Annotated in this window: 200 protein-coding genes, 2 tRNA genes, 2 pseudogenes and 1 riboswitch (2 of these 205 only partly in view); of the genes and pseudogenes, 101 read left to right on the forward strand and 103 right to left on the reverse strand. The window is 64.8% G+C overall.

The annotated features are described in order from the left end of the window. A protein-coding gene (gene rsgA / locus TQ98_RS24300) for a small ribosomal subunit biogenesis GTPase RsgA (RefSeq protein ID WP_044870760.1) crosses the window boundary here: on the forward strand, positions 1-846 show its 3' portion. 186 nt of this gene lie to the left of the window's left edge; 846 of the gene's 1,032 nt are visible here — the last part of the coding sequence; the start codon falls outside the window, past its left edge; it ends in the stop codon at positions 844-846. Between the two features lie 61 nt (positions 847-907). Here rsgA and motB read toward each other — a convergent pair whose 3' ends face one another. Next, on the reverse strand, positions 908-1,963 hold the full coding sequence (gene motB / locus TQ98_RS24305; protein WP_044870759.1) for a flagellar motor protein MotB: 1,056 nt from the start codon (positions 1,961-1,963) through the stop codon (positions 908-910). Positions 1,964-1,973: 10 nt separating this feature from the next. After that, entirely contained in the window at positions 1,974-2,825 is an 852-nt protein-coding gene (motA, locus tag TQ98_RS24310) for a flagellar motor stator protein MotA (protein WP_044870758.1), read from the reverse strand. Positions 2,826-2,943: 118 nt separating this feature from the next. On the opposite strand from motA, the gene TQ98_RS24315 reads away from it, so the two are divergent. The 5 genes from TQ98_RS24315 to TQ98_RS24335 all read left to right on the forward strand — a co-directional run bounded on the left by TQ98_RS24315 (position 2,944) and on the right by TQ98_RS24335 (position 10,347). After that, positions 2,944-4,467 (forward strand): HDOD domain-containing protein, encoded by a 1,524-nt coding sequence (locus tag TQ98_RS24315; RefSeq protein WP_044870757.1) that lies wholly within the window; start codon positions 2,944-2,946, stop codon positions 4,465-4,467. 39 nt (positions 4,468-4,506) lie between these two features. Then, the gene (gene rhdA, locus TQ98_RS24320; RefSeq protein WP_044870756.1) at positions 4,507-5,322 is read left to right on the forward strand and encodes a thiosulfate sulfurtransferase; all 816 of its coding nucleotides are present in this window, start codon (positions 4,507-4,509) and stop codon (positions 5,320-5,322) included. A gap of 24 nt (positions 5,323-5,346) precedes the next feature. Then, positions 5,347-6,210, forward strand: a complete 864-nt coding sequence (gene asd / locus TQ98_RS24325; RefSeq protein WP_044870755.1) for an archaetidylserine decarboxylase — start codon at positions 5,347-5,349, stop codon at positions 6,208-6,210. A gap of 187 nt (positions 6,211-6,397) precedes the next feature. Further along, positions 6,398-8,218 (forward strand): hypothetical protein, encoded by a 1,821-nt coding sequence (locus TQ98_RS24330; protein WP_044870754.1) that lies wholly within the window; start codon positions 6,398-6,400, stop codon positions 8,216-8,218. 59 nt (positions 8,219-8,277) lie between these two features. Further along, positions 8,278-10,347, forward strand: coding sequence for an EAL domain-containing protein (locus tag TQ98_RS24335; RefSeq protein WP_044870753.1), 2,070 nt, complete (start codon positions 8,278-8,280; stop codon positions 10,345-10,347). A 71-nt stretch (positions 10,348-10,418) separates the two neighbouring features. On the opposite strand, the gene serB is transcribed toward TQ98_RS24335, so the two are convergent. Next, entirely contained in the window at positions 10,419-11,633 is a 1,215-nt protein-coding gene (gene serB, locus TQ98_RS24340; protein ID WP_044870752.1) for a phosphoserine phosphatase SerB, read from the reverse strand. A 136-nt stretch (positions 11,634-11,769) separates the two neighbouring features. Here serB and TQ98_RS24345 point away from each other — a divergent pair, with 136 nt between their 5' ends. Continuing rightward, complete coding sequence (locus TQ98_RS24345) at positions 11,770-13,290, forward strand: AhpA/YtjB family protein (protein WP_044870751.1); 1,521 nt, start codon at positions 11,770-11,772, stop codon at positions 13,288-13,290. Positions 13,291-13,609: 319 nt separating this feature from the next. Here TQ98_RS24345 and TQ98_RS24350 read toward each other — a convergent pair whose 3' ends face one another. The 9 genes from TQ98_RS24350 to TQ98_RS24390 all read right to left on the reverse strand — a co-directional run bounded on the left by TQ98_RS24350 (position 13,610) and on the right by TQ98_RS24390 (position 22,847). Then, the gene (locus TQ98_RS24350) at positions 13,610-14,323 is read right to left on the reverse strand and encodes an ABC-type transport auxiliary lipoprotein family protein (protein ID WP_044870750.1); all 714 of its coding nucleotides are present in this window, start codon (positions 14,321-14,323) and stop codon (positions 13,610-13,612) included. Positions 14,324-14,466: 143 nt separating this feature from the next. Further along, positions 14,467-16,725 (reverse strand): DNA topoisomerase IV subunit A, encoded by a 2,259-nt coding sequence (gene parC, locus TQ98_RS24355; protein WP_044870749.1) that lies wholly within the window; start codon positions 16,723-16,725, stop codon positions 14,467-14,469. Between the two features lie 7 nt (positions 16,726-16,732). Continuing rightward, positions 16,733-17,257, reverse strand: coding sequence for a TIGR02281 family clan AA aspartic protease (locus TQ98_RS24360; RefSeq protein WP_044870748.1), 525 nt, complete (start codon positions 17,255-17,257; stop codon positions 16,733-16,735). Then, a complete protein-coding gene (locus TQ98_RS24365) occupies positions 17,254-18,237 on the reverse strand; it encodes an esterase-like activity of phytase family protein (protein WP_044870747.1) in 984 nt (327 codons plus the stop codon). The genes TQ98_RS24360 and TQ98_RS24365 overlap by 4 nt, the downstream gene beginning before the upstream one ends. After that, positions 18,234-20,123 carry a DNA topoisomerase IV subunit B gene (gene parE, locus TQ98_RS24370; protein WP_044870746.1) on the reverse strand — a complete coding sequence of 630 codons (1,890 nt, stop codon included), beginning with the start codon at positions 20,121-20,123 and terminating at the stop codon, positions 18,234-18,236. Before parE ends, TQ98_RS24365 begins: the two co-directional genes overlap by 4 nt. Before the next feature lie 14 nt (positions 20,124-20,137). After that, positions 20,138-20,755, reverse strand: coding sequence for a YqiA/YcfP family alpha/beta fold hydrolase (locus tag TQ98_RS24375; protein WP_044870745.1), 618 nt, complete (start codon positions 20,753-20,755; stop codon positions 20,138-20,140). A 58-nt stretch (positions 20,756-20,813) separates the two neighbouring features. After that, complete coding sequence (gene cpdA, locus TQ98_RS24380; protein WP_044870744.1) at positions 20,814-21,629, reverse strand: 3',5'-cyclic-AMP phosphodiesterase; 816 nt, start codon at positions 21,627-21,629, stop codon at positions 20,814-20,816. A gap of 154 nt (positions 21,630-21,783) precedes the next feature. Further along, a complete protein-coding gene (locus TQ98_RS24385; protein WP_044870743.1) occupies positions 21,784-22,239 on the reverse strand; it encodes a DUF1249 domain-containing protein in 456 nt (151 codons plus the stop codon). Continuing rightward, positions 22,230-22,847: an NUDIX domain-containing protein gene (locus tag TQ98_RS24390; protein ID WP_044870742.1), complete on the reverse strand. Its 618-nt coding sequence runs from the start codon at positions 22,845-22,847 to the stop codon at positions 22,230-22,232. The genes TQ98_RS24385 and TQ98_RS24390 overlap by 10 nt, the downstream gene beginning before the upstream one ends. Positions 22,848-23,104: 257 nt before the next feature. Between TQ98_RS24390 and TQ98_RS24395 the strand changes: the two genes are divergently transcribed. Continuing rightward, positions 23,105-23,785, forward strand: a complete 681-nt coding sequence (locus TQ98_RS24395) for a DUF3298 and DUF4163 domain-containing protein (protein ID WP_242443222.1) — start codon at positions 23,105-23,107, stop codon at positions 23,783-23,785. Here TQ98_RS24395 and cytX read toward each other — a convergent pair. Together cytX and thiC are read right to left on the reverse strand one after the other, a co-directional pair. Further along, on the reverse strand, positions 23,742-25,046 hold the full coding sequence (gene cytX / locus TQ98_RS24400) for a putative hydroxymethylpyrimidine transporter CytX (protein ID WP_103103176.1): 1,305 nt from the start codon (positions 25,044-25,046) through the stop codon (positions 23,742-23,744). The two genes, TQ98_RS24395 and cytX, sit on opposite strands and share 44 nt — an antisense overlap. An 89-nt stretch (positions 25,047-25,135) precedes the next feature. Then, positions 25,136-27,019, reverse strand: a complete 1,884-nt coding sequence (thiC, locus tag TQ98_RS24405; RefSeq protein WP_044870740.1) for a phosphomethylpyrimidine synthase ThiC — start codon at positions 27,017-27,019, stop codon at positions 25,136-25,138. Between the two features lie 89 nt (positions 27,020-27,108). Further along, positions 27,109-27,215, reverse strand: a riboswitch (TPP riboswitch). Positions 27,216-27,433: 218 nt separating this feature from the next. Here thiC and TQ98_RS24410 point away from each other — a divergent pair. Beyond that, complete coding sequence (locus TQ98_RS24410; RefSeq protein ID WP_044870739.1) at positions 27,434-28,876, forward strand: TolC family outer membrane protein; 1,443 nt, start codon at positions 27,434-27,436, stop codon at positions 28,874-28,876. A gap of 73 nt (positions 28,877-28,949) precedes the next feature. Here the strand turns inward: TQ98_RS24410 and TQ98_RS24415 are convergent, their stop codons facing one another. Beyond that, on the reverse strand, positions 28,950-30,026 hold the full coding sequence (locus TQ98_RS24415; RefSeq protein ID WP_044870738.1) for an ABC transporter substrate-binding protein: 1,077 nt from the start codon (positions 30,024-30,026) through the stop codon (positions 28,950-28,952). Between the two features lie 183 nt (positions 30,027-30,209). Here TQ98_RS24415 and TQ98_RS24420 point away from each other — a divergent pair, with 183 nt between their 5' ends. Together TQ98_RS24420 and TQ98_RS24425 are read left to right on the forward strand one after the other, a co-directional pair. Further along, entirely contained in the window at positions 30,210-32,156 is a 1,947-nt protein-coding gene (locus TQ98_RS24420; RefSeq protein WP_103103177.1) for an FAD-dependent oxidoreductase, read from the forward strand. Positions 32,157-32,217: 61 nt separating this feature from the next. After that, a complete protein-coding gene (locus tag TQ98_RS24425; RefSeq protein ID WP_044870736.1) occupies positions 32,218-32,808 on the forward strand; it encodes a cupin domain-containing protein in 591 nt (196 codons plus the stop codon). A gap of 135 nt (positions 32,809-32,943) precedes the next feature. Here TQ98_RS24425 and waaA read toward each other — a convergent pair whose 3' ends face one another. Continuing rightward, a complete protein-coding gene (waaA, locus tag TQ98_RS24430) occupies positions 32,944-34,212 on the reverse strand; it encodes a lipid IV(A) 3-deoxy-D-manno-octulosonic acid transferase (RefSeq protein WP_044870735.1) in 1,269 nt (422 codons plus the stop codon). Positions 34,213-34,260: 48 nt separating this feature from the next. Continuing rightward, positions 34,261-35,145 (reverse strand): LysR family transcriptional regulator, encoded by an 885-nt coding sequence (locus TQ98_RS24435; RefSeq protein ID WP_044870797.1) that lies wholly within the window; start codon positions 35,143-35,145, stop codon positions 34,261-34,263. A gap of 92 nt (positions 35,146-35,237) precedes the next feature. Between TQ98_RS24435 and TQ98_RS24440 the strand changes: the two genes are divergently transcribed. The 4 genes from TQ98_RS24440 to TQ98_RS24455 all read left to right on the forward strand — a co-directional run bounded on the left by TQ98_RS24440 (position 35,238) and on the right by TQ98_RS24455 (position 38,556). Further along, complete coding sequence (locus tag TQ98_RS24440) at positions 35,238-35,570, forward strand: SMR family transporter (RefSeq protein WP_044870734.1); 333 nt, start codon at positions 35,238-35,240, stop codon at positions 35,568-35,570. A gap of 74 nt (positions 35,571-35,644) precedes the next feature. Further along, a complete protein-coding gene (locus tag TQ98_RS24445) occupies positions 35,645-36,820 on the forward strand; it encodes an FAD-dependent oxidoreductase (protein WP_044870733.1) in 1,176 nt (391 codons plus the stop codon). After that, positions 36,817-37,623 carry an aldo/keto reductase gene (locus tag TQ98_RS24450; protein WP_044870732.1) on the forward strand — a complete coding sequence of 269 codons (807 nt, stop codon included), beginning with the start codon at positions 36,817-36,819 and terminating at the stop codon, positions 37,621-37,623. The genes TQ98_RS24445 and TQ98_RS24450 overlap by 4 nt, the downstream gene beginning before the upstream one ends. 27 nt (positions 37,624-37,650) lie before the next feature. After that, a complete protein-coding gene (locus tag TQ98_RS24455; RefSeq protein ID WP_044870731.1) occupies positions 37,651-38,556 on the forward strand; it encodes a hypothetical protein in 906 nt (301 codons plus the stop codon). Positions 38,557-38,647: 91 nt separating this feature from the next. On the opposite strand, the gene TQ98_RS24460 is transcribed toward TQ98_RS24455, so the two are convergent. The 5 genes from TQ98_RS24460 to msbA form a co-directional block, all read right to left on the reverse strand. Then, positions 38,648-39,853, reverse strand: a complete 1,206-nt coding sequence (locus tag TQ98_RS24460) for an acyl-CoA dehydrogenase family protein (RefSeq protein ID WP_044870730.1) — start codon at positions 39,851-39,853, stop codon at positions 38,648-38,650. 10 nt (positions 39,854-39,863) lie between these two features. Then, entirely contained in the window at positions 39,864-41,144 is a 1,281-nt protein-coding gene (locus tag TQ98_RS24465) for an acyl-CoA dehydrogenase family protein (RefSeq protein WP_103103081.1), read from the reverse strand. A gap of 104 nt (positions 41,145-41,248) precedes the next feature. Next, the gene (locus tag TQ98_RS24470; RefSeq protein ID WP_044870728.1) at positions 41,249-41,896 is read right to left on the reverse strand and encodes an acyltransferase; all 648 of its coding nucleotides are present in this window, start codon (positions 41,894-41,896) and stop codon (positions 41,249-41,251) included. A 9-nt stretch (positions 41,897-41,905) separates the two neighbouring features. After that, the gene (gene hldE / locus TQ98_RS24475; RefSeq protein ID WP_044870727.1) at positions 41,906-43,330 is read right to left on the reverse strand and encodes a bifunctional D-glycero-beta-D-manno-heptose-7-phosphate kinase/D-glycero-beta-D-manno-heptose 1-phosphate adenylyltransferase HldE; all 1,425 of its coding nucleotides are present in this window, start codon (positions 43,328-43,330) and stop codon (positions 41,906-41,908) included. Positions 43,331-43,500: 170 nt separating this feature from the next. Further along, entirely contained in the window at positions 43,501-45,309 is a 1,809-nt protein-coding gene (gene msbA, locus TQ98_RS24480) for a lipid A export permease/ATP-binding protein MsbA (protein WP_044870726.1), read from the reverse strand. 4 nt (positions 45,310-45,313) lie between these two features. On the opposite strand from msbA, the gene TQ98_RS28210 reads away from it, so the two are divergent. The 5 genes from TQ98_RS28210 to TQ98_RS24505 are packed head-to-tail and all read left to right on the forward strand — an operon-like array spanning position 45,314 to position 49,240. Beyond that, entirely contained in the window at positions 45,314-46,597 is a 1,284-nt protein-coding gene (locus tag TQ98_RS28210; protein WP_242443175.1) for an O-antigen ligase family protein, read from the forward strand. Continuing rightward, the gene (locus TQ98_RS28215) at positions 46,594-47,280 is read left to right on the forward strand and encodes a phosphotransferase (protein WP_044870725.1); all 687 of its coding nucleotides are present in this window, start codon (positions 46,594-46,596) and stop codon (positions 47,278-47,280) included. Before TQ98_RS28210 ends, TQ98_RS28215 begins: the two co-directional genes overlap by 4 nt. Next, positions 47,277-47,690, forward strand: coding sequence for an FdtA/QdtA family cupin domain-containing protein (locus tag TQ98_RS24495; RefSeq protein ID WP_044870724.1), 414 nt, complete (start codon positions 47,277-47,279; stop codon positions 47,688-47,690). The genes TQ98_RS28215 and TQ98_RS24495 overlap by 4 nt, the downstream gene beginning before the upstream one ends. Then, complete coding sequence (locus TQ98_RS24500; protein ID WP_044870723.1) at positions 47,674-48,159, forward strand: acyltransferase; 486 nt, start codon at positions 47,674-47,676, stop codon at positions 48,157-48,159. The genes TQ98_RS24495 and TQ98_RS24500 overlap by 17 nt, the downstream gene beginning before the upstream one ends. After that, positions 48,137-49,240, forward strand: a complete 1,104-nt coding sequence (locus TQ98_RS24505) for a DegT/DnrJ/EryC1/StrS family aminotransferase (RefSeq protein ID WP_044870722.1) — start codon at positions 48,137-48,139, stop codon at positions 49,238-49,240. Before TQ98_RS24500 ends, TQ98_RS24505 begins: the two co-directional genes overlap by 23 nt. Before the next feature lie 198 nt (positions 49,241-49,438). Here the strand turns inward: TQ98_RS24505 and TQ98_RS24510 are convergent, their stop codons facing one another. From TQ98_RS24510 to glnE, 13 genes are all read right to left on the reverse strand, one after another. After that, positions 49,439-50,323, reverse strand: coding sequence for a glycosyltransferase (locus tag TQ98_RS24510; RefSeq protein WP_044870721.1), 885 nt, complete (start codon positions 50,321-50,323; stop codon positions 49,439-49,441). After that, positions 50,316-51,458: a glycosyltransferase gene (locus tag TQ98_RS24515; protein WP_044870720.1), complete on the reverse strand. Its 1,143-nt coding sequence runs from the start codon at positions 51,456-51,458 to the stop codon at positions 50,316-50,318. Before TQ98_RS24515 ends, TQ98_RS24510 begins: the two co-directional genes overlap by 8 nt. Then, positions 51,455-52,372, reverse strand: coding sequence for a glycosyltransferase (locus TQ98_RS24520; RefSeq protein ID WP_044870719.1), 918 nt, complete (start codon positions 52,370-52,372; stop codon positions 51,455-51,457). The genes TQ98_RS24515 and TQ98_RS24520 overlap by 4 nt, the downstream gene beginning before the upstream one ends. Beyond that, entirely contained in the window at positions 52,362-54,119 is a 1,758-nt protein-coding gene (locus TQ98_RS24525) for a carbamoyltransferase (protein ID WP_044870718.1), read from the reverse strand. The genes TQ98_RS24520 and TQ98_RS24525 overlap by 11 nt, the downstream gene beginning before the upstream one ends. A gap of 4 nt (positions 54,120-54,123) precedes the next feature. Next, complete coding sequence (locus tag TQ98_RS24530; RefSeq protein WP_044870717.1) at positions 54,124-55,581, reverse strand: lipopolysaccharide kinase InaA family protein; 1,458 nt, start codon at positions 55,579-55,581, stop codon at positions 54,124-54,126. Continuing rightward, positions 55,578-56,333, reverse strand: a complete 756-nt coding sequence (locus TQ98_RS24535; protein WP_044870716.1) for a lipopolysaccharide kinase InaA family protein — start codon at positions 56,331-56,333, stop codon at positions 55,578-55,580. The genes TQ98_RS24530 and TQ98_RS24535 overlap by 4 nt, the downstream gene beginning before the upstream one ends. Beyond that, positions 56,330-57,067 carry a lipopolysaccharide kinase InaA family protein gene (locus TQ98_RS24540; protein WP_044870715.1) on the reverse strand — a complete coding sequence of 246 codons (738 nt, stop codon included), beginning with the start codon at positions 57,065-57,067 and terminating at the stop codon, positions 56,330-56,332. The genes TQ98_RS24535 and TQ98_RS24540 overlap by 4 nt, the downstream gene beginning before the upstream one ends. Continuing rightward, positions 57,064-57,879 (reverse strand): lipopolysaccharide core heptose(I) kinase RfaP, encoded by an 816-nt coding sequence (gene rfaP, locus TQ98_RS24545; RefSeq protein WP_044870714.1) that lies wholly within the window; start codon positions 57,877-57,879, stop codon positions 57,064-57,066. The genes TQ98_RS24540 and rfaP overlap by 4 nt, the downstream gene beginning before the upstream one ends. After that, entirely contained in the window at positions 57,876-58,997 is a 1,122-nt protein-coding gene (locus TQ98_RS24550; protein ID WP_044870713.1) for a glycosyltransferase family 4 protein, read from the reverse strand. The genes rfaP and TQ98_RS24550 overlap by 4 nt, the downstream gene beginning before the upstream one ends. Next, positions 58,997-60,058, reverse strand: coding sequence for a lipopolysaccharide heptosyltransferase I (waaC, locus tag TQ98_RS24555; protein WP_044870712.1), 1,062 nt, complete (start codon positions 60,056-60,058; stop codon positions 58,997-58,999). Before waaC ends, TQ98_RS24550 begins: the two co-directional genes overlap by 1 nt. Then, entirely contained in the window at positions 60,059-61,102 is a 1,044-nt protein-coding gene (gene waaF, locus TQ98_RS24560) for a lipopolysaccharide heptosyltransferase II (protein ID WP_044870711.1), read from the reverse strand. It abuts the gene before it with no gap. Positions 61,103-61,195: 93 nt separating this feature from the next. Beyond that, positions 61,196-62,119, reverse strand: coding sequence for a branched-chain amino acid transaminase (locus tag TQ98_RS24565; RefSeq protein ID WP_044870710.1), 924 nt, complete (start codon positions 62,117-62,119; stop codon positions 61,196-61,198). 42 nt (positions 62,120-62,161) lie between these two features. Further along, entirely contained in the window at positions 62,162-65,095 is a 2,934-nt protein-coding gene (gene glnE / locus TQ98_RS24570; RefSeq protein WP_044870709.1) for a bifunctional [glutamate--ammonia ligase]-adenylyl-L-tyrosine phosphorylase/[glutamate--ammonia-ligase] adenylyltransferase, read from the reverse strand. A 281-nt stretch (positions 65,096-65,376) separates the two neighbouring features. Between glnE and aceE the strand changes: the two genes are divergently transcribed. The 5 genes from aceE (at position 65,377) to TQ98_RS24595 (ending at position 75,071) form a co-directional block, all read left to right on the forward strand. After that, positions 65,377-68,022, forward strand: coding sequence for a pyruvate dehydrogenase (acetyl-transferring), homodimeric type (gene aceE, locus TQ98_RS24575; RefSeq protein WP_103103082.1), 2,646 nt, complete (start codon positions 65,377-65,379; stop codon positions 68,020-68,022). Between the two features lie 11 nt (positions 68,023-68,033). Then, positions 68,034-70,028: a dihydrolipoyllysine-residue acetyltransferase gene (aceF, locus tag TQ98_RS24580; protein WP_044870854.1), complete on the forward strand. Its 1,995-nt coding sequence runs from the start codon at positions 68,034-68,036 to the stop codon at positions 70,026-70,028. 330 nt (positions 70,029-70,358) lie between these two features. Continuing rightward, positions 70,359-73,055 (forward strand): EAL domain-containing protein, encoded by a 2,697-nt coding sequence (locus tag TQ98_RS24585; protein WP_044870853.1) that lies wholly within the window; start codon positions 70,359-70,361, stop codon positions 73,053-73,055. 50 nt (positions 73,056-73,105) lie between these two features. After that, complete coding sequence (gene msrA, locus TQ98_RS24590; protein ID WP_044870852.1) at positions 73,106-73,753, forward strand: peptide-methionine (S)-S-oxide reductase MsrA; 648 nt, start codon at positions 73,106-73,108, stop codon at positions 73,751-73,753. Positions 73,754-73,793: 40 nt separating this feature from the next. Then, positions 73,794-75,071, forward strand: a complete 1,278-nt coding sequence (locus TQ98_RS24595) for an HD-GYP domain-containing protein (protein ID WP_242443176.1) — start codon at positions 73,794-73,796, stop codon at positions 75,069-75,071. On the opposite strand, the gene rlmJ is transcribed toward TQ98_RS24595, so the two are convergent. Beyond that, positions 75,072-75,911, reverse strand: a complete 840-nt coding sequence (gene rlmJ, locus TQ98_RS24600; RefSeq protein WP_044870851.1) for a 23S rRNA (adenine(2030)-N(6))-methyltransferase RlmJ — start codon at positions 75,909-75,911, stop codon at positions 75,072-75,074. It lies immediately after the preceding gene. Positions 75,912-76,047: 136 nt separating this feature from the next. On the opposite strand from rlmJ, the gene TQ98_RS24605 reads away from it, so the two are divergent. The 4 genes from TQ98_RS24605 to selO all read left to right on the forward strand — a co-directional run bounded on the left by TQ98_RS24605 (position 76,048) and on the right by selO (position 84,841). Next, positions 76,048-77,850, forward strand: a complete 1,803-nt coding sequence (locus tag TQ98_RS24605; protein WP_044870850.1) for an acyl-CoA dehydrogenase — start codon at positions 76,048-76,050, stop codon at positions 77,848-77,850. A 256-nt stretch (positions 77,851-78,106) separates the two neighbouring features. Further along, positions 78,107-79,849 (forward strand): potassium/proton antiporter, encoded by a 1,743-nt coding sequence (locus TQ98_RS24610; RefSeq protein ID WP_044870849.1) that lies wholly within the window; start codon positions 78,107-78,109, stop codon positions 79,847-79,849. Between the two features lie 169 nt (positions 79,850-80,018). Beyond that, complete coding sequence (gene mscK, locus TQ98_RS24615) at positions 80,019-83,327, forward strand: mechanosensitive channel MscK (RefSeq protein ID WP_082073143.1); 3,309 nt, start codon at positions 80,019-80,021, stop codon at positions 83,325-83,327. Between the two features lie 53 nt (positions 83,328-83,380). Further along, positions 83,381-84,841 (forward strand): protein adenylyltransferase SelO, encoded by a 1,461-nt coding sequence (selO, locus tag TQ98_RS24620; protein ID WP_044870847.1) that lies wholly within the window; start codon positions 83,381-83,383, stop codon positions 84,839-84,841. Between the two features lie 142 nt (positions 84,842-84,983). On the opposite strand, the gene TQ98_RS24625 is transcribed toward selO, so the two are convergent. Next, positions 84,984-85,679, reverse strand: a complete 696-nt coding sequence (locus tag TQ98_RS24625) for an aspartate/glutamate racemase family protein (protein ID WP_044870846.1) — start codon at positions 85,677-85,679, stop codon at positions 84,984-84,986. Positions 85,680-85,927: 248 nt separating this feature from the next. Between TQ98_RS24625 and TQ98_RS24630 the strand changes: the two genes are divergently transcribed. The 4 genes from TQ98_RS24630 to TQ98_RS24645 all read left to right on the forward strand — a co-directional run bounded on the left by TQ98_RS24630 (position 85,928) and on the right by TQ98_RS24645 (position 88,913). Further along, positions 85,928-86,902 (forward strand): sulfite exporter TauE/SafE family protein, encoded by a 975-nt coding sequence (locus tag TQ98_RS24630; protein ID WP_044870845.1) that lies wholly within the window; start codon positions 85,928-85,930, stop codon positions 86,900-86,902. Between the two features lie 69 nt (positions 86,903-86,971). Continuing rightward, positions 86,972-87,406 carry a thioredoxin TrxC gene (gene trxC / locus TQ98_RS24635; protein WP_044870844.1) on the forward strand — a complete coding sequence of 145 codons (435 nt, stop codon included), beginning with the start codon at positions 86,972-86,974 and terminating at the stop codon, positions 87,404-87,406. A 165-nt stretch (positions 87,407-87,571) separates the two neighbouring features. Then, a complete protein-coding gene (locus TQ98_RS24640; protein WP_044870843.1) occupies positions 87,572-88,015 on the forward strand; it encodes a YiiD C-terminal domain-containing protein in 444 nt (147 codons plus the stop codon). Between the two features lie 73 nt (positions 88,016-88,088). Then, positions 88,089-88,913 (forward strand): universal stress protein, encoded by an 825-nt coding sequence (locus tag TQ98_RS24645; protein ID WP_044870842.1) that lies wholly within the window; start codon positions 88,089-88,091, stop codon positions 88,911-88,913. A gap of 102 nt (positions 88,914-89,015) precedes the next feature. Here TQ98_RS24645 and TQ98_RS24650 read toward each other — a convergent pair whose 3' ends face one another. From TQ98_RS24650 to TQ98_RS24705, 12 genes are all read right to left on the reverse strand, one after another. Next, positions 89,016-89,780, reverse strand: a complete 765-nt coding sequence (locus TQ98_RS24650) for a ParA family protein (protein ID WP_044870841.1) — start codon at positions 89,778-89,780, stop codon at positions 89,016-89,018. Between the two features lie 129 nt (positions 89,781-89,909). Continuing rightward, positions 89,910-90,977: a uroporphyrinogen decarboxylase gene (gene hemE / locus TQ98_RS24655; protein WP_044870840.1), complete on the reverse strand. Its 1,068-nt coding sequence runs from the start codon at positions 90,975-90,977 to the stop codon at positions 89,910-89,912. A 134-nt stretch (positions 90,978-91,111) separates the two neighbouring features. After that, the gene (locus tag TQ98_RS24660) at positions 91,112-92,530 is read right to left on the reverse strand and encodes an FAD-dependent oxidoreductase (RefSeq protein ID WP_044870839.1); all 1,419 of its coding nucleotides are present in this window, start codon (positions 92,528-92,530) and stop codon (positions 91,112-91,114) included. Between the two features lie 36 nt (positions 92,531-92,566). Continuing rightward, positions 92,567-97,012, reverse strand: coding sequence for a glutamate synthase large subunit (gltB, locus tag TQ98_RS24665; protein ID WP_044870838.1), 4,446 nt, complete (start codon positions 97,010-97,012; stop codon positions 92,567-92,569). A gap of 252 nt (positions 97,013-97,264) precedes the next feature. Further along, positions 97,265-98,941, reverse strand: coding sequence for an AAA family ATPase (locus tag TQ98_RS24670; protein ID WP_103103083.1), 1,677 nt, complete (start codon positions 98,939-98,941; stop codon positions 97,265-97,267). A gap of 9 nt (positions 98,942-98,950) precedes the next feature. Beyond that, positions 98,951-100,054 carry a 3-dehydroquinate synthase gene (gene aroB, locus TQ98_RS24675; RefSeq protein WP_044870835.1) on the reverse strand — a complete coding sequence of 368 codons (1,104 nt, stop codon included), beginning with the start codon at positions 100,052-100,054 and terminating at the stop codon, positions 98,951-98,953. Between the two features lie 51 nt (positions 100,055-100,105). Beyond that, a complete protein-coding gene (gene aroK / locus TQ98_RS24680) occupies positions 100,106-100,624 on the reverse strand; it encodes a shikimate kinase AroK (RefSeq protein ID WP_082073142.1) in 519 nt (172 codons plus the stop codon). 5 nt (positions 100,625-100,629) lie between these two features. Continuing rightward, positions 100,630-102,750: a type IV pilus secretin PilQ gene (gene pilQ, locus TQ98_RS24685; RefSeq protein WP_044870833.1), complete on the reverse strand. Its 2,121-nt coding sequence runs from the start codon at positions 102,748-102,750 to the stop codon at positions 100,630-100,632. Positions 102,751-102,803: 53 nt separating this feature from the next. Further along, a complete protein-coding gene (gene pilP, locus TQ98_RS24690; protein ID WP_044870832.1) occupies positions 102,804-103,337 on the reverse strand; it encodes a type 4a pilus biogenesis lipoprotein PilP in 534 nt (177 codons plus the stop codon). Next, the gene (gene pilO, locus TQ98_RS24695; RefSeq protein WP_044870831.1) at positions 103,334-103,957 is read right to left on the reverse strand and encodes a type 4a pilus biogenesis protein PilO; all 624 of its coding nucleotides are present in this window, start codon (positions 103,955-103,957) and stop codon (positions 103,334-103,336) included. Before pilO ends, pilP begins: the two co-directional genes overlap by 4 nt. Continuing rightward, positions 103,954-104,571: a type 4a pilus biogenesis protein PilN gene (gene pilN / locus TQ98_RS24700; protein ID WP_044870830.1), complete on the reverse strand. Its 618-nt coding sequence runs from the start codon at positions 104,569-104,571 to the stop codon at positions 103,954-103,956. Before pilN ends, pilO begins: the two co-directional genes overlap by 4 nt. Next, entirely contained in the window at positions 104,571-105,635 is a 1,065-nt protein-coding gene (locus TQ98_RS24705) for a pilus assembly protein PilM (protein ID WP_044870829.1), read from the reverse strand. The genes pilN and TQ98_RS24705 overlap by 1 nt, the downstream gene beginning before the upstream one ends. Before the next feature lie 184 nt (positions 105,636-105,819). Between TQ98_RS24705 and TQ98_RS24710 the strand changes: the two genes are divergently transcribed. Further along, the gene (locus tag TQ98_RS24710) at positions 105,820-108,255 is read left to right on the forward strand and encodes a penicillin-binding protein 1A (RefSeq protein WP_177410196.1); all 2,436 of its coding nucleotides are present in this window, start codon (positions 105,820-105,822) and stop codon (positions 108,253-108,255) included. Between the two features lie 57 nt (positions 108,256-108,312). Here the strand turns inward: TQ98_RS24710 and TQ98_RS24715 are convergent, their stop codons facing one another. From TQ98_RS24715 to rpmE, 4 genes are all read right to left on the reverse strand, one after another. Then, positions 108,313-109,581: a malic enzyme-like NAD(P)-binding protein gene (locus TQ98_RS24715; RefSeq protein WP_044870827.1), complete on the reverse strand. Its 1,269-nt coding sequence runs from the start codon at positions 109,579-109,581 to the stop codon at positions 108,313-108,315. A gap of 99 nt (positions 109,582-109,680) precedes the next feature. Further along, a complete protein-coding gene (locus TQ98_RS24720) occupies positions 109,681-111,135 on the reverse strand; it encodes a M48 family metalloprotease (protein WP_044870826.1) in 1,455 nt (484 codons plus the stop codon). After that, positions 111,132-111,932, reverse strand: a complete 801-nt coding sequence (locus tag TQ98_RS24725) for a thermonuclease family protein (protein WP_044870825.1) — start codon at positions 111,930-111,932, stop codon at positions 111,132-111,134. The genes TQ98_RS24720 and TQ98_RS24725 overlap by 4 nt, the downstream gene beginning before the upstream one ends. A 26-nt stretch (positions 111,933-111,958) precedes the next feature. Next, positions 111,959-112,171 carry a 50S ribosomal protein L31 gene (gene rpmE, locus TQ98_RS24730; protein WP_028629801.1) on the reverse strand — a complete coding sequence of 71 codons (213 nt, stop codon included), beginning with the start codon at positions 112,169-112,171 and terminating at the stop codon, positions 111,959-111,961. A gap of 166 nt (positions 112,172-112,337) precedes the next feature. Between rpmE and TQ98_RS24735 the strand changes: the two genes are divergently transcribed. From TQ98_RS24735 to TQ98_RS24780, 10 genes are all read left to right on the forward strand, one after another. Continuing rightward, positions 112,338-114,560 (forward strand): primosomal protein N', encoded by a 2,223-nt coding sequence (locus tag TQ98_RS24735; protein ID WP_177410197.1) that lies wholly within the window; start codon positions 112,338-112,340, stop codon positions 114,558-114,560. 137 nt (positions 114,561-114,697) lie between these two features. After that, positions 114,698-116,437, forward strand: a complete 1,740-nt coding sequence (gene argS, locus TQ98_RS24740; RefSeq protein ID WP_044870823.1) for an arginine--tRNA ligase — start codon at positions 114,698-114,700, stop codon at positions 116,435-116,437. A gap of 6 nt (positions 116,438-116,443) precedes the next feature. Then, positions 116,444-117,163, forward strand: coding sequence for an SPOR domain-containing protein (locus TQ98_RS24745; RefSeq protein ID WP_044870822.1), 720 nt, complete (start codon positions 116,444-116,446; stop codon positions 117,161-117,163). Positions 117,164-117,258: 95 nt separating this feature from the next. Next, positions 117,259-117,789: an ATP-dependent protease subunit HslV gene (gene hslV / locus TQ98_RS24750; RefSeq protein WP_044870821.1), complete on the forward strand. Its 531-nt coding sequence runs from the start codon at positions 117,259-117,261 to the stop codon at positions 117,787-117,789. 29 nt (positions 117,790-117,818) lie between these two features. Beyond that, the gene (hslU, locus tag TQ98_RS24755; protein ID WP_044870820.1) at positions 117,819-119,156 is read left to right on the forward strand and encodes an HslU--HslV peptidase ATPase subunit; all 1,338 of its coding nucleotides are present in this window, start codon (positions 117,819-117,821) and stop codon (positions 119,154-119,156) included. Between the two features lie 58 nt (positions 119,157-119,214). Continuing rightward, positions 119,215-119,589 carry a DUF971 domain-containing protein gene (locus tag TQ98_RS24760; protein ID WP_044870819.1) on the forward strand — a complete coding sequence of 125 codons (375 nt, stop codon included), beginning with the start codon at positions 119,215-119,217 and terminating at the stop codon, positions 119,587-119,589. 275 nt (positions 119,590-119,864) lie between these two features. Further along, positions 119,865-121,544 (forward strand): class II poly(R)-hydroxyalkanoic acid synthase, encoded by a 1,680-nt coding sequence (gene phaC / locus TQ98_RS24765; RefSeq protein WP_044870818.1) that lies wholly within the window; start codon positions 119,865-119,867, stop codon positions 121,542-121,544. Positions 121,545-121,695: 151 nt separating this feature from the next. Next, positions 121,696-122,553 (forward strand): poly(3-hydroxyalkanoate) depolymerase, encoded by an 858-nt coding sequence (phaZ, locus tag TQ98_RS24770; protein ID WP_044870817.1) that lies wholly within the window; start codon positions 121,696-121,698, stop codon positions 122,551-122,553. Positions 122,554-122,724: 171 nt separating this feature from the next. Continuing rightward, positions 122,725-124,407 carry a class II poly(R)-hydroxyalkanoic acid synthase gene (gene phaC / locus TQ98_RS24775; RefSeq protein ID WP_044870816.1) on the forward strand — a complete coding sequence of 561 codons (1,683 nt, stop codon included), beginning with the start codon at positions 122,725-122,727 and terminating at the stop codon, positions 124,405-124,407. A 74-nt stretch (positions 124,408-124,481) separates the two neighbouring features. Continuing rightward, a complete protein-coding gene (locus TQ98_RS24780) occupies positions 124,482-125,096 on the forward strand; it encodes a TetR/AcrR family transcriptional regulator (protein WP_044870815.1) in 615 nt (204 codons plus the stop codon). A 48-nt stretch (positions 125,097-125,144) separates the two neighbouring features. On the opposite strand, the gene TQ98_RS24785 is transcribed toward TQ98_RS24780, so the two are convergent. From TQ98_RS24785 to TQ98_RS24795, 3 genes are all read right to left on the reverse strand, one after another. Next, entirely contained in the window at positions 125,145-126,041 is an 897-nt protein-coding gene (locus TQ98_RS24785) for a phasin family protein (RefSeq protein WP_044870814.1), read from the reverse strand. Positions 126,042-126,051: 10 nt separating this feature from the next. Further along, on the reverse strand, positions 126,052-126,492 hold the full coding sequence (locus TQ98_RS24790; RefSeq protein ID WP_044870813.1) for a phasin family protein: 441 nt from the start codon (positions 126,490-126,492) through the stop codon (positions 126,052-126,054). Positions 126,493-126,668: 176 nt separating this feature from the next. Beyond that, positions 126,669-126,944: a polyhydroxyalkanoic acid system family protein gene (locus TQ98_RS24795; RefSeq protein WP_044870812.1), complete on the reverse strand. Its 276-nt coding sequence runs from the start codon at positions 126,942-126,944 to the stop codon at positions 126,669-126,671. A gap of 144 nt (positions 126,945-127,088) precedes the next feature. On the opposite strand from TQ98_RS24795, the gene ubiE reads away from it, so the two are divergent. The 10 genes from ubiE to TQ98_RS24845 all read left to right on the forward strand — a co-directional run bounded on the left by ubiE (position 127,089) and on the right by TQ98_RS24845 (position 133,574). Beyond that, positions 127,089-127,859, forward strand: a complete 771-nt coding sequence (ubiE, locus tag TQ98_RS24800) for a bifunctional demethylmenaquinone methyltransferase/2-methoxy-6-polyprenyl-1,4-benzoquinol methylase UbiE (protein ID WP_044870811.1) — start codon at positions 127,089-127,091, stop codon at positions 127,857-127,859. Next, the gene (locus tag TQ98_RS24805) at positions 127,859-128,476 is read left to right on the forward strand and encodes an SCP2 sterol-binding domain-containing protein (protein ID WP_044870810.1); all 618 of its coding nucleotides are present in this window, start codon (positions 127,859-127,861) and stop codon (positions 128,474-128,476) included. The genes ubiE and TQ98_RS24805 overlap by 1 nt, the downstream gene beginning before the upstream one ends. Beyond that, positions 128,473-130,065, forward strand: a complete 1,593-nt coding sequence (gene ubiB, locus TQ98_RS24810) for a ubiquinone biosynthesis regulatory protein kinase UbiB (protein WP_044870809.1) — start codon at positions 128,473-128,475, stop codon at positions 130,063-130,065. The genes TQ98_RS24805 and ubiB overlap by 4 nt, the downstream gene beginning before the upstream one ends. A gap of 78 nt (positions 130,066-130,143) precedes the next feature. Further along, complete coding sequence (hisI, locus tag TQ98_RS24815) at positions 130,144-130,545, forward strand: phosphoribosyl-AMP cyclohydrolase (protein ID WP_044870808.1); 402 nt, start codon at positions 130,144-130,146, stop codon at positions 130,543-130,545. Beyond that, positions 130,538-130,873, forward strand: coding sequence for a phosphoribosyl-ATP diphosphatase (locus TQ98_RS24820; RefSeq protein ID WP_044870807.1), 336 nt, complete (start codon positions 130,538-130,540; stop codon positions 130,871-130,873). The genes hisI and TQ98_RS24820 overlap by 8 nt, the downstream gene beginning before the upstream one ends. A gap of 25 nt (positions 130,874-130,898) precedes the next feature. Next, positions 130,899-131,159: a twin-arginine translocase TatA/TatE family subunit gene (locus tag TQ98_RS24825; RefSeq protein ID WP_044870806.1), complete on the forward strand. Its 261-nt coding sequence runs from the start codon at positions 130,899-130,901 to the stop codon at positions 131,157-131,159. Between the two features lie 6 nt (positions 131,160-131,165). Further along, complete coding sequence (tatB, locus tag TQ98_RS24830; RefSeq protein ID WP_044870805.1) at positions 131,166-131,606, forward strand: Sec-independent protein translocase protein TatB; 441 nt, start codon at positions 131,166-131,168, stop codon at positions 131,604-131,606. After that, positions 131,603-132,397, forward strand: a complete 795-nt coding sequence (tatC, locus tag TQ98_RS24835) for a twin-arginine translocase subunit TatC (RefSeq protein WP_103103084.1) — start codon at positions 131,603-131,605, stop codon at positions 132,395-132,397. The genes tatB and tatC overlap by 4 nt, the downstream gene beginning before the upstream one ends. After that, a complete protein-coding gene (locus TQ98_RS24840; protein WP_044870802.1) occupies positions 132,394-133,101 on the forward strand; it encodes a 16S rRNA (uracil(1498)-N(3))-methyltransferase in 708 nt (235 codons plus the stop codon). Before tatC ends, TQ98_RS24840 begins: the two co-directional genes overlap by 4 nt. Positions 133,102-133,151: 50 nt before the next feature. Next, on the forward strand, positions 133,152-133,574 hold the full coding sequence (locus TQ98_RS24845; RefSeq protein ID WP_044870801.1) for a UPF0158 family protein: 423 nt from the start codon (positions 133,152-133,154) through the stop codon (positions 133,572-133,574). Positions 133,575-133,681: 107 nt separating this feature from the next. Here the strand turns inward: TQ98_RS24845 and TQ98_RS24850 are convergent, their stop codons facing one another. From TQ98_RS24850 to pip, 6 genes are all read right to left on the reverse strand, one after another. After that, a complete protein-coding gene (locus tag TQ98_RS24850) occupies positions 133,682-134,209 on the reverse strand; it encodes an RDD family protein (RefSeq protein WP_052659146.1) in 528 nt (175 codons plus the stop codon). 24 nt (positions 134,210-134,233) lie between these two features. Further along, positions 134,234-134,968: an amino acid ABC transporter ATP-binding protein gene (locus TQ98_RS24855; protein ID WP_044870800.1), complete on the reverse strand. Its 735-nt coding sequence runs from the start codon at positions 134,966-134,968 to the stop codon at positions 134,234-134,236. Then, positions 134,961-135,923, reverse strand: a complete 963-nt coding sequence (locus TQ98_RS24860; protein WP_103103085.1) for an amino acid ABC transporter permease — start codon at positions 135,921-135,923, stop codon at positions 134,961-134,963. Before TQ98_RS24860 ends, TQ98_RS24855 begins: the two co-directional genes overlap by 8 nt. A 92-nt stretch (positions 135,924-136,015) precedes the next feature. Next, positions 136,016-136,807, reverse strand: a complete 792-nt coding sequence (locus tag TQ98_RS24865) for a transporter substrate-binding domain-containing protein (RefSeq protein ID WP_103103086.1) — start codon at positions 136,805-136,807, stop codon at positions 136,016-136,018. A 122-nt stretch (positions 136,808-136,929) separates the two neighbouring features. Continuing rightward, positions 136,930-137,367 (reverse strand): D-aminoacyl-tRNA deacylase, encoded by a 438-nt coding sequence (dtd, locus tag TQ98_RS24870; RefSeq protein WP_044875109.1) that lies wholly within the window; start codon positions 137,365-137,367, stop codon positions 136,930-136,932. Further along, complete coding sequence (gene pip, locus TQ98_RS24875; protein ID WP_044875108.1) at positions 137,367-138,341, reverse strand: prolyl aminopeptidase; 975 nt, start codon at positions 138,339-138,341, stop codon at positions 137,367-137,369. Before pip ends, dtd begins: the two co-directional genes overlap by 1 nt. A gap of 94 nt (positions 138,342-138,435) precedes the next feature. Between pip and TQ98_RS24880 the strand changes: the two genes are divergently transcribed. The 4 genes from TQ98_RS24880 to TQ98_RS24895 all read left to right on the forward strand — a co-directional run bounded on the left by TQ98_RS24880 (position 138,436) and on the right by TQ98_RS24895 (position 141,876). After that, positions 138,436-138,867 (forward strand): hypothetical protein, encoded by a 432-nt coding sequence (locus TQ98_RS24880; RefSeq protein ID WP_044875107.1) that lies wholly within the window; start codon positions 138,436-138,438, stop codon positions 138,865-138,867. Further along, the gene (locus TQ98_RS24885; protein ID WP_044875106.1) at positions 138,864-139,337 is read left to right on the forward strand and encodes an NUDIX hydrolase; all 474 of its coding nucleotides are present in this window, start codon (positions 138,864-138,866) and stop codon (positions 139,335-139,337) included. Before TQ98_RS24880 ends, TQ98_RS24885 begins: the two co-directional genes overlap by 4 nt. A gap of 151 nt (positions 139,338-139,488) precedes the next feature. Continuing rightward, positions 139,489-140,901 (forward strand): FAD/NAD(P)-binding protein, encoded by a 1,413-nt coding sequence (locus TQ98_RS24890; RefSeq protein ID WP_044875105.1) that lies wholly within the window; start codon positions 139,489-139,491, stop codon positions 140,899-140,901. 15 nt (positions 140,902-140,916) lie between these two features. Next, positions 140,917-141,876, forward strand: coding sequence for an alpha/beta hydrolase (locus tag TQ98_RS24895; protein WP_044875104.1), 960 nt, complete (start codon positions 140,917-140,919; stop codon positions 141,874-141,876). 51 nt (positions 141,877-141,927) lie between these two features. Here TQ98_RS24895 and hutG read toward each other — a convergent pair whose 3' ends face one another. The 11 genes and pseudogenes from hutG to hutC form a co-directional block, all read right to left on the reverse strand. Beyond that, positions 141,928-142,731: an N-formylglutamate deformylase gene (gene hutG / locus TQ98_RS24900; protein ID WP_044875103.1), complete on the reverse strand. Its 804-nt coding sequence runs from the start codon at positions 142,729-142,731 to the stop codon at positions 141,928-141,930. Further along, on the reverse strand, positions 142,724-143,932 hold the full coding sequence (gene hutI / locus TQ98_RS24905; RefSeq protein ID WP_103103087.1) for an imidazolonepropionase: 1,209 nt from the start codon (positions 143,930-143,932) through the stop codon (positions 142,724-142,726). Before hutI ends, hutG begins: the two co-directional genes overlap by 8 nt. 146 nt (positions 143,933-144,078) lie before the next feature. Beyond that, a pseudogene (locus TQ98_RS24910) lies at positions 144,079-144,894 on the reverse strand (betaine/proline/choline family ABC transporter ATP-binding protein); the annotation flags it as partial. Continuing rightward, on the reverse strand, positions 144,891-145,742 hold the full coding sequence (locus TQ98_RS24915; RefSeq protein WP_044875100.1) for a proline/glycine betaine ABC transporter permease: 852 nt from the start codon (positions 145,740-145,742) through the stop codon (positions 144,891-144,893). The pseudogene TQ98_RS24910 and the gene TQ98_RS24915, both read right to left, overlap by 4 nt. Positions 145,743-145,882: 140 nt before the next feature. Then, complete coding sequence (locus tag TQ98_RS24920; protein ID WP_044875099.1) at positions 145,883-147,277, reverse strand: amino acid permease; 1,395 nt, start codon at positions 147,275-147,277, stop codon at positions 145,883-145,885. A 73-nt stretch (positions 147,278-147,350) separates the two neighbouring features. Beyond that, positions 147,351-148,880, reverse strand: coding sequence for a histidine ammonia-lyase (gene hutH / locus TQ98_RS24925; protein WP_044875098.1), 1,530 nt, complete (start codon positions 148,878-148,880; stop codon positions 147,351-147,353). Between the two features lie 91 nt (positions 148,881-148,971). Continuing rightward, entirely contained in the window at positions 148,972-150,417 is a 1,446-nt protein-coding gene (locus TQ98_RS24930; RefSeq protein WP_044875097.1) for a cytosine permease, read from the reverse strand. A gap of 156 nt (positions 150,418-150,573) precedes the next feature. Beyond that, a complete protein-coding gene (gene hutU / locus TQ98_RS24935; RefSeq protein ID WP_103103088.1) occupies positions 150,574-152,244 on the reverse strand; it encodes a urocanate hydratase in 1,671 nt (556 codons plus the stop codon). Positions 152,245-152,543: 299 nt separating this feature from the next. Continuing rightward, the gene (locus tag TQ98_RS24940; RefSeq protein WP_044873017.1) at positions 152,544-153,551 is read right to left on the reverse strand and encodes an ABC transporter substrate-binding protein; all 1,008 of its coding nucleotides are present in this window, start codon (positions 153,549-153,551) and stop codon (positions 152,544-152,546) included. Positions 153,552-153,795: 244 nt separating this feature from the next. After that, positions 153,796-154,383, reverse strand: a complete 588-nt coding sequence (locus TQ98_RS24945; protein ID WP_044873018.1) for a HutD family protein — start codon at positions 154,381-154,383, stop codon at positions 153,796-153,798. Continuing rightward, a complete protein-coding gene (gene hutC, locus TQ98_RS24950) occupies positions 154,380-155,132 on the reverse strand; it encodes a histidine utilization repressor (RefSeq protein WP_044873019.1) in 753 nt (250 codons plus the stop codon). The genes TQ98_RS24945 and hutC overlap by 4 nt, the downstream gene beginning before the upstream one ends. 189 nt (positions 155,133-155,321) lie before the next feature. Between hutC and TQ98_RS24955 the strand changes: the two genes are divergently transcribed. Then, complete coding sequence (locus tag TQ98_RS24955) at positions 155,322-156,686, forward strand: formimidoylglutamate deiminase (protein WP_044873020.1); 1,365 nt, start codon at positions 155,322-155,324, stop codon at positions 156,684-156,686. Positions 156,687-156,707: 21 nt separating this feature from the next. Here the strand turns inward: TQ98_RS24955 and TQ98_RS24960 are convergent, their stop codons facing one another. The 7 genes from TQ98_RS24960 to TQ98_RS24990 all read right to left on the reverse strand — a co-directional run bounded on the left by TQ98_RS24960 (position 156,708) and on the right by TQ98_RS24990 (position 166,167). Next, positions 156,708-157,277 (reverse strand): lipocalin family protein, encoded by a 570-nt coding sequence (locus TQ98_RS24960; RefSeq protein ID WP_044873021.1) that lies wholly within the window; start codon positions 157,275-157,277, stop codon positions 156,708-156,710. Further along, positions 157,274-157,528, reverse strand: a complete 255-nt coding sequence (gene bamE, locus TQ98_RS24965) for an outer membrane protein assembly factor BamE (protein ID WP_044873022.1) — start codon at positions 157,526-157,528, stop codon at positions 157,274-157,276. The genes TQ98_RS24960 and bamE overlap by 4 nt, the downstream gene beginning before the upstream one ends. 56 nt (positions 157,529-157,584) lie before the next feature. Further along, positions 157,585-158,184: a DUF924 family protein gene (locus tag TQ98_RS24970; protein ID WP_044873023.1), complete on the reverse strand. Its 600-nt coding sequence runs from the start codon at positions 158,182-158,184 to the stop codon at positions 157,585-157,587. Positions 158,185-158,188: 4 nt separating this feature from the next. Continuing rightward, on the reverse strand, positions 158,189-159,199 hold the full coding sequence (locus TQ98_RS24975) for a class 1 fructose-bisphosphatase (RefSeq protein WP_044873024.1): 1,011 nt from the start codon (positions 159,197-159,199) through the stop codon (positions 158,189-158,191). Positions 159,200-159,354: 155 nt separating this feature from the next. Further along, positions 159,355-161,004 (reverse strand): histidine kinase N-terminal 7TM domain-containing protein, encoded by a 1,650-nt coding sequence (locus tag TQ98_RS24980; protein WP_044873025.1) that lies wholly within the window; start codon positions 161,002-161,004, stop codon positions 159,355-159,357. A 172-nt stretch (positions 161,005-161,176) separates the two neighbouring features. Beyond that, positions 161,177-162,559 (reverse strand): DUF3999 domain-containing protein, encoded by a 1,383-nt coding sequence (locus TQ98_RS24985; RefSeq protein WP_044873026.1) that lies wholly within the window; start codon positions 162,557-162,559, stop codon positions 161,177-161,179. Beyond that, positions 162,556-166,167 (reverse strand): DUF2339 domain-containing protein, encoded by a 3,612-nt coding sequence (locus tag TQ98_RS24990; RefSeq protein ID WP_044873027.1) that lies wholly within the window; start codon positions 166,165-166,167, stop codon positions 162,556-162,558. The genes TQ98_RS24985 and TQ98_RS24990 overlap by 4 nt, the downstream gene beginning before the upstream one ends. 264 nt (positions 166,168-166,431) lie before the next feature. Between TQ98_RS24990 and TQ98_RS24995 the strand changes: the two genes are divergently transcribed. Next, on the forward strand, positions 166,432-166,827 hold the full coding sequence (locus TQ98_RS24995; protein ID WP_044873028.1) for a YkgJ family cysteine cluster protein: 396 nt from the start codon (positions 166,432-166,434) through the stop codon (positions 166,825-166,827). 106 nt (positions 166,828-166,933) lie between these two features. On the opposite strand, the gene TQ98_RS25000 is transcribed toward TQ98_RS24995, so the two are convergent. From TQ98_RS25000 to TQ98_RS25010, 3 genes are all read right to left on the reverse strand, one after another. Continuing rightward, entirely contained in the window at positions 166,934-167,848 is a 915-nt protein-coding gene (locus tag TQ98_RS25000; protein ID WP_044873029.1) for a DUF808 domain-containing protein, read from the reverse strand. Positions 167,849-168,177: 329 nt separating this feature from the next. Further along, positions 168,178-168,870: a hypothetical protein gene (locus TQ98_RS25005; protein ID WP_044873030.1), complete on the reverse strand. Its 693-nt coding sequence runs from the start codon at positions 168,868-168,870 to the stop codon at positions 168,178-168,180. Between the two features lie 215 nt (positions 168,871-169,085). Then, a complete protein-coding gene (locus tag TQ98_RS25010; protein ID WP_146036038.1) occupies positions 169,086-169,982 on the reverse strand; it encodes a helix-turn-helix domain-containing protein in 897 nt (298 codons plus the stop codon). Between the two features lie 290 nt (positions 169,983-170,272). On the opposite strand from TQ98_RS25010, the gene TQ98_RS28290 reads away from it, so the two are divergent. Then, entirely contained in the window at positions 170,273-170,395 is a 123-nt protein-coding gene (locus tag TQ98_RS28290) for a hypothetical protein (RefSeq protein ID WP_277949297.1), read from the forward strand. A 335-nt stretch (positions 170,396-170,730) separates the two neighbouring features. Here TQ98_RS28290 and typA read toward each other — a convergent pair whose 3' ends face one another. Beyond that, positions 170,731-172,548 (reverse strand): translational GTPase TypA, encoded by a 1,818-nt coding sequence (gene typA / locus TQ98_RS25015; protein ID WP_044873032.1) that lies wholly within the window; start codon positions 172,546-172,548, stop codon positions 170,731-170,733. 129 nt (positions 172,549-172,677) lie between these two features. Beyond that, positions 172,678-174,132: a tRNA uracil 4-sulfurtransferase ThiI gene (thiI, locus tag TQ98_RS25020; protein WP_044873033.1), complete on the reverse strand. Its 1,455-nt coding sequence runs from the start codon at positions 174,130-174,132 to the stop codon at positions 172,678-172,680. Positions 174,133-174,468: 336 nt separating this feature from the next. Between thiI and glnA the strand changes: the two genes are divergently transcribed. Next, positions 174,469-175,872: a glutamate--ammonia ligase gene (gene glnA, locus TQ98_RS25025; protein WP_044873034.1), complete on the forward strand. Its 1,404-nt coding sequence runs from the start codon at positions 174,469-174,471 to the stop codon at positions 175,870-175,872. 202 nt (positions 175,873-176,074) lie between these two features. Here glnA and TQ98_RS25030 read toward each other — a convergent pair whose 3' ends face one another. Continuing rightward, a complete protein-coding gene (locus TQ98_RS25030; RefSeq protein ID WP_044873035.1) occupies positions 176,075-178,309 on the reverse strand; it encodes a mechanosensitive ion channel domain-containing protein in 2,235 nt (744 codons plus the stop codon). A 218-nt stretch (positions 178,310-178,527) separates the two neighbouring features. Between TQ98_RS25030 and TQ98_RS25035 the strand changes: the two genes are divergently transcribed. The 4 genes from TQ98_RS25035 to ntrC all read left to right on the forward strand — a co-directional run bounded on the left by TQ98_RS25035 (position 178,528) and on the right by ntrC (position 182,477). Beyond that, positions 178,528-179,082 (forward strand): DUF4124 domain-containing protein, encoded by a 555-nt coding sequence (locus tag TQ98_RS25035; RefSeq protein WP_044873036.1) that lies wholly within the window; start codon positions 178,528-178,530, stop codon positions 179,080-179,082. Positions 179,083-179,085: 3 nt separating this feature from the next. Beyond that, complete coding sequence (locus TQ98_RS25040) at positions 179,086-179,706, forward strand: DUF4124 domain-containing protein (protein WP_044873037.1); 621 nt, start codon at positions 179,086-179,088, stop codon at positions 179,704-179,706. Positions 179,707-179,961: 255 nt separating this feature from the next. After that, positions 179,962-181,047, forward strand: coding sequence for a nitrogen regulation protein NR(II) (gene glnL / locus TQ98_RS25045; RefSeq protein ID WP_044873038.1), 1,086 nt, complete (start codon positions 179,962-179,964; stop codon positions 181,045-181,047). Then, on the forward strand, positions 181,044-182,477 hold the full coding sequence (gene ntrC / locus TQ98_RS25050) for a nitrogen regulation protein NR(I) (protein WP_044873039.1): 1,434 nt from the start codon (positions 181,044-181,046) through the stop codon (positions 182,475-182,477). The genes glnL and ntrC overlap by 4 nt, the downstream gene beginning before the upstream one ends. A 685-nt stretch (positions 182,478-183,162) precedes the next feature. Here the strand turns inward: ntrC and TQ98_RS25055 are convergent. Next, positions 183,163-183,603, reverse strand: coding sequence for a hypothetical protein (locus TQ98_RS25055; protein ID WP_044873040.1), 441 nt, complete (start codon positions 183,601-183,603; stop codon positions 183,163-183,165). Between TQ98_RS25055 and trmL the strand changes: the two genes are divergently transcribed. Next, a complete protein-coding gene (gene trmL, locus TQ98_RS25060; RefSeq protein ID WP_044873041.1) occupies positions 183,602-184,063 on the forward strand; it encodes a tRNA (uridine(34)/cytosine(34)/5-carboxymethylaminomethyluridine(34)-2'-O)-methyltransferase TrmL in 462 nt (153 codons plus the stop codon). The two genes, TQ98_RS25055 and trmL, sit on opposite strands and share 2 nt — an antisense overlap. Before the next feature lie 215 nt (positions 184,064-184,278). On the opposite strand, the gene secB is transcribed toward trmL, so the two are convergent. From secB to TQ98_RS25075, 3 genes are read right to left on the reverse strand one after another with little or no spacing between them, the layout of a single operon-like run. Next, entirely contained in the window at positions 184,279-184,749 is a 471-nt protein-coding gene (gene secB / locus TQ98_RS25065; RefSeq protein WP_044873042.1) for a protein-export chaperone SecB, read from the reverse strand. A 14-nt stretch (positions 184,750-184,763) separates the two neighbouring features. Beyond that, complete coding sequence (gene grxC, locus TQ98_RS25070; RefSeq protein WP_044873043.1) at positions 184,764-185,039, reverse strand: glutaredoxin 3; 276 nt, start codon at positions 185,037-185,039, stop codon at positions 184,764-184,766. Position 185,040: 1 nt separating this feature from the next. Continuing rightward, a complete protein-coding gene (locus TQ98_RS25075) occupies positions 185,041-185,454 on the reverse strand; it encodes a rhodanese-like domain-containing protein (RefSeq protein ID WP_044873044.1) in 414 nt (137 codons plus the stop codon). 167 nt (positions 185,455-185,621) lie between these two features. Here TQ98_RS25075 and gpmI point away from each other — a divergent pair, with 167 nt between their 5' ends. The 4 genes from gpmI to TQ98_RS25095 all read left to right on the forward strand — a co-directional run bounded on the left by gpmI (position 185,622) and on the right by TQ98_RS25095 (position 190,683). Next, on the forward strand, positions 185,622-187,157 hold the full coding sequence (gene gpmI / locus TQ98_RS25080) for a 2,3-bisphosphoglycerate-independent phosphoglycerate mutase (protein WP_044873045.1): 1,536 nt from the start codon (positions 185,622-185,624) through the stop codon (positions 187,155-187,157). A 148-nt stretch (positions 187,158-187,305) separates the two neighbouring features. Beyond that, positions 187,306-188,571, forward strand: coding sequence for a murein hydrolase activator EnvC (locus TQ98_RS25085; RefSeq protein ID WP_044873046.1), 1,266 nt, complete (start codon positions 187,306-187,308; stop codon positions 188,569-188,571). 32 nt (positions 188,572-188,603) lie between these two features. After that, on the forward strand, positions 188,604-189,917 hold the full coding sequence (locus TQ98_RS25090; protein ID WP_044873047.1) for a S41 family peptidase: 1,314 nt from the start codon (positions 188,604-188,606) through the stop codon (positions 189,915-189,917). A 1-nt stretch (position 189,918) separates the two neighbouring features. Continuing rightward, entirely contained in the window at positions 189,919-190,683 is a 765-nt protein-coding gene (locus tag TQ98_RS25095) for a divergent polysaccharide deacetylase family protein (protein ID WP_044873048.1), read from the forward strand. 98 nt (positions 190,684-190,781) lie between these two features. On the opposite strand, the gene TQ98_RS25100 is transcribed toward TQ98_RS25095, so the two are convergent. The 7 genes from TQ98_RS25100 to hisB all read right to left on the reverse strand — a co-directional run bounded on the left by TQ98_RS25100 (position 190,782) and on the right by hisB (position 195,651). Next, entirely contained in the window at positions 190,782-191,537 is a 756-nt protein-coding gene (locus TQ98_RS25100; RefSeq protein ID WP_044873454.1) for an ABC transporter substrate-binding protein, read from the reverse strand. 136 nt (positions 191,538-191,673) lie between these two features. Continuing rightward, the gene (locus TQ98_RS25105; protein ID WP_044873049.1) at positions 191,674-192,429 is read right to left on the reverse strand and encodes an ABC transporter substrate-binding protein; all 756 of its coding nucleotides are present in this window, start codon (positions 192,427-192,429) and stop codon (positions 191,674-191,676) included. Between the two features lie 134 nt (positions 192,430-192,563). After that, positions 192,564-193,334 (reverse strand): imidazole glycerol phosphate synthase subunit HisF, encoded by a 771-nt coding sequence (gene hisF, locus TQ98_RS25110; RefSeq protein WP_044873050.1) that lies wholly within the window; start codon positions 193,332-193,334, stop codon positions 192,564-192,566. Between the two features lie 45 nt (positions 193,335-193,379). Next, entirely contained in the window at positions 193,380-194,117 is a 738-nt protein-coding gene (gene hisA / locus TQ98_RS25115) for a 1-(5-phosphoribosyl)-5-[(5-phosphoribosylamino)methylideneamino]imidazole-4-carboxamide isomerase (RefSeq protein ID WP_016495212.1), read from the reverse strand. Between the two features lie 40 nt (positions 194,118-194,157). Further along, entirely contained in the window at positions 194,158-194,415 is a 258-nt protein-coding gene (locus TQ98_RS25120; RefSeq protein ID WP_044873051.1) for a DUF2164 domain-containing protein, read from the reverse strand. A 4-nt stretch (positions 194,416-194,419) separates the two neighbouring features. Continuing rightward, positions 194,420-195,058, reverse strand: a complete 639-nt coding sequence (gene hisH / locus TQ98_RS25125) for an imidazole glycerol phosphate synthase subunit HisH (RefSeq protein ID WP_044873052.1) — start codon at positions 195,056-195,058, stop codon at positions 194,420-194,422. Beyond that, positions 195,058-195,651, reverse strand: coding sequence for an imidazoleglycerol-phosphate dehydratase HisB (gene hisB / locus TQ98_RS25130; RefSeq protein WP_044873053.1), 594 nt, complete (start codon positions 195,649-195,651; stop codon positions 195,058-195,060). Before hisB ends, hisH begins: the two co-directional genes overlap by 1 nt. A 127-nt stretch (positions 195,652-195,778) precedes the next feature. On the opposite strand from hisB, the gene TQ98_RS25135 reads away from it, so the two are divergent. The 13 genes from TQ98_RS25135 to TQ98_RS25195 all read left to right on the forward strand — a co-directional run bounded on the left by TQ98_RS25135 (position 195,779) and on the right by TQ98_RS25195 (position 207,700). Beyond that, positions 195,779-196,177, forward strand: coding sequence for an acetyl-CoA sensor PanZ family protein (locus TQ98_RS25135; protein WP_044873054.1), 399 nt, complete (start codon positions 195,779-195,781; stop codon positions 196,175-196,177). Positions 196,178-196,333: 156 nt separating this feature from the next. Beyond that, positions 196,334-198,565, forward strand: a complete 2,232-nt coding sequence (locus TQ98_RS25140) for an AsmA family protein (protein ID WP_044873055.1) — start codon at positions 196,334-196,336, stop codon at positions 198,563-198,565. Continuing rightward, positions 198,562-199,629 (forward strand): A/G-specific adenine glycosylase, encoded by a 1,068-nt coding sequence (gene mutY / locus TQ98_RS25145; protein WP_044873056.1) that lies wholly within the window; start codon positions 198,562-198,564, stop codon positions 199,627-199,629. Before TQ98_RS25140 ends, mutY begins: the two co-directional genes overlap by 4 nt. After that, entirely contained in the window at positions 199,626-199,898 is a 273-nt protein-coding gene (locus TQ98_RS25150; RefSeq protein WP_044873057.1) for an oxidative damage protection protein, read from the forward strand. Before mutY ends, TQ98_RS25150 begins: the two co-directional genes overlap by 4 nt. Positions 199,899-199,974: 76 nt before the next feature. Then, positions 199,975-200,050, forward strand: a tRNA-Phe gene (locus TQ98_RS25155). A gap of 194 nt (positions 200,051-200,244) precedes the next feature. After that, positions 200,245-200,796 carry a heme NO-binding domain-containing protein gene (locus tag TQ98_RS25160; RefSeq protein WP_044873058.1) on the forward strand — a complete coding sequence of 184 codons (552 nt, stop codon included), beginning with the start codon at positions 200,245-200,247 and terminating at the stop codon, positions 200,794-200,796. Between the two features lie 6 nt (positions 200,797-200,802). After that, positions 200,803-202,806, forward strand: coding sequence for an EAL domain-containing protein (locus TQ98_RS25165; protein ID WP_044873059.1), 2,004 nt, complete (start codon positions 200,803-200,805; stop codon positions 202,804-202,806). Between the two features lie 247 nt (positions 202,807-203,053). Beyond that, on the forward strand, positions 203,054-203,827 hold the full coding sequence (locus TQ98_RS25170; RefSeq protein ID WP_044873060.1) for an ABC transporter ATP-binding protein: 774 nt from the start codon (positions 203,054-203,056) through the stop codon (positions 203,825-203,827). An 18-nt stretch (positions 203,828-203,845) separates the two neighbouring features. Further along, the gene (locus TQ98_RS25175; RefSeq protein ID WP_044873061.1) at positions 203,846-204,598 is read left to right on the forward strand and encodes an ABC transporter substrate-binding protein; all 753 of its coding nucleotides are present in this window, start codon (positions 203,846-203,848) and stop codon (positions 204,596-204,598) included. 48 nt (positions 204,599-204,646) lie between these two features. After that, entirely contained in the window at positions 204,647-205,342 is a 696-nt protein-coding gene (locus tag TQ98_RS25180) for an ABC transporter permease (RefSeq protein ID WP_044873062.1), read from the forward strand. Continuing rightward, on the forward strand, positions 205,339-206,028 hold the full coding sequence (locus TQ98_RS25185) for an ABC transporter permease (RefSeq protein WP_044873063.1): 690 nt from the start codon (positions 205,339-205,341) through the stop codon (positions 206,026-206,028). The genes TQ98_RS25180 and TQ98_RS25185 overlap by 4 nt, the downstream gene beginning before the upstream one ends. Before the next feature lie 87 nt (positions 206,029-206,115). Further along, positions 206,116-207,330, forward strand: coding sequence for a methyltransferase (locus TQ98_RS25190; RefSeq protein ID WP_044873064.1), 1,215 nt, complete (start codon positions 206,116-206,118; stop codon positions 207,328-207,330). A gap of 294 nt (positions 207,331-207,624) precedes the next feature. Next, a tRNA-Thr gene (locus tag TQ98_RS25195) sits at positions 207,625-207,700 on the forward strand. A 75-nt stretch (positions 207,701-207,775) separates the two neighbouring features. On the opposite strand, the gene TQ98_RS25200 is transcribed toward TQ98_RS25195, so the two are convergent. After that, on the reverse strand, positions 207,776-208,570 hold the full coding sequence (locus TQ98_RS25200; RefSeq protein ID WP_044873065.1) for a DNA adenine methylase: 795 nt from the start codon (positions 208,568-208,570) through the stop codon (positions 207,776-207,778). A gap of 222 nt (positions 208,571-208,792) precedes the next feature. On the opposite strand from TQ98_RS25200, the gene TQ98_RS25205 reads away from it, so the two are divergent. From TQ98_RS25205 to TQ98_RS25220, 4 genes are all read left to right on the forward strand, one after another. Next, the gene (locus TQ98_RS25205; RefSeq protein ID WP_146036039.1) at positions 208,793-209,050 is read left to right on the forward strand and encodes a hypothetical protein; all 258 of its coding nucleotides are present in this window, start codon (positions 208,793-208,795) and stop codon (positions 209,048-209,050) included. A 118-nt stretch (positions 209,051-209,168) separates the two neighbouring features. Next, positions 209,169-209,504: a GrlR family regulatory protein gene (locus tag TQ98_RS25210; RefSeq protein WP_044873067.1), complete on the forward strand. Its 336-nt coding sequence runs from the start codon at positions 209,169-209,171 to the stop codon at positions 209,502-209,504. A gap of 211 nt (positions 209,505-209,715) precedes the next feature. Beyond that, the gene (locus tag TQ98_RS25215; protein ID WP_044873068.1) at positions 209,716-210,450 is read left to right on the forward strand and encodes a hypothetical protein; all 735 of its coding nucleotides are present in this window, start codon (positions 209,716-209,718) and stop codon (positions 210,448-210,450) included. A 118-nt stretch (positions 210,451-210,568) separates the two neighbouring features. Continuing rightward, complete coding sequence (locus TQ98_RS25220; protein ID WP_082073248.1) at positions 210,569-211,075, forward strand: GNAT family N-acetyltransferase; 507 nt, start codon at positions 210,569-210,571, stop codon at positions 211,073-211,075. Positions 211,076-211,108: 33 nt separating this feature from the next. Here TQ98_RS25220 and TQ98_RS25225 read toward each other — a convergent pair whose 3' ends face one another. Continuing rightward, positions 211,109-211,657: a DUF2514 family protein gene (locus tag TQ98_RS25225; protein ID WP_044873069.1), complete on the reverse strand. Its 549-nt coding sequence runs from the start codon at positions 211,655-211,657 to the stop codon at positions 211,109-211,111. A gap of 13 nt (positions 211,658-211,670) precedes the next feature. On the opposite strand from TQ98_RS25225, the pseudogene TQ98_RS25230 reads away from it, so the two are divergent. Then, positions 211,671-212,150: pseudogene (locus tag TQ98_RS25230) on the forward strand (integrase); the annotation flags it as partial. Here the strand turns inward: TQ98_RS25230 and TQ98_RS25235 are convergent. Genes TQ98_RS25235 through TQ98_RS25245 form a run of 3 tightly spaced genes read right to left on the reverse strand, consistent with a single transcriptional unit; the run spans position 212,134 to position 214,018 of the window. Beyond that, positions 212,134-212,571 (reverse strand): hypothetical protein, encoded by a 438-nt coding sequence (locus TQ98_RS25235; protein ID WP_044873070.1) that lies wholly within the window; start codon positions 212,569-212,571, stop codon positions 212,134-212,136. The pseudogene TQ98_RS25230 and the gene TQ98_RS25235 overlap by 17 nt on opposite strands. Positions 212,572-212,582: 11 nt before the next feature. Continuing rightward, on the reverse strand, positions 212,583-213,209 hold the full coding sequence (locus TQ98_RS25240) for a hypothetical protein (protein WP_044873071.1): 627 nt from the start codon (positions 213,207-213,209) through the stop codon (positions 212,583-212,585). Further along, a complete protein-coding gene (locus TQ98_RS25245; protein WP_044873072.1) occupies positions 213,206-214,018 on the reverse strand; it encodes a TIGR04255 family protein in 813 nt (270 codons plus the stop codon). The genes TQ98_RS25240 and TQ98_RS25245 overlap by 4 nt, the downstream gene beginning before the upstream one ends. 511 nt (positions 214,019-214,529) lie before the next feature. Here TQ98_RS25245 and TQ98_RS25255 point away from each other — a divergent pair. The 7 genes from TQ98_RS25255 to TQ98_RS25285 all read left to right on the forward strand — a co-directional run bounded on the left by TQ98_RS25255 (position 214,530) and on the right by TQ98_RS25285 (position 221,511). Continuing rightward, positions 214,530-214,742: a hypothetical protein gene (locus tag TQ98_RS25255; RefSeq protein ID WP_242443177.1), complete on the forward strand. Its 213-nt coding sequence runs from the start codon at positions 214,530-214,532 to the stop codon at positions 214,740-214,742. A gap of 129 nt (positions 214,743-214,871) precedes the next feature. After that, positions 214,872-215,936, forward strand: coding sequence for a dTDP-glucose 4,6-dehydratase (rfbB, locus tag TQ98_RS25260; RefSeq protein ID WP_103103090.1), 1,065 nt, complete (start codon positions 214,872-214,874; stop codon positions 215,934-215,936). After that, a complete protein-coding gene (rfbA, locus tag TQ98_RS25265) occupies positions 215,933-216,805 on the forward strand; it encodes a glucose-1-phosphate thymidylyltransferase RfbA (protein ID WP_044873076.1) in 873 nt (290 codons plus the stop codon). The genes rfbB and rfbA overlap by 4 nt, the downstream gene beginning before the upstream one ends. Then, complete coding sequence (gene rfbC, locus TQ98_RS25270) at positions 216,802-217,347, forward strand: dTDP-4-dehydrorhamnose 3,5-epimerase (RefSeq protein WP_044873077.1); 546 nt, start codon at positions 216,802-216,804, stop codon at positions 217,345-217,347. The genes rfbA and rfbC overlap by 4 nt, the downstream gene beginning before the upstream one ends. After that, complete coding sequence (gene rfbD, locus TQ98_RS25275) at positions 217,344-218,210, forward strand: dTDP-4-dehydrorhamnose reductase (protein ID WP_044873078.1); 867 nt, start codon at positions 217,344-217,346, stop codon at positions 218,208-218,210. Before rfbC ends, rfbD begins: the two co-directional genes overlap by 4 nt. 119 nt (positions 218,211-218,329) lie before the next feature. After that, complete coding sequence (locus TQ98_RS25280) at positions 218,330-220,141, forward strand: ATP-binding protein (RefSeq protein WP_044873456.1); 1,812 nt, start codon at positions 218,330-218,332, stop codon at positions 220,139-220,141. Further along, positions 220,138-221,511, forward strand: a complete 1,374-nt coding sequence (locus TQ98_RS25285; protein ID WP_044873079.1) for a sigma-54 dependent transcriptional regulator — start codon at positions 220,138-220,140, stop codon at positions 221,509-221,511. The genes TQ98_RS25280 and TQ98_RS25285 overlap by 4 nt, the downstream gene beginning before the upstream one ends. A 334-nt stretch (positions 221,512-221,845) precedes the next feature. Here TQ98_RS25285 and TQ98_RS25290 read toward each other — a convergent pair whose 3' ends face one another. Continuing rightward, positions 221,846-222,208: a DUF5064 family protein gene (locus tag TQ98_RS25290; protein WP_044873080.1), complete on the reverse strand. Its 363-nt coding sequence runs from the start codon at positions 222,206-222,208 to the stop codon at positions 221,846-221,848. 365 nt (positions 222,209-222,573) lie between these two features. On the opposite strand from TQ98_RS25290, the gene arcD reads away from it, so the two are divergent. The 5 genes from arcD to TQ98_RS25315 form a co-directional block, all read left to right on the forward strand. Continuing rightward, a complete protein-coding gene (gene arcD, locus TQ98_RS25295) occupies positions 222,574-224,001 on the forward strand; it encodes an arginine-ornithine antiporter (protein ID WP_044873081.1) in 1,428 nt (475 codons plus the stop codon). A gap of 18 nt (positions 224,002-224,019) precedes the next feature. Beyond that, positions 224,020-225,270, forward strand: a complete 1,251-nt coding sequence (arcA, locus tag TQ98_RS25300) for an arginine deiminase (protein ID WP_044873082.1) — start codon at positions 224,020-224,022, stop codon at positions 225,268-225,270. A 101-nt stretch (positions 225,271-225,371) separates the two neighbouring features. After that, a complete protein-coding gene (locus tag TQ98_RS25305; RefSeq protein ID WP_044873083.1) occupies positions 225,372-226,382 on the forward strand; it encodes an ornithine carbamoyltransferase in 1,011 nt (336 codons plus the stop codon). A gap of 71 nt (positions 226,383-226,453) precedes the next feature. Continuing rightward, the gene (arcC, locus tag TQ98_RS25310; RefSeq protein WP_044873084.1) at positions 226,454-227,386 is read left to right on the forward strand and encodes a carbamate kinase; all 933 of its coding nucleotides are present in this window, start codon (positions 226,454-226,456) and stop codon (positions 227,384-227,386) included. A 359-nt stretch (positions 227,387-227,745) separates the two neighbouring features. Continuing rightward, a protein-coding gene (locus TQ98_RS25315) for a beta-ketoacyl synthase (RefSeq protein WP_044873085.1) crosses the window boundary here: on the forward strand, positions 227,746-227,960 show its start. It continues 1,693 nt past the right edge of the window; 215 of the gene's 1,908 nt are visible here — the first part of the coding sequence; it begins with the start codon at positions 227,746-227,748; its stop codon lies beyond the right edge, outside the window.

Below are 227,960 nucleotides of genomic sequence, written 5' to 3' on the forward strand. Positions count from 1 at the left end.
GAAGGCGAGCAGGCCGGCCAGATCATGCGCTGTCACCTGCGAGCCAACCTGCCGCCGCTGGTCACGGGCGACCGGGTCGTCTGGCGCTCGGGCAACCAGGGCAGCGGCGTGATCGTTGCCCAGCTGCCGCGCAGCTCGGAGCTGTGCCGTCCAGACATGCGCGGCGTACTCAAGCCGGTAGCGGCCAACGTCGATCAGATCGTCATCGTCTTCGCGCCCCTCCCCCACCCGCATGCCAACCTGATCGATCGCTACCTGGTGGCCGCCGAGCATGCCGGTATCCACCCGCTGCTGTTGCTGAACAAGGCCGACCTGGTGGATGACCAGAACGGCGCCATGCTCGACGAGCTTCTCGGCGTCTACCGCCAGTTGGGCTACCCGCTGCTGGAGGTTTCGGCGCGCGAAGGTGGCGGCATGGAAGACCTGATGGCGCGACTCGACGGCCACATCAGCGTGTTCGTCGGCCAGTCCGGGGTGGGCAAGTCGTCCCTGGTCAATAGCCTGCTTCCCGGTGTGGATACCCGGGTCGGTGCCCTTTCCGAGCTCACCGGCAAGGGCACCCACACCACCACCACCGCGCGCCTGTTCCACTTCCCCGGTGGCGGCGAGCTGATCGACTCCCCCGGCATCCGCGAATTCGGCCTGGGGCATGTCAGCCGCGACGACGTAGAGGCCGGCTTCATCGAGTTCAACGAACTGATCGGCACCTGCCGTTTCCGCGACTGCAAGCACGACCGCGAACCGGGCTGCGCCCTGCTCAAGGCCCTGGAAGACGGCCGCGTCCACCCACAGCGCATGGCCAGCTACCGGCACATCCTCGCCAGCCTGCCGCAGGACGAGTACTGAGCCCCACGCCCGCAAACGAAAAGGCCACGCATTGCGTGGCCTTTTTCATTGGACGCTGGAATCACTGCCCCTTGGGCTCGTCCATCTTCAGCACGCCGTTTTCGAAGATATTCAGCTTCTCCCGCAACTCCCGCGGTTGCACGGGCGAAGCCGGTCCGTCCGCAGGGGCCTGCGGTACCGCACCCGCCGGTGCCTGGGGCTGGGGCTGGGGCGCTTGCGGTTCGTTGGGCTTCTCGCCTTCTTCGCCCTGCACGCCCTCGATGGCCCGCTGGGCCTTCTTGGTCAGGACGATGATGTCGATTCGGCGGTTGACCGGGTTCAAGGGGTCCTTGCGATCGAACAAGGCTGACGATGCATAACCCACCACCCGCGCCACCTGCCCTTCCGGGTATCCACCGGCGATCAAGGTGCGGCGGGCGGCGTTGGCGCGACCGGCGGACAGCTCCCAGTTGCCGAAGTCGCCATCACCTGCGAATGGCTTGGCGTCGGTGTGACCGCTGATGCTGATCTTGTTCGGTACGGCTTTGATGGTCTCGGCGAGGATCAGCAGGATGTCCTCGAAATAGGGCTGCAGACGCGCGCTGCCGAGGTCGAACATGGGCCGGTTGGCAGCATCCATGATCTGGATACGCAGGCCGTCCTGGGTGATCTCGAAGAGGATCTGGTCCTTGAACTTGCGCAGTTCGGGGTTCTCTTCGACCTTGTTCTGCAGCTCTTGCAACAGCAGTTCCAGGCGCTCGCGCTCGATCTGCTCGGCCAGGGTTTCCACCTGGTTGGCATCCACCTTCTCGGTGTTCTGCGAATCCACGGTCGACTCCTGGGCGTCGGGGGCGTCCTTCAATTCGGGATTGAGGGTACGGTCAGGCGCTGGCGTCGGTGTGCCGCCCAGATCGATGACGTAGGGGCTGGCGCTCTCGGTGAAGCCGATGGGGTCCTTGAAGTAGCCGGAAATGGCTTTCTTCTGCTCCGGGGTGGCCGAAGACATCAGCCAGAGCACCAGGAAGAACGCCATCATCGCAGTGGCGAAGTCGGCGAACGCGATTTTCCACGCACCGCCGTGGTGACCGGCGGCGTAGCGTTTGACGCGCTTGACGATGATCGGCTGGTTGTTCTCCATGGCTCAGCCTTCAGCTGCCGCGTACGGCCTGCTCCAGCTCGCTGAAGCTCGGGCGATGCGCTGGGAACAGCGTCTTGCGGCCGAACTCCACCGCCAGGGACGGCGGCATGCCGGAAGCCGAGGCCACCAGGCAGGCCTTGATCGCCTCGAACACGTTCAGTTCTTCACGAGCATCGTGTTCCAGGGACACCGCCAGCGGACCGAAGAAGCCGTAGGCCGCGAGAATACCGAGGAAAGTACCCACCAGCGCTGCACCCACGTGCTGGCCGAGGGCAGCCTGCTCGGCTTCGCCCAGCATGGCCATGGTCACCACGATACCGAGCACCGCGGCGACGATACCGAAGCCCGGCAGGCCGTCAGCGATACGGTTGACCGCGTGGGCCGGGTGTTCCAGCTCTTCCTTCATGCTGGCCAGTTCCATGTCGAACAGGCCTTCGAGCTCGTGGGGCGCCATGTTGCCGGAGGACATGATGCGCAGGTAATCGCAGATGTAGGCGGTCATCCGCTCATCCTTGAGGATGCCCGGATACTTGCTGAAGATCGGGCTGGCGGCGGCGTCCTCGATGTCGGCCTCGATGGCCATCATCCCTTCACGGCGACTCTTGTTGAGGATTTCGTAGAGCAGGCGCAGCACTTCCAGGTAGAAACCGTGGGTGAAGCGCGTGCCGAACATCTTCAGCGCCTTCTTGAACACGGTCATGGTCGTGCTGCCGGGGTTGGCCTGCAGGAAGGCCCCGAGCGCGGCGCCGCCGATGATCATCACCTCGAAGGGCTGGATCAGCGCGGCAATCTTGCCGTGGGACAGGATGTACCCACCCAGCACGCTGGCGAATACGACGATGATGCCGAGAATTTTGGCCATAGGAGGAAGCTTGAAGACTCAGTAGAAAGGGTTATAAGAATCTGCCCCTTCTAATTATCGGAAATTTCGCGCCAGACTATAGCCTGTTCCGGCGAAAAGCCAGATTGGCGGCCCTACCATGTCTACCGCAAAGCCCTTGCCCCGCAGCCTTGAAGGCTGGATCAAGCACCTCGACAGCGTGCGCCTGCCGGTTCCCACCGCAGCCCATGAGAAGGTCCGCCGCGCCCTCGGTGACAGCCGCCGCTCCCTGCGCGATATCGCCGACCTGACCCAGGAAAGCCCGGCCCTTGCCCTCAGTCTGCTGCGCGAAGCCAATGCCGCCGGCAACCTGCTGAGCAGTCCGGCGGAAAGCCTGGAGGTCGCCCTTACCCGCCTGGGCCTCAAGCGCGCGGAGGTGCTGCTCAATCGCCTGCCCGCCGTCGCGGAGGAAGAGATTCCACAATCCCTGCGCCAGTTGCAGCTGATCGGCCAGCATGCCGCCCAGCAGGCCAATGGCTTGTTCGCCTTCCGACTGGCGCGCCTCTGGCAGGAAATCCACTGGTGCAGCCTGCTGTTCCTTTCGCCCCTCTGGCCGCTGCTGGCCAGCCACCCGGAGCTGTTCGACAGCTGGGAAAAGCGCGTACTGGGCGAAGGCGAAGCCGCCGCCAAGGTCGAGCGTGAACTGCTGGGCCTGCCGCTGCTGCGACTCTGCCAGGCCCTGGCCGAGCACTGGAAACTGCCGGACTGGATCATCCAGGGCTATCGCCTGTTGAGCGACGACCGCCGGCTGCTCGTGGAAGCCCTGCACATCGCCCGCGACAACGAACACCCCCTGCACCAGCAGCAACAATTGGACGCCAACCCAACGCTCAGTCGCTGGCTGACCCAGCCGGGCAACACCGTCCTACTGGCCAACGGCCTGGCAGTCTCCGCCCACGTCGGCTGGGGCGGTGGGCACAGCCTGCGCTGGCAGCGCCTCACGGGTCTGTTCATGAAGATGCCACTGGACGAGCTGCAGCAACTGGTGCACCAGCAGGCCGCACAGAGCGGGCGCAACCATGCCCGAGACGACCTCTGGCACCCCGCCCAGGCGCTGCTCTGGCCCTGGAACCAGCATCGCCTGCGCCGCGAGCCCGTGGCCGCGCCGGTTCCCACCGCCAGCGCCCTGGAAGACTGGCGCCGCCACTGCGGCGAGCTGATCCGCGACCCCAGCCCCTTTACCAACGTGGTGCAGCTTTCCGCCTGCACCCGCGATGCCCTGCAAAGCGGTGGCATGAGCCGGGTTCTGGTGATGCTGGCCGACCGCAACCACAGCCGCCTGCTCGCCCAGCAACAGGCCGGCCTGTCCAAGGAAGCCAACGGCCTGCAACTGGACCCGGGACAGAGCCAGGTGCTGCGGCGCCTGCTCGCCCAGCCCGGCCAGCTGCGCCTGGGCCCGGATAACCTGGTGCAGTTCTCGGCCCTGCTGCCGGGGCAGCTGAAAATCCTGTTCCCGGGGGACCACCTGCTGCTGCGCTCCCTCGCGGTGAACGGCCGGGTCGCCATGCTGGTGGTGGCAGATCAGGGCGGCGCGCCCTTTGCCGATTTCAGCCTGCGCGCCTTCGCCAAGACCGCCCAGTGCATCGAGCGGGCCCTCGCCAGCTTCGCCAGACGCGGTCGCTAAAGGCTACAATCCGCCACTTTTCCATTCATGGAGGCTTCCATGTCCGCCTTTTCCAACCTGCCGTTGGTAATCGAGCCCTCCGACCTGGCGCCCCTGCTGGGTGCCGGCGAGCTGATCCTGGTCGACCTCACCAGCGCCGCCCGCTACGCCGCTGGCCATATTCCGGGCGCCCGCTTCGTCGACCCGAAACGCACCCAGCTCGGCCAACCGCCAGCGCCGGGTTTGCTGCCGGCCAAAGCCGACCTGGAAGCCTTGTTCGGCGAACTCGGCCATCGCGCCGACGCCACCTATGTGGTCTATGACGACGAAGGCGGCGGCTGGGCCGGACGTTTCATCTGGCTGCTGGACGTGATCGGTCACCACCGTTACCACTACGTGAATGGTGGCCTACACGCCTGGCTGGCTGAAGGCCGGGAAACCTCGGAGACGGTGTCCACCCCGGTGGGTGGCCCGATCCCCCTGACCCTGCACGACGAACCCACTGCCACCCGCGAATACATCCAGAGCCGCCTCGGCGCCGCCGACCTGGCCATCTGGGACGCCCGCGGCCCTGGCGAATACAACGGCACCAAGGTGCTGGCGGCCAAGGGCGGGCACATCCCCGGTGCGGTCAATTTCGAGTGGACCGCCGGCATGGACCCCGCACGCGCCCTGCGCATCCGCACCGACATGGCCGAAATCCTCCAGTCCCTGGGCATCACCCCGGACAAGGAAATCGTCACCCACTGCCAGACCCACCACCGCTCCGGCTTCACCTATCTGGTGGCCAAGGCCCTGGGCTACCCGCGGGTCAAGGGCTATGCCGGCTCCTGGTCGGAGTGGGGCAATCACCCGGATACCCCTGTGGAGGCCTGAGCCTCCGGTCAACAAGGAACACCCATGAAAGAACGCCTTTTCATCATCAGCCAGTACCTGCTGCCGCATCACCTGCTGTCGCGTCTGGCCGGTTGCATCGCCGAGTGCCGCATCCGCTGGTTCAAGAACGCCTTCACCAGCTGGTTCGCCAAGCGTTACCAGGTCGACATGAGTGAAGCGCTGGTGGAAGACGTGACCGCCTACGAGCACTTCAACGCCTTCTTCACCCGCGCCCTGAAACCCGGTGCGCGCCCGCTGGACGAAACGCCCGGCGCCATTCTCTGCCCGGCCGACGGCGCCATCAGCCAGATCGGCCCGATCGAGCACGGCCGCTGCTTCCAGGCCAAGGGCCACAGTTTCAGCGTGCTGGAGCTACTGGGCGGCGACGCCGAGCGTGCCGCGGCCTTCATGGGCGGCGAGTTCGCCACCGTCTACCTGTCACCCAAGGACTACCACCGGGTGCACGCACCGCTCGCCGGAACCCTGCGGGAAATGGTCTACGTTCCCGGCCGCCTGTTCTCGGTCAACCAGAGCACCGCGGAGAACGTCCCCGAACTGTTCGCCCGCAACGAGCGGGTGGTCTGCCTCTTCGACACCGAGCGCGGTCCCATGGCCGTGGTCCTGGTTGGCGCGATGATCGTCGCCTCCGTCGAAACCGTCTGGGCCGGCCTGGTCACCCCGCCGAAGCGCGAGCTGAAGACCTTCAGCTACGACGAAGCGGCACGCGCGCCCATCCAACTGGCAAAGGGCGACGAAATCGGTCGCTTCAAGCTCGGCTCCACCGCCATCGTGCTGTTCGGACCGGACCAGGTGCGCTGGGCCGAAAGCGCCTGGCCCGGCAGCCAGGTGCGCATGGGCCAGCTGCTGGCCCTGCCCAAGGGCGCCTGACGGCAATTCCCTCCGGCCGAACCACAACGTTCGGCCGGAGTCGGATCCAAAAGGGACACCCCGCACAGCGGGACTGCCAACGCCTCTACAGCCCTGCAATGGATGGGCTGCCACTGTGCCCGGATGCTGCTAGAGTGCTGAAATTCCCACCCGCAGAACACACGAGACATCGGAGTACCCGATCCGGATGGACAACCAGAGCCCTCACCTGCTGTTGCGCGTTCCCACGCCGAGCAAGCAGAGCTTGTCCTTCTGCGACGGCACGCCTCGCGACCTGAAACACTGGATCGCCAGCCTGCCGAAGGCCAACCTCGGCGAAACCGCACGCCAGCTCTACCAAGCCCTGGCGGAGTTGAACCAGTTGGCCACCCCCAGCGAGAACCGCCTGCAGCTCCTGGAACTGATGCGCCCGGAAGTCCATTTCGTGTGCCAGCACCTTGAGCGGCACTTCCTCGGCCAGTCCATCGTTCTGGATGAACGTCCGCGCAAGGTCGCCAATCTCTGCCAGGCCCTGCAGAACCACCTGGCCATCGGCTACAAACTGATCATCGTGCAGGAGTCGCCGCTCCCCAGCCGCGATCGCGCCCAGATGCTCACGGTCGCCCTGCAGCGAGCGCTGCACAGCCTGAACGGTCCGCTGATCCGCTCCAACCAGCTCTACTGCCCCATACCCGAGGGCCTCTGGCTGGAAATGCACCAGATCTACCAACTGGCCCGCAGCCGCCAGCTCCATCGCGCCGCCGTGCGCGACCCGCTGGCCCGCCATGCCCAGGACGTAAGCGCCGAACAGTCCTACCTGGTGGCCCTCCTGCTGGGTTGCGCCCGCTGCAACCAGATGCGCCAGAACGGCATCGCCCGGCTGGCGGAAGCGCTTGAGCCCTGGAGCAACCTGGTCCAACTGCAGTCGGCCGAATTGCCGTCCAGCGTCTTCGCCGTGGCACCGCAGTCGGACGGCCCACCGCGCTACAAGTCGTTGTTCAATGAAGTCGATCCCCGCACGCTGCTCGGACTCAACCCCCTGCCGCTGGTGGATGCGATCAAGGAATACCTGCTGCTGCCGGCGGAACAACGCGGCCAGGCACGCCTGCCGATGCCCGAAGGCGTGACCATCGACTTGCTGCAGCACCTGAGCTCGGCCTGGGGCGACATTTCCGAACGAACCTTCCAGCGCACCCCCGGCCAGGGCAGCCTGACCCTGTGCATCGGCATGAGCGCGCTGCACTTCTTCCTCGCCGGTAGCCGTCCCTTCGGCGATGTCCTCAAGCGGCCCAAGGGACTCGGCCATGCGGTGTTCGATCCCCTCAGCCGGCGCCCCGCCAGGGATGTCTGGGCCGATGCCTTCGACGCCCAGCCCAACAAGGGCTGGCAGCCCATGGTGCCGATGGAGGAGATCGAGTACACCAAGCCCGTCTTCGAAACCCGCTCCCGCCAGTCCCAGGCCGGCACCGCGCCGGAAAGCTACCCGACCTTCGGCGTCGCAGTGGTCAACCACAGCCCAGGCGGTTATTGCGTCAGTTGGCCCCGGGAAGTCCCCAGCCAGTTGCAGGCCGGTGAGCTGCTCGGTGTGCAGGACGCGCCTGACCAGGGCTGGAGCATTGCAGTGGTTCGCTGGGTCCGCCAGGTGCGCGGTGGTGGCACCCAGATGGGTGTTGAACTGGTAGCCCCCCAGGCGCAGTCCTGCGGCACGCTCCTACTGCGCAAGGGCGAGCAGAACAGCAACTACCTGCGTGCCCTGCTGCTGCCGGCCATCGGCGCTATTTCCCGTCCGGCCACGCTGATCACCCCACGCCTGCCCTTCCAGGAAGGCAACAAGGTGCAGATCAATCTTCACGGCGAGGAACATCGCGCGGTGCTGACCCGGCGCATCACCAGCACCGGCAGTTTCAGCCAATTCGAATACCGCATGATCGAGCAGCCGACACCGCCGCAAGGGAAACCCGTCACAGGCCAGGGAAGCCAGGGTCAGGGCGGCGAGGAAGATTTTGACTCCCTGTGGAAGTCGCTGTAGATTCCCGACGAATCACCATTCGTCGCCTATTCGCGCGCGTTCGGCGCTAAGCACCGGCCATGGCAATCGAGAAGAAAACGATACGTCTGCTGATCCTGGAAGACTCGCAGAACGAAGCCGAGCGTCTGGTCAGCCTGTTCCGCAATGCCGGTCGCGCCACCCGCGTCCACCGCATCCTTTCTGCCGATGATCTCAACGAGGCCCTCCAGCAGAGCTGGGACCTCCTGATCGCAGCTCCCACCAGCGAGCATGTGGATCCCGGCGAGGTGCTCAACAGCATCCGCCGCCAGTCTAAGGACATCCCGTTCATCCAGCTGGTGCAGGACAACGACTCCGACCTGATCACCGAGGCTCTGGCCCTGGGCGCCCAGGACGCCCTGCCCCAGGGCGAGGACGAGCGCCTGGTGCTGGTGGCCAACCGCGAGCTGGCCAACCTCGAGCAGCGCCGCGCCCGGCGCGCCGCGGAAATCAGCCTGCGCGAAGCGGAGAAACGCTGCCAGCTACTGCTGGACAGCTCAGTGGATGCCATCGCCTACGTCCACGACGGCATGCACATCTATGCCAACCGCGCCTACGTCGAGATGTTCGGCTACGACGACGGCGACGAACTCGAAGGCATGCCGATGATCGACCTGATCGCCGGCAGCGACCAGGCCGGGTTCAAGGATTTCCTGAAGAACTACCGCGAAGGCGAGGCCGGCGGCGAACTCACCTGCAACGGCTGCAAGGTGGACGGTCAGAGCTTCCAGGCCCGCATGAGCTTCTCTCCCGCCACCTACGATGGCGAGCCATGCATCCAGGTGGTGATCCGCGCCGAGTCGGACAACGCCGAGCTGGAGGAAAAGCTGCGGGAAATCAGCAGCCAGGACCTGGTTACCGGCCTGTTCAATCGCTCCCATTTCAACGAGATGCTCGACACCGCCGCCGAACGCGCGGTCAAGACCAGCCACCCGTCGAGCCTCGCCTACGTCCGTGTCGCCCGTTATTCCAGTTTGCTGGCCGAGCTCGGCATCGCCGGCGTCGACCTGCTGCTGACGGACCTCGCCAACCTGCTGCGCGCCCACTTCGCCGGCGACGCCCAATTGGCGCGCTACGGCGACGACGTGTTCGGCGTCCTGCAACAGGGGCTCACCCCGGAGCAGGCTGAAGAGAGCCTGCTGGGCCTGCTGAAGAAGATCGACATCCACCTGTTCGACGTCAGCGGCCGCACGGTGCAGGTCAGCCTGAGCATTGGTGTCGCCAGCCTCAGCGAAACCACACCGAGGGCCCAGGACGTCGTGGACCGCGCCCATCGCTGCTCCGACGAGCTGGGCGACAACAACGGCCTGAAACTCTACAACCCGGCCGACGAACTGGCCGCCGCAGCCAACCGCGGCAACCTGCTGGCGATGGTCCAGCAGGCCCTGGAGAACAACAGTTTCCGCCTGCTGTTCCAGCCGATCATCAGCCTGCGGGGCGATAACTTCGAGCACTACGAGGTGCTGCTGCGCCTGCTCAACCCCCAGGGCGAGGAAGTACCGCCTGCCGATTTCCTCGACGCCGCCAAGAGCGCTGGCCTGGCCGAGAAGATCGACCGCTGGGTGATCCTCAACTCCATCAAGCTGCTCGCCGAACACCGCACCAAGGGCCACAACACCCGGCTCTTCGTCCACCTGTCCGGCGCCAGCCTGCAAGACCAGACGCTGTTGCCCTGGCTCAGCGTGGCACTGAAGGCCGCACGGCTACCCTCCGATGCGCTGATCCTCCAGTTCAGCGAGCCGGACGCCATTGCCTACCTGAAGCAGGCCAAGATCCTGACCCAGGGTCTCGCCGAGCTGCATTGCCAGGTCGCGCTGAGCCAGTTCGGCTGCGCACTGAATCCGTTCAACACCCTGAAGCACTTGAACATCGACTTCGTGAAGGTGGACGGCTCCTTCACCCAGGACCTCAGCCGCGCGGAGAACCAGGAAGTCCTCAAGACCCTGCTGGCCAGCCTCCACGCCCAAGCCAAGATGACCATCGTGCCCTTCGTCGAGACCGCCAGTGTCCTCGCCACCCTCTGGCAGGCCGGCGTCAACTACATCCAGGGCTACTACCTGCAAGGCCCAAGCCAGGCGATGGATTACGATTTCTCCTCCGGCGACGAGTGAGCCAATCCACGCTCACGGCTCTTTAATGCAAAAGCCGCCCGAAGGCGGCTTTTGCATTTCCGGCGAACGGCTCAGTCCTGACCGTCGCGGTCGCGGAAGCCCAGCAGGTAGAGGATGCCGTCCAGCCCGAGGGTGGAGATGGCCTGCTTGGCCGACTGCTTGACCAGCGGTTTGGCGCGGAAGGCCACGCCCAGCCCGGCAAGCCCCAGCATCGGCAGGTCGTTGGCACCGTCGCCCACAGCGATGGTCTGGTCCAGGCGCAGACCTTCCTTCTCGGCCAGTTCGCGCAACAGGTCGGCCTTGCGCTGAGCATCGACGATGGGCTCGATGGCCACGCCGGTCAGCTTGCCGTCGACGATCTGCAGCTCGTTGGCGAACACGTAATCGATGCCCAGCTTGGCCTGCAGCTGCTTGGCGAAGTAGGTGAAACCACCGGAGAGGATCGCCGTCTTGTAGCCCAGACGCTTGAGCTCGGCGAAGAGGGTTTCCGCTCCTTCGGTGAGACGCAGGGAGGCGCCGATTTCTTCCAGCACGTCCTCGGACAGGCCCTTGAGCAGCCCCAGGCGCTCCTTGAAGCTGGCGCGGAAGTCCAGCTCACCACGCATGGCGCGCTCGGTGATCTCGGCGACCTGGTCGCCGACGCCGGCGGCCTTGGCCAGTTCGTCGATCACCTCGGCCTCGATCAGGGTCGAGTCCATGTCGAACACCGCCAGACGGCGATTGCGGCGGAACACCGAGTCACGCTGGAAAGCGATGTCGACGTTCAGCTCCTGGGCCACGCTGAGGAACTCGGCGCGAAGGGCCACCGGGTCCGCCGGTTCGCCCCGCACGGAGAACTCGATGCAGCCTTTGCCCTGGTCGACCGGCGTGTCCAGGGGCATACGGCCCGACAGACGGTCGATATGGTCAATGTTGAGGCCGTACTTGGCGGTGATGGAGCTCACCCGCTGAAGTTGCTCGGCGGTCACCTTGCGAGTCAGCAGGGTGACGATGTAGCGGCTCTTGCCCTGACCGGCGACCCACTGCTGGTAGTCGGCTTCGGAAACGGGGGTGAAACGCACCTGCTGGTCCAGCTTGTAGGCGGTGAACAGCACGTCCTTGAGCACGGACGAGGCTTCGGCGTTATCCGGGATCTCCACCAGGATGCCAAACGACAACGTGTCGTGGATCACTGCCTGGCCGATATCCAGGATGTTCACTCCACCCTGGGCCAGAGCGCCGGTAATGGCCGCAGTCAGGCCGGGGCGGTCTTCGCCCGTGATGTTGATCAGGACTATTTCGCGCAAGGCGCACCTCCCTCAGCGCATGAAAAGGCGCACATTCTACCCACTTTCGCAGCGCCCGTAGCATGCCCGGCGCTTTGCCCTGCAAGGGGCGCTCGCTATACTGCGCCACAATTTCGTTCGAGAAGAGCCGCGCTCTGTGAACCGGCCCACGCCTGTCAAACCCGATAACTTCTTCCTGCTGATCTTCCACGCCCTGCGCCAGCGCCGCGTGCCGATCGCCTTGCGCATCGCCAGCCACAGCCTTCTGTTGGTGGCCCTGGCGCTGGTGATCTACGCCTGGGTCATGGGCATGCAGTTCAAGCAGGCCATGCAACAGCAGGCCGACGCCCTGGGCCAGAGCCTGACCGCGCAGACGGCCGCCTCGGCCACCGAGCTGCTGGTGTCCAACGACATCCTTAGCCTCAACGTGCTGCTCAACAACCTGGTGAAGAACCCGCTGGTGGCCCATGCGGCCATCTACAGCGTCGACAACCGCATCCTCGCCGAGGCGGGCTCGCGACCCAAGCAGGGCCTGCTGGGCGAAGCCGAGGGCCTCTACTCCACCCCGATCACATTCCAGGAAGTGATCGCCGGCCACCTGCGCCTGAGCCTGGACATGGAGCAGTTCCAGCAGCCCATGACCATCAGCCTGCAGAGCATGGGGCTGCTCAGCCTGATCCTGCTGGCCCTGACCCTTTCCCTGAGCCTGCGCCTGGGCCGCCACCTCTCCACGCCGCTGTTGCAGCTACGGGTGTGGCTGCGGGACCCGGACGACCCCGCCCCCGGCGCCGGCCGCCAGGACGAGATCGGCGACCTGGCCCGCCAGCTGCAAGCACGCCTGGTACCGGAGAAGCCCGAGCCCGAGCCCATTCCGGAAGAGGACTACGCCGAGGCCGACGAGGACTACCAGGAAGATTTCGCGGAAGACGAGCCGCACGACGATGAGGCTTTCGAGGTCCGCGACCTGCGCGACGAGAGCTACGACGGCGACGACGACGCCCCGAGCAAGCTGTTCACCCCGGACGAGGAAGACCCCTTCGCTGATCTGCGCGAGGAAATGGCCGAGGAAGAACCCGCTCCTGAGCCCGTCGTCCCGACTGTGCCGCAGAACAGTGCCGTACTGGCCATCCAGCTGGGCGCCCAGGACCAGCTGCGCCGCCTGCCCCGCGCCCGCCTGATGGACCTGCTGCAGCGCTACCGCGATTGCCTGGACCAGGCCGCGCGCCTCTACCACGGCCAGCTGCTCACCCTGAACGATGGCAGCAGCCTGATGCTCTTCCACAGCCAGGACAGCGACGAAGACTACCTGACCCATGCCCTGTGCTGCGGCGAGCTGATGCGGGCCCTTGGCCATGCCCTGCAGATCGAGGTAGCCGACAGCGGCATCACCCTGCAACTGCAACTGGGCCTGACCCTGGGCGGCGACCTCTCCGGCCTCAGCCAGGGCGATCTGCTGCTCAACGACACCACCCAGAACGCCCTGGCGCTGAGCCAGCACAGCCGCAACCTGCTGCTGGTGGAGCGCGCCATCGCCGAAGAAGAGCTGGTACGCCAGCGCGCCCGCATCCGCGCCATCACCAGCCCGGAAGGCGCCTGCTGCGTCGAGCGCCTGCTGGAGCCCTACCCCTCGCTGCTGGAGCGCCAACTGGCGCGCATGCACGAAGCCCGCGCGCATTGATGCACAGATGACAAAAAAGCCCGCTCGATGCGGGCTTTTTCATGGGCGTTCGAATCAATCACGGAAAGATCGGCGCTCGCGCCAGTACCGTCAGGAAGAAGCTTTGCGGCCTGGCTCCAACACTCGTCCGACCGTAGGGTGCGCTGTGCGCACCGCGTCACGTCCAACCGCTAGTGCGTACGCCCCCACCCCCGCCAGTTGCGTCGCTCCGCAAAAGGTACCGACCTGTTGGACTCCGCGTCGCTCGGCTGGTCAGGCCCAAATTCGAGCAGGCATGAAAAAGCCCGCATCGAGCGGGCTTTTTCACGATCCAGGGTGGTCAGAAGCGGAAGACTTCCACATCGGTGCGCACGGGCGCGGCCATCGGGATCTTCGGCTGCTGCTGTTCCTTGGACTTGGCCGGGGCGGCGGGGGCGGCCGGCTTGCGCGGCGCGTCGACGACGACCGGCTGGCCTTCCAGCGGCTTGACGGCGGCGGCCAGTTGCTCGGCCAGCTGCTGCAACAGCTTGCTTTGGGCGCGGACCTGATCGGCAGCAGTACCGGTATGGGGTTCTTCCAGGCGCACCAGACGGCTGTCACGCAACTGGCCGGCGCGGTCCAGCAAGCGCCACTGCGCCTCCAGTACGGCCGGGCGCTGAGGGCCCGAGTCCAGGCGGCTGATGGTCAGCAGCACCTGTACTTCAGGGGTAAAGCCAGGATTGCCAGGGGCCAGCACCAGACGCTGGCTGTCCAGGCGCCAGGACAGCTGACGCAGCAGGACCTGGTCGATATCCGCCGCCAGGCTGCCTGCCCAGCGGCCGTCCGGGGCAGCGGTCAGGCTGCCGTCGGCCTGGCGCTGAAGGAGGGTTTCACGCTGCAGATAGTCGGCCACGGTCACCGGGCCAAGTAGAACCTGCATACCCGCCTTCTTGGACGGCACCTCGGGGGTACCGGCATCCAGCTGAAACATGGGGACAGGCGGGCTGTGTACGCAGCCGGCAAGCCCCAGCAGGCTCGCCAACATCAATACCAGGGGAAAACGCACCACGGTCATCAATCTCACCCACGGCCGCCTTGTGGGCAGCCTGCAGTCGAATTCGGTCATCCTCGCCACTACGAAGGCGCAGCGAGGGGACATATCATCCGTCAATGTGACGCAGGACTCCAGAGCCCCACGTCAATTCGCCGCCGCCAGCGTCAGGCCAGCGGCTCCACCTGAAGGGCGTCAACCCGCTGGAAGCCGCGTGGCAGCTTGTTTCCACGGCGTCCGCGCTCGCCCTTGTAGTGTTCCAGATCGTCAGCCTTGAGCGACAAGGTGCGCTTTCCGGCCTGCAGGACCAGGGTTGCACCGGCTGGCAACACGGCCAGGTCGGTGAGGAATTCCTCGCGACTGGCCACACGATCACCTGGGATGCCAATGATCTTGTTGCCCTTGCCCTTGGCCAGTTGCGGCAGGTCGGCGACCTTGAACAGCAGCAGACGCCCCTCGGTGGTCACGGCGGCCAGCCAGTCTTCCTCGACGCTCTGCACCGGCCGTGGCGGCACGACCTTGGCGCCATTGGGCAGGCTGAGCAGCGTCTTGCCGGCCTTGTTCTTGGCCTGGAGATCGGCGCCCTTGACCACGAAGCCGTAACCGGCGTCCGAGGCGATGACATAAGTGGCCTCGTCCTCAGGCAGCAGCACGCACTCGAAGCTGGCCCCCGGTGGCGGCGTGAGCCGCCCGGTCAGGGGTTCGCCCTGGCCACGGGCCGAGGGCAGCGAGTGGGCCGCCAGGGAATAGCTGCGGCCGGTGGAGTCGATGAACACGGCGTACTGGTTCGAACGGCCCGGCGCGGCGGCCTTGAAAACGTCGCCCGCCTTGTAGGAGAGGCCGGTGGCGTCGATGTCGTGGCCCTTGGCGCAACGCACCCAGCCTTTTTCGGAGAGCACCACGGTGACCGGTTCGGTCGGCATCAGCTCGGTTTCCGACAGGGCACGGGCCTCGGCACGGGCGACGATGGGTGAACGGCGGTCGTCGCCGTAGGTTTCGGCGTCCTTGATCAACTCGTCACGCACCAGCTTCTTCAGCTTGGCATCACTGCCCAGCAGGGCCAGCAGCTTCTTCTGTTCCTTCAGCAGCTCGTCCTGCTCGCCGCGAATCTTCATTTCCTCGAGACGGGCCAGCTGACGCAGGCGGGTATCGAGGATGTAGTCGGCCTGGATCTCGGTGAGGTTGAAGCGCGCCATCAGCACCGGCTTGGGCTGGTCCTCGGTGCGGATGATGTGGATGACCTCATCCAGGTTGAGGAAGGCAATCAGCAAACCGTCCAACAGGTGCAGGCGCTTCTCCACCTTGTCCAGGCGGAACTGCAGGCGCCGACGCACGGTGCCGATGCGGTAGGTCAGCCACTCACTCAGCAGGGTGCGCAGGTCCTTGACCTGCGGTTTGCCGTCCAGGCCGATGACGTTGGTGTTGACCCGGTAGCTGGACTCCAGGTCGGTGGTGGCGAACAGGTGCTGCATCAGCTCATCGGCGTCCACGCGGTTGGAGCGCGGAATGATGACGATGCGGGTCGGGTTCTCGTGGTCCGACTCGTCACGCAGGTCGGCCACCATCGGCAGCTTCTTGGCCTGCATCTGGCCGGCAATCTGCTCCAGCACCTTGGCCCCGGATACCTGGTGGGGCAGCGCGGTGACCACGATGTCGCCATCTTCCACCCGGTACACGGCGCGCATGCGCACCGAGCCACGGCCAGTCTCGTAGATCTTCAGCAGTTCGGTGCGGGGAGTGATCACTTCCGCCTCGGTGGGGAAGTCCGGGCCGAGGATGTGCTCGCAGAGCTGTTCCACGGTGGCGGAAGGCTCATCCAGCAGGCGCACGCAGGCGGCCGCCACTTCCCGCAGGTTGTGCGGCGGCACGTCGGTGGCCATGCCCACGGCGATGCCGGTGGTGCCGTTCAGCAGCAGGTTGGGCAGACGTGCCGGCAGGGTTGCCGGTTCGTTCAGGGTGCCGTCGAAGTTCGGCACCCAGTCCACGGTGCCCTGGCCCAGTTCGGACAGCAGCACTTCCGAGTAACGGGACAGGCGCGCTTCGGTATAACGCATGGCAGCGAAGGACTTGGGATCGTCCGGGGCGCCCCAGTTACCCTGGCCGTCCACCAGGGTGTAACGGTAGCTGAAGGGCTGGGCCATCAGCACCATGGCCTCGTAGCAGGCCGAGTCGCCATGGGGGTGGAACTTGCCGAGCACGTCGCCGACGGTGCGCGCCGACTTCTTGTGCTTGGAATCGGCGTCCAGGCCCAACTCGCTCATGGCGTAAATGATGCGCCGCTGCACCGGTTTCAGGCCGTCGCCGATATGCGGCAGGGCGCGGTCCATGATCACGTACATGGAATAGTTGAGGTAGGCCTGTTCAGTGAAGTCGGCCAGGGAGCGACGCTCCACGCCTTCCAGGCTCAGATCGAGGGATTCGCTCATGCGTGCCTCACGGGGAAGTGACTTGGCGCAGCACCAGGGTGCCGTCGCGCTGGGTGAATTCGAGTTGTTTCAGGGCGCTCATGCCGAGCAGCACCTCTTCGCCGTCCATGCCCGGCACGATGATCGCCGGTACCTGGGTCAGGCGGATGTCACCCAGGCGCAGGTCCTGCAACTGGGTGCGATGGCCGGTGACACGGCCGTTGGCGGTACTCAGGGTGACCGGGATACCCGGGACCAGGCCGATGCGCTCCGCCAGCCGCGCGGGTACGGACACCTGGGTAGCACCGGTATCGAGCAGGAAGGTCACATCCTGGCCGTCGATGCGGCCGTTCAACAAGTAGTGGCCCTGCCGGCTGCTGGCCAGGCGCACTTCGACGTAGCCGTCGCCGTGGACGGATTCGGGCTCGCGATTGGGGTTGTGCTGGCGCGCTTCCCAGACACCGAAGAAATGCGTAGCCAGAAGCAGGCCGATGCCCCAGGCGAGCACCAGCATGACCTTTCCCGCGCGCTGTCCCGGCGTCTGCGTGGTCATTTCGCGCCCCAACCGCCCTTGGGCGCATTGAAGCGCCAGACGATGGGCCGACGCTCGCCATCGCCGCGCGCCTTGCCGCCGTTGTCGACACCGACCCAGGCACCCTCGGCATCGATCCACAAGGCCTCGGCCGCGCCGAACGGCACGCTGTACCGCCGCGTATCGGCCAGGGCCTCCTCGGCGAAGGACCAGCAACGCTCCACTTCACCGTTGCTCGGCTTGCGCCGGCAGATCTGGTGCGCCAGGCGCTCCAGGGTGAAGAGTTTTTCATCGAGGAAGGCGATGTCGGAGAAGTCCTTGGGCATCTGCTGCTCGCTGCCGACCGGGGCTGGCGGACGCGTAGTGCCGGCTTCGCTGAAGATCACGCAGCCGCCCGTGCAATGCCAGGTGGACTGCTGCTTGTGCAGCACCATCAGGCCACGGCGTTCACGCTCGGCGGCGAGCCACAGGCGTTCGCCCTGGGGATCGATGGCGATGCCCTCGAGCAGGGCGTTGAAGTGCAGCAACATGCCGCTGGCGCGGGCCTGGCGAACCAGGTTTTCCGGCAGCAGCAGCCAGTTGGGTTCACCCGTCCCGGGCACCTGCAGCACGGCGGCATTGGCCTCGCTCACCAGGTAGCGGTTGCCGGCGGAATCGCAGCTGATGCCTTCGAAATCCAGCTCGTTCCCACGCAGCAGACTGATACCCCAGGACCGCGCGCGCACGCCCCAGGGCAGGTTGCTCGGCGGGGCGGGTGGCGCGTGGAAGATTTCGGCGTCGGCCTGGAGCAGTCCACCAATGGGCTTGAGCCGGTACAGCTGGTTGTCCACCCGGTCGGATACCGCCATCAGGTCGTTGCCACAGCGGGCCAGCCCGGACAGGTTGCCCTGAGGCATACCGTCCACCGGGTATTCGGCGGCCAACTGCAGCTGCTCGGGGTCGTCTGCGGCCCAGAGCGGTGCGGCGAACAGCAGGCCCAGAAGGATCAGGGCTCCCCTCACACCATGACCTCGGCCAGGTTGCCCTTGGATTCCAGCCAGGACTTGCGATCGCCAGCGCGTTTCTTGGCCAGCAGCATGTCCATGACCTCCACCGTACCTTCGGTGTCTTCCAGCGTGAGCTGCACCAGGCGCCGGGTATTCGGGTCCATGGTCGTTTCGCGCAGCTGCAGCGGGTTCATCTCGCCCAGGCCCTTGAAGCGGGTGACCTGGGGCTTGCCGCGCTTCTTCTCGGCTGCCAGACGGTCGAGGACGCCGTCGCGCTCGGCGTCGTCCAGGGCGTAGAAGATTTCCTTGCCCAGGTCGATGCGGTACAGCGGCGGCATGGCCACGTAGACGTGGCCCGCTTCCACCAGCGGACGGAAATGGCGGACGAACAAGGCGCACAGCAGGGTGGCGATGTGCAGACCGTCGGAGTCGGCGTCGGCGAGGATGCAGATCTTGCCGTAGCGCAGCTGGGACAGGTCCGCGGCGCCGGGGTCGACGCCGATGGCCACGGCGATGTCGTGGACTTCCTGGGAGGCCAGCACTTCACCGCCGTCCACTTCCCAGGTATTCAGGATCTTGCCGCGCAGGGGCATGATCGCCTGGAATTCCTTGTCTCGCGCCTGCTTGGCCGAACCGCCGGCGGAGTCGCCCTCCACCAGGAACAGCTCGGAACGCATCGGGTCCTGGCCGGCGCAATCCGCCAACTTGCCGGGCAGCGCCGGGCCCTGGGTGATTTTCTTGCGCTCCACCTTCTTGCCCGCCTTGAGGCGGCGGCCGGCGTTGCTGATGGCGAGTTCCGCCAACTGCATGCCGAGGTCAGGGTGAGCGTTGAGCCAGAGGCTGAAGGCGTCCTTGACCACGCCGGAAACGAAGGCGGCCGCCTCGCGGGAGGACAGGCGTTCCTTGGTCTGGCCGGAGAATTGCGGCTCCTGGAGCTTCATCGAGAGGACGAAGGCGATGCGCTCCCAGACGTCTTCCGGCGCCAGCTTGACGCCACGGGGCAGCAAGTTGCGGAACTCGCAGAACTCGCGCATCGCATCCAGCAGGCCCTGGCGCAGGCCGTTCACGTGGGTGCCGCCCTGGGCGGTGGGAATCAGGTTGACGTAGCTTTCCTGCACAGCCTCGCCGCCTTCCGGCAGCCACAGCAGCGCCCAGTCCACCGCTTCCTTGTTACCGGCCATGGCGCCGACGAAGGGCTCGTCGGGCAAGCGCTGGAATTCGGAAACCGCATCCACCAGGTACGAGCGCAGGCCATCTTCGAAGTGCCATTCGACGCGCTCGCCGCTGGCCTTGTCCTCGAACGTGACCAACAGCCCCGGGCAGAGCACGGCCTTGGCCTTGAGCACGTGCTTCAGGCGACTGACGGAGAACTTGTGGGAGTCGAAGTACTTGGCGTCCGGCCAGAAATGCACGCTGGTGCCGGTGTTGCGCTTGCCCACGGTGCCGACGACTTCCAGCTCGCTGGCCTTGAAGCCATCGGCGAAGGTCATCATGTACTCGCTGCCTTCGCGCTTGACCCGCACTTCGACGCGAGTAGACAGGGCGTTCACCACCGAGATACCGACGCCATGGAGGCCGCCGGAGAACTGGTAGTTCTTGTTGGAGAATTTGCCGCCGGCATGGAGCTTGGTGAGGATCAGCTCGACACCCGGCACCCCTTCCTCGGGGTGGATATCCACCGGCATCCCGCGGCCATCGTCGATCACCTGCAGGGAATTGTCCTCGTGGAGGATCACCTGCACGCTCTTGGCGTGGCCAGCCAGAGCCTCGTCCACGCTGTTGTCGATGACTTCCTGGGCCAGGTGGTTGGGTCGGGTGGTGTCGGTATACATGCCCGGGCGCTTGCGCACCGGGTCGAGGCCGGAGAGGACTTCGATGGCATCCGCGTTGTAAGTAGCCATGGATTCCCTTTCAGTCAGAGGTCGGAAAAGTCGATGTCACGCCACAGCTGCGCGGGAAAGCCGGCGAAAGCCAGCAAGGCGGGCAGATGGGCGGGGAAATTCTGGAAACCGTGGTCGCCGCCGGCCTCGATACGCAGGGCGCAGGCGCGGTAGTAACGCTCCGCCTGACGGTAATCGAGGGTTTCGTCGGCTGTCTGCAACCAGACCTGGTAACGGGCCGGATCCTGAGGTGGCGGCACTTCCAGTTCGGCCAGCGCTTCCACGTGTTCCAGCGTCAGTTCCCAGGTTTCGTCGCTGTAGTAGTTCTTCTGCGGGCCGAGGCGCCCCTCGAACAGCCTGTGCGGGGCAACCGCCGGGTTGATCAGTACGGCCTTGAGGCCGTGGCGCTCGGCCAAGTGGGTCGCATAGTAGCCGCCCAGGGAGCTGCCGACCAGCACCGGCCGCCCCAGCTCGGCAATGGCCGCCTCGAGCTGGCCGATGGCCTGGCGCGGATGGTGATGCAGGGCCGGCACCCGCAGGCGCTCAGCCAGGCCCAGGCGCTCCATGAACACCTTGAGCTGGCGCGCCTTGTGGGACGCGGGTGAGCTGTTGAAACCGTGGATATAGAGAAGGCTGGGCTGGAGACTGGACACGCGGTTTCCTGGCAGATCGAGGGAAAGTTGTACTTCTTGCCGTGCCACGGCGAGAAGGTCAATAACCCTTGATGCTGTAGTCCACTTCGAAGGCGATTCCAGTGACCCGGGAAACCCCGGTCTCGATGCTGCCGTCGCGCTTCAGGCGCAGCCAGCGATAACCCGGTGCCTCGCAGCCGACGCTGAAGTCCTCGCTGCCCGGCGCGAACTGCACGCAAGTGGAAGGCGACGCCAGCAGGCGCACGCCGTTGCGCACCTGATCGAATTCCTGGTGGACGTGGCCCCAGAGCAGTGCGCGCACCTGGGGATAACGGTCCAGCACCGCGAACAGCGCCTCGGCATTGCGCACGCCGATGGGGTCCATCCAGGCGCAGCCAATGGACACGGGGTGATGGTGGAAGCTGATCAGCACGTGGCGCTCCCCGGCCTCTTCCAGGGCTCGCTCCAGCAGTTGCAACTGCTCGGCGGGGAAATGCCCGGGCACGGCGCCCTCGATGGTGGAATCCAGCAACACTATCCGCCAGTGGGGGAAATCGACGATAGGCTCAAGGGCGGCGGTGCCGGCGCAGACCTGACGCATCACCGGCACTTCGTCATGGTTGCCGGGGAACCAGCGGGACGGTGCCGGAATGCGGGCGACCAGCTCGCCGAAACACTGGTAGGACTCGGCGGAGCCGTCCTGGGACAGGTCGCCCGTGGCCAGCACGAGATCGATGCTCGGCTGCTCCTCGATAACCCGGTCGATCACCCGCTGCAAGCTGTCGCGGGTGTCCATGCCCAGCAGCTTGCCGTCCGCTTCGGCGAACAGGTGGCTGTCGGAGAGCTGCACCAGCAGCACCGACTCGTCAGCGGCAGTAGGGAGTGGACTGGACAAGGCCTTCTCCTTGGGCGGGATGTTCCGATTATGGTTGCTGCGCGCGCAAAGGGTAAACCCGCGAAGCGGGAATGGTTCACAGTTAAAAGCAGCCGATCGTGAGCATCCGACCAGTCGACAAGGGTTACCGCGATGGTGCCGTTAGCCGATCCGGCTAGAGGACGACGGGTTCCAGCTCGTGGCCGCAGGCCAGGCAATGACTGAGCCATTCACCAAGGAAGAGGTTCAGCTGACTCTTCTCATCGGGCTGGTGCATGTCGGCATTGGGATAGGAGTACACGCTACGGAAACGCCGTGCATTCTCGGCACCGACCACTTCAGCCATACGCGCGTCATGGTAGACGCGCACTTCCAACTGCGGAGACGGGAGCCAGGGCAGGCTGTGCTCCTGGCGGACTTGCAGGGTGGTGGTGTAAGGGCAGGCCTCGACCACTTCCAGGGCCAGCACGCCCAGCAGGCGTTCGCCCTGGCTCAACGCGACACGCCGGGAACCGCGCACCTCGCGCATCTGCGGGAGCAGACGCATCAGGCGCGCGTAGTTCGCCTCACAGGCTGCTTGCAGCCCGATGAGGTCGACCCGGTAGCGATCGCGCAACAGATTCACGTCCACAATCCCCTGACTTCGGTACGGTTCAGCGCCAGCCACTGCAGGGCCAGCATACTTGCGGCGTTGTCCAGTCGCCCTTCGCGCATCAGGGCCATGGCGTCCTCCAGCGGCAGCACGTGCACGCGGATATCCTCGCCCTCCTCCGCCAGCCCGTGTACGCCCCCCGCGCCGCTGCTGTCACAGCGTCCGAGGTACAGGTGCACGCGCTCGTTGGAGCCCCCTGGTGAAGGATAGTAAGTGGTGATCGGCCACAGTGAAGTCAACTGCAGATCAGCTTCTTCGACAGCTTCCCGACGGGCGACCTCTTCCGGTTCCTCGTCCTTGTCGATCAGCCCGGCAACCAGCTCCAGCAGCCAGGGGCTTTCGCTCTTGCCGTAGGCCCCGACACGGAACTGTTCGATCAGCACCACCGTATCCTGCAGCGGATCATAGGGCAGGACGCAGACAGCATCATGACGGACGAAGAGTTCCCGATGGATGACCGGTCCCATTTCGCCGGAGAACAGCTGGTGGCGCAGGCTCAGGCGGTCCAGCCGGTAAAAACCCTGGAAGCAGGTCTCGCGTTCGACCATTTCGACAGCGTCGGGGCCTGGCTTGAAGGTTTCGGTCATGGGGTGTCTCGCTTGGTCAGGATGGCATTCGATCCGCGCATCCTACCCCTTGGCCAAGCACCGCGCAGCCTCTTTGCAGATGCGCTGCCGGCTGGGAAGATGCGCGGCGAAATGCTGCCGGCCACCGCTCGAACTCAGGGTGGCGATGGCAGTCGAAGCCTGCACTTTTCCGGAATCCGACCCTGAAGATGAAGCCGATGCCCCTTGCCCGACTCCTCGCCGCCGCCTCCTTCGGCGCCCTGCTCAGCGCCTGCCAGATGTTGCCCGGCGGCAGCGACAAGCTGGAGCCGCAGCGCCACGCCTGGGAACACCTGAAGCCCGGCTGCCAGGGCGAGAGCTGCCCGCTGGTGAACATCGACACCATCAGCTTCGCCGACGAACCGCAGCTCAATGCACTGATCAACCAGCGCCTGCTGCAAATGACCCAGGACAGCCCCGGCGCGCCGCTGCCGGCCTCGCTCGAATCCTATGAGAAGGACTTCCTCGCCAGCGCCCAGCACAACTGGAGCAGCTACCTGCAGGCCAAGGTGCTGGAGCAGCACGACAAGCTGGTCCTGGTCGAACTGTCCAGCTACCTCTACACCGGCGGCGCCCACGGAATGCCGGGGCGCGGCTTCATCAACTACGACCGCAAGCTGGAGAAGCCGCTGAGCCTTGGCGACATGCTGCTGCCCGGCCAGGAAGACGCCTTCTGGAAGGTGGCCGAGAAGGCCCACGGCCGCTGGCTGGCGGTCAACAAATTCGACCAGGACCCCGAATTCATCAAGACCTGGCCGTTCGAGCGTACCGCCAACGTCGGCCTGGGCTACGGCGCCGTCATCCTGAAGTACGACGTCTACAGCATCGCGCCGTACTCCAGCGGCCACCCGGAGCTGCGTATTCCCTATCCGCAGCTCAACGGAATATTGAAGCCCCAGTATTTCCCCGGACGCGGCTGAAGCGCCCCAGCAGGAACTGCAGACCGCCTGCCGCCAGCAATGCCGGCAGGGTCGCCCCCAGCTCCGGCCAGCGGTTGGCCAGCAGGTGGTAGAGGGCGACGCCGCAGCCCCAGGCCAGCAACGTGTCCCAGCGCAGCGCCACCCGAGGCGCCAGCTCGGCACGGCGGCGGCGCAGGATGAAGTGATCCACCAGCACCACGCCGAACAGCGGGGCGAATACCGAACCGATCAGCAGCAGGAAGTTCTGGTACTCGGCCAGCGGCGCGAACCAGGCGATCAGGGTGCACAGGGCACCGATGGCCAGGGCGAGCTGCTCCACCTTCAACGGCAGCAGGATGCCGCTGGACACCGCCGCCGAATGGATGTCGGCGAAGGCCTTCTCCGACTCGTCCAGCAGGATCAGCAGCAGCGGGATGCCCATGCCGGCACCGGCCAACGCCAGCAGCAGGGCGTTGGCATCGCTGCCCTCGGCGAAGGCCAGGGTGTAGGCCACGCCCAGGCCCATCAGCCACAGGCAGCCGATGAAGAAGCCCAGCGCCGAGCCGACGAACACGCCGCCGCCACGACGGCCGAAGCGCGAGTAGTCGGCGATCAGCGGCAGCCAGGACAGCGGCATGGCGATCGCGATGTCGAAGCCCAGGGCGAAGGACATGGAACCGTCACCGGCGCGCGCCATCAGGGCGGAAAGGTCGGCCCGGTTCAGCAGGTCCCAGGTCAGCCAGACGCAGGCGCCCAGCAGCAGCCAGATACCCCAGCGACGCAGGATGCGACGGACGAACGCCAGCGGGCCGGCCACCGCCAGCAGCGTGGCGAGGGCGCCGAATACCAGGGTCCACAGGGTGGGCGACGCCCACAGGCTGTCATCGCCCAGGCCACGGCCGCCCAGCAGACTGGCGGCGTCGCGCATCACGATGATCTCGAAGGCGCCCCAGCCCACCAGTTGCAGCAGGTTGAGGAAGGCCGGCAGACCGGCGCCGGCCGAACCCAGGCTGAGCTTGAGCGAGGCCATGGCGGCCAGGCCCGTATCGCTGCCGATCATGGCGGCGGAGCCCAGCAGCAGCACGCCGACGCCGGTGCCCAGCAGAATGGCGAGCAGCGCGTCGCTGGTGCCAAGGCCCGGCGCCAGCAGCGCACCGGTCTGCAGCACCATCAGGCCAAGGCCGAGGGAGAACCAGAGGGAAAACAGGTCGCGCGTGCCGAGTACGCGCTGATCGAAGGCGACCGGAATGGTCGGCGAATAACTGGTGGGGGTGTTCACGATGGCAGATGCCCTGGATGGACTGTTGTTATGGGTTGACCACAAACCGGAAAGCCGGGCACAGGGCCCGGCTTCCGTCGTGGCGGGCAGGCTTACACCTGTTTGTAGATGACAGAGCCCTCGTCCTTGAATCGCGCAGCCTGCTCCTCGAAGCCTGCGGCGATGGCCTGCTTGTCGTCGCCCAGGCCGTTTTCCTTCGCATAGTCGCGAACTTCCTGGGTGATCTTCATGGAGCAGAACTTCGGCCCGCACATGGAGCAGAAGTGCGCCACCTTGGCCGAGTCCTTCGGCAGGGTTTCATCGTGGAAGGCGCGGGCGGTGTCCGGATCCAGGCCGAGGTTGAACTGGTCCTCCCAGCGGAACTCGAAGCGCGCCTTGGAGAGTGCGTTGTCACGAATCTGCGCGCCCGGGTGGCCCTTGGCAAGGTCGGCGGCATGAGCGGCGATCTTGTAGGTAATGATGCCGGTCTTCACGTCATCCTTGTTCGGCAGGCCCAGGTGCTCCTTCGGGGTCACATAGCAGAGCATGGCGCAGCCGAACCAGCCGATCATCGCGGCGCCGATGCCGGAGGTGATGTGGTCGTAGCCGGGGGCGATGTCCGTGGTCAGCGGGCCGAGGGTATAGAACGGCGCTTCCTCGCAGCACTCCAGCTGCTTCTCCATGTTTTCCTTGATCAGATGCATCGGCACGTGGCCGGGGCCCTCGATCATGGTCTGCACGTCATGCTTCCAGGCGATCTTGGTCAGCTCGCCCAGGGTTTCCAGCTCACCGAACTGGGCGGCATCGTTGGCGTCGGCGATGGAGCCGGGACGCAGGCCGTCGCCCAGCGAGAAGCTGACGTCGTAGGCCTTCATGATTTCGCAGATTTCCTCGAAGTGGGTGTAGAGGAAATTCTCCTTGTGGTGGGCCAGGCACCACTTGGCCATGATCGAGCCGCCACGGGAGACGATGCCGGTGACGCGCTTGGCGGTCAGCGGTACGTAACGCAGCAGCACGCCGGCGTGGATGGTGAAGTAGTCCACGCCCTGCTCGGCCTGTTCGATCAGGGTGTCGCGGAACAGCTCCCAGGTCAGGTCCTCGGCGATGCCGCCGACCTTCTCCAGCGCCTGGTACACCGGCACGGTGCCGATCGGGACCGGCGAGTTGCGGATGATCCACTCGCGGGTTTCATGGATGTGCTTGCCGGTGGACAGGTCCATGACAGTGTCCGAACCCCAGCGAATGCCCCAGGTCAGCTTGGCCACTTCTTCCTCGATGGAGGACCCCAGGGCCGAGTTGCCGATGTTGCCGTTGATCTTCACCAGGAAGTTGCGGCCGATGATCATCGGCTCCAGCTCCACGTGGTTGATGTTGGCGGGGATGATGGCGCGGCCGCGGGCGATTTCCTGGCGGACGAACTCGGGGGTGATTTCCTTCGGGATGGCCGCGCCGAAGCTGTTGCCCGGATGCTGCTCGTTTAGCAGGCCGGCAGCAAGGGCCTCGGCCAGTTTCATGTTCTCGCGGATGGCGACGTATTCCATCTCGGGCGTGATGATGCCCTTCTTCGCGTAGTGCATCTGGCTGACGTTCTGGCCTGCCTTGGCGCGGCGCGGGTTGCGCACATGGGCGAAGCGCATGGCCGACAGCTCGGCGTCGGCCAGACGGCGCTGGCCGAACTCGGACGTCAGGCCCGGCAGGCGCTCGGTGTCGCCGCGATCGTCGATCCAGGCGGAGCGCACGTCCGCCAGGCCCTTGCGCACGTCGATGGTGACGTTCGGGTCGGTGTACGGACCGGAGGTGTCATAGACGGTGACCGGGGCGTTGATCTCGCCGCCGAAGGCGGTGGGGGTCACGTCCAGGCTGATCTCACGCATGGGCACGCGGATATCCGGACGAGAGCCCTGCACATAGACCTTCTGGGAACGGGGGAAAGGCTGGATGGATTGCTGGTCGACCTGGGCGCTTTCGCTCAGGTTCTTTTGTTGTTTTGCGGTCATCGGCTGGCTCCTGGGATGGATGTCGGAGCGAACCTGAAGGAAGAGCGCACCTGGAGCGGTGCTGAGAGGAGCCTCCCGGACTTCGGGCTTGGGAGGCACATCTTGTTCCCTACGCAGGCCTTAACCTGATCAGGTTCAACGGGATCCGGAACTCTCCGATCTCAGCCTCCGATTCGAGGCACCCCGACAAGAACTCGCGCAGTCTAAACAAGCTCGGCCGAGAAAACCAACCCGGTGGTCAGAATAAAGTGACCGATGCGTCGGTATATGACGCATCCCTGCCGCAAGAATCCATTGTTGCAGGCAAGCAACATAGCTTGTCGCAAACTACACTCAGGCCGCCGCCGGGCTTCTTGACCACCCCCCCGGCGGCCCCGTAGCCTTGCCCGACCCCCCAAGAATCCAGGATTGATCATGCTGCGCAGACTCTCGCTGGCCATCGCCGTGGCATCCGCCTTCGCCGGAAATGCCTGGGCCGTAGATGCCCCCCTGTCAGCCAAGACGGACCTCGTGACCGTCTACAAGGACGCCGTCGACAACAACGCCGACCTCGCCGCCGCCCGCGCCAACTATGACGCGCAGCGCGAGGCCGTGCCCCAGGCTCGTTCCGGCCTGCTGCCGCAGATAAACGGCGGCGCCACGGCCGACGACACCCGGACCAAGCTGGACGATCCCTCCAGCACCACTTCGCGCAGCGGCATCGCCTACCAGGCGACTCTGAGCCAGCCGATATTCCGCGCTGACCGCTGGTTCCAACTGAAAGCCGCCGAGTCCAGCACCGAGCAGGCTGCCCTGGACTTCTCCGCGACCCAGCAGAACCTGATCCTGCAGACCGCCGAAACCTACTTCGCCGTGCTGCGCGCCCAGGACAACCTGGCCTCGACCAAGGCCGAAGAAGCGGCGTTCAAGCGCCAGCTCGACCAGGCCAACGAGCGTTTCGACGTCGGTCTCTCGGACAAGACCGACGTGCTGGAAGCCCAGGCGGGCTATGACACTGCACGTGCCAACCGGATCATCGCCGAGCGCAACGTGGAAGACGCCTTCCAGGCCCTGGTCACCCTGACCAACCGCGAGTACGCCTCCATCGAGGGTATCCTCCACACCCTTCCGGTCGTGGTACCCGCCCCCAACGATGCCAAGGCGTGGGTCGACACCGCTTCCCAGCAGAACCTCAACCTGCAGGCCGCGAACTTTGCGGTCGACGCCGCCGAAGAGACCCTGCGCCAGCGCAAGGCCGGTCACGCACCAACCCTGGACGCGGTGGCCAGCTACCAGAAGGGCGACAACGACAGCCTGGGCTTCAGCAACAGCCCGGGCAGCACGCAGCCGAATATCAGTGGCGACGTGGAACAGCGCAGCATCGGCCTCCAGCTGAATATCCCGATCTACAGCGGCGGCCTGACCAGTTCGCAGGTGCGCGAGTCCTACCAGCGCCTGAACCAGACCGAACAGCAACGCGAAAGCCTGCGCCGCACCGTGGTGCAGAACACCCGCAACTTCCACCGCGCGGTGAACACCGACGTGGAGCAGGTGAAGGCACGCAAGCAGTCGATCATCTCCAACCAGAGCGCCCTGGAAGCCACCGAGATCGGTTACCAGGTGGGTACCCGCAACATCGTCGACGTGCTGGACGCCCAGCGCCAGCTGTACAGCTCGGTACGCGACTACAACAACGCCCGCTACGACTACATCCTCGACAACCTGCGCCTGAAGCAGGCCGCCGGCACCCTGAGCCCGGGCGATCTGGAAGCCCTGGCCGGCTTCCTCAAGCCCGACTACGACCCGGACAAGGACTTCCTCCCGCCGGATCTGGCCAAGGCTGCCGAAGCCAGCCTGAAAGGCGACACGGAATACTGAGGTCCAGCGCAAACGACGAAGCCCGGCAGAGATGCCGGGCTTTTTCATTTCGCGCGTACCGGGTGGATCGCGCCTACTTCGCCGCCCAGGCGTTGAAGCGCTGCTCCAGGTCCTCGCCATGGTCGGTCCAGAACTCCACGTCCATGGCCAGTGACTGGGCCATGTTCTGCGGCGCGCTGGGCAGCCAGCCGGTCAGGGCCGGGTCGAGACGATCGAAGGTCTGCTGGTTGACCGGTCCGTAGGGAATGCGCTTGACGTAGTCGGCCTGGTTGTCCGCCTTGTTGATGAAGGCGATCAACTGGTGGGCGCGATCGACATGCTTCGAGCCCTTGATGATGGCCCAGTAGTCCATGCCGTAGAGGCTGTCCGGCCAGACCACCGCGAAGTTGTTGCCTTCCTGGTGGGCCGCGGCGATGCGGCCGCTGTAGACCGAGGTCATGGTCACGTCGCCAGCGGCCAGCCACTGCACCGGCTGGGCGCCCGCCTCCCACCACTGGATATGGGGCTTGAGCTGGTCCAGCTTGGCGAAGGCGCGCTCCACCCCGGCCGGCGTGGCCAGCACCTTGTAGACATCCTCGCGCTTGACCCCGTCGGCCAGCAGCGCGAATTCCAGGTTGTACACGGCGCGCTTGCGCAGGCCACGCTTGCCGGGGAAGCGCTTGACGTCCCAGAAGTCCGCCCAGGATTTCGGCGCCTCGGCCAGTTTGCCGGCGTCGTAGGCCAGCGCCACGCTCCACACCATGGTGGCCGAACCGCACTCCTGGGCCGCGTCGGCGATCAACTGATCGGTGCCGCCGATGCGCTGCCAGTCGAGCCGCTCGAACATGCCCTCCTCGCAACCGCGCACCAGGTCCGGCGCCTCGATCTCCACCAGGTCCCAGTCGACGCTGCCGGTATCGGCCATCACCTTGATGCGCGCCATTTCGCCGTTGTACTCGCTCTCGGTCAGGGGAGCGCCGCTGGCCTTGGCAAAGGGTTTGAAGAAGGCGTCGCTCAGGGCTTTCTGCCCTGCCCCGCCATAACCCACGACCACCATGTTGTCCGCCGCCTGAGCGGTTCCCAGCGTGGAGGCCAGGGCCAGTCCGGCCAGCCAGGGAGTGATGGAGCGGGGGATATCGATGTGCAGGTGAGGGACGAACGAATGCCGCATGGTGCTTCTCCTCTTGTTGTTGTCATGAAGCGTGCCCGGCTCGGGGCTGACTCGAAACTAGTCAGGGCCAAGTAAAAAAACAAGTTGATTTTTTACTAACGGTAAATTTTCATGACACAACAAGAACAAGCGCGACCGCCAGGTCCACAGGAGCCCTCCATGCCCACCGCACATCAGCCAGCGCTGGCTTTCCCGCACCTCTTCGAGCCCCTGGAAATCCGTGGCAAGCGCCTGAAGAACCGCATCATGTCCAGCGGTCACGACACCTCGATGCCCGCAGACAACCTGGTCAACGACCAACTCGTTGCCTACCACCGGGCCCGTGCCAAGGGTGGCGTCGGCCTGATCGTGCTGCAGGTGGCCGGGGTCCATGACAGCGCGCGTTACACCTCCCATGTGCTGATGGCCACCGACGACGCCTGCATCGAAGGCTACCGGCGCCTGGCCGAGGCCTGCCACGCCGAGGGCACCGTGGTGCTGTCCCAGGTCTTCCATCCGGGCCGGGAGATCATGGAGTCCGCCGACGGCTTGCTGGCCGTGGCCTGGTCCGCGTCCGCCTCCCCCAATGAACGATTCCGGGTGATGCCCCGGGCCCTGGACCAGGCAATGATCGACGAGATCGTCGCCGGCTACGGCGCCGCCGCCCGACGCCTCTGCGAAGCCGGCCTGGATGGCGTGGAGATTGTCGCCAGCCACGGCTACCTGCCTGCGCAATTCCTCAATCCGCGAGTGAACCGCCGCCAGGACGGCTACAACGGTGACCTGGACGCCCGCCTGCGCTTCCTCCGCGAAGTGATCCAGGCAGTCCGCGCCAACTGCTCCGAAGACTTCATCGTCGGCCTGCGCATCTCAGCCGACGAACGTGACCCGGAAGGCCTGACCGAGGACGAATCCCTCGCCGCCGTGCTGTCCCTGCAGGGGCAGCTGGATTACGTGCACCTGGTGGCCGGCACCTCCGCGTCCCTCGGCGGCGCCATCCATATCGTCCCGCCCATGGCCATCGAGGCGGCCTACCTGGCGCCCACCGCCGGAAGCTTCAAGGCGCGCCTGGACATTCCGCTCTTCGTCACCGGTCGGATCAACCAGCCCCAGGAAGCCGAAACCATCCTCGCCCGAGGCCAGGCCGACGTCTGCGGCATGACCCGGGCCCTGATCTGCGACCCGCAAATGCCGAACAAGGCCGGTGCCGGCCGCAGCGACGATGTGCGCGCCTGCATCGCCTGCAACCAGGCCTGCATCGGCCACTTCCACCGTGGTTACCCCATTTCCTGTATCCAGCACCCGGAGACCGGCCGCGAGCTCACCTACGACGAGCCGAAACCCGTAACCCTGCGCAAACGGATCATGGTGGTGGGCGGCGGCCCGGCAGGCATGAAGGCTGCCGCAGTGGCGGCCCAGCGCGGCCATGACGTCACCCTCTACGAAGCCGGCAATCAGCTCGGCGGCCAGGTGCTGCTGGCCCAACTGCTGCCACGGCGGGCGGAATTCGGTGGCGCTGCCACCAACCTGCAGCGGGAAATGGAGCTGGCGGGGGTGAAGGTGCTGCGCAACGTCCGGGTCGATCGCGCGTTGGTGGAACAGGAACGCCCCGACCTGCTCATCCTCGCCACTGGCGCCAAACCCTACTGGCCGCCATTCGAGCGCGGCGGCGAGCTGCAGGTGGTGGACGCCTGGCAGGTGCTGCGAGGTGAGGTGCAACTGGGCCGCTCGGTACTGGTGACCGACTGGCGCGGCGACTGGATCGCCCCTGGGATTGCCGAGCGCCTGGCCCGCAATGGCCATCAGGTGCGCCTGGCGGTGAACGGCACCCATTGCGGCGAGAGCCTGCCCCTGTACGTCCGCGACCAGATGGCCGGTGAACTGCACAAGCTGGGCATTCCGCTCACGCCCTACGCCCGCCTCTACGGCTGCGACGACAGCACGGTGTACATGATGCACGCCGCCTGCAACGAACCGATGCTGTTCGAGGAGGTGGACACCCTGGTGCTCTGCCAGGGCCACGAGCCGGTGGACGACCTGGGAAGCGAGCTGGTCGGTCTGGTGGAGTTCCGTCGGATCGGCGACTGCCTGGCCCCGCGCACCGTGGAAGAGGCCATCTACGAGGGTCTGAAAGTCGCCTGGGAGATCTGAGTGTCGGCGGGGATCGTGGCTGCACTACAATGCCGCGATCCCGCATCCCATGGAGGGAACCATGAGTCCCAGCCTGCCGTCGCCGAACGCCAACGCCGAGAGCCAGTTCCTCGGCACACGCATCCGGGCGCTGCGCAAACGCCAGGGCATGACCCTCAGCGAGCTGGCCGAACAGAGCAAGCTCACGGCCGGCTACATCAGCCAGCTGGAACGCAACCTGGCCTACCCCTCGATTCCGGCGCTGTTCAACATCGCGCGCAGCCTGGGCGTGACCATCCAGTGGTTCTTCGCCAGCGAAGCCCCCACCAGCGAAGCCGACCGCGGCTACGTGGTGCGCCGCAACGCCCGCACCAGCCTGCACTACGAAGACGGAATCACCGACGAACTGCTCAGCCCGCAGCCGCTGCGCCAGCTGGAAATGCTCCACTCGCGCTTCCCGCCCGGCACTTACAGCGAAGAGAGCTACAGCCACGAAGGTGAAGAAGCCGGCTATGTACTGAGCGGCGAATTCGAACTCTGGGTCGGCGACCGCCATTTCCGCCTGCAGGAAGGCGACAGCTTCAGCTTCTCCAGCCAGGAGCCCCACCGCTACGGCAACCCCGGCGACAAGGATGCGCTGATCCTCTGGGTCATTACCCCGCCGACGTTCTGAGCCCCTGACGAGGCATCTCCTGTAGGGGCGAATTCATTCGCCAAGGGCGGCGAAGCCGCCCCTTTGGAGACCGGAGCGCAGACCTTCGGCCTGCTTGGCGATTGAAATCGCCCCTACAACAAAGCTCACCAGCACTCAGTGCAGCAGCCGCGAAAGTCCGGCCAGCAATCGCTCCAATGCGCCCTGATTGGCCCTCAGCACCGATAGCCCCGCCTCGTGCATGGCCCCAGCGCGAACCGGGTCGGCCCAGAGCCCGCCCACTTGCGTGGCCAGCTCGCCAGCATCGGCCACCTCGGCCAAGGCGCCAGCCTCACGCAGCTGCGCGGCAATTTCCAGGAAGTTGAACAGGTGTGGTCCCGACAGCACCGGCTTGCCCAGGGCCGCCGGCTCCAGCAGGTTGTGCCCGCCGTTGGGCACCAGGCTGCCGCCGACGAAGGCGATATCCGCCAGAGCGTAGAGGAACAGCAGTTCGCCCATGGTGTCACCCACCAGCACCTGGGTCTGCGCCGAGACCGCCTCGCCGGAAGAGCGCCGCACCGCCGCGAAGCCTTCCCGACGGCAGAGCTCGAATACCGAACCGAAGCGCTCAGGGTGGCGCGGTACCAGAATCAGCAGCGCATCCGGACGGCGCGCCAGCAGCGCCTTGTGGGCGGCGAGCACAATTTCGTCCTCCCCCGCATGGGTGCTGGCGGCGATCCACACCGGCCGAGCCTCGGCGCGCCACTGGCCGCGCAGCTCGGCGGCGCGCTGCGGCAGCGCAGGGTCAATACGCAAGTCGTACTTGATCGAGCCGGTCACCCCCACGCATTCCGGGCGGGCGCCCAGGGCACGGAAGCGCTGGGCCTCGGCCTCGGTCTGCACAGCGATCCAGCTCAGCTCCGCCAGCATGGGCGCGGTGAGCTTGCCGAAACGCGCATAGCCTCGCGCCGACCGCTCGGACAACCGGGCGTTGGCCAGTACCACTGGAATGCCGCGACGAGCGCACTGGTGGATGTGGTTGGGCCAGAGCTCGGTTTCCATGATCACCGCCAGCTTCGGCCCCGTCCGGTCAAGGAAGCGCGCCGCCGCCCAGGGCAGGTCATAGGGCAGGTAGCAATGCTGCACCCGGTCGCCGAACAGGGCGCGGATGCGCTCCGATCCGGTGGGGGTCATGCAGGTGATGGTGATTGGCAGGTCCGGATGGCGCTCCAGCAGGGCGCGAACCATCGGCGCAGCGGCGATGCTCTCGCCCACCGACACAGCGTGGACCCAGATACCGCCGGGCTTGCTCGGCGGCAGGCCGAAGGCGAAACGTTCACCAATGCGCCGTGCGTATGCCGGTGCCCGCCAGGCCCGCCAGGCCAGACGCAAGGCCACCAGGGGCAGGCCGAGATGGAACAGCAGGGTATAGAGGGTGCGATTCATGGGCGCGGAGCTTAGCGTGACTCGCCTCTGATGGCACTCCCGACGTGCTCAACCCATGGCTTGCAGGTGCTCCGCCAGGCTGTCCGCCAGCCAGAGCGCCGCCGGGCCAAGGGCCTCATCCCTGCGGCAGACCAGCTCCACCACCAGGGACGGCGGCGTCCAGTCGCTGCGCAGCTCCAGCAGCTGCCCCTGGTAGGCGGGGTACTGGGCCACATGCTTGGGCAGCCACGCCCACCCCAGGCCCCGCATCACCAATTCGGCCATGACGTAGAAGCTGTCGGCGCGCCAGACCTGCGGGCCAAGCTGCTCGCCGCCAGGATAGTGGCTGTCCTGGGGCGCCATGAGGATCTGCCGGTGGCGCACCAATTCGCGGCCGTCGGCGTAGCGTTGCTGTGCCAGGGCATGGCCGGCGCCACAGACGGTGACCATCTCGATGGTGCCCAGGCGCTGACGCTCCAGGGCATCGGGCATGTGTTCATGGTGAAACAGCAGCCCGAGGTCGGCACGACGCTCCAACAGCTTGCGCGCCACGTCGCCCTGGGCGCTGCTGGCCAGTTGCACCTCCAGCATGGGAAAGGCTGTGCCCAGTGCCTCCAGGCTGGCCAGCACCGGCTGGTAGGGCATGGCTTCATCCTGGGCGAGACGCAACCGGGCTTCTTCGCCCCGTGCCAGCCCCAGGGCCCGTCCGTCCAGACGCTGGCATTGGCGCAGCAGCTCCCGCGCTTCCTCCAGCAACGCCGCGCCCGCCGCCGTCAATCGCGGCTGCCGGCCACTGCTGCGGTCGAACAGTTGTACGCCAAGGTCCTCTTCCAGCAAGGCGATGCCGCTGCTCACTGCAGACTGGGCGCGGCGCAACTGGCGCGCCACGGCGGAAAAGGACTGGCCTTCGGCAACGCCGACGAATAAGCGGATCTGTTCCAGGTTCCATTGCATGGCGAACAACCTATCTCCAAACCAGATAGGTAATGACTTTATCCCATCATCAGGAAGCCTAGAATCCACCCCATCGCACAGGAGGCCCGACCATGACCGGCTACATCTATCTCGCTATCGCCATTGCCGCCGAAGTGATCGCCACGACCTCGATGAAGGCCATCGACGGCTTCAACAAGCCGCTGCCCCTGATCCTGGTGATCGGCGGCTACGCCATCGCCTTCTGGATGCTGACCATGGTGGTGCGCAGTATCCCGGTGGGCATCGCCTACGCCATCTGGGCCGGTCTCGGGATCGTGCTGGTGAGCGTCGCCGCACTGGTGCTTTACCAGCAGAAACTGGATACCCCGGCGGTGCTGGGCATGGGGCTGATCGTCTCCGGCGTCGTCGTGATCCAGCTGTTTTCCAACAGCACGGGCCATTGAACCGGCTGTAGCCGCAGCAGGACGAACAGGGGCGCTATACTGCGCCCCTGTTTTTTTCGAGGCGCCTGCAACCCATGGCCGAATCCCTTTCCACCGATGTGCTCATCCTGGGCGGCGGCATCGCCGGCCTCTGGCTCAACGCCCGCCTGCGCAAACAGGGCTTCGCCACCCTCCTGGTGGAGAACGCCAGCCTCGGCGGCGGCCAGAGCGTGAAGTCCCAGGGAATCATCCACGGTGGCGCCAAGTACGCCCTGCACGGCGCCCTGACCGGCGCCTCCGAGGCCATTGCCGATATGCCGCGCCGCTGGCGTGACGCCCTGGCCGGCAGCGGCGAACTGGATCTCTCCGGCGTGCGCCTGCTCTCCGACGCCCACTACCTCTGGTCGCCCGGGACCCTGGCCGGCAACCTCACCAGCTTCTTCGCCAGCAAGGCGGTGCGCGGTCGCGTCGACCAGGTGAAGGGCGACGCCCTGCCCCCCGCGCTGCAGCATCCGAAATTCAAGGGCAAGGTCTATCGCCTGGCCGAACTCGTACTGGACGTTCCCAGCCTGATCAACCGCCTGGCGGAACTGGCCGGCGATGGCCTGCTGGCCGCCCGCGAGATCGAACCGCTGCTGGAAGATGGCCAGCTCAAGGGGTTGCGCATCGACAGCCGTGAAGTGCGCGCCCAGCGCATCGTCCTCAGCGCCGGCGCCGGCAACCAGGGCCTGATCGAGGCCCTGGGGCTGAGCCAGCCGGCCATGCAGCGCCGCCCGCTGCACATGGTGATGGTCAAGGCGCCCAGCCTGAAACCCCTCTACGCCCACTGCCTGGGTGGCGGCCCCAAGCCGCGCATCACCGTCACCAGCCATCCGGCCGCCGACGGCCAGTGGGTCTGGTATCTGGGCGGCGACCTGGCTGAAGCCGACGGCGTGGCCCGCAACGAAGCCGAGCAGATCGCCGCCGCCGAACAGGAACTGCACCAGCTGCTGCCCTGGATCGACCTCTCCGCCGCCCAATGGGCGACCCTGCGGGTGGATCGTGCCGAGCCGGCGCAAAGCGGCCTGGTTCGCCCGGACAACGCCTTCCTCCATGAGCAAGGTGCACTGCTGGTGGGCTGGCCCACCAAGCTGGCCCTGGCGCCGGACTTCGCCGACCGCGTGCTGGCCGCCTTCGAGCGCGACGGCGTACGTCCGGCTTCCCATTCCCCCCTGCCCGCCCTGCCCCGTCCGCCGGTGGCGCAGCCCGCCTGGGAGGAGCTGCTGGGATGAACGACCTGCACAGCCTCCACCGCCCGCTGGGCGACACCGGCCTGGTGGTTTCCCCGCTGGGCCTGGGCACCGTCAAGCTGGGCCGCGACCAGGGCGTGAAATACCCCAGCGGCTTCACCATTCCCGATGACGCCGAAGCCCGCCAGCTGCTGGCCCTGGCCCGCGACCTCGGCCTCAACCTGATCGACACCGCGCCGGCCTACGGCCGCAGCGAGGAACGCCTTGGCCCGCTGCTGCGCGGCCAGCGCCAGGAGTGGGTCATCGTCAGCAAGGTCGGCGAAGAGTTCGAGAACGGGCTCTCCCGTTTCGACTTCAGCCCCGAACACACGCGCTTCTCCGTCGAACGCAGCCTGAAACGCCTGGAGACCGACTTCATCGACCTGGTCCTGGTGCATTCCGACGGCAATGACCTGGACGTCCTGCGCAACAGCGGCGTCTACGAGACCCTCGCCGAGCTGAAGCAGGCCGGCAAGATTCGCGCCTTCGGTCTTTCCGGCAAGACGGTGGACGGCGGCCTGCTGGCCCTGGAGCAGGGCGACTGCGCCATGGTCACCTACAACCTCAACGAGCAGAGCGAGAAGCCGGTGCTCGACTTCGCGGTGCAACAAAACAAGGGCATCCTGATCAAGAAGGGCCTGGCCAGCGGCCATGCCTGCCTGGAGTCGGGCATGGATCCGGTGCGTGCGAGCTTCGAACTGATCTTCGGTCACCCCGGGGTGACGAGCGCGATAATCGGGACGATCAATCCAGTGCATCTGACCCATAATGTCGCGACGGCCGCCGCAGTCATCGGAGGCCGCTAGCCGAGCCCCACGCCAGCAGGAGCCGACATGCCGCGAATCCTCGCCCGCAAGGACCCAAGCGCTTTCAAGACCCTTCCGCTGCATGTCGAAGCCAGCGCCAATGCCCTGAGCTACCAGAGCCTGGGGCGGCCGCTGAACTTCGCCCAGATGCTCCAGCGGCGCCGCCCGGTTGAGGTCAGCGACAGCCAGCGCTTCGCGGTCGAACTGGCGAACCTCGGCGTCTCGGTTCGGCTGACCCTGAACCTCCATGGGCGGGACTACTGGCTGCTGGTGCGCCAGCGCCGGCAGGACCGTGGCGATACCGTGCTCAAGCTGATTTCCGGGTACGTCCCGGCCCACGAGCTGAACCTGCCCCTGCTCACCGCCATCCAGGAAGTGGCGGAAGAGTGTCTGATCGAAACCCCCGATGGCTGGCTGGCCGGTCGCTTCGCCGACACCTGGCTACCCACGCCGTACCAGCGCCCGCTGCGTTACCGCGAGGCCAGCCACTTCCGCCTGAGCCCGCTCTCCGGCGCCGCGCGGCCGGTGCACAATGGCAAGTTGACACTGCTGGAACGGCCCGAAGCCTATGTCCACCTGCCCACCGCGTCCCTGCAGCTGGTCTACGACCTGCGCCTGGACCTGCCCCGGGACAGCCACCAGATCAGCCTCTTCCACGTGGACGAAGTGCTGCACGACGGCGAACTGGTGGCCTGTCTGGACCGCCGCCGCCCCGACATCTACCTGCTGCCGCTGCACCAGGGCCAGCCCACCGGCGAACTGCTGACCCTGCGTAACGGCGAGTTCAAGGCCGCCAGCACCCGCGGCGTCTGGCTGTCCGAAAGCTTCGCGGAACAGGATGGCTGGCTGGTGCATGACGAGCGGGTGCGCTGGCGGGACTGGCTGGCGCGAGTAGGAACGGCCCGGCCAACTGGAAAGAAGATCGCCTGCTGAAAGACGGGGTGCGTAGAGCGCCCCGGCAGGAGTGATCTCGCGCCACGTTTCTGCTCCCAGGCTTTCCTTTCCAGGCCCGCCCTCGTTTCGACTACTTCAACTCGGCGGAACTCTTGCCCAGCAATCGCCGCGCCACGATCAGCAACTGGATCTGCTGAGTCCCCTCGAAGATGTCGAGAATCTTTGAGTCCCGCGCCCATTTCTCCAGCAGCTCGTCCTCGCCATAGCCCAAGGCACCCACCAGTTCCACGCACTTCAGGGTGATCTCGTTGGCCACCCGCCCGGCCTTGGCCTTGGCGATGGAGGCCTCCTTGGAGTTGGGCAGGCGGTTGTCGGCCATCCAGGCGGCCTTCAGGGTCAGCAGCCGCGCCGCCTCCCATTCCGCCTCCAGCCGGTAGAGAGTCGCCTCCGCATGACGCACCGCCAGCAGCGGTGTGCGGTAGTCGAAGTGGCAGCCAGCCTGGCCCAGCAACTCGCGGGTACGGTCCAGGGCCGCCTTGGCCACCCCCACCGCCATCCCCGCCACCAGTGGGCGCGTGTTATCGAAGGTTTCCATGACCCCGGCGAAGCCCTTCTGCACGTCGATCTCGGCATTACCCAGCAGATTGGCGGCCGGTACCCGGCAGTCGCTGAACGTAATGGAGGCGGTATCGGAGGCCTTGATCCCGAGTTTCTTCTCCAGGCGTGTCACCGTCATGCCTGGCGTGCCCTTCTCCACCACGAAGGACTTGATGGCCGCACGACCGAGGCTGCGGTCCAGGGTGGCCCAGACCACCACCGCATCAGCGCGTTCGCCGGAGGTGACGAAGATCTTCTCGCCGTTGAGCACGTAATGATCCCCATCCCTCACCGCCGTGGTGCGGATGGCCGCCGAGTCCGAACCGCACCCCGGCTCGGTAATGGCCATGGCCGCCCAGGTGCCGCCGAAGCGCTTGAGCTGCGCCTCGTCGGCCACGGCGGCGATGGCGGCATTGCCCAGCCCCTGGCGCGGCATGGCCAAGAGCAGGCCGACATCGCCCCAGCACAGCTCCATCACCCCGAGCAGGGCGGACAGATTGCCGCCATTGCGCACGCCTTCCTCCCTGGAGGTGCCGCGTTTGCTCGCCGAACCGGCACCGACGGCCTCCGGGGAGCCGGCGTTCATGCCGTCCAGCACGGCGGCCAACAGGTCCAGTTCGCGCGGATAGGCGTGCTCGGCCTTGTCGTACTTGCGTGACAGGGGGCGGAAGTACTGGGCCGCCACCTGATGGGCCTGGCCGACCAGGCCACGGAATTTCTTGGGAATTTCCAGATTCATGCTGTCGTCCTCAAAGGTGCAGGCCGCCGGTCATCAAGGCGATAGCGCGCAGGTCGCGGTACCAGCGCTCGACGGGATGCTCCTGGGTAAAGCCATGACCGCCCAGCAATTGCACCGCATCGGTGCCGATCTTCATGGCCTTCTCGGCACAGAGCAGCCGGGCCAGGTAGGCCTCACGGCGGAACTCATCGCCTCGGTCGGCACGGGCACAGGCCCGCCAGACCATCAGGCGCATGGCGTCCAGTTCGATGGCCATGTCCGCCACCATGAAAGCCACGCCCTGGCGGTGACTGATGGGCTCGCCGAAGGCCGTGCGCTCATTGCAATAACCGATCACATAGTCGAGGGCAGCCTGACCGGTGCCCAGCGCCAGCGCGCACCAGGCCAACTGGCTGAGGTCGAGAAAGGTTTGGTAATCGAAGTCAGTAGAGCCCAGGCGGCTCTCCACCGGCACCCTTACCCCCTTCAACCGGATACGCGCGGTGCCGCAGGCCTTCAGCCCCATGGCGGGCTCCGCGTGCAGCTCAAGCCCCTTGCTGCAGGTCTCCACCATGAACAGGGCCGGGCCCTTGCCGGTTTCAGCAGCCAAGATCAGACGGCTGGTATCCATCCCGTCCAGCACCAGGCACTTCTCGCCATCCAGCACGAAATAGCTGCCCTTGCGCCGGGCGCGAGTGGCGAGCCTGTGCGGATCGAACAGCGGCGTTGGCTCGCTCACCGCAATGGCCAGACGCGGTGCGGGATGTCCGGTGACGAAGGCAGGCAGCCAGGCGGCCTGTTGCTCGGGCGATGCCCAGCGGCGAATGCAGTTGGCCGCCGAGAGCGGCACCAGCAGCGAAGCCGCGAGACTCAGATCGCCCTTGGCCAGCGCTTCGGCCATCAGGGCATTGGTGAGGAGGGTGCGCTCGCCGGCCAGGCCGCCCAAATGTTCGCCGACGCCATAGTGTGCCAACCCAAGCTCATGGGTCTGATTGAGCAATGTTGCGGGCAGCGCTGCCCGCGCGTCCGCGTCATGGGCAGCCGGGCGCAGGGTTTCCAGGGCGAAGGCTTCCAGCATCTCCACCAGCATGCGCTGCTCGTCGGACAGGGACAGGTCGAATATCTCGTCCGGGGCCGCCGGGCTCGATGCCGTGCTCCCACGCCGAGCAGCCAGACGGAAGCCGGCGCGAGTGCCGCTGTAGAGGAGTTTTTCGAAAGCCTTGCGCAACTTCAGGCGGTCAGGCCAATGGGCCTGGGCCACGCGATTCAGCAAGGCCAGGGCACGGCCCTGAAGGTTGGGGGACATCGGCATCGCACTCCACGCTGGATGGGATGCCGCGATAATGGCCAGCGCTGGCCCGGGCGCCTATGACCGGGCCGACACAGGAGCCTGGCATTGCTGCCAGTAGGGAAGGGTCAGAGCTTTGCGCGGTCCCAGCGTATGCCCTGCCTGACGACGCGCGCCGGAACGCCCGCAACCACGCAGTTGCCCTCGTCGAACGCGCGACTGACCACGGAGCAGGCACCGACCACGGACTCGGGCTGCAGGACAGTGCCCTTGAGCAGCTGTACGTCGCGGCCGATCCACACCCGGTCGCCGATCCGCACGTCGCGAGACGGGTTCAGACGCTCGCCGCTATGCATGTCGAGAATGGAATGACTGTCACCTGTGCGGATCTGGATATCGAAGGACAGCATGCATTCACGACCGATATCGATGCTGGCCGCTTCGTCCACCAACAAGTAGGCATCTTCCACCGTCGTGTCTTCACCGATACGGATGTGCTGGCCGCTGGTGTCGCGCACGTAGATCTTGCCCGCGCTGAAACGCACCCGTGGGCCGATCTCGATCAGGTTGTCCTGGCCGTCGATGCGAATTTCACAGTGGGTCAACTGGACGCCTTCGCCCACGATGAGGCGATTGTTGCGCCCGCCGAGCTTGACCGTGATCTTCTTCATCTGCCGCTGCGCACTGACGGGCAGATCCAGTGTATTGCCGGCCTTGATCCTGAAGCGGTTCTTGTAAGCCAGGTTGCGCAAGCGCAGGTAGAGCCTCTCGAACATGGGCGGGACTCAGGATCTATCCAGGATCTTGTTGACGATCGCAGTGGTGGAGCTGTTCTCCACCAGGCCGAGCACCCTTACCTCGCCACCGTAGGCGCGGACGATATCGGCGCCCACCACCTGGTCGATGCCGTAGTCGCCACCCTTGACCAGCACATCAGGCTTGACCTGGGACAGCAGGCGCTCGGGAGTGTCCTCGGCAAAGCTGACGACCCAATCCACCGCGCCAAGTCCCGCCAATACGGCCATGCGCCGCTCGACGCTATTGATCGGACGGCCCGGTCCCTTGAGGCGGCTGACCGAGGCATCGTCGTTGACGGCCAGAACCAGGCGATCACCCTGGGCGCGGGCCTGCTCCAGGTAGGTCACGTGGCCGGCGTGGAGAATGTCGAAGCAGCCGTTGGTGAAGACAATCTTCTCGCCATGGGCGCGGGCGTCCTCGATGGCCAGGAGCAGTTGCTCCAGCCCCAGCACGCCACGCTCGGAACCTTGCTCGCGCTGCACCGCTCGGCGCAGTTCAGGGGCACTGATGGCGGCGGTACCCAGCTTGCCGACCACGATGCCGGCGGCGAGGTTGGCCAGCGCCACGGCCTGGGGCAGTTCCTCGCCAGCGGACAAGGCAGCGGCCAGGGTGGAAATCACGGTATCGCCAGCGCCGGTCACGTCGAACACTTCGCGAGCACGGGCCGGCAGGTGCAACGGCGGGTGATCGGGACGCAGCAGCGTCATGCCGTGCTCGCCACGAGTCACCAGCAGGGCGCCAAGTTCCAGTTCCTGCATCAGGGCTGCGCCCTTGGCGACCAGCTCGGCCTCATCGGCACAGCGTCCGACAATGGCTTCGAATTCACTGAGGTTCGGGGTGATCAGACTGGCACCGCGGTAGATGCCAAAATCCTTGCCCTTGGGGTCGGCCAGCACCGGCACGCCGCAGCGGCGAGCAGCCTGGATCAGCGCCTGGTGGTTCTTCAGCGCGCCTTTGCCGTAGTCGGACAGCACCAGCACCTTGGCCTTGGGCAGCAGGCGCTCGACTTCCGCGGCCACAGCTTCGGCATTGGTGTCGAAGGCTTCCTCGAAGTCCATGCGCAGCAGTTGCTGGTGGCGGCTCATGACTCGCAGCTTGACGATGGTCGGCTGCTCGGCAAGTCGCTGGAAGTGCACATCGACACCCGCCGCGTTGAGACTGTCGGTGAGGCTGTCAGCTGCCTCGTCAACACCGGTGATACCCACCAGCATGGCGGGCGCCCCCAGGGCCGCGATGTTCAGCGCAACGTTGGCTGCGCCGCCGGGACGGTCCTCGATCTGCTCCACCTTGACGACGGGCACTGGCGCTTCGGGCGAAATGCGCGACGTGCCGCCATGCCAGTAGCGGTCAAGCATGACGTCACCCACCACCAGAACGGGGGCCTGATCGAATCGGGGCATGGACAGCTTCATGGAGTCTCCGGACGTCAAAAACGGCGCGGATCATAACATAGCAGCTCGACCTGCCCGAGGCCCTCGATCAGACGCGGGGCGGGGTTCCCCGCCCTACCCACAGGATTGCCCGAATTGTCGAGCCATCTTGATGGGCAACCCGCCCCGAACAGCAGGGTTGATCGAGCGGCTCAGGTTTCTACCGGCTGGGCCGCGTCCTCGAACTGGGTGGCGTGCAGGCGCGCGTAATAGCCGTTCATGGCCAGCAACTCGGAATGAGTACCACGCTCCACGATGCGCCCCTGATCCATGACCAGGATCAGGTCCGCCTTCTCGATGGTGGAGAGACGGTGGGCGATAACCAGGGTGGTACGGCCATCCATCACGCGGTCCAGCGCAGCCTGGATGTGCCGTTCGGACTCGGTATCCAGGGCCGAGGTGGCCTCGTCCAGCACTAGTACCGGCGCGTTCTTCAGCAGGGCGCGGGCGATAGCGAGACGCTGGCGCTGGCCGCCGGACAACAGCACGCCATTCTCGCCCACCTCGGTGTCGAAACCTTGCGTCAGCTTGTCGACGAACTCCTTCGCGTAGGCCGCTTCAGCCGCCTTCTCAATGTCTTCCCGAGGCGCCCCGGCCAAGTCGCCATAGGCGATGTTGTTGGCCACGGAGTCATTGAACAACGTCACTTGCTGGGTCACCAGCGCGATGTGGCGTCGGAGGTTACGCAGGCGATAATCCTCGATATCGACACCATCAAGCAGGATTTGACCCAGTTCATGGTGATAGAAGCGCGGAATCAGGTTCGCCAGGGTGGACTTGCCGCTGCCGGAGCGCCCCACCAGGGCAATCATCTGTCCCGGCTCGGCGTCGAAGCTGATGTCATGCAGCACCGGCTTGTCGGTGCCGGGATACTGGAACGTCAGGTTGCGCACCTCGAGACGCCCACTCACCCGCTCCCGCTCAAGGGTGCCATGGTCCACCTCGGGCGCCTCATCGAGTTGCTCGAAGATGCTTTCCGCACCTGCCACGCCACGCTGCACCGTGGAGCTGACTTCGGAGAGCTGACGGATCGGTTTGGGCAGCAGGCCTGCCGCCGTTATATAGGCCACTAGGTCACCGGCACTCGCATCGCCGCGCAGGAAGAGCACGAGGAACATGAGGGCAGCCATTGCCGTGTAAATGACCAGCTGCAGCATTGGGGTGTAGACAGCCGAAGTCTTGGTCATCCGCAATTGCTTGCGGGTGTTGTCGTCGCTGGCAGTCCTGAAGCGTCCGGACTCATAGGGTTCGCCACCGAAGCTGCGCACCACGCGGTAGCCCTGGATGGTCTCAGAGGCCACATGGGTTACATCGCCCATGGCCACCTGGATCTTCTTGCTCTGCTTGCGGAATTTTCTGCTCGCGCTGCTCACCATCAGGGCGATCAGCGGCAGGATGGCCAGCATCACCAAGGTCAGCTTCCAGTTCATCCACAACAGGTAACCGAACAGGAAAATCACCGTCAGGCCTTCGCGAATCACCACCTTGATGGCATCGGTGGCCGCACCGGTGACCATGGTCACGTTGAAGGTGATGCGCGAAATCAGATGCCCGGAGTTGTGGCTGTCGAAATAACGATTAGGCAGGGTCAGCAGGCTGTCAAACAGCGCCAGGCGCAGGTCATGCACCAGGCCGAGGGATACCTTGGCGAGGAAGTAATTGCCCAGATAAGAGCCCAGCCCCTGCCAAGCAGCGATCAGAATGATCAGCAGCGGCACCGCCTGCAGCAGCTTCAGGTCCTGCAAATAAGGCGTATCGGGGAACAGGACAGCATCCGGATTGCTCAGTCCATCCACGAAGTACTTGAGGATGCCCGCCAGCATCGGCTGGGTCGAGGCGAAGATGATATAGCCGACAATACTGACCAGGAACATGCCGACATAAGGTCGGACGTAGCCCAGTAGTCGGAAGTAGATCTTCAGGCTTGAGGTGCTGGAGGTAGAAAGTTGCTGCTCGGACATGCGCTTGCGCTTCGACTTGGCCGAAAAGGCGGTGAAGCTTAGCACAGCGACTGCCGCTTCCAGTAAAATGCGCGGCTTTCAGCACATGGCGCGCTTCCACGTGAACCTTATGGTACTTCCCGGGTCCACTTCGGCACGAATCTACGATTTCATCAGTCGTCGCTGGCTCCCACTGGGTTTTCTGGTCCTACTGACCGGCCTGTTCTGGGTGGCCGAACGTAGTCAGTACAGCAAAGCTTTCTACGCCTTGTTGGCCCTTCCAGCGCTCACCGCGGCCATCTTGCGCCCGGCGCTACTCCGCCAACTGCTCCGCGACCCCGTGGTCCTGTCCTTCCTGGCATTTTCAGCCTGGCTGCTGCTGAGCCTGATCTGGACAGCGAGCAGCGACAGCCCCGGGTCGCTGGCTAAGCGTCCCCTGTATGTCTTCATGCTGTTTCTTGCCTGTACCGTGATGGCCGTGGATGAGGAGCGGTTGCTACTTGGAGCGCTGAGGATCGCCGCGATGATTGCTGCTATCGCCGCCCTTGTCTGCCTTGCCCAGTTCTTCCTCCATCCACCCGTAGGCAAGCGACTGATAGGCACCGGCGGCCTGCTGAACCCGCTGCTGACATCCCACCTGTTGGGTTTCTTCTGCGCCTATTGGCTAGCGGCCTGGGTAACCCATCAGGAGCAAGTGCACTGGGTTCCGCTCCTGGCGTTCATCCCGCTCATCGCCGCGACCGTGGCAACAGGCTCTCGCACACCCCTGCTGGCACTCCTTGCCTCCGCATCCTGGCTGATCCTGCTGACAAACGGTCGCCGCACCATGATGGTCATGGTTTTGCTGGGAGTAACAGGTCTCGGCCTTGCCATGCTGCTTCCCGAGTCGCTCCTGCAGCGAGGACTTTCGCTGCGCCCACAGATATGGCAATCAGCGCTGGAGCAGGTGAGTGGATTCCTCTGGCTCGGCCACGGTTATGGCAGCGACTTCCAGTTCCAGATAGATGGTGTCAGGAATATCTGGTCCGACCCCCATAACGTAGAGATCGCGGTGCTGCTCGAACTCGGCCTTATCGGTCTTGCGTGCTGGCTGCTGATGTACGGGATGGCGTTTGCCAACTGCCTGCGTTTGAAGGAGCTACCGAGCATCAAAATTGCCTCCTGCCTGATGGTTTACGGCCTCGCGGCCGGTATGACCGAGGGCAGCAGCTTCCTGTCCAGGCCCAATGAAAGCTGGTTCCTGATCTGGATTCCATTGGCCATCGTGGTCAGCCTGTCCATCCAGCAGCGCCTGCGAGAAAAAACATGAAAGATCTTTCCGGCCAGGCACTCGCCTCCCTGCTTGAAGGTGCCACCACCATTGAAGAAGACGGGTTCGGCATCAAGGTCGCTCGCCTTGACGACGGCACCTTCCTCAAGCTCTACCGGCGCAAACGATTGCTCTCGTCCTCGTTCTGGCAGCCGCCAGCAGAGCGTTTCGCCCGCAATGCCGTGCGCTTGAACGAGTTGGGCATCCGCGCCCCGGTCATAGTGGATACCTTTAACATCCCCGAGCGCCTGCTCAACGGCGTACGCTACAGCCCCCTGCCAGGCGACACCTTGCGCAACCTCTGGAAACAGGCCTCGCCACAGGAACTCGGGCACGAAGTGGAACGATTCGGAAGATTTCTGGGCGAACTCCATAGCCTGGGGGTGTATTTCCGCTCCTTGCATTTGGGGAACGTCCTGAAACTGCCGGACGGCAGACTCGGCCTGATCGATCTGTCCGACATGCGTATTTCCAGCAATCCCTTGCCCCGATGGAAGCGCAAACGCAACGCACGTCATATGCTGCGCTATCAACTGGATGCCCACTGGCTGGCGACCCTTCACCTCGAGGACCTGCTGCGAGGCTATGCCGGCTGCGCCGGTGAGTCTGCCGCCAAAGCCTTGCGCATCGCCATCAACGCCTTACAGCCCAGCCTTCCTCAAGGGAACCCGAGTAAGCCATGAGCCTTATCAAGCTGATCGACTTCCGCACCTTTGCCGACTCCAGGGGAACCCTGGCAGTCGTCGAAGGAAATCTGGACGTGCCCTTCGATATCCGTCGCGTCTATTACCTGTACGGACTGAGCGGTGATCTCCAGCGCGGTTTCCATGCCCATCATGAGCTGGAGCAGATTGCCATCTGCCTCAACGGCAGTTGCAGCTTCCTTCTGGACGATGGCCAGAGCAAGGAAAGGCTGAGACTGGACTCCCCCCGTCAGGGCCTGCGTATCGAAAAGATGATCTGGCATGAGATGTACGACTTCTCAGCCGATTGCGTACTGATGGTCCTGGCCAGCGAGCATTACGACGAGTCCGACTACATCCGCGACTATGAACAATTCGTCGCCGAGGTGAAGCATGCCGCAGGTCCATGATCAGGCGGACGTGCAAAGTAGCACCATCGGCAAGGGCACCCGGATCTGGCAATACGCGGTGGTCCTTTCCGGCGCCCGGATTGGCCGCGATTGCAACATTTGCGCCCACACCTTCATTGAAAACGACGTTGTCATAGGCGACCGTGTCACCGTCAAGTCAGGCGTCTTTCTCTGGGATGGCATTCGCGTCGCGGATGATGTGTTCATTGGCCCAAACGCAACTTTTGCCAACGACCCCATGCCACGCTCCAAGGTCTACCCTGAACAATTTCTCGAGGTCCGACTCGAGCGCGGTGCCTCCATTGGCGCCAACGCAACGCTGCTGCCCGGCGTGACCATCGGCGAATACGCCATGGTTGGCGCTGGCGCAGTGGTTACCAAAGACGTACCCCCCCGCGCGGTGGTTGTCGGCAACCCCGCCCGCATCCTGCGCTACCTGGACGATCATGATCCCATTTCTCAACCTTAAGGACGTCAATGCCAAGCTCCGCGAAGAACTGCTGGAGGCTTGCGCCCGGGTCATCGACTCCGGCTGGTACATCGCCGGCAACGAACTGTCTGCCTTTGAAAGGGAATACGCTGCGTATTGCGGTTCTACTCACTGCATCGGCGTCGCCAACGGGCTTGATGCGCTCACACTGACCCTTCGGGCCTGGCTTGAGCTCGGTCGCCTGCAGGAAGGGGACGAGGTCATAGTCCCGGCCAACACCTATATCGCGACGCTGCTGGCCATCACCGAAAATGCCCTGACACCCGTCCTGGTGGAGCCTGACGACGATAGCTTCAACCTGTCGCCCGGCTCGGTCGCTGCAGCGCTTGGCAAACGCACCCGGGCGATCCTGCCGGTCCACCTGTACGGCCGACTGGCCGACATGCAAGGGCTGCTGGAAGTCGCCGACCAGCACAAGCTGCTGGTGCTGGAGGATGCAGCGCAAGGCCACGGTGCCAGCATCGGCGGGCGTAAGGCGGGCAACTGGGGCAATGCCGCCGGCTTCAGCTTCTATCCAGGCAAGAACCTGGGCGCGCTCGGTGATGCCGGTGCGATCACAACTTCCGACGAAGAACTGGCCGACACCCTCCGGGCGCTGCGCAACTATGGTTCCCACGTGAAGTACCGCAATCTCTACCAGGGCCTGAACAGCCGCCTGGACGAAATCCAGGCCGCCATGCTGCGGGTGAAACTGAAGCACCTGGATGAACAGACCGCACAGCGGCGGGAAATCGCACGCCGCTACCTGAACGAGATCGACAACCCCGCCGTCAGACTACCGGCCTGGGGGCAGGAGGAAGAGCACGTCTGGCACCTGTTCGTGGTGCGCAGCCAGCGGCGAGACCGCCTCCAGCAACTGCTGGACAAAGCTGGCGTGCAGACCATGATCCACTACCCGATCGCTCCTCATAAGCAGAAGGCCTATACGGAGTTCAACCATATCGAGTTGCCGATTACCGAGCGCATCCATGAGGAGGTCCTGAGCCTGCCCATGGATCCGGGTATGACCCAAGAACAGGTGAGCCGTGTCATCGAAACGGTGAACCAGGCTAATCCCTGATCGGACCAGGCCAAAAGGAAGCTCCTCAAAACACGGTGGAGCAAGGGCCTCAGGCGCTACCTGTTCAAGGCCGTGCAACAGGGATGCGCCCTGCATTACCGGCTGCTGTCGGCAATCACCGCGTCTCTGCCAATGGTTCGGTGGTGGACTTTCGTAGGCGGCAGGCCGGCAACAGCGCCGGGACCGCTGCCCACTTGATCAGGCGCGCGGCTTGCGGGCAGGGAGAAGGAAGCGGCCGATGGCTCTTAGCGTCTTGCCGTTCCAGCAGCGCCAAGGCAGCCGGGAGAACAGCTCACGAGCCAGCGGCTTGTCATCACGAGCGCACTTCATGAGCATGGAATTGATGAAGCGCGCGCAAACTTCCTCGTACGCCGGATGATCGTGGAAGATCGCGTAGGTCTTCATCACGTTGTCGATCATGAAACGCAGGTTTTTGTACGTGTTGTGCTCGTGAGTGCGGTACTGCGCCAGCACGTCCCCCAGGATGTCAATCACATAGCCGGCGCGTGTGATCTTCAGCTTCATCAGCAGATCCTCAAGCCGGATCTCCGGATCGTATCCACCCACAGTCTCGAATGCCTCGCGCCGGAACAGCATGGTCGGCGCGGGCGCCCCCGGCTCACGCCCCAGGAAGATATCGTCGAACCCCAGACGGCGCGCCGGTCTCAGCTTCTGCTTGGGACGCACACGCCCGGCTTCGTCGATGGTCTCCACATTACCGGCGCAGATCCCCACCTCCGGCTTGTCCCGCATGTGAGCCACCTGGATGGCCAAGCGCTCTGGCAGCATGATGTCGTCCGAACCGAACGGCGCAATCAGAGTGCCCTTCGCGCGGGCGATGGTTTCGTTCAGGGTGCGTGAAAGCCCCTTGTTTTGCTGGGCGACGAAATCGAAACCGTGGATTTCCTGCAGCCTGCGGATGCGCGCAACGCTGTCATCCCTGGAGCCGTCATCCACCACCAGCAATTCCACGTTGGGGTAGGTCTGGGCCAGGACGCTTCCGATGCAAGCTTCGATGTAATCCGCGTGGTTGTAGGAGGAGATGATCACGCTGACCAGCGGCAGATCCTTCGAATCACTCATTGCGGGGGCCTTCCAGCAGTTCCACCAGCAACTCGCGATACTGGCGGCGAAAATCGTCGATTGAGTGCGCCTTGCACAGATACTGGTACGCGCGCTCGCCTTCCGCCGCGCGCTCGGCGACGGACAGTGCCAGCACCTCGCGCAGGTGTCCGGCCAACACCTCGTGCCGACCGGACGGGAAGATGCGGCCACCGCAGTCCTCAAGGATCGGCTTGAGACTGGGGATATCCGAGCCGATCACGGGCAGGTGGCCGCTCATTCCTTCCAGCAGGGCCAGGGGCAAGCCTTCGCTTAGGGAGGGCATGACAAAGGCGTCGAAGGCGCGCACGTACTGCAATGCATCGTCCTTGGCGCCCAGCAACAGGGCTCGGCCCTGAAGCCCCAGTTCTGCGATGGCGGCCTCCAGGTCGGGACGAGCCCGGCCTTCGCCGATAATGGCCAGCAGCGTGTTTGGCTGCTCGTCCTTGACCTCGGCAAATGCCCGCAGCAGGTGGATATGCCCCTTGACCGGCACCAGGCGGCCAATGGCACCAAAGACAAAGGCATCTGCCGGCAGCCCGAGCATTTCCCGAGCTTTCTCGCGGGAATGCTGGAGGCCTTCGGCGCGGGCGATGTCGATGGCGTTGTTGATCTGCCGGGTATTGGCGGGCGTGAAGCCCGCACTGGCGCCCACCAGATAGTCACGCACTGCGCGGGATACCCCGACCAGGCGCCAGGCCGGCGTCACCAACTGGCGAGCTACCCAGCAGCGGAAGCCCCGGTCGTACTCGCCAAAACCATGGGCCACACCGATGCAGGCGCGAATTCCCAGCCAACGATTGAGCAGCATCAGCATGTTCACGGGCTTGAACCGGTGAGTGATGACCGCGTCGTAGCCTTCGTCTCGGCAATGCCGATAGAGAGCCCAGAGGGCACGAAGCCGCAGGCCACTGACCGCGGACTTGCTGTAGCCGAAGTAGATGGAGCGCTCGGCTTTGCTCACCGGCTCGCCGGGGCCGGGACGACCCCGCAGGAACGCCGTGGTGACCTCATATTGATCAGTCGGCAAGGCCTGAATGATCTGCTCGGCCAGATCGGAGGCGTTGACGTTGTAGTAGTTCTGCAATTGCAGAACCTTGATACGGCGCTGGCTCATACCGGGTTCTTCTGGGGTTTCAGCCACAGGCGGAGGGCCTTGCGGCTGTATGACAGTTTGAATAGCACCCGCCAATCCGTGCGCAACGCCTCGCGGTAGTAGTCACGGGCGCTGTCCTGATCGCCGGCCAGCAGGCAGGTGCGGAACAGCGACAGGCAGCGCTGCGCTCGATAGGCAGGCTTGAGCGACTGCAGGGCGGCCGGCAGCTTGAGGAAGACCTCGTCCACCAGGGCGAGCCCCACCTTGCGTGCGGCGTCGGCGTTGTGGCGCAGGCTGCCAGGGTGCTTGTAGATGCGCGCGAGCATCAGGTCGAGGACCTCCACCTGGCGTTCGGTCAGGCAGTAGGCGAAGACCGGGATGTCCTCGCTGTGGCGCAAGTGTTCGGGATAGGGACGCTCCAGCAGCAACTCGCGAAGGAAGACACAGGCGCCGTGGCTGAGGGCGATTTTCTTGTCCAGCAGATAACCCTTCAGGCGCGCGAATGCGTCTTCCGGGACCCTGCTCGCGGGATGTTCGCGCTCACGGCCATCGGCCTCGACGGCCACATGGCCGGCCAGCCAGAGGCCGACATCCTGCTGCTGGTGCAGGCGCTTACAGAGACCGGGCAGCACGCCGGGCGCCAGTTCGTCGTCTGCGTCCAGGAGCAGCACGTAGTGCCCCTGGGCCAGTTGGACGCCGTTGTTGCGCGCGGCGGAGGGGCCGGCGTTGGTCTGGCGCACGCCCTGAAAGGCGGCGCCATAGCGCTGGCTCAGGGCGGCGAAAACTGCCGGCGTGTCGTCGGTGGAGCCGTCGTCCACAACCCAGAGTTCGACCTCCGGCGTGGCCTGGGACAGCACCGACTCCACGGCACGCGGGAGCACGCCCGCGTAGTTGTAGGTGGGAATGATGACGCTAAGCAGCGGCTTAGCCGACATTGTCATACCAGTCCTTGCCATCCTTGACGACCAGAACGTCTTCCATGATCAGGTACTGCAGGTCCGAGCCGTAGAACATGTTCAGCGCATCGGTGGGCGAGCAGATCATTGGCTCGCCACGGCGGTTGAGCGAGGTGTTCAGAGACACGCCGTTGCCGGTGAGGACTTCCAGCTCCTTCATCAGGTCGTACCAACGCGGATTGTGGCGGCGCTCCAGCACCTGGGCGCGGGAGGTACCGTCCTCGTGCACCACCTCGGCCACGCGGGTCTTCCACTCTTCGTTGACTTCGAAGGTGAAGGTCATGAAGGGGCTCGGGTGATCCACCTTGAGCATCTGCGGCGCCACGGTGTCCAGCATCGACGGGCAGAAGGGGCGCCAGCGCTCGCGGAACTTGATCTGCTCGTTGATGCGGTCGGCCACGCCGACAGCGCTCGGACAGCCGATGATGGAGCGACCACCGAGGGCACGCGGGCCGAACTCCATGCGCCCCTGGAACCAGGCCACCGGGTTGCCGTCGACCATGATCTTGGCAATGCGTTGCGGGGTGTTTTCGATGCGCTTGAACACCGGCTTCTTCGGGTGTTTGGCGCAAGCGGCGATGACCTCTTCATTGGAGAAGGACGGGCCGAGGTAGACGTGCTCCATCTTCTCAACCGGCACGCCACGCTTGACCGACACATAGGCAGCGGCGCCCACGGAGGTGCCGGCGTCGCCGGAAGCCGGCTGGACGAACAGCTCCTTCACGTCCGGACGGGCGATGATCTTCTGGTTCAGCTTGACGTTCAGCGCGCAACCACCGGCAAAGGCGATCTTGCCGGTCTCGCGGATGATGTCGCCCAGGTAGTAATCCATCATTTCCAGCGCCAGTTTCTCGAACAGGGCTTGCATGCTGGCGGCGTAATGGATGTAGGGATCGTCGGCGATATCGCCCTGGCGCTTCGGGCCCAGCCACTCGATCAGCTTGGGCGAGAAGTAGTAGCCCTTGCCGTTTTCCTTGTAGCGGCGGAAGCCAATGACGTTGGCGTAGTCGGTGTTGATGATCAGCTCGCCATTCTCGAACTTCGCCAGACGCGAGAAATCGTACTTGGCGGCGTCGCCGTAGGGCGCCATGCCCATGACCTTGAACTCGCCGTCGAGCATCTCGAAGCCGAGGTACTCGGTGATCGCACCATAGAGGCCGCCCAGGGAATCCGGATCGTAGAATTCCTTGATCTTGTGGATCTTGCCGTTCTCGCCCCAGCCGAAGAAGGTGGTGGCGTACTCGCCCTTGCCGTCGATGCCGAGGATCGCGGTCTTCTCCTTGAAGCCCGAGCAGTGGTAGGCACTGGAGGCGTGGGCCAGGTGGTGCTCCACCGGCTCGATCTTCACTTTCTTGGCGTCGAAACCGAGTTGCTCCAGGCACCAGACGATCTTCTTGCGATAGCGCTTGTAGCGGCGGTTGCCCATGAGGAGGGCATCCAGAGCGCGATCCGGGGCGTACCAGTAGCGCTTGGCGTACTGCCAGCGGGCCTTGCCAAACAGGCTGATGGGGGCGAAGGGAATGGCTACCACGTCCACATCGGACGGTTTGATGCCAGCCTGCTCCAGGCAGAACTTGGCCGACTCGTAGGGCATGCGATTCTTCGCGTGCTTGTCGCGCACGAAGCGCTCTTCTTCCGCGGCCGCGATCAGCTTGCCGTCGATGTAAAGCGCGGCGGAGGGATCATGGCTGAGGGCGCCGGAAAGGCCGAGAATCGTCAATGCCACGGGGTTAGCCTCTTTCAGAGCAGGTGCCCGGCACCTGCGGTAAACGTTGATCCAGGAGCTGGTACAGCGCCGACTCGGCCGGCCAGTTCCTCAGGAAGCGTGCACGATCGCGGGCATAGGCCCGCGCGAAACTGCGTTGGCTGTGATGCTGGCAAACGGCGTCGAGGTCGATCAGGGTCCAGCGGCCGTCCTGCCAGAACAGGTTGTAGCCCTTGAAGTCGCCATGGCTGATACGCTCGCGGATCAGCGCGGCAAACAATTGATCAAGGGCCTGCAGCTCGGCTTCGGGTGGAACTCCAGCCCCGTCCGGGTCGTCCAGATAGGGTTGAAAACGGGCGATTATATCTTGCCCGGAAAGATATTCGGTAATCAGGTACGCACGTCCGCGCAGCCAGAGGAAGCGTCGTTCCAGAACGGCAAGGGGGTGGGGTGTGGCGATACCGAGGAACTCCAGGCGATTGCCTTCGCGCCAGCTGTGCCAGGCTCGGCTGGGACGCCAGAAGCGACTCAGCCAGTGCACCAGGCCCTTGATGTTGTAGCGCTTGATCAGCAGCCGCCGACCTTCATGAACAACCTCGGCCACCGTGGCAGTGGCGCCTTGCTTCAGGTAACGCCCCTGCTCCAGCGCGGTATCCGGCGCGTCCAGTAGCTTCTCCAGCCCCGCCTCGGCCTCACGGCGCACCGCCCGCAAGCCGAATGCGCCACGAACCACGCTGAACAGGGTGCAATCGCGCGCGATTTTCTTCATGTAGTCGCCAAGGCGCCACTTCCGCACCCGGGCGATCTCCTTTTCCAGGGCTTCCAGCGGCAGGGCATGCTCGCCATTCACCAACAGGTACTGCACCAGCAGCTCTTCAAGGAAAGGGGCGAGCTCCGCCGGCAGCTGGGCGAAGAATACCGCCAGGTTGGCCAGGGCCTTGTCCCGCGGCAGCGGCGAGCCGGGGCATTCCGCGCGGATGCCACCACCGTCGATGACGTTCAGCGTGGCGCGATGGCGCAGCAGGTTGTCCAGGTGCAAGTCGTCCTGGACCAGGCCAGCCAGATGCAGGCGAGCAATCGCCGCCAGGGCTTCGCCCAGCACAGTCTGCTGGGCGTCAGACAAGGGGGCTTCGCGCTCCACCTGGCGCCAGGCGTCCCAGAGACTTTCGGCGCCATCCAGGTACTCGAACAGCAGCCAACCGCCCTGCCCTGCCAACTGGCCTTGGGCCAGGAGCGTCGGGGAATCGATGCCCTGTTCGTGAAGCGCACGGGCGCCGGCCAGCTCCCGCTGGAAATGGCGCTCGGCCTTGCCGCCCACCAGAACCTTGGCCAGCACCTTGCGGCCCTGCCAGAGCGCCACGCCCACGTAGCGCTGACCGGGCAGCACCCGCAGCAGGCTCTGCAGCTCCAGGCCGCCGGCGATGTCCAGGGCAATGGGCAGCTGCGGGGTCCGCCCCGCGCGAGCCAGTTCCGCCAGGGTCATTGACTGCGCTCCTTGTTGCGTCGACGGCTGGCGAGACGCGCCAGCCAGCCATTCACCTCGCCCGAGTCGGCGGGAAGCTCCAGGTAGCAGGCCAGTAGCTCGCGAACTTCGGCGTCGCCCCAGGCGTCGGCACGACGGACCAGGGTTTCCAGGTCCTTGACCCGGTCGCGGCAGCCCAACAGCAAGGGCCGCGTCTTTTCCAGGTCGATCAGGCAGGTGTCGAAACCAGCCTGGGTCTCCCGCAGGAAGACATGCTTGGGATAGAAGCAGCCATGCACCTGACCGGCGCCGTGCAACCGGCGAGCCAAGCCGGCGACCGCTGCGATGACGGCCGAACGCTGCTCGACGAGCATGCTGGACCAGAGCTCCAGCCAGGCGGCCAGCTCACGCCAGCCATCCAGGGCACGGGATACCAGAATGGCGCGGCGCTCGTCGGCGATCTCACGGGTACCGAAGAAGGCCGCCTGCAAGGCAGGCACTCCCAATTCCTGGTAGCGCCGGATATTGCGAAATTCGCGGGCGAAGGTGGGCTCGCCGAAAGGGCGCCGCAGGCTGCGGCTGAGGAAATTGCTCTGCCGCTTGAGGTAGTAGGCAGCATCCCCCAGGTCCAGGCGGAACACGCTGCTCCACCCGCCCCGGCCGGTATTGGGCTCATCCACAGCGTCCAGGCGCAGGTCCCAGAGCGAGTCGAAACTGTCCAGTCCGTGGCGGGCGAGGATCTCGCGATCCGCCATCGCGATGAAGTCACTCATTCGCGTCCCTCGAAAAACTTGAGGATCCGCCGCACCTGGCTCTTGTCACTGGCGCTCAGGCGCGGGCGTTCCTGATATTGCAGGTAGAACCGCAGGCGCTGGCTGCGGCTGAGGTGGTACTTGGCGACCTTGTCCAGGCAAGCCAGGTCCTTGATGACCCGATAGCGGAGGAAGGGGCCCCACCAGAAGGTGCCGGTGGGGCAGTCGATCAGAAACAGCCCGCCTGCCTCGTCTACCAGCAGGTTGCGCCACTTCAGGTCGTTGTGGGCAAAGCTGTGCTGGTGCAACTGCCGGGTAGCCTTCGCCAGCTGCCGGCTGACGTGATCGACCCAGCGGGGATCAGCCAGGCGCGGATCGCCCTGCCTGGCCATTTCCGCCAGGTCGACCGTGCCCTCGAGTTCTCGGGTGATCAGCGCGCCACGGTGGAAAGCGCCGGCCCGGCGTTCCTGCCCCCAGCCCACCACGGGCGCAGTGGGAATGCCCCACTTGGTGAAGTGTTTGAGGTTCTGCCACTCGGCCTTGACTCGCGGCCGGCCGAGCCAGCGTCGCAGGCCCTTGCCCGCCGCCCAGTAACGCTTGACGTAGTAGCGCACCCCGCGGTGTTCCACGCGCAGCACTTCGGAGAGCGGATCGCCGGTGATCCAGTCACCTTCCAGGGCGAAGACCTTGTCGAGATCGCCGAACAGCGCGGCGACATCCGCTTCCAGCCCCTCGGCCAGTTTCCATTGGCTCAAACCTCTCCTCCCCCGGCGTACTTGCGCTCGTAGCGCGAGAGCAGGCGCGCGGCCTTCTGCTCAAGCCACGCCAACAGGCGCGCCTCGTCCCGCAGCACCTGGCGGAGCGGCTTACGGAAATAGGCCTTGAGGAAACGCAGCTTGTCGCGTCGAGTCAGACCGATGTTCAGCGCGGAGAAGTAGAGCCCGGCCAGGTCCTTGTCGCGCCAGCGCCTTGGGGTGTGCTGGCGAGTCTGCGCCCGATGCAGGTCGATCAGCGACAGCTTGAAGTCATCGGCCGTCACCGGCCGCGCGGTGTGCAGCAGGAAGTGGCAGATGTAGCAGTCACGGTGGTTGACGCCGGCCCGGTGCATGTTGCCGGTCATTTGCGCCACCTCCTCGATCAGCGCCCACTTCAGGCGCGTCGGCGGCGGATTGCGCGGCCAGTCGACACAGAAGTCCTCGAGGCTGACGGTAGGCGCCAGCTCTTCGGTGACGATAAAGGAATGCTGACGCGCCGGGTTGCTGCCACGCTCGCCGAAAGCCACGGCGGTCATGGTGGGCACGCCCACCTGGTGCAGGCGCTGGATGGCCGTCCACTCCTGGCCGGCGCCCAGCACCGGCGCCTTGGCGGTCACCAGATTCTTGGCGATCTCACCCCAGCCGATGCCGCGGTGGATCTTCACGAAATAACCTCGCCCATCCACTTCGGTGCGCAGGGTGCGGCGCCCCTCCAGCTCGCGATAGACCTGCCCCTCCAATGCTTCCACCTCAGTGAAGGCATCGCGCCCGGACCAAAGGCGTTCGAACGGTTCTTTCAGCACCAGTTTCATGGGCGCTCCGCGAGGATCACGTCCGCCGCGTGCTGCGGCATGCTGTAGAGGTCAGCGCTGTCGGCAAAGGTCAGGCCATTGCTGCTCCAGCGCGCGCGGGCTGTCGGGTCGGCGAGCATCTCGGCGAGCATCTGATTCAGCGCATCCTGCTCGAAGGGGCTGGGCAGCACGCGACCGCTGTCGGCCTCAGCGATGTAGTGGGCGTAGCCGCAGACGTCGGTGACCAGCACCGGCAGGCCCGCCACCAGTGCTTCCAGGAGCACGGTGCCGGTGTTCTCGTTATAGGCCGGGTGGATCAGCAGGTCGGCGCCCAGCAGGAAGCGCGGGATATCGCTGCGCCCCTTGAGAATGTCCACCTGGTCGGAGATGCCCAGGGCCTTCATCTGCAGCAGGAAGGGCTTGGGATCGTCCTGGCCGATGACGATCAGTCGGGTACGCTTCTTCAGCTCCCGGGGCAGCGCGGCCACGGCCTTGAGGCTGCGGTCCAGGCCCTTGGTCTTGAAGCCGGAGCCGATCTGCACCAGCAGCAGCTCGTCATCAGCCAGCTTGAACTCGCGACGGAAGTCGGCGCGGATCTCGGCGGCGTTGGCCGGGGCGCGGCGATCGGCGGCGATACCCGGCGGCAGCAAGTGAAAGCGCGCGGCCGGGGTGGCGTAGTGCTTGACGAAGAGCGGCTGCTGCACCTCGGAGATCATCAGCACCGAGGTTGCAGACTCGGGGGCGAACACCGCGCGCTCGTAGTCGGAGAAATGCTTGTAGCGGCCCCAGCGGCGATAGAGGCCGTTGCGCAGGGTCTGCGCCTTGTCTTCGAAGCAGGGATCGGCGGCGTAGTAAACGTCCAGCCCCGGCATCTTGTTGAAGCCGATCACCCGGTCCACCGGGCGACGCGCCAGGTCAGCTTCGACCCAGGCGGTGAATTTCTCGTTGCGCTTGTGGTTGAACAGCGCCTTGACCGGCGCGATCAGCACTTCAAAACCTTCCGGGATGTCGCCTTCCCAGATCATGGTGTAGACGCGAATGGCGTGCCCTCGGCGCTGGCACTCCAAAGCGATTCGCATGAAATCGCGCTGCAGCCCGCCGAAGGGAAAGTACTTGTAGAGCACGAATGCCAGTTGCATCAGTGGATGTCCTCGGTCAGCAGCAGGGCTTCCAGCTGGGTCGCCACACGCTGCGGATTCAGCCGGGTGAAACATAGCGGCTGTTCGCGCTCCAGATCGAACAGGCGGCGATCCTCCGCCGTCGGCTTGTAGGCGCAGGACTTCTTCAGGCAGGGCGCGCAGGAAAAGTCGCTGCCCAGGTGGATCTGCGCTCGCCCATAAGCACCGGTGAAGCCAGGGTTCGTCGGGCCGTAGAGGGACAACGTGGGCACGTCCAGCGCGGCGGCCAGATGGCCGAGGCCGGTATCCACCGCCACGCAGGCACGGGCGCCAGCCACCACCTTGGCCATGCCTGCCAGGGATAACTTGGGGAGCACCGCGGCATTTTCCAAGCCTTCGGCGATGCGCTCGGCCCTGGCCTTCTCCGCCGGATTGCCCCAGGGCAGGCGGACATGCCAGCCGTGGTCGCAGGCTCGCTCAGCGAGCTCGCGCCAATATTTTTCCGGCCAGTGCTTGGTGTCCCAGGTGGTGCCGTGGAGGAACAGCAGGTAGGGCGCACCACCCTGGCTGTCGGCCAGCTGGGCGCGGTTCAGCCCGTAATTGCCCACGCCCTCGGGTACGCGGTAGTCCAGGGCCTGGGCGAACAACTGGCGCACCCGCTCAACGGCGTGCTGCCCCCAGGCCACCGGGTAGCGGCGGTCATAAAAGCGGCTGGCCAGCGGTTCCCGGGCGGAATCGCGGTCGAGACCGGCCACGGGCGCCTTGGCGTAGCGAGTCAGCAGGGCGCTCTTCACCAGGCCCTGGGCGTCGATCACCAGGTCGTAGCGGTTTTCCTTGAGGCGACGCTTGAAGCGGCGCCATTCGCCGCTCTTCAGGGTCTGCCAGAGGTTCTTGCGCCAGCGGCGGATGGCCACCGGAATGACCTGGGTCACCGCCGGATGCCAAGCGGGAATCTCGGCGAAGCCTTCCTCGACCACCCAGTCAAACTGGATACCGGGGATGGCTCGCGCGGCATCGGTCAGGGCCGGCAGGGTGTGAATGACATCGCCGAGGGAAGAAGTCTTGATCAGCAGTACCCGCACTCAGCGAATCTCCACCAGTTCGAGCGGGTCCGGCACCAGGCGGTCCAGGGCTTCGATCACCGGACGCGGTTTGAGCTCGCGCAGGCAGTTGTAATGGCCGAAGCGGCAGGTGCGTTCGAAGCAGGGGCTGCACTCCAGGCCGAGACGCACGATCTCCACCTGCTCCGCCAGCGGCGGAGTGAACTGCGGCGAGGTGGAGCCGTAGACCGCCACCAGCGGGCGCGCCAGAGCGGCAGCCACGTGCATCAGCCCGGAGTCATTGGAGACCACGGCGCTGGCGCAGGACAGCAGGTCGATGGCTTCCGCCAGGCTGGTCTCGCCGGCCAGGTTCACCGCCTCTTCCCGCAGGCCGGGAATCAGGCGCATGCGGATGTCTTCACCGCCGGGATGGTCGTTCTTCGAGCCGAACAACCAGACCTGCCAGCCGGCACGGATCTTCAGCTCGGCCACCTTGGCGTAGTGTTCGGCAGGCCAGCGCTTGGCTTCACCGAACTCGGCGCCCGGGCAAAGGGCCAACACCGGGCGATCCAACCCCAGGCCGAACTTGGCCAGGGCGGCGTCGCGACTGGCCGGATCGATCCGCAGCGACGGGCGCGGGTAAGGCTTGGGCAACTCGGCATTGGGCTCGAAGGCGAGCGCCATAAAGCGCTCGATCATCAGCGGGTAGCGCTCTTTGTCGAGGGTGCGGATGTCGTTCAGCAGGCCGTAGCGCATCTCGCCCTTCCAGCCCGTGCGCCGAGGAATGTCCGCGAACCAGGGTACCAGCGCCGACTTCAGGGAGTTGGGCAGGAGGATCGCCTGGTCGTACCGGCCCACCAGGGACTTGCCGATCTTGCGCCGGGTGGCGATGTCCAGCACGCCGTGGCCGATGGGGAAGCTCAGGGCCTGGCGCACTTCCGGCATGCGCTCGAGGATGGGCCGGCTCCATTCGGGCGCCAGCACGTCGATCTCGCAGTCGGGATGGCGGGCCTTCAGGCACTGGAAGAGTGTCTGGGCCATCACCATGTCGCCGACCCAGGAGGGTCCTACGATCAGAATCTTCATAAGGGCAGCTTCAAGCCTCAAGCGACAAGCCGCAAGCTCCAAGCGGTGGGTACCACTTGCAGCTTGCGGCTTGCCGCGTGCAGCTCTGTCGGTTTATTTGACCAGGGCTCGCCACTCGGCGTGAGCAGAGGTCTTGCCGGTCACCAGGTCGAAGTAGGCCTGTTGCAGCTTCTCGGTCACCGGACCGCGACGGCCGAGGCCGATCTTGCGGCCGTCCACTTCGCGGATGGGGGTGACTTCGGCAGCGGTGCCGGTGAAGAAGGCCTCGTCGGCGATGTACACCTCGTCACGGGTGATGCGCTTCTCCACGACCTTGATACCCAGCTCGCCGGCCAGGGTCAGGACGGTGTTGCGGGTGATGCCGTTGAGGCAGGAGGTCACTTCCGGGGTGTACACCACGCCGTCCTTGACCAGGAAGATGTTCTCGCCCGAACCCTCGGCCACGTAGCCTTCCGGATCCAGCAGCATGGCCTCGTCGGCGCCGCCGGAGATGGCTTCCTGCAGGGCCAGCATCGAGTTGATGTAGTTGCCGTTGGCCTTGGCGCGGGTCATGGAGATGTTGACGTGGTGGCGAGTGAAGGAGCTGGTGCGCACCTTGATGCCGGTCTCCAGTGCTTCGTCGCCCATGTAGGCGCCCCAGTGCCAGGCGGCGACGATCACATGGACTTTCAGGCCGGACGCGCGCAGGCCCATGCCTTCGCTACCGAAGAACACCATCGGACGCAGGTAGGCGCTTTCCAGGCCGTTCTCACGCACCGCGGCGCGCTGGGCTTCGTTGATCTCCTCCTTGGTGAAGGGGATCTGCATGTTGAAGATGTGAGCGGAGTCGAACAGGCGATCGGTGTGGGCCTGCAGGCGGAAGATGGCGGTGCCGTCCGGGGTGTTGTAGGCGCGCACGCCTTCGAACACGCCCATGCCGTAGTGCAGGGTGTGCGTCAGGACGTGGGTGTTCGCTTCGCGCCACGGCACCAGTTCGCCGTCATACCAGATCACGCCATCACGATCGGCCATCGACATATTGCCAACTCCTCAAGAATTCGATTGGTTCAGCCAGCCGGGTCAGTTCAAGCCCAACTCGTGCCAGATACGCTTCACACCTTGGCGCTCCGCGTGGAACTGGTCCCCCCCCACTACCCCGGGCTGCTTCTGCAAGGCCTGGCGGTGGGCCGCTGAACGATAGGCTTTGTAGGCCTCCTGCAGCAGGCGGACTTCGTCGCCGGACAGCAGGTTTGCCTGCTCCAGGCCATCCAGAATGCGGATGTTATCGGTGTAACGCACCAGTTCAGGGTGCTGTCGCGACCAGGCCAGGGCGGCATATTGCACCATAAATTCGATATCGACGATACCGCCGGCATCCTGCTTCAGATCGAAGGCGGACGCGGCTTCGAAGGCATTCGACGCAGTGCCGGCGGCGGTTTCCTTGGTGCCGAGGTTGTCGCGCATCTTCGCGCGCATCTCACTCACTTCTGCGCGCAGCTTGTCCAGGTCGCGCTCGCGACCCAGCACAGCCAGGCGCACATGCTCGAAGGCCGCAGCCACACGCGGGGAGCCCACCAGAACCCTCGCCCGCACCAGCGCCTGGTGTTCCCAGGTCCAGGCTTCGTTTTCCTGGTAGCGCTGGAAGGCGCCGAGCGAGCTGACCAACAACCCCGCCGCGCCCGAGGGACGCAGCCGCATATCCACCTCGTAGAGCGCGCCGGAGGTGGTCTGGGTGGTCAGCAGGTGAATGATGCGCTGGCCCAGGCGGGTGAAGAACTGGGCTCCGTCGATGGGTTTGACGCCATCGGTTTCGGCCTGGGGATCGCCGTCGTGGATGAACACCAGGTCCAGGTCCGATCCATGGCCGAATTCCAGGCCGCCCACCTTGCCGTAGCCGACGATGATGAAGTCCGGATCGCAGAGACTGCCATCAGCGCGCTTCGGCGTGCCGTACTTGGCCACGGTCTGGCGCCAGGACAGCGCCAGTACCTGATCGAGGATCGCCTCGGCCAGCCAGGTGAGGTAGTCGCTGACCTTCATCAGCGGCAGGGTGCCCGCGATTTCCGAAGCCGCCACCCGCAGGCTGTGGGCCAGCTTGAAGTGGCGCAGCGCCTCCATCTGCTGTTCCAGGTCATCCTCGGGGATACGGGTCAGGCGCTCGCGCAACTCGGCGGCCAACTCGGGGGCCAGCGGCGGGCGATAGAGGCGACCTTCGTTTAGCAGCTCGTCCAGCAGCAGGGGGAAGCGGGTGATCTGCTCGGCGATCCAGGGGCTGGCGGCACAGAGTTCGACAAGCCGTTGCAGGGCCCCGGGGTTCTCGCTCAGCAGCACCAGGTAGGCCGAGCGCCGAGCCACCTTCTCCACCATGGGCAGCACCCGCTCCAGCACCAGGTCGGGGTTGGCGTGCTCCACGGTCATGTTCAACAGGCGCGGAATGAATGCATCCAGGCGCTCACGGCCGAGGCGCTGCATGGCGCGCACCTGCGGACCGTTGCGCAGGTCGGTGAGACGGCGCCAGGCCGCGGCGGGCTCGACAAAACCGGTCTCGGCCAGCTGGCGGCAGGCGCTTTCCTCGTCCAGCGCCTCTTCCCAGAGCGGCAGCCATTCGCCGCCGATGCAGCTATCACCCTTGCCGCCCTCTTCTTCATCCGGATCGGCAATCACTTGCTGGAAGTGCCACTCCACCCGACCGCGCCAGTGCATCAGGCGCTCGTGGAAAGAATCCCAGTCGTCGAAGCCCATGATGAAGGCCACGCGGGCACGGTCCAGGTCACCGTCCGGCAGCATCTGGGTCTGGCGGTCGGCGATGGCCTGCAACGCATGCTCGGTGTAACGGAGGAATTCGTAGCCTTCCTTCAGTTCCGCCACCACCGGAGGCGGCAGATAACCCTGGCCTTCCAGGGTGCCCAGCACGCCGAGCAGCGGTCGCTGCTGCAGGCTGAGGTCGCGTCCGCCGTGGATGAGCTGGAAGGCCTGGGCGATGAACTCCACTTCGCGGATGCCGCCGGAGCCAAGCTTGACGTTCTCGGTCATGCCTTTGCGCCGCACTTCCTGCTGGATCAGCTGCTTCATCGAGCGCAGCGCCTCGATGGCGGAAAAATCCAGGTAACGGCGATAGACGAAGGGACGCAGCATCTGCAGCAACTGGGCGCCGGCGGCCTGGTCGCCACCCACCACGCGCGCCTTGATCATGGCGTAGCGCTCCCAGTCACGGCCCTGGTCCTGGTAGTACTGCTCCAGGGCATTGAAGCTGAACACCAGCGGACCGGAAGAACCGTAGGGGCGCAGGCGCATGTCCACGCGGAAGACGAAACCGTCCACGGTGATGGCATCCAGGGCCTTGATCAGCCGCTGGCCGAGACGGGTGAAGAACTCCTGGTTGTCGAGGGCGCGCTTGGTGCCTTCGGTCTCGCCCCCCTCCGGGTAGCCGAAGATCAGGTCGATGTCCGACGACAGGTTCAGCTCAAAGGCGCCCAGCTTGCCCATCCCCAGCACCACCAGGTGCTGCGGTTGGCCGGATCGGCGGCCGATGGGCGTGCCGAACTGGGCGCAATGGCGGCTGTAGAGCCAGTGGTAGGGAACGTCGATGCAGGCATCGGCCAGATCGGACAGGTCGCGGCAGGTTTCCGCCAGGTCGGCCTGGCGGGTCAGGTCGCGCCAGATAATCCGCAGCTGCTGTCGATTGCGGTAACGGCGCAGGCGCCGGCCGAGATCGTCTTCTTCAGTGCAACCTTCGAGCACGTCCGCGACCTGGGCACGCAACTCGCCGGGCGCCAGGCTCCGCTCCAGCTCGCCGGAAGCGGCCAACGCCAGCAACATTTCAGAGTCGCGCTGGGCCTGCTCGGCGACGAAATCGCTGGCCGCAGCCACGCGAATAAAGGCCTGCTGCCGTTCGTCGGGCCAACCGGCGAAGTCCTGGGCCTGTTCGGCGAGCGCGGAGCGGAAAGCGGTCAACGCCCGATCGGCGCTGGGCTGGAGGTTGGCCGGCAGGGCGGCCAGCGACGGCAGGCTCATGGTCTATCCTTTGTGGGCTGCGGGCCGAGGCTGGGTCCCGCAGCTGGCGCAGCGGTGGCGGAATAGCTCTAACTCGGGGCTTTCAGCCGACTGCGCCGCGCAGTCTGTAGTTTTACTACGAAAGATTGTATCCAGAGGGCTGAAACCTTCGTCGATTTGTAGTAAAACTACACGAGCCCGGCTCTACCCCCGGTAACAAGAATTTCGCCGCGACCGCCCCACAAGGCCGGCCGTGACCACTGGCATCCGATTCTGGAAGCCTTTCCGCCCTGGAGCAAGCCATGCAAGACCTCGATCCCGTCGAAACCCAGGAATGGCTGGATTCCCTGGAGTCCGTACTCGACAAAGAAGGCGAAGACCGCGCGCACTACCTGCTGACCCGCATGGGCGAGCTGGCCACCCGCAGCGGCACCCAACTCCCGTACGCCATCACCACCCCGTACCGCAACAGCATCCCGGTCTCCCACGAGGCCCGCATGCCTGGCGACCTGTTCATGGAACGCCGCATTCGTTCCATGGTGCGCTGGAACGCCCTGGCGATGGTGATGCGTACCAACCTGAACGACCCGGATCTGGGCGGCCACATCTCCAGCTTCGCCTCCTCGGCCACTCTCTACGACATCGGCTTCAACTATTTCTTCCAGGCTCCCACTGACGAGCATGGCGGCGACCTGATCTTCTACCAGGGCCACGCCTCCCCCGGCATCTATGCCCGCGCGTTCATGGAAGGCCGCATCAGCGAAGAGCAGATGATCAACTTCCGCCAGGAAGTGGACGGCAAGGGCCTGTCCTCCTACCCGCACCCCTGGCTGATGCCGGACTTCTGGCAGTTCCCCACCGTTTCCATGGGCCTCGGCCCGATCCAGGCGATCTACCAGGCCCGCTTCATGAAGTACCTGGAAAGCCGCGGCTTCATCCCCGCCGGCAAGCAGAAGGTCTGGTGCTTCATGGGTGACGGCGAGTGCGACGAGCCCGAATCCCTCGGCGCCATCTCCCTGGCAGGCCGCGAGAAGCTGGACAACCTGATCTTCGTCATCAACTGCAACCTGCAGCGCCTCGACGGCCCGGTTCGCGGCAACGGCAAGATCATCCAGGAACTGGAAGGCGTCTTCCGCGGCGCCCAGTGGAACGTCAACAAGGTGGTCTGGGGCCGCTTCTGGGACCCGCTGTTCGCCAAGGACACCAATGGCGCCCTGCAGCGTCGCATGGACGAAGCGGTCGACGGTGAATACCAGAACTACAAGGCGAAAGACGGCGCCTACGTCCGCGAGAACTTCTTCAACTCCCCAGAACTCAAGGAAATGGTCAAGGACCTTTCCGACGACGAGATCTGGAAGCTCAACCGCGGAGGCCACGACCCCTACAAGGTCTATGCGGCCTACCACCAGGCCGTGAACCACAAGGGCCAGCCCACCGTCATCCTGGCCAAGACCATCAAGGGCTACGGCACCGGTGCGGGCGAAGCGCAGAACACCGCCCACAACACCAAGAAGGTGGACGTGGAGAGCCTGAAGCAGTTCCGCGACCGCTTCGACATCCCGGTCAACGACGCCGACCTGGAAAAGCTGCCGTTCTTCCGTCCCCAGGAAGGCAGCGCCGAGTACAAGTACCTGCACGAGCGTCGCGCCGCCCTGGGTGGCTACGTGCCCCAGCGCCGCGTGAACAGTTTCAGCATCCCCACACCGCCGCTGGAGACCCTCAAGGCCATCCTCGACGGTTCAGGTGATCGCGAGATCTCCACCACCATGGCCTTCGTGCGCATCCTGGCGCAGTTGGTCAAGGACAAGGAACTCGGCCAGCGCATCGTCCCCATCATCCCGGACGAAGCCCGTACCTTCGGTATGGAAGGCATGTTCCGCCAGCTGGGCATCTACTCCTCCGTCGGCCAGCTCTACGAGCCCGTCGACAAGGACCAGGTGATGTTCTACCGCGAGGACAAGAAGGGCCAGATCCTCGAAGAAGGCATCAACGAGGCAGGCGCCATGTCCTCGTTCATCGCGGCCGGGACCTCCTACAGCAACCACAACCAGCCGATGCTGCCGTTCTACATCTTCTATTCGATGTTCGGCTTCCAGCGTATCGGCGACCTGGCCTGGGCGGCCGGCGACAGCCGTGCCCGCGGCTTCCTGATCGGCGGCACCTCCGGCCGTACCACCCTGAACGGCGAAGGCCTGCAGCACGAGGACGGCCACAGCCACATCATGGCTGCCACCATCCCGAACTGCCGCACCTACGACCCCACCTACGGCTACGAGCTGGCGGTGATCGTGCGTGAAGGCATCCGCCAGATGACCGAAGAACAGCAGAACATCTTCTATTACATCACCGTGATGAACGAGGCCTACCAGCAGCCCGCGCTGCCGGCAGGCGCCGAGGAAGGCATCATCAAGGGCATGTACCTCCTGGAGGAGGACAAGAAGGAAGCCGCACACCACGTGCAGCTGCTGGGTTCGGGCACCATCCTGCGCGAAGTCCGCGAAGCGGCGAAGATCCTCCGCGATGAGTTCAACGTCGGCGCCGACGTCTGGAGCGTCACCAGCTTCAACGAACTGCGTCGCAACGGCCTGGCCGTCGAGCGTCACAACCGCCTGCACCCGGAGCAGAAGCCGCAGCAGACCTACGTCGAGCAGTGCCTGGCCGGCCGCAAGGGCCCGGTCGTGGCTTCCACCGACTACATGAAGCTGTTCGCTGACCAGATCCGCCAGTGGGTACCGAGCAAGGAATACAAGGTCCTCGGCACCGACGGCTTCGGCCGCAGCGACTCCCGCAAGAAACTGCGCCACTTCTTCGAAGTGGACCGTTACTGGGTGGTCCTGGCGACCCTGGAAGCCCTGGCCGATCGCGGTGAGATCGAACCCAAGGTCGTGGCCGAGGCCATCGCCAAGTTCGGCATCGACCCTGAAAAGCGCAACCCGCTGGACTGCTGAGGAGACGCATTGTGAGTGAATTGATTCGCGTACCCGATATCGGCAGCGGCGAAGGTGAAGTGATCGAGCTGTTCGTCAAGGTTGGCGACCGCATCGAAGCTGATCAGAGCCTGCTGACCCTGGAGTCCGACAAGGCCAGCATGGAGATCCCCGCGCCCAAGGCCGGTGTGATCAAGAGCCTGAAGGTCAAGCTGGGTGATCGCCTGAAGGAAGGCGATGAGCTGCTGGAGCTGGAAGTCGAGGGTGCCGCCGCTGCGGCCCCCGCTCCCGCCGCCGCTCCCGCACCCAAGGCCGAAGAGAAGCCCGCCGCCCCGGCGCCGGCTGCCGCCCCCGCGGCCGCCAGCTCCAGCGTGCAGGAGATCTTCGTGCCGGACATCGGTTCGGCTGGTACCGCCAAGGTCATCGAAGTACTGGTCAAGGCCGGCGACACCGTCGCAGCCGAGCAGTCGCTGATCACCCTGGAATCCGACAAGGCCAGCATGGAGATCCCCTCCCCCGCCGCTGGCGTGGTGGAGAGCGTCGAGGTCAAGCTGGATGCCGACGTCGGTACTGGCGACCTGATCCTCAAGCTGCGCGTTGCAGGCGCCGCTCCGGCTGCCCCGGCTCCGGCCCAGGCCGCCGCCCCTGCTGCCGCCCCGGCACCTGCCCCCGCTCCGGCTGCGGCGCCTGCTCCTGCGGCAGCTGCCTCGGTGCAGGACGTCAAGGTTCCGGATATCGGCTCGGCCGGCAAGGCCAAGGTCATCGAAGTACTGGTCAAGGCCGGCGACACCGTCGCAGCCGAGCAGTCGCTGATCACCCTGGAATCCGACAAGGCCAGCATGGAGATCCCCTCCCCCGCCGCTGGCGTGGTGGAGAGCGTCGAGGTCAAACTGGATGCCGAAGTCGGCACCGGTGACCTGATCCTCAAGCTCAAGGTCGCGGGCGCCGCCCCGGCTGCCGCTCCGGCTCCGGCCGCAGCGGAGCAATCCGTACACCGCGTGCCGGACGGCGCCCACCCGGTCGCCGCGGCTGAAGTCACCGCCATCGCCTCCCTGGCCGCAGCGGCTGCGAACACCACCGGCGTACCGGCCCGCTCCAGCGGTGCCAAGGTCCACGCAGGTCCGGCGGTTCGCCAGCTGGCCCGAGAGTTCGGTGTCGACCTGGCGTTCGTACCGGCCACCGGCCCGCACGGCCGTGTGCTGAAGGAAGACGTGCAGGCCTACGTCAAGACCATGATGCAGAAGGCCAAGGAAGCCCCGGCAGCAGCCGCCGCTGGCGCAACCGGCGGCGCCGGTATCCCGCCGATCCCGGCCGTGGACTTCAGCAAGTTTGGTGAAATCGAAGAAGTGGCCATGACCCGCCTGATGCAGGTCGGCGCCGCCAACCTGCATCGCAGCTGGCTCAACGTCCCGCACGTGACCCAGTTCGATTCGGCCGACATCACTGAACTGGAAGCCTTCCGCGTGGCCCAGAAGGCCGTGGCGGAAAAGGCCGGCGTCAAGCTGACCGTGCTCCCGCTGCTGCTCAAGGCCTGCGCCTACCTGCTCAAGGAACTGCCGGACTTCAACAGCTCCCTGGCCCCCAGCGGCAAGGCGCTGATCCGCAAGAAGTACGTGCACATCGGCTTCGCCGTGGACACCCCGGACGGCCTGCTGGTGCCGGTCATCCGTGACGTGGACCAGAAGAGCCTGCTGCAACTGGCCGCCGAGGCCGCCGAGCTGGCGGAGAAGGCGCGCACCAAGAAGCTGTCCGCCGACCAGATGCAAGGCGCCTGCTTCACCATCTCCAGCCTCGGCCACATTGGCGGTACCGGCTTCACGCCGATCGTCAACGCGCCTGAGGTGGCGATCCTGGGTGTGTCCAAGGCCACCATGCAGCCGGTATGGGACGGCAAAGCCTTCCAGCCGCGCCTGATGCTGCCGCTGTCGCTGTCCTACGATCACCGCGTGATCAACGGCGCCGCTGCCGCGCGCTTCACCAAGCGCCTCAGCGACCTGCTGGCGGATATCCGCACCATGCTGCTGTAACACTTGCTATTCACGAGCACGCCACGCTCGTACCTCAACCCCGCCCCCCTGAGGCGGGGTTTTTTTTGCCTGTTTATAGCGTTCCGGGTCTCCCCCTGCCCCTCTGCCTGAAGCAGAAAGTGGGTCTGTCGCCGTGCGTCATGGCCCTATCCGGATACCGGCCCGTCGCCCACCACTTCGCGGGGTCACTGGAGCCGAGACTTCGCCCGCTTGTGAAATGCCCCACGCAGTGCGCTTGCCTGTGCCATCATCATGATGCACCCTTGCTCGATGCTTTGATGATGTAGGCCGGTTCCTCTTCCGGTCAGAAAAGTGGAAGCCCAGCGCCCGATGAAGAGCCATCCCGATGCCGCCAGTCGTACGGTGGCCGAGATAGTGACGCAACTGCCTGTCCCCTCGCGGCTGGGCCTTCTGCGTTTCGAGCGGCTCAACGAAGCCAGCTGGGCGATGCTTTTCCTCGATTCAGCCTGCGAGCACAAGCTCGGCCTCCCGGCCAGCGAGCTCTGCGCCCTGATCGACTCCCCCTACGCCAGCCTGATGGAACCGGAAAGCCGCTACCGGCTGCACGATGAGGTGCAACTGCATCTGGCCGAGCATCCGCACTATTCCATCCAGTACACGCTGCATACGCCGCTCGGCCCGCTGCGCATCCAGGAAATGGGCGAACCGTTCCAGCAGCATGGTCGCCAACTGCTGCGGGGTTACCTGATGGCAGCGGGCGACGCTTCGGACCACAAGGAACGGCTGAAAAACCTCGACCTCGAGGCTCAGAACACCCGATTGCGCACCTCCCTGGAGCTGTACCAGCGCTCCCAGGAAGACCACCTGCAGCACCTGATCCGCTCCCGCGCCCAGCAAAGCCTGATCGTCCGCCTGGCGCGCCACCGCTACACCTCCAGCAATCCGGCAGAGGAAGCGGCAGAACTCATCACCCAGGCCGCCTGCGAAGCCTACGACGTGGCCCGCACCGGCATCTGGATGCTCCAAGGCACCCACCTGGTGGCGGTCAGCCTGTTCCGGCGCGATCAGGACCACCACGAGCATCCGCGCTCGATGGACATGGCCCAGTTCCCGCGCTACCTCGAAGCCCTGCACAGCGGCCGAGCCATCGACGCTCACAATGCACACAGCGACCCCCGCACCAGTGAAATGACCCGGGGCTACCTCAAGCCCGAGGGCATCACGGCGATGCTCGACGCCAGCATTCGCATCGGCGGTGAAGTGGTGGGTGTGCTCTGCCTGGAACACACCGACACGCCACGGGTCTGGCAGACCGATGAAATCGCCTTCGCCGGCGAACTGGCCGACCAGTTCGCCCAGGTCCTGGTGAACCAGCAGAAACGCCACGCCACCAGCGCCCTGCACCTGTTCCAGCGCGCCGTCGAGCAGAGCGCCAGCGCCTTTCTGCTGGTGGACCGCGACGGCCTGGTGGAATACGTCAACCCGAGTTTCACCGCCATCACCCAGTACAGCGCCGACGAGGTCCACGGCCGTCGATTGTCGGACCTTCCGGCCCTGGAAAACCTCAGCGATCTGCTCTTCGACACCCATTCGGGGCTGGCCGCCTGCAACAGCTGGCAGGGGGAGTTCCGAAGTCGACGAAAGAACCTGGAGCCTTACTGGGGGCAGCTATCCATCTCCAAGGTATTCGGCGAGGACGGCGAACTCACCCACTACATCGGCATTTACGAAGACGTCACCCAAAGCAAGCTGGCCCAACAACGAATCGAGAAGCTGGCCTACACCGACAACCTCACCGGCCTCGGCAACCGACCCTACTTCATCCGCACCCTCGAAGAACGCTTCCACAGCGACCGCGACACCCCGCTCTGCCTATTGCTGGTGGACATCGACAACTTCAAACGGATCAACGACAGCCTCGGCCACCAGACCGGCGACAAGCTGCTGGTGAACCTGTCCCGGCGTCTGCGCAACAGCCTCGCGCCCAGCGGCATCCTGGCGCGTTTCGCCAGCAACGAATTCGCCGTGCTGCTGGACGGTGCCGACCTGGAGAGCGGCCAGCGCATCGCCGCCCATGTCCTGCAAACCCTCGACAAGCCGCTGTTCGTCGACAACCAGCTGATCAGTGTCACCGGCTCCCTCGGCCTCGCTTGCGCGCCCCTGCACGGGCGTGACCCGCAGACCCTGATGAAGCACGCAGGCCTCGCCCTGCATAAGGCCAAGGCCAACGGCAAGCACCAGCTGCAACTGTTCACCGAAGCCCTGAACGCCGAGGCCAGCTACAAGCTGTTCGTCGAGAACAACCTGCGCCGCGCCCTGGCGCAGAACGAACTGGAAGTCTTCTACCAGCCCAAGCTCTGCCTCAAGTCCGGCCAGCTCCTGGGCATGGAAGCGCTGCTGCGCTGGCACCACCCGGAAAAGGGCATGATCAGCCCGGAGCAGTTCATCAGCGTGGCGGAAGAGACCGGCATGATCATCCCCATCGGCAAGTGGGTGATCCGCGAAGCCTGCCGCATGAGCCGGCGCCTCACCGCGGCCGGTTTGGGAGACCTGCAGGTGGCGATCAACCTGTCGCCCAAGCAGTTCAGCGACCCCGACCTGGTCGGCTCCATCGCTACCATCCTGGACGAGGAACAGCTGCCCCCGGCACAACTGGAGTTGGAGCTCACCGAAGGCCTGTTGCTGGAAGCGACCGACGACACCCGGCAGCAGCTCAACCACTTGAAGGACCTGGGCCTGACCCTCGCCATGGATGACTTCGGTACCGGCTATTCCTCCCTGAGCTACCTGAAGAAATTCCCCATCGATGTGATCAAGATCGATCGCAGCTTCATCAAGGACATTCCCGACAGTCAGGACGACAAGGAAATCACCTCCGCGGTCATCGCCATGGCCCACAAGCTCAAGCTCAAGGTGGTCGCCGAGGGCATCGAGACCGCCGCCCAGCTGGGCTTTCTCCGCCGCCAGCATTGCGACGTCGGCCAGGGCTACCTGTTCGACAAGCCGATTTCCGGCAAGCACCTGTTCGAAAACCTCGGCCGCTATCCCTGCCGCAAAGGGGTCTGAGACGCGGTAACATCGACCATCGCCGTATTCACGACTCGAGGAGAAGGTTGATGGTCCTGCGTTCGCAAATACTTGCCCACAAGCTGGAACTGCCCGCCGCTGCCCAGGCCCTGCCCGGCCGCGAAACGCCGATGCCGGTGCCCGACAGCCACTACGTCAATGGCCGCCCGCTCAAGGGCCCCTTCCCCGCCGGCCTGCAGATGGTCCAGTTCGGCCTGGGCTGTTTCTGGGGCGCCGAGCGGCGTTTCTGGCAGCAGCCAGGGGTCTGGACCACCGCCGTGGGTTACGCCGGCGGCTTCACGCCAAACCCCACCTATGACGAAGTCTGTTCCGGCCTGACCGGGCACACCGAGGTGGTGCTGGTGGTGTTCGACCCGCGCGAAACCAGCTTCGAAGCGCTGCTGAGGGTGTTCTGGGAAGCCCACAACCCGACCCAGGGGATGCGCCAGGGCAACGACGTCGGCACTCAGTACCGCTCGGCCATCTACTGCTACGACGACGCCCAACTGGCAGCCGCCCGGGCCAGCCAGGAGCGCTTCCAGGCCGAGCTGGAAAAGGCCGGGTTCGGTGCCATCACCACCGAAATCAACGAAGCCCCCGCCTTCTACTATGCCGAGGCCTACCACCAGCAATACCTGGCGAAAAACCCCGGCGGCTACTGCGGCCTGGGTGGCACCGGCGTTTGCCTGCCCGCCTGACGAGGGGCAGGCGGGGCGGCTGCCTTAGGGTTAGACTCCAGTGGCCAATCGCCACCTGACGACCCGGTATGCCGCCCCAAGCCCGCTACATCAGCCCCGAACAGCTCTGCATCGGCCTCTATATCCAGCTGGACTGGGCTGGTGGGAACATGACTTTGCCTTCAGCAACTTCAAGATCAAGGACGAGGCACAGATCCGCGCGCTGCGCGACCTGGGCCTTGAACGCCTGCGCTATGACCCGGCCCGCAGCGACTGCGAGCCCCTGCCGCTAGCCGCTCCCGAAAAGCCGGCCCCGGCGCCGGTGGTGGAAGACCCCGAATCCCGCGCCCGCCAGCTCCGCGCCGAGAAGCTTCGCAAGCTGCGCCAGCGGGTAGCGGATGTGGATCGCCGATTCCTCCAGGCCAGCCAGCAGGTCAAGACACTCAACCAGACCCTGCGCAGCCGCCCGGAAGACGCCGTGCAGCAGGCCGGTGCCATCGTCGTCGAACTGGTGGAGTCCCTGCTGGGTGAACCGGGCTCGGTCCTGCACAGCATCACCGGCAAGGCTGCCGAAGACAGCTACTTCCACGCCCTCAACGTCACCGTGCTGTCCCTGTTGCTGGGCCGCCAGCTCGGCCTTGACGCCGAGGCCTGCCACAGCCTGGGGCTCGGCGCGCTGCTGCACGACATCGGCAAGATGGAAGTCCCGAGCAAGGTGTTGCTGAAGGCCGAACCCCTGACCAAACCCGAGCAGCAGTTCCTGCAACTGCACACCGATTTCGGCCTGCGCATGGGACAGCGCTTGATGCTCGACGATGAGGTCCTGCGGGTCATCCACGAGCACCACGAACACTGTGACGGGAGCGGTTATCCCCGTGGGCTGCGGGAGGCGGGCATCAGCCGGCTGAGCAAGCTGGTGGCCATCGCCAACCAGTTCGACAACCTCTGCAACCCGCTCGACCCACGCAACGCGATCAGCCCTCACGAGGCCCTGGCGCTGATGTTCAAGCAGCAGCGGGAACGCTTCGACGAGGTGGCGTTGAAGGCCTTTATCCGCGCCATGGGAATCTACCCGCCCGGGAGCCTGGTGCAGCTGGAGGACGACCGCTTCGCCCTGGTGCTGGGCATGAACCCGAGTCAGCCCCTGCGGCCGACACTGATTCTCCATGACCCGAACGTGCCCAAGCAGGAAGCACTGATCCTCGATCTGGAGCAGGAGCCCGGGCTGGCCATCGCCCGCAGCCTGCGTCCATCGCAACTGCCACTGGAGGTGCTGGAATACCTCAGCCCGCGCCAGCAGCTGAGCTATTACATCGAGCCGCGGCCAGGGCGCGGCTGATCACTCTTCGATCAGCCAGTCCAGCTGCCAGCCGCCCTGGCTCTGCGCCAGGCGTTCGGCCAGCCAGGGCAGGGTCTGGCGCAGCTCGTCCTCGATGCCCCACGGCGGGTTGGCGATGGCCAGACCGGAGCCGTTCAGCCCAGAGTCAGCGTTGTCGGCCGCGTGCACGCGCAATTCCACACGCAGCATCTTGGGCGCGCCGCTGGCCTGCAGGCCCTGGTAGAAACGCTTGAGCTGGCGCTGGTCCTTGATCGGGTACCAAATGGCAACCACCGTCTGGCGCATGCGACCGATGGCTTCCTTCAGCGCCGTGACGCAGCGTTCCAGCTCGTCGGCCTTCTCGAAGGGTGGGTCGATCAGCATCAGCGCGCGCTTCTCCGCCACCGGCAGCAGGGCCCGCGCCAGGTGCCAGCCTTCGCCCAAATGCACCGCCACGCGGCGGTCGCCAGCCATGTTGTCCTTCAACAGCAAGCCATCTTCCGGGTGCTTCTCGTTCAGTTGCAGGCGGTCCTGGGGACGGGTCAGGCGCCGCGCCACCTCCGGCGAGCCGGGGTAGTAGCGCAGGCTCCCGTCCGGGTTCAGCTCACGGATCACCTTCAGGTAGTCGGCCATGGGCGCCGGCAGATCCGGCAGGTCCCACAGGCGGCCGATGCCTTCGCGCCACTCGTCGGTGCGACTGGCCTGGTCTCCCAGCAGGTCGTAGAGGCCGACGCCGGCATGACTGTCGAGGTAGGCGAACGGCGCCTCCTTGCGCGACAGCAGGGCGATCAGGCGGGCCAGGGTGAAGTGTTTGAGCACGTCGGCGTGGTTGCCGGCGTGAAAGGCGTGACGGTAGTTCATGGGGAGTCCTCGCAAGGCGCGCATTCTACCAGCCAGTGGCCCACCGGGGCTGCACCCCTTTTATCACGCTCATGGATGTTGCTAGGCGGGCTTCATTCACCGACCTACACTCGACTGAACCTACCGGAGAGCCACCATGTCCGAGACCCTGCTCAGTTCCCGCAATCTGGCCTTCGAGCTCTATGAAGTGCTGGACGCCGAAGCCCTGACCCAGCGCGAGCGTTTCGCCGACCACAACCGCGAAACCTTCGACGCCGCCCTGGGCACCGCCCGCAGCATCGCCGAGAAGTTCTTCGCCCCGCACAACCGCAAGGGCGACGAGCACGAGCCGGAATACGTGGATGGCGCCGCCACCCTGATCCCGGAAGTGAAGCCCGCCGTCGACGCCTTCCTCGAAGCCGGCTTCCTCAATGCCACCCGCAGCTTCGAACAGGGCGGCATGCAGCTGCCCACCCTGCTGTCCCAGGCCTGCTTCGCCCACTTCCAAGCGGCCAACGTCGGCAGCTCGGCCTACCCGTTCCTGACCATGGGCGCGGCCAACCTGATCGAGAGTTTCGGCAGCGAAGAGCAGAAGCAGCGCTATCTCCAGCCGATGATCGACGGCCGCTTCTTCGGCACCATGGCCCTCACCGAGCCCCATGCCGGTTCGTCCCTGTCGGATATCCGTACCCGCGCCGAACCGGCCGGTGACGGCACTTACCGCATCAGGGGCAACAAGATTTTCATCTCCGGCGGCGACCACCCGCTGTCGGAGAACATCGTGCACATGGTCCTGGCCAAGCTGCCGGACGCCCCACCCGGAGTTAAGGGCATCTCGCTGTTCATCGTGCCGAAGTTCCTGGTCAACGACGACGGCTCCCTCGGCAAACGCAACGACGTGATCCTGGCCGGCCTGTTCCACAAGATGGGCTACCGCGGCACCACCTCCACCGCACTGAACTTCGGCGACAACGGCGACTGTGTCGGCTATCTGGTAGGCAAGCCCCACGCGGGCCTGTCCTACATGTTCCAGATGATGAACGAGGCGCGCATCGGTGTCGGCATGGGCGCGGTGATGCTCGGCTACGCCGGCTACCTCTATTCCCTGGAGTACGCCCGCGAGCGTCCGCAGGGCCGCCTGCCCGACGGCAAGGACCCGACTTCGCCCCAGGTGTCCATCGTCCAGCACGCCGACGTGCGCCGCATGCTGCTGACCCAGAAGGCCTATGTGGAAGGTGCCTTCGACGTCGGCCTGTATGCTGCGCGCCTGTTCGACGACACCCAGACCCTGGCCACCGAAGAAGAGCGCCAGCAGGCCCACGAACTGCTGGACCTGCTCACCCCGATCGTCAAGTCCTGGCCTTCGGAGTTCTGCCTGAAGGCCAACGAACTGGCGATCCAGATCCTCGGCGGCCACGGCTACACCCGCGAATACCCGGTGGAGCAGTACTACCGCGACAACCGCCTGAACCCCATCCACGAAGGCACCCACGGCATCCAGTCCCTCGACCTGCTGGGTCGCAAGCTGGCGCAGAACAAGGGCGCCGGCCTCAAGCAGCTGACCCGCCTGATCAACGAGTGCTGCCAGCGCGCCGCCGAATACGAATCCCTGCACGCCCTGCGCCAGCCGCTGGAACAGCTGATGACCCACCTCTCCAGCGTCACCCTGGGTCTCCTGGGCGACCTGATGCAGGGCCAGGTCAACCAGGCCCTGGCCAATTCGGCGCTCTACCTGAAGGTGTTCGGCCACGCGGTGATCGGCTGGCGCTGGCTGGAACAGGCCATCCGCGCCGAGGAAGGCCTGGCCCGGGGCAAGTCGGCGGACACCGACTTCTACAAGGGCAAGCTGCAGGCGGCCCGCTACTTCCTCACCTGGGAAGTGCCCGGCTGCCACCATGAACTGGCGTTGCTGGATGCCCGCGACGACACCTGCCTGGCCATGCAGGACAGCTGGTTCTGACCCCTTCGGAGGGTTCTTCACGCCCCGCGCACATGCGGGGCTTTTTTATGCTCACGCACCACGGCTGCGCACGCCGGCCGCCTCTCTTTCGACCACGGGATGGAACCCCGTCCCGCCCCCTCGGTCAGACCACTCCCTTTCGCGTGCAACAGCCCTGGTAGAAATCTTGCAGGGCCTTGCCATCGTCAGGTTAGAATTTCCCGGCGTGCGCCCCTGCATGCCCCGTTGACCGTCCCCCCCATGCAAGGAGCCACCAGTGGATGCCACCACCGTCAATAGCCTGTTCCTGATCGGCGCGGTGCTGGTAGGCATGAGCATTCTGGTCAGCGCCTTCGGTTCACGCTTCGGCGTCCCCATCCTCGTCGTATTCCTGGTCGTCGGCATGCTCGCCGGCAGCGACGGTCCCGGCGGCATCGTCTTCAACAACTATTCCCAGGCCTACCTGGTGGGCAACCTGGCGCTGGCCATCATCCTCCTCGACGGCGGCATGCGAACCCGCGCGGCCACCTTCCGCGTGGCGCTCTGGCCGTCGCTGTCCCTGGCCACCATCGGGGTACTGGTCACTGCCGGACTGACCGGCGTCGCCGCCGCCTGGCTGTTCAACCTGAGTACCCTGGAAGGCCTGCTGATCGGCGCCATCGTCGGTTCCACCGACGCCGCGGCGGTGTTCAGCCTGCTGGGCGGGCGCGGCCTCAACGAGCGGGTCAGCGCGACCCTGGAAATCGAGTCGGGCAGCAACGACCCGATGGCCGTGTTCCTCACCGTGACCCTGATCGAGATGCTCGCCACCGGCCAGACCGGGTTCAGCTGGACTTTCGTCGTCCACATCATCCAGCAGTTCGGCGTCGGCACCGCCCTGGGCTTCGCCGGTGGCTGGCTGATGCTGCAACTGATCAACCGCCTGACCCTGGCCAACGGCCTCTACCCCCTGCTGGTGGTGGCCGGCGGCCTGCTGATTTTCGCCCTGACCAACGCCGTGCACGGCAGCGGCATCCTCGCCGTTTACCTCTTCGGCCTGTACCTGGGCAACCGGCCGATCCGCTCGCGCCACGGCATCCTGCACATGCTCGACGGCCTCACCTGGCTGGCGCAGATCGGCATGTTCCTGGTGCTGGGGCTGCTGGTGACGCCCCACGAACTCTTCCCCATCATCCTGCCGGCCCTCGGCCTTGCGCTGTGGATGATCGTCCTCGCCCGGCCGCTGTCGATCTTCCTCGGGCTGGCACCGTTCCGCGCCTTCCACGGCCGTGAGAAGGCCTTCATCGCCTGGGTGGGCCTGCGTGGCGCAGTACCGATCATTCTCGCTGTGTTCCCGTTGATGGCCGGACTGCCCAACGCGCAACTGTTCTTCAACGTGGCCTTCTTCATCGTGCTGGTGTCTCTGGTCCTGCAGGGCACCAGCCTGCCCTGGGCGGCAAAGCTGCTGCGGGTGGTGGTACCGCCGGAACCCGCGCCCATTTCCCGCGCCGGCCTGGAGGTACACCCCACCAGCGAGTGGGAGTTGTTCGTCTACCGCCTGGGCGCCGAGAAATGGTGCATCGGCGCCGCCCTGCGCGAACTGAAGATGCCCGACGGCACCCGCATCGCCGCGCTGTTCCGTGGCAAGGAACTGCTGCACCCTTCGGGCAGTACCACCCTGGAGGCCGGCGACATTCTCTGCGTGGTGGGCCACGAACATGACCTGCCGGCCCTCGGCAAACTGTTCAGCCAGGCGCCACAACGCGGCCTGGACCTGCGTTTCTTCGGCGACTTCGTGCTGGAAGGCGATGCCCAGCTCTCGGCAGTGGCCTCGCTCTATGGCCTCAAGCTGGGCGAGCAGGACGGCCAACAGCCCCTGGGCCGCTTCATCGCCCACGAAATCGGCGGCGAACCGGTGGTGGGCGACCAGGTGGAATGGAACGGCCTGACCTGGACCGTCGCCCTGATGGAAGGGAACAAGGTCCGCAAGGTGGGCGTCAAATTCCCCGAAGGTCAGGCCCGCCCGGGGCTGTTCCTCTAAGAGGACCTGTCTGGGACGGGCGCTTCAGAGCCTTGAGGCCCCCGCCATGGAATCCGGGATTCGCCCCCGCGCGAATCCAGTTCACAACCGCTCGTGCCAGGAAGCCCCGCAACGGCCGCCCTGGCATATCATTAGCCGCATTCGAACCCCGAGCTGCCCCATCGCGATGATTGCTTCCTTGCGCACCCTCCTTGCCGCCACCTTGCTGGGCTTCTGCCTGTCCCCTGCCTACCTGCACGCTGCGCCCACGCCCGGCGCCATCGCCAAGCCGGCAGCGGCCAACGACAAGGCCGCCCCGGCCGAGGCCCCGGCCCAGCCGTCCATCCAGGAACAAACCCAGGCCTTCGTCGCCAGCCGGCAGGAAAGCCAGCAGGCCCTCACCGCGCTCAAGCACCAGTTGAGCGACGCGCCCCGCCTGGTCGGCGAAGCCCAGCGCGAGCTGACACGGCTTAAGAACAGCCCGCCGGTGCAAGCGAAGGACCGCTATGGCAAGTCCGAACTTACGCAGCTGGAGTCGGTGCTGGAGCAGCGCAGCAATGAGCTGGCCGAGTTGCAGAAGTCCCTCGCCGAAGCCAACAGCCTGATCATCACCTCCCAGACCCGTCCGGAACGGGCACAGACCGAGATCAGCACCAACCAGACGCGCATCCAGCAGATCAACAGCATCCTCAAGTCCGGCAAGGACGGCGCCAAAGCCATCACCGAAGAGCAGCGCAGCCTGCTCGGCGCCGAACAGGCCGCCCTCACCGCCCAGACCGAGCTGCGCCGGGAAGAACTGGCCGGCAATAGCCTGCTGCAGGACCTCGGCAATAGCCGTCGCGACCTGCTGGTCGAGCGCATCCACCGCCTGGAGCAGGAAACCCAAGACCTCCAGTCGCTGATCAATGCCATGCGCCGCGAGAGCTCGGAGCAGACGGTCGCCGAACTGTCCCGCGATGCCGACAAATCCACGCCGGATAGCCTGGTGGCCAAGGAAAGCGCCATCAACCTGAAGATGTCCGACTACCTGCTGCGGGCGACCGACCGCCTCAACGAGCTGACCCAGCAGAACCTGCAGACCCGCCAGCAGCTGGACAGCCTCAGCCAGGCGGACCAGGCCCTGGAAGAGCAGATCAGTGTGCTCAAGGGCAGCCTGCTGCTGGCCAAGATCCTCTACCAGCAGAAGCAGGCCCTGCCCGACCTCGACCTGGACAAGAACCTGGCCGATGAAATCGCCGACACGCGCCTCTACCAGTTCGAGCTGAATCAGCAGCGCGACCAGTTGGCCAATCCCCAGGGCTACGTCGACGGCCTGCTGGCCAAGCAGTCGCCGGACCAGGTGACGCCGGAACTGCGGACCACGCTGATGGACCTGGTGAGCACCCGCGCCGAGCTGCTGGACCGCCTGAGCCGCGAGCTGAACACCCTGCTCAACGAATCCATCACCCTGCAACTCAACCAGAAGCAGCTGCAGGAAACCTCCCGGGCCCTGCGCAAGACGCTCGACGAGCAAATGTTCTGGATTCCCAGCAACAAGCCGCTGGACCTGAACTGGCTGAAGTCCGCGCCGCACCTGCTGGAGCGCCAACTGGTCGAGCTGCCGTGGGGCTCGGGGGTACACGAACTGGGGGCCGGCCTGCTGCACCGCCCCTGGCTGTTCCTGCCCCTGCTGCTGCTGATCGGCGGCCTGCTGTGGAAGCGCCGCTACCTGTACAACAAGCTCAATGAGATCAATCTGGACGTCGGTCACTTCAAGCGCGACAGCCAGCTGCACACTCCGCTTGCGCTGTTCCTCACCGTGCTGCTGGCGCTGCCGGTCAGCCTGTTCCTCGCCCTCTGCGGCTTCGCCCTGCAGATCGACGCCCGTGGCCAGAACGCCACCCTGGGTGCCGCGCTGTTCGAAATGGCCCAGGCCTGGATGGTCTTCTACACCCTCTATCGCATCCTCGCCCCCGGCGGCATCGCCGAGCTGCACTTCCACTGGGAGCGCCCGCAAGTGGCCTTCCTGCGCAGCCAGATTCGCCGTCTCGGCGGCGTGGTCATGGCCCTGGTGGCTATCGTTACCGTGGCCGAACACCAGCCGGCGGCCCTGGCCGATGACGTCATCGGCATCGCCGTGGTGCTCAGTTGCTACGCCCTGATGACCCTGGTACTGAGCAACCTGCTGCTCGCCGAACCCATGCGCGAGCAGACCTCGCCCTTCCGCCTGTTGATCGGTGTGGCCTTCACCCTGCTGCCGTTGGCGCTGATCGTCGCGGTGGGCTTCGGCTACTACTACACCTCGCTCAAGCTCACCGACCGCCTGATCACCACGCTCTATCTGTTGATCCTGGTATTGCTGGTGGAAGCCGCCTTCGTGCGCGGGCTGGCCGTGGCTGCGCGCCGCCTGGCCTACCATCGCGTGCTCGCCAAGCGCCAGGCCCCGACCAAGGAAAACGCCGAAGGCGAAGAAGTGGTGGTGGCCGAGCCGACTATGGACATCGAGAAGGTCAACGAGCAGTCCCTGCGCCTGATCCGCCTGGCCCTGCTCAGCGTGTTCATCTTCGGCCTGTATCTGGTCTGGGCGGACCTGATCGGCGTCTTCGCCTACCTCGACCAGGTCACCCTCTACCAGTACTCCAGCGGGACTGGCGACACGGCCACCCAGGTGCCCATCAGCCTGCTGGACGTGCTGGGCGCGCTGATCATCGCCGGCATCACCACCGCGCTGGCACGCAACCTGCCGGGCCTGCTGGAAGTGCTGGTGCTGTCGCGATTGAAGCTGGCCCAGGGCAGCTCCTACGCCACCACCACCCTGCTGTCCTACGCCATCGCCGGTCTCGGCTTCGTCACCGCCCTGTCCACCCTCGGGGTCAGCTGGGACAAGCTGCAGTGGCTGGTGGCGGCACTCTCCGTGGGTATCGGCTTCGGCATGCAGGCGATCTTCGCCAACTTCATCTCCGGCCTGATCCTGCTGTTCGAGCGCCCAGTGCGCATCGGCGACCTGGTGACCATCGGCACCGTCACCGGCACGGTGAACCGGATCCGCATCCGCGCCACGCACATCACCGACAGCGACCGCAAGGAAGTGATCGTTCCGAACCAGACCTTCCTCACCAGCCAGCTGATCAACTGGACGCTGACCGATACCGTCACCCGCATCGTGCTGACCTACAACGTCAACCGCGGCGCCGACCTGGAAATGGTGCGCAAGCTGCTGCTGCAGGCCACCCAGGAGAATTCGCGTGTGCTGCGCGACCCGGCACCGCTGGTCCAGCTGAAGACTTACGGCGCCACCACCCTGGAGCACGAACTGAAGATCTATGTGCGCGAACTGGGCGACCGTGGGCTGGCCACCGACGAGCTGAACCGGCGCATCGACCAGCTGTTCCAGGAACACAACATCAACGTTTCCAGCGTGCCGAAGATGGACATCACCCTCAGCCGCCGTGCCGATGTGACTGAAGAGGCCGAGGAAACCGCGGCACGAGAGCGGGCCACAGCCCCGGAGGCACGGTGATCCGCATGTCCCCTGCACTTCCAGCGCGACCGGTGGCATGACAAGCTGATGCCATGAAGACACTCGATGAACTGCAGTTCGACAATCGCTTCGCACGCCTGGGGGACGCTTTCTCCACCGAGGTGCTGCCCGACCCCATCGCCGAGCCGCGCCTGGTGGTGGCGAGCCCGGCCGCCATGGCGCTGCTCGACCTGGACCCGGCCGAGGCCGAGACCCAGGTCTTTGCCGAGCTGTTCTCCGGTCACAAGCTCTGGTCCGAAGCCGAACCACGGGCCATGGTCTATTCCGGGCACCAGTTCGGCGTCTACAACCCGCGCCTGGGCGACGGCCGAGGTCTGCTGCTGGGTGAAGTGGTCAACGACGCCGGCGAGCACTGGGACCTGCACCTGAAAGGTGCCGGGCAGACGCCCTACTCGCGCATGGGTGATGGCCGCGCGGTGCTTCGCAGCTCGATCCGCGAGTTCCTCGCCAGCGAACACCTCCAGGCCCTGGGTATCCCCACCAGCCGCGCCCTCTGCGTGACCGGGTCTGCGACGCCGGTGTACCGGGAAACCCGCGAGACCGGCGCCATGCTCCTGCGTCTGGCCCGCAGCCACGTGCGCTTCGGCCACTTCGAGTACTTCTACTACACCCGCCAGCACGAGCAGCTCGAAGCCCTCGGCCGCCATGTCCTGGAATGGCATTTCCCGCAGTGCCTGGAACAGGAACAGCCCTGGGCGGCGTTCTTCCGCGAGGTGCTGGAGCGCAATGCCGAACTCATCGCCCGCTGGCAGGCCTACGGCTTCTGCCACGGGGTGATGAACACCGACAACATGTCGATCCTCGGCATCACCTTCGACTACGGCCCCTACGCCTTCCTCGATGACTTCGACGCCAACCACATCTGCAACCATTCCGACGACGGCGGCCGCTACAGCTTCAGCAACCAGGTGCCCATCGCCCACTGGAACCTGGCGGCCCTGGCCCAGGCACTGACGCCTTTCGTGGAAGTGGAGCAACTGCGGGAGACCCTCAATCTTTTCCTGCCGCTCTACCAGGCCCACTACCTGGACCTGATGCGCCGCCGCCTGGGCTTCACCTCTGCCGATGAGAAAGACGAGGCCCTGGTTCAGCGCCTGCTGCAGTTGATGCAAGGCAGCGCGGTGGACTACACCCAGTTTTTCCGCCGCCTGGGCGAAGAAGCGCCCGAGCAGGCCCTGCGCAAGTTGCGGGAAGACTTCGTCGACCTGGCCGGCTTCGACGACTGGGCCGCCGACTACCAGGCCCGTGCGGCACTGGACGGCGATGACCGGGAAGCCCGCCGCACACGGATGCACGGGGTGAACCCCAGGTACATCCTGCGCAATTACCTGGCCCAGCGCGCCATCGAGGCCGCCCAGCAAGGCGACTACGCCGAAGTGCGCCAGCTCCATGCCGTGCTGTCCTGCCCCTTCGACGACCAACCGGGCATGGAACGCTATGCCGAACGCCCGCCGGAATGGGGCAAACATCTGGAAATCAGCTGCTCGTCCTGAGGTGTTCTGTCACGCCTCTACGCCGGCGCATGGCTAACCGTAGGGTGCGCTGTGTGTTCAGGCGATATACATGGGTAACGCCTGTCGCGAGACATGGGTAACGGCTGAACACTCCGCACCCTACCCCGCACCGCTTGGGTCGTTACAGGCCCAGCATCCACTCCAGTCCCATCGCTACGTGCCGCTCGGTGCTGTCCACCAGCGGCAGCGGCGCCGGGCAGCCTTCCAGCAATAAGCCGATCTCGGTACAGCCGAGGATGGCCACCTCGGCCCCTTCTCCTCGCAGCCGCTCCAGCTCCCCGAGGTAGAACGCCCGCGCCTCGGGCAGGAAGCGACCGACGCAGAGCTCCTGGAAGATCACCCGATCGATTTCCGCGATGGTTGCGCTATCGGGCACCCGCACCTGGATGCCGAATCGCTGGCCCAGCCTCTCGCGGTAGAACGCTTCCTGCATGGTGAAGCGGGTGCCGAGCAGGGCCGCGCACGTGACGCCCCGCTCCTGAAGCGCCTGGCCGACGGCATCACCGATGTGCAGCAGCGGGATTTCCACAGCGTCTTCGATGGCCGCGGCCACCTTGTGCATGGTGTTGGTGGCGAGCAGCAGGGCCGTCGCGCCCGCTCTTTCCAGGCCACGCGCGGCCTCGGCCAGTGCCTGCCCGGCCGCCTCCCATTCACCGGCCTTCTGCTGCGCGGCGATCGGCGCGAAGTCCACCGAGTGCAGCAGCAAAGGCGCGGAGTGCAGCCCCCCCAGGCGATCCCGCACACCCCGGTTGAGCAGTTGGTAGTAGGTGACAGTGGATTCCCAGCTCATCCCGCCCAGTACACCCAGCATCCGCATGGCAGCTCTCCGCTCGACCTGGAAAATCCCAGCCTAGCCCAGGGCGACCGCAGATCGGGAATACAGTTGGCGGTCGATCGAGGCGTACAGCCGCTCCGTCCTGCGGCTCTGCGCTGCAGCTGTCTATCCGCACTAAATGGAATATAAACCTGCTCAAAACTTCTTAGACTCTCTAAGAAAAGCGGATTATCTTCGCCCCCTTGCTTATTCCAGCCTGTTCTACCACCCACTGTCAGGCGCTGTGCCCCATGAAGATTCGCGACCTCGACCTCAGCCAGAGTTCGATCAACACCGAACACGAAGCGCTAGGGCTTCCGCCTGTCGAAGATTTCGTTTCACACCCGGACGACCACCCCGTCCTGCGTGCCGCCATGTGGGCCGCGGTGCTGATCCTGATCGGCCTGCTGACCTTCCTCACCTGGCGGCTGTTCTACGACAACGGTGGCAACAGCGGCTTCGAGATCATCGAGAACGCCCTCTCCAGCAAGGGCTTCTGGAGCGCGGTGGCGGTGGGCTTCTTCGCCCAGGTCATCGATGGCGCGCTGGGCATGGCCTACGGCATCACCGCTACCACCTTCCTGCTCACCACCGGCGCCTCCCCCGCCGCCGCCAGTGCCAGCGTGCACATCGCGGAAGTCTTCACCACCGGCCTGTCGGGCATCTCCCACGTCAAGCTGGGCAACGTCAACAAATCCCTGTTCCTGCGCCTGCTGCTGCCGGGCATGATCGGCGCCGTACTCGGTGCTGTGCTGGTCACCCAGTTCGACGGCGCGGCGCTCAAGCCCTACATCTCCGCCTACCTCCTGCTGATGGGGCTGTACATCCTGAGCAAGGCCTACCGCCACGTGGCCAAGCGCCGGGCACCCCAGCATGTGGCCAAGCTGGCCCTGTTCGGCGGTTTCGTCGATGCCGCAGGCGGCGGCGGCTGGGGCCCGGTGGTCACCAGCAGCCTGATCGGTTCCGGCACCGATCCACGCACCACCATCGGCTCGGTGAACTTCGCCGAGTTCTTCCTGACAATTTCCAGCGCCACTTCCTTTATCCTCCTGGCCGGCCAGCCGGACACCTGGAAGATGGTCGCCGGCCTGGTCTTCGGTGGCCTGTTCGCCGCACCGCTCGCTGCGCTGCTGTGCAAGAAGCTGTCGCCGCGCACCCTGCTGATCATCGTCGGCACCCTGATCACCCTGATCAGCGCCTACAACATCTTCATCAGCCTGCGCTGATTCCTCTGCGCCGCTTGATATCCGGCCGGCGCGACTCCAGATAAGCGGAGTCCGCCACCGGAGCCCACCATGACCGACCCGCTGTTGATCCCCTGCGCCCAGTGCGCCGGGCTGAACCGAATTCCCGCTGCCCGTCTGGGCGACTCGCCTCGCTGTGGCCACTGCAAGGCCGCCGTGCTGCCCGCCGCCCCCTTCGACCTGCACGAAGCCACCTTCGCCAAGCAACTGCGTGGCGACGTGCCGCTGCTGGTGGACGTCTGGGCCGACTGGTGCGGCCCCTGCAAGGCCTTCGCCCCGATCTATCAGCAGGCCGCCGGCCAACTCCAGGGCCGTTGCCGCCTCGGCAAGCTGGACAGCGAGGCCAACCGCCAATTGGCTGGCCAGCTGAACATCCGCTCTGTCCCGACCCTGATCCTGTTCAAAAACGGTCAGGAAGTCGCCCGCCAGAGCGGCGCCCTGCCCTTGCCGCAGCTGCTGGCCTGGCTGAACGCCCAGGGCGTCTGACTGGAAGAACCCTGTAGGAGCGAGCTCTGCTCGCGAAGCGCTCAGGCGGCGCCATTCGACGGGCACCCGGTCTTGAGCGCTTCGGTCAATCCGGCTGACCGCCACCGTCATTGCCGAACCCGCCACGGTCGCTAGGCTCTGGGAATCGCCATCCCGGAGCCCGCCATGTCCCTGCCCATTGAGTTGGTCCGCCAACTGACCGAGGAACAGATCGCCTTCGTGAAACGCAGCGGCCTCATCGCCGAGGTCCTGGAGCCCGGCCACGTGCGCCTGCGCATGCCGTTCGAAGGCAACCAGAACCACATCGGCACCCTTTACGCCGGCGCCCTCTTCACCCTTGCCGAGGTGCCAGGCGGCGCGCTCTTCCTCACCAGCTTCGACAGCCGTCGCTTCTACCCCATCGTGAAGGAAATGAACCTGCGCTTCCGCCGTCCGGCCAGGGGCGATATCACGGTGGATGCGCGCCTGGCCCGGGAGGAGATCGAACGCATCCAGCAGGAGGCCGAGGCCAACGGCAAGGCCGATTACCTGCTGGAACTGCAACTGCTGGACGCCGGCGGCGAGGTGGTGGCGGAAAGCCGCGGGCTCTACCAGATGCGAGCCCAGTGAGCGGGCTTGTCCTGGATCAAACTGCCCCGCGGCGAAAAACCGCAGAGTGGGTCTCCCAGAGGAGGCCCACACCATGTTCAAGCACATCCTGGTCGCCCACGACCTCAGCCACGAGGCCGATGTCGCCCTGCATCGCGCGTTCCAGCTCGCCCGTCAGCACGGCGCGCGCCTGTCCCTCCTTCACGTCCTCGAAGACCACCTGCCCAACGCCGTGCAGGGCAGCCTGAGGGACGCCGCCCAGCAGCACTTCGAAGAACGCCTGGCGCAACTGGGCGCGGAGGATTGCCAGGTCCTCTTGCGCAAAGGCCGCCCGGCCCAGCAGATCCTCGAAGAGATGGGCGACAGCCAGGCCGACCTGCTGGTAATCGGCCGCCATCACCACAATGCGCCGGAGTTGTTCATCGGCACCACCCTGGAGCGCGTTGCCCGTCACCTGTCGACGCCTCTGCTGCTGGTAGTAGGCGAGCAACCGGAGCAGCCCTACCAGCGGGCAGCCGTGGCCCTGGATTTCTCGCTTTGCGCCTGCGACGCCCTGCGCAACGGCTACGCGCTGCTGCCAGCAGGCGCCCAACTGGTGGCCCTGAACGTGATGGAACTGGGCAGCCGTCTGCTGTCGAAAAGCACGAGCGCTACCGACTTCATGACCACCCAGAAAGAACTCCTGGGGAGATTGCTGGTGGACGAACTGACGATCCTGGCCGGCCAGGCTCCGGGGGTGACGCTGGAAGTGTTCCGGGGCTCTCTACCCAAGGCCCTGGACGACGCCATCGCCGAGCAACGCCCGCAGTTGCTGGCCCTCGGCAGCCATGGCCGCAGCCTGATCTCCCAGGCCCTGCTGGGCAGCCTGGCCCTGCGTTACCTGCAGAGCCCGCCCTGCGACCTGCTTCTGGTCAAGTGATGCGAGGGGAATGGGCCGGGCGGCGCTTCGCCTCAGCCCACCAACGACGGTTCAGCGTGGGCTGAAGCCCACCCTACGGAACGTCGTGCAGCTCCGGCAGCCTCAGGCCTCCAGCAGATCGTGCAACTCGACGAACTGCTGGGTCAGCTTGTGGCGGGGTTCGAGGTAGATCAGCGGCATGCAGGCCTGGTGCGATTCGCGCATCTTCACTGACATCATCAGGTTCACCGGCAGCACCGGCAGCCCTTCTTCCAGGAGTTCGTCCAGCAATTGCTGAGGCAGGGACGCCCGCGGCTGGAACTGGTTGACCACGATGCCCTCGACTTCCAGACCTTCGTTGTGGTCTTCCTTCAATTCTTCGATCTCCGCCAGCAGCCCATAGAGCGCATTGCGGGAGAAGCTGTCGCAATCAAAGGGGATCAGGCAGCGATCGGCGGCGATCAATGCGGAAACCGTGTAGAAATTCAGGGCCGGCGGCGTATCCAGGTAGATCCGGTCGTAGTCCTCGGCCAGGTCCTCCAGCAGTTTGCGCAGCTTGTTGATCTTGTGCTTGGCCTCCAGCTTGGGCTGCAGATCGGCCAGCTCCGCCGTGGCGGTCACCACGTGCAGGTTCTCGAAAGGCGTCTCGTAGATATCCACCTTGCCCTTGCGAAAGGCGGTGGGCGAGAGGGTCTGTTTGAAGAAGTCGGCGATCCCGATGGGGATGTCGTCGCCGGTCAGCCCGGTCAGGTAGTGAGTGGAATTGGCCTGGGCATCGAGGTCGATCAGCAGGGTGCGATACCCCTGCGAAGCGCTCACCGCCGCCAGGTTGCAGGCAATGCTGGACTTGCCCACGCCACCTTTCTGATTGAAAACCACGCGCCGCATTACACACCTCCCTCTGCCTGACCAGTACTGGATTCTATGCAATGCCCGAAGCGAGGGCGAGGGATAGAACTGGGGAAAATCGTTTGCCGAGTAACCATGAAAAAGGGCCGCAATCGCGGCCCTTCAGCTTTACACGTGATACTGCGCCGACAACTCGTGCACGGCCTCGAAGAAGGCACCGGCGTGGGCCGGGTCCACTTCCGGGGTGATGCCGTGGCCCAGGTTGAACACCTGGCCCGGGCCCTTGCCGTAGGCGGCGAGGATGCGGCCCACTTCGGCGCGGATGGCCGCCGGGTTGGCGTAGAGCACGGACGGGTCCATGTTGCCCTGAAGGGCCACCTTGTCGCCGACGCGAGCGCGGGCGCTGCCGATATCACAGGTCCAATCCAGGCCCAGCGCTTCGGCGCCGGTGTCGGCCATGGATTCCAGCCAGAGACCACCGCCCTTGGTGAAGAGGATCACCGGCACGCGGCGACCGTCGTGTTCGCGGATCAGGCCGTCGACGATCTTCTTCATGTAGGCCAGGGAGAATTCCTGGTAGGCCGACGCGGACAGCGCGCCACCCCAGGAGTCGAAAATCTGCACAGCCTGGGCACCGGCCTTTATCTGGCCATTCAGGTAGGCAGTCACCGCCTGGGCCAGCTTGTCCAGCAGGGCGTGCATGGCCTGGGGGTTGTCATAGAGCATCGCCTTGGACTTGCGGAAGTCGCGGCTGGAGCCGCCTTCGACCATGTAGGTGGCCAGGGTCCAGGGGCTGCCGGAGAAGCCGATCAGCGGCACACGGCCGTTCAGCTCGCGGCGGATCGTGCGCACGGCGTCCATCACGTAGCCCAGGTCCTTCTCCGCGTCGGGAATTGGCAGGGCATCGATATCGGCCTGGTTGTTCACCACCTTCTTGAAGCGTGGGCCTTCGCCGCTTTCAAAGTACAGGCCCTGGCCCATGGCGTCGGGGATGGTGAGGATGTCGGAGAAGAGGATGGCCGCGTCCAGCTGAGGGTAGCGGTCCAGCGGCTGCAGGGTGACTTCGCAGGCCAGCTGAGGGTTCATGCACAGGCTCATGAAGTCGCCGGCCTTGGCGCGGGTGGCGCGGTACTCCGGCAGGTAGCGACCGGCCTGGCGCATCATCCAGACAGGCGTGACGTCGACTGGCTGCTTCAGCAGCGCGCGGAGGAAGCGGTCGTTCTTCAGAGCGGTCATGGCAGGATTCCAGCAAAAAAGTGAGGGCATTTTCGCAGAGCCCAATGCAAAAGGCACGGCGGGTGCCGTGCCTTTTGTTCATCGCGACGAAATGCCGCGACGCGTCGGCGATGTGGTCGGCGCAGGTGCGACGATCAGACGCCCAGGTAGTCCAGGATACCTTCGGCGGCCGTACGGCCTTCGAAGATCGCCGTTACCACCAGGTCGGAACCGCGGACCATGTCGCCACCGGCGAACACTTTCGGGTTGCTGGTCTGGTGCTTGAACTGCGCCTGGGCAGGTGCCACCACGCGACCCTGGTTGTCGATGCGGATGTCGAACTGCTCGAACCAGGGGGCCGGGCTCGGACGGAAACCGAAGGCGATCAGCACGGCGTCTGCCGGGATGATCTCCTCGGAGCCCGGAATCAGCTCGGGGCTGCGACGGCCACGGGCGTCCGGCTCGCCGAGACGGGTCTCGACCACCTTCACCCCTTCGACCTTGTCTTCACCGACGATGGCGATGGGCTGGCGGTTGAAGAGGAATTTCACGCCCTCTTCCTTGGCGTTCTTCACCTCTTTGCGCGAACCCGGCATGTTCTCTTCGTCACGGCGGTAGGCACAGGTCACGGCCTTGGCGCCCTGGCGAATGGAGGTGCGGTTGCAGTCCATGGCGGTGTCGCCACCACCCAGAACCACCACGCGCTTACCCTTCATGTCGACGAAGTCCTCGGGGGACTTCTCGAAGCCGAGGTTGCGGTTGACGTTGGCGATCAGGAAGTCGAGCGCGTCGTGCACGCCCGGCAGGTCCTCGCCCGGGAAACCGCCCTTCATGTAGGTGTAGGTGCCCATGCCCATGAAGACTGCATCGAATTCCTCGAGCAGCTGGTCCATGGTCACGTCCGTGCCCACATCAGTATTCAGGCGGAACTCGATGCCCATGCCGGTGAAGACTTCACGGCGACGGCTCAGCACATGCTTCTCGAGCTTGAACTCGGGAATGCCGAAGGTCAGCAGGCCGCCGATTTCCGGGTTCTTGTCGAACACCACCGGGGTCACACCGTTACGCACCAGGACGTCGGCGCAGCCCAGGCCCGCCGGGCCGGCACCGATCACGGCGACGCGCTTGCCGGTGGGCTTGACCTTGGACATGTCCGGGCGCCAGCCCATGGCGAAGGCGGTGTCGGTGATGTACTTCTCCACCGAGCCGATGGTCACGGCGCCGAAGCCGTCGTTCAGGGTGCAGGCGCCTTCGCAAAGGCGGTCCTGCGGGCACACGCGGCCGCAGACTTCCGGCAGGGTGTTGGTCTGGTGCGACAGTTCGGCGGCGGCCAGGATGTTGCCTTCCGAGACCAGCTTCAGCCAGTTCGGAATGAAGTTGTGCACCGGGCACTTCCATTCGCAATAGGGGTTGCCGCAGCCGAGGCAGCGGTGAGCCTGGTCAGCCGCTTGCTGCGGCTTGAACAGGTCATAGATCTCGACGAATTCCTTCTTGCGCTGGCGCAGCAGTTTCTTCTTCGGATCCTTGCGCCCGACCTCGATGAACTGGAAGTCGTTGTTCAGACGTTCAGTCATTAAAAAAACCTCATCAAACCACTTCAGGCGCTGTTGTTATTGCGGGTTGGCACGGGTGCTGGAGAGCAGCGAGGCGAGGCTCGCGGCCTTCGGCTTGACCAGCCAGAACTTGCGCAGGTAATCGTCCAGGTTTTCCAGCAGGTGGGCGCCCCAGTCGCTGGAGGTTTCCTTGACGTACTCCACCAGCACGCTGTGCAGGTGGCTGCGGTAGGCCTCCATGGCCTCGTTGCTGATGCGCTGGATTTCCACCAGTTCGTGGTTCACACGGTCGACGAAGCTGTTGTCCTGGTCGAGCACGTAGGCGAAACCGCCGGTCATGCCGGAACCGAAGTTATAGCCGGTCTTGCCGAGAACGCAGACGAAACCGCCGGTCATGTACTCGCAGCAGTGATCGCCCGTGCCTTCCACCACGGCGTGGGCGCCGGAGTTACGCACGGCGAAGCGCTCGCCGGCGGTACCCGCGGCGAACAGCTTGCCGCCGGTGGCGCCGTACAGGCAGGTGTTGCCGACGATGGCCGACTCCTGGCTCTTGAACGGGCTGACCTTCGGCGGGGTGATCACCAGCTTGCCACCGGTCATGCCCTTGCCCACGTAGTCGTTGGCGTCGCCTTCGAGGTACAGGTGCAGGCCACCGGCGTTCCACACGCCGAAGCTCTGGCCGGCAGTACCGCGGAAGCGGAAGGTGACCGGCTTGTCTTTCATGCCCTGGTTGCCATGGCGACGAGCAATCTCACCGGAAACCCGCGCACCGATGGAGCGGTCGCAGTTGCCGATTTCGAGGTCGTAGCAACCGCCGGACTTGTTCTCCACCGCGGCCTTGGCGATGTCCCACATCTTCTCGGCCAGCAGGCCCGGGTCGAAGGGGGGGTTCTTCTCGACTTCACAGAACTGCGGCTTGTCAGCCGGAACCAGATCGCTGCCCAGCAGCGGGGTCAGGTCCAGGTTGGCCTGCTTGGCGGTGTCGCCCGGCAGGATTTCCAGCAGGTCGGTACGGCCGATCAGTTCACCGAGGCTGCGAACGCCGACCTTGGCCAGCCACTCGCGGGTTTCTTCGGCAATGTAGGTGAAGAAGTTCATCACCATTTCGACCGTGCCGATGAAGTGATCCTTGCGCAGCTTGTCGTTCTGGGTGGCTACGCCGGTGGCGCAGTTGTTCAGGTGGCAGATACGCAGGTACTTGCAGCCCAGGGCGATCATGGGTGCGGTGCCGAAGCCGAAGCTTTCGGCGCCGAGGATGGCCGCCTTGATCACGTCGAGGCCGGTCTTCAGGCCGCCATCGGTCTGGACACGGACCTTGCCGCGCAGGTCGTTGCCACGCAGGGTCTGGTGCGCCTCGGAGAGGCCCAGTTCCCACGGGCTGCCGGCGTACTTGATGGAGGTCAGCGGGGATGCGCCGGTGCCGCCGTCGTAACCGGAAATGGTGATCAGGTCCGCGTAGGCCTTGGCCACACCGGCAGCGATGGTGCCAACGCCGGGTTCGGCTACCAGCTTCACCGACACCAGGGCCTGCGGGTTGACCTGCTTGAGGTCAAAGATCAGCTGGGCCAGGTCTTCGATGGAGTAGATGTCGTGGTGCGGCGGCGGCGAGATCAGGGTCACGCCAGGCACCGCATAACGCAGGCGAGCGATCAGGCCGTTGACCTTGCCGCCCGGCAGCTGGCCGCCCTCACCGGGCTTGGCGCCCTGGGCAACCTTGATCTGCAGCACTTCGGCATTGACCAGGTATTCCGGGGTCACACCGAAGCGGCCGGTGGCCACTTGCTTGATCTTGGAGCTGCGCACAGTGCCGTAACGGGCCGGGTCTTCGCCACCCTCGCCGGAGTTGGAACGCGCGCCCAGGCGGTTCATGGCTTCGGCGATGGCTTCGTGGGCTTCGGGCGACAGAGCACCCAGGGAGATGCCCGCGGAGTCGAAGCGCTTGAGGATCGCCTCGACCGGCTCGATCTCGTCCAGGGACAGCGGCTGGGCGTCTTCCTTGACCTTCAGCAGGTCGCGGATCATGGACACCGGGCGCTGATCCACCAGTGCGCTGTATTCCTTGTACTTCTCGTAGCTGCCCTGCTGCACAGCGGCCTGCAGGGTGTTCACCACGTCCGGGTTGTAGGCGTGGTACTCGCCACCGTAGACGAACTTCAGCAGACCACCCTGCTGGATCGGCTTGCGGTTGTTCCAGGCCTCGAAGGCCAGCAGCTTCTGCTCGGACTCGATGTCGATGAAACGCGCGCCCTGGATGCGGCTGGCGACGCCACGGAAGCTGAGGTCCACCACCTCGCCGGCCAGACCAACAGCTTCGAACAGCTGGGCGCCGCGGTAGGAGGCAATGGTGGAGATGCCCATCTTCGACAGGATCTTCAGCAGGCCCTTGGAGATGCCCTTGCGGTAGTGCTTGAAGACTTCGTAGAGGTCACCCAGCACTTCGCCGGTGCGGATCAGGTCGGACAGCACCTCGTAAGCGAGGAACGGGTACACCGCGGAGGCGCCGAAGCCCACCAGCACCGCGAAGTGGTGCGGGTCGCGAGCGGTGGCGGTCTCCACCAGGATGTTGCAGTCGCAACGCAGGCCCTGCTCCACCAGGCGGTGGTGCACGGCGCCGACGGCCAGGGAGGCGTGAGCTGGCAGCTTGCCCGGGGCGATGTGACGGTCGGTCAGCACCAGCAGGGACTTGCCGGCACGCACAGCCTCTTCGGCCTGATCGGCAAAGTTGCGCACGGCCGCTTCGAGGCCGAAGCTCTCGTCGTAGTTCAGGTCGATGATGTGCCGCTCGAAGCCCGGGCGGTCCAGGCTCATCAGCGCGCGCCACTTGGCCGGGGAGATCACCGGGCTGCTGAGGATCACGCGGCTGGCGTGCTCGGGCGACTCGGCAAAGATGTTGCGCTCGGCACCCAGGCAGATTTCCAGGGACATCACGATGGCTTCGCGCAGCGGGTCGATCGGCGGGTTGGTCACCTGCGCGAACTGCTGGCGGAAATAGTCGTACGGCGAGCGGATGCGCTGGGACAGCACGGCCATGGGGGTGTCGTCACCCATGGAGCCCACGGCTTCCTGGCCCTGCTCGGCCAGCGGGCGCAGTACCTGGTCACGCTCCTCGAAGGTGACCTGGAACATCTTCATGTACTGCTTGAGCTGGTCGCTGTCGTAGCTGGCCACTCCGTGGTCGTCATCCAGTTTGGCCTGGATGCGCACGGCGCTCTGACGCAGCCACTGCTTGTAGGGATGGCGCGACTTCAGACGGCTGTCGATGTCCTCGGTGTTGAGGATCTGGCCGGTCTCGGTGTCCACCGCAAGGATCTTGCCCGGGCCGACGCGGCCCTTGGCAATGACGTCCTCGGGCTTGTAGTTCCACACGCCGATCTCGGAAGCCAGGGTGATGTAGCCGTTCTTGGTGGTGACCCAGCGGGCCGGGCGCAGGCCGTTGCGGTCCAGCAGGCAGACGGCGTAGCGGCCGTCGGTCAGCACGACGCCAGCGGGGCCGTCCCACGGCTCCATATGCATGGAGTTGTATTCGTAGAACGCACGCAAGTCGGCGTCCATGGTCTCCATGTTCTGCCAGGCCGGCGGGATGATCATGCGCACGCCGCGGAACAGGTCGATGCCACCGGTGACCATCAGCTCCAGCATGTTGTCCATGCTCGAGGAGTCAGAACCCACGCGGTTGACCAGCGGGCCCAGTTCGTCGATGTCGGGCAGTTGTTCGTTGGCGAACTTGGTGCGACGGGCCACTGCCCAGTTGCGGTTGCCGGTGATGGTGTTGATCTCGCCGTTGTGGGCGAGGAAGCGGAAGGGCTGCGCCAGCGGCCACTTCGGCAGGGTGTTGGTGGAGAAGCGCTGGTGGAAGACGCAGATGGCGGTCTGCAGACGCTCGTCACCCAGGTCCGGGTAAAACTGTTGCAGGTCCGCCGGCATCATCAGGCCTTTGTAGATGATGGTCTTGTTGGAGAAGCTGCAAACGTAATGGTCGGTGTCCGCGGCGTTGGCCACGGAGGAGCGGCGGCGGGCGCTGAACAGCTTGACCGCCATCTCCTGGTCACCAAGGCCTTCACCACCGATGAACACCTGCTCGATCTGCGGCAGGCGCTCCAGGGCCAGACGGCCGAGAACGCTGGTGTCCACCGGGACCTTGCGCCAGCCGATCAGTTGCAGGCCGGCTTTGATGATTTCGCGATTCATGTTCTCGCGAGCCGCTTCGGCGCGAACAGGGTCCTGATTGAAGAAGACCATGCCAACGGCGTACTGGGCCGGCAGTTCGACCCCAAAGGTCTCCTTGGCCATTGCACGCAGGAAGAGGTCGGGCTTCTGGATCAACAGACCACAACCGTCACCGGTCTTGCCGTCGGCATTAATGCCGCCGCGGTGGGTCATGCAGGTCAGGGCTTCGATGGCGGTTTTCAGAAGATGGTGGCTTGCCTCGCCTTCCATATGGGCGATCAAGCCGAAACCGCAGTTATCCTTGAATTCATCAGGATGGTACAGACCTGCTTTCATAGGGGAACTCTCACCAGGGTTGCCTTCAGAAAAGGCAGAATTGCTTTGTAATTCAACTCCTTACCATACGCACCGGACTTGGCGCCGGCTTTTACGTAGGGCAAAGGGAGGTCATTGTACATAGCCCATTGGTCGACCACAAATCTTAGTGGCCGACTGGTGAAAGTCGATGTCGCAAAAATGAATGAAAGAACCAGGAGGTCGTGCTAACGACCACCCAGTCAGAAGGCGGGGGATCAGGCTCGCGTGGAACTAGCGAGCCATCTCCTGTTGGATGCTGGCAAAGGTCTTGGGCCACGGTTTACCAGCCTGGACCTTGGCCGGCAAGGCCTTGATTGCGGCCTGGGCGGCCGCACGGCTGGGGAAGCTGCCATAGGTCACGACATAGAGCGCCTTGCCCTGGTGCAGTTTCTTGAAGTAGCGGTATTGACCGCCATTCTGTTGCACAAACGCTTTGGCGCTGCTCTCCGAGCTGGTACCCAGCACCTGCAGCGCGAAATGGCTGCTGGACTGGCTGCCATACCAGCCATTGCTGGCGACACCACCCGCGGCGGAAGCGGCAGGCGCTGGAGCTGGCTTCTCGGTGGGCTTGGCCACGGCCTGGACCGGAGCCGGGGCAGGCTTGGTGGCGGATGCCGGAGCCGGCGTCGGGGCCACAGCGGCCGGCTTGGGCGCAGCGACCTGGGGAGCAGGCGCAGCCGGTGCGACAGGCGCGGCAGCAATAGGCTGAACCGGCGCGGGCAGCGATTGCGGCGAAGCAATTGGCTGAACCGGTGCGGCAGGCGCCGGGCTGGCAGCCGCACCCTGCGGCGGCGCGATGGTGGTGACGGTCGGCGGCACGTTCGCAGCCCCCTCGGGCGCCGGGCCATCTTCCGGCTCGCCCTGACCCGCAGCCTGGGCCAGCGGCTCGCGAATCACAGGCTGAGCTTCACCCACCAGAGGCAGCGGCAACGGCTGGGAGGAACCGGCGAACTCGACTGCCGGAGCGCCCGAGTCGCCTTCTGCCGGAGCTTGACCAGCCGGAGCCTGGTCCAGCGGTAGCTGGGCGGTGGCTGGTGCGCTTTCGACACTACCTTCGTTGCGCCCCTGCATCATCCAGGCGGCAACCACGCCAACCCCGACGACAGCCAGAGCCAGCAAATGCTTCTTCGGCAGGTTGAAGCCCGCGGAAGATTTCCGCGAAGCACCACGCTGGGCAAGCATCGCTTCGATCAACAGATCACGGGCCACCTGGTTGATCGCGCCCGGCCAGCCGCCGGATTGCAGATGGATTTCTTCCGCCTGCTCTTCGCTCAACAGGTCAACACCGCGCCCGGCACCTTCGAGTCGCTGGGCGAGGTATTCACGGGTCTCTTCCGGGTTGTAGGGCTGCAGCTCGATGACGTGGAAACGCTCCTCGCCTTCGGCCAGCGCATCCAGACGCGCCAGCAGCGCATCCTCGCCAAACAAGAACACATGGGCACGGGCTTCGCCATTGCCCTGGGTCAGGGCCAGCAAGTGATCGAGGGAAGCGTCGTCCAGCTCCTCAGCATCGTCCACGAGGAGGTATACCTCCTGGCCGGTCAGGGCCAGTTGGCCGATCTGAGCGAGAATCGAGTGCAGGTCAGCCTGAGCGATGTTCAGCCCCTGGGCGATCTGCCGCAGCAGGCCGCCCGCCTCGACCGAACTGCGTGCCGACACCACCACGCTTTGCACGGCCTGCTTGTTGGTGCTGGCCACCAAGGCCTGGCGTAGCAGGGTCTTGCCGCTGCCGTGGGGGCCGCTTACCACCAGCATCAGTTGACTGTAGCGCGCCAGATGATGCAGTTGGCCCAGCACCGGCTTGCGCTGGGCCGGGAAGAACTTGAAGCCGGGAACCCGAGCCGCGAAGGGGTCGTGGGTGAATTGATAGTGACCGAGATACGCCTCGTCTGCGTGCAGGCTGCTCATGGGAATCCTTTACTCTCCAAGCTGGTCGGCCAGGGCGCGGTAGTCGGCGGCCAGGGTGGCCTCCAGCACGTCACGCGGATAATCGGCAGTCACGATGGCCTCGCCGATCCGGCGCAGCAGCACCAGACGCAGCTGGCCATCAAGGACTTTCTTGTCTACGGCCATGTGCTGAAGGAATTGTTCCGGCGTCATCTCCGCTGGCGGCACGACCGGCAAGCCGGCGCTACGCAACAGACGGATCGCCGAATTGCGCTCGTCGGTGGAAATCCAGCCCAGGCGGCTGGACATTTCGAGGGCCATGACGGTGCCCGCCGACACCGCCTCGCCGTGCAGCCAGACGCCATAGCCCATCTGGGTCTCGATGGCGTGGCCAAAAGTGTGGCCCAGGTTGAGAATGGCGCGCAGGCCGGACTCGCGCTCATCGACCCCAACCACCCGTGCCTTGGCGGCACAGGAGCGTTCGATGGCTTCGGTCAGGGCGGTCGCATCGAGACCACACAGGGCGGGCATTTTCTCCGCCAGCCAGGGCAGGAAGGGCTCATCGCAGATCAGGCCGTACTTGATCACTTCGGCCAGGCCAGCGGAAAGCTCGCGCTCCGGCAGGGTGGTCAGGCTGTCGGTGTCGATGATCACCGCCTTCGGCTGGTAGAAGGCCCCGACCATGTTCTTGCCCAGCGGGTGGTTGATGCCGGTCTTGCCTCCGACCGACGAATCCACCTGGGACAGCAGGGTGGTGGGCACTTGAATGAAGTCCACGCCACGCTGGTAGCAAGCAGCCGCGAAACCGGCCATGTCGCCGATCACGCCACCACCGAGGGCGATGATGGTGGTCCGGCGATCGTGACGGGCACCCAGCAGGGCGTCGAAGATCAGCTGCAGGGTTTCCCAGTTCTTGTGGGCCTCGCCGTCAGGCAGCACCACGGGCAATACCGAGTAACCCTGAAGGGTCTTGGTCAGCTTTTCCAGATAGAGGGGCGCGACGGTCTCATTGGTGACAATGGCCACCTGCCGACCAGCAATGTGCGGCTTGAAGAGTTCTGGCTGCGACAGCAAGCCCGAACCGATATGGATGGGATAGCTACGCTCGCCAAGATCGACCTGAAGTGTCCGCATGGGGCCCCCGACTGAAAAAGGGCTAAAGGATAGCGCAGTTCCGCCCGCGCTTTAACGGGGCGGTAATGCTTGCAGGCGCGCCAGTATCTCTTGCACCACCATGCGCGGCGGACGCTCGTCCGTCTCGATGATGATGTCGGCGATCTCACGGTAGAGCGGATCGCGAATCGCCATCAGGTCGCGCAGGACTTTTCCCGGGTCAGCGGAGCGCAACAGCGGCCGATTTCGATCCCGGGCCGTCCGTTCGATCTGCTGCTCAACCGAAGTGTGCAGATAGACGACACGCCCCCCCGAGCGCAGCGCCTGACGATTGGCAGAGCGCAGGACCGCGCCACCACCCGTTGCCAGGACGACGCCATCATGGCCGCAGAGCTCTTCGATCATCGCCTGTTCGCGATCACGGAAGCCCTGTTCGCCCTCAACGTCGAATATCCAGGGGATATCCGCGCCGGTGCGCTGTTCGATTTCCTTATCGGAGTCCTTGAAGGGAAGACGCAGTTCTTTGGCAAGCAAACGCCCGATGGTGCTTTTTCCTGCTCCCATCGGGCCGATCAGAATCAAATTTCGCACCGATATCAGCGACTCACCGCAATAGCCTGGTTGTTCATGATACGGGGAGTGAGGAATACCAGGAGCTCGGATTTCTTGTCCTGAACCACGTCGCGACGGAACATGCGGCCGAGGAAGGGCAGGTCGCCGAGGAAGGGCACCTTGTCCACCGCCTTGGTTTGGGTGTTGGAGAATACCCCACCTATGACAATGGTTTCACCATCGTTGACCAGCACCTTGGCGTTGACCTCGTTTTTGTTGATCGGCGGTACACCGTTCAGCGCGTTACCAAAGTCCGGCGCATCCTTGGTGACCTTCACTTCCATGATGATTCGGTTGTCTGGGGTGATTTGCGGGGTCACCTCCAGGGACAGCGCCGCTTCCTTGAAGGAGGTGCTGGTGGCGCCGCTGGAACTGGCCTCCTGGTAGGGCACTTCCTGACCCTTGAGGATCTTGGCGGTTTCCTTGTCCGAGGTGACCACCTTGGGCTGGGAAACGATCTCGCCGTTACCGGTCTTCTCCATCGCCGACAGCTCAAGATCGAGGATGGTGTTGTCGGTAATGAAGCCAATGCCAATGCTGGATGTCGCGCCGGTTGCACCGAGATCAACGAAGGGCGCGTTGGCCAGGTTGACGTTACCCGCCTGCCCAGCAGCCGGGCGGCCGGCGCCACCACCGCCAACCACGAAATTGTTGTCACCGATGCTGGCGCCGCGCCACTCCACACCAAGCGCCTTGTCGTAGTCGACGTTGGCTTCGACGATGCGGGCTTCGATCATCACCTGGCGAACCGGGATATCCAGTTGAGTAACGATGCGGCGCAACTCCTCCAGCTTCTCTTCAGTCTGGTAAGCGATGATGCTGTTGGTTCGATCGTCCACGGTGATGGAGCCGCGCTCGTCAGAGCCAGCAGCACTCGGGTCACCACTGGTAACGGACTGGAACAGCTTGGCGATATCCGCAGCCTTGGCGTAGTTCACCTGAATCAGCTCACGACGCAGGGGCGCCAGTTCCGCGATCTGCTTCTGGGATTCCAGTTCCTGGCGCTCGCGGGCAGCGATCTCGTCAGCCGGAGCCACCAGCAGCACGTTACCCACCTTGCGTTTGTCCAGACCCTTGGTCTTCAGGACCAGGTCCAGTGCTTGATCCCAGGGCACGTTCTGCAGGCGCAGGGTGATGTTGCCCTGCACGGTGTCGGAAGCCACCAGGTTGAGGTCGGTGAAGTCGGCGATCAACTGCAGCACCGAGCGCACATCGATGTCCTGGAAGTTCAGCGACAGCTTCTCGCCGGAATAGGCGAATCGCTGGGCCTTGCGCTTCTCGACATCGTCCTGGCTCAGCGGCTTGATGCTGACAGTCAGCTTGTTGTCGGTCTGGTAGGCCAGGTAGTCGTAGAAGCCGGTCGGCTCGATGCTGATGCTGGCATTGCTGCCAGAGCCCGAGGCGCTGACGAACTGCACCGGAGTGGCGAAATCCTTCACATCCAGGCGCACGCGCAGTGGTTCAGGCAGCTGGGTCTTGGAGAAATCCAGGCGAATCTTGCCACCCTGCTCCTGGATATCCGGACTCACGCTGGGATCGGACAGGGTGATGACCACATTGCCCTCACCCTGCTCACCACGCTGGAAATCGATGTTCTCGATAGCACGGCCGGTAGCGCCGTAGCTCTTGGCCGGCTTGGAAGCGGTCAGCGGGGTGGCCACCGGAGCCGGGGCCGGCATCGCAGTGGAGGCAGCCGCAACGGGACGTGCGGACGCCGGCACAGGGGTGGAGTCCCCCACCAGCACATAAAGATTCTGGCCTTCCACACGAGTACTGTAAGGCGCCAGGGTGGACAGGTTGATGATCAGGCGAGTGCGATCCTTGGCCTCGACCACGGTCACGCTGCGGGCATTGCCTACGCCCAGCTCGCGATTCTTGGTGCCGAGCTTGTTGGCAACACCTGGCAAGTCCAGAGCGATACGCGCCGGCTGCTCGATGGTGTAGCCGCGGGGAGCGGCCACTGGCTCATCGAAGCCCAGTTTGAGTTCAACCCTGTCGCCCGGCAGGGCCGCAACATCCAGCGCCTGGAGATTCGCTGCCAGCAGCGCTGGCGACAGCAGGGCAGCCAATAGCGTGATACCAAGGCGCGATAGCGAGCTTTTCATCATCTGGTTCCGTTGTGCAGACCGGTAGTTATTCTTCATCGGTTCACCTCGCCTCAAGAGCGCTCCCTGAGCGCGAGACTCCGCGGACGCTCCAGCCATCCGCCCTCACCGTCCGGGACTATCTCGATCACATCAACCTTGGCCTGGTCGATCGAAATGATTCGGCCGTGGTTGCGCCCCAGGTAATCCCCGACTTTGACCCGGTGCACCCCTCCCGCACCACTGATCAAGGCGAAGGTCCCCGAGGCGTTGGACAGGGTGCCCACCATCTCGAAGGACTCGATATTGAAGCCCTCGAGGAACTGTTTGACCCGGGTTTCATCCGGGTGAACGTCCTTCGAGCCCTTCTGCTGCTGGGCCAGATCGATCTTGATCGGCGGCTGGAAGGGGCTGCGCAATGCTGCGGCGCTGTACGTGAAGGCCTCGTAAGGCTGGAATTTCGGCAGGGGCTCGATGGTGCCCTTCGGACGGGCACGCACCTCATCCATGTAGGCCTGGAGGTCGCTGAAATCATCGCCAACGCCGCAACCGGAAAGGCTGGCGAGCATCAGGGCGCAGAGCGCCAGGCGGGCGCGAGCACTACTCATTTCTGCAGCCCCTTGTCGTTGTAACGGTAGGTCTTGGCCAGGATCGACATGCGCAGCTTGGAGCCGCTGTCCTTGTCGGCCGGGCTGAGCTCGAAATCATGCAGGGTGACGATTCGCGGCAGGCTGGCTACACCACTGACGAAGGTGGCCAGGTCGTGATATCCCCCCACAACCGAGATCCTGATCGGCAACTCGATGTAGAACTGCTGGGTGGCCTCGGGCAGCAGCTTGATCTCCTCGAATTCGAGGCCGCTGCCCAGACCGGTGCGGGTGATGTCTTCCAGCAGGCCGGGCACCTCAGTGTCACTGGGCAGCTGGCGCAGCAGGGCACCAAAGGAGGTTTCCATCTCCTTCATCTGTTCCTTGTAGGCCTCCAGGTTGGCGGCCTGGAACGCCTTGGTGGCGAACTGCTGTTTAAGGCTTTCTTCTTCAGCGCGATATTGATCGAGCTCAGCCTGCAGATCCTTCAGATGGAAGTTGTATCCCGCCGCCAGGACCAGGGCCAAAACCAAGATGCAGGCAATCACCTTGACCGCGATCGGCCAAGAACCCAGGTTGTTCACATCCAGATCGGCCAGGTCGATCTTGCGGAGGCTATCGAGCGAGTCGGACAGGCTCATTTATTGTTGGCTCCAGGCTGGGCGGCCGCCGGTTGGGCAACTGTTTTGTTGAGGGCCCCATCTTCGGCACTGGGCTGGGTCTGCTGGACGGTCAACTGGAAGACGTTGGCCTGGTCAACGGCGCCTGCCGTGATGGCCTTGACCTCGGTGAGATTAGGCGACATCAGCCATTCCGAGGCATCCAGGTTGCGCATCAGGTTGGAAACCCGATTGTTCGACTCGGCGGCGCCGACGATGGCGATAGTCTTGCCGGTCATCTTCAGGCCGGTGAAGAAGACACCATCGGGCAGTGTGCGCACCAGTTGGTCGAATACTCGACCAATGATCGGCCGGTTGCCCTGGAGGTCCTGGATGATCTTCATCCGCTCGAGCAACTGCTGGCGGCGGGTTTTCAGCTCGCTGATTTCCTTGATTCGCGCATCAAGGACGGCGATTTCCTTACGCACGAAGTTGTTGCGCGCCTGCTGGTTCTCGATGGCGTGGTTCAGGTACTGGTCACCCAGGAACACTGCACCAGCGCCCAGAGCCAGGACAGCGCCCAGCGCTACCAGAAAGCGCTGCTTGCGCTCCTCGCGCAGCTGTTCGCGCCAGGGGAGTAGGTTGATGCGCGCCATCAGTCGAAACTCCTCATCGCCAAGCCACAAGCAATCATCAGGGCCGGCGCATCACTGGCCAGTGCGCCTGCATTGACCTTGCTGCTCAGCGCCATGTCGGCGAAGGGGTTGGCAACCAGCGTCGGAGTTCCGATCTTCTGCTGGATGAGGCGATCCAGATCGGGAATCGAAGCGGTGCCGCCCGCCAGGAGGATGTAGTCCACATCGTTGAACTGACCCGCAGCGAAGAAGAACTGCAGGGAACGGGAAACTTGCTGGACAACGGCATCCTTGAACGGTTGAAGGACCTCGCTGTCGTAGTCATCCGGAAGACCGCCCTGCTTCTTGGCAAGACCGGCTTCCTCGACCGAGAGGCCATAGCGACGCTGGATTTCCTCGGTCAGCTGGCGGCCGCCGAAGAGTTGTTCACGGGTATAGATGGTGCGACCGTTGTGCAGCACGCTGAGGGTCGTCATGGTGGCACCGATGTCGACCACAGCCACCGTCAGCTCGTCATTCCCGTCACCGAGCTGAGCCGACAGCAGCGAATACGCACGTTCCAGCGCGTAGGCCTCGACGTCGACCACCTTGGCGCTCAGACCAGCCAATGCCAGCGCGGCCTCGCGCACCTCGACGTTCTCCCTCCGGCAAGCGGCCAGCAGGACGTCGACCCGCTCCGGGTTGCGCGCGGAAGGGCCCTGCACTTCGAAATCGATGGCCACTTCTTCCAGCGGATAGGGAATGTACTGGTCAGCTTCGATTTTCAGCTGATTTTCCAGATCGTCGTCGGAGAGGCCGGATTCCATCTCGATGGTCTTGGTGATCACGGCTGAACCGGCCACGGCTACCGCAGCCAGCTTGGCCCCGGTACGCGCCTTGGTGACCACTCGGGAAAGCGCCTGGCCCACCCCTTCCAGCTCCGCGATGTTCTTTTCCACCACGGCATTTGGCGGGAGCGGCTCGACGGCATAGGACTCCACTTTGAAGCGGCTTCCCGAGCGACTCAATTCAAGGAGCTTTACTGAGGTCGAGCTGATGTCGATCCCCAACAGCGAATTCGCTTTCTTATTGAAGAGCCCTAGCACGACCGATTTCCTATCCGTGTCCGAGACTTACAGACGATTTATGTTTTTCCACATTAAATAGCAGTCTTGACAGAAGCGCAAATGGCTCCCTCGGAAAAAAAACGCTTATAATGTGATCGGCTTTTGCCTTTTATCATCAGCTTCCGCTTAACTCATTCTTTTATCTGGAAATCCACAAGCCTTGATGCGCCTGCTGAAGTTTTTCTGGTGGTCCTTCGTTGCCGTTTTCTGTGGCCTGTTGCTCAGTTTCAGCGGCGCCTACCTCTATCTTAGCCCTAGCCTTCCGTCAGTCGATTCGCTGCGTCGCATTCAGCTGCAGATCCCGCTGCGCGTGTACAGCAGCGATGGCAAGCTGATCGCCGAATTCGGCGAGATGCGCCGCTCCCCCGTGCGCTTCGCGGACATTCCGCCGGACTTCATCCAGGCCCTGCTGGCTGCCGAGGACGACAATTTCGCCAATCATTATGGCGTCGACCTCACGAGCCTGATGCGCGCTGCCACGCAATTATTGAAGACCGGGCACATCCAGACGGGCGGTAGCACCATCACCATGCAGGTGGCGAAGAACTACTTCCTCACCAGCGAAAGAAGTTTCTCCCGCAAGATCAATGAAATATTGCTGGCCCTGCAAATTGAACGGGAACTCAGCAAAGACGAAATTCTTGAACTTTATGTGAACAAGATCTACCTCGGTAACCGCGCCTACGGTATCGAGGCAGCCGCACAGGTTTACTACGGCAAGTCCATCCGCGAGATCAGCCTGGCACAGATGGCCATGATCGCCGGCCTACCCAAGGCACCGTCGCGCTTCAACCCGCTGGTCAACCCGGCCCGCAGCAAGGAACGCCGCGACTGGATCCTCGGCCGCATGTACAAGCTCGGCCGCATCGACGAGGCCCGCTACAAGCAGGCCATCAGCGAGCCGATCGACGCCAGCTACCACGTTCCCACCCCGGAACTGGCCGCCCCCTATATTGCCGAAATGGCTCGCGCCGAAATGGTCGGCCGCTATGGCAGCGACGCCTACACCGAGGGCTTCCGCGTCACCACCACCGTCCCGAGCAATCTGCAGGAAGTCGCCAACACCGCACTGCGCGAGGGGCTGATCGACTATGACCAGCGTCACGGCTACCGCGGCCCGGAAACCCGCCTGCCCGGCATGACCAAGGAAACCTGGCTGCAGGAACTGGGCAAGCAGAAATCCCTTGGCGGACTCGACCCAGCCATCGTCACCCAAGTGGAGAAGAGCGGCATCCTGGTGCTGACCCGCAGCGGCAAGGAAGAGGCCGTCAGCTGGGACAGCATGAAATGGGCCCGCCCCTTCCTCAACACCAATAGCCTCGGTCCGCGCCCGCAGCAACCGGCGGAAGTCACCCAGGTCGGCGATCTGATTCGGGTGCAGCGCCAGGCCGACGGCAGCCTGCGCTTCGTCCAGCTGCCGGCCGCCCAGAGCGCCCTGGTCTCCCTCGACCCGAACGACGGCGCCATTCGCGCCTTGGTGGGCGGCTTCTCGTTCGAGCAAAGCAACTACAACCGCGCCGCCCAGGCCAAGCGTCAGCCGGGCTCCAGCTTCAAGCCCTTCCTGTATGCAGCAGCGCTGGACAACGGCTTCACTGCCGCCAGCCTGGTCAACGATGCCCCTATCGTCTTCCAGGAAGCTGGCATGGAAGAAGCCTGGCGACCGAAGAACGACAACAACACGTTCCTTGGTCCGATCCGCCTGCGGGAAGCCCTGTACAAGTCGCGTAACCTGGTATCGATCCGCGTTCTCCAGGCCATCGGCATCGACTATGCGCTGAACTACGTCAGTCGCTTCGGCTTCAACAAGGATGACCTGCCGCGCAACCTCTCCCTCGCCCTGGGTACCGCCAACCTGACTCCGCTGGAGATCGCGGGTGGCTGGAGCACCTTCGCCAACGGCGGCTACAAGGTTCAGCCGTACCTGATCGAGCGCATCGAAAGCCGTGACGGCAAGACGCTGTTCGTTGCGAACCCGGCGCGCGTCCCCCAGGGCGAGACGCCCTCCAACGAGATCGCACAAAGCAGCGCGGCACCGGATACGCTGCTGGCCTCCGCCGCCGCCGCGGCACCGCAGAGCCAGGCACCCGCCGTCGCCGAACGCATCATCGACCCGCGCACCACCTACATCCTCAACAGCATGCTGCAGGATGTGATCAAGCGCGGTACCGGCCGCCGAGCCCTTTCCATGGGCCGCAGTGACATCGCCGGCAAGACGGGCACCACCAACGAATCCAAAGACAGCTGGTTCTCCGGCTACAACTCCGACTTCGTCACCACTGTCTGGGTCGGCTTCGACCAGCCGGAAAGCCTTGGCCGCCACGAGTACGGCGGCACCGTGGCCCTGCCGATCTGGATGAGCTACATGGGCGCCGCGCTGAAGGACAAGCCGGCCCACGTCCAGCCCGAACCGGCTGGCCTGCTGACCCTGCGCATCGACCCGCTCAGCGGTCGCGCGGCGACTCCGGGTACGCCGGATGCCTTCTTCGAGCTGTTCAAGAGCGAAGACACGCCGCCGCCCATGAGCGAGTTCGAGCCCGGCCTGGCCATTCCCGGCAGTCCGCTGCCAGCCGACGAAGCCGCGCCGATCGACCTGTTCTGACGAACAGGCGCCCAATAAAAAGCCCCGCATCAGCGGGGCTTTTTATTGGGACTCGGCTTAGCCGTTGAACACTTCATCCACCGACTTCAGCGGATAGTGCTTCGGATAGGGCAGGGTCGCTACGCCGGACTCGATGGCGGCCTTGGCAACGGCATCGGATACGACGGTGATCAGGCGCTTGTCCATGGGCTTCGGAATGATGTACTCACGGCCGAACTCCAGGGAAGCCACACCGTAGGCGTCGCAGACGTCCTTCGGCACCGGCAGCTTGGCCAGGTCACGCAGGGCCACGGCAGCGGCAATCTTCATTTCTTCGTTGATGCGGGTGGCGCGAACGTCCAGAGCACCGCGGAAGATGAAGGGGAAGCCCAGCACGTTGTTGACCTGGTTCGGGTAGTCGGAACGACCGGTGGCCATGATCACGTCGCTGCGGGTCTCGTGAGCCAGCTCCGGCTTGATTTCCGGGTCCGGGTTGGAGCAGGCGAAGACGATCGGGTTGGCCGCCATGCGCTTCAGGTCTTCCGGGCTCAGCAGGTTGGCACCGGACAGGCCGACGAACACGTCCGCGCCATCGAGGGCTTCGGACAGGGTGCGCTTCTCGGTCTCGTGGGCGAACACAGCCTTGTACTGGTTCAGGTCGTCACGGCCAGCGTGGATCACACCCTTGCGGTCGATCATGAAGATGTTCTCGACCTTGGCACCCATGCTCACCAGCAGCTTCATGCAGGAGATGGCGGCTGCGCCAGCGCCGAGGCAGACGATCTTGGCGTCAGCCAGGTCCTTGCCAGCGATTTCCAGGGCGTTGAGCATGCCGGCCGCGGTCACGATGGCGGTACCGTGCTGGTCATCGTGGAATACCGGGATGTCGCACTGCTCGATCAGGGTGCGCTCGATCTCGAAGCACTCCGGCGCCTTGATGTCTTCGAGGTTGATGCCGCCGAAGGTGATGGAAATGCGCTTGACGGTGTCGATGAAGGCCTGCGGGCTTTCAGCGTCCACTTCGATGTCGAATACGTCGATACCAGCGAAGCGCTTGAACAGGACGCCTTTGCCTTCCATTACCGGCTTGGAGGCCAGCGGGCCGAGGTTGCCCAGACCGAGAATCGCGGTGCCGTCGGAAATAACCGCTACCAGGTTGCCCTTGCCGGTGTACTTGAAGGCCAGTTCGGGATCGCGCGCGATTTCGCGTACCGGCTCGGCGACGCCCGGGCTGTAAGCCAGCGACAGGTCGCGGGCGGTGGCGGTCGGCTTGGTCAGCTCGACGCTGAGTTTCCCGGGGCGGGGTTGGGCATGGTATTCGAGAGCGGCCGTTTTCAGATCAGACATTTTGGCATTTCCGCTTTTGCTTGTGACAGACGTGACCGGCGAGCATACGCAAGATGCCGGGGGCTAACAAGACCGTTCAGTCACCGGCCGTCAACCCCTCTAACGTAAGACTTTAAGCCAGTCTCCAGGCTTTGGCTCGCCGATTGGATACAAATTATTGAGCAATCGGATACGATTTTCCAGATCCGCCTGAGTCCCCGGTAACTTGCTGTCCCGGGCCAGGCTGGCAATGGTCTGACCGGACTTCACCTGGATCACATGGAGGCGCAGCGGCTGGGCCAGGGCCAGTTCTTCCTTCTTCAGTGGACGGAAGCTCCGGATCACCGCCATGAAGTTGTCGTCCTGGCTCTCCAGGGAGGCCTGATTGCGAATGGCGCCCACAAAGAGGTACACCTTGTCGTCCTTGTAGATCACCGCCACGCGCCGGGCCGGGCTTCCGGGCATCACGGCGGTCGCGCCCTGAAGACCCGCCAGCTGCAGCGGCTCTTCCATGTTCAGACGCTGCCCCCTGGCTTTCCTCCTCAGGTATTCCGCCGGCTCCATGGCCGGCTTCTGTCCATCCAGCGTCAGGGCAATAAAGGCCTGCTGATCCGGACTGTGGGTGATCACCGCATCAGGGCGATTGACCAGGCCCCAGCCGTTCGGGAAGTGCAGCGTGAAATTCAGTTCAGCGTGGTAGAAGTCTTGGCCGCGGCGCACGCCGGTTTGCTCCGAATCGCCGAAGGGCAGGCCCTCCAGATGCTTGAGGAAGACCTCACGATTCACGACCTGGTTGCCACCGACCAGAGCGCGAGCCGGACCGACCACCTGCTGCAGACGCTTGTCATTATCCGGGTGGGTATCGAACAGACCGTGGTAGCTCGATGGCGGAGCCGACTGCCCCTTGCGCCGAGCCTGGTCCTGGGCGAACTCCTCCTGATTCTTCAGCACCTCGACCACTTCGATCATGGCCTGCGGGTCGTAGCCGCTGCGCGCCAGGTACTGGGCGCCGAGTCCGTCGGCCTCCAGCTCCATGTCGCGGCCGTATCCACGCACGAAAGCGGTTCCCAGCACATTGGTCAGGTCGCCCGCAGCGCCAACGCCGGTGCCGATGGCCACCGCCTGGCCGAGAATGTTCCAGGCGGTGGACTGGCTCTGCTGCTGCACGCTGTGCCGCGCCGTCACATGACCCACCTCGTGCCCCAGCACGGCGGCGAGTTCGGCTTCCGACCCCAGGTACGCCAGCAGACCGCGATGGATATAGATGTAGCCACCCGGCAGGGCGAAGGCGTTGATGTCCGGCGAATCGACGACGGTGAACTGGTAAGGAATGTTGGCGCGGTGGCTGTGGCTGGCTACCCGCTGCCCCACCTGCTGGACATAGGCCTGGAGCTGGTCATCGGCGTAGCGCGGATTCTGCTTGGCAATTTCCTGGTTGTAACGGCGGCCGAGATCCAGTTCCTGCTGCTCGCTCATCATCACGAAGTTGGTCTTGCCAGTGGCTGGGTTGACCGCACAACCGGCCAGGAAGGAGGGAGCCAGCAGCAGCGCCAGAGTGAGCGCGGGCCATTTCATCGAAGTACCTCAAGCATTGCGTGATGGGTGAGCGGAAGCATCCAGCGGGATTCTCCAGTATTTACGCCGCCCCTTCGCGCACGGTCAATTACCCAGCCCCGCGCTTCCACCCGCCGCCCCACCAGGCGCTCCAGCGCGGCGACATCGAACTGCCGCAAACGCTTCGGCTCGATCCGCAGCACCAGCGGACCGTCCAGCCGGACCCAGACCCCGCCGCGATTGCGCTCCACCTTGACCACTCGCCCCTGTAACAGCGCAAAGCCGGACTGACGCAGTTGCCAGGGCGACTGCTGGGGCGGCCTGCGCCACAGACCACGCCCGGCCCGACGCGCCTCTCGCTCGGCGACGGCATGACAATCGCTGAGAGCGGCGTTCGGGGCGATGGCGACATGGAAGCCCAACCCTTCAGCGAGCAGACGCTCCTCCAGGTTGCGACCACGGCTGTCATAGAGATGAGCGAGGGTGCGACCGTACCGGTCTCGTGGCTCACTCCCCAGGCGCAGGCCAACGCGGCCGTCACTGGATTTCACCAGTTCGGCCAGACGCCTGCGAGCCGCCTCTGCGTAGGGCTCTGCTGGCCGCCCCTTGCGAGCAAGCTCGGGCGCATTCAGACCGATCAGACGAACATTTCGGCCGTCAGATAGGCGCAGAGTGTCACCATCGACGACCTTGAGGACTTTGTAGGAAGGCACTCTGCCCGGGACCGGGCAGGCGGCCTGAAGGGAAAAACTCAGGACCAGAAAAAAGAAAAAGGCGCCTGTCAAAGGCGCCTTTTTCGTCAGCGGGGACTTGGCCATTCGGCCTTCCCGGGCTGTTCGGGCACTTACTTGGTGCCGAACACACCGAAACGCTGCTTGAAGCGATCGATACGGCCGCCGGTGTCCAGCACTTTCTGCTTGCCGGTGTAGAACGGGTGGCACTCGGAGCACACGTCGAGGCTGATGTTCTTGCCGAGGGTGGAGCGGGTCTTGATGACGTTGCCGCAGCTGCAAGTGGCTTCGATCGCTACGTATTCGGGATGGATTTCCGGTTTCATTGCTTGATCCTCAGGTCTGGCGTGCCGCCACCCGACCCTATGTCGAGCACCGCACGGAAACAGGCGGCGGATGATACCAGAGTGAGGGGGTGTTGCAAGGTGCCGGCCGCACCGGCTGTCGCACGGAGCCATGCTAAGATCGCGGCTTTTCACCCGGGATCGCCCCTTGTCCGACGCCCCCATCCTGCGCCTCGCCCTGCCCTCGCCCCTGCGCCGCCTGTTCGACTACCGGGCGCCGGCTGGCGTGCCCCGCGCTGCCCTGCAGCCGGGGGTGCGCCTGCGGGTGCCCTTCGGCCGCCGTGAGATCATCGGCGTGCTGGTCGAACTGGCCGAGACAAGCGAGGTGCCGGCGGACAAGCTCAAGCCCGCCCTGGAGCTGCTGGACAAGCATCCGCCCCTGCCGCCCGCGCTGTTCAAGCTGTGCCTCTGGACGGCCCAGTACTACCAGCACAGCCTGGGGGATACCCTGAGCTGGGCGCTGCCGGTACTGCTGCGCCAAGGCGAACCGGCCGAGGCGCGGCAGGAGCGCTTCTGGCATGCCGTCCCCGGCGCCAGCCTCGACGACCCGCGCCTGGCCCGAGCACCGCGCCAGCGCCAGGCCCTGGCGACCCTCGCCCAGCACCCCCACGGCGTGGCCCACCAGCTGCTTAGCCAGCTCCAGCTGAACAAGGACAGCCTGGATATTCTGCTGGACAAGGGACTGGCGCGAGTCGAAGTGCGCCGTCAGGCCTCCAGCGAACGCCATGGCCCTCTGCTGGCCCAGCCGGAGCTGCCGCTCAACCCCGAGCAGCGCGCCGCCTTCGACGCGGTGCACGCCTCCTTCGGCAGCTTCAATGCCCTGCTGCTGGCGGGGGTCACCGGCAGCGGCAAGACCGAGGTCTACTTGCAGCTGATCCGCCAGACCCTGGAAGCCGGCAAGCAGGCCCTGGTGCTGATTCCCGAAATCAATCTCGGCCCCCAGACCCTGGAGCGCTTCTCCCGCCGCTTCAATGCACGCATCGCCCTGCTCCACTCGGCGGTGAACGATCGCGAGCGCCTGGATGCCTGGCTGGCCGCTCGGGACGGCGAGGCCGACATCATCATCGGCACCCGCTCCGCGCTCTTCACGCCCATGAAGAATCCCGGCCTGATCATCATCGACGAGGAGCACGACGCTTCCTATAAACAGCAGGAAGGCCTGCGCTACCACGCCCGCGACCTGGCTCTGGTACGCGCCCGCCAGGACAACATCCCGATCCTGCTGGGCTCGGCCACGCCGTCCCTGGAAAGCCTGCAGAACGCCCATGCCGGTCGCTACGGCCTGCTGCGCCTGACCCAACGCGCCGGCGGCGCCAAACAACCGCGCTTCCTGCGCCTGGACGTGAAGAGCCTGCCCCTGGACTCCGGCATCTCCATGCCCCTGCAGCAGGCCATCGCCCAGACCCTGGCCGCCGGCCAGCAGGTGTTGGTGTTCCTCAACCGTCGCGGCTTCGCCCCCACCCTGCTGTGCCACGACTGCGGCTGGATCAGCCAGTGCCCACGCTGCGATGCGCGCATGACTCTGCACCAACGCTTCAACGAACTGCGCTGTCACCATTGCGGCCATACCCAGCGCCAACCGCCCAGTTGCCCCGACTGCGGGCGCGTGGATCTGCGCCCAGTGGGCGCCGGCACCGAGCGCGCAGAGGAGCGCCTGTCGATCCTTTTCCCGAAAACCCCGGTGTTGCGCATCGACCGTGATAGCACGGCGCGCAAGGACGCCATGGACAAGCTGTTCGCCACCATCCAGCGCGGCGAGCCCTGCATCCTGGTGGGCACCCAGATGCTCGCCAAGGGGCACCATTTCCCCCGGGTCACCCTGGTGGCCATCCTCGATGCCGATGGCGGCCTGTTCTCCGCCGACTTCCGCGCCAGCGAGCGCATGGCCCAGCTCATCGTCCAGGTGGCGGGCCGTGCCGGGCGCGCCGAAGAGCCGGGGCGGGTGATCATCCAGACCCACCTGGCCGACCACCCATTGCTGGTGCAGCTCACCGAGCAGGGTTACTTCGCCTTCGCTGAGCAGGCCCTCTCCGAGCGGCGCGCGGCCGGCCTGCCACCCTTCGCCCATCTCGCCCTGCTGCGTGCCGAAGCGCACAAGCCCGGCCAGGCGGAGGACTTCCTCGACAGCGCCTGCACCGAAGCGGAGCACCAATTGGCCGACCTGGGCCTGAATGGCGTGGAATTGCTGGGCCCGGTGCCCGCCCCCATGGAACGACGCGCCGGCCGCTACCGTGCGCAGCTGCTGCTGCAGGCCAACGCCCGGGCGCCGCTGCACCGCCTGCTGACGCCCTGGAGCCAGGCACTGGAGCAGTTGCCCGGCGGCCGCGCCGTGCGCTGGTCCCTGGATGTCGACCCCATCGACCTGTTCTAGCCCCGACCGCTCGGCCGACAGCACCAGGCCGTGCTTGCGGCTTGCGGCTTAAAACTTGAAGCTGCGGCCGCAGGCCGCCGATAATGCACAGTTTTCAACCAGCGCCAGCCCTTCCCGGGTGGCCGGAAGAGCAGAAGATGAAAGACACCATTCGCCAGCTGATCCAGCAAGCCCTGACCCGACTCGCCAGCGAGGGCGTGCTGCCCGAGGGCCTCAGCCCGGCCATCCAGGTGGAAAACACCAAGGACAAGAGCCACGGCGATTTCGCCAGCAATATCGCCATGATGCTGGCCAAGCCCGCCGGCATGAAGCCGCGCGACCTGGCTGAGAAGCTCATCGCCGCCCTGCCCCAGGACGACCAGGTGACCAAGGTGGAAATCGCCGGCCCCGGCTTCCTCAACTTCTTCCAGAACACACAGGCCCTGGCCCAGCGCCTCGAAGCCGCACTGGCTGACGATCACCTCGGCGTGCGCAAGAACGGCCCGCAGCAGCGCGTGGTGGTCGACCTCTCGGCGCCGAACCTGGCCAAGGAAATGCACGTCGGCCACCTGCGCTCCACCATCATCGGTGACGGCGTCGCCCGCGTGCTGGAGTTCCTCGGCGACACCGTAATCCGCCAGAACCACGTGGGGGACTGGGGCACCCAGTTCGGCATGCTGCTGGCCTACATGCAGGAGCAGCCGGTCGGCAGCGACGCCGAGCTGTCGGACCTGGAATCCTTCTACCGCGCCGCCAAGAAGCGCTTCGACGAATCCCCCGAGTTCGCCGACCGCGCCCGCGAGCTGGTGGTCAAGCTGCAGGCCGGCGACCCCGAGTGCCTGAGCCTGTGGACCCGTTTCAACGACATCTCCCTGAGCCACTGCCAGGCCGTCTATGACCGTCTGGGCGTGAAGCTCACCATGGCCGACGTGAAGGGCGAGAGCGCCTACAACGACGACCTGCCCAACGTTGTCGCCGACCTGCGCGCCAAGGGCCTGCTCACCGAAAGCGACGGTGCCCTGTGCGTGTTCATGGACGAGTTCAAGAACGCCGAAGGCAACCCGCTGCCGTTGATCGTGCAGAAGGCTGGCGGTGGCTACCTGTACGCCACCACCGACCTGGCCGCCACCCGCTACCGCAGCGGCGTGCTCAAGGCCGACCGCGCCCTCTACTTCGTCGACCAGCGCCAGGCCCTGCACTTCCAGATGGTCTTCGCCTGCGCCCGCCTGGCGGGCTTCGTGGCCGACAGCTTCGACATGGAGCACATGGGCTTCGGCACCATGAACGGCGCCGACGGCCGTCCGTTCAAGACCCGCGACGGCGGCACCGTGAAGCTGATCGACCTGCTGGATGAAGCCGAGCAGCGTGCCTACGACCTGGTGAAAGCCAAGAACCCCGAGCTGGACGAAGCCGAGCTGCGCACCATCGCCCGCGCCGTGGGCATCGGCGCGGTGAAGTACGCCGACCTGTCCAAGCACCGCACCAGCGACTACAGCTTCAACTTCGAGCTGATGCTGAGTTTCGAGGGCAACACCGCGCCCTACCTGCTCTACGCCTACACCCGCGTGGCCAGCGTATTCCGCAAACTGGGCAAGGACTACAGCGAAGTGGACGGCCAGATCATCCTCGCCGCCGATCAGGAGCAGGCCCTGGCCGCCAAGCTGGCCCAGTTCGCCGACACCCTGAACAACGTCGCCGAGAAGGGTGTGCCCCACATTCTCTGCGCCTACCTCTATGACCTGGCGGGTCTGTTCTCCAGCTTCTACGAGAACTGCCCGATCCTCACCGCCGAGGACCAGGCCACTCAGCAAAGCCGCCTGCGCCTCGCCGCGCTGACCGGCCGCACCCTCAAGCAGGGCCTGGAACTGCTCGGCCTGCAAACCCTGGAACGCATGTAACGGACTATGGCGAAGAAAAAAACCACCCCCCCCAAACGCGGCGCAAGCCGCTACCAGGCGCCGGCGAAGAAACCGGTGCCTGGCTGGGTCTGGCTGGCCATCGGATTGGTCATCGGTGGCTTTGTGGTGTTCCTGAACCAGCTCGAGCCCGGCCGCGACGAAGTGCGCCGGACCAAACCCGAGCAGGCAGCGGCGGGCACCGCCGGCGGGAAGGCCGGCAGCGACGCTGGCAAGGTCCAGGGCAAGCCGACTCCTCCCGCACCACAGGAGCCGGCAAAACCGAAATACGACTTCTACACCCTGCTGCCGGAGTCGGAGGTCATAGTGCCGCCCGAAGCCGTACCCAAGGAAACGCCTGCCACACCGCAGGACCAGAAGCCGGTCAGCCCCGAGGAAGCCGCGAAGCTCGACGCCGCACGCGCTCAGGCCGCCCTCAACGGTCAGTCCGTGCCTCCGCCGCCGGTGGTGGCCAAGGCGCCGGTCACCAACCAGTTCTTCCTCCAGGCGGGTTCCTTCCGCAAGCGCGATGACGCCGACCGGGTGCGCGCCCAGATCATTCTCCTGGGCCAGAACGTCCAGGTGGAATCCGGCACCGTCCGCGAGGAAACCTGGTACCGCGTGCTGGTTGGCCCCTTCGCCAATCGCGAGCAACTCGCGTCGGCACAGAAGCAATTGGCCGGCAGCGGCTTCAGCAATCTGCTGTTACAGCAGCGCCAGAGCCGTTGAGCCGGTAATCACCTTGCCCGGTTGAAAAGCCGGGCAAGGCCCCCCATCTGAGTCTTCATTCGGGCATTCCGCCCCGCTGCGTGGAGACTCTCCCCTTGACCACCATCGTTTCAGTTCGCCGCAACGGCAAAGTCGTCATGGGCGGCGACGGCCAGGTTTCCCTCGGCAACACCGTCATGAAGAGCAACGCCCGCAAGGTTCGCCGTCTCTACCACGGTCAGGTCCTGGCCGGCTTCGCCGGTGCCACCGCCGACGCCTTCACCCTCTTCGAGCGTTTCGAGGGCCAGCTGGAGAAACACCAGGGCCACCTGGTCCGCGCCGCCGTCGAACTGGCCAAGGACTGGCGCACCGACCGTTCCCTGAGCCGCCTGGAAGCCATGCTTGCCGTGGCCAACAAGGATGCTTCGCTGATCATCACCGGCAATGGCGACGTGGTCGAACCCGAGCACGGTCTGATCGCCATGGGCTCCGGCGGTGGTTTCGCCCAGGCCGCCGCCCTGGCACTGCTGCAACACACCGAGCTGTCCGCCCGTGAAGTGGCCGAGACCGCCCTGAACATCGCCGGCTCCATTTGCGTGTTCACCAACCAGAACCTGACCATCGAGGAACTGGACAGCGCCGAGTGAGGCCGCCGTCCTGCAATGGAGCAATTTTCATGTCCATGACGCCCCGCGAAATCGTCCACGAACTCAATCGCCACATCGTTGGCCAGGACGACGCCAAGCGCGCCGTCGCCATCGCCCTGCGCAATCGCTGGCGCCGCATGCAGCTGCCGGCCGAACTGCGCGCCGAGGTGACGCCCAAGAACATCCTGATGATCGGCCCGACCGGCGTCGGCAAGACCGAAATCGCCCGTCGCCTGGCCAAGCTGGCCAACGCGCCCTTCATCAAGGTCGAAGCCACCAAGTTCACCGAAGTGGGCTATGTCGGCCGTGACGTCGAATCCATCATTCGCGACCTGGCCGACGCCGCCGTGAAGATGATGCGCGAGCAGGAAATGCACCGGGTGCGCTACCGCGCGGAAGACGCCGCCGAAGAGCGCATCCTCGACGCCCTGCTGCCCCAGGCTCGCACCGGTTTCGGCGACGAGCAGCCGCGGGAGGATTCCAACACCCGCCAGCTGTTCCGCAAGCGCCTGCGGGAAGGCCAGTTGGACGACAAGGAAATCGACATCGAAGTGGCCGAATCCCCGGCGGGCGTGGAAATCATGGCCCCGCCCGGCATGGAAGAGATGACCAACCAGCTGCAGAACCTCTTCTCCAACCTTGGCAAGGGCAAGCGCAAGGCCCGCAAGATGAAGGTGAAGGAAGCCATGAAGCTGGTGCGCGACGAGGAAGCCGCGCGCCTGGTGAACGAGGAAGAGCTCAAGGCTGCTGCCCTGGAAGCCGTGGAACAGAACGGCATCGTCTTCATCGACGAGATCGACAAGGTGGCCAAGCGTGGCAACGTCGGCGGCGCCGATGTGTCCCGCGAGGGCGTACAGCGCGACCTGCTGCCGCTGATCGAAGGCTGCACCGTGAACACCAAGCTGGGCATGGTGAAGACCGACCACATCCTGTTCATCGCCTCCGGTGCCTTCCACCTGTCCAAGCCCAGTGACCTGGTGCCGGAACTGCAGGGTCGCCTGCCGATCCGCGTGGAGCTCAAGGCCCTGAGCCCGGAAGACTTCGAGCGCATCCTCACCGAGCCCCATGCCTCGCTGACCGAGCAATACAGCGCGCTGCTGAAGACCGAAGGCCTGAATATCGAGTTCGGCGCCGACGGCATCAAGCGCCTGGCCGAGATTGCCTGGCAGGTGAACGAGAAGACCGAGAACATCGGTGCCCGCCGTCTGCACACCCTGCTCGAGCGCCTGCTGGAAGAGGTGTCCTTCAGCGCCGGCGACCTGGCCGCCCAGCACGACGAGAAGCCGATCCACATCGACGCCGCCTACGTGAACAGCCACCTCGGCGAGCTGGCCCAGGACGAAGACCTGTCGCGCTACATCCTCTGACAGGCGCAAAATCCATACAGCCGGCATCAGCCGGCTGTATGTGTTTGGAGACCCCTAAATGCGCATCCCCAGCGGTATCGAACTGCACAAGGCCTCCCGGACCCTGACCCTGAAATACGGGCCGGAGGAAAGCTACACCCTCTCCGCCGAATTCCTGCGCGTGCACTCCCCTTCAGCCGAGGTCCAGGGCCACGGCAAACCCATCCTCCAGTACGGCAAGATAAACGTCGGCCTGAGCAAGCTGGAGCCGGCGGGCAATTACGCCCTGAAATTGACCTTCGATGACGGTCACGACAGCGGCCTCTTCACCTGGGACTACCTCTATCAGCTCGCCACCCGCCAGGAAGAGCTGTGGAACGACTACCTCCAGGAACTCGCTACCGCTGGTCGCTCCCGCGATCCGGACGAATCCGTGGTCCGGCTGATGCTCTGAATGGGTGCAGGCCACGCCCCGCGCCGGTTCGAACCGCCCAAGGTTAGGGCGCATTTTCTAAATACCCGCGACATACTCGCGCCGCAGCGACCTTTCTGTGGCGAACTTGCGCAAACTGACAAACTCGGGTAACCAAGGTCTGGCAGGTTCCATGCATTTGGCAAGGCCAGATACAGAGAAATCAGCGAAGTTCGCTTCGCCTTCCCGGTAACCCGAGCGAGTCAGCGCACTGTTCCGCCAGGGGCTGCTCGACTCAGGACAATGGAGCGTCGTAGATGAGCAACAAGAACAACGAAGACCTGCAGCAACAAGCTTCGGAAAGCACCTTGAACCTCAATCCGGTGATAGGCATCCGTCGCAAGGACCTGCTTTCTTCGGCTCGGATGGTGTTGTTGCAGGCCATCAAGCAACCTTTTCACAGTGCAAAACACGTCGCCCACTTCGGCCTGGAATTGAAGAACGTGCTGCTTGGCCAATCCGGCCTGCAACCGGAAGCCGATGACCGCCGCTTCAATGACCCGGCCTGGAGCCAGAACCCGCTGTACAAGCGTTACCTGCAAACCTACCTGGCCTGGCGCAAGGAGCTGCATAGCTGGGTCGAGCACAGCAATCTCTCCGCGCAGGACACCAGCCGCGGCCACTTCGTCATCAACCTGATGACCGAGGCCATGGCCCCCACCAACTCCATGGCCAACCCGGCCGCGGTCAAGCGTTTCTTCGAAACCGGCGGCAAAAGCCTGCTGGACGGCCTCTCCCACCTGGCCAAGGACCTGGTGAACAACGGCGGCATGCCGAGCCAGGTGAACATGGAGGCCTTCGAGGTCGGCAAGAACCTCGCCACCACCGAAGGCGCAGTGGTTTTCCGCAACGACGTGCTGGAACTGATCCAGTACAAGCCCATTACCGAAAGCGTGCACGAGCGCCCGCTGCTGGTGGTGCCGCCGCAGATCAACAAGTTCTATGTCTTCGACCTGTCGCCGGAAAAGAGCCTGGCGCGCTTCTGCCTGCGCAGCAATCTGCAGACCTTCATCATCAGCTGGCGCAACCCGACCAAGGCGCAGCGCGAGTGGGGCCTGTCCACCTACATCGACGCGCTGAAGGAAACCATCGACGTCATCCTGAAGATCACCGGCGCGAAGGACCTCAACATCCTCGGCGCCTGCTCGGGCGGCATCACCACCGTGGCCCTGCTCGGCCACTACCAGGCCATCGGTGAACACAAGGTCAACGCCTTCACCCAGATGGTCAGCGTCCTCGACTTCACGTTCGACACCCAGGTTGCCCTGTTCGCCGACGAGCAGACCCTCGAGGCAGCCAAGCGCCGCTCGTACCAGGCAGGCGTGCTGGAAGGCAAGGACATGGCCAAGGTCTTCGCCTGGATGCGCCCCAACGACCTGATCTGGAACTACTGGGTCAACAACTACCTGCTGGGCAATGAACCGCCCGCTTTCGACATCCTCTACTGGAACAACGACACCACCCGCCTGCCTGCGGCCCTCCACGGCGAGCTGGTGGAAATGTACAAGACCAACCCGCTCACCCGACCCGACGCCCTGGAAGTCTGCGGCACCCCCATCGACCTCAAGAAGGTCACCTGCGACTTCTACTGCCTGGCCGGCACCACCGACCACATCACCCCCTGGGAAGCCTGCTACCGCTCGGCCCGGCTGCTGGGTGGCAAGTGCGAGTTCGTGCTGTCCAACAGCGGCCATATCCAGAGCATCCTCAACCCGCCGGGCAACCCGAAGGCGCGCTTCTCCACCAACAGCGACATGCCGGCCGACCCCAAGGCCTGGCTGGAAAACGCTACCAAGCACGCCGACTCCTGGTGGCTGCACTGGCAGAAGTGGATCACCGAGCGGTCGGGTAAAACCAAGAACGCCAACTTCACCCTGGGCAACAAGGCCTATCCGGCCGGTGAAGCCTCGCCCGGCACCTACGTGCACGAACGATGAGAAATTGCGCCCTGCGCACCATTGCCCATGGCACCGGGATGTGCCCTGTGCGTCGCCGGCAACCGCCGGCGGCGCCAGCCAGGCACTGCCTGGCGGACTCGGGGGAGGCCGGACGTCTCTCCCGGCTTGCTAATCGATAGGGCTACCGCGCATGCCGCTACCTTTTGTATTCCGAACCATCGAGCTGGACGGCCAGACCATCCGCACCGCCGTCCGCCCGGGCCAGTCGCACATGACGCCGCTGCTGATTTTCAACGGCATCGGCGCCAACCTCGAACTGGTCTTCCCCTTCGTCCAGGCCCTGGACCCGGACCTGGAGGTGATCGCCTTCGACGTCCCTGGCGTCGGCGGTTCGTCCACCCCCAATACTCCTTACCGCTTCTCCGGCCTGGCCAAACTCGCCGCCCGGATGCTCGACTACCTCGACTATGGCCAGGTCAGCGCCATCGGCGTGTCCTGGGGCGGCGCCCTGGCCCAGCAGTTCGCCCACGACTACCCGGAGCGCTGCAAGAAGCTGATCCTCGCCGCCACCTCGGCCGGCGCCATCATGGTGCCCGGCAAGCCCAAGGTGCTCTGGCGCATGGCCAGCCCGCGGCGCTACATCCAGCCGTCCTACGGCGTGCAAATCGCCCCGGACATCTACGGCGGCGCTTTCCGCCGCGATCCCAGCCTGGCCATGGCCCACGCCAGCAAGGTGCGCTCCTCGGGCAAGATGGGCTACTACTGGCAGCTGTTCGCCGGGCTCGGCTGGACCAGCATCCACTGGCTGCACCGCATCCGCCAACCGACCCTGGTGCTGGCCGGCGACGACGATCCGATCATCCCGCTGGTGAACATGCGCCTGCTGGCCTGGCGCATTCCCAATGCGGAACTTCATGTGATCGACGACGGTCACCTGTTCCTGGTGACCCGTGCCGAAACGGTGGCGCCGATCATCATGAAATTCCTCGCCGAGGAACGTCAGCGGGCGGTCATCCACCCCCAGGCCGTTCCGCTGCGCAGTAGCTGAAAGGCTGCCGCCCCCCTATGGGGCGGCGGCAAGGCGCCCGAACCAGACCAGTGCGCCCTGTCATCAACTTGAATTCTGCCCGCGATAGTCTGGAATGCATTTCGGGCTCCTGATGGTACAAGCCTTGCTGTAGACCTCCTGAACCACGGACCGAATACGGAGCGTTGCCCCATGCGAGAAAAACAAGTCCCGGGCACCTTGCCAGTACCTGCCGCCTTCATGAATGCGCAAAGCGCCATCGTCGGGCTGCGCGGTAAGGATCTGTTTTCCACCGTACGCAACCTTGCGCTGCAAGGACTGCGGCACCCGGTGCGCAGTGCGCGCCACATGCTCGCCTTCGGCAACCAGGTCGGCCGGGTCCTGATGGGCGATACGCTGCATCAGCCCAACCCACAGGACAGCCGCTTCGCCGACCCCACCTGGCAGCACAACCCTTTCTACCGTCGTGGCCTGCAGGTCTACCTGGCCTGGCAGAAGCAGCTCAGCGCCTGGATCGACGAGGCTGACCTGAACGATGACGACCGCGCCCGCGCCCGCTTCGTTCTCGCCCAGCTCAGCGACGCCCTGGCGCCCACCAATAGCCTGCTCAATCCGCTGGCGCTGAAGGAGCTGTTCAACACCGGCGGCCTCAGCCTGATCAAGGGCGCCGGGCACCTGCTGGACGACCTGCTGCACAACAACGGCATGCCCAGCCAGGTCACCAGGCACGCGTTCGAGATCGGCCGCAACCTCGCCAACACCCAGGGTGCGGTGGTCTTCCGCAGCGAGCTGCTGGAGCTGATCCAGTATCGGCCCATGAGCGAGAAGCAGTACCTGCGCCCGTTGCTGATCGTGCCGCCGCAGATCAACAAGTACTACATATTCGACCTCAGCCCGGACAAGAGCTTTGTCCAGTACGCACTGAAGAACGGCCTGCAGGTGTTCATGGTGAGCTGGCGCAACCCCGACGCCCGCCACCGCGAGTGGGGCCTGTCCACCTACGTCCAGGCGCTGGAGGAAGCCTTCGAAGTCTGTCGTGCCATTTCCGGCAGCAAGGAAATCAACCTGATGGGCGCCTGCGCCGGCGGCCTCACCAACGCTGCGCTGCAGGGTCACCTGCAGGCGCGCCGCCAACTGCGCAAAGTCAGCAGCGCCACCTATCTGGTCAGCCTGCTGGACAGCGAAGTGGAAAGCCCTGCCACCCTCTTCGCCGACGAGCAGACGCTGGAAGCCGCCAAACGCCGCTCGTACCAGGCCGGCGTGCTGGACGGCAAGGACATGGCCAAAGTCTTCGCCTGGATGCGCCCCAACGACCTGGTGTGGAATTACTTCGTCAACAACTACCTGATGGGACGTCAGCCGCCGGCCTTCGACATCCTCTACTGGAACAATGACAACACCCGCCTGCCGGCCGCTCTGCATGGCGACATGCTGGATTTCTTCAAGCACAACCCGCTGACCCGTTCCGGCGGCCTGGAAATCTGCGGCACCCCGATCGACATGCAGAAGATCACCGTGGACAGCTTCCACGTCGCCGGCATCAACGACCACATCACCCCCTGGGACGCCGTCTACCGCTCGGCCCTGCTACTGGGGGGCGACAGCCGATTCGTGCTGTCCAACAGCGGCCATATCCAGAGCATCCTCAATCCGCCGGGCAACCCGAAGGCCAACTACTACGAGAACGGCAAGCTCAGCTCCGACCCGCGCGCGTGGTACTACGACGCTCGACATGTGCAAGGCAGTTGGTGGTCGGAGTGGCTGGGCTGGATCCAGGAGCGCTCCGGCGAGCAGCGGGACACCATCATGGCCCTGGGCAACCAGGACTACCCGGCGATGGAAGCCGCGCCCGGCACTTACGTACACGTGCGCTGACCCCGAGCGGGCCGCCGGGAGACGTTCCCGGCCGGCCTTTCACCCCTTCACCGAACACCTGACAAGAAGCCTGGATGAAGACCCGCGATCGCATCCTCGAGGCCGCCCTCGACCTGTTCAACCGCAACGGTGAACCCAACGTCACCACGCTGGAAATCGCCACCGAACTGGGCATCAGCCCCGGCAACCTCTACTACCACTTCCATGGCAAGGAGCCGCTGGTGATGGCGCTGTTCGAGCGCTTCCAGGAAGAGCTGGCGCCGCTGCTCGACCCACCGTCCGACGCGCGACTCGACGCCGAAGACTACTGGCTGTTCCTGCATCTGATCGTCGAGCGCCTGTCCCAGTACCGCTTCCTCTTCCAGGACCTGTCGAACCTCGCCGGACGCCTGCCGAAGCTGGCCCGAGGCATACGCGCCTGGCTGAACCACCTCAAGCGCACCCTGGCCGCCCTGCTGGCCCGGCTCAAGGCCGAGAACCAGTTGGTCAGCGACACCGAGTCCCTCGGCCAGCTGGTGGAGCAGATCACCCTGACCCTGCTGTTTTCCCTCGACTACCAGCGCGTGCTCGGCAGCGACGGGGAAAATCGTCTCGTGGTCTATCAGGTGATGATGCTGGTCGCTCCGCATCTGCGCCCTGGTCCCCGGCATGCCGCCGAGAGCCTGGCCAGACGCTATCTGGACGCCTGAAACGCAAACGCCCGGACAAGCCGGGCGTTTGCGTCATACCGACAAGACTCAGGACTGACTGGTCGGCGGTACTGCCGGAGCAGCCGGGGCCGGTGCGGCCGGAGCCACGCTCGGAACCGGGGCGGCAGCGGCGGCCGGAGCGGCAGCCGGGGCCGGGCTCGGAGCCGGAGCAGGAGCAGCAGGCTTGGCGGCCTTGGGCGCTGCAGGCTTCTTCACAGCTGGCTTCTTCGCGGCAGCGGGTTTCGCCGCTGCAGGCTTGGCCGCGGCGGCCGGCTTGGCAGCGGGCTTCGCTGCGGCAGGCTTGGCGGCGGCAGCCGGTTTGGCGGCGGCTTTCGCAGCGGGCTTGGCAGCTACTGCCGGCTTGGCGGCGGCTTTCGCGGCGGGCTTGGCGGCCGGTTTGGCAGCAGCAGGCTTCGCGGCAGCGGCCTTGGGTGCCGGCTTGGCAGCGGCAACCTTGGCAGCAGGCTTGGCGGCAGCCGGCTTGGCAGCGGCTTTGGCGGCCGGCTTGACCGACTTGGCCGAGACGCCGGTGAGTTTCTCGAGCTGCTTGGTCAAGGCATCCACCTTGCCTTGCAGGTCCTTCACTTCACCGCGGCTGGGGACGCCGAGACGGGAAATGGCGCTGTTCAGACGCTTGTCGAAAGCCTCTTCCAGCTCGCTCCACTTACCGATCGCCTTGCCCTTGACCTCTTCGACCTTCGACTTGGCCGTGCCGACGCGGGAGCCGACCCTCGACTTGACCGCGTCTACCTGCTTGTCCACCTCGGTCTTGGCCTGCTTTTCAGCCTTCTCGCCATCCTTGACCAGCGTATCGAACAGCTTGGAGCCGTCGTTGCTGATCTTCGAGTAGGCCCCCAGGCCAGCCAGCCAGATCTGGCGCGAGTATTTCTCGATCTCGCCGATCCAGGAGTTGGTGTCTTTATCGGTTTTTTTCTTGCCAGCCATCCTGCTCTCCTTATTTGGTTCGCGCGACGTGCTCGAGCAACGCGCTCAGCTCATCAAGCTTAGCAGAGAGTGCTTCAACATCCTGACGGGAAGGGATACCGAGGCGGTTGAGGGCGCTGGCTACGCGGTTGTCGAAGGCCTTCTCGATCTTGTCGAGTTGTACTTCGACCTTTTCCTTCACGCCGTTGACGCTGTTCTTCACGCTGTCGAACTGGCTGTTGGCGGCCTCGACCTGCTCGTCCACCAGCTTCTTGCCCTGCTGCTCGACGCCTTCGCCGGCCTTCACCAGCTCCTTGAAGTAGTCGACGCCTTCGGCGCCGGCCTTGGCGTAGGCACCCAGGCCAGCCAGCCAGATCTTGCGGGCATAGAGCTTCACGTCTGCCAGGACGGTGGACTTGCTTTCGACGCTCTCGACTTTCTCGACTTTCTTCTTGACGGCTACTTTGGCCATGGTGCACCTCACGCGGTGAAGGTAGATGACTCGCCCTTTTTGAGGACTTATGCGCAAGGTATCGGGGAAAATTAGAAACCGCATACTAGGTGCGGAAGAGGCAATCCGAATGGAGCGCCGGCAGGAGCGTATTCATTCGCGAAGGGCCGCAGCGCGGCCCTCTGAGGCAGACCGACTCAGGCCAGATACTCGTCCAGCGCCTTCTCGATCTCGCGCTTGATCATGCCGCCCATGGCCGACAGCAGCAGGCCCAGCTTGACCTCCACACGTACCTTGTCGGCACCCACCTCGATCTGGCCATCGGCACCGCTGCGCCTGAACTCCAGGGTGTCGCCGCGCCACTGGTAACGCACGTCGTACTCGCGCGCCAGGCGCTCGGCCAGCTTCTCGGCCTTCTCACGCACAGCCTCGTGGCTTAGAGCGTGCGAACGCTCGACATGGATACGGGACATGGATGGACTACTCCTGCTGCGACCTTTGGTCGCGCGAATATACCAGCCCGCGTGGGCGCAGGTCGCACCCCGCGCCCTCCGCCGCCAAGACAAAGCCGGGCGCCGGCATTAGAATGGCCGCCATTCAATTCCGGTGGCAGCGACATGAACGACCCGCGCAAAGGCAACGACGCCGAACCCACGACTCACTTCGGTTACCAGCAGGTCCCCGAGAGCCAGAAGGCCGACAAGGTCGCCGAGGTATTCCACTCGGTGGCAGCCAAGTACGACCTGATGAACGACCTGATGTCCGGCGGCGTCCACCGTCTGTGGAAGCGCTTCACCATCGAGCTGTCCGGCGTGCGTCCGGGCAACCGCGTGCTGGATATCGCTGGCGGCACCGGCGACCTCACTCGCCAGTTCTCGCGCCTGGTGGGCATGACCGGCGAAGTGGTGCTGGCGGACATCAATGCCTCCATGCTCAAGGTCGGCCGCGACAAGCTGCTGGACAGCGGCGTCGCCGGCAACGTCAGTTTCGTCCAGGCCGACGCCGAGAAGCTGCCCTTCCCCGACAACCACTTCGACGTGGTCACCATCGCCTTCGGCCTGCGCAACGTCACCCACAAGGAAGACGCCCTGCGCTCCATGCTGCGCGTGCTCAAGCCGGGCGGCCGCCTGCTGGTGCTGGAGTTCTCCAAGCCCACCAGCGGCCTGCTGTCCAAGGCCTATGACGCCTACTCCTTCAGCCTGCTGCCGCTGATGGGCAAGTTGATCACCAACGACGCCGAAAGCTACCGCTACCTGGCCGAATCGATTCGCATGCACCCGGACCAGGAGACCCTCAAGGCGATGATGGCCGAGGCCGGCTTCGAGCGGGTGACCTACCACAACATGACTGGCGGCATCGTCGCCCTGCACCGCGGCATCAAACCCTGATGCTGACCCAGGCGCTGCTGGCCGGCATCGAGCTTGGCCTCAACCGGGTGCTGACCCTGGACAGCACCGCGTTGCCGCGCATGGCCGCCCTGGAAGGCAATGTCATCGAGGTCGACTGCCAGAACCCGGCGCTGACGCTCTTCCTGCTGCCCGGCGGCGACGGCCTGAAGCTGTCGGTCCACTGGTCCGCCCCAGCCGACTGCCGCCTGCGCGCGCCTGCCAGCAGCCTGCTGCGCCTGGCCGTCAGCAAGGACAAGACCACCATCCTGCACAGCCCGGAAGTCACCCTGGAAGGTGACAGCGCCGTGCTGCTGGAGCTGGCCGCCATCCTCCAGGACCTCGAACTGGACTGGGAGTACGAGCTGTCCCGCTGGCTCGGCCCGGTGGGCACCCAACTGCTCGCCGGCCACCTGCGCATGCGCGCCAACTGGGCCGGACAAGGCCTGGACAGCTTGCGGCAGAACCTCGCCGACTACCTGGCCGAGGAGTCCCGCACCCTTGTGGGTCGCCGCGAGGCCGACGCCCGCTTCGCCGAGCTGGACCGCCTCAAGCTCGCCCTCGACCGCCTCGATGCCCGCGTCGAACGTCTGAACCAGAGAACCAAGCCCAACGCATGAAGCTGCTCGCCGCCCGCCGCCTGTTGCGCATCCAGCAGGTCGTCATCCGCTACCAACTCGATGACCTGCTGCTTGAACTGCCGCTGCCCTGGTGGCTGCGTGCGCTGAGCTACGCCCTGCCCTGGCGCTGGCTGCCGCGCAAGGCGCTGACGCTCTCCCGCGGGGAGCGCCTGCGCCTGGCCCTGGAAGACCTGGGGCCGATCTTCATCAAGTTCGGCCAACTGCTCTCCACCCGTCGCGACCTGATGCCGTCGGACATCGCCGACGAGCTGGCGCGCCTGCAGGACCAGGTGCCGCCCTTCGCGCCGGAAAAAGCCGTGGCGCGCATCGAGTCGCAACTCGGCGCCAAGGTCAGCGAAGTCTTCGCCCGCTTCGACGTCGAGCCCCTTGCCTCGGCCTCCGTGGCCCAGGTCCACGCCGCCCAGCTCAAGAGCGGCGAGGAAGTGGTGGTGAAGGTGATCCGCCCCAACCTGCGGCCGATCATCCGCCAGGACCTCGCCTGGCTGTTCACCCTCGCCCGCGTGGCCGAGCGCGTCTCCGCCGACGCCCGCCGCCTGCGTCCGGTGGAAGTGGTGGATGACTACGAGAAGACCATCTACGACGAGCTCGACCTGCTCCGCGAGGCGGCCAACGCCAGCCAGCTGCGGCGCAACTTCGACGGTTCGCCGCTACTCTACGTGCCCCAGGTCTACTGGGACTGGTGCCGCCCCAAGGTGCTGGTAATGGAACGCATCTACGGCATCCCGGTGACCGACCTTGCCACCCTCGCCGACCAGCGCACCGACATGAAACTGCTGGCCGAGCGCGGCGTGGAGATCTTCTTCACCCAGGTGTTCCGCGACAGCTTCTTCCACGCCGACATGCACCCGGGGAACATTTTCGTCGCCACCCGCCAGCCCTGGAACCCGCAGTACATCGCCATCGACTGCGGCATCATCGGCAGCCTCACCCCCGAGGACCAGGACTACCTGGCGCGCAACCTGATCGCCTTCTTCAAGCGCGATTACCGCCGTGTCGCCCAGTTGCACATCGACTCCGGCTGGGTGCCGCCGGAAACCAAGGTCAACGACTTCGAAGCCGCCATCCGCACCGTCTGCGAGCCGATTTTCGAGAAGCCGCTGAAGGACATTTCCTTCGGCCAGCTGCTGCTGCGCCTGTTCCAGACCGCGCGGCGCTTCAACATGGAAGTCCAGCCGCAGCTGGTGCTCCTGCAGAAGACCCTGCTGAACATCGAGGGCCTGGGCCGCCAGCTCTACCCGGATCTGGACCTCTGGACCACCGCCCAGCCCTTCCTCGAGCGCTGGATGCGCGAGCGCGTCAGCCCCCTGCAACTGTTGCGCAACCTGCAGCAACAGGCGGAGCAGGTGCCGCACCTGTCGCAGATCGCCCGCGATACCCTGGAACGCCTGGCCCAGCCTGCCAGCGCCCCGCAGAAAACCGAAAATCCGGCAGCCGCCCACTGGTCCGCACGCCTGCTGGGCGCCCTGCTGATCGCCGGGGCCGCCACCCAGGGCCTGGCGCCCACCGCCGAAACCTGGCCGAGCTGGCTGATGCTGGCCGGTGGTCTATATCTCGTACTGCGCCGATAGCCAGCCCCGAGTGGCACTGGCACACTATTTTGATCTGAGCGCCGATCCTGCGGGACCGGCCCCGCTGTGGAAGACAAGATGAAAGACTGGCTGGAAGAGATTCACTGGAATGCCGAAGGCCTGGTGCCCGCCATCGCCCAGGATCACAAGACGGGCCGAGTGCTGATGATGGCCTGGATGAACCGCGAAGCCCTCGCCCTCACCGTTGCCGAGAACCGAGCCATTTACTGGTCACGCTCCCGTGGCAAGCTCTGGCGCAAGGGCGAGGAGTCCGGCCATGTGCAGCGTCTCCACGAACTCCGTCTGGACTGCGATGCGGACGTCATCATCCTGATGGTCGAACAGCTGGGCGGCATCGCCTGTCATACTGGTCGCGAAAGCTGCTTCTACCGCGTCTATGAAGACGGCGGCTGGAAGACCGTCGACCCGGTGCTCAAGGACCCCCATGCCATCTACGCCGCAGGACACAGCCATGAGTGATACCCTCGCCCGCCTGGCCGAGGTGCTGGAAGAGCGCAAGAATGCCGCGCCGGACAGCTCCTATGTCGCCAGCCTGTACCACAAGGGCCTGAACAAGATCCTGGAGAAGGTCGGTGAAGAAGCGGTGGAAACCATCCTCGCCGCCAAGGATGCCGCCGCCAGCGGCGACCACAGCGACCTGATCTACGAAACTGCCGACCTCTGGTTCCACAGCCTGGTCATGCTCGCCGCCCTCGGCCAGCACCCCCAGGCCGTGCTCGACGAACTGGACCGTCGTTTCGGCCTGTCCGGGCACGCCGAAAAGGCCGCCCGACAGCCCTCCGCCTGACAAAGACAATCAAGAGGAACACACCATGGGCATCTTCGACTGGAAACACTGGCTGGTCATTCTCATCGTCGTCGTGCTGGTCTTCGGCACCAAGCGCCTGAAGACCCTCGGCTCCGACGTGGGCGAAGCCATCAAGGGCTTCCGCAAGGCCATGAACACCGAGGAAGGCGACAAGTCCCCCGAGCAGACCACTGCCCAACAACCCGGCGCCACGCCCCTGAACCAGGCCCAGACCATCGAAGGTCAGGCGCAGAAGGTCCAGGACCCGGTGACCCGCAAGGACTGATGCCCCATGTTCGGTATCAGCTTCGGTGAACTGCTGCTGATCGGCCTGATCGCCCTTCTGGTGCTCGGGCCCGAGCGGCTGCCCGGCGCAGCGCGTACCGCCGGCCTCTGGATCGGCCGTCTGAAGCGCAGCTTCAATGCCATCAAGACGGAAGTGGAACGCGAGATCGGCGCTGACGAGATCCGTCGCCAGCTGCATAACGAACACATCATGTCGCTGGAAAAGCAGATCAAGGAAAGCATCGCGCCTCCCGCGGCAGAAACCCCAGCGCCCGCTGCCGAGCCTGAAGGCGCCCCGGCGGCGCCAGCCCCTGTCGCTGCTCCGCAGGTCGCGACCGTACCGGCCGCCGATCAGCCCGCGCCCGGTCAGCCAGTCGCACCTGAGGCAACCGCCCCGGCCAGCTCCCAGGCCCCCGTCGAACCGCAACAGCCGTCCCGCATCCCATGAGCGACCAGAAGCCGGAACAAGACCAGGAAATGCCCCTGGTCTCGCACCTCACCGAACTGCGTACGCGCCTGCTGCGCTGCGTGGCGGCGATCTTCCTGATCTTCGCCTGCCTGTTCTACTTCGCCCAGAAGATCTACACCCTGGTGTCGGCGCCCCTGCGCCAGTACCTGCCGGAAGGCGCCACCATGATCGCCACCGACGTGGCATCGCCCTTCCTCACGCCATTCAAGCTGACCATGGTGGTGGCGCTGTTCCTCGCCATGCCGGTGATCCTGCACCAGGTCTGGGGTTTCATCGCCCCTGGCCTGTACAAACATGAAAAGCGCATCGCCCTGCCCCTGCTGATTTCGAGCATCGTGCTGTTCTACGCCGGCATGGCCTTCGCCTACTTCCTGGTGTTCCCGCTGATCTTCCACTTCTTCGCCAGCGTGACCCCCGAAGGCGTGTCGATGATGACGGACATCACCAGCTACCTCGACTTCGTGATGACGCTGTTCTTCGCCTTCGGTGTCGCCTTCGAGATCCCGGTCGCGGTCGTGCTGCTGATCTGGATCGGCGTGGTGGACGTGGCCTACCTCAAGCGCATCCGTCCCTACGTGGTCATCGGCTGCTTCGTGGTGGGCATGGTCCTGACCCCGCCGGACATCTTCTCCCAGACGCTGCTGGCCGTGCCCATGTGGCTGCTGTTCGAGGTCGGCGTATTCTTCGGCGGCCTGATCCGAAAGCGTGGCGAGCACCCGGAAGACGATTCCGAAGAACCCGGCGACCAGCCGCCCGCCACCCGCCCGTGAACCTGCTCCTTCTCGAAGACGCCGACTTCATCGCGGCGGACCGGGCGCGCCTGGAAGGCCGGCGCCTGAAGCACCTGCATGAAGTCCACCGCGCCGAGGCCGGCGACAGCCTGCGGGTGGGCCGCCTGGGCGGCCTCATGGGCCAGGGTCGCCTGTTGCACCTGGAGGCGGACCACGCCGAGCTGGAGGTCACCTTCGACCAGCCGCCGCCGGCCAAACTGCCCATCACCCTGTTGCTGGCCCTGCCCCGGCCGAAGATGCTCCGCCGTGTATTCCAGACGGTCGCCGCGATGGGCGTGCCGCGCCTGGTACTGCTGAACAGCTATCGGGTGGAAAAGAGCTTCTGGCAGACCCCGTTCCTCGAACCCGCCGCCATCCGTGAGCAGTTGGTCCTGGGCCTGGAGCAAGCGCGGGACACCGTGCTGCCGGAGGTGGTCATCGAAAAGCGCTTCAAACCCTTCGTCGAGGACCGCCTGCCCCAGCTCGCCGCCGGCACCCTGGGCCTGGTCGGCCACCCCGGCGACCACCCGCCCTGCCCCCGTGCGGTAGACGAGCCCATCACCCTGGCCATCGGTCCGGAAGGCGGCTGGATTCCCTACGAAGTGGAAAAATTGCACGAAGCCGGCCTGCAACCGGTCCAGCTCGGCGAGCGCATCCTGCGCGTGGAGACGGCGGTCACGGCCCTGCTCGCCCGTCTATTCTGAGTCACGATGCTGGCGTAGGCTGGCAGCATCCTTAGTCATCGAGACTCTCCATGCGACCGTTGACCATCGACCTCGACCAGATCGCCTTCGCCCTCAATACCGAAGGTCTCGACCACTACCTCGACCTGCTCAGCGGCAAGGTGCTGCTGATCCCCGAAGAAGACGCCGATCCCGAACTGGAAGCCCTGCTGCGCGAAGAACCCGAGCGCTTCCTCCTGGTGGAGCCGCTGGGCCAGGGCGACGAACTGGCGCTGATGCAGGAATTCCTGGTGGAAGTGGTCCACCCGCACGCCTACGCCGCTCTGCAACAGGCCCTGGGCGGCCGCAAACCCGCCCGCTCCTTTCGCCACGTGCTGATGGAATACCCGGTGCTGCTGGAAGCCTGGCACCAGTTCGAGGCCGCCCGCCTGCGCGAGCTGGCCCAGGACTGGCTGGAAGAGAACGAACTGCAACCGGCCCAGCCGCTGCATTGAGTCGACCGCCGGCTACCTTATCCCCCAGCCCCGTAGGATGGGTGGAGCGGAGCGATACCCATCAAAAAGGCCGGCCCGGTTACACCGGGCCGGCCCATGGACCAGTTTCAGTGCTGACTTACGGACGCTTCCGCTGGAGCGCCCGAATGGAGCTGTGGCGCAACCCGAAGGATCACCAGGGTTCCAGCGAGGCGGTCATGGGGGCCCTGGTTGCGCTTATCCACAAACATCCAGATCACCAGAACGATGAAGCCGTAATTGACGAGCGCTACGAGCGCTGAGAAGACGCCATAGCGAAGTATCAATCGCCATAGAGCCGGACGAGCCAGAGTACGTCGATCCACCAGTTCCGCACCTATCGCCCGCATACCGGGTGTTTGCCCCCAGCGGTACCAGCAAAACAGAAAGTAGACGGGGCCGAGCAGCAGCATAAGCATCCACTCCAGCAGCCTGAGCAGCGAAGTGGACTCACCGCCCCAATGAATCAGCCCCAGGGCGATTGCCACGCCCAGTGCGGCCAGCAGAAGCAGATCCAGCAGTGCGCCGGCCCCACGGTCGAGCCCCCCCACAAGCTGGTAATGCTCACCGGTGGCCTGATGCTCCAGGGTAAACCTGTTGACTCGACGGTCTTCCATGACCCTCTCACTCCTTCCGGGAAGTTACAGCACCTGGCGCAGGAAGCTCTGCGCGCGTGGGTCCTGGGGTTGTGCGAAGAACTGCGCCGGGGGCGCGTCTTCCAGCAGTTTGCCGTGGTCGAAGAACAGCACCCGGTCCGCCACTTCGCGGGCGAAGCCCATTTCGTGGGTCACGCAGACCATGGTCATGCCTTCCTGGGCCAGCTGCTTCATCACATCCAGCACTTCGCCGACCATTTCCGGGTCCAGCGCCGAGGTGGGCTCGTCGAACAGCATCACCTTGGGGTCCATGCACAGGGCGCGGGCGATGGCCACGCGCTGCTGCTGGCCGCCGGAGAGGCGCGAGGGGTACTCGTTGGCCTTCTGCGCGATGCCGACCTTGGCCAGCAGCGCCTGGGCCTTGGCCTCGCGCTCGGCCTTGCCGCGCTTGCGCACGATCTTCTGCGCCAGGCAGAGGTTCTCCAGCACGGTCATGTGCGGGAACAGGTTGAAGTGCTGGAACACCATGCCCACCTCGCGGCGGTAGGCGTTCACATCGGTCTTCGGGTCGGCGAGGTCGACACCGTCGATGCTCACCGAGCCGGAATCCAGCTCCTCCAGGCCGTTCAGGCAGCGCAGGAAGGTGGATTTGCCGGAGCCCGAAGGACCGATCACCACCACCACTTCACCACGCTTCACCTGCGTGGTGACGTTATCCACAGCCCGCACTTCATGGCCGCGGGCATCGAAGACTTTCACCAGGTCACGGACTTCAATCACTTTTCCCGAGCCTCCGCTCCAGACGGCTGGCGATTTGCGACAGCGGCAGGTTGATGACGAGGTACAGCGCCGCGACGCAGAACCAGATTTCGAAGGTGGAGAACGAGGTGGTGATCGCTTCGCGGCCGCTCTTGGTCAGCTCGGTGATGGCGATCACCGAGACCAGCGAGGTGTCCTTCACCAGGCTGATGAACTGCCCGGCCAGGGGCGGCAGCACGCGCTTGAAGGCCTGGGGCAGGATCACATGGCGCATGGACTGGCCGCCGGTCAGGCCCAGGGAACGGGCCGCTTCGTTCTGGCCACGGGCAATGGACTGCACGCCGGCGCGGACGATCTCGCCCACATAGGCGCCGGTGAACAGCGCCAGCGCCGCCACCCCGGCGAACTCGCGGGAGAGGTTCAGCACCGTGCCGATGAAGAAGTAGAAGATGAAGATCTGCACCAGCAGCGGCGTGCCGCGTACCAGTTCGACATAGACGGTGGACAGGTCGCGCAGGGTGGGGTTGTGCGACAGCCGGCAGAGGCCGGTGAACAGGCCGATCAGCAGGCCGGTAGCGCCGGACAGCACGGATATCCACAGGGTCGTCCAGAGGCCCCAGAGCAGCGGGCCGGCCGCCCAGTGGCGGGTCACGCCGATCAGGTCGCCTTCGGAAACATCGTCACCCTGGCTGACCTGCAGGCTGTCCTTGGCCACTTCCAGCACCTGCTCCTGGCCGCCCTCGGCGGCCAGGGTCACGCGGGCGTTGCTGCCGGCCTCGGTGATGGCGCTGATGGTGCCGTAGTCGGCGGCACGCTGGCCTTCTTCCGCCTGGTAGGCGAAGTACTGGGGCACGCGGTTCCAGCGCCACTCATAGGAAATCAGCGAAGTGGAATACCAGAGCGCATAGCCCATCACGACCAGGATGAAACCGGTCAGGATGTGCCAGGGCCAGGTGCGGCGATGCTTTCTAATCACGGGAAATCTCGCTCATGGCGGGGGACAAAAGGCAGGCCCGGCCTTGTGGGCCGGGCCTGTCATTGCCAGCGTGGACCAATGGCCCGCTGGACTTATTCCATCTCTTTCAGCCAGTCGGTCTTCTTGAACCACTTGGCATGGATGCGATCGTAGGTGCCGTCCTGCTTGATCTGGTGCAGGTAGTTGTTGATCCAGTTGAGGCTGTCGTAGTCGCCCTTCTTCAGGCCGAAGGCCAGCGGCTCGTAGGTGAAGGGCTCTTCCAGGAACGCCAGCTTGCCGGCGCCGGCCTTGTTCACCGCCACCACGTTGTACGGGGCGTCGTAGATGAAGGCGTCAGCCTTGCCGTTGACCACGTCCATCACCGCTTCCTGCTCGTTGTCGAAGCCGTGGTACTGGGCCTTGGAGATCAGCTTCTTGGCCACCATTTCGCCGGTGGTGCCGATCTTCGAGGTGATGCGGTACTTGGCATCGTTCAGGTCCTTGTAGGACTTGATCTCGCCTTGCAGCTCCTTGCGGATCAGCAGGGTCTGGCCGACCACGATGAAGGGCTCGGAGAAGTTGATGCGCAGGTTGCGCTCCTGGGTCAGGGTCATGCCGGAACCGATCATGTCGAACTTGTCGGTCAGCAGCGCCGGAATGATGCCGTCGTAGCTGGTGGACACCAGCTCCAGCTTGACGCCCATGGACTTGGCCATGGCCTTCAGCACGTCGACTTCGAAGCCGATGATCTCACCGCGCTTGTTGGTCATCTCGAAGGGCATGTAGGTCGGGTCCATGCCGACGCGCAGGGTGCCGCGCTTGACGGCGTCGTCGACCATGCCGGCGTGGGCCAGCCCGGTCAGGGCGCAGGCGGAGAACAGCAGTGACGCGAGAAACTTTTTCATTTTTTCTCCTAATGGGGCAGCTCGTTGTTCTTCTTCAAGCCCACGGATGACGGGGCATGGCGCGCATGCTAACGCCCATCGTCGTGGATGGCGAGTCGCAATAAAGCAGTAATCGGGCCAGATCAGCTTTGCAGCAGGAAGGTGACCGGCCCGTCATTGACCAGGTGCACCTGCATGTTGGCGCCGAAGCGCCCGGTGGCCACCTGCGGGTGCTTGAGGCGGGCCTGGCGCACCAGGTAGTCGAACAGCGCCTCGCCTCGGGCGGGCGGCGCTGCTGTGGAGAAGCTCGGACGCAGGCCGCTGTTGGTGTCCGCGGCCAGGGTGAACTGGGAAACCAGCAGCAGGCCACCGCCGACGGCCCCCAGGGACAGGTTCATCTTGCCCTCGGCATCGGCGAACACCCGGTAGTTGACCAGCTTGTGCAGCAGCTTGTCGGCGCTGGCCTCGGTGTCCTGGGGCTCGACGCCCACCAGCACCAGCAGCCCCTGGTCGATGGCACCGACCACTTCACCTTCCACCTCGACGCGAGCGGCGCTGACGCGTTGCAGCAGCGCCTTCATCAGGCGTCCTCCTCCGGCGGCATATTCAGCAGACGGCGGGCCATCTGGCTGGATGCACGCACCAGGGCGTCGGTGATACCGGCCTCGGAGGCGGCGTGACCGGCGTCACGGACGATCTGCAGCTCGCTGTTGGGCCAGGCCTTGTGCAGTGCCCAGGCGTTGTCCAACGGGCAGATGGCGTCGTAGCGGCCATGCACGATGACGCCCGGCAGGTGGGCGATGCGCGGCATGTCGCGAAGCAGCTGGTTGGGTTCGAGGAAGGCGTTGTTGACGAAGTAGTGACACTCGATGCGGGCGATGGACAGAGCACGCATCGGCTCGCTGAAGCGCTCCACCACCGGCGCGCTGGGGCGCAGGGTGGCGGTGCGGCCTTCCCAGGTGGACCACGCCTTGGCGGCGTGCATCTGGGCGATCTGGTCCGGCCCGGTCAGGCGCTTGTGGTAGGCCTGCATCAGGTCGCCATGCTCCTCGGCCGGAATGGGCGCCAGATAGTCTTCCCAGTAGTCCGGGAACATCCGGCTGCACCCTTCCTGGTAGAACCAGTGGAAGTCCTCCGGGCGGCACAGGAAGATGCCCCGCAGGATCAGGCCGAGCACACGCTCCGGATGGGTCTGGGCATAGGCCAGGGAGAGCGTGGAGCCCCAGGAACCGCCGAACAGCACCCACTTGTCGATTCCCAGGTGCTGGCGAATGCGTTCCAGGTCGGCCACCAGGTCCCAGGTGGTGTTCTTCTCCAGGCTCGCATGGGGTGTTGAACGGCCGCAGCCGCGCTGGTCGAAGGTGACGATGCGGTAGAGGTTCGGATCGAAGAAACGCCGGCTCATGGCGTCACAGCCGGCCCCAGGCCCGCCGTGGATGAACACCACCGGCAAGCCTTCAGGCGTGCCGCTTTCGTCCACGTAGAGCACGTGCGGCGCGTCCACCGCCAGTTCGTGCCGGGCGTAGGGTTTTATCTCCGGGTACAAAGGCTGCATTCTGGGCTCCCTGGAACTGTGCGAAAGGTCGACTCCTGGGGGAGTCCGGCCTTCTAACCTGCCGGGAATCATAACGAGGAAAAAGGAGTTCAGCATGCTACTCAGGAAGTTCGCGCTGCCGACGCTCTGCGTTCTGGCAATCCTAGCCGGTTGTGGCCGAAACGACCCCGCCGCCGCGCTGGATGCGGCGGTGCAGCAACTACAGGACAACCTCGAAGCGAAGAAGACCCGCGCGGTGCTGGACCAGTTGCATCCGCAATTCATCGCCCAGCAGCAGAATGACCGCGACTGGGCGAAGCGCACCATGACGCTGATGTTCCTGCGCCACCAGAACGTCAGCGTCCTCGCCCTGACCAAGGCCAACCGGCTGGACCCGACCTACCACGAAAAGGGCTACACCGACGCCCAGGTGGCCCTCGCCGGCGCCGAGGGGCTGATTCCCGACAGCGCGCGTCACTACGGCGTGAAGCTGGAATGGTGGCTGGAAGACGGCGAGTGGAAACTCGCCAGGCTGGATTGGCAATGAGCGCACCACTGACCCACCGCATTCGTGCCGCCGGCCTGCTGGTACGGGACGGCCGCATCCTGCTGGTCAAGCACGTGGTAGGCGACGACACCTACTGGATACCGCCAGGTGGCGGCTTCGAATCCCAGACCGACGAATCCACCCGCGACACGGTGCGCCGCGAGTTCATGGAGGAGACCGGGCTGGAGGTGGAGGTCGGCCCGCTGGTCTACGTCCGTGAGTTCGCCGAGCCGGCCATGGGCCGCTTCCACATGGAGCTGTTCTACCGGATCGACGCCTGGCGCGGCGAACTCAGCATGGCCAACCTGAACGGCCTCGGCGGAGACGAGTTCGAGATCCGCGAACTGGGCTGGGTCAGTCGCGACGAGCTGGCCGGATTGCCCTTCTACCCCGCCGAGCTGCTGGACGACGTCTGGGAGCGGGTGGCGGCCGAGGACGTGGTGATTCGCCACCTCGGCCTCCAGCGCTGAAGGCCTGTCAGTCCCGCGCGGCAACCCCAGCCGGACGGCAGCGGGTTTAGAGCCATTGGTTATGGCGGCAATCAGCTCTTGGTCTGAAACCCCGGGGGCTTGCCGCTAGCCTTTAGCTTCTGAGGCGTTCAGCACCACGAGGGCAATCGCCATGGAACCCGAGCTGTTGGAGACCGACTATCTGGTGATCGGCGCCGGCGCGGCGGCGATGGCGTTCGTCGATACCTTGCTCAGCGAGTCCGACGCCACAGTGCTGATGGTGGACCGCCACGCCCAGCCCGGCGGCCACTGGAACGACGCCTACCCCTTCGTCCGCCTTCACCAGCCCTCGGCCTGCTACGGCGTGAACTCCCGTGAACTGGGCAGTGGGAAGAAAGACCGCTCCGCGCTGGGGGAAAACCTCTACGAACTGGCCTCCGGCGCAGAAATCCTCAGCTACTACGAGCAGGTGATGAACCAGCAGTTCCTGCCGTCGGGGCGCGTGCGCTACTGCGCCATGTGCGACTACATCGGCGACCGCGCCTCGGACCATCGATTCGTTTCCCTGCTGAGCGGCCGCGAATACCGGGTGCAGGTCCGGCGCAAGCTGGTCGACGCCACGCACGCCCAGACCCAGGTGCCCTCCACTCACCCCCCGAAATACCAGGTCGCCACTGGGGTGACCTGTGTGCCGCCCAACGAGCTGCCGCAAATCCGCCAGCCGTATCCGGCCTATGTGGTGGTGGGCTCCGGCAAGACCGGTATCGACACCTGCCTGTGGCTGCTGCAGAACGGCGTGGCACCGGCGTCGATCCACTGGATCATGCCCAATGACCCCTGGCTGGTGGATCGCGCCACCCTGCAACCCGGCCTCGAGTACTTCGAGCACAGCATGCGCGGTGTCACGGCACAGTACTCGGCCCTCGCCGCCGCCACCTCGCTCGCGGACTTGTTCGACCGGCTTGAACAGTCGGGCCAGTTGCTGCGTATCGATCCATCCGTCACGCCGCAGGCCTATCGCGGCGCCACCGTCACCCGCAGCGAACTGGACGCCCTGCGCGGCATCGGACACAAGGTCCGGCTGGGCCATGTGGAGGCGATCGAGCCGGAGAGGGTTCTGCTGGACGGAGGCAGCGTCGCAGTGCCCGCCGGGGCCTTGTTCATCGACTGCAGTGCCAACGGTCTGGCCGGATGGAAGGTGGCGCCGGTGTTCGACGGGAGCCGGATCAACCTCACCCTTGTCAGCAACAACCAACCGGTCTTTTCGGCTGCCCTGATCGCGTTCGTCGAACGCCACCTGGCGGACGACGCGGAGAAGAACGCCTATTGCCGGCCAGTCCCGGCGCCACGGGTTCCGGAGGACTGGGTCAGGATCTGGGCCAGCTATCTGGGCAACCTCCAGCACTGGTTCGAAAACAAGGCCCTGACCCAGTGGCTGTTCAGCTCACGCCTCTTTCTGATGACCACGGTGGTACGCGAGGTCAGGCCGGAGGACAGTGAGCGTCAGGCACTGCTCCACGAGTTGGCCCTCGCCCGGCAACAGGCTGCGGTGAATCTGCCAAAGCTAATGGCGCTGCTCGCCTGAACGGATGGTGTGGATATGCTCGCCCCGACACTGGAAACCCTCGTCGTCAACGGTATCCGTATGCGTGTCGCGATGCAGGGCGAGGGGCCCCTGGTGCTGCTGTGCCACGGTTTCCCGGAGCTCTGGTACTCCTGGCGGCATCAGCTGGACGCCCTTTCCGCCGCCGGGTTCAGGGCGGTCGCCCCGGACATGCGCGGCTACGGCGGGACGGACGCTCCGGAAAAAGTGGAGGCCTATACCCGGCTGCACCTGGTGGGAGACCTGGTGGATCTGGTCCGGGTCCTGGGGGAAAGGCAGGCCGTCATCGTCGGGCACGACTGGGGCGCCATGGTCGCCTGGGCTGCCGCCCTGGTGCGCCCGGACCTGTTCCGCGCCGTCATCGGCATGAGCGTGCCCTTCGCGCCGCCCGACCCGACGGACATCCTGAAAGTGCTGGAGGACCGGGGCATCCATGACTACTACCTGCAGTACTTCCAGGCCCCCGGTGTGGCGGAAGCCGAACTGGAGCGGGATGTCCGAGCGACCCTGCGGCGGATGCTGTTCAGCGGTTCCGGGGACTGGCGCGGTATGCCGGCCTTCGGCCGCCTGCAGCCCGGCCGGGGATTTCTCGGGCATATGGAGGAACCCGAAACACTGCCACCCTGGCTCACCGAGGACGATATCGCCTACTACGTGCAGGCCTTCGAGCGCACCGGCTTTCGCGGCGGGTTGAACTGGTACCGCACCCTCAGGCTTTCCGCTGAACTGATGGCCCCGTGGCGCGGCTGCATCATCCGGCAACCGTCCCTGTTCATGGCCGGAACCCGGGACTCGGTGCTCGGGTTCCCGGTGGTTCCCCAGTTGATCGCCGCGTTTCCGCACACCCTGCCCGGGCTGCGGGGGTGTCACCTGCTCAATGGCGCCGGGCACTGGATCCAACAGGAGCGGGCGGAGGAGGTCAGCGCGTTGATGCTGGACTTCCTCCACGCCCTCTGACGCAGCGGCGGTGCAACGGGTGGTGCCCGCGTGCCCGCCGCCTCGGCCCGATCAGCGGCCGTAGTGCTGACGCCCCCAATCCACCATGGATTGCAGAATCCGGCGCAGGACCGCCTGGGTCGGCACGGCCAGGTCTTCGCGATAATCGAAGGGCAGCTGCTCGTCCATGTAGGTGCACTGAGCCAGTTCCAGCTGCACGGCATGGATGTGCTGATCCGGCTGGCCGTAGTGACGGGTGATGTGGCCACCCTTGAAGCGGCCATTCAGCACATGGCTGTAGTCCGTCGCACCGGCGCAGACGGACACCAGGGCGTCGGCCAGGCTCGCATCGCAACTGGCACCGGCATTGGTGCCGAAGTTGAAGTCCGGCAACCGGCCATCGAACAGGCGCGGGATGAAAGAGCGGATGGAATGGGCGTCGAACAGCAGCGCATAGCCGAACTCGGCCTTCATCCGCGCCAGCTCATCGTTGATGGTCTGGTGGTACGGCGTCCAGATGTCCGCCAGGTAACGCGCCCGCTCGGCTGCTGACGGCTCTTCGCCTTCGCGATAGAGCGGCTCGCCATCGAACAACGTGGCCGGGTAAAGGCCGGTGGTGGCGGTGGCGTACAGCGGCTTGTCGTCGGCCGGACGGTTCAGGTCGATGACATAGCGCGAGTACTGCGCCGCCAGGGTACTCGCCCCCAGCTCGTTGGCGAACGCATAGAGGCGCGGAATGTGCCAATCGGTGTCGGTGAGGTCCCAACCGGCCTCCACCATGCCCGCTTCCACCGCCGGGGTCAGGCGGGTGCCGGGGTGCGGCATGCTGATCAGCAGCGGCACACTGCCGCGGCTGAACGAGAGAACGTTATCCACAGGCGATCTCCTGTCCGTGTCGAATCACTCGCTTGGGCAGGTCGCCGCCCAGCCAGTACGCAAGCTCCGCCGGGCGTTGGATGTCCCAGGCGACGAAGTCAGCCACCTTGCCCACTTCCAGGCTGCCGTGACTCTCGGCCAGGCCAAGGGCCTTGGCGGCGTGCAGGGTGGCGCCGGCCAGCGCTTCTTCCGGGGTCAGGCGGAAGGAGGTGCAGGCCATGTTCAGCATCATGCGCAACGACAACGCCGGTGAGGTGCCGGGGTTGAGGTCAGTCGACACCGCCATGGCCACGCCGTGTTTGCGCAGCGCGTCGATGGGCGGCAGCTGGGTTTCCCGCAGGAGGAAGAAGGCACCCGGCAGCAGCACGGCAACGGTGCCGGACTTGGCCATGGCGATGGCGTCGTCTTCGGTCATGTATTCCAGATGGTCGGCCGACAGCGCCTGATAGCGCGCCGCCAGGCTGGAGCCGTGCAGCGAAGACAGTTGCTCGGCATGCAGCTTCACCGGCAGGCCCAGGCCCTTGGCCACCTTGAACACGCGCTCCACTTGCTCAGGGGAAAACGCCAGGTGCTCGCAGAAGGCGTCCACGGCATCCACCAGGCCTTCAGCGGCCAGCTCCGGCAGGATGCTGTCGCAGATGTGGTCGATGTAGTCATCGGCGCGGCCGGCGTACTCCGACGGCAGGGCGTGGGCGGCCAGGCAGGTGGCACGCACCGTGATGGGCAGGGCCTCGCCCAGGCGACGGGCGACTCGCAGCATCTTGCGCTCGCTGGCCAGGTCCAGGCCGTAGCCGGACTTCACCTCCAGGGTGGTGACGCCATCGCGCAGCAACTGGCGGGCACGGCGGGTGGCACTCTCCAGCAGCTCGTCCTCGCTGGCCTCACGGGTGGCGCGCACGGTGCTGGCGATGCCGCCGCCCTGGGCGGCGATCTCGGCATAGCTCACGCCTTCCAGGCGCTGCTCGAACTCGCGGCTACGGTCGCCGCCGAACACCAGGTGGGTGTGGCAGTCGATCAGGCCCGGAGTGACCCAGGCACCGCCGAGGTCAACCTCCACGTCATAGGGAATGGACGGCAGCGCTTCGCGCGGGCCGATCCACTCGATGCGCCCGGCGTAAGTGATCAGCACAGCGTCTTCGATGATCGAGTACTTGCCATCCTTCATGGTGGCGGCATGGCAGTTATGCCAGAGGTGTTTCATCTACGGCCTCCCGATTCGCCAGTCGCCCGCTCAGACTGGCTGCCGGCGACGTTGGAAGGGTTGGTGGGGGATTGCATGGGGTTCCTCTTGGGTGTGGCTTCGGCTCCCCCGGTCTGGGAGAAATCCGGATTCTGAAAACGGTTGCGGCGCCGCACGACGAAACGCTCGACATAGTCGTCGGCCGGCCGCGCCAGGATGTCTTCAGGTTGACCGACCTGAACCAACTGGCCGTCACGCAGCATGGCGATGCGCTGGCCGATCAGTAGTGCCTCGTCCAGGTCATGGGTGATGAAAACGATGGTCTTGCCCAGGTCCTGGTGCAGGGCCAGGAGCTGGTCCTGCATATCGGCGCGGATCAGTGGGTCCAGGGCGCTGAAGGCCTCGTCCATGAGAATGATGTCGGTGTCCGTGGCCAGCGCGCGAGCCAGGCCGACCCGCTGCCGCATGCCACCGGAAAGCTGCCGTGGAAAGGACGTCTCGAAGCCTTCAAGACCGACCCGGGAAATCCAGTAGCGAGCGCCTTCCAGGCAATTGGACTTCGGTTCGCCGCGCAGGCGCAGACCATAAGCGACGTTGTCCAGGACACTCTTGTGCGGCAGCAGACCGAAGCCCTGGAACACCATGCTGACCTTGTGCCGACGGAATTCGCGCAGGGCCTCCGGGCCATAGTCAAGGACGTTCTCGCCATCGACCAGAATCTCACCACTGCTGGGCTCGACCAGACGGTTGATGTGACGCACGAGCGTGGACTTGCCGGAACCGGACAGGCCCATGACCACGAAGCGCTCGCCCGCGCCAACGGACAGCGACAGGTCATGGATGCCGACCACGCAGCCAGTGGCCTGCAGCACCTCGGCCTTGCTGCAACCCTGGTTGAGCATCGCCAGGGCAACCTCGGGGCGAGGCCCGAAGACTTTGCTCACCTGCCGCAGGACGATCTTGTCCGCCTGCTCGCCACTCATTGCCCTTGTACCCGCTCGGACCGACCGTAGGCCTGGGTGATGCGGTCGATGGCAACCGCGAGGATCACAATCGCCAGCCCCGCTTCCAGGCCTTTGCCGACATTGAGTGTCTGGATACCGATCAGCACCTCTTCGCCGAGGCCGCGAGCGCCGATCATCGAAGCGATCACCACCATGGACAGCGCCATCATCACGGTCTGGTTGATACCAGCCATGATGCTCGGCAGCGCCAGCGGCAATTGCACGCCCAGGAGCCGCTGCCAGTGGCTTGCCCCAAAGGCGTCGGTGGCTTCCAGCACTTCGGCATCCACCTGGCGGATGCCCAGGTCGGTCAGCCGAATCAGCGGCGGCACCGCGTAGATCACCGTGGCGAAAATGGCGGGCACCTTGCCCAGGCCGAAGAGCATCAGCACCGGGATCAGGTAGACGAAACTGGGCAGGGTCTGCATGACATCCAGCAACGGCATGAGCACGGCGCGAAGCCGGTCGCTGCGCGCCGCCAGAATGCCCAGGGGAATGCCGATCATCACGGCAATCAAGGTCGCCACCAGCATCAGCGCGACGGTCTGCATCAGCTTGTCCCAGAGCCCCATGGCGCCGACCAGAAACAGAAGGCCGACGATCATGAGTGCTCGGAATGCACGTCGCGTGGCGTGCCAGGCCAATGCTCCCACCAGGAGCAGGAACAGCCACCAGGGCAGCGCCCGCAGTGCGCTTTCCAACTGGACCACCGACCACAGCAGGCTGTCCGAAACCTGGCGAAACGCCGCGCCATACTGGGTCACCAGGGTGTCTACCCAGGCATTGACCCAGTTGGCAAAGGAGAAGGTGAAGCGTTCGGGGAACATGGGCGGCTCCATCGGGCGGATTCCCCCTCGCCCACTGGCCAAGGGGGTGGGCGCAGCCGTCTGGAACGCGGAGCGACGCCATGAGCCCTTCCGTTAAGGATAGGCGTGCAGCGCCAGCACGACCGCCCATCAGCCCCGCCCTATTCGCCCTGGGCCGCCACGGCGCCCATTGCTGCATTCGCCGGCCGTACCCACAGCCAGTAGGCGACCGCCAGCAGGGCAATCCAGACCGCGCCGACCCACAGCGCCGGACGGGAGTCCGGGAAGTAGCCGAGCACGCCGAAGACGAACACCATGAAGGCGATGGCGGCCGCCGGTGCGACCGGCCACAAGGGCACCGGGAACTTCAGCGCGGCAACTTCCGCCCGGCTCATTCCGCGACGCATGCCCACCTGGGCCAGCAGGATCATCAGCCAGACCCAGACAGTGGCGAAGGTGGCGATGGACGCGATCAGCGTGAAGACGTCTTCCGGGATCAGGTAGTTCAGCACTACCCCTACCAACAATGCTGCGGCCATGACGACCACGGTCAGCCAAGGCACGCCATGGCGCGACACTTTGGCGAAACCGGCAGGCGCCTGGCCCTGACGGGCCATGCCGTAGAGCATGCGGCCGGCGCCGAAGATGTCGCTGTTAATGGCGGAAATCGCCGCGGAGATGACCACGATATTGAGAATCGCCGCCGCCGAGCCGATGCCCAGGCCGTCGAAGATCTGCACGAAGGGGCTGCCCTGGGTACCAATTTGCGGCCAGGGGAAGATGGACATCAGCACGAACAGGGTCAGCACGTAGAACAGCAGGATGCGCATGGGCACGGCATTGATCGCGCGCGGCAGAACCCGCTGCGGATCCTTCGCCTCACCGGCGGTGACGCCGATGATCTCGATGCCGCCGAAAGCGAATACCACCACCGCGAAGGAAGCGATCAGGCCGCTGATGCCGTTGGGCATGAAGCCGCCGTGGGCCCAGAGGTTATGAATGCCGGTAGCCGCGCCGGCGTCGGCCGTGCCGAAGCCGTACACCATGATGCCCAGCCCGGCCAGGATCATCGCGACGATGGCGCCGACCTTCAGCAGCGACAGCCAGAACTCAAGCTCACCGAAGACCTTCACGCTGCACAGGTTGAGCCCTCCAAGGAAGAACACGAGGGACAGTACCCAGATCCAGCGGGGTACATCCGGGAACCAGAAGCCCATGTAGATACCGAACGCGGTCACGTCGGCAAGACCGACGATGATCATCTCGAAGGCGTAGGTCCAGCCAGTGACGAAGCCGGCCAGAGGGCCGAGGTAGGTGCTGGCGTAATGGCCGAAGGAGCCGGAAACCGGATTGTGGACCGCCAGCTCCCCCAGGGCGCGCATCACCATGTAGACCGCCGCCCCGGCGATCAGGTAGGCCAGCAGGACCGACGGCCCAGCCGCCTTGATGGCCGACGCGGAGCCGTAGAAAAGCCCGGTGCCGATGGCCGACCCAAGGGCCATGAAACGGATGTGCCGCGCACTCAGGCCGCGCTGCAATCCAAGCTGTTCGCTCATTCCGTAGAATTCCTAATTGTTCTTGTAGTGCTGGAGAAAGCAGGCCGCCCCGGTACGGGGCGGCCGGTAGGGCTTAGAAGCTCGGCAGCAGCTTCGTCGGCATCAGGCCGTTCAGGCAGCCGCTGGCCAGCAGGTTGCTGGCGGTCTCGATGTCCGGGGCGAAGAAGCGGTCTTCCTGGTAGTAGGGCACCTTGGCGCGCAGTTGGCCGCGGGCCTCTTCCAGCTTCGGCGAGCTCTTCAGGCCGGTACGGAAGTCCAGGCCCTGGCAGGCGCCCAGCCATTCGATGGCGAGAATGCCGCGCACATTGTCGGCCATGGCCCAGAGGCGCTTGCCGGCGTTGGGCGCCATCGACACGTGGTCTTCCTGGTTGGCCGAGGTGGGCAGGCTGTCGACGCTGGCCGGATGGGCCAGGGCCTTGTTGTCGCTGGCCAGGGCGGCTGCGGTGACCTGGGCGATCATGAAGCCGGAGTTGACCCCACCGTTTTCCACCAGGAAGGGCGGCAGCTGGGACATGTGCATGTCCATCATCAGGGAGATGCGGCGCTCGGACAGCGAACCGATCTCGGCGATGGCCAGGGCGATGTTGTCGGCGGCCATGGCCACCGGCTCGGCGTGGAAGTTGCCGCCGGAGATCACATCACCCTGCTCGGCGAATACCAGCGGGTTGTCGGAAACGGCGTTGGATTCGATCTCCAGCACTTCTGCGGCCTGGCGCAGCTGAGTCAGGCAGGCGCCCATGACCTGCGGCTGGCAGCGCAGGGAGTACGGGTCCTGGACCTTGTCGCACTTCTCGTGGGACTGGGCGATCTCGCTGCTGGCGGTGAGCAGGTCACGGTAGGCGGCAGCCGCGTCGATCTGGCCGCGCTGGCCACGGGCAGCGTGGATGCGCGCATCGAACGGCGCACGGGAGCCGAGCATGGCTTCGACGCTCAGGCCGCCGCAGACGGTGGCAGCGGCGTACAGGTCTTCGGCCTCGAACAGGCCGCGCAGGGCATAGGCGGTGGACACCTGGGTGCCGTTGAGCAGGGCCAGGCCCTCCTTCGCGGCCAGGGTCAGCGGCTCCAGGCCGGCGACAGCCAGGGCCTCGGTGGCCGGCAGCCACTCACCCTTGTAACGCGCCTTGCTCTCGCCGAGCAGGATCAGGGACATGTGCGCCAGGGGCGCCAGGTCACCGGAAGCACCCACGGAGCCCTTCAGCGGGATGTGCGGGTAAACCTCGGCATTGATCAGCGCGATCAGCGCATCGATCACCTTGCGGCGGATGCCGGAGAAACCACGGGCCAGGCTGTTCACCTTGAGCAGCATGATCAGGCGCACCATCGCGTCGTCCAGCGCCTCGCCGACACCGGCAGCGTGGGACAGCACCAGCGAGCGCTGCAGTTTTTCCAGGTCGGCCGGGGCGATGCGGGTCGAGGCCAGCAGGCCGAATCCGGTGTTGATGCCGTAGGCAGTGCGGCCCGCGGCGATGATGCCTTCGACGCAGGCGACGCTGGCGTCTATGGCCGGGCCGGCGCTGGCGTCCAGGGTCAGCTGCAGGGGCTGCTGGTAGGCCTTGCGCAGGTCGGCCAGGGTCAGGTGGCCGGGTTTGAGGTGCAGGTTCATCAGTTTCTCCTTATCCGCCGCCTTCCACGAGCGACGATGTTGAACTTCGGACGCGGCGCCCTGCGCCACGCCCCATAGTTAAAGTCTGGACTCAGGCGCCGTTGGCGGCCTTGTCGAGGTTGATCGAATCCGCCGGCAGCACCATGTGCTCCGGCACCGGGCGCTTGCTGCGCCGCGCCACTACGTAGTAGAGGACGCCGGGCACCACCAGGCCGATGATCCACGAGATATCCACTCCGCCGAGCGCCTCCACCAGCGGGCCGGTGTAGAGCTTGGTGGAAATGAAGGGCAGCTGTACCAGTACGCCGATGGCGTAGACGGTGATCCCCGGGACGTTCCAGCGGCCGTAGCGGCCATCCGGATTGGACAGTGCCGGCACGTCATAGCGCTCCCGGGTGACGAAGTAGTAGTCCACCAGGTTCACCGCGCTCCAGGGGGTGAAGAAGGTCAGCAGGAACAGGATGAAGGACTTGAACGCGGCCAGGAAGGAATGCTGGCCAAGCAGCGCCACCAGGGTGGAGGCGCCGACGATGCCCAGTACGAACAGCAGGCGCTGGGTGCGCGACACCTCGATGTGGCCACGGAAGCCACTGATGATGGTGGCGATGCACATGAAGCTGCCGTAGGAGTTCAGGGTGGAGATGGTCACCTTGCCGAAGGCGATGCTGAAGTACAGCAGCGCGGCTACGGCACCGGTGCTGCCAAGGCCGACAACGTAGGCCACCTCGTGACCGGCGAACTGGCCGTTGGCCATGGCCGCGACAAACACCCCGAGCACCATGGCGACCTGGGCGCCGATCACCGAGCCCAGACCGGCGGCGAGGAAGGTCTTCACCGCCGAAGTGCTGCTCGGCAGGTAGCGCGAATAGTCAGCCACGTAGGGGCCGTAGGCGATCTGCCAAGACGCGGCCAGGGACACCGCGAGCAGGAAGCTGGACCAGCTGAAATGGCGGTTCTGCAGCAGCTCGCCGACGTCGGCCAGGGTCATCACGCGGCTGAACAGGTAGATGAAGGCGATGATGCCGAGCACGCTGGCGATGCGGCCGATGTAGTGGATCACCCGGTAGCCGGACACAGCGGACAGGACGATTACCGCAGCGAAGATCAGGATGCCGACGCTGTCACTGACGCCAATCAGTTGGCCGATGGCTTGGCCGGAAAGCACGGTGCCGGTGGCAGTGAAACCGAGGTACATCAGGCACACCAGGACGATCGGGATGGCTGCGCCGTAGACGCCGAATTGCACCCGGCTGGAAATCATCTGCGGCAGGCCGAGCTTCGGCCCCTGGGCCGCATGCAGGGCCATCACCGCGCCGCCGAACAGCTGGCCGATGAACAGGCCGATCAGCGACCAGAACACGTCGCCGCCCAGCACGACGGCCAGGGCACCGGTGACGATGGCGGTGATCTGCAGATTGGCCCCCATCCAGAGGGTGAACTGGCTATAGAGGCGGCCGTGGCGCTCGGCCTCGGGAATGTAGTCGATCGAGCGACGCTCGATCAGGGGCTTGGCCGACGGCTCGTGGGACTGAGTCATCTAACGGTTCTCCAAATAGGCTGAAGTGGCGCGGCTCTTGTTGTTGTCCTTGAGAACTGTCATGCCTGCATGGCGCTCTGAAGTGCCTCCATTGCGGGCGCAAGGCCCATGCGCGGGGTGACGACCTGAGGTCGCCCCTGCACATGGGCCCCAGCCTTATTGCTTGCCGGTGATCATCGGCAGGTTCAGACCCTGTTCCTTGGCGCAGTCGATGGCGATCTGGTAACCGGCATCGGCGTGGCGCATGACGCCCGTGCCCGGGTCGTTGGTCAGGACGCGGGCGATACGCGCCGCCGCTTCGTCGGTGCCGTCACAGACGATCACCATGCCCGAGTGCTGGGAGAAGCCCATGCCCACGCCGCCGCCGTGGTGCAGCGAAACCCAGGTGGCGCCGCTGGCGGTGTTCAGCAGGGCGTTGAGCAGCGGCCAGTCGGAAACGGCGTCGGAGCCGTCCTGCATCGCTTCGGTTTCGCGGTTCGGGCTGGACACCGAGCCGGAGTCCAGGTGGTCGCGGCCGATCACGATCGGCGCGGACAGCTCGCCGCTGCGGACCATCTCGTTGAAGGCCAGGCCGAGCTTGGCGCGCAGGCCCAGGCCGACCCAGCAGATCCGCGCCGGCAGACCCTGGAAGCTGATGCGCTCGCGGGCCATGTCCAGCCAGCGGTGCAGGTGGGCGTCGTCCGGGATCAGTTCCTTGACCTTGGCGTCGGTCTTGTAGATGTCCTGCGGATCACCCGACAGCACCGCCCAGCGGAACGGGCCGATGCCGCGGCAGAACAGCGGACGGATGTAGGCCGGGACGAAGCCGGGGAAATCGAAAGCGTTGGCCACGCCCTCTTCCTTGGCCATCTGGCGGATGTTGTTGCCGTAGTCGAAGGTCGGCACGCCCATCTTCTGGAAGTCCAGCATGGCCTGCACGTGCACCGCCATGGACTGCTTGGCGGCCTTGACCACGGCAGCCGGCTCGGTCTGCGCGCGGTCGCGGTACTGCTCCCAGGTCCAGCCGATCGGCAGGTAGCCGTTCAGCGGGTCGTGGGCGCTGGTCTGGTCGGTGACCATGTCCGGGCGCACGCCACGGCGGACCAGCTCCGGCAGGATCTCGGCGGCGTTGCCCAGCAGGGCGACGGAGATGGCCTTGCCCTCAGCGGTGTACTTGGCGATGCGCGCCAGGGCGTCGTCCAGGTCGGTGGCCTGCTCGTCGACGTAGCGGCTGCGCAGGCGGAAGTCGATGCTGGTCTGCTGGCACTCGATGTTCAGCGAGCAGGCGCCGGCCAGGGTGGCGGCCAGCGGCTGGGCGCCGCCCATGCCGCCGAGGCCGGCGGTGAGCACCCAGCGGCCGGTGAGGTTGCCGTTGTAGTGCTGGCGGCCGGCCTCGACGAAGGTTTCGTAGGTGCCCTGGACGATGCCCTGGCTGCCGATGTAGATCCAGCTGCCGGCGGTCATCTGGCCGTACATGGCCAGGCCCTTGGCGTCCAGCTCGTTGAAGTGCTCCCAGTTGGCCCAGTGCGGCACCAGGTTGGAGTTGGCGATCAGCACGCGCGGGGCGTTGGCGTGGGTCTTGAACACGCCGACCGGCTTGCCGGATTGCACCAGCAGGGTCTCGTCGTCGTTCAGCTCCTTCAGGGTCTCGACGATCTTGTCGTAGCACTCCCAGTTGCGCGCGGCACGGCCGATGCCGCCGTACACCACCAGCTCTTTCGGATTCTCCGCCACCTCGGGGTCGAGGTTGTTCATCAGCATGCGCAGCGGCGCTTCGGTCAGCCAGCTCTTGGCGTTCAGCTTGGTGCCACGCGGGGCGCGGATTTCGGTGTCACGGAATTTGGTCATGGCTGACTCCTGGTAGGGCTAGTTCGGTGGCCGGCGTCACTGCACTTCTTCGGGGGACGGTCGAGGAAGCATCAGTCGTCTGCACACATATAAACTTGTACATACAAGCATAAGCAAGCAAAGGGCCAAAATCACCAGGACTTCCGAACAGAAATCATAAGATATTGAAATACAAAGGATTTATTGCGATCAACACGGAACGTACAGGCTGCAGGGAAGGCAGGGAAAAAGTGTTACCGCACCTGCGCACTGACCAATTTCGAAGCAGGCGCGCACGAATCTGGGGCCTTAGGTAACAGTCACCTCAGGGAAGCATCGAGGCGTTGCGCCACATCCGCCGGCACCCAGTTCGACCAGATTTCCCGGTGCTGGCGATAGAAGGCATCGGCCATGGGCCCCGCCTCGGCGTGCTCCTCGGCCATCCGCGCGAGGATGCCGTTGAACATCGGCAGGGGAATTTCCACTTTCTCGAAGGCCCGCACCAAGGCCGGCGCCTTGTCGTGCAACTCGCGGGAAACACCGATGGAAATCTTCGCCGGCAGGGAGCGAGTGCCAATGGGCTTGGGATTCTTGGGGTCGATCAGGGTTTCCCAGGCCTTCTGGTCGAAGGGCGGCTCCTCAAGCTGCACCAGTTGGTAACGCCCCATCAGCGGCGTCGGCGACCAGTAATAGAAGAGAATCGGCTGCCGCTGGCGGATGGCCGAGCTGATGGCCGCATCCAGCGCCGGTCCGGTGCCGGTGCGGAAGTTCACGTAGCTGTCTTCCAGCCCGTAGGCCTTGAGCTTCTGGCTGTTCACCCCTTCGCAGGTCCAGCCCGTGGGGCAGTTGTAGAAACGGCCCTTGCTGTTGTCTTCCGGGTCCTTGAACAGCGCCTTGAAGCGCGGCAGGTCGCTCACTGATCGCAGACCGGCGGCGGGAGCGCCCTCCCCTTTCACCAGGTAATCCGGCACCCACCAGCCCTCGGTGGCGCCCTTCACCGGCTCGCCGACGGCGAACACTTCTCCTGCCGCTTCCGCCTTGCGCCAGAGCTCGCTGCGACCGGCCCACTGCTCGGCAATCACCTGGATGTCGTTCTGCCGCAGGGCGTTCTCCATGGTCAGGGTGTTACCGGGGAGGACGTCGGTCTTGCAGCCGTATCCCTTCTCCAGCAGCACCCGCAGCACCTCGGTGGTGAACATGCCGCTCTCCCAGTTCAGGCCCGCCAGGACCACGGGCTTGGAATAGGGGCATTCGGCGGCTTCAGCCTCGAGGGAGGCCGGTAGCAGCAGGGACAGGACGATAGTGAACAGGACGCTGTGGCGGGGCATGGTCAGCTCCGAGGCGCGTAGCGGGCGACAGGTTTAGGTTTAGACCCTGTGGCGGCATAGTGCCTGTTGAAGCACAGGCGGGCTTGAATCCTGTAGGGGCGAATTCATTCGCCAAGCAGACCGAAGGCTTGCCCTTCAGGCCCCCAGGGCAGCTACGCCGCCCTTGGCGAATGAATTCGCCCCTACAAAAAACGGCCCGCATGGGCCGCAGATTGGGCTGAGCTAGCCGAAGCCCAACAATCTTTCAGCGCGGCGTCAGCTCGATCAGGCAGCAGGCCGCGCCCTTGCCGTTCAGCTTCACCTCGGCCAGGGCGCCGGAGGTTTCGAGGTGCAGGCAATCATGCTGGCCGAGCACCTTGGAAGCCTGCCCATCGAGGCTGAGGCTCACCCCGGCCTCGGCGGCGAACAGCAGGATGGTGCTGGCGGAAGAGAACAGCGTGCGCTCGCCATCCACGCGCAACCACTGCAGACGCGCGGCATAGCGCTGCGGCGAGTAGATGAGGTTGAAGTCGCGGATGGGGCCGTCGATCAGCTCGCACTGCACGGCGCTGTCGCCATCGAAGGCGAAGGCATCCAGGGCGGTGAGGTCGCGGGACTGCTGCCCGTCCACGGCCAGGCGCATGCCAGCGCCTTCCAGCACGGTGATCACCCGCTGATAGCCGGTGAAGGCGGAGAAGCCGCCGGATTCGCCCACGTCGGCAATGGACAGGCGCCAGCCGAAGCCGTCGAGACCGTCGCCCGCGTCACGGGCGATTTCCAGGGTGGAACCAGCGCCGTTCTTCCACGGCATGCGGGGATAGTCGGCGGCGAGCAGCAGGCGGGATTGGGTCATGAACCGAAACGTCCTTCGAGGCGGTAGCGGGAACCGGGGTAAAGCAGGCGCGCACTGGTCACGGTATTGCGCCCGGACCAGGTGCGCCGGCGGATCAGCAGGCAGGGCTCGCCGCGTTCGATCTGCAGCAGCCTGCACTCTTCAGCGTCTGCCAGGATGGCCTCAACCACGTGCTCGCCCTCGGTCAGCGGCGCCACCTGGGAGAGATAGGCGTAAGGGGTCTGGCGAGTGAAATCCTGCTTCAGGTAATCGGGCGCGACGCCCGGATTCACATAGCGGTCCTCGATCTGCACCGGCACGTCGTTCTCGAAATGCACGATGCGCGAATGGAACACCCGCTGGCCTTCACGCAGGTCCATCGCCAGCGCACGCTCGGGGCCGGCCACTTCATCCACCAGACTGACCACCACGCAATGATGGCGATGGCCGCGCTGGGCGATTTCCTCGGCGATGTTGTGCACCTCGAACAGCGCCGACTGGCCCTTGGGCTCGGCAACGAAGGTGCCCACGCCCTGCATGCGCACTAGCAGGCCTTCGGTGGTCAGCTCGCGCAGGGCGCGGTTGATGGTCATACGACTGAAGCCCAGCTCATTGACCAGCTCGCTCTCGGACGGCACGCGGTAATGGGGCGGCCAGGCGCCGCTCTGGATCTGCTGGCTGATCATCTGTTTGACGCGGGCGTAGAGTGGCGCAGGGGCCTCCCCCATCTGGGCGGCCAGCGAAGAAGGCACGGAAGGCGAACTGGGCACTGGAATCTCCTTGTCGGCGAAGTGGCGGACACCTGGAATGATCAGGTGAACTCAGAACTGGGTGCCCGCTCCCGGCATGTACCGGAATCGACAACTCCAGACAAGTGCGCGACTGACGTGAGTTTACGTCAGCTGCAAACGTCTGTATATGTATATACAAATAAAACCACCCATCCCCGGGGCCTCACCATGTCCGCTTTCTTCGCCGAACGCGCCCTGCTGCCGCAAGGCTGGGCTCGCAACGTCCGCTTCGAAGTCTCCTCCAACGGCCTGATCGAACAGGTTCAGGTCGACGCCTCTGCCGATGGTGCCGAACGCCTCCAGGGCCCGGTGCTGGCGGGCATGCCGAACCTCCACTCCCACGCATTCCAGCGCGCCATGGCCGGACTGGCGGAAGTGGCGGGCAACCCCAACGACAGCTTCTGGACCTGGCGCGACCTGATGTATCGCCTGGTGGGCCGGCTGAAGCCCGAGCAGGTGGAAATCATCGCCCGACAGCTCTACGTCGAAATGCTCAAGGCCGGCTACACCAGCGTCGCCGAATTCCACTACGTGCACCATGACAGCGACGGCCGTCACTACGCCGACCCGGCCGAACTGTCCCTGCGCGTCAGCCAGGCCGCACGGGATGCCGGCATCGGCCTGACCCTGCTGCCCGTGCTCTACAGCCACGCCGGCTTTGGCGGCCAGGCACCCAGCGAAGGCCAGCGCCGCTTCATCAACAGCACCGACAGCTACCTGGCCCTGCAGGAGCGCCTGCAAGGCGAGATCGCCCGCCAGCCGAACCAGGCACTCGGCCTGTGCTTCCACTCCCTGCGCGCCGTCACCCCCGAGCAGATCACCACCGTGCTGGCAGCCGAACGCGGTAGCCGCCCCATCCACATCCATATCGCCGAGCAGCAGAAGGAAGTGGACGATTGCCTGGCGTGGAGTGGCCGTCGTCCCCTGCAATGGCTGTATGAACACGTGCCGGTGGACGAGCGCTGGTGCCTGGTCCACGCCACCCACGCCGAATCCGACGAAGTGCAGGCCATGGCCGCCAGCGGCGCTGTCGCGGGCCTGTGCCTGACCACCGAGGCCAACCTGGGTGACGGCATCTTCCCGGCGGTGGACTTCCTCGCCCGGGGCGGCCGCCTGGGTATCGGCTCCGACAGCCATGTCTCGGTCAGCGTCGTGGAAGAACTGCGCTGGCTGGAATACGGCCAGCGCCTGCGCGACCAGCGCCGCAACCGCCTCTACCGCGCCGACCAGCCCCAGGTCGGCCGCACCCTGTTCGACGCCTCGCTGGCCGGCGGCGCCCAAGCGCTGGGTCAGCCGGTGGGGGCCCTCGCCGTGGGCAAGCGCGCCGACTGGCTGGTGCTGGACGGCAACGATCCCTACCTCGCCACCGCCGAAGGCGACGCCCTGCTCAACCGCTGGCTATTCGCTGGCGGCGACCGTCAGGTGCGGGATGTGATGGTCGCGGGCAACTGGGTGGTGCGGGATGGCCGGCACGCCGCCGAGGAACAAACTGCGCGGGCGTTTGCCGAGGTTCTGCGGGAAGTGCTGCGTTAAGCACCACGGCCCCTCTCCCTGTCAGGGAGAGGGGCTGGGGGAGAGGGCGCTGTCCGCCACGCGCCAGATCAGCAGGTCCGTGTCATACCCCTGCCCTTCCGCCACTTCCAGCAACTGTTCCCGGACCTTCTCCGACACCACCGGCGTGCGCGACAGCAGCCAGAGGTACCTGCGATCCGGGTTGCCCACCACTGCGGTGCGGTAGTCATCGTCGAGGTAGAGCACCCAGTACTTGCCCTCAGCCATGCCTGGGATGAGCCGGGCGAGCCAGGTATCGAAGCTGACCCGGAGCTTGTCGGTGCGCCCGTCTTCCTCGGGTTCGGCGCGGCCCCGGGTTTCCTTCCAGTCGCCACCCAGCGTGCGGCAGCGGTTCAGGACGGCGAGGCTGCCGTCGTCCTGCAGGTCGTAATGGGCTTCCGCTTGTGCGCAGCCGCGCTGGAAGGACACCGGCATCCGCGCCAGTTCGTACCAGGTGCCCTGGTAGCGCGCGAGGTCCACCGCGCCCACCGTGCGCGGCGGCACCGGCCCTTCGCCCCGGCTGGCGCATCCGGCCAGAAGCAGGACCGCCAGCAGCGCGGCGAGCGATTTCACTTGAGTCCCTTGCCGGAGAACATCAGCACTTTGTCCCCGGCGTACTGCACGCTGACGAAGGTTTTCTCGTCGCCCCAGGTGCAGCTGGTAAAGCCCACTGCGCCGGCACACTCGGTGGGGCTGCCCAGCAACGTTTCCACCTCGGCCTTGGTCATGCCGGACTTCAGCTTGGAATAGTTCTCCTGATTGAGCTTGTTGCAGGCGACCAGCACCAGACAGCAGGACAAGAGGGCGAGAGAACGCAGGGACATGGAGCACTCCTAAGGGGGATGGGACGCGAAAGGTCGCATGACTGTCCCCTTCGATTCTAGAAGCGCGAGCCGGGTTCCTGCAGGAAAGCGGATTCTTCGTCGCTGGAAGCGCGACCGAGAACAGCGTTGCGATGGGGGAAGCGACCGAAGCGGGCGATCACCACCCGGTGGCGCTCGGAGAAGTCGAGAAAACCGGCGAACAATTCCCGCTCGCGGGCGTCGGCGCCGTCCAGCAGCAGGTGATAGCGGTACAGCGCACGCTCCTGGCTGGCCAGGTCCTCGGCGTGTTCCAGCACCAGATAGATGAACACCTGGCGAATGGGGCTGAGGTGTCGATCCAGACCACGGGCCAGGCCGTCCGCCACCAGCGCCTGGGCGCGGCTGTCGCCAGAAAAGGCACGCGGGCTGCCACGGAAGATCATGCGCGGCAACTGGTCGAGCAACACAAGCAGCGCCAGCCAGCCGTCAGGCTGTTCGGTCCAGGCGGTGAGTCCACCATCCAGAGCCTGTTCAACCAGGTCGCCGAAGCGCTCACGGGCTTCGGCGTCCTGACTGTCTTTCTTGCCGAACCACAGGCCCTGGCGCGCCCCAGCGGTCTGGCTGGCGGAGGCCTCGGGGCCGAACCACCAGTCGAGCAGGGGCTGCCAGGGCTGCATCGGCTTACTCCTGGTGGTAGCCGGTGACGCGGGCCACTTCTTCCTTGGAACCGAGGAAGACCGGCACGCGCTGGTGCAGGGAGGTGGGCTGGATGTCGAGGATGCGCTGGCGACCATCGGTGGACGCGCCGCCGGCCTGCTCGATGATGAAGGACATCGGGTTGGCCTCGTACATCAGGCGCAGCTTGCCGGGCTTCTCCGGCTCACGGGCGTCCCAGGGGTACATGAAGATGCCGCCGCGGGTCAGGATACGGTGCACGTCGGCCACCATGGAGGCGATCCAGCGCATGTTGTAGTTCTTGCCCAGGGCGCCTTCCTTGCCCGCCAGCATTTCGCTGACGTAGCGCTTCACCGGGGCTTCCCAGTGGCGCTGGTTGGACATGTTGATGGCGAACTCGGCGGTGGTTTCCGGCACGCGAATGTTGTCGTGGGTGAGCACGAAGCTGCCCAGTTCGCGGTCCAGGGTGAAGCCCTTCACGCCATCGCCCAGGGTCAGCATCAGCATGGTCTGCGGGCCGTAGATGGCGTAACCGGCGGCCACCTGCTTGGCGCCCGGCTGCAGGAAGGCCTGCTCGTTCAGGCTGTCGTTCTGGGACAGGTGCTGCTCGGGGCAACGCAGCACCGAGAAGATGGTGCCCACGGACACGTTGACGTCGATGTTGGACGAGCCGTCCAGCGGGTCGAATACCAGCAGGTAGGCGCCCTTCGGGTACTTGCCGGGGATCTGGTAGGCGTTGTCCATTTCCTCGGACGCCATGCCGGCCAGGTGGCCGCCCCACTCGTTGGCTTCCAGCAGGATCTCGTTGGACATCACGTCCAGCTTCTTCTGCACTTCGCCCTGAACGTTCTCAGTGCCCATGCTGCCGAGCACGCCACCCAGGGCGCCCTTGGATACCGCGTGGCTGATTTCCTTGCACGCACGCGCCACAACTTCGATGAGGAAGCGCAGATCGGCAGGGGTGTTATGGCTTCGGGTCTGCTCGATCAGGTAGCGACTCAGGGTAACGCGGGACATGGAATGGCTCCGGAGGGTGGAAAAATGCGCGCATTTTAGCGCGAGTCGAATAGCAATGCCTCTAAGCGGGATGGAAGGCGCTGAAACATTTACCGTCACAGCCCGCAAAGGCTACGGAATCATCTGACGCCCAAGGGCCGCGACAGGTTCAGCCGTCAGTCGGCTGCGGATTCAGCCACGCGCCGCACCTGGTTACGGCCGTTGCGCTTGGCCTCGTAAAGCGCCGCATCGGCGACTTGCATCAGCTCTTCCAGGGTCTGTCCCTGGGCCGGCCAGACCGCCAGGCCAGCCGACAGCGTCACCGCCAGCGGCCCCTCGCGCGTCGGCAGCAATTTGCCCGCCAGTTCCTGACAGAGCCCCTGCAGGCGGTGGAAGGCCTCTTCGCCGCCGGCGCCCGGCAGCAGCAGGAGAAACTCCTCGCCCCCAATGCGGAACACCGCGTCGCTGCCCCGCAGGTTGCCGGTGAGGTGGATGGCGACGGCACGCAGCACGTCGTCGCCCACCAGGTGGCCATGGCGGTCGTTGAGTTGCTTGAAATGGTCCAGGTCCATCAGCGCCAGGGCGATCGGCGTGTGATCCCGCTGACTGCGGGTCAGCTCGCGAGCGAACAGTTCGCCCAGGTGCCGGCGGTTATAGAGGCCGGTCAGCGGGTCGCGCAGGGCCTGTTCCTGCAACTGCTCGTGCAGGCGGGTGATGGTGCGCAGGCGTTCCTCGCTGGTGGCCAGGGCCTCGGCCAGCTTGAGTTCGCTGCAATGGCGCTCGGTGATGTCGCGCAGGTAGAGCATCTGCCCAAGGACGGCCGTGCCGCCGCGGGTAACGCGCTCGATTTCGCGGCAGCGCACTTCGAAGTAGCGCGACGACTTGGCCGGAATCAGCAGCATCTCCTTCCCGCCCGTCGCCAGCATGGCCGCCAGCTCGCCACCGTAGACCGGCCAGTTCGCCAGGGTCCTGCCCTGCCAGGACTCGGGTTGCCCCGCCAGTTCCAGGGCCGCGGGGTTGGCATCGATCACCCGGCGCCGGGGGTCCACCACCAGCACCGGGTCGGGCAATTCCTCCAGCAGCAGGTGGCGGGCCACCGGCAGCAAGTCGAACAGCCGCACCCCGACGATCAGGCAGGCGAAAGCCACCAGGGTGAAGGCGAAGCTGAAGGGCGTGGGGTCGAAGCCGAACAGGGTCCAGCCGTAGACCACGTAGCTGAGGTTGGCGCCCCAGGGCACGCAGGTGACCAGGACGAAGGCCAGGTAATGGCGGCGGTGCACGCCACGGCTGGCCAGCGCGGCACGGGACACCACGCCCAGGCAGAAGACCATGAAGACATAGACATACACGGCCACCGCATTGAACAGCGGCCCGTGGTCATAACGAATCGCCGCGCCGGGCGTGGCATCCACCGGAACGGTGCCGGGTCCGTAGAACAGTTGGTGCCAGGGATTGCTCAGCGCCATGGCGGATGCCACCAGTGGGGCGATACTCGCCAGCAGGTAGCCGCGCGGGCTCAGGGGTTCACGGATGCTGTGGACGTACTGCCAGAGGAAGATCGCCCACAGGGTCGGAACGCCGATGATCCCCGGCCAGGCCATGCTGGCCCAGAACACCTTGCACTGCGGCCCCTGCGCCGCCAGCTCCAGGCCGGCGGCGGCCAGCCACCAGAAGATGCCCATGTGCAGAACGATGAAGCTCTCGCGGCCGGGGAAATAGCGCTGGCGGCTCACCCAGCGCGCCATGAGAATCACGCCGAAGCCGACCACCATGGTCAGGGCTACGGCGGCATTCAGGCTCCAGCCACTGGCCAGGCAGGCGTTCATCGCCGGACTCCGAAGAACGCGGCGGGAGGGAGTTCGTGGTGCGGGTGGAACTGCTGAAGGCTGGGCACTGGCCGTCCTGACCTGAATCTGGACCGCCATCTGCGGCCCGAAGAGTGACAGGACAAAGATACATCAAAAAGCCATTACCGCCGCTGCGGGACAGTGCCGCGCGTCAGGAACGCGCGGCAGGGCGGCGCAACAGGCTGATGGCCATGGCGCCAAGCAGGCCGACGCCCAGCACAAGCACCGCCCAGAGCCCGACACGTTTCCAGATGATCTGCTCTACCGTCTTCCGTTCCGCCGGCTGGGCGCCGGTCTGGGGCGGCATCGCCACTGCTTCGGCGCGGCCCATCTTCTCCAGACGGGACGCATCGAAGCCGGGCACCAGGGTCGCCAGGGGCAGTTCTTCGCGGCTGGACTCCACATTGCCGAGGGCCAGCGTGAAGGGTGGCTTGCCACGGGTGAGGAACACCACCTGGGTGGCGTGCATGCCCACTTCCAGACGCGGCACCTGCTGGCCGAAGCCGCCGGCGCGCTGGTCCGCAGTCAGGCGCACTTGCTTGACCGCCATCCAGCCGGGCAGCTCCAGTTCTTCCCGCGCCACTTCCTTGCCGTCCTGGGGCAGCCGGTAGAGCAGGCCGGAAGCCAGCGGCTGCCACTGCGGCGCGCCGTCGCGACGGGCCTCCACCTGTACCGGAATCAGACTCCCCGGCTGCTCCACGGCAATGCGTAAACGTTCGATGGGCAGGCCCAGGGGCAGCTCCCAGCTGTACTGGCCGTCCTTCGCACTGACCGGCTCCATCGGTGCCGACCAGGCCATGGCGGCCGGCAGGTTCTCGTGGCTGGCGCTGATCACCTTTACCGCCGTGAGCTGGGGAGCCAGTCGCGGGCTCTGCCAGAGCAGCCGCAGGTAACGGGCGCTGCGTCCCGGTAGCGTCACCTCGCGCTGATCGATGCGCTGATCGGCGAAGGACAACCGCGCCACCTGCCCATCGCCCCAGGACTCCCAGTGCTGCAGGTCGTCACTGGCTTCGATGCGGAAGTGCTGGAAGCCTTCGCTGCCGGCACTCCAGTCCAGATTGAGCTGCTCCAGGGGTTCCTTCACGGCGCTGGCATCCAGCAACCAGCCGCGCAGCTGTTCGCCGGAGGCGGCCGGGTTTTCCGGCACCACCTGCACCACGGTGCCGGTGGTGCTGCGCTCCACCCGCACGCTGGGCAGGCCGGCAGCGTCGTCGGCCGGACCGTGCAGCGGGAACCAGCGCAGCACGTGCTCATGACGGGCGCGGCGCTCGCTGTCGATGCTGCGGGTCAGGGAGTAGGCCAGGGCCTCCCCGTCGGCGTTGAATACCCGCAGGTCGCGCAGGTCGGCGTGGCGCGCGGCGAAGTGCAGGGCCATGGGCAGCTCCAGCCGGTACCAGGGCCCCTCGCCGTCCAGCCGGAGCTCGACGCGGGTGCTGAAGTCCTCCGGCTCGGCGGCGAGCAGCGGCTGGCAGAGCAACCCCAGACCGGCCAGCAGGGCCAGGCCGGGACGACGCAGGGAAGACAGATTGATCATGCGCTGACCCGCTCCTTTTCAGGTTCCGCGCGCCTGGGCGGCAGGGGCGCGAAGTAGCCGACGACCAGCAGCAGGACGCCGACGCCAATGAAAGACACGATTCGTTCCAGACCGCCCCGGTTCCCCAACTCGACGAAGAACAGTTTGGCCACCACCAGCGCGATCAGCCCCGCGCCCACCAGCCAGAGTTCGCGTTGGGCACGCAGGTGGCCACTGACCATCAGGCCGAGGGCAATGCTGGTCCAGACAATGGACAAGCCGGCCTGCACCTGCATGGAATCCAGCTGTGCCGCCAGTTCATAGGGCACACCGCCCCAGTGATGGGCGCAGCGGAACACCGCAGCGGTGGCCAGGGCGAACAGCGATACGCCGGCCACGGCCTGGGTTGCCCAGTCCGGCAGCGACGGCAGGCCGAATTGCGGCAGGCAATCCCGCAGCCAGAGGCAGACGCCCAGCAGCGCGAACAGCAGGCCCAGCTCCAGCGGATTGAGCAGCGGCAGATAGGGCAGCGGTTCCGCCGTGCCGTCGCTCCAGGCGTTGGCGATCCAGAACCAGGCGAGCATCAGCAGCGCCAGCGGCAGGGAGGCCCAGAGGCGGTACTCCCGCGGATAAGCCGCCACCGGCCACGGCAGGCGCGGGCGCAGCGACACCAGCAACAGCCAGGCGCTCGGCAGCAGCGCCCAGCCCAGCCAGCGCCAGGCGTTGTACTGCTCGGACAGCAGCATCAGCAGGTAACGCAGCTCCAGCGCCACCACCCCGAGCACCAGCCAGCAGCCCAGCACATGGGCGGCGCCGCGCGCGCCGGCCGGCAGCAGGCCATCGAGCCGACGCAGGGCCAGCAGGTGCACGACGAACAGGGCACCCCAGCCGGCCCAGCCGAAGTCCGCCGCCGGGTGGTACTGCGGCTGCCAGGCCACGGCCAGCGCCACGACACCCACCGGCGCCAGCAACAGGCTGAGCAGCGCCAACGCTCGCCACTGCTCGCGCCCGGCCAGCCAGAGCGAGAAAGCGGTACTGGCGGCGGCCAGCAGCAGGGCCAGGGGCACCTGAAGGCCGGGTTCGGCGAAGCGGCCGATCTCCGCCAGCCAGGCCAGGGCCCACCAGCCGGCGCTCCAGGCCAGCAGCAGTTGCGACAGGTGGCCGAGACTCAGGCCGCCCATGGCGGCCTCGTCACGCGCCGCCCGCTGCAGGCGCCAGGCGCCGGCAAAGGCGGCCAGCGCCAGCACCGTCGGCGTCCAGAAGCCGGCATGGGCCAGCGGACGCAGATCCTCGCCGCCAAGTTGGCCCAGCAGCAGCGGGCTTACCGCCAGGAAGCTGAAGCCGGCCAGCACTTGCAGGAACAGGCCGAAGTAGAAGCCGGCGCGCTGTTGCAGGTGCAGGCTGAGCCAGAGGATCAACAGCCCGCTGCCGGCCCAGACGGCACCGGCGGTGCGCCAGGGCAGGACGAACAGCACCGCCAGGTTGACGAAGGCCAGGCCTGCCAGCAGGACCAGCGACAGGCCACGCAGCAGCCGCGTGTCGCTGCGCACCTGCTCGTCGCGGGCGGCCAGCAGCATCCCCCCGATCAGCGCCAACCCGATCAGGGAGGCCACCAGCAGGCCGCGCCAGCCCGGCACGCCACCGCTGCCCAGTCCTGAACCGTCGATATCGAGCAGGAAAATTGCGCCGCCCAGCAGCTGCACCGCGAAGGCCGTGAAGAGGAACGTACGGGATTGCAGGCGGAGCCCGGCGAACAGGGTGGCCAGGCCCGCCAGGGCCCAGGAGATGGCCGTGCCTTCGGCGGCAAAGCACAGCGGCGCCATCAGGTAGAGGAATGCCAGCCCGGAGCAGGCCAGCACAGGCTGTCCCCGGTGCTCCAGTGACGTGGCGGCCTCGACAGGCGCCTGGCGCAACTGCCAGAAACTGAACAGCAGCGCAGCGCCCAGCATCAGGGCGCCCAGGGGCGAGCCGTCCAGCAGGGTCTCGCTTGCGGGGTGCAGCTTCCCGAGGAACGCCAGCGCAGCGCCCAGTTGCAGCAGCAGCGCAAAGGCCCGCGCCAAGGGTCGGCCCTGGCGCAGGCCGAGCCAGTAGATGCCCGCGCCTTCCACGGCCCAGGCGGCGGAGGTCCAGCGGGCGTCCAGCCCGAGGGGAATGGCCAGGCTGCCGAAGACCACGCCCAAGGCCAGGCAGGTCTCCACCAGCAGCAATGCGCGGCCGGCGGTGCGGCCCGCCAGGATGCGCGCCAGGACGATGTAGAACAGCCCCAGGGCAAGGGCGCTGAAAGCGGTACCGAATTCGATGTGGCGAATCAGCGCCACCTGCAGGCCGAAGCCGATGATCGGCGGCCCGAAGAGCACGGTGCCGTCCACCGTATCGGCCTGGCGCGCGGACCAGCGCAACAGCTCGTCGCGCTCAGCCGGCGCATCCACCGCCTCCGCCAGCTTGCGCCGGGCGAACAGCAGGCCGATGCCCACGTACATCAGGAAGAACAGCACCAGGAAGGGTTCGGTGCTGGCGAACAGTTCAGGCCGATAGGAACGCAGCCCCCAGGCGAAGCCGATGCCGAAGGTGCCGACGAAGCCGATCAGGTTGAGCAACCGCCAGGCCTTGAACCAGGCGATGGCGAAGATGCCGGCATTGAGCAGGGCGAAGTAGCTGAACAGGGCCACATGGTTGCCGCTGCCCGTGGAGGTGAGGATCGGCGCGGCAAAGCCGCCCAGGGCTGCGGCGGCGGCCAGGCCCAGGGCGTCCTGGGCCACGGCGAGGATGGCGGAAAACAGGGTCACCGCCACCAACAGGCCGAAGGCCATGGTCGGGTCCAGCAACGGATGCAGGCGCATGGCGGCGAATACCGTCAGGTAGAGCACGGCGATGCCTGCCCCCTGGAGCATCAGCCCGTAATTGGGGTTGCGGCGGCGCAGCCACCAGCCAAGGCCGAGCAGGGCAATGGCCGCCAGGGTCACGCCGGCGTAACGCATTTCCACCGGCACCACCATGCCTTCGGTGGCGTAGCGCAGGAGGAAGGCCAGGCCGAGGAACAGCAGCACCACGCCGATGCGCAACACGGTATTGCCGCCGAACAGCCAGTCGCGGGCGGCGGCGAATCCCCGTTCGAGCAGGGACGGTTCGCGGGGTTTGGGTGGTTTCGGGGGAGCCTGGCGCGGAGCGCTGGGCTGCGCGTCCCGGCTCCAGGCATCGGTCGCGACGGTAGCAGCCGGCGCGGGCCGGACTTCGGCGGCGGCGACCGGCGGTTCCTGCACGTCTTCCGGCAGCTCCCAGACCAGGTCGGTATCGGCCGGCTGAACAGCTTCGGGCGCAGTTTCGGGCTGGGCTTCGGCCAGTGGTGCGACGGTTTCTTCCGCCGGCGGGGGCGGCGGCTCGGCGGCGGGCTGCGCCCTGCCCTGCTCCACCTTGAGCAGGCGCTCGTGGATGGCCTGGGTGCCCTTGTCGAAGCGGGCCGCGAAGCCGTTCAGCGCCTTGCGCAGCTCGGCATTTTCCCGCGCCAGGTCCCGCAGGCGAAGCGCCTGGCCCAGTCCCAGCCCCATCAGGCCGCCGAGCAGAGCCCCAACGACGCTTTCATCGATCCCGGCCCCGAAGGCCAGGCCAAGCAGCATGAAAATCCATTGCATGCAGTATTTACTCGGAGGATTGAGCACCTTGGCCGCATCCATCGCAGCCGCAATCGGCCAGAAGCTACAAGAGATTTGGCCGAGTCCCAATAGAGACGCCTGCCATCTGGCTCACAGATACAGAAGATTCCTATAGCTCGACGAAGCGCCGGTACAAATCTGGCAAGACAAAGGGAAATTTCGCACTGCCCGACGGGAAACTGTTCACTTTTTCACCGACATCGCTATGATGCCCGCCCCTCTTCCCTTGCCTGCTCGCCGACCATGAAGACCATGCTGATCGTCGGTGCCGACCTCGACCGGACGGACACCTGGATCAAATACGAAAAGACCATGTGCCACGCCTGCGTCTCCAGCTGCTGCACGATGCCGGTCGAAGTGCGTCTGACCGACCTGATCCGCCTGGAACTGGTGGCCGAGTTCGAGCGTGGCGAACCGCCGAAGAACATCGCCAAGCGGCTGATGAAGGACGGCATCGTGGAGCGCTTCAGCCAGAAGTCGGGCATCTTCACCCTGACCCGGATGGGCAACAACGACTGCTACTTCCTCGACCGCAAGAGCCGTCTGTGCACCGTCTACGACAAGCGCCCGGACACCTGCCGCAACCACCCGAAGATCGGCCCGCGTCCCGGCTACTGCGCCTTCAAGCCGAAGGACTGAAGCACTCCGCCTCGTAGGGTGGGCTTCAGCCCACCAACGAAACCGCGTGGGCTAAAGCCCACCCTACAGGGCTGCGCAGCAGCCCCGCTCCGGCCCACACGATCGGTCAGCCCCTGACGGCGCCCAGCACCTTCGTCACCACACTCACACCGGCCAGCACCAGGGCACCGGCGAGCACACCCGCCACCCCGTCAATCACCAGCTGCACCAGCCAGGAAAGCCCACCGGAAGCGGCCAGCACCGGCTCCAGCAGATGGTGGGCCGCCGGAATGCCGTGGAGGATGATGCTGCCACCCACCAGGAACATCGCCGCGGTACCCAGCACGGAAAGGCCTTTCATCATCCAGGGCGCGGCCACGAGGATGGCGCGACCTATCGCCTGGGCCGCCGAACTCGCTTGGCGCACCAGGTAGAAGCCCAGGTCGTCCAGCTTCACGATGCCGGCCACCAGGCCGTACACACCCACCGTCATGATCAGGGCGATGCCCACGAGCACGGTCAGTTGCTTACCGAACGCGGCATCAGCCACCGTGCCGAGGGTAATGACGATGATCTCGGCGGAGAGGATGAAGTCGGTGCGGATCGCGCCCTTGATCTTGTCCTTCTCCATGGCCACCAGGTCCACCTCCGGGTCGGCCACGGCTTCCGCCAGGGCGGCGTGAGCCTGCTCGTCCTCGTCATGGCCGTGCAGCCACTTGTGCGCCAGCTTCTCGAAGCCCTCAAAGCAGAGGAAAGCACCGCCCAGCATCAGCAGCGGGATGACCGCCCAAGGCGCCAGCGCACTGATCAGCAGCGCCGCCGGCACCAGGATGGCCTTGTTCACCAGGGAGCCCTTGGCCACCGCCCACACCACGGGCAGCTCGCGCTCGGCCCGCACACCGCTGACCTGCTGGGCGTTCAGCGCCAGGTCATCGCCCAGCACACCGGCGGTCTTCTTCGCGGCGACTTTAGTCATTACCGAAACGTCATCGAGCAGGGTGGCGATGTCGTCGATCAGGGTCAGCAGGCTGGCTCCGGCCATGGTGGGTCCTTGCAGGGGAAGCTAAATGGGGATGCGCCGCATTTCAGCGCAGGCGAACTACAGACAAAAACGCCCCGCCGGTCAACTGGAATCCCACCCGATGTGCCCCCTGCCCCGCTTCAGGACGAGCTTCGGCCGTGGGTGGCCCTGCCGATGAACGTCAGGCGCCCTACCGCACCGACTGATTCAGAAACAACGCCCCGAATGAACAACGCCCTTGCCGGCGAGGCTGGCAAGGGCGCTGATCAGGGACCACCCCGGAGCCGCTGGTCCTGGCAGCGGCTGCGGGATGGAATGGGCTCAAATCATATGCCTGGCTGTAGTTACGGCTACGGTTGTTTTGGCGGTTGGCCCGGCGGCACTTGCTGGTCCACCTGTGCACTTAGGGGCTCGACATTGATCGTGAAGTTCCTCTGCTGCCCCTGCTCCTCGATCTGGTGAACGCCCAAGCCAGAAACCGTGCCGCTCGTACCGGCGGCAAAGGCCCCAGGTTCTGGCCCCCTGACCCTGAAATCACGATCGGATTCGCAATCACAGTCCGCCGCCCCTACGAAGGGCCCGGCATTGAAGGTGCCATCCTGGTGGAAGTGCGCAAAGCCTGGGTGTATATCCGCGACGAACTCGTTCTCTTTATCGTCGAGCACCGGGTTGTCATCGAAGGCCCGGCCACGGATGCCCCTGAGCAATTCGAACTGGTTGTTCAAGGTCAGGTTCCAGGTGATGCGCAGGCCAAAACTGTCCGCGGCCGCCGCCGCCTCCTGGACGAATTGAATGGGGATGGGATTGCCGTCGACAAAGGTCAACGTCAGGTCCAGCGTGCCCTTGTTACGCCCATCCCCGGCGTTGCCGGTGAATACGCAATTGCTGACCTGAGCATCGTCAAAGACGATCGACCAGCCGGTATCCCTGCTGCCGTCGGCCAACTCACAGACACCGGCATGCGCCGGGGTCGCGTAGAGCCCTGCACCGACGATGCTGATGGCGAATGGAACGGAGTAGACCTTTAACCATTGAGTGAACATGGCTTGCCTCCTGAGCAAGGAGAGGGGCGAAGTGGTTCTTCCTGACTGTTCGCCGCGAACCGCCCGCGGCCCTCGCCCAATGCGTGCCGAAAGACACCTGGGTAGCTTCTTTGTGCGTTCTCTCTGGATGGTGCGGCCGGTCAAGCACCCGGCCCGTGCTGCTGTCATCTCCGCCGCTGGCGGGAGCTTGGTTCCGCTACTGGCGGACCAGTTAATCATTCTATTGGCCGGTCGGGCGGACGGTTGTGCATCTCTTGCAGTGGCTTGTGCATTTGTTGCGAGCCCGCGCCGCAGCGAAACTGCGACGGGGTGACGCCCAGATGCCGGCGAAACGTCCGGGTGAAGTGCGAGACATTCGGCAACCCCACGGCGCAGGCGACCTCGGTTACCGAGACGCGAGGGTTGATCAGCAGGTCCAGGGCACGTTCGAGCCGGTATTGGCAGAGGTAATCGCGAAAGGTCAGGCCGAAAGCACGCTTGAAGGTCCGGCTGAACTCGTAGATGCCCATCTGGCAAGAGCCCGCGACGTCCTGAAGCCGCATCGGCTCGGAATAATGCCGCTCCATGTAGTTCAGGGCGAGCTGGGCTGCCCCTGACGAATGGCCCGGCGCACTGACCCGGCTCTCCAGCGGGATATAGGGCGCCGGCATGGCGATCTGCCGAGGGCTCTGCTGTTGCAAGGGGAGGACGGTCAGGAGCGTCGTGATCCGCGTGCAGAGCTCCTCGGGGGTCACCGGCTTGACCAGGAAGTCCCAGACCCGGGTGCGAAATGCCCACACAGCCAAGGCCTCCGAGTGCTGGAGGGTGAGCATCAGGATGGGAAGAGACGGATAGGCCTGCTTGGTGGAGCGCAGCGCCTGCAGGGAAGGTATGTCGGGATAGTCGTACTCGAAGCACGACAACAGTGGCGTGGCTTGATCGATGTTCTCGGGTATGGCGGCCCGTTCAACGACACGCCAGATCTGGAATTGCGCTTCCAGTTCCCCTACCGGGCTGGGCGCGGCCCTGTTGGTGCGAAGATCCGCCCAGACGAGACATGGCAAGTTCATCACGCTGTCTCCCGCCGCACTGCTGGCCGTCGGTCCGGCCATTTTATTGGAAGGAATGGACAAGCAGCCCGCCGACTGCCCGACGGGGGCGGGGCAAATTCAGGACAGTAGGATGGGTCGGGCGGCGTTCCGCGAGCGGAGCGATACCCATCGATCCGTTATCACGTGGATACTCCCCATACCCATTTCCCGGCCTTGTTCGCGCCCGACTGCATCCTTCACGTGCCCCGGTCACGGTCAGTCCCAGGACCGCCTCGGCTACTCCACTGGCAACGAAGAAACCGTCGATGCCATCAACGATGGCCGGGCCCTAAAAAGCATTGATCCGCGTCGGCCATCCGAAGTGCCAGCAATTGGATGAATGGTCCACCCGCGAAGTCATCCGCACCCTGCGCGGCCAGGAGGCCGAGAACGACGTCTACCTCCGCCGCGATTTGATGACCTGGCAATCCTGGCGGCTGATGCTGCTGGAATGACTGGGGGACTATGAATGCCGTGGGAGAAAGCGCCGCGCTACGAGTCGACTTAGCGTCCGGATCACGCCTGAATGCGCTTCCAAGCGAAGCGCGGGTCGCACCGTCCAGACGACCCAAGAAATTGCCCCCGCCGGATCGCCCCGGCGGGGGCTATTCATTCACGGCGCGAGAAGGCCGGGGACTGAAAGCCCAAGACCAGAGCCGCCGCACGCTCACCGCGAAAATTCCGTGTTCGTTGAAATCCCTTTCCTACCGCCCACGGGACGCACGGCGCGAAAACGAAAAAGCCCCCGCCGGATCGCTCCGGCGGGGGCTTTTCATTCACTGGGCGAGGATCAGACCTTGCTGCGCTCGTAGCGCTTGCGGTCGTTCTCGTTCAGCAGCTTCTTGCGCAGGCGAATGGACTTCGGCGTCACTTCCACCAGCTCGTCTTCGTCGATGAATTCCAGTGCCTGTTCCAGGGTGAACTTCAGCGCCGGGGTCAGCTGGATGGTCTCGTCCTTGCCGGAAGCGCGCATGTTGTCGAGCTTCTTGGCCTTGGTGGGGTTGATCACCAGGTCGTTGTCGCGGCTGTGGATACCGGCCAGCTGGCCTTCGTAGACTTCGTCGCCCGGGGACAGGAACAGCTTGCCGCGGTCCTGCAGGGTTTCCAGGGAGTAGGTCAGCGCGGTGCCGGTGGCCATGGAGACCAGCACGCCGTTCTGGCGGTGGGCGACGTCGCCGGCCTTCACCGGACCGTAGTGGTCGAAGGTGGAGGTCAGGATGCCGGTGCCCGAGGTCATGGTCAGGAAGGCGTTACGGAAGCCGATCAGGCCACGGGCCGGGATCACGTATTCCAGGCGGATACGGCCCTTGCCGTCGGGGATCATGTTGGTCATGTCGCCCTTGCGCAGACCCATCTGCTCCATCACCGGACCCTGGTGCTGCTCTTCGATGTCGATGGTGACGTTCTCGTAGGGCTCCTGCTTCACGCCGTCCTTCTCGATGATCACCACTTCCGGGCGGCCCACGGCCAGCTCGAAGCCTTCGCGGCGCATGGTTTCGATCAGTACGGACAGGTGCAGTTCGCCACGGCCGGAAACCTTGAATTTCTCGGCGGAGTCGCCCGCTTCAACGCGCAGGGCCACGTTGTGCAGCAGTTCCTTGTCCAGACGGTCCTTGATGTTGCGGCTGGTGACGAACTTGCCTTCGCGGCCGGCGAACGGCGAGTCGTTGACCTGGAAGGTCATGCTCACGGTCGGCTGGTCAACGGTCAGCGGCGGACGGGCTTCGACGTTCTGCGGGTCGCACAGGGTGTCGGAGATGAACAGCTCTTCCATGCCGGATACGCAGACGATGTCGCCGGCTTCGGCTTCGGCCACTTCCACGCGCTGCAGGCCCGAGTGGCCCATGATTTTCAGGATACGGCCGTTGCGGCGGGTACCGTCGTCGCTCACGGCAACGACCTGGGTGTTGGACTTGACGCGGCCACGGGCGATACGGCCGATGCCGATCACGCCGAGGAAGCTGTTGTAGTCCAGCTGGGAGATCTGCATCTGGAACGGGCCGTCGACGTCGACGTCCGGCACCGGCACGTGGTCGATGATGGCCTGGAACAGGGCGTCCATGTTGTCGTCCATCTTCTCGTGGTCCATGCCGGCGATGCCGTTCAGGGCGCTGGCGTAGACGATCGGGAAGTCGAGCTGCTCGTCGGTGGCGCCGAGGTTGTCGAACAGGTCGAAGATCTGGTCGATAACCCAGTCAGGACGCGCGCCCGGACGGTCGATCTTGTTCACCACCACGATCGGACGCAGGCCGGCCTTGAACGCCTTCTGGGTCACGAAACGGGTCTGCGGCATGGGGCCGTCCTGGGCGTCCACGACCAGCAGTACGGAGTCCACCATGGACATCACGCGCTCGACCTCACCGCCGAAGTCGGCGTGGCCGGGGGTGTCCACGATGTTGATGTTGTAACCGTTCCACTTGATGGCGGTGTTCTTCGCCAGGATGGTGATGCCGCGCTCTTTTTCCTGGTCGTTGGAGTCCATCACGCGCTCGTTTTCCGCTTCTTTGCGGTCGAGGGTGCCGGACAGCTTCAGGAGCTTGTCCACCAGGGTGGTCTTGCCATGGTCGACGTGGGCGATGATGGCGATGTTGCGGAGATTTTCGATCACGTTTGTATCTCGATCAGAGGATTCGGTTTGCCGCGCAGTCTATGCGGCACATATGAATGAAGTGCGAATCAGGCGGCCCGATGGTCGGGAGGGCGATGGCGGATGCTGCCGCCGAACAGCCCGGGCTGTTTAGGCCGGACGATAAACACGCACATTGGCATGCCCCTCGCTGAGCAAGTGGTGGGCATGCAGACGGCTCATCACGCCCTTGTCGCAATACAGGAGGTACTGGCGGTTGGCGTCCAGGTCCTTGAAGCGGTTATTGACCGCATAAAAAGGCAGGGCCTGCACTTCGATGCCGGGCAGCTCCAGGGGGTCGTCTTCCTGGGCGTCAGGATGGCGGATGTCGAGGACAATCTGCCCCGGCAGGGCTTCGCGCACTTCCTCCACGGCCAGGTCCTGGCCCAGCTCATCGATCACGCGGTCGATGGGCACCAGGCGGGCGCGCTCCAGGGCACGCTCGAGGATGGCCATGTCGAACTGCTCTTCCTCGTGTTCGATGCGACCGGGTTTGGCACGGGTGGTCGGGTTCACCGAGATCACGCCGCAGTATTCGGGCATGTGCTTGGCGAACTCGGCGGTGCCGATCCGGGTGGCGGTGTCGATGATGTCCTGCTTGTGGCTGGCGATCAGCGGGCGCAGCACGAGCATGTCAGTGGCCGAGTCGATCACCGAGAGGTTCGGCAGGGTCTGGCTGGAGACCTGGGAGATGGCTTCGCCGGTGACCAGCGCATCCAGGGTCAGCTTGCGCGCCATGCGGGTGGAGGCGCGCAGCATCATGCGCTTGAGCACCACGCCCATCTGGCTGTTGTCGACCTTGCTGAGGATTTCGCCGACCACTTCCTCGAAGGGCACGCTGATGAACAGCACGCGCTGGGACCGGCCGAACTTCTCCCACAGGTAGTGGGCCACTTCCATCACGCCCAATTCGTGTGCACGGCCACCCAGGTTGAAGAAGCAGAAATGGGTCATCAGGCCGCGACGCATCATCTGGTAGGCGGCGACGGTGGAGTCGAAGCCCCCGGACATCAGCACCAGGGTCTGCTCCAGGGAGCCCAGCGGGTAGCCGCCGATGCCGTCGTGCTGGTGATGGATGACGAACAGGCGCTGGTCGCGCACTTCCATGCGCACCAGGACTTCCGGCTTGTTCAGGGAAATGCCGGCGGCATTGCACTCCTGGCGCAGGCGGCTACCGACGTAGCGCTCCAGCTCCATGGAGGTGAAGTCATGCTTGCCGGCGCGCTTGCAGCGCACGGCGAAGATCTTGCCGGGGATCTGGTCGGCGTAGTGCAGCTTGCACTTTTCCAGCACATCGTCGAAGTCGCCCAGCGGGTACTCGTGCACTTCGAGGAAGTGGGTGATGCCGGGGGTGCAGGTCAGGCGCTCGATCATCTCGCGCAAGAGCTTCGGCTCGGTCTGCCGGGTCTCGACTTCGAGGTTGTCCCAGACGCCGGTCACCTCGAGCTCCGGGTCCAGGTCTTTCAGGACCGCGCGGATGTTCTTCGAGAGCTGGCGGATGAAGTGCTTGCGCACCGGCCGGCTCTTGATGGTGATTTCCGGGAAGACTTTGACGATGAGTTTCATGAAAACAGCGCTTGCGACGGCCGCCGAAAAAGAGGGGCGCGGATTATAGCGGAAATTGTTCAAGCTTTGACCAAAATCATTCAGCAAAACCCATCACGCACCAAAATGGATCACGCACACCGAATCAGGCACGAAAAAGGTGCGCAATTTTGCGCAGAATCGGAGCAAGGCCCCCGCCAGGCGTGAGTTTTGGGGCTTCTGCCCATAACGGGGCACTGGCACGCTAATTGCTCCCTTGTGAGGCAGGTCGCCCTGGCGGACTATCCCGCCCCGGCTTCACTACGAATTCTTTGAGGGGTTAACGGTTTCCCGCCCCCTTTCCTTCTGGAGGACAACATGTCGAAGTCGCTTCAACTGATTAAAGAACACGACGTGAAGTGGATTGATCTGCGCTTCACCGACACCAAGGGCAAGCAGCAGCACGTGACCATGCCGGCCCGTGACGCCGATGACGAGTTCTTCGAACACGGCAAGATGTTCGACGGTTCCTCCATCGAAGGTTGGAAAGGCATCGAAGCCTCCGACATGATCCTGCTGCCGGACGACAGCACCGCCGTGCTGGACCCGTTCACCGAAGAGCCGACCCTGATCCTGGTCTGCGACATCATCGAGCCGAGCACCATGCAAGGCTACGACCGCGACCCGCGTGCCATCGCCAAGCGCGCCGAGGAATACCTGAAGACCACCGGTATCGGTGACACCGTGTTCGTCGGTCCGGAACCCGAGTTCTTCATCTTCGACGAAGTGAAGTTCAAGTCCGACATCTCCGGCTCCATGTTCAAGATCTTCTCCGAGCAGGCCGCCTGGAACACCGACGCCGACATCGAAGGCGGCAACAAGGGCCACCGTCCGGGCGTGAAGGGCGGCTACTTCCCGGTACCGCCGGTCGACCACGACCACGAAATCCGTACCGCCATGTGCAACGCCCTGGAAGAAATGGGCCTGGTGGTCGAAGTTCACCACCACGAAGTGGCGACTGCCGGCCAGAACGAGATCGGTGTGAAGTTCAACACCCTGGTCGCCAAGGCTGACGAAGTTCAGACCCTGAAGTACTGCGTGCACAACGTTGCCGACGCCTACGGCAAGACCGTGACCTTCATGCCGAAGCCCCTGTACGGCGACAACGGCTCGGGCATGCACGTTCACATGTCCATCTCCAAAGATGGCAAGAACACCTTCGCTGGCGAAGGCTATGCCGGCCTGTCCGACACCGCCCTGTACTTCATCGGCGGCATCATCAAGCACGGTAAGGCCCTGAACGGCTTCACCAACCCGGCTACCAACTCCTACAAGCGTCTGGTTCCGGGCTTCGAAGCTCCGGTAATGCTGGCCTACTCCGCCCGCAACCGTTCCGCCTCGATCCGTATCCCGTACGTGAACAGCCCGAAAGCCCGCCGTATCGAAGCGCGCTTCCCGGACCCGGCTGCCAACCCGTACCTGTGCTTCGCCGCACTGCTGATGGCCGGTCTGGACGGTATCCAGAACAAGATCCACCCCGGCGATGCCGCCGACAAGAACCTGTATGACCTGCCGCCGGAAGAGGCCAAGGAAATCCCGCAGGTTTGCGGCAGCCTGAAAGAGGCGCTGGAAGAACTGGACAAGGGCCGCGCGTTCCTGACCAAGGGCGGCGTGTTCAGCGACGACTTCATCGATGCCTACATCGAGCTGAAGAGCGAAGAAGAAATCAAGGTGCGCACCTTCGTGCACCCGCTGGAATACGACCTGTACTACAGCGTCTGATCCACGAATACCTATAAACAGCGTCAACATTAAGGCCTCCCTCGGGAGGCCTTTTTTATTACCGAGATCGGGGACATTGCATCTTCTGTAGGGGCGAATTCATTCGCCAAGGGCTGCGCAGCAGCCCTCTAAAGCGTCCGGGGCAGACCTACGGTCTGCTTGGCGAATGAATTCGCCCCTACAAGGGACATGCAACCCTCGGTCAGATCCCCCCATCCGCCGGCACGCCCGGCTCCTGCGCAGGCTCGCTGCCTGGTCTGCGCATCCGACTGAGCTGCACGTTCAGCCGCGGCATCGACAACTCCAGGCCGGATTGGTCGAGGCGCCGGCGCAGCCGGAGGTTGAACGCCCGCTGCACTTCCCACTGCTTGATCGGCGCGGTCTTGAAGCGGAAGCGCAGGATCGCCTGGCCATTGTCGAAGCTCTCCACACCCTGCATTTCCAGCGGTGACCACAAGCTGCGGTAGACGGACGGGTCGCTGCGCAACTCCTTGGCCACGTCCTGGACCAACGCCAGGGCATCGTCGATGGGCATGCTCGACGGCACCGGCCAACGGAACATGGCGTAGCCGAACTGCCGCGAGTAGTTCTTGATGCTCTTGATCTCACTGAAGGGGATGGTGTGCACCACGCCATCCAGGTCGCGCAGGCGCACGGTGCGAATGGTCAGCCCCTCCACCGTGCCCAGGTGGCCGCCGACATCCACGTAGTCATCGATGGACAGCGAGTCCTCGATGATGATGAACAGCCCGGTGATCAGGTCCGCCACCAGGGATTGCGCGCCGAAACCGATGGCCAGGCCGATCACGCCGGCACCGGCCAGCAGCGGGGTGACGTTCATGCCCATGTTGGCCAGGGCGACGATCAGGGCGATGACCGCGATGGTCACGAACAGGACATTGCGGATCAGCGGCAGCATGGTCAGGGCGCGGGTGTTGCCACGGTTGCGACCGCTGACGCCCAGGCTGTGCTGCACCGCCGTGTCGGTGAGAATCCACACCAGCCAGGCCACCAGCAGGGTGGTGCCGAAGCTCACCACTTTCATGCTGATCTGTTCGCCATCGCCTTCGGCGAAGCGGATCAACGACATGCCCCAGACCCGCAGGCCCACTTCGACGAAGAACAGCACCACCGCCAGGTGCACCAGCGTGAAGCCGAAGCTCTGCAACTTTTCGATGTAAGGCGCACTGCGTCGCGGCCCTTCGCCGACGCGGCTGGAACGGCGGCGGATCAGGCCGATCACCGTCATCGCCACCATCGCCAGCACTGCCGAGAGCAGCGCACGGCGCAATGCCGAACTGCTGTCGCCGGCGGCGACGAAGGTGGCGAACAGGGAAGTCCCCACCAGCAGCAGAACCGGTACGAACCACAGTGAGCCGACCAGTTGCACCAGGTCGTGCAGGCTGCGCTGTTTGATGCGCCGCCCCAGGGGTTGGTTGCGGATCAGGTGGGCGATGGGACGGCGGAAGCGCAGCACGAACAGCGCGGTGAGCAGCCCAGCGCTGGCATTGGCCAGGGTGCTCAGGCAGATCGCCGTGTGTTCGCCCAGGCCGGCGATCAGGCGCGGATCGTGGGCCACCTCGCCGAGAGCCGCCAGGCTGCCGATCAACCAGAGCGGGCGGAAAGCCTGGCGCCGCAGGATGTCCAGCGCCCGCTGGCGGTGCGGCCCGCCGAGCAGCGACAGGCAGATCACGCAGAGCGCGGAGAACAGCGTGCCACAGACCAGCACATAGGCCATCACCATCGCCAGGGTCTTGCTCAGGGAACTGGGCAGCACCACCGACAGATAAAGGGTGATCAAAAAGGCGATCAGCCAGGGGCCGAGTTTGCGCAGGGCGAACTGCACCAGGTCGCGGGTCTTGGGGTTGTGCGGCAGCTCCAGCGACAGGCCGAAGCGCTCGCGCATGCGCCGCCCCACCCAGAGCAGCGCCGACGCGAGGCACGCCCAGAGCAGGATGACGATGGAGAAATCGAAGACGATGGCCGGCAGCTCGCGCCAGTCCGGCATGCGCTCCTCCAGCTCGGCATGGGCCAGCTCGAACTGCCTGCCCCACAACCGAAGCGGGCTGTTCTCGCCCTGGAAGCGCCTTTCCAGGCCGCCAAGGGTGTCGCCGATCAGGGCCAGCACGCCCGCATCTTCTTCCTTGCCCTTGCGGGTGACGTCACGCATCTGTTTCAGCTTCGTCAGCAGGTCGGCACGCTGCTTGTCGTTCTCCAGGGTCTGGATCACCTGGTTCAGCGATTGTTCGAGCTGGGCATCGCTGACCTTTTCTCCGTTCGCGGAATTCATCGCCAGCGGATTGGGCAGTGCCGCCTGGCTCTGCGGCACGCAGAAAAGGCCGAGGAGCAAACAGAGCAGCAGTGGCAGGAGCGAGCGAAAGGACGGTATGGGCACGAGAAAGGCATCCCCCAGAAGCAGAACGAAGGACCGCATCATACAAAGGCTGCTGTGCGGCATGCGGCGGCAACAGGGACAACGGGGCTCGCCAGCAGTTCGCCAGCGTCCCCGGGACAGGAACCGGCTGCGGCCCTTTTCAGAGATTTCCTAACGTGTGCCAGCGCACAACGGCCATGCAAGGCCTGTCGCACAATGCCCGACTTGCCAGCACGCCAACTGGGTGCAAGGCTTGGCATAGGTTTTTGGAGACCGCCCCCATGCGCCTCATCGTCATCGGCCTGCTGCTGGCCACCGCACTGCCAGCTGCCGCCCAGATCTACAAATACACCGACGCCAACGGCAACACGGTATTCACCAATCAGCCCCCGGACGGCACCGCCGCCGAACAGGTGGAGCTGCCGCCGACCAATGCCGTGCAGGCGCAGCCGCCCACCGCCCCGGTCGACGACAACGCAGCGGTCGAGAACCAGGATGCCTACCAGGTGGTGGAGCTGACCAATATCCCCGACGAGGAAGCCCTGCGCGCCAACAATGGCACCTTCACCGTCGGCGTCCATCTGGAGCCACGCCTGAGGCCTGGGCATAGTCTGCGCCTGCGCCTGGACGGCGAGCCCTACGGCCAGGCCGCCAATGTGCCGAGCCTGCAGCTGGTGAACATCGACCGGGGCGAACACAGCCTGTTGGTGGATGTGCTCTCAGGCACTAAAGTGGTGCAGAGCAGCGCCCCCGTGAGTTTCACCATTCAGCGAGTCAACACCAGCAGCCCGGCGCTGCGCCCCCCACCCGCCCCGACGCCCCGCCCCAGCAACTGACCGATGACCCGATTCCTGCTTCTCGCCCTCCTCCTCCTTGGCCAGCCCGTGCTGGCCGAGGTCTATACGTACATCGACGACGAGGGTAACCGCGTCTTCACCGACCGCCCCAAGGCGGGCAATGCCAAGCGCCTGGAGATGGCGCCGTCCAATGGCATGGGCGCGCCGGCCCCGATCCAGCCACCGCCGCTCTATGCCAAGCCCATTCCGCGCGAGCAGGGCTACCAGGTGCTGCGTATCCTGGTGCCGGAGCCCGACGCCACCATTCGCGATATGGAGGGCAACCTGATCGTCAGCGCCGTCAGCGAGCCGGGCCTGCGCGCCGGCCACAGCTACCGCCTGCTGCTGGATGGCAACGCGGTGGGCGAGCCGGGCCGCAGCCCGGTGTTCCCCTTGCAGAACCTGGATCGCGGCACCCACCAGTTGGCGGTGGAGATCATCGACCTGCAGGGCCGCATGGTGGAACGCACCCCCAGCCAGCCGGTGCACATCATGCGCACCTCGCTGGCACAGAAGCGCCAGGCCCGCCCCTGCAAGAAGGACGACTACGGCGTGCGCCCGGAATGCCCGCTGAAGGACAAGCCGAAGGAAGAAAAAGACATCCCCTTCGTGCCGTTCATCTGACTCCCGCCCCACGGCAAGACAACAGCCCACCACCAGTCCGCTGGTGGGCTGAAGCCCACCCTACGGGCTCATTCGCACCATTTCGGTGCAATGCCCTGCACCGATTTCTATACTCTCCCCATTTTGGTTCGCCACGAACCGGACGATCTGCTCTGAAAGGCGGCCCCGGCCAGCAGAAACCCTGTTTTCCCGCGTCTTTTCAGGGCTTTGGTTTGCTTCTTGCATTTTCCTGTCATCGCCACGAGCGCCGAAGCCATGACCATAAACGACGCACTGCACCGACTGTTGCTCGACAACCTGACCACTGCGGTGATCCTGCTCAACGCCGACCTGCGCCTTGAGTACATGAACCCGGCGGCGGAGATGCTCCTGGCCGTCAGTGGCCAGCGCAGCCATGGCCAGTTCATCAGCGAGCTGTTCACCGAGTCCCCCGAGGCCCTGGCGTCCCTGCGCCAGGCCGTGGAACAGGCGCACCCCTTCACCAAGCGCGAGGCCATGCTGACCTCCCTGTCGGGGCAGGCGATCACCGTGGACTACGCGGTGACCCCCATCCTCAACCGGGGCGAGACCCTGCTGTTGCTGGAAGTGCACCCCCGTGACCGCCTGCTGCGGATCACCAAGGAAGAGGCGCAACTGTCCAAGCAGGAAACCACCAAGCTGCTGGTTCGCGGCCTGGCCCATGAGATCAAGAACCCCCTTGGCGGCATCCGTGGGGCCGCCCAGTTGCTCTCCCGCGAACTGCCGGACGAGTCGCTGAAGGACTACACCAACGTCATCATCGAAGAGGCCGATCGCCTGCGGAACCTGGTGGACCGCATGCTCGGCTCGAACAAGCTGCCGTCGCTGGCGATGACCAACATCCACGAGGTGCTGGAGCGCGTCTGCAGCCTGGTGGATGCCGAGAGCCAGGGTGGCATCAATTTGGTGCGCGACTACGATCCGAGCATCCCCGACCTGCTCATCGACAAGGAGCAGCTGATCCAGGCGGTGCTCAATATCGTGCGCAACGCCATGCAGGCCATCTCCGGCCAGAACGAGCTGCGCCTCGGCCGCATTACGCTGCGCACCCGCACCCTGCGCCAGTTCACCATCGGCCACACGCGCCACCGCCTGGTGACCAAGGTGGAAATCATCGACAACGGCCCGGGCATCCCGGCCGAGCTCCAGGAAACCATCTTCTACCCCATGGTCAGCGGTCGTCCGGACGGTACCGGACTGGGGCTGGCCATCGCCCAGAACATCATCAGTCAGCACCAGGGCCTGATCGAGTGTGAAAGCCATCCCGGGCACACCGTCTTCTCGATCTTCCTGCCGCTGGAACAAGGAGCCTCTTCGTCATGAGCCGTACTGAAACCGTCTGGATCGTCGACGACGACCGTTCCATCCGCTGGGTCCTGGAAAAGGCCCTGCAACAGGAAGGCATGACCACCCAGAGCTTCGAGAGTGCCGACAACCTGCTCGGGCGCCTGACCCGACAGCAGCCGGACGTGATCATCTCGGACATCCGCATGCCCGGCGTCAGTGGCCTGGACCTGCTGGCGCGGATCCGCGAGATGCACCCGCGCCTGCCGGTGATCATCATGACCGCCCACTCCGACCTGGACAGCGCCGTGGCGTCCTACCAGGGCGGGGCCTTCGAATACCTGCCCAAGCCCTTCGACGTGGACGAGGCCGTTTCCCTGGTCAAGCGCGCCTTCCAGCACGCCCAGGAACAGCAGGGCCTGGAAGCCCCGGCCAGCCAGACGCGCACCCCGGAGATCATCGGCGAAGCACCGGCCATGCAGGAGGTTTTCCGCGCCATCGGCCGCCTCAGCCACTCCAACATCACGGTGCTGATCAACGGTGAATCCGGTACCGGCAAGGAACTGGTCGCCCACGCCCTGCACCGCCACAGCCCGCGCGCGGCGTCGCCCTTCATCGCCCTGAACATGGCGGCGATCCCCAAGGACCTGATGGAGTCCGAGCTGTTCGGCCATGAGAAAGGCGCCTTCACCGGCGCCGCCAACCAGCGACGCGGCCGCTTCGAGCAGGCCGATGGCGGCACGCTGTTCCTCGACGAAATCGGCGACATGCCGGCGGACACCCAGACCCGCCTGCTGCGGGTACTGGCCGATGGGGAGTTCTACCGCGTGGGTGGTCACACCCCGGTGAAAGTGGACGTGCGCATTATCGCCGCCACCCACCAGAACCTGGAAAACCTGGTGCAGGCCGGCAAGTTCCGCGAGGACCTGTTCCACCGCCTCAACGTCATTCGCATTCACATTCCGCGCCTGGCCGACCGTCGCGAAGACATCCCGGCGCTCGCCCGGCACTTCCTCGCCCGCGCCGCCCAGGAACTGGCGGTGGAGCCCAAGCTGCTGAAGAACGAGTCCGAGGACTACCTGAAGCACCTGCCCTGGCCGGGCAACGTGCGCCAGCTGGAGAACACCTGCCGCTGGATCACGGTGATGGCTTCCGGCCGCGAGGTGCATGTCGACGACCTGCCGCCGGAACTGCTCACCCAGCCCCAGGACGCCACCCCGGTGACCAACTGGGAACAGGCCCTGCGCCAGTGGGCCGACCAGTCCCTCGCGCGCGGCCAGTCCGGCCTGCTGGACAGCGCCGTGCCGGCCTTCGAGCGCATCATGATCGAGACCGCCCTCAAGCACACCGCCGGCCGCCGCCGGGACGCCGCCGTGCTCCTGGGCTGGGGCCGCAACACCCTCACCCGCAAGATCAAGGAACTGGGTATGAAGGTGGCCGGCGACGACGACGATAACGACGAAGGCTGATTCCAACCCAGGCGGGGCGCGCTGGAGCGCCCCGCCACTCCCCCTCTGGACCGGCTCTTCTGCCTCCCGCCTGCTGTCAGCACTGCATCCCCCCCAATCCCGACCTCGCCCTTACCCCGCTGCGGAGGGTGTCTGGGCTGCACCGTGGGCAACTTCTCCAACGGGGAAATCGGACCCTCACTGGTGCCTGAGCAGCCGAGCTGCCTCAAAAAAGTGCCCCACACAGCAGCCTGATCAGCCCTCGATGCCTAACGCAGCGTCCCCCTGCGGGCTGAGCCACATTCGCCAACACCAGTAATCACGGGGCTTTCAGGCATATGGGCAAAGCAATTGAAGGTTTTTTTCAAAAGCTGGCACAACCCCTGCAATAACTCAGACAACAGCAGTTTCGGGGGCCCTGGTACAGGCAGGCCAGGGAATCCCCGCTCTTACGACAGGCGAGCTGACGACCTTCAGCCGCCATGGCCCGCAAAGGCCACATGCAGGACAGCGTCGCCCGGAGGCGACCAGGTTTCAGGGGGCCTTGGTACAGGCAGGCCGGGGAATCCCCTCTTTTATCCACAGGCGCGCTGGCTTCCAGCCGCCGGGGCTCCGCAGGTGCCCAACGCAATCCAGCGTCGCCGACCGCAGACGGCGACCACGCTTCAGGGGGCCTTGGTACAGGCAGGCCGGGGACTCCCCTCTTTTATTCGACGTGCAGGCTGACCTGCAGCCGCCAGTGCCCGCCCTCGGCGCCACCGTGCCACTCCCCGCGCAACGGCCGCGTCGCCACAAAGCGCAGCAGCACGCCCTCCGTCGCGCGTTGCACCCGCCAACTCACCGGCGCAGCGCCCAGGTTCAGCCGCCCCCGGGCCGCCCGGCCGTCCGCACCGAGTACCAGCGCATAGGCGCCCTCCAGTTCCTCGGCACGCACCTCCGGTTCATGGTCGAACCAGAGCACCAGGCCATCCTGGCGAACTTCGATGCGTTGCAACTGCACGAGTTCTGGCTCGGTCAGGCGGCCGATCATCATCCCCACCATCAACCCGAACAGGGCCAGGGAGAACAAAAAGCGCGGCCACAGATTCGGCCGCGGATCGTCATCGGGAGTAGAATGCCGCCCGTCTTCGGGCTCGGGGCCACCCATGTTTCACGTCATCCTGTTTCAACCGGAAATTCCGCCGAATACCGGCAACATTATCAGGCTGTGCGCCAATTCTGGCTGCCACCTGCACCTGATCGAACCCCTGGGATTCGAGCTGGACGACAAGCGTCTGCGCCGCGCCGGCCTGGACTACCACGAGTACGCCACGCTCAAGCGCTACGCCGACCTGGAGAGCTGCCTGGAAGCCCTTGGCCAGCCGCGTGTTTTCGCCTTTACCACCAAGGGCACGAAGCTGTTCCACGAAGTGGCCTTCGAGAAGGGTGATGCCTTCCTCTTCGGCCCGGAAAGCCGCGGCCTGCCCCAGGAAGTCCGGGAAAGCCTGCCGCCCGAGCAGCGCCTGCGCCTGCCCATGCGCCCCAACTGCCGCAGCCTGAACCTCTCCAATACCGTTGCCGTGGCGGTGTACGAGGCCTGGCGGCAGCATGATTTCAGTCTGGATTGAGCGTGGCAGCGCCTCTGCTGGGCGCATCTTCCTGTAGCGGCGAATTCATTCGCCAAGGGTCGCGAAGCGGCCCCCGGGTACCTTCAGGGGCAGACCTTCGGCCTGCTTGGCGAATGAATTCGCCCCTACAAGTTTTTCGCCCAACCCCGACCAACAATCTCCCGGACAAAGAAAAAGCGCCCCGAAGGGCGCTTTTTTTCATGGGGCCGGAACAATCAGGCCTGGGCTTCGCCAGCGGCCTGCAGGCGCGCCAGTTCCTGCGCGTACAGGGCGTCGAAGTTCACCGGGGACAGCATCAGCGCCGGGAAGGAACCACGGACAACCAGGCTGTCCAGGGTTTCACGGGCGTAGGGGAACAGGATGTTCGGGCAGAAGGCACCCAGGGTGTGGCTCATGGAAGCCGCGTCCAGGCCCTTGATCAGGAAGATACCGGCCTGCTGCACTTCGGCGATGAAGGCAGTTTCTTCGCCGTTTTTCACGGTCACGGACAGGGTCAGAACCACTTCGTGGAAGTCGCCGTCCAGCTGCTTCTGACGGGTGTTCAGGTCCAGGGAAACACTCGGCGACCACTCCTGACGGAAGATCTCAGGGCTTTTCGGCGCTTCGAAGGACAGGTCGCGCACGTAGATACGCTGCAGGGAGAACTGAGGGTTCTGGTTGGCGCCGTTGCTTGCTTGTTCAGTCATGGTTCTACCTTGTTTTAATGCGTTTCCGTTTGCGGGCGGCCCTGGAGCAGAGCGTCGAGCTTGCCGGCGCGTTCCAGAGCGTACAGATCGTCACAGCCGCCCACGTGGGTCTGGCCGATCCAGATTTGCGGCACCGAGGTGCGCCCGGCCTTGCGGGTCATCTCGGCGCGAATTGCGGGCTTGCCGTCGACGCTGATCTCTTCGTACCGCACACCTTTGCTGTCCAGCAGGTGCTTGGCGCGGATGCAGTACGGACACCAGGCGCTCGAATAGACAACGATCTCGGTCATCTCACTTCACCAGCGGCAGGTTGTCGCCACGCCAGCTGCCGATGCCACCGGACAGCTTGAGGGCGTTGAAGCCGGCCTTCTGCAGGTCACGGCAGACGGCGCCGGCATGCTGGCCCATGGCGTCGACGACGATGATGGCCTTGTCCTTGTGCTTTTCCAGCTCGGTGATGCGACTGGAGAGCTTTTCGAAGGGGATGTTCAGGGCGTCGACGATGTGGCCGCCGGAGAAATCCTTGGTGGCGCGCACGTCCAGCACCACAGCCTGGCCGCCGTTGACCATGGAGGTCAGCTCGCGGGTGGAAATGGCGCGGCCACTGCGGCGCAGTTCATGGGCCAGCAGCAGAGCCAGCAACACCGCGAACGATCCACTCAGTACATAGTGGTTAGTGGCAAATTCAATCAGCTTAGCGAGCATCGTCGGCTTCCGGGACGGTAAAATGCCGGCCAGTATACACAGCCCCACAGGTCGGCCAAACCCCGCCCGGCGGTGACGCCGACGGAACCAGACCGTAGAATGCCGCGTCTTTTTTCCGGGGCTTTGCCCGCAACTTTCCATCATTTGCCGCAGACGAGTCGGACACTATGACAGCCACGCCCAAACCCCTGGTCCTGATCATCCTGGACGGTTTCGGTCACAGTGACAGCCCCGAATACAACGCCATCTACGCCGCCAGCACCCCGGTCTACGACCGCCTGCGCGCCACCCAGCCCCACGGCCTGATTTCAGGCAGCGGCATGGACGTCGGCCTGCCGGACGGCCAGATGGGCAACTCCGAAGTCGGCCACATGAACCTCGGTGCCGGCCGCGTGGTTTACCAGGACTTCACTCGCGTGACCAAGGCGATCCGCGACGGCGACTTCTTCACCAACCCGGTGATTGTCGAAGCCGTGGACAAGGCCGTGGCCGCCGGCAAGGCCGTGCACTTCATGGGCCTGCTCTCCGAGGGCGGCGTACACAGCCACCAGGATCATCTGGTCGCCATGGCCGAACTGGCCGCCCAGCGCGGTGCCGAGAAGATCTACCTGCACGGCTTCCTCGATGGCCGCGACACGCCGCCGAAGAGCGCGGAGCCCTCCATCAAGCTGATGGACGAGACCTTCGCCCGCCTCGGCAAGGGCCGCACCGCCAGCCTGATCGGCCGCTACTACGCCATGGACCGCGACAACCGCTGGGACCGCGTCGAAGCCGCCTACAACCTGATCACCGAAGGCCAGGCCGAATTCTCCGCGGCCAGCGCCACTGAAGCCCTGGCCGCCGCCTACGAGCGTGGCGAGAGCGACGAATTCGTCAAGGCCACCCGCATCGGCGAGCCGGTCAAGGTGGAAGACGGCGACGCCGTGATCTTCATGAACTTCCGTGCCGACCGCGCCCGCGAGCTGTCCCGCGCCTTCGTCGAGCCGGGCTTCAAGGAGTTCGCCCGCCAGCGCGAGCTGAACCTGGCCGGCTACGTGATGCTGACCCAGTACGCAGCGAGCATCCCGGCCCCCAGCGCCTTCAAGCCGGAGTCGCTGGACAACGTGCTGGGCGAATACCTGGCGAAGAACGGCAAGACCCAACTGCGCATCGCCGAAACCGAGAAGTACGCCCACGTGACCTTCTTCTTCTCCGGCGGTCGCGAAGAGCCCTTCGAAGGTGAAGAGCGCATCCTCATCCCGTCGCCCAAGGTCGCCACCTATGACCTGCAGCCGGAAATGAGCGCCCCCGAGGTGACCGACAAGATCGTCGACGCCATCGAGAACCAGCGTTACGACGTGATCGTGGTGAACTACGCCAACGGCGACATGGTTGGCCATACCGGCGTGTTCGAAGCGGCCGTCAAGGCCGTCGAATGCCTGGACACCTGCGTCGGCCGCATTGTCGAAGCCCTGGACAAGGTAGGCGGCGAAGCGCTGATCACCGCCGACCACGGCAACGTCGAGCAGATGGAAGATGAGATGACCGGCCAGGCGCACACCGCTCACACGTGCGAGCCGGTGCCCTTCATCTATGTAGGCAAGCGCCCGGCGAAGATTCGCGAAGGCGGTGTGCTGGCCGACGTGGCCCCGACCCTGCTGACCCTGATGGGTCTGCCGGTGCCGGAAGAGATGACCGGCAAGACCATCGTCGAGCTGCAGTGACCGATGCGGGCCGCTGCCCATGCGGCCCAGCACGTCGGAATTGCGCACGTGTCATCAGGAAACGCCCGTACCCCAGGTTACGGGCGTTTTTTTTGCCCGGCGCCACGGGCATACTAGGCCGGTCCTCCCCCCTGGTGCCCCACACCTCATGTTTCGCACCCTTGCCCTCGTTATCCTCGCCAGCCTGATCACCCCGGTCATGGCCGACCAGCGCGCCGAAACCCAGCAGCAGCTGGACAAGGCCGCCAAGGACGTCACCGAGCTGAAGAAGCTGCTGCAACAGTTGCAGCAGGAAAAGTCCGGTGTCCAGGCCGACCTGAAGAAGACCGAAACCGAGATGGGCAACCTGGAGCAACAGGTCAAGGACCTGCAGCAGGAGCTCAAAAAGAGCGAGGACGAGGTCCAGCGCCTCGACGGGGAGAAAAAAAAACTCCAGGACGCACGCGCTGAGCAACAGCGCCTGATCGGCATCCAGGCCCGCGCCGCCTATCAGAGCGGCCAGCAGGAATACGTCAAGCTGCTGCTCAACCAGCAGCATCCCGAGAAGTTCGCCCGTACCCTCACCTATTACGACTACCTGAGCCAGGCCCGCCTGGAGCAGCTCAACACCTTCAACGAAACCTTGCGCCAGCTGTCCAACGTCGAGCAGGAAATCACTGCCCAGCAGACTCAGCTCAACGAGCAGAAAGCCGCCCTGGATGGCCGCCGCGAACAGCTGGCCACCGCACGCAAGGAGCGCCAGCAGGCCCTCGCCAAGCTCAACCAGGATTTCAGCGACCGCGACAAGAAGCTCAAAGCCCGCGAGCAGGAGCAGGCCGAGCTGGCCAAGGTGCTCAAGACCATCGAAGAAACCCTGGCCCGCCAGGAGCGCGAAGCCCGCGAAGCCGAAGAAGCACGCAAGCGTGCTCTCGCCGAGCAGCAGCGCCAATTGCGTGAACAAGGCAACGACAGCCCCGCCCGCAGCACCAGCGGCCCGCTGGTTTCCAGCGCCGGCGGAAACTTCGGCGGCCCCTTCGCCAAGGCACGTGGCCAACTGCCCTGGCCGGTGGACGGTCGCCTGGTGGCACGCTTCGGTTCGGCCCGTGGCAGCGACTCCCGCGCCAAGTGGGACGGCGTGTTGATCGGCGCCCCCGAGGGTAGCGCCGTCCGCGCCGTTCACGGTGGCCGCGTGGTGTTCGCCGATTGGTTGCGCGGTGCCGGGCTTCTGGTCATTCTCGATCACGGCAATGGCTATCTGAGCCTCTACGGGCACAACCAGCGTCTATTGAAGAATGCCGGTGATATCGTGAAAGCAGGCGAATCCATCGCCACGGTCGGTACTAGCGGCGGGCAGGACACGCCCGCCCTGTACTTCGCCATTCGCCAGCAGGGCCGACCCACCGACCCGGCACAGTGGTGCCGCGCGCAAGGATAAGGCGCCACCTCATCTAGCAGGAGTTAGTTCGCATGCCGCATCTGTCCCGCCTCACTTCCCTGGCCATGGCACTGGCGCTGCTCAGCGGCGCCCCGCACCTGCTGGCCGCCGAGGAGCCGGCAAAGCTCCCCGCCACGACGGTGAACGGCAAGGCGCCGCTGCCACTGGACGAGCTGCGGACCTTTGCCGAGGTGCTGGATCGCATCAAGTCCGCCTACGTCGAGCCGGTGGACGATAAAACCCTGCTGGAGAATGCCATCAAGGGCATGCTCAGCAACCTCGACCCGCACTCCGCCTACCTGGAGCCGGAAGACTTCCAGGAGCTGCAGGAAAGCACCAGCGGCGAATTCGGCGGCCTGGGCATCGAAGTGGGCGCCGAGGACGGTTTCGTCAAGGTGGTCTCCCCCATCGACGACACCCCCGCGTCCAAGGCCGGCATCCAGCCCGGCGACCTGATCGTGAAGATCGACGGCCAGCCCACCAAGGGCATCTCGCTCATGGAAGCGGTGGACAAGATGCGCGGCAAGGCCGGCAGCAAGATCACCCTGACCCTCGTGCGTGATGGCGGCCAGCCGTTCGATGTGGAACTGGTGCGCGCCGCGATCAAGGTCAAGAGCGTGAAGAGCCAGATGCTGGAGAAGGGCTACGGCTACCTGCGCATCACCCAATTCCAGGTCAACACCGGCGAAGAAGTCGGCAAAGCGCTGGCCAAGATGCGCAAGGACAACGGCGGCCGCCTGAGCGGTCTGGTCCTGGACCTGCGCAACAACCCCGGCGGCGTGCTGCAGGCCGCGGTGGAAGTCACCGACCAATTCCTGACGAAGGGCCTGATCGTCTACACCAAGGGCCGCATCGCCAACTCCGAACTGCGCTTCTCCGCCGACCCGGCCGACGCCAGCGAAGGCGTGCCGCTGGTGGTGCTGATCAACGGTGGCAGCGCCTCGGCTGCGGAAATCGTCGCCGGCGCCTTGCAGGATCACAAACGTGGCGTGCTGATGGGCACTGACAGCTTCGGCAAAGGTTCGGTGCAAACCGTGCTGCCGCTGAACAATGACCGCGCCCTGAAGCTCACCACCGCGCTCTACTACACCCCCAACGGCCGCTCCATCCAGGCCCAGGGCATTGTTCCGGACATCGAAGTGGCACGCGCCAAGGTCACCCGCGAGCAGGACGGCGAAACCTTCAAGGAAGCCGACCTCGCCGGCCACCTCGGCAACGGCAACGGCGGTGCGGACCGCCCGAGCGCAAGCAAGAAAGCCGCAGAGCCGCGTCCGCAGGATGACGACTTCCAGCTGAGCCAGGCCCTAAACCTGCTGAAAGGCCTGAACGTCACCCGCGAGAACTGATATGAGGCTGGGCACCTGGTTGCTCGCGCTGTGGCTGGGCGCAACAGCAGCCGGTGCCTGGGCCGCTCCCCCCGCGCGCCTGGCCCTGGTGATCGACGACCTGGGCCAGGTCCCGGCCCGCGATCAGCGTGTCCTCGCCCTCCCCGGCCCGGTAGCGCTCTCCATCCTCCCGGATACCCCCCACTCCCGAGAACTGGCCGAAGCGGCCCACGCCGCCGGCAAGACGGTGATGCTGCACCTGCCCATGGACCCGGCCACCGGCCCCTACGCCTGGCATCCCGGGTTGCCCACAGCGGAACTGGAAAAGCGTCTGGACGCCGCCCTGCAGCGGGTGCCCTACGCGCGCGGCCTGAACAATCACATGGGCAGCCGCATGACCACCCAGCGCCCGGCCATGGCCTGGCTGATGCAGCGCTTGCAACAGGATCACCGGTTCTTCGTCGACAGCCGCACCAGCGCTGCCACCGTAGCCGCCGCCGAAGCGCAGAAAGCCGGCCTGGCCAGCCTCTCGCGGGACATCTTCCTCGACGACGACCAGAGCCCGGCCGCCGTGGCCGCGCAGTTCGATGCCGCCCTCAAACTGGCTCGCAAACAGGGCTCGGCCTTGATGATCGGCCACCCGCACCCGGCGACCCTGCAACTGCTGGAGCGCGAACTGCCCCGCCTCAAGAAACGGGGCTTCGAGCTGATCGACGTGGAAATGCTGATTGCCCTGCGTGGCAATCGGGCCATGGCTGCGCATGGCAAGGCGGGGATTTACAGGTAACGCCCTATCGCGAATGAATTCGCGCCTACAACAGACGACGTGCGCCCTGTAGGAGCGAATTCATTCGCGAAGCAGGCCGCAGGCCTGCCCCGACAGCATTACAGGTAGTTCTGGGTGATCTCGTCGACGAAACCGTCGCTACGCATCTGGTCCAGGGCCTTCTGAAGGCGCTCGATCACCTCGTCCGGGGTGTCCTTGTTGAAGGCCAGGTAGAGTTCGGCGCTGTTGAAGCGCAGGACGGTCTGCAGACCGGTCACGCCTTCCTGCTTGGCCAGGTAGCGGCCCACCGGGTCGGTGGTGGCCCAGAGGTCGATCTGCCCCTTGAGCAGCTTCTTCACGTTCTCCTGGTCGCGCAGGGCGTTCTGCGGCTTCATGCCCTGGCTTTCCAGGTGCTGGCTCACGGCGTCGTTCTTGTAGGCGCCGATGCGGTACTGGGCGGCGCCCTTAAGGTCCTTGACGTTGAGGTTGTTGCCCGGCGCGGCGAGCAGCACCCATTCGGTCTTGGCGATGGGGCCGACCCACTTGAACAGCGGCTGGCGCTCCGGCGTGAAGGTGGTGGAGAAGAGGCCGTAGTTGGGCTTGTCCAGGGTCAGGCGGTAGAGGCGATCCCAGGGGAAGCGAAGGGTCAGGCTGTAGTTGATGCCGGCGCGCTTGAACATCTCGCGGACGATGTCGGCACTGATGCCATCGATGCCGTCGTCGCGGGCGAAGTTCTTGTCATCCACCGCCATGTTGAACGGCGGGAAGTTCTCGGTGAGCAACACCACCTTGTAATCCGCCGGCAATTCGGCGCGTGCCGTGAAGGCGAGGAACATCAGGCCCAGGGTCAGGGCGCGCTGGATCAACTTCTGCATGGTCATTTCCGCTCGCTTGGATTTGTGGTTGTGGCTAGCGGCTTCCTTGCGTGGGCTCCCCACCCACGGACGTACGACATGAACGTCCTGCCTTCCATGGCAAACGACCGGCACTTGGCCGGTCGTTCATGTCTGTTTACAGGTAGCTGTTGAGGATCTCGTCGACATAGCCCTCGGCACGCATCTTGTCCAGCGCGGCCTGCAGCTTGTTCACCACCTCGTCCGGCACTTCCTTGTTCAGCGCGAGGAAGAGCTCGGCCTGGTTGAAGCGCAGCACGGTCTTCAGGCCGTTCACGCCTTCCTGCTTGGCCAGGTAGCGGCCGGCCGGGTCGCCGGTGGCCCAGAGGTCGATCTGGCCTTTCTCCAGCTTCTTCGCGTTTTCCTGGTCGCGCAGGGCGGTGACGGGCTCGAGCTTCTGTTGGGTCAGGTATTCGGCGATGGCGTCGCCCTTGTAGGCGCCCACCTTGTACTTGCGGGCGTCGTCCAGGCTGCCGAGGGCGATCGGGCTGTCGCCGCGGGCCAGCATCACCCAGTCGTCCGGGCCGATCGGGCCGACCCACTTGAAGGACTGCTCGCGCTCCGGCAGCCGCGCGGTAACGAACACGCCGTAGTCCGGTTTTTCCAGCGCCAGCTTGTAGATGCGATCCCAGGGGAAGCGCAGGGTGAGGCTGTACTTGACCCCGGCGCGCTTGAACATCTCGCGCACGATGTCGACGGCGATACCGTCGACATTGTCTTCCTGGGCGAAGTTCTTCCCGTTGATCGACATGTTGTAGGGCGGGAAGTTTTCAGTCAGGAGAACGACGCTGTAGTTCTCATCCACTTCAGCGCGGGCCGTACCGGCAAGCACCATCAGGGTACCGGCCAGAGCCAGCAGCAGGCGTTTCGACATTGGCGATTACCTTCGAGGAGAAATGGGAAATGCGCTGAGCTTAACCTCGCCGGGGCGAGGCTCGGGCATCAGCGGCCCAGGCTGCGAAGTCCGTCACGCGGACAGCCTGGGCCAATGCAAGGCAAGAATCGTGCTCAGCGCACCAGGATGCCGCGGCTGGCCAGGTAGGCCTTGGCTTCGGGCACAGTGTATTCGCCGAAGTGGAAGATGCTCGCCGCCAGAACCGCGTCGGCCTTGCCTTCCAGGATGCCGGCAGCCAGGTGCTCGAGATTGCCGACGCCGCCGGAGGCGATCACCGGAATCCCGACGGTCTCGCTGATGGCGCGGGTGACGCCCAGGTCGTAACCGCTCTTCACACCGTCCTGGTCCATGCTGGTGAGCAGGATCTCACCGGCGCCCAGGTCTTCCATCTTCTTCGCCCAGGCCACGGCATCCAGGCCAGTGGGCTTGCGCCCGCCATGGGTGAAGATTTCCCAGCGCGGGGTTTCCCCCGGGCCCGAGACTTTCTTGGCGTCGATGGCGACCACGATGCACTGGGAGCCGAAACGTGCTGCCGCCTCACCCACGAACTCGGGGGTGAAGACTGCGGCGGTGTTGATGGACACCTTGTCGGCACCAGCGTTGAGCAGGTTGCGGATGTCCTGCACGGTGCGCACGCCCCCCCCCACGGTCAGCGGGATGAAGACCTGGCTGGCCATGCGTTCCACGGTGTGCAAGGTGGTGTCACGGCCGTCGACGCTGGCAGTGATGTCGAGGAAGGTGATTTCGTCGGCACCCTGCTCATCGTAACGGCGGGCAATTTCCACCGGGTCGCCGGCGTCGCGGATGTTCTCGAACTTGACGCCCTTGACCACGCGGCCGTTGTCCACGTCGAGGCAGGGGATGATGCGTTTTGCCAGTGCCATAACAGTGTTCCCGTAAGGTGCGCCATGCGCACCGTTGGCCGTCGATTAACCCTTGTAGCTGTCGCAGAAGGCCTGCGCCTCGGCTACATCCAGGGTGCCCTCGTAGATGGCGCGGCCGGTGATGGCGCCGATGATGCCGGGGGCCTTGGCGGCCAGCAGCTTCTCGATGTCACCGAGGTTGTGGATACCGCCGGAAGCGATCACCGGGATGCGGCTGGCGGCGGCCAGGGCCGCGGTGGCCTCGACGTTGCAGCCCTGCATCATCCCGTCCTTGGCGATGTCGGTGTAGACGATGGCGGACACGCCGTCGGCCTCGAAGCGGCGGGCCAGGTCAACCGCCTGCACGCTGCTCACTTCGGCCCAGCCGTCGGTGGCGACGAAGCCATCCTTCGCGTCCAGACCGACGATGACCTTGCCCGGGAAGGCCTTGCAGGCCTCGGTGACGAATTCGGGTTCCTTCACCGCCTTGGTGCCGATGATCACGTAACTGACGCCGGCCTTGACGTAGTGCTCGATGGTTTCCAGGGAGCGGATGCCGCCGCCGATCTGGATCGGCAGGTTCGGGTAACGCTTGGCGATGGCGGTGACCACCTCACCGTTCACCGGCTTGCCTTCGAAGGCGCCGTTCAGGTCCACCAGGTGCAGGCGGCGGCAGCCACCTTCCACCCATTTGGCGGCCATGCTCACCGGGTCATCGGAGAACACGGTGGAGTCTTCCATGCGGCCTTGGCGCAGGCGCACGCAGGCGCCGTCCTTCAGATCGATAGCGGGGATAATCAGCATCGGTTCAACCTGTTCGAAGTCAGTGGATTCGGCTTGGCGCTCAGTCTTTCTCGAGCGCCCACAAGTCGCTCTCGATGCTTTCGAACCTGTCTTTCAGGTGCGCCTGCACATCGGAGATCGCCTTGTTGTAGAAATGCGGCGCGAACTCCCGGGCGAAGAAGTCGAGGACTTCCTCGGCCTCGAAGGAACCCAGTTCCAGCTCGAAGCGATCAGCCATGAAACGCTTGATCGCCAACACCGCCCCATCGGTCAGGGCGGCGTCCAGTTGCAGGCTCGGAGCCTTCTTCGCGCGGCTCATGGACTTACCAGCGGCCATCCCAGGCGGCGAAGTTCTGCAGCAATTGCAGGCCGTGGGTATGGCTCTTTTCCGGGTGGAACTGCACGGCGAAGCGCGAGCCTTCGGCCAGCGCCGCGGCGAAATCCTTGCCGTAGTGGCCGCGGCCGACTACCTGCTTGGGATTGCCGGCCTCGATGTAGTAGCTGTGCACGAAGTAGAAGCGCGCGCGATCGGGGATGTTGTGCCAGAGCGGGTGGGCCACGCTCTGCTGCACCTCGTTCCAGCCCATGTGCGGCACTTTCAGGTGCGCACCGTCCTCGACCAGGTCCTTGCCGAAGAAGCGCACCTGGCCGGGGAACAGGCCGATGCAATCGACGCCGTCGTTCTCCTCGCTGCGCTCCAGCAGTGCCTGCATGCCGACGCAGATGCCGAGGAAGGGACGATCCTTGCTGACTTCCTGCACCAGGCTGTCGAAGCCCAGGCGACGGATCTCCGCCATGCAATCGCGGATGGCGCCGACGCCGGGGAAGACCACCCGGTCTGCCTCGCGGATCACATCGGCATCGCTGGTGACCAGCACCCGACCGGCGCCTACGTGTTCAAGGGCCTTGGAAACCGAGTGCAGGTTGCCCATGCCGTAATCGATGACTGCAACCGTCTGCATCAGAGCACGCCCTTGGTGGAGGGCATCTGGCCGGCCATGCGCGGATCGCGCTCGACGGCCATGCGCAGGGCGCGGCCGAAGGCCTTGAAGACGGTTTCGATCTGGTGGTGGGTGTTGTGGCCACGCAGGTTGTCGATGTGCAGCGTCACCAGGGCGTGGTTGACGAAGCCCTGGAAGAACTCCTGGAACAGGTCGACGTCGAAGCCGCCTACCACCGCGCGGGTGAAGGGAACGTGCATCTGCAGGCCGGGGCGGCCGGAGAAGTCGATGACCACGCGGGACAGGGCTTCATCGAGCGGCACATAGGAGTGGCCGTAACGCACGATGCCCTTCTTGTCGCCGATGGCCTGGGTGAAGGCCTGGCCGAGGGTGATGCCGACGTCTTCCACGGTGTGGTGATCGTCGATATGCAGATCGCCCTTGCACTCGATGTCCAGGTCGATCAGGCCATGGCGGGCGATCTGGTCGAGCATGTGCTCAAGGAAAGGTACGCCGATATCGAAGCGCGCCTTGCCGGTGCCATCCAGGTTGATCGAGACCTTGATCTGGGTTTCCAGGGTATTGCGTTCGACGGATGCCGTGCGTTCGGCCATCACCAGCTCCACAAAAGCTCACGAAAAAGTGCGCCATTATAGGCCGCCCACCCTTGGCGCGGCTACCGACAGCGGTCGGCGGGGTTTACACTTTCCGGCCTGCCCGCAGCCCCCTCCAGGAGCCCCCATGCCCGTACTAGTCGAGACCCTGAGCAACCCGTCCCAACAGGATCGCGACGACCTGGCGAAGATCTATGCCGACGCCCCGGCCTGGCTGCTGCCGCCCTACTCCGACGCCGCAGAGCTGGTCGAGCGCGGGCTGGCCGAAGGGCTGCTGGTAGCCGGCCGCTTCAACGACCGCCTGCTGGGTGCAGCCCTGGTGGTGCGCGGCGAGCGACACTGGCGCTTGTCCCATCTCTGTGTGCGCAAGGTGACCCGCAATCGCGGCGTCGGCCGCCGACTGGTGGAGGAAGCCGCCCGCCTGGCGCGTGAAGCCGGCAAACCGCTACACCTGGCCGCTCCACGGGACCACCTGGAAAGCCAGGCCCTGGCCGCGCGCCTGCACCTGCCGCTGGAAAGCCTCTGAGGCATCGTTGCCGTCGGAGGCTGAACCCCTGGCGCAAATCATCATCCAAAGTCCCTGACCGGGGCGCCGAACCGCGCGCCACCGTAGGCCACGACTAATGGCCCGGCGCTATACTCGGCACCTTCAATTCACGCGATCCACCACAAGGACTGGCCAATGAAAGCCTTCGGCAAAATCCTGGGCCTCATCTTCCTCGGGCTGTTGCTGATCATCGTGGCGGCGGGCTTCGCCCTGACCCACCTGTTCGACCCCAACGACTACAAGGACGAAATCCAGCAACTGGCCCGGGACAAGGCCAATCTGGAACTGACCCTCAACGGCGACATCGGCTGGAGCCTCTTCCCCTGGCTCGGCCTCGAACTGCACCAGGCCACCCTGGCCAGCGCCGCCTCCCCGGAGAAGCCGTTCGCCAACCTCGAGATGATCGGACTCTCGGTACGCGTACTGCCGCTGCTGCGCCGCGAAGTGCAGATGAGCGATATCCGTGTGGAAGGCCTCAACCTCGACCTGCAACGCGACGACAAGGGCCACGGCAACTGGGAAGACATCGGCCGCCCGGCCAAGGCCCCGGAAAGCACCCAGGCCAGCACGCCGGCCAGCCCTGCGCCGACCGGTGAAGCCCAGCCGGCGCCTGCTGTCGAACGACCGGCACGTCCGGTCAAGCTGGATATCGACAGCCTCACCGTGCGCAACGCCCGCGTCGACTACACCGACGCCAAGACCGGCAAGCAATTCAGCGCCGAAGGCATCGAACTCACCACGGGCGCCATCCGCGAAGGCACTAGCATCCCGATCAAGCTCAGTGCCTTCTTCGGCACCAACCAGCCGGTGCTGCGCGCCAAGACCGACCTCACCGCGAACCTGCGCTTCGAGCGCGCCCTGAAGCGCTATCAGCTGGAAGACCTCAAGCTGAACGGCGAAGCCTCGGGCGAGCCGTTCAAGGGCAAGACCGTGGCCTTCAACGCCCAGGGCCAACTGCTGGCCGACCTCGCCGCCAACGTCGCCGAGTGGAACAGCCTGAAGCTCACCGCGAATCAGATGCGCGCCCTCGGCGAGCTGAAAGTGCATGACCTGGCCAAGGACGCCCGCCTGGAAGGCGGCCTGTCCATCGCCCCGCTCAACCTGCGTGAGTTCCTTACCGGTGTCGGCGTCGAGCTGCCACCGATGAGCGACGCCAACGCCCTGCAGAAATTCGAGCTGGTGACCAAGCTCAGTGGCAGCCCCAACAGCCTGGTCTTCGAAGGCCTGAACCTGAAGCTCGACGACAGCACCTTCACTGGCCGGCTGGCGGTGGCCGACATCGCCAGCAAGGCCGTGCGCATCCAGCTCAAGGGCGACAAGCTCGACCTCGACCGCTACCTGCCGCCGAAGCAGAAGGACAAGCAGGAAGCCCAGACCGCCCGCAAAGCCGAAGTGAAGGCCACGGTGGCCAGCGCCAGCCAGGGCAACACGCCGCTGCCCAACGCCCCGACCCAGGCAGCCTGGAGCGAGGCACCCGTGTTGCCGGTGGACCAGCTGCGCAAGGTGGACCTGGAAGCGACCCTGAACGTCGGCGAACTGACCATCGACAAGCTGCCCATGGACGATTTCAGCCTCAAGGCCAACGGCAAGGGCGGCCTGCTGACCCTCGAAGACCTGCGCGGCGGCCTGTTCGGCGGCAGCTTTCAGGCCAATGCGCAGCTCGACGCACGCTCGGCCGTGCCCCTGCTCAAGGGTCAGAAGCGCATCAGCAACGTGCCTGTGGAAAAGCTGCTCCAGACCCAGGAGCAGAAACCGCCGGTGCGCGGCCTGCTGGACATGACGGCTGACATCAGCAGCAGCGGCAACAGCCAGAAAGCCTGGATCGACGGCCTGAACGGCACTGCCAGCTTCGTCCTGAACGACGGCGCGCTGCTCGATGCCAACCTCGAACAACAGCTCTGCCAGGGCATCGCCACCCTCAACCGCAAGTCGCTGAGTAACACCCACGGCGGCAGTGAAACGCCCTTCCAGGAGCTCAAGGGTTCGCTCAACTTCGTCAACGGCGTGGCCAGCAACCCCGACCTGCGCGCCAGCATTCCTGGCCTCAACGTCAAGGGTGATGGCGATGTCGACCTGCGTGTGCTGGGCCTCGATTACCGCGTGGGTGTGGTCATCGAAGGGGACAAGAGCGAGATGCCGGACCCGGCCTGCCAGGTCAACGAGCGCTACGTCGGCATCGAGTGGCCGCTGCGCTGCCGTGGCCCGCTGGAGCTCGGCGCCAAGGCCTGCCGCCTGGACAAGGACGGCATGGGCAAGGTGGCCGCCAAGCTGGCCGGCGACAAGCTCAATGAAAAAATTGAAGAGAAGCTCGGCGACAAGGTCAGCCCTGAGCTGAAGGACGCACTCAAGGGGCTGTTCAAGCGATGACTCCCGAGCAGTTTTCCGGCGCCGTACTCGACTGGTACGACCGCCACGGACGCAAGGACCTGCCCTGGCAGCAGGGCATCACCCCCTATCGCGTCTGGGTGTCCGAAATCATGCTGCAGCAGACCCAGGTCAGCACGGTGCTCGGCTACTTCGATCGCTTCATGGAGGCCCTGCCCACCGTGCAGGCCCTGGCAGCCGCGCCGGAAGACGAAGTGCTGCACCTCTGGACCGGACTTGGCTACTACACCCGCGCCCGCAACCTGCAGAAAACCGCGAAGAAGGTGGTGGCCGAGTACGGCGGTGAATTCCCCCGCGACGTCGAACGGCTCTCCGAGCTGCCCGGCATCGGCCGCTCCACCGCTGGCGCCATCGCCAGCCTGTCCATGGGCGTGCGCGCACCGATCCTCGACGGCAACGTGAAGCGGGTGCTGGCGCGCTACGTCGCCCAGGAGGGCTATCCGGGCGAGCCCAAGGTGGCCAAACAGCTCTGGGACGTGGCCGAACGCTTCACCCCTCACGCCAGGGTCAACCATTACACCCAGGCAATGATGGACCTCGGCGCCACCCTCTGCACCCGCAGCAAGCCCAGCTGCATGCTCTGCCCCCTGCAGAGCGGCTGCCGTGCGCACTTGCTCGGCCGGGAAACCGCCTATCCCGCCCCCAAACCACGCAAGGCACTGCCGCAGAAGCGCACCCTGATGCCGCTCCTGGCCAGCCGAGATGGCGCCATCCTGCTTTACCGCCGCCCATCCAGCGGCCTCTGGGGCGGGCTCTGGAGCCTGCCGGAACTGGACGACCTCGACGCCCTCACCCCCCTGGCCAGCCAGCATGCACTGCGCCTCGGCGAGCGCCGCGAACTACCCGGCCTGACCCACACCTTCAGCCATTTCCAGCTGGCCATCGAACCCTGGCTGGTCGAGGTGCAAGGCAGCGCCCCCGTCGTGGCCGAGGGCGACTGGCTCTGGTATAACCTCGCCACCCCGCCGCGCCTGGGGCTAGCCGCTCCGGTGAAGAAGCTGCTCAAACGCGCGGCCGATGTACTGAATGCAGGAGAGACGAAATGACCCGCACCGTGATGTGCCGCAAATTCAAAGAGGAACTGCCGGGCCTGGAGCGTCCGCCGTATCCGGGCGCCAAGGGCGAGGACATCTTCAATAACGTCTCCAAGAAAGCCTGGGACGAGTGGCAGGCCCACCAGACCATGCTGATCAACGAGCGTCGCCTGAACATGATGAACGCCGAGGACCGCAAGTTCCTCCAGGCTGAAATGGACAAGTTTCTCTCCGGTGAGGAATACGCCCAGGCCGAGGGTTATGTCCCCCCGAGCGCGTAAGCGCCCGAAAAAACTAAAAATTTTTTCGAAAGGGTGTTGACGAGGTGCCGGCAAATCCGTTTAATAGCGCCCCGTTGCCCAGGTAGCTCAGTCGGTAGAGCAGGGGATTGAAAATCCCCGTGTCGGCGGTTCGATTCCGTCCCTGGGCACCACTAATACCGTCAGAAAGCCCCGGCCATGTGCTGGGGCTTTTTGTTTTCCACCCCTTCCCTCTTCGCCTCCGCGAGCCCTTCAGGCACAAAGCGGGAGGCGCTGCTAACCTCTCAGCAAAACTCCGAACCCTGTTATGAGCGCCGGACCGGAACCGCTCCTGGCGGGGCCGATCCTGTGGGCACGGGAGCGCTGAATGAAAGGGATAGTCTTCAACCTGCTCGAAGAAGTGGTCATCCGGCACCAGGGCGAGGATGCCTGGGATGCCCTGCTGGAAGGCGCAGGGCTGGATGGTGCGTACACCTCCCTCGGCAGTTACCCGGACGAACATATGTACCGGCTGGTGGGCGCAGCCTCCGAAGCGCTCGGGATGCCGCCCTTCGATGTGCTGCGATGGTTCGGCCGGGAAGCCATGCCATCGCTGGCCCTCCGCTACCCAGCCTATTTCAGCACCCACGACTCAACCCGCTCCTTCGTCCTCAGCGTCAATTCCATCATCCATCCCGAAGTCCGCAAGATTTATCCGGGGGCCGACGTGCCCACCTTCGGCTTCAGAGATGAGCCGGACGGTTCGCTGCATATGACCTACCGTTCCCCCCGGCGACTCTGCGCCCTGGCCCAGGGCTTCATCGAAGGTGCCGCCATCCATTTCAACGAGACGCTCGACTTCGAGCACCTGGACTGCATGCATCGCGGAGATCCGGAGTGCCGCTGTCGGATCACCTTCCACGACAAACGCCCGAGCTGACCCACCATGGACCGCCCCACCCGAAAGGACTCGGAAGCCGACAAGCTGCGACGACGCCTGCAGCGCGAGCATCAGGCGCGCCTGGAAGCGGAGCTGATCGCCGAGCACGGCCTGCGCGAGCTCTATGAAAAGCAGCAGCAGCTCCAGTTGCTGGAGTCCATCGCCGATGCCGCCAACGGCGCTGCATCAGTGGCAGATGGACTGAGCTTCACCGTCAACAGCATTTGCCAGTTCACCAACTGGAAAATCGGCCACGCCTACCTGACCACCCACGTAGAAGGGGAACCGCGCCTGCGCTCGACTGGAATCTGGCATTACGCCGACGAACCACGCTTTCTGAACTTCCGGGCGGTGACCGAGGCGATGGAGTTCGCCCCCGGCCTTGGCCTGCCGGGACGCGTCCTCGCGAGTGCGGCTCCAGCCTGGATCAGCAACATCCCGCAGAGTCCGGAGTTCTGCCGCATTGATGCCGCGGAGCAGGCCAGGCTGAAGGCCGCGGCGGCCTTCCCGGTGCTGGTGGGCAGTGAGGTGGTCGGCGTGCTGGAGTTCTTTGCCGACAGCGTGCTGGAGCCGGATGAAAAGCTGCTGCATCTGATGGCGCAGATCGGCGTGCAGATGGGCCGGGTAGTGGAACGCAAGCGCGTCGAAGAGCAATTGATCGATGCCTTCCACGACCCGCTGACCGGCCTGCCCAACCGCGCACTCTTCGCCGACCGGCTGTCCCGCGCCGTGGCTCGTGGCAACCGGCATCGGGAATCGACCTTCGCGGTGCTCTTCATCGACCTGGATCGCTTCAAGCTGGTCAACGACAGCCTCGGCCACCTGGCCGGCGACCTGCTCATCATCCAGGTCGCCGCGCGCCTTGGGGCCTGCCTCAGGCAGACCGACACCCTGGCGCGGATGGGCGGTGACGAATTCACCATCCTGCTGGACGACGTCGACGACGCCGACTCCCCGGTGCGGGTCGCCGAGCGCCTGATGGCCGCGCTGGAGCCGCCCTTCTTCATCAATGGCGAGCAGCTCTATATCAGCGCCAGCATCGGCATCGCGCCGAGCGACCTCGGCTATGAATCGGCGGCGGAAATCCTCCGCCATGCGGACCTCGCCATGTATCGCGCCAAGACCCTGGGCAAGCATCGCTTCGAACTCTTCGACCGCAGCATGCAGGAAGTGGCCGTGGAGCGCCTGACGCTGGAGAACCAACTGCGCCAGGCCCTGCACAACGGCGAATTCGTCCTGCACTACCAGCCCATCGTCCGGCTAACAGGCGAGCAGATCGTGGGCGTGGAAGCCCTGGTGCGCTGGCAGAAATCTGCCACCGAACGGGTATATCCCGGCGACTTCATCCAGGTGGCCGAGGACACCGGCCTGATCCTGCCCCTCGGCCTCTGGGTACTACGGGAAGCCTGCACCACCATGGCCCGCTGGCACCGGGAATATCCCCGTCCCGATCCCCTGACGGTGAGCGTGAACCTCTCGGCTCGCCAGTTCGCCCAGCACGACCTGGTGCTGCAGGTGGGCAGCATCATCGTCGAAACCGGAATTCGCCCGGACTGCGTGCGCCTCGAGATAACCGAAAGCGTGTCCATGGCCGACTCCGAGCGCACCGCTACGGTGCTGAACCAGCTCCATGAACTGGGCGTGCGCATCAGCATCGATGACTTCGGCACCGGCTACTCCTCCCTGAGCTACCTGCACCGCTTCCGCATGGATGTCCTGAAGATCGACCGTTCCTTCGTGACCCAGCTCGACCAGTGCCCGGAAGGCCGGCAAATCGTGCAGACCATCCTCAGCCTGGCCCGCAACCTGGGCATCGAAGCGGTCGCCGAAGGCGTCGAAACGGCCAAACACCTGGCGATCCTCAAGTCCCTGGACTGCGACTTCGGCCAGGGCTACTTCTTCGCCCGGCCACTATCCGCTGCCGCGTTCGCCTTGTTGCTGGAAGACAGGTCCTCGCTTGCCGGGCAAAAAGCGACCGATTCGTCACCTTCCGCCCCGCAATCCAGATAACCATTTGATTATCAAAGAGAAACTAACTTGAACGACACAAAGCCGCGCCGCCCGTGCCCTGCAGCGCAATTCCGGGCCTTTTTAGATACCGCGACAAGCAACTGCAGCGATGCGACAACCTTTCCCGCGGCGCCATTTCAGCGCTCCCGGCACGCTTGGCGCCTGGCGAAGCGCTATGCTAGCTTCCCCCATCGCCAGGAAGGCCGCCCCACCGCCAGAGTGCCCCCGAACAATAAGAGGACCCCCCATGGCCCAAGCCACGCCAGCGCTTGAAATCCGCAACCTGCACAAACGCTACGGCGATCTCGAAGTGCTCAAGGGCATCTCCCTCACCGCCAATGACGGTGATGTGATCTCCATCCTCGGCTCCTCCGGTTCCGGCAAATCCACCTTCCTGCGCTGCATCAACCTGCTGGAGAACCCGCACGAGGGCCAGATCCTGGTGGCCGGCGAGGAACTCAAGCTGAAGCCGAACCGCACCGGCGAGTTGGTAGCCGCCGACAGCAAACAGATCAATCGCATGCGCAGCGAGATCGGCTTCGTCTTCCAGAATTTCAACCTCTGGCCGCACATGACGGTGCTCGACAACATCATCGAAGCACCGCGCCGCGTGCTCGGCCAGAGCAGGGCCGAGGCCACCGAAATGGCCGAAGCCCTGCTGGCCAAGGTCGGCATCGCCGACAAGCGCCACGTGTACCCCACCCAGCTTTCCGGCGGCCAGCAACAGCGCGCCGCGATCGCCCGCACCCTGGCCATGCAGCCCAAGGTGATCCTGTTCGACGAACCCACCTCGGCGCTCGACCCCGAGATGGTCCAGGAAGTGCTTAACGTGATCCGCGCGCTGGCCGAGGAAGGCCGCACCATGCTGCTGGTCACCCATGAAATGAACTTCGCCCGGAACGTTTCCAGCGAAGTGGTATTCCTTCACCAGGGGCTGGTAGAAGAGCAGGGACCGCCGCAGCAGGTATTTGACAACCCGCAGTCGGCACGCTGTAAACAATTCATGTCCAGCAATCGCTAAAACACGGAGCAAGATCGCATGAAGAACTACAAGAAGATTCTGCTGGCTGCTGCAGCCACTCTCGCTTTCGGCACCAGCGCCGTTGCCGCCGACAAGCTGAAGATCGGCACCGAAGGCGCCTACCCGCCCTTCAACCTCATCGACGCCAGCGGCCAGGTCGGCGGCTTCGACGTTGAGATCGCCCAGGCCCTCTGCGCCAAGATGAAGGCCGAGTGCGAAGTGGTCACCTCCGACTGGGACGGCATCATCCCCGCCCTGAACGCCAAGAAGTTCGACTTCATCGCCGCCTCCATGTCCATCACTGAAGAGCGCAAGCAGGCCGTCGACTTCACCGACCCCTACTACACCAACAAGCTGCAGTTCATCGCTCCGAAAGGCAGTGACTTCAAGACCGACAAGGCCAGCCTGAAAGGCAAGGTGATCGGCGCCCAGCGCGCCACCATCGCCGGTACCTGGCTGGAGGACAACATGTCCGACGTGGTGGACATCAAGCTCTACGACACCCAGGAAAACGCCTACCTTGACCTGTCCTCCGGCCGCGTCGACGGCGTGCTGGCCGACAAGTTCGTGAACTGGGAATGGCTCAAGAGCGATGCCGGCAAGGACTTCGAGTTCAAGGGCGAGCCGGTGTTCGACAACGACAAGATCGGCATCGCCGTGCGCAAGGGTGACCCGCTGCGCGAGCGCATCAATGCCGCACTGAAGGAAATCGTCGCTGACGGCACCTACAAGAAGATCAACGACAAGTACTTCCCCTTCAGCATCTACTGACCTGCCCGTCCGGTGCCGCCCGCTGGCGGCACCGGCGCCTGAACCCTCATGAACCTGAACCTCTACGGATTCGGCCCGGCCCTGGCCGCGGGCGCCCTCATGACCATCAAACTGGCGCTGTGCGCGCTGGCGGTGGGCTTGGTGCTCGGTCTGCTTGGTGCACTGGCCAGGACTTCTTCCATCAAGCCGCTGCAGTGGCTGGGTGGCACCTACTCCACCATCGTGCGCGGTGTGCCCGAGTTGCTCTGGGTACTGCTGATCTACTTCGGCACGGTCAACCTGATGCATGCCCTGGGTGAATGGTTCGGCAGGCCCGAACTGGAGCTCAATGCCTTCGCCGCCGGCACCATCGCCCTCGGCCTGTGCTTCGGCTCCTACGCCACCGAGGTCTTTCGCGGCGCCATCCTGGCCATCCCCAAGGGGCATCGCGAAGCCGGCATGGCCCTGGGGCTTTCCAGCGGTCGCATCCTCTGGCGAGTGATCCTGCCGCAAATGTGGCGCATCGCCCTGCCGGGCCTGGGCAACCTGTTCATGATCCTGATGAAGGACACCGCACTGGTTTCCGTGATCGGCCTCGAAGAGATCATGCGCCGCTCGCAGATCGCCGTAACCGCGAGCAAGCAGCCCTTCACCTTCTTCATGGTTGCCGCCTTCATCTACCTGGGCCTGACCATCCTCGCGATGATCGGCATGCATTGGCTTGAGAAGCGCGCGGGCCGCGGCTTCAAGCGGAGCGCAGCATGAACTGGGAAATCATCCTCAAATACCTGCCGCAGCTGGCCCAGGGCGCTGTCCTGACCCTGGAGCTGGTGGCCATCGCGGTGATCGCCGGCCTGATCCTGGCCATTCCCATGGGCATTGCGCGCTCCTCCAACCACTGGTACGTGCGCGCCCTGCCCTACAGCTACATCTTCTTCTTCCGTGGCACCCCGCTGCTGGTCCAGCTGTTCCTGGTCTACTACGGCCTGGCGCAGTTCGATGCGGTGCGCAAGGGACCGTTCTGGCCCTACCTGCGCGACCCCTTCTGGTGTGCGGTCATCACCATGACCCTGCACACCGCGGCCTATATCGCCGAGATCCTGCGTGGCGCCATCCAGGCGGTGCCGCCGGGCGAGATCGAAGCGGCGCGGGCCCTGGGCATGTCGCGCTTCCAGGCGTTGTTCTACATCATCCTGCCGCGCGCGGCGCGCATCGGCCTGCCGGCCTACAGCAACGAAGTGATCCTGATGGTCAAGGCAAGCGCCCTGGCCAGCACCGTCACCCTGCTGGAGCTCACCGGCATGTCGCGCACCATCATCGCTCGCACCTACCTGCCGGTGGAGATCTTCTTCGCCGCTGGTGTGTTCTACCTGGTGATCGCCTACGTGCTGGTGCGGGCCTTCCGCCTGCTCGAGCGCAAGCTGCGGGTAGACGCCCTGCAGGGCCGCTGATCCATCCCGACCGCTCCTCGTCCCCGGATGAGGAGCGGTTCCGGCGACGCTATAATCGCCGCCCCTGTTCCCCGCCGTTCCGCCAGCATGACCAGCCCCGCGCCCCTCCAAGGCCCGCAATTGCGGGAACGCTTCGACGCCCTGGACGACTTCCTGCGTACCCACCAGGACATCTGGCGACCGACGCCCTTCACCGAACTGGAATTGTCCTGGGAAGGCCGCCATCCCGAGCTGGCCCACTGGCTGCGCCAACGCACGCTGGCCGAGGCGGACGCCATCCACAACCACCCCGAGCAGTTGCCCGCGCCGGCACCTTATCCACAGCTGGCAGAGCAATCTGCCGCGCTCAGCAGCATCGGAGAACTGCCGCCCACACGCAGAGGGTCGGTACCGGCGACCTTCACTGTCGACGTCCCGGGCCGCAAATGGCAGCAGATAGACGCCTTCGCCAGCCGCCTGGACTTTCGCAGCGCACCCGGCCACTGGCTGGACTGGTGCTCCGGCAAAGGGCACCTGGGCCGCCGGCTCGCCCATGACGGCACGGCACTGACCTGCATTGAACTGGACCCGCAACTGGTCGCCAGCGGGCAACAGCTCAGCCAGCGCCTGGGCCTCGCTGCCGAGCACCGCGAACAGGACGCCCTGGCCGCCAGCGCCGCGCAGCACCTCGACACCACGCACACCCCGGTGGCCCTGCATGCCTGCGGCGACCTCCACGTGCGCCTGCTGCAGCTGGCCAGCGCCGCCGGCTGCCGCCAGCTCGCCGTGGCGCCGTGCTGTTACAACCGCATCCAGACGCCGGACTACCAGCCGCTTTCAGCGGCGGCCAAGGCTTCCACGCTGCACCTCAGCCTGGCCGACCTGCGCCTGCCACTCAGTGAAACCGTCACCGCCGGGGCTCGCGTCCGGCGCCAGCGCGACCAGTCCATGGCCCGCCGCCTGGCCTTCGACCTGCTGCAACGGGAGCTGCGCGGCCAGGACCACTACCTGCCCGTCCCCTCCCTGCCCACCAGCTGGCTGGACAAGCCATTCGCCCAGTACTGCCACGACCTCTGCGCGCTGAAAGGGCTCCCCGCCCCGGCGGAACGCGACTGGGACATGCTGGAAGCAGCGGGTCGGCTGCGCCTCGCCACGGTGCGCAACCTGGAGCTGCCCCGCAGCCTGTTCCGCCGACCGCTGGAACTCTGGCTGCTGCTGGATCGGGCGCTGTTCCTCGAGGAACAGGGCTACCGCGTGAACCTGGGCACCTTCTGCCCGCCCCAGCTCACCCCTCGCAATATCCTGCTGCTGGCCGAGCGCTGAACTTACCCACAGAGCCTGTGGATAACTTTGTTGATGAAATTTGGGCAACCCATCGCAAGGCCTTGCCCTGCGCGCCTCACCAAGACTGCCCATTTTTTGGACAACCCAAGAAAACCAAATAGAAACAGCAGGTTGAGGAATTCCGAGAAACACCGCACAAAACGCAAGAACGGCAGCCCCGGAATTGAGCTCCATTGTGAATAAGCTTCCTGTCGCTGATAAGAAAACTGCTAGGCGTCTACCGCGCAAAGGTTTACTCGCCACGCCCAATCGCTATAATGGCGACCCCTTCTGGCCGGTATAGCTCAGCTGGTAGAGCAACTGACTTGTAATCAGTAGGTCCCGGGTTCGACTCCTGGTGCCGGCACCATACAAAACAAGGGCTTGCAGCGATGCAGGCCCTTCGTTTTTCTGGCTTACGTAAAATTCGACGTAAAATTACCCGCTAGAGCAGAGCCCCAAGCGGGTCAGCCTCCCAGTTCATGATCACCAGTTCGCCAGTGACAGTGGCCTTGCCTTGGCGATGGTTGGTGTTGCTGTACCGGATCTCCAATTCCTCCAGGTGAAAACCCTCGAACACCTGCCGGATCTCCGGATGGTCATTGATGCTGACCATCACCCTCCCCTTGCAGCGCCGCATGAAGTCGGCCATCAGCTCGTAGTTCTTGAAGGGGAAGTCCACACCGTAGCCCTCGGTCTGCCAATACGGCGGGTCCATGTAGTGGAAGGTGTGCGACCGGTCGTAGCGCTCGGCGCACTCTAGCCAGGGCAGGCTCTCGACATAAGTACCGGACAGCCGCTGCCAAGCCGCGGAGAGGTTCTCCTCAATGCGCAGCAGGTTGATGGCCGGGCCGGTGGTAGCCGTGCCGAAGGTCTGCCCGGACACCTTGCCACCGAAGGCGTGGTGCTGCAGGTAGAAGAAACGGGCGGCGCGCTGGATGTCGGTCAGGGTTTCGGGGCGGGTCATCTTCTGCCACTCGAAGATCTGGCGACTGGAGAGGGCCCACTTGAACTGACGCACGAACTCCTCGAGGTGGTTCTGCACCACTCGGTAGAGGCACACCAGGTCGCCGTTGATGTCGTTCAGCACCTCAACGGGAGCCGGCATCGGGCGTAGGAAGAAGAGCGCAGCGCCGCCGGCAAAGACCTCGACGTAGCACTCATGGGGCGGGAACAGCGGGATGAGACGGTCGGCCAGGCGGCGCTTGCCGCCCATCCAGGGAACGATCGGATTGGTCATTTTGTGCAAGCCTTTACTGTATAAATATCCAGTTGTTAGACTCACCGCGCTTCGTGCACGAGGCGGGGAGCCTTGGCTGGGCTTGCAGGTACGGTCTGCGGGTTCAGCGGCCGGCCCGGGTGCTGGAACACTAGGGCCGGCCGCTCCTCTTCTAGGGTGCAGGGATGGAGGTTGCTGGGCAGCTTGCGGCTGCGCTCAGAGTTGAACGTTCAAGGGGGCACTATGAGGTACATCAGCATCCAGTCGATGATATCCGTCAGGAGCCGGCAGCATGACTTCATCCTGACGCCTTCCACCGCTGAGGATCTGGCCGGCTTCGCGCTTATGCTGCTGGTCGACGAGCTGGGCACCGAGGGCGCTCGCCTCTATCTACGCAAGCGATTCGCCGAGTACCGACCCGACTACAGAGGCATAGGGCGCGATGAACGCCCAGCCAGGAAGAACGAGGCCGACCGCCGAGGGGGCCACTCTAACCGCTGACTTCCCTGTCGTCGGACCGCCAGCTAGAGGTCGTCCGACACAAACGCATAGGCTGTGTGCAATTTGCCATCACCTATGCGCTAACATCGGGACTCCTTCATCAAGCAGGAGCAACGCAATGTCACAGGGTATTTTTCACGTGCGATTCCAATCCAACCTCGCAGATTTCGGCGAAGGCTTGGTGGTAGTCAAGGACGGCAGCGTTAACGGAGGCGATGGTCATTTCCTGTACCGAGGGACGCTCTCTGCAGAAAGCGGCCCCGTAAGCGGGCAGTTGTCTGTTGATAAATGGCGCACAGGCAACCACTCCGTGGTTAACCTTGATCACTTCAAGCTCAATGTCCAAGGCGCCATCGACTACGTGCAGGGCACCCTGTCCCTCCAAGGCCAAGTCGAGAACGCACCGCACCTCAGCATTTCAATCAGCGGCCAAAAGGTTGCAGATGCCGTTTGACTTGTAATTAATAGGTGCCGGGTTCAATTCGTAGTCCCGGCACCATAAAAACAAGGCCTCGCAGCGATGCGGGGTCTTTGTTTTTTGTCAGACGTACAATTGAACGTACAAAACCCTGTCTGCCATGATGCACTTGCCTGCACCAGGAGCAGGAGCAAAGCGATCTCGGCGCGCGAGCGCCCGCCCCCCGTGGATGACTGTGAGGACTCAAATGGAAGTCAGCGCTTGGTACCTTGATTGGAAATTTTGGTCCGCAGTCGTTGCATGGCTCAGCTTCACAATGAATGTCGCGCCATGGTTCATCCGAAAAGCTAAAGGCACCACTCTAAGAATCTCCCCCCTTCATTCAATTTCGCTCAGCCATAAAATTGGAATCACCAACTTACAATGGCATTTGAAATTCGAGAATGATGGCGGATCAACACTCAATGTAGAACGGGTCTACCTAGATATTTCCAGCGACAAAGGGCAGATTCGGATCCCAGCATTTTCTTATTTTGAAAAGAACCCTGCTGACCAAACAGTCTTCGCCGGATTAAGGCTAAAGCCAGGTGAGATCTGGCAAGGATTTTTATGGTTCAACGAAGATCTTGCGCGTGAGCAATACCGGGAGCTGCGACTCATAGAGGCGGAGACGCGGGCGGAGCTCAATAGAGGGCGAGCCCAATTCCCCGATCGACCAGTGCAGGTGATCGGCCCTCAGCTTCTCGCAAGAATTAACCAGTTCTTTGAGAGCACCTTCAAACTTACCGCAACCGAATACCAAGTTAGTGTTACGGCCGAGTGTAAAGAGCGGGTTTTCTCATACCCTGGCTATAGATTCACCCTCTATGAGGGCGACATCTCCGAACTCCGCTCACACACTATCCGCTATTTGAGTGGAGACGGTGTTAGTTGGTATTCGGATACCAGTACTTGGATGAGCGTGACGGCCCGAAAGAACTAAAGCGGCTGGCACACTATCGACACCGCTTTCAGTTCCCGCTCGTAGCCGAGCCGCGGCCGGCGCTCCGTCATTAGCGCCGGAGCCGTCACATCGAACCGTTCTATAGGAAACCTGCGCCATGACAGTAATCCAGGCTTGCGGAATATCCCCTCGCCTCTCTCTGACACCTCTTCGCGTCGATGACATCGACGACATTCAGGCCCTTGGCGATGACGCTCAAGTGTTTGAGCATATTCCTGAGATACCAATCCCTTTTGATGCTAGGCAGTGGGTAGGCAGAACCCTATCAAATCAGGAGAACTACATTTGCCACGTAGTTCGGCTGAAGGGATCAGGAATCCCTATTGGTTACGTTCAGATCAACCGTCGTCGGAACTTGGACCTGCAGCTAGGATACTGGCTTGGCCAACAGCACTGGGGTTCACACTACGGTCTTGAGGCTGCTGCTCAGGCACTGATTCTGTTTCATTCTCACGGAGGACGAGGTGCAATTTTCGCTGCCGCGCACCCTAAAAATATTGCCTCGATCCGCATCCTGGCCCACCTCGGCTTCAAGTCATGCGAAACCACCGCGCCTCTAGCCGACATACCAATTGGAATGATTGATCATGTTATGACTCTTTGAGTCATAGAGTGCCTTGCCACTGAGGCAGTAGTGTCAGGGTAACTTCGCCGGTGGCGCCAGTAGTGCCTCATACGCTCGCTCACAGGCCAACCCCGCTACTCGACTTCGATCAAGCGCTGCCGCCAGCTCTCCCGCTCGGCGGTCAGCGCTTGCGAACAGGTCGGCGAGCACCCCGAAGGCGTCGAGTCCTGCCGCGCGCTGCTGGGCAGCGATGGCACTGCAGGTGGCTCCTCGACCGGCGCGCAGTCGGTCGACTTCGAGCTGCAGCCGATCAGCAGCAGACTCAGCAGCAGCGGCATCAGCTTGTGCCGCCTCCAATTTCCCCTTGGCGTCACGATCCACCTCATCGGCCGCCCTCTGGCGGCGCTGCTCTTCAGCTCTCGCCCGCGCCCCCGCCCGGCGGTCGCGCTCGGCAACCTCCAGGCGGTAATCGCTGAGCCCCTTTTCCGCCTCAACCTTGCCGGCGTTCGCGCTGGCAACATCGACCTGCAGGTCAGCAATCCGCAGCTGCTGCAGCCCGGCCACCAGCACCAGGGCCAGCAGCCACCAGCTCCAGGCCGGCAACTCTTTCACCCATCCCATTAGGCGCCCTCCTCGGGTACGCGGTATCGAGACAGTCACCCTCACCGACGCAAACGAAACCCCTGAGGGCGTGCTGACCAATCGCCGCAAGGGCAGCCGGGACAATATCGTGCGCTGGACACCACGCCTGCGCGCCGCCTGGGATGCAGCGAAGCAAGTGCGTACCGATATCTGGGGAAAGAAGAAGATGCCAGTCCCGTTCGCGCCGGAGCAGCGCCGAATCATCGTGGCTGCCCACGGTGGAGCCTTGCAGAAGTCGAGCCTGGACACGGCTTGGCAGCGCCTGATCACCCAGGCAATTGAGAAGGGAATCATGACGACCGAGCAACGCTTCGGTCTTCACGACTTTAAAAGGAGGGGAATTACCGACACTGCTGGAACCCGGGCAGACAAACAGGAAGCCAGCGGACACCGTGACGAATCTATGTTGGATGTCTATGACCTAAGCGTGCCAACAGTGAACCCAGCGGGCGAACCTACGCAAGCACCTTGACATCCAAAGCGTCGCAGAGCCTTTGGCTCGCTCCGCCAGTTAACTTGTTCCTGATCGCTGTCTTGCCGGGGACAAAGGCAATGATCTCAGCGTGCGCCGGATTTGTTTCCTCTGGCGCTTCTGTTACCTCAAACTCAATAGGGGTCTCGCCGGAAAGCCCAATTCTCTTGATCTCAGCAACAGTAATAATTCCGTAGGCCTCGATCTTGACGTTCCCACCCATGATCTCTCGCTTGAAGATCTCAACTATCTCCTCAATCGGGAGGATCTTGAGCCTAGAGCAGGACTTATTTGGATAGGATCTAAACGCCCCCGCGGTACCGCGCTTGAGGACGGGGTCCCATGAGGGGAGATGCAGCGCAATCGCGACCTCCTCGCCATCCGGAACACAATTGCGCTGCAGAATCTGCTGCAAATCCATCTACTACTTTCTCACAGCAAATTCAGAATCTCTTCCTCAAACCGGGGGTCAGAAAACTCATAAAAGGCATCGTCGTCCCAGCCAGTGACAAACAGGGAATAGCCATTCTTCGAAAAAGTGATCTCAGCCAAGCCACCGCCGGCTGTCTTTGGCCAGTTGAGAACCATTTCCCCATCTGGGCTCATGAATACGCCCACTTCTTTACCGCGGAGTTCATAAGAGCTAATGAACTGCGCGCACCAATGCAGCGACTCAAGAGAAAGCTCTCTTGCATTCGAACCGTCCCACCCTGCCTCGCAGTCAAAAATCTGGGCCAGGCGCTCAGCAGAATGCGCGTCGAGGCACTGGTTGAAGTGAGCAACATAGAGCTGCTCCATCATTGCCCTCAGGCTTGAGTCAAAATTGGGGGCACCGATGCTCACAGACGTAAAGTCAAGCCCGCCCACGAACTCCGTAGCAGATGATGTGATCCGGTGATAGGAGCCGCTAATCTGACCAGGTGCGTTCCAGCGGAACTGAGCCTGAGCTCGCTCAAATAGTTGCTTCAGCCAGTCAAGCAATTGAGCGAGCGTAGGACCTCCAAGATCACTATCCACGCCACCAACTGGAGAGTAGCTGTAGTAAGTCGTCGAGGTCATATCGAACCGTCCTTAGGATGCATTACTGCGTGAATGGGCTTTGTCAGCTCAACGAAAACTCGGTGAATCTCATCACGCGCACGCGAGAAGGCGTCTAGCACAGCGTCAGGATTTCCAGCAACCGGCCCGTCAAAGTGAACCGACATATCCAATATTAGAGCCTTCTCGCCATTAACGGCGCCATCCATAAATTGCAGCGCCAATCTACCAAACGGCAATGGCTTAACGATCTGAAGCTGAGGAGTCATAGCTTGACCCGAGCCATTCAGCGTGTCGGGGAGGGAAATATTTATGCCCATCACTTCCGACAAGAACTTGTGCATGGAAGCACCGCTGGTGTGCAGTTCCTTGAATGCATCGATATATCGCAGTGTGGGGGCCATCTTCTCAGGGGCGCCGCTTTTGAAGCAGCACGCAAATAAAGCCTCAACCCCTTCACGAACGATCGGGCCAAAATCATCCCAAGACGAATAGGGCGGGACGGCATTTGCCGTGAAGATCCCTGCGCCGACCTGAAACAGCGACGACTTCTTCAGCGGCTGCTGTTCCTCCGCTCCCCCGCTATATCTAAATCGAATCACAGGCTCGTGGACCATCCAAGGAAAACCTTGGGGAATCAGCCTCTCGGAGTTTCTGAAACCCAAGTTTCCGAGCGCGCCCGCGAGCTCCGAGAAGGACTCTTCGAACGGTTGGAGCATCGGGGGGAGCAGGGGGATTGGCGCGCCCGGCGCAGCGTGAGGCGCATGAACGTCCCACCGAAGCTCAGCGATGATCTCCAGCAGGGGGGGAAACTCAAAACGTTCCTTCATAGGTGCTTCCGAGCCAACCCTATATAGATGTATAGGCGCTGGCCATTTTTCCATTGCAGAAAAAGGTGTTGTGGTCCTGCGCCTATCATCCCCTGCCCTGCGGGGCAAGGGATGATAAGCGCAGCCTACCTATTGACCCCCAAAAAGGCAAATTTGAGCACGTAAAATTAGAGCAGGAAGGCGCGTCAGTGGCGGAGCGGCGCGAGCCTTGTGCGTAAAAAGCGTCAACCTATGCCATTGATACCAAAGCAAAATTTCGCTGACTTGTAATCAGTAGGTCCCGGGTTCGATTCCTGGTGCCGGCACCATATAAAACAAAGGCCTCGCAGCGATGCGAGGCCTTTGTCTTTTCGGGCACTTACCCTCCGCTAAACCCATTCATGCGCTCGCGCCATCTCCCTGCCTTTTGCCAGGGCGAATCCCTTCATCGCGATCTAACCTCCAATAATTGCGCAACGCCCGGTACAGGGCGGCATCAGCGGAGTGAGCGATGATAAAAGACGACGATGAAATGAGCCTCGAAGGCCTGAGCCTGCAACCGATCGAACCGGCAGGCAGGCCGACCTCTGCGAGCGGCCCGGCCAAGTTCCAGATCGATACCCGGAGCAAGGTCGACCGGCGCAAGGGCGGTGATCGACGCCAGACGGTCCGCTTCGAGGAAGACCGACGAAAGGGCGATCGTCGCGCCAAGGCCAATCCCTGGGACCACGGCGCAGACCTCTGATTCGCCCATCCAGAGGCCCGCCCCGGAGGCCGGGCCTCACCACGCCTGCACTCGCCTATCCGCCAAACTTGCATCGCGCCTGCTATGCCAACAAGCTATGCGCCATCAGAAATGCTCAGGACATGGAACATGCGCATCTTGGTCACCGGCGGGGCCGGCTTCATTGGTTCGGCGCTCATTCGCCATCTGCTGACCGACACCCAGCATGAGGTGCTCAACCTCGACAAACTGACCTACGCCGGCAACCTCGAATCACTGGCACCGGTCTCAGGCAATCCGCGCTACCAGTTCCTCCAGGCCGACATCGCCGACAGCCGGGCCGTCGACGCTGCCCTGGCCCGGTTCCAGCCAGACGCCGTGATGCACCTGGCCGCCGAGTCCCATGTCGATCGCTCCATCGACGGCCCGGCCGCCTTCATCCAGACCAACATCATCGGCACCTACAGCCTGCTGGAAAGCGTGCGCGCCTATTGGCTCAGGCTGGGCGCCGAGCGCAAGGCAGCCTTCCGTTTCCACCATATTTCCACCGACGAGGTGTATGGCGACCTCCACGGCGTGGATGACCTCTTCACCGAAACCACGCCCTACGCGCCCAGCTCGCCCTACTCGGCCAGCAAGGCTGCCTCGGACCACCTGGTCCGCGCCTGGCACCGCACCTATGGCCTGCCGGTGCTGCTGACCAACTGCTCGAATAACTACGGCCCCTATCACTTCCCCGAGAAGCTGATCCCGCTGATGATCCTCAATGCCCTGGAAGGCAAGCCGCTGCCGGTCTACGGCAATGGCCAGCAGGTCCGCGACTGGCTGTTCGTCGAGGACCATGCCCGCGCGCTGGTGGAAGTGGTCACCCGTGGCCAGGTTGGTGAGACCTACAACATCGGCGGCCACAACGAGCAGAAGAACCTCGATGTCGTCCGCGCCATCTGCGCCCTGCTGGAAGAGCTGGCCCCGCAGAAGCCGGCAGGCATCGCCCGCTACGAAGACCTGATCACCTATGTGAAGGACCGCCCGGGCCACGACCTGCGCTACGCCATCGATGCCGGCAAGATCGAGCGCGAACTCGGCTGGACGCCGAAGGAAACCTTCGAGACCGGCCTGCGCAAGACCGTCCGCTGGTACCTCGACAATATGGAGTGGAGCCACCGCGTACAGGATGGCAGTTACCAACGCGAGCGACTGGGAGCGTCCGCATGAAAGGGATAGTCCTCGCCGGAGGCTCCGGCACCCGTCTGCACCCCATCACCCTGGGGGTATCCAAGCAGCTGCTGCCGATCTACGACAAGCCGATGATCTATTACCCGATCTCGGTGCTGATGCTCGCCGGTATCCGCGAGATCCTGGTGATCTCCACGCCCCATGACCTGCCGCAATACCGCAACCTGCTGGGCGACGGCAGCCAGTTCGGCGTGCAGTTCAGCTACGCCGTGCAACCCTCGCCGGACGGCTTGGCCCAGGCCTTCCTGATCGGCGAGGAGTTCATCGGCGATGACTCGGTGTGCCTGATCCTCGGCGACAACATCTTCCACGGCCAGCATTTCACCGAGAAGCTCAAGCGCGCGGCCCAGGCTCCGAGCGGCGCCACCGTATTCGGCTACTGGGTGAAGGACCCGGAACGCTTCGGCGTGGTGGAATTCGATGAGCAGGACCGCGCCGTCTCCATCGAGGAAAAGCCGGCCAAGCCGAAGTCCAGCTATGCCGTCACCGGTCTGTACTTCTATGACAACGACGTGATTCGCATCGCCAAGGCGGTCAAGCCCTCCCCCCGTGGCGAGCTGGAGATCACCGACGTCAACAACGCCTACCTCAAGCGCGGCGACCTGCGGGTCGAGCGTTTCGGCCGTGGCTTCGCCTGGCTGGACACCGGCACCCACGACAGCCTGCTCGAAGCGTCCCAGTACGTGCAGACCATCGAGCACCGCCAGGGCCTCAAGGTTGCCTGCCTGGAAGAGATCGCCTATCAACAACGCTGGATCGACAAGGAACAGTTGCTCGTTCGTGCCAAGGCCTTCGGCAAGACCGGCTACGGCCAGTACCTGTTCAATATCGCCGGTGAAACCCCGTGAAAGCCATTTCCACCGATCTGCCCGATGTTCTCATCCTTGAGCCGAAAGTCTTCGGCGATGAGCGCGGCTTCTTCTTCGAGAGTTTCAACGCCCGCACCTTTACCGAGGTGACCGGCGTCCAGCGCGAGTTCGTGCAGGACAACCACTCGCGCTCGCAGCGCGGCGTCCTGCGAGGCCTGCACTATCAGCTACAAAAGACCCAGGGCAAGCTGGTGCGGGTCGTCCAGGGTGAGGTATTCGACGTCGCCGTGGACGTTCGCCGCAGCTCGCCTACCTTTGGCCGCTGGGTCGGGGTTCACCTCTCCGCCGAGAACAAGCGCCAGCTCTGGGTGCCCGAAGGCTTCGCCCACGGTTTCCTGGTGCTGAGCGAATCCGCCGAATTCCTCTACAAGACCACCGACTACTACGCGCCCGAGCACGAGCGCTGCATTCGCTGGGACGACCCGGACCTGGCCATCGACTGGCCGATCGCCGAGGCGCCGCAGCTGTCCGCGAAGGATCAGGCCGGGGCCAACTTCAAGGACGCGGACCTGTTCCCATGAAGATCCTCATCACCGGCAACAACGGCCAGGTGGCGCGGGAGCTCCGGCTGGCACTGGCCGACAAGGCCAACGTGATCGCCCTCGGTCGCGACCGGCTCGATCTGGCCAACACCGAACTGCTCCGCCAGCAGGTCCGTGCCCAGGCCCCCGACCTGCTGATCAACGCCGCCGCCCACACCGCGGTGGACCAGGCCGAGAGCGAGCCGGAAGCCGCCTTCGCCATCAATGCCACGGCCCCCGGCGTGCTCGCCGAGGAAGCCGCCGCCCTTGGCATCCCGCTGATCCACTACTCCACCGACTACGTCTTCGACGGCACCGGCCCCGGTGCCTACAGCGAGGCTGATGCCCCCAATCCGCTTGGCGTCTATGGCCGCAGCAAGCTGGCCGGCGAACAGGCCATCCAGGCCGTCGGAGGTCAGCACCTGATCCTGCGCACCAGTTGGGTCTACTCCCTGCACGGGCGCAACTTCCTGCTGACCATGCAGCGACTGTTGCAGGAGCGTGAGGAGCTGAAGGTGGTGGACGACCAGATCGGCGCCCCCACCTGGGCCGGCAGCATCGCCCAGGCCACCGCCCAGTTGGTGGAAGGCTGGCAGTCGGGCAACCGGCACTGGGGCGTCTACCACCTGACCAACCAGGGCGAGACCTCCTGGTTCGGCTTCGCCAGCGCCATCGCCGAGGGCCTGAAGGCTGCCGGCAAACCCTGCGCGCGGCTGCTGCCGATCCCTTCCAGCGAATACCCGACGCCCGCACGGCGCCCGCTCAACTCGCGGCTCGACTGCAGCAAGCTGGCCCGGGACTGGCACGTGACCCTGCCGGACTGGCGCAGCGCGCTGGCGGAGTGCCTGGCGCAGCCGCGCTAGGAACGCCCTTCCCAGGGCGGGGGTTTCCGGCCCCCGCTCTGCCCGCCTTGCGTTTCCTGGCAACACCCCTGGTGAGCCGATGCCATAATGCGCCTCATCGACCGGCGCACACTGACAGCATGACGACCTCCCCCGCCCCCCATCGCCCACGCTGGCGCAGCCTGGCGCTGCTGGCCTTGTTGCTGGCACCGCTGCTATGGCCGCTCCAGCACTTCAGCGAGCGTTACTACAGCCAGTCCCTCGCCGAGCAGAATCGCCAGACCCTCGACCTCTACGCCGCCAACCTGCTGGGCACCCTGCACCGCTACGAGGTGCTGCCGCCCATCCTGGCAGGCCTGCCGCCGCTGCGTGAGCTGCTGGCCGCCCCCAACGCTCCGGGGCTTCAGGCTGCGGCCAACCAGGTGCTGGCCGAAGTCCGCAGGGACACCGGGGCCGATGTGATCTACCTGATGAGCCCGGCCGGGCTGACCCTGAGCTCTTCCAACTGGGACCAGCCAGACAGCTTCGTCGGTCGCAACTTCGTCTTCCGACCCTATTTCCGTGAGGCCCTGGCCGGCAAGCAGGGGCGCTTCTTCGGCCTCGGCACCACCTCGCGCAAGCGCGGCTACTTCTTCGCCAGCCCGGTGCGCGACGGCGCGCAGATCGTCGGCATCCTGGTGGTGAAGGTGGACCTGGACGACGCCGAAACCCTCTGGGGCAACACCCCGGAGCAGCTCATGGTGACCGACGCCAACGGTGTGGTGATCATTTCCTCGCGCAGCGACTGGCGCTTCCGCGCCACCCGGCCGCTGGACAATGCCGAGCGTGCCGCCATCGCCGCCAACCAGCCCTATCCAACGCAGTCGCCGACACCGCTGAAGCTGGACGACAACGCCTGGCTCACCCAGAGCCGCGAACTCAAGGAAACCGGCCTGACCGCCAGCATCCTCGCCCCGCGCCAGCTGGTCGACCGCCTGGTGACCACCACCGTGGCCATCGGCGGCGCCACCCTGCTCACCCTGTTGCTGTTGCTCGGTCTGCTGATGCAGCGGCGCCGTCACTATCTCGACCGTATCGCCCTTGACGCCCGCGCCCGTCGCGAGCTGGAAATGCGCGTGCTGGAACGCACCCAGGACCTCGAAGCGCTGAATAGCCGCCTCAAGGACGAAGTGCTGGAGCGCGAACAGGCGCAGCAGGAACTGGTGCGCGCCCAGGACGAACTGGTGCAGGCCAGCAAGCTGTCCGCCCTGGGCACCATGTCGGCGAGCATCAGCCACGAACTCAACCAGCCCCTGGCGGCCATCCGCAGCTACGCCGACAACGCCGGCGTGCTGCTGGATCACCAGCGTATCGACGACGCCCGCGACAACCTGCGACAGATCAGCGAACTGACCGGGCGCATGGCCTCGATCATCGCCCACCTGCGCGCCTTCGCCCGACGCGATCGCCACGCCCCGGAAAGCGTCGCCCTGCAGCCGGCCCTGGACGACGCCCTGGCGCTCCTGGCCAAACGCCGCCGGGCCATGGACGTGGAACTGATCCGCGACCTGCCGGATGCGCCGCTCTGGGTCCAGGCAGGCGAAACCCGCCTGCGCCAGGTGCTTGGCAACCTGCTCGCCAATGCCCTCGACGCCCTTTCGGAGAAACCCCTGCCCCGACGCATCTGGCTCAGCACCGAAACCACGACCGACGGCGTCGACCTGCACCTGCGGGACAACGGCCCCGGCTTCTCCGAAGACGCCCTGCGCCACGCCCGCGAGCCCTTCTTCACCACCAAGACCAGCGCCCAGGGCCTTGGCCTGGGCCTGGCCATCTGCGATAGCTTGATGCGCGCCCTCGGCGGCGAATTGCTGCTTGCCAACCACCCCGAAGGCGGGGCCCTGCTGACCCTGCGCCTGCGCAACGCCGCCCCCGGCGTCGTCCCACAGCCACCCGAGGATCTCTCTGCATGACCAACGCCCTTGATGCCCGCACCCAGGTGCTGCTGATCGACGACGACCCGCACCTGCGCCAGGCCCTCAGCCAGACCCTCGACCTGGCCGGCCTCAAGGTACAGGCACTCGGCGACGCCCAGGGCGTGGCGGAGAAGATCGGCAACGACTGGCCGGGCGTGGTGGTCACGGATATCCGCATGCCCGGCATCGACGGCCTGGAACTGCTGCGCCAGCTGCATGAACGCGATCCCGACTTGCCGGTTCTGCTGATCACCGGTCATGGTGACGTGCCGCTGGCAGTGCAGGCCATGCGCGCCGGCGCCTACGACTTCCTGGAAAAACCCTTCCCCAGTGATCAGTTGCTGGACAGCGTGCGCCGCGCCCTCGATCTGCGCCGCCTGGTGCTGGAGAACCGCAGCCTGCGCCTGGCCCTCTCCGACCGCCAGCAGCTCAGCGGACGCCTGGTGGGGCAGTCTCCCGCCATGCAGCGCCTGCGCGACCAGATCGGCGCCCTGGCCGCCACCAACGCCGACGTGCTGATCCTTGGCGAGACCGGCGCCGGCAAGGAAGTGGTGGCCCGCGCCCTGCACGACTTGTCGGCCCGACGCGAAGGCCCCTTCGTCGCCATCAATGCCGGCGCCCTGGCAGAGTCCGTGGTGGAGAGCGAGCTCTTCGGCCACGAGCAAGGCGCCTTCACCGGTGCGCAGAAACGCCGCATCGGCAAGTTCGAATTCGCCAATGGCGGCACCGTGTTCCTCGACGAGATCGAGAGCATGAGCCTGGATGTGCAGGTCAAGCTGCTGCGCCTGCTGCAGGAACGGGTGGTGGAGCGTCTGGGCGCCAATCAGCTGATTCCCCTGGATATCCGCGTGATCGCCGCCACCAAGGAAGACCTGCGCCACGCTGCCGACAAAGGCCGCTTCCGCGCCGACCTCTATTACCGGCTGAACGTCGCCAGTCTGCGCATCCCGCCCCTGCGCGAGCGCGGCGAAGACGCCCTGGTGCTGTTCCAGCATTTCGCCGACGCCGCGAGCAGCCGCCACGGCATGGCCCCGCGTCGCCTCGACGGCAGCCAGCGCGCGCTGCTGCTGACTCATAACTGGCCCGGTAACGTCCGCGAACTGCAGAACGCCGCCGAACGCTTCGCCCTTGGCCTGGACCTGGCCCTGGACAATACGCCCGTGAACCTGCCCCAGGTGGAAGGCGGACTCAGCGAACAGGTGGACGCCTTCGAGCGCGCCCTGATCGCCGCCGAGCTGACCCGCCCCCACAACTCCCTGCGCAGCGTGGCCGAAGCCCTGGGCCTGCCACGCAAGACCCTTTCGGACAAACTGCGCAAACACAACCTCAGCTTCAGTGGCGGAAATCCGGCCGATGATCAGGACTGATCGGCAGAAATCCGCTTAGCCAGACCCGGCTGAACCTGGGCAATGCCCGGACCAGGGCGGTTCCACCGCCATGGCACGGTGCTTGCCGCTTCAGCGGCAACCCCTGCCTGGTGCAGGGTCAGGAGGCCATGCCCCACCAGGGCTCGACCTCTCCCCGCGCCGGCCACAAGCCAGCCAAGGGGCATTCCCTCGATCGCCATCGGGCCCAGCCCCGAGGCACCGCCCGACTACCCGTCGGACGTCCCAAGCCCGGCCCTGCGTCGGGCTTTTTCATTGCTGCGTTTGCGCGCGCCGGAATTCCGCTCGGGATCAACGCACCCTCCCCGTGGAAGGCTCAGGGTCGATCATTCAGGAAGCGGGCAAGGTCCACCGGCTGGCCAGGGCGAATGCCCAGTTGCTGGCGCAAATCGGCATAGGCTTTCTCGAAATCGGCATGCAGCTCGGGCATCCGATCCAACCCCAGTCGCAGGCCGTATTTGCGCAGCCGCAGGCCGACACTCTGGAGGAAGTTGTAGGCCACATCCCCATGGAGGGAGAAACGTTCATGCACGGGGTTTCCGTCGACCTGTCCGCTCAGTTCAAAGTTCACGAACGGGCCCTGTTCGCGCTTTTCGACTTCATAGTTCAGCACCAGATCGTATTCCGGATATTTCAAGGATGATGGCTGTTTAATGGCAATTTGACCTCGTCTAAACATGATATTTCCTACTTATCTATTAAGTCTTTTCTTACTTAAAAGATTCCGCTTTATCGCCAAATAGACCGACATCTGCCTGTAATTTCCTACAAGGAATATGGAGTTAGGCCTTAGGAACCGAGGCTGTAAAGTTGCGACTTGAAGGCCCGGGAAAACCGACTAGCTTGTATTAGGCGCTGCATGGGATGGCACGCCGAACGCTCTATCTTGCTCCCTTTGAGCAGCGATCTGCAGCGATACCCCCCTCACGAGAGTAAGGAAGCTGACCGCATGAGCCATTAGCAAGCTATTGATCTGGATCAGAACGCAGTCGATCGACCACGCGCTCAAATAAGCACAGTTCCTACTTCGGTTAGAGGTGCAGAATGTCCGAATCTTCAGACAAACTTCGACTAGGTGCCCTGGTAGCACTGGTAGTCGGCTCGATGGTGGGCGGGGGTATTTTCTCGTTACCGCAAAACATGGCGGCCAGTGCCGATGTTGGCGCCATTCTTATTGGCTGGGGCATTACCGCGGTGGGCATGCTCACCCTGGCATTCGTCTTCCAGACCCTGGCCAACCGCAAGCCCAACCTCGACGGCGGGGTATATGCCTACGCCAAGGCCGGGTTCGGCGACTACATGGGTTTTTCCTCGGCCTGGGGCTACTGGATCAGTGCCTGGCTGGGCAACGTCGGCTACTTCGTGCTGCTGTTCAGCACCCTGGGCTACTTCTTCCCGATCTTCGGTGAGGGCAACACGCTGGCGTCCATCATCGGCGCCTCCATCGTGCTCTGGGCGGTGCACTTCCTGGTGCTGCGCGGGATCAAGGAAGCGGCCTTCATCAACATGGTCACCACCGTCGCCAAGGTCGTGCCGCTGTTCCTGTTCATCCTCATCTGCCTGTTCGCCTTCAAGCTGGACATCTTCACCGCCGACATCTGGGGCGCCAGCAACCCTGACCTGGGCAGCGTGATGAACCAGGTGCGCAACATGATGCTGGTCACCGTCTGGGTGTTCATCGGCATCGAGGGCGCGAGCATCTTCTCCGCCCGCGCCGAGAAACGCAGCGACGTGGGCAAGGCCACCGTGCTGGGCTTCGTCATCGTGCTGCTGCTGTTGGTGCTGGTGAATGTGCTGTCCCTGGGCATCATGACTCAGCCGGATCTGGCCAAGCTGCAGAACCCCTCCATGGCGGCCGTGCTCGAGCACGTGGTTGGCCACTGGGGTGCGATCCTGATCAGCGTGGGCCTGGTCATTTCCCTGGTCGGCGCCCTGCTCTCCTGGGTGCTGCTGTGCGCCGAGATCCTCTTCGCCGCCGCCAAGGACCACACCATGCCGGCCTTCATCCGCCAGGAGAACGCCAACAAGGTGCCGGCCAACGCCCTCTGGCTGACCAACGCCATGGTGCAGCTGTTCCTGATCATCACCCTGTTCAGCAAGGGCACCTACCTGTCGCTGATCTACCTGGCGACCTCAATGATCCTGGTGCCCTACCTCTGGTCCGCCGCCTACGCAGTACTGCTACCCCTGCGCGGCGAGACCTACGAGCAGGACGCCTCGGATCGCACCAAGGATTTCATCATCGCCGCCATCGCGCTGGTCTACGCCGTGTGGCTGGTCTATGCGGGCGGCGTGAAGTACCTGCTGCTTTCCGCCCTGCTCTATGCCCCGGGCGTAATCCTGTTCGCCAAGGCCAAACGGGAAGTTGGCCAACCGGTGTTCACCCATGTCGAGAAGCTGATTTTCGCAGCCGTGGTAATCGGCGCGATCGTGGCGGCCTACGGCCTCTACGACGGCTTCCTGACCCTATAAATCGTAAGGAGACCTGCCATGTCCAAAGTCAAACTCGGCGTTCATTCGGAAGCCGGTAAATTGCATAAGGTAATGGTCTGCTCGCCGGGGCTTGCGCACACCCGCCTGACCCCCAACAACTGCGACGAGCTGCTGTTCGATGACGTGATCTGGGTCAGCCAGGCCAAGCGCGATCATTTCGATTTCGTCACCAAGATGCGCGAGCGCGGCATTGAAGTCCTTGAGATGCACAACCTGCTCACCGACATCGTGCAGAACAAGGAAGCCCTGAAGTGGATCCTCGATCGCAAGATCACCAATGACCAGGTCGGCATCGGCCTGGTCAATGAAGTCCGCTCCTGGATCGAAGGCCTGGAGCCGCGCAAGATCGCTGAATTCCTCATCGGCGGTGTAGCGGGTTCAGACCTGCCGGAGAGCGAAGGCGTCAGCGCCATCAAGATGTACCGTGACTACCTGGGCCACTCCAGCTTCATCCTGCCGCCGCTGCCCAACACCCAGTTCACCCGCGACACCACCTGCTGGATCTACGGCGGGGTGACCCTCAACCCCATGTACTGGCCGGCCCGACGTCAGGAAACCCTGCTGACCAGCGCCATCTACAAGTTCCACCCGACCTTCACCAACGCCGAGTTCGAAGTCTGGTACGGCGACCCTGACAAGGACCACGCCATGTCCACCCTGGAAGGTGGCGACGTGATGCCCATCGGCAACGGTGTGGTGCTGATCGGCATGGGCGAGCGGACCTCCCGCCAGGCCATCGGCCAACTGGCGCAGAGCCTGTTCGCCAAGGGCGCGGCACAGAAAGTGGTGGTCGCTGGCCTGCCCAAGTCCCGCGCCGCCATGCACCTGGACACCGTATTCACCTTCTGCGACCGCGACCTGGTCACCGTCTTCCCGGAAGTGGTGCGGGAAATCGTGCCCTTCGTGCTGCGCCCGGACGAGAGCCGCCCCTACGGCATCGACATCCGCCGCGAAGAGAAGGACTTCCTCTCGGTGGTGGCCGAGTCCCTCAACCTCAAGCAACTGCGCGTGGTGCAGACCGGCGGCGACGCCTTCGAAGCCGAGCGCGAGCAGTGGGATGACGGCAACAACGTGGTCTGCCTGGAGCCCGGCGTGGTGGTCGGCTACGACCGCAACACCTACACCAACACCCTGCTGCGCAAGGCCGGCGTCGAGGTGGTCACCATCAGCGCCAGCGAACTGGGCCGCGGCCGTGGCGGTGGCCACTGCATGACCTGCCCGATCCTGCGCGACCCGATCGATTACTGAGTTGATACCCCTGGCGGCTCCCACCCGGAGCCGCCCGCCCCGCCAGCCACAAGCGGTGCTGACGGAGCCTGGTTTCAAGTTACCCACAAGGAGAAAGAATCATGGCCTTCAACATGCACAACCGTAACCTGCTCAGCCTGATGCACCACAGCACCCGCGAGCTGCGTTATCTGCTCGACCTGTCCCGCGACCTGAAGCGCGCCAAGTACACCGGTACCGAGCAACAGCACCTCAAAGGCAACAACATTGCGCTGATCTTCGAGAAGACCTCGACCCGCACCCGCTGCGCCTTCGAAGTCGCCGCCTATGACCAGGGCGCCAACGTCACCTACATCGACCCGGGCTCCTCGCAGATCGGCCACAAGGAGAGCATGAAGGACACCGCCCGCGTGCTCGGCCGCATGTACGACGCCATCGAATACCGTGGCTTCAAGCAGGAAATCGTCGAAGAACTGGCCAAGTTCGCCGGCGTACCGGTGTTCAACGGCCTGACCGACGAGTACCACCCGACCCAGATGCTGGCCGACGTGCTGACCATGCGCGAGCACAGCGACAAGCCGCTGCACGAGATCTCCTACGCCTACCTGGGCGACGCCCGCAACAACATGGGCAACTCCCTGCTGCTGATCGGCGCCAAGCTCGGCATGGACGTGCGCATCGCCGCACCCAAGACCCTGTGGCCATCCGACGAGCATGTCGCCGCCTGCAAGAAGTTCGCTGAAGAAAGCGGCGCCCGCCTCACCCTGACCGAAGATCCGAAGGAAGCCGTCAAGGGCGTGGACTTCATCCACACCGACGTCTGGGTCTCCATGGGCGAGCCGGTGGAAGCCTGGGGCGAGCGCATCAAGGAACTGCTGCCCTACCAGGTCAACATGGACATGATGAAAGCCGCCGGTAACCCGCGCGTGAAGTTCATGCACTGCCTGCCGGCGTTCCACAACAGCGAGACCAAGGTCGGCAAGCAGATCGCCGAGCAGTACCCGGCCCTGAAGAACGGCATTGAAGTTACCGAAGACGTCTTCGAGTCCCCGTACAACATCGCCTTCGAGCAAGCGGAAAACCGCATGCACACCATCAAGGCGATCCTCGTTTCGACCCTCGCCGACATGTAAGTCCCGATACGCCCCGGACCGCGACGCGTTCGCCGGTCCGGGACGCATTTCACCATCAGGAGGAAATCACTATGCGTATCGTCGTCGCATTGGGCGGTAACGCCCTGCTGCGTCGTGGCGAGCCCATGACGGCCGACAACCAGCGCGCCAACGTGAAGATCGCCGCCGAGCAGATTGCCAAGGTCGCACCGGGCAACGAACTGGTGATCGCCCACGGCAACGGCCCGCAAGTCGGCCTGCTGGCCCTGCAAGGCGCGGCCTATGAAAAGGTCTCCCCGTACCCGCTGGACGTTCTCGGCGCCGAGACCGAAGGCATGATCGGCTACATGATCGAACAGGAAATGGGCAACCTGCTGCCGTTCGAAGTGCCGTTCGCCACCATCCTCACCCAGGTCGAGGTCGACGCGAAGGACCCGGCGTTCAAGAATCCGACCAAGCCGATCGGTCCGGTCTACTCCAAGGAAGAGGCCGAAGCCATGGCCAAGGAGAAAGGCTGGAGCATCGCTCCCGACGGCGACAAGTTCCGCCGCGTGGTCGCCAGCCCGCGTCCCAAGCGCATCTTCGAGATTCGCCCGGTCAAGTGGCTGCTGGAGAAAGGCACCATCGTCATCTGCGCCGGTGGCGGCGGCATCCCGACCATGTATGACGAGTCCGGCAAGAAGCTCTCCGGCGTGGAAGCCGTGATCGACAAGGACCTCTGCTCCTCGCTGCTGGCTGAGGAACTGGGAGCCGACGTGCTGATCATCGCCACGGACGTGGACGCCGCCTACGTCGACTGGGGCAAGCCGACCCAGAAAGCCATCGCCCAGGCCCACCCGGACGAACTGGAACGCCTCGGATTCGCCGCCGGCTCCATGGGTCCGAAGGTCCAGGCCGCCATGGAGTTCGCCCGCAATACCGGCAAGGATGCCGTGATCGGCTCCCTGGAAAACATCGTGGCCATCACCGAAGGCAGGTCCGGTACCCGCGTCAGCACCCGGAAGGCGGGGATCGAGTTCCGTTGATCCACCGGCATGCCATTCGCCATGCCCTTGTAGGGGCGATTTCAATCGCCAAGCAGGCCGCAGGTCTGCCAGACGCTTGCCGGGGCAGCTGCGCTGCCCTTGGCGAATGAATTCGCCCCTACAGGGTTTGCTGCACTTCCTCTCTTTCCGCCGCCCGATTTCCCGCCGAATGACCGTCGGCGTGACTTGATAGTCATCCCCCGCGTCAGGTAGACATCCCATTCCATTCGAGCTGCCACCTGGCTCATGCCACCTGGCCCGTGACGCTTGATGCCGCAAATTGCCGCCGTTCCCGTGCGGTGCCCCGCTGCCAAGCCCGCCGGCCGGCATGAGATAGCCTTTTGAGGAGTTTCCGAGAGATGTCCCGACTTCCAGTGATCGTGGGTTTTGGCGGCTATAACGCGGCTGGTCGAAGCTCGTTCCACCACGGCTTCCGCCGCATCGTCCTCGAGACCCTGGACGCCCAGGCGCGCCAGGAAACCCTGGCCGGCCTCGCCGTGATGATGAAACTGGTTTCGGTAGCCGATGGCCAGTACCGCAGTGCCGAGGGCCAGACCCTGACCCTGGCCGAGAT

The organism is Pseudomonas sp. LFM046 (genome assembly GCF_000949385.2).
Taxonomy (GTDB): domain Bacteria; phylum Pseudomonadota; class Gammaproteobacteria; order Pseudomonadales; family Pseudomonadaceae; genus Metapseudomonas.

What these genes read in the sequence shown, in the direction of transcription:
- TQ98_RS28215 (WP_044870725.1), top strand. Translation starts at nt 46,594, where the DNA reads ATGAAAGATCTTTCCGGCCAGGCACTCGCCTCCCTGCTTGAAGGTGCC.
- TQ98_RS25220 (WP_082073248.1), top strand. Translation starts at nt 210,569, where the DNA reads ATGACAGTAATCCAGGCTTGCGGAATATCCCCTCGCCTCTCTCTGACA.
- aroB (WP_044870835.1), bottom strand. Translation starts at nt 100,054, where the DNA reads ATGCGGACACTTCAGGTCGATCTTGGCGAGCGTAGCTATCCCATCCAT.
- TQ98_RS24895 (WP_044875104.1), top strand. Translation starts at nt 140,917, where the DNA reads ATGCTCGCCCCGACACTGGAAACCCTCGTCGTCAACGGTATCCGTATG.
- TQ98_RS24805 (WP_044870810.1), top strand. Translation starts at nt 127,859, where the DNA reads ATGCTGACCCAGGCGCTGCTGGCCGGCATCGAGCTTGGCCTCAACCGG.
- TQ98_RS25035 (WP_044873036.1), top strand. Translation starts at nt 178,528, where the DNA reads ATGCGCCTCATCGTCATCGGCCTGCTGCTGGCCACCGCACTGCCAGCT.
- arcC (WP_044873084.1), top strand. Translation starts at nt 226,454, where the DNA reads ATGCGTATCGTCGTCGCATTGGGCGGTAACGCCCTGCTGCGTCGTGGC.
- TQ98_RS24670 (WP_103103083.1), bottom strand. Translation starts at nt 98,941, where the DNA reads ATGAGCAGCCTGCACGCAGACGAGGCGTATCTCGGTCACTATCAATTC.
- TQ98_RS24990 (WP_044873027.1), bottom strand. Translation starts at nt 166,167, where the DNA reads ATGCAATGGATTTTCATGCTGCTTGGCCTGGCCTTCGGGGCCGGGATC.
- hemE (WP_044870840.1), bottom strand. Translation starts at nt 90,977, where the DNA reads ATGACCGCTCTGAAGAACGACCGCTTCCTCCGCGCGCTGCTGAAGCAG.
- TQ98_RS24585 (WP_044870853.1), top strand. Translation starts at nt 70,359, where the DNA reads ATGAAGAGCCATCCCGATGCCGCCAGTCGTACGGTGGCCGAGATAGTG.
- motB (WP_044870759.1), bottom strand. Translation starts at nt 1,963, where the DNA reads ATGGAGAACAACCAGCCGATCATCGTCAAGCGCGTCAAACGCTACGCC.
- TQ98_RS25140 (WP_044873055.1), top strand. Translation starts at nt 196,334, where the DNA reads ATGAAAGCCTTCGGCAAAATCCTGGGCCTCATCTTCCTCGGGCTGTTG.
- TQ98_RS24880 (WP_044875107.1), top strand. Translation starts at nt 138,436, where the DNA reads ATGCTACTCAGGAAGTTCGCGCTGCCGACGCTCTGCGTTCTGGCAATC.
- pilQ (WP_044870833.1), bottom strand. Translation starts at nt 102,750, where the DNA reads ATGAAAAGCTCGCTATCGCGCCTTGGTATCACGCTATTGGCTGCCCTG.
- TQ98_RS24790 (WP_044870813.1), bottom strand. Translation starts at nt 126,492, where the DNA reads ATGGCCAAAGTAGCCGTCAAGAAGAAAGTCGAGAAAGTCGAGAGCGTC.
- TQ98_RS24645 (WP_044870842.1), top strand. Translation starts at nt 88,089, where the DNA reads ATGTTCAAGCACATCCTGGTCGCCCACGACCTCAGCCACGAGGCCGAT.
- TQ98_RS25040 (WP_044873037.1), top strand. Translation starts at nt 179,086, where the DNA reads ATGACCCGATTCCTGCTTCTCGCCCTCCTCCTCCTTGGCCAGCCCGTG.
- TQ98_RS25190 (WP_044873064.1), top strand. Translation starts at nt 206,116, where the DNA reads ATGACCAGCCCCGCGCCCCTCCAAGGCCCGCAATTGCGGGAACGCTTC.
- rhdA (WP_044870756.1), top strand. Translation starts at nt 4,507, where the DNA reads ATGTCCGCCTTTTCCAACCTGCCGTTGGTAATCGAGCCCTCCGACCTG.
- TQ98_RS24500 (WP_044870723.1), top strand. Translation starts at nt 47,674, where the DNA reads ATGCCGCAGGTCCATGATCAGGCGGACGTGCAAAGTAGCACCATCGGC.
- phaC (WP_044870816.1), top strand. Translation starts at nt 122,725, where the DNA reads ATGCGAGAAAAACAAGTCCCGGGCACCTTGCCAGTACCTGCCGCCTTC.
- TQ98_RS25000 (WP_044873029.1), bottom strand. Translation starts at nt 167,848, where the DNA reads ATGGCCGGAGCCAGCCTGCTGACCCTGATCGACGACATCGCCACCCTG.
- phaC (WP_044870818.1), top strand. Translation starts at nt 119,865, where the DNA reads ATGAGCAACAAGAACAACGAAGACCTGCAGCAACAAGCTTCGGAAAGC.
- TQ98_RS25305 (WP_044873083.1), top strand. Translation starts at nt 225,372, where the DNA reads ATGGCCTTCAACATGCACAACCGTAACCTGCTCAGCCTGATGCACCAC.
- TQ98_RS24650 (WP_044870841.1), bottom strand. Translation starts at nt 89,780, where the DNA reads ATGCGGCGCGTGGTTTTCAATCAGAAAGGTGGCGTGGGCAAGTCCAGC.
- TQ98_RS24850 (WP_052659146.1), bottom strand. Translation starts at nt 134,209, where the DNA reads ATGGAAGACCGTCGAGTCAACAGGTTTACCCTGGAGCATCAGGCCACC.
- TQ98_RS25225 (WP_044873069.1), bottom strand. Translation starts at nt 211,657, where the DNA reads ATGGGATGGGTGAAAGAGTTGCCGGCCTGGAGCTGGTGGCTGCTGGCC.
- TQ98_RS24530 (WP_044870717.1), bottom strand. Translation starts at nt 55,581, where the DNA reads ATGACCCTGGCGGAACTGGCTCGCGCGGGGCGGACCCCGCAGCTGCCC.
- mutY (WP_044873056.1), top strand. Translation starts at nt 198,562, where the DNA reads ATGACTCCCGAGCAGTTTTCCGGCGCCGTACTCGACTGGTACGACCGC.
- TQ98_RS25005 (WP_044873030.1), bottom strand. Translation starts at nt 168,870, where the DNA reads ATGTTCACTCAATGGTTAAAGGTCTACTCCGTTCCATTCGCCATCAGC.
- hisA (WP_016495212.1), bottom strand. Translation starts at nt 194,117, where the DNA reads ATGCTGATTATCCCCGCTATCGATCTGAAGGACGGCGCCTGCGTGCGC.
- TQ98_RS24565 (WP_044870710.1), bottom strand. Translation starts at nt 62,119, where the DNA reads ATGTCGATGGCCGATCGTGATGGCGTGATCTGGTATGACGGCGAACTG.
- TQ98_RS24945 (WP_044873018.1), bottom strand. Translation starts at nt 154,383, where the DNA reads ATGACCCAATCCCGCCTGCTGCTCGCCGCCGACTATCCCCGCATGCCG.
- TQ98_RS24995 (WP_044873028.1), top strand. Translation starts at nt 166,432, where the DNA reads ATGAAGACCATGCTGATCGTCGGTGCCGACCTCGACCGGACGGACACC.
- TQ98_RS24510 (WP_044870721.1), bottom strand. Translation starts at nt 50,323, where the DNA reads ATGAGTGATTCGAAGGATCTGCCGCTGGTCAGCGTGATCATCTCCTCC.
- hisB (WP_044873053.1), bottom strand. Translation starts at nt 195,651, where the DNA reads ATGGCCGAACGCACGGCATCCGTCGAACGCAATACCCTGGAAACCCAG.
- TQ98_RS24515 (WP_044870720.1), bottom strand. Translation starts at nt 51,458, where the DNA reads ATGAGCCAGCGCCGTATCAAGGTTCTGCAATTGCAGAACTACTACAAC.
- rfbA (WP_044873076.1), top strand. Translation starts at nt 215,933, where the DNA reads ATGAAAGGGATAGTCCTCGCCGGAGGCTCCGGCACCCGTCTGCACCCC.
- arcA (WP_044873082.1), top strand. Translation starts at nt 224,020, where the DNA reads ATGTCCAAAGTCAAACTCGGCGTTCATTCGGAAGCCGGTAAATTGCAT.
- TQ98_RS24630 (WP_044870845.1), top strand. Translation starts at nt 85,928, where the DNA reads ATGAAGATTCGCGACCTCGACCTCAGCCAGAGTTCGATCAACACCGAA.
- hutI (WP_103103087.1), bottom strand. Translation starts at nt 143,932, where the DNA reads ATGAAACACCTCTGGCATAACTGCCATGCCGCCACCATGAAGGATGGC.
- TQ98_RS24605 (WP_044870850.1), top strand. Translation starts at nt 76,048, where the DNA reads ATGTCCGAGACCCTGCTCAGTTCCCGCAATCTGGCCTTCGAGCTCTAT.
- TQ98_RS24660 (WP_044870839.1), bottom strand. Translation starts at nt 92,530, where the DNA reads ATGACTGAACGTCTGAACAACGACTTCCAGTTCATCGAGGTCGGGCGC.
- TQ98_RS25290 (WP_044873080.1), bottom strand. Translation starts at nt 222,208, where the DNA reads ATGTTTAGACGAGGTCAAATTGCCATTAAACAGCCATCATCCTTGAAA.
- TQ98_RS24825 (WP_044870806.1), top strand. Translation starts at nt 130,899, where the DNA reads ATGGGCATCTTCGACTGGAAACACTGGCTGGTCATTCTCATCGTCGTC.
- bamE (WP_044873022.1), bottom strand. Translation starts at nt 157,528, where the DNA reads ATGTCCCTGCGTTCTCTCGCCCTCTTGTCCTGCTGTCTGGTGCTGGTC.
- TQ98_RS24330 (WP_044870754.1), top strand. Translation starts at nt 6,398, where the DNA reads ATGGACAACCAGAGCCCTCACCTGCTGTTGCGCGTTCCCACGCCGAGC.
- trxC (WP_044870844.1), top strand. Translation starts at nt 86,972, where the DNA reads ATGACCGACCCGCTGTTGATCCCCTGCGCCCAGTGCGCCGGGCTGAAC.
- TQ98_RS24465 (WP_103103081.1), bottom strand. Translation starts at nt 41,144, where the DNA reads ATGCCGATGTCCCCCAACCTTCAGGGCCGTGCCCTGGCCTTGCTGAAT.
- TQ98_RS24760 (WP_044870819.1), top strand. Translation starts at nt 119,215, where the DNA reads ATGCGCATCCCCAGCGGTATCGAACTGCACAAGGCCTCCCGGACCCTG.
- TQ98_RS24315 (WP_044870757.1), top strand. Translation starts at nt 2,944, where the DNA reads ATGTCTACCGCAAAGCCCTTGCCCCGCAGCCTTGAAGGCTGGATCAAG.
- pip (WP_044875108.1), bottom strand. Translation starts at nt 138,341, where the DNA reads ATGCAGCCTTTGTACCCGGAGATAAAACCCTACGCCCGGCACGAACTG.
- trmL (WP_044873041.1), top strand. Translation starts at nt 183,602, where the DNA reads ATGTTTCACGTCATCCTGTTTCAACCGGAAATTCCGCCGAATACCGGC.
- TQ98_RS24435 (WP_044870797.1), bottom strand. Translation starts at nt 35,145, where the DNA reads ATGCAATGGAACCTGGAACAGATCCGCTTATTCGTCGGCGTTGCCGAA.
- TQ98_RS25245 (WP_044873072.1), bottom strand. Translation starts at nt 214,018, where the DNA reads ATGAAGGAACGTTTTGAGTTTCCCCCCCTGCTGGAGATCATCGCTGAG.
- parC (WP_044870749.1), bottom strand. Translation starts at nt 16,725, where the DNA reads ATGAGCGAATCCCTCGATCTGAGCCTGGAAGGCGTGGAGCGTCGCTCC.
- glnE (WP_044870709.1), bottom strand. Translation starts at nt 65,095, where the DNA reads ATGAGCCTGCCGTCGCTGGCCGCCCTGCCGGCCAACCTCCAGCCCAGC.
- TQ98_RS24535 (WP_044870716.1), bottom strand. Translation starts at nt 56,333, where the DNA reads ATGAGTGACTTCATCGCGATGGCGGATCGCGAGATCCTCGCCCGCCAC.
- TQ98_RS24445 (WP_044870733.1), top strand. Translation starts at nt 35,645, where the DNA reads ATGGCCGAATCCCTTTCCACCGATGTGCTCATCCTGGGCGGCGGCATC.
- TQ98_RS25075 (WP_044873044.1), bottom strand. Translation starts at nt 185,454, where the DNA reads ATGCTCGCTAAGCTGATTGAATTTGCCACTAACCACTATGTACTGAGT.
- TQ98_RS25210 (WP_044873067.1), top strand. Translation starts at nt 209,169, where the DNA reads ATGTCACAGGGTATTTTTCACGTGCGATTCCAATCCAACCTCGCAGAT.
- tatC (WP_103103084.1), top strand. Translation starts at nt 131,603, where the DNA reads ATGAGCGACCAGAAGCCGGAACAAGACCAGGAAATGCCCCTGGTCTCG.
- msbA (WP_044870726.1), bottom strand. Translation starts at nt 45,309, where the DNA reads ATGTCCGAGCAGCAACTTTCTACCTCCAGCACCTCAAGCCTGAAGATC.
- TQ98_RS24820 (WP_044870807.1), top strand. Translation starts at nt 130,538, where the DNA reads ATGAGTGATACCCTCGCCCGCCTGGCCGAGGTGCTGGAAGAGCGCAAG.
- TQ98_RS24395 (WP_242443222.1), top strand. Translation starts at nt 23,105, where the DNA reads ATGTTGCCCGGCGGCAGCGACAAGCTGGAGCCGCAGCGCCACGCCTGG.
- TQ98_RS24940 (WP_044873017.1), bottom strand. Translation starts at nt 153,551, where the DNA reads ATGCCCCGCCACAGCGTCCTGTTCACTATCGTCCTGTCCCTGCTGCTA.
- asd (WP_044870755.1), top strand. Translation starts at nt 5,347, where the DNA reads ATGAAAGAACGCCTTTTCATCATCAGCCAGTACCTGCTGCCGCATCAC.
- TQ98_RS25205 (WP_146036039.1), top strand. Translation starts at nt 208,793, where the DNA reads ATGAGGTACATCAGCATCCAGTCGATGATATCCGTCAGGAGCCGGCAG.
- TQ98_RS24460 (WP_044870730.1), bottom strand. Translation starts at nt 39,853, where the DNA reads ATGAATCTGGAAATTCCCAAGAAATTCCGTGGCCTGGTCGGCCAGGCC.
- TQ98_RS24975 (WP_044873024.1), bottom strand. Translation starts at nt 159,199, where the DNA reads ATGTCCCGCGTTACCCTGAGTCGCTACCTGATCGAGCAGACCCGAAGC.
- rpmE (WP_028629801.1), bottom strand. Translation starts at nt 112,171, where the DNA reads ATGAAACCGGAAATCCATCCCGAATACGTAGCGATCGAAGCCACTTGC.
- TQ98_RS24335 (WP_044870753.1), top strand. Translation starts at nt 8,278, where the DNA reads ATGGCAATCGAGAAGAAAACGATACGTCTGCTGATCCTGGAAGACTCG.
- TQ98_RS24625 (WP_044870846.1), bottom strand. Translation starts at nt 85,679, where the DNA reads ATGCGGATGCTGGGTGTACTGGGCGGGATGAGCTGGGAATCCACTGTC.
- dtd (WP_044875109.1), bottom strand. Translation starts at nt 137,367, where the DNA reads ATGAAGGCGCTGCTGCAACGCGTCAGCGCCGCTCGCGTCGAGGTGGAA.
- glnL (WP_044873038.1), top strand. Translation starts at nt 179,962, where the DNA reads ATGACCATAAACGACGCACTGCACCGACTGTTGCTCGACAACCTGACC.
- hisH (WP_044873052.1), bottom strand. Translation starts at nt 195,058, where the DNA reads ATGCAGACGGTTGCAGTCATCGATTACGGCATGGGCAACCTGCACTCG.
- TQ98_RS25090 (WP_044873047.1), top strand. Translation starts at nt 188,604, where the DNA reads ATGCCGCATCTGTCCCGCCTCACTTCCCTGGCCATGGCACTGGCGCTG.
- TQ98_RS25165 (WP_044873059.1), top strand. Translation starts at nt 200,803, where the DNA reads ATGGACCGCCCCACCCGAAAGGACTCGGAAGCCGACAAGCTGCGACGA.
- TQ98_RS25120 (WP_044873051.1), bottom strand. Translation starts at nt 194,415, where the DNA reads ATGAGCCGCGCGAAGAAGGCTCCGAGCCTGCAACTGGACGCCGCCCTG.
- ntrC (WP_044873039.1), top strand. Translation starts at nt 181,044, where the DNA reads ATGAGCCGTACTGAAACCGTCTGGATCGTCGACGACGACCGTTCCATC.
- TQ98_RS24720 (WP_044870826.1), bottom strand. Translation starts at nt 111,135, where the DNA reads ATGAAATGGCCCGCGCTCACTCTGGCGCTGCTGCTGGCTCCCTCCTTC.
- glnA (WP_044873034.1), top strand. Translation starts at nt 174,469, where the DNA reads ATGTCGAAGTCGCTTCAACTGATTAAAGAACACGACGTGAAGTGGATT.
- waaF (WP_044870711.1), bottom strand. Translation starts at nt 61,102, where the DNA reads ATGAAGATTCTGATCGTAGGACCCTCCTGGGTCGGCGACATGGTGATG.
- tatB (WP_044870805.1), top strand. Translation starts at nt 131,166, where the DNA reads ATGTTCGGTATCAGCTTCGGTGAACTGCTGCTGATCGGCCTGATCGCC.
- rfbD (WP_044873078.1), top strand. Translation starts at nt 217,344, where the DNA reads ATGAAGATCCTCATCACCGGCAACAACGGCCAGGTGGCGCGGGAGCTC.
- TQ98_RS24455 (WP_044870731.1), top strand. Translation starts at nt 37,651, where the DNA reads ATGCCGCGAATCCTCGCCCGCAAGGACCCAAGCGCTTTCAAGACCCTT.
- hslU (WP_044870820.1), top strand. Translation starts at nt 117,819, where the DNA reads ATGTCCATGACGCCCCGCGAAATCGTCCACGAACTCAATCGCCACATC.
- TQ98_RS24845 (WP_044870801.1), top strand. Translation starts at nt 133,152, where the DNA reads ATGCGACCGTTGACCATCGACCTCGACCAGATCGCCTTCGCCCTCAAT.
- TQ98_RS25215 (WP_044873068.1), top strand. Translation starts at nt 209,716, where the DNA reads ATGGAAGTCAGCGCTTGGTACCTTGATTGGAAATTTTGGTCCGCAGTC.
- arcD (WP_044873081.1), top strand. Translation starts at nt 222,574, where the DNA reads ATGTCCGAATCTTCAGACAAACTTCGACTAGGTGCCCTGGTAGCACTG.
- ubiB (WP_044870809.1), top strand. Translation starts at nt 128,473, where the DNA reads ATGAAGCTGCTCGCCGCCCGCCGCCTGTTGCGCATCCAGCAGGTCGTC.
- TQ98_RS25135 (WP_044873054.1), top strand. Translation starts at nt 195,779, where the DNA reads ATGCCCGTACTAGTCGAGACCCTGAGCAACCCGTCCCAACAGGATCGC.
- ubiE (WP_044870811.1), top strand. Translation starts at nt 127,089, where the DNA reads ATGAACGACCCGCGCAAAGGCAACGACGCCGAACCCACGACTCACTTC.
- motA (WP_044870758.1), bottom strand. Translation starts at nt 2,825, where the DNA reads ATGGCCAAAATTCTCGGCATCATCGTCGTATTCGCCAGCGTGCTGGGT.
- gpmI (WP_044873045.1), top strand. Translation starts at nt 185,622, where the DNA reads ATGACAGCCACGCCCAAACCCCTGGTCCTGATCATCCTGGACGGTTTC.
- rfaP (WP_044870714.1), bottom strand. Translation starts at nt 57,879, where the DNA reads ATGAAACTGGTGCTGAAAGAACCGTTCGAACGCCTTTGGTCCGGGCGC.
- TQ98_RS25185 (WP_044873063.1), top strand. Translation starts at nt 205,339, where the DNA reads ATGAACTGGGAAATCATCCTCAAATACCTGCCGCAGCTGGCCCAGGGC.
- secB (WP_044873042.1), bottom strand. Translation starts at nt 184,749, where the DNA reads ATGACTGAACAAGCAAGCAACGGCGCCAACCAGAACCCTCAGTTCTCC.
- TQ98_RS24440 (WP_044870734.1), top strand. Translation starts at nt 35,238, where the DNA reads ATGACCGGCTACATCTATCTCGCTATCGCCATTGCCGCCGAAGTGATC.
- TQ98_RS25030 (WP_044873035.1), bottom strand. Translation starts at nt 178,309, where the DNA reads ATGATGCGGTCCTTCGTTCTGCTTCTGGGGGATGCCTTTCTCGTGCCC.
- TQ98_RS25235 (WP_044873070.1), bottom strand. Translation starts at nt 212,571, where the DNA reads ATGGATTTGCAGCAGATTCTGCAGCGCAATTGTGTTCCGGATGGCGAG.
- TQ98_RS24980 (WP_044873025.1), bottom strand. Translation starts at nt 161,004, where the DNA reads ATGAACGCCTGCCTGGCCAGTGGCTGGAGCCTGAATGCCGCCGTAGCC.
- TQ98_RS25240 (WP_044873071.1), bottom strand. Translation starts at nt 213,209, where the DNA reads ATGACCTCGACGACTTACTACAGCTACTCTCCAGTTGGTGGCGTGGAT.
- hldE (WP_044870727.1), bottom strand. Translation starts at nt 43,330, where the DNA reads ATGAAGCTGTCCATGCCCCGATTCGATCAGGCCCCCGTTCTGGTGGTG.
- TQ98_RS24470 (WP_044870728.1), bottom strand. Translation starts at nt 41,896, where the DNA reads ATGTTCGAGAGGCTCTACCTGCGCTTGCGCAACCTGGCTTACAAGAAC.
- waaA (WP_044870735.1), bottom strand. Translation starts at nt 34,212, where the DNA reads ATGAATCGCACCCTCTATACCCTGCTGTTCCATCTCGGCCTGCCCCTG.
- TQ98_RS25105 (WP_044873049.1), bottom strand. Translation starts at nt 192,429, where the DNA reads ATGTCGAAACGCCTGCTGCTGGCTCTGGCCGGTACCCTGATGGTGCTT.
- rfbB (WP_103103090.1), top strand. Translation starts at nt 214,872, where the DNA reads ATGCGCATCTTGGTCACCGGCGGGGCCGGCTTCATTGGTTCGGCGCTC.
- TQ98_RS24520 (WP_044870719.1), bottom strand. Translation starts at nt 52,372, where the DNA reads ATGTCGGCTAAGCCGCTGCTTAGCGTCATCATTCCCACCTACAACTAC.
- TQ98_RS24985 (WP_044873026.1), bottom strand. Translation starts at nt 162,559, where the DNA reads ATGATCAATCTGTCTTCCCTGCGTCGTCCCGGCCTGGCCCTGCTGGCC.
- TQ98_RS24785 (WP_044870814.1), bottom strand. Translation starts at nt 126,041, where the DNA reads ATGGCTGGCAAGAAAAAAACCGATAAAGACACCAACTCCTGGATCGGC.
- TQ98_RS24865 (WP_103103086.1), bottom strand. Translation starts at nt 136,807, where the DNA reads ATGAAAAAGTTTCTCGCGTCACTGCTGTTCTCCGCCTGCGCCCTGACC.
- TQ98_RS25160 (WP_044873058.1), top strand. Translation starts at nt 200,245, where the DNA reads ATGAAAGGGATAGTCTTCAACCTGCTCGAAGAAGTGGTCATCCGGCAC.
- pilP (WP_044870832.1), bottom strand. Translation starts at nt 103,337, where the DNA reads ATGAGTAGTGCTCGCGCCCGCCTGGCGCTCTGCGCCCTGATGCTCGCC.
- TQ98_RS24390 (WP_044870742.1), bottom strand. Translation starts at nt 22,847, where the DNA reads ATGACCGAAACCTTCAAGCCAGGCCCCGACGCTGTCGAAATGGTCGAA.
- TQ98_RS24970 (WP_044873023.1), bottom strand. Translation starts at nt 158,184, where the DNA reads ATGCAGCCCTGGCAGCCCCTGCTCGACTGGTGGTTCGGCCCCGAGGCC.
- TQ98_RS24725 (WP_044870825.1), bottom strand. Translation starts at nt 111,932, where the DNA reads ATGGCCAAGTCCCCGCTGACGAAAAAGGCGCCTTTGACAGGCGCCTTT.
- TQ98_RS25100 (WP_044873454.1), bottom strand. Translation starts at nt 191,537, where the DNA reads ATGCAGAAGTTGATCCAGCGCGCCCTGACCCTGGGCCTGATGTTCCTC.
- thiC (WP_044870740.1), bottom strand. Translation starts at nt 27,019, where the DNA reads ATGACCGCAAAACAACAAAAGAACCTGAGCGAAAGCGCCCAGGTCGAC.
- TQ98_RS24795 (WP_044870812.1), bottom strand. Translation starts at nt 126,944, where the DNA reads ATGTCCCGTATCCATGTCGAGCGTTCGCACGCTCTAAGCCACGAGGCT.
- TQ98_RS25095 (WP_044873048.1), top strand. Translation starts at nt 189,919, where the DNA reads ATGAGGCTGGGCACCTGGTTGCTCGCGCTGTGGCTGGGCGCAACAGCA.
- TQ98_RS24885 (WP_044875106.1), top strand. Translation starts at nt 138,864, where the DNA reads ATGAGCGCACCACTGACCCACCGCATTCGTGCCGCCGGCCTGCTGGTA.
- pilO (WP_044870831.1), bottom strand. Translation starts at nt 103,957, where the DNA reads ATGAGCCTGTCCGACTCGCTCGATAGCCTCCGCAAGATCGACCTGGCC.
- TQ98_RS24715 (WP_044870827.1), bottom strand. Translation starts at nt 109,581, where the DNA reads ATGTCTGATCTGAAAACGGCCGCTCTCGAATACCATGCCCAACCCCGC.
- TQ98_RS25255 (WP_242443177.1), top strand. Translation starts at nt 214,530, where the DNA reads ATGAGCCTCGAAGGCCTGAGCCTGCAACCGATCGAACCGGCAGGCAGG.
- parE (WP_044870746.1), bottom strand. Translation starts at nt 20,123, where the DNA reads ATGGCTACTTACAACGCGGATGCCATCGAAGTCCTCTCCGGCCTCGAC.
- argS (WP_044870823.1), top strand. Translation starts at nt 114,698, where the DNA reads ATGAAAGACACCATTCGCCAGCTGATCCAGCAAGCCCTGACCCGACTC.
- TQ98_RS24710 (WP_177410196.1), top strand. Translation starts at nt 105,820, where the DNA reads ATGCGCCTGCTGAAGTTTTTCTGGTGGTCCTTCGTTGCCGTTTTCTGT.
- TQ98_RS24425 (WP_044870736.1), top strand. Translation starts at nt 32,218, where the DNA reads ATGAGTCCCAGCCTGCCGTCGCCGAACGCCAACGCCGAGAGCCAGTTC.
- selO (WP_044870847.1), top strand. Translation starts at nt 83,381, where the DNA reads ATGAAGACACTCGATGAACTGCAGTTCGACAATCGCTTCGCACGCCTG.
- TQ98_RS24780 (WP_044870815.1), top strand. Translation starts at nt 124,482, where the DNA reads ATGAAGACCCGCGATCGCATCCTCGAGGCCGCCCTCGACCTGTTCAAC.
- TQ98_RS24955 (WP_044873020.1), top strand. Translation starts at nt 155,322, where the DNA reads ATGTCCGCTTTCTTCGCCGAACGCGCCCTGCTGCCGCAAGGCTGGGCT.
- TQ98_RS24890 (WP_044875105.1), top strand. Translation starts at nt 139,489, where the DNA reads ATGGAACCCGAGCTGTTGGAGACCGACTATCTGGTGATCGGCGCCGGC.
- hisI (WP_044870808.1), top strand. Translation starts at nt 130,144, where the DNA reads ATGAAAGACTGGCTGGAAGAGATTCACTGGAATGCCGAAGGCCTGGTG.
- TQ98_RS25180 (WP_044873062.1), top strand. Translation starts at nt 204,647, where the DNA reads ATGAACCTGAACCTCTACGGATTCGGCCCGGCCCTGGCCGCGGGCGCC.
- TQ98_RS25280 (WP_044873456.1), top strand. Translation starts at nt 218,330, where the DNA reads ATGACGACCTCCCCCGCCCCCCATCGCCCACGCTGGCGCAGCCTGGCG.
- TQ98_RS24930 (WP_044875097.1), bottom strand. Translation starts at nt 150,417, where the DNA reads ATGACTCAGTCCCACGAGCCGTCGGCCAAGCCCCTGATCGAGCGTCGC.
- rlmJ (WP_044870851.1), bottom strand. Translation starts at nt 75,911, where the DNA reads ATGAACTACCGTCACGCCTTTCACGCCGGCAACCACGCCGACGTGCTC.
- aceE (WP_103103082.1), top strand. Translation starts at nt 65,377, where the DNA reads ATGCAAGACCTCGATCCCGTCGAAACCCAGGAATGGCTGGATTCCCTG.
- TQ98_RS25285 (WP_044873079.1), top strand. Translation starts at nt 220,138, where the DNA reads ATGACCAACGCCCTTGATGCCCGCACCCAGGTGCTGCTGATCGACGAC.
- TQ98_RS25150 (WP_044873057.1), top strand. Translation starts at nt 199,626, where the DNA reads ATGACCCGCACCGTGATGTGCCGCAAATTCAAAGAGGAACTGCCGGGC.
- TQ98_RS24350 (WP_044870750.1), bottom strand. Translation starts at nt 14,323, where the DNA reads ATGACCGTGGTGCGTTTTCCCCTGGTATTGATGTTGGCGAGCCTGCTG.
- TQ98_RS24415 (WP_044870738.1), bottom strand. Translation starts at nt 30,026, where the DNA reads ATGCGGCATTCGTTCGTCCCTCACCTGCACATCGATATCCCCCGCTCC.
- msrA (WP_044870852.1), top strand. Translation starts at nt 73,106, where the DNA reads ATGGTCCTGCGTTCGCAAATACTTGCCCACAAGCTGGAACTGCCCGCC.
- TQ98_RS25055 (WP_044873040.1), bottom strand. Translation starts at nt 183,603, where the DNA reads ATGGGTGGCCCCGAGCCCGAAGACGGGCGGCATTCTACTCCCGATGAC.
- grxC (WP_044873043.1), bottom strand. Translation starts at nt 185,039, where the DNA reads ATGACCGAGATCGTTGTCTATTCGAGCGCCTGGTGTCCGTACTGCATC.
- hisF (WP_044873050.1), bottom strand. Translation starts at nt 193,334, where the DNA reads ATGGCACTGGCAAAACGCATCATCCCCTGCCTCGACGTGGACAACGGC.
- TQ98_RS25200 (WP_044873065.1), bottom strand. Translation starts at nt 208,570, where the DNA reads ATGACCAATCCGATCGTTCCCTGGATGGGCGGCAAGCGCCGCCTGGCC.
- TQ98_RS24915 (WP_044875100.1), bottom strand. Translation starts at nt 145,742, where the DNA reads ATGTTCCCCGAACGCTTCACCTTCTCCTTTGCCAACTGGGTCAATGCC.
- TQ98_RS24550 (WP_044870713.1), bottom strand. Translation starts at nt 58,997, where the DNA reads ATGCAACTGGCATTCGTGCTCTACAAGTACTTTCCCTTCGGCGGGCTG.
- hutH (WP_044875098.1), bottom strand. Translation starts at nt 148,880, where the DNA reads ATGAACCTGCACCTCAAACCCGGCCACCTGACCCTGGCCGACCTGCGC.
- TQ98_RS25085 (WP_044873046.1), top strand. Translation starts at nt 187,306, where the DNA reads ATGTTTCGCACCCTTGCCCTCGTTATCCTCGCCAGCCTGATCACCCCG.
- TQ98_RS24640 (WP_044870843.1), top strand. Translation starts at nt 87,572, where the DNA reads ATGTCCCTGCCCATTGAGTTGGTCCGCCAACTGACCGAGGAACAGATC.
- TQ98_RS25170 (WP_044873060.1), top strand. Translation starts at nt 203,054, where the DNA reads ATGGCCCAAGCCACGCCAGCGCTTGAAATCCGCAACCTGCACAAACGC.
- TQ98_RS24745 (WP_044870822.1), top strand. Translation starts at nt 116,444, where the DNA reads ATGGCGAAGAAAAAAACCACCCCCCCCAAACGCGGCGCAAGCCGCTAC.
- TQ98_RS24450 (WP_044870732.1), top strand. Translation starts at nt 36,817, where the DNA reads ATGAACGACCTGCACAGCCTCCACCGCCCGCTGGGCGACACCGGCCTG.
- TQ98_RS24495 (WP_044870724.1), top strand. Translation starts at nt 47,277, where the DNA reads ATGAGCCTTATCAAGCTGATCGACTTCCGCACCTTTGCCGACTCCAGG.
- TQ98_RS24360 (WP_044870748.1), bottom strand. Translation starts at nt 17,257, where the DNA reads ATGACCACGCAGACGCCGGGACAGCGCGCGGGAAAGGTCATGCTGGTG.
- TQ98_RS24920 (WP_044875099.1), bottom strand. Translation starts at nt 147,277, where the DNA reads ATGAGCGAACAGCTTGGATTGCAGCGCGGCCTGAGTGCGCGGCACATC.
- thiI (WP_044873033.1), bottom strand. Translation starts at nt 174,132, where the DNA reads ATGAAACTCATCGTCAAAGTCTTCCCGGAAATCACCATCAAGAGCCGG.
- TQ98_RS24505 (WP_044870722.1), top strand. Translation starts at nt 48,137, where the DNA reads ATGATCCCATTTCTCAACCTTAAGGACGTCAATGCCAAGCTCCGCGAA.
- hutU (WP_103103088.1), bottom strand. Translation starts at nt 152,244, where the DNA reads ATGACCAAATTCCGTGACACCGAAATCCGCGCCCCGCGTGGCACCAAG.
- pilN (WP_044870830.1), bottom strand. Translation starts at nt 104,571, where the DNA reads ATGGCGCGCATCAACCTACTCCCCTGGCGCGAACAGCTGCGCGAGGAG.
- phaZ (WP_044870817.1), top strand. Translation starts at nt 121,696, where the DNA reads ATGCCGCTACCTTTTGTATTCCGAACCATCGAGCTGGACGGCCAGACC.
- gltB (WP_044870838.1), bottom strand. Translation starts at nt 97,012, where the DNA reads ATGAAAGCAGGTCTGTACCATCCTGATGAATTCAAGGATAACTGCGGT.
- TQ98_RS25175 (WP_044873061.1), top strand. Translation starts at nt 203,846, where the DNA reads ATGAAGAACTACAAGAAGATTCTGCTGGCTGCTGCAGCCACTCTCGCT.
- TQ98_RS24410 (WP_044870739.1), top strand. Translation starts at nt 27,434, where the DNA reads ATGCTGCGCAGACTCTCGCTGGCCATCGCCGTGGCATCCGCCTTCGCC.